Origin of the sequence: Natronomonas salina, assembly GCF_013391105.1 — an archaeon.
In the GTDB taxonomy this organism is placed as follows: Archaea; Halobacteriota; Halobacteria; order Halobacteriales; family Haloarculaceae; genus Natronomonas; species Natronomonas salina.
In genome coordinates this window covers 2,977,328-3,195,939 of the sequence record NZ_CP058335.1, presented here as the reverse complement: position 1 = coordinate 3,195,939, position 218,612 = coordinate 2,977,328, and the positions used below count along the sequence as shown (strand labels likewise).

The following is a 218,612-nucleotide window of genomic DNA, read 5'->3' as shown; positions in this document are numbered from 1 at the left end:
TCAAGGGCTACGTCCCCGTGATCGACTACGAGAAGGCGGGCTTCGAACTCCGGATCCTCTTCACCTGCACGGCGTCGAAGCAGCCCACCGACGAGTTCGTCCGCGAGATCCTCGACCAGCACGGCATCGTCTCCGTCCGGAAACTCCTGGCCGGCGACCAGAACCTCCACGTCGAGGCCGTCGGCACCAGCACCGACGACGTCTCCCAGATCGCCCAGACCCTCCAGGAGTGCGGCCTGGAGATCGTCCGCTCGGAGGTCCTGGAGGAGGAGGCGCTCCAGCCGTTCGACCACTTCGGGAAGGAGGTGGCGGACGACGGGTGATTCCAGTTAGACATCCATAAACACATCAAGATAATGTGCGAATATAGCAACGAATCGAGTTTTCGTCCCGTCTGCCCTGTAATCGGGCCCGGGTTTTTTCCGTTGGAAGTGTGAATTGACTTGCATGAGGGCGCGACGTGTGTTCGGTCGCCTCGAACGACGTGTCCGTCGTCCCCGCCTCCGGTCCGTTGCGTCCACCGAGAGCCGCGCCCCTCAGCCCAAACCATGGTAGAACTCCGCTTCACGGATCCGCACGGTCGGACAGGACGGATATCGGAATCGCTCGAGGTCGACTACGAGGGTCAGTGGGAGGAGGAGGTCTCCCGCGGTCTCGAGCGGATCAAGGCCGACGCCGGCCCGGGCGAACCGGACGATCCGCTCGACGAGGTCTACACGCTGATCGTCCTCGAACTCCCCGACGAGACGCCGATAATCGAGGTCGAACGGACCGACGACCCGGTCCGAGCAGGGCCGATCGAACGGTGATCAGAGCGGGGTTCCGCCGTCCCCGCCGTTCGCTGGAGATGGCGGAGACGAGGCGAGCACTCGATCCCGTGTAGACGAGCGTCCTATCGATTTTCTGCTATCGACCGGTAGCTACCCAGATACCTGCGAAAGCGTCCGTCTGCGTGCGCTTTTACTGTAGTACGACGGCCGTTGGCCGAGTGACTTATGACGCGTCACCAGCAGGTTGGCGTATGGATAGCTGCCCCGCCCCGCCCCGGGAGGCCCAGATACTGCTGGTCGAGGACAATCCCGGGGACGTCCGTCTCATCGAGGAGGCGTTCCACGACGGACACATCAACAACAACATCCACACCATCACCGACGGAAAGGACGCGCTGGACTTCATCAACCGGGAGGGCGACTACGAGGACGCGCCCCGGCCGGACGTCGTCCTGCTGGACCTGAACCTCCCCCGCGTGGACGGCGAGGACGTCCTCCACGACATCAAGCACCACCCGGAACTGGAGGACGTCCCCGTCATCGTCCTGACCGGGCTCGACGAGGACCTCATCGAGTCCCGCGACCTCGACCACGACGCCGACGAGGACGCGGTCCTCAAGAAGCCGGTCGACCCCGGGGAGTTCGTCGACGTGATCCGCGAGTTCGAGAACTTCCGGCTGTCCGTCGTCCGTACCGACTGAGCACGGAACCGGCGTACGGTCTCTTCGAGGTGCTTCTCCGCCGAAGACTCACTCCCGCACGCGGACCGTCCCGTCGCTCGTGACGGTGACGGTGATCTCCCGGCGGACCTCCCGCCCGTGGACGGCGTCGCCGGCGGCGTCGCCGACGAGCTTCATCAGCTCCGGGGCCGTCCGGTTGACCTTCAGGCCCGCCTCGTCGCAGGCGGAGTAGACCATGTTCGGCACGTCGTAGAGGTCGGTGCCGGCCTCGACGGTCAGCTGGACCGGCGCCGTCAGCGCCTCGGCGAAGGCGACGGTCTCGCGGGCCTTCGCCACGTTCCCGCGGGCGCTGGACTCGATGCTGGAGACGTTCGCCCGCGAGGTGCCCAGCGACTCGGCGATGTCGGCCTGCGCGACGTCGCGTTCGCGCAGCGCGAGCACCTCCGCTTGCCGGCGCGTCAGGACGCTCTCGTCGGCATCGAAGCCCGCTCGCTCGAGCAGTTCGTCGACGTCGGGGAGACTCATCGCGGCGGAGTCAGTTGCCCCAGAAGTTCTCGCGGCTGCCCAGCCGCTCGCGGTCCAGTGCACGCTCGCGCTGGCTCTTCTTGTCCGATTCCTCGCTCTCGTCCTCGTCGCCCGCCTCGGCTTCGTCCGCGTCGTCGTCCTCCTCCTCCTCATCCTCGTCCATCGGGAGGCGCTCGACCTCGTCGGCGCGGGCGTGGTTCGAACGGACCTCGGTGATGCGGACCTTCGCGCGGGCCTCCGGCAGCACGCCGTCGACCATCACGATGAAGCCGTCCTCGGTGCGGCCGACGCCGGCCCCGGACTCGTGGATGTCCTCGACGTCGACGACGACCTCCTCGCCGATCTGGACGGGCTGCTGTTTCAGGTCCTTGATGGGCTGGCTGTAGTGATTGCACCACTCGGCGCCGCCGCGGTCGCCGTAGTGTTGACACCCCATCCCCTCGATCCGCTCGGAGAAACTGGGGCACTCGTCCGCGAGTGGGCAGTCCGGCATACAGACGGGTAGTTCGGGAGCCGATTAAACGCTTGTGGGTCGCAGACGGCCGCGCTGGCGGGGGAGCGCCAGCGCTTTGACGGCCCCGGTCCAACCCCGAGGCGATGAGCCGCCCGGTGCCGGAAGCCGCCCCGCTCGTCGGCCTCGTCCTCGCGTTCGCCTTCGCGCTGTTCGGCTTCCTCGTCTCGACGAACCACCTCGCGACGGTGCTCGGCAGCGTCGTCCTCCTCTACCCGTTCGTCGCCTTCGGCGTCGTCCGCTCGGAGACCCCCGAGTCGGTCTTCCGTCCCGACCCCGTGCTCGCGGCGGGCTTCCTCGGCGGCGGCCTGGTCGCGCTGTACGGGCTCGTCGCCGACCAGGCGCTCTTCGGCGCGCTCGTCGCCGCCGTCGTCTTCCTCCCGCCGGCGCTGTTCCACGCCCGCTACGGCGACCCCGTCAACCCGCTGTCGCCCGACGGGACGCTCGCCGTCGGGCTGCTCGCGGCCGGCGCCGCCCTGACCTACGGCGCGACCTCGGACCTCCTCGTCGGCGCGCTGACGGCCGCTCTCGTCGGGCTCTCGGCGGTCGACTACCGCCGCCACCGCGGCGGGCGCATCGAGCGCCGGACCAGGACCGTCGCGCTCGTCTGCTGTCTCGGCGGCGGGCTGGCCGCCTTCGGCTACCTCACCGCGACCGGGCGACCGACGGAGGCCCTCGCCGCCGGGAGCGTCCTCGTCGCCATCGGCGCGTTCCTCGCCCTCGGCGCCGAGTCGCGGTGAGGACGCGGCTCAGTCGGCGTCGTGGCCCACTAGTTTCCGGTCGAGGACGTCCAGGAGGACGACGACCAGCCCGGCGATCCCGACCTGCGCCGTCGCCGCGAGGTCCGTGAACAGGCCGAGGAGGAGCAACTGGACGAACAGGAGGCCGGCGCCGAGTTCCAGGCGGTCGACGACCGCCTCGAGTTCCAGGTCCTCCTCGAGGTCGACGCGGGCCGGCACCCGGTTGTCCTCGCCGAGCCCGAGGAAGCCGAGGAGCGGCGGGCCGCTGTCACTCATGGGCGACGCTACTCCGACTCGTGACAAAGTTCTACTGGAGGAGTCCCCCGGAACCGTCGTGTCACCTGCTCAGTCGCCGTCGTCGGGGTCGAAGGGGTGGGCGTCGTCGGCCGACGGGGCCCCGACGGCGAGGACTCGGACGTGGGCGTCGGCGCCGGGGGGATTGAACGCTCGCTGGGGACTGCCGGGGTCGACGACGAGGGCCTGGTCGGTCTCGACGGCCAGCTCCTCCTCCGGCGTCTCGACGTGGAGCGTCCCGTCGAGGACGTAGAACGCCTCGACCTGCTCGTCGTGGTAGTGGTAGGTCAGCGGTGCCTGCTCGCCGGGCGCCAGGTCGTAGACGCGCAGGCCGAGCTTCGAGTCCTGGTAGTCGTAGCCCGCGGCGGCGCTCAGCGACCGGACGTCGGCCGGCCGGTCGTCCCACTGGTCGAGTTCGTCGGGGTCGACGAGGTGGTAGCCCATACCCGGTGGACGGACCGGACCCGAATCAACGTTCGTGGCCGTCAGTCCCCTGCTGCCGACCGGTCGCCGGCGGCCGTCCGGTCCGCCGACAGCGGCGTCCGCTCGACGACGGTACCGTCGTAGGTGGGGTACTGCTCGACGATCTCGCCGTCGTCGACGTCGCCGTCGTCGACCATCTCCTCGAGCAGCCACCACGCCAGCTCGACGTGGTCGGACTTGACGGCGTAGAACTCCTCCGGGACGCCGAGCTGCTGCAGGCGCTGCTCGGTCACCCAGGTCTTCCCGTAGACGATGGTGCCGTCGTCGGTGATCTCGTCGAACTCCCGGCGGACGTTCCGGGCCATCCGCTTCAGCCGCGAGCGGTGCTGGGCTGCGTCCTTGAAGACGCTCGTACAGAAGTACACCTTCTCGTGGGAGGCCATCTCCTCGAGGATGGCGTCGTCCTTCGACCCCTCGACGGCGGACATGTGGCCCTCCTCGAGTTCGAAGCCCTCCTCCTGCATCCTGCGGTAGTTGCCGTCGGACATCTCGAACTCGTTGATGTTGCAGAAGTCGGCGGCGCCCTCGTCGAGGAACTCCAGGAACTCGGTCTCCGCGCGGACGCCGGGGATCTCGAACGCCGGCGTCAGTCCCTCCTCGCGGGCGATATAGAGGATCTCCTCCCACTCGGTGCCGTGCAGGTCGCCCCACAGCTCCAGGGGCGGGTGGAACCGGATCTCGTCGAGACCGGCCTCCGAGAGCCGGCGCATGTTCTCGCGGCCGCCCGTGATGCCGGTGTAGAGGTGCGTGTGGTGGTCCTCGCCGAACTCGTCCTTGAGCAGTTCGAGGTAGTGGCAGGTGCGCTCGAGGACCTCCTGGGGCTCCCCGCCCGTGATGGAGGAGCCCAGCGCGTCCATCCGTTTGGCCTCCTGGATGACGTCCTCGTCCGACTCGACGGGCCGCTCGTTGGCGTAGACCTGCTCGACGTTCTTGCGGTTCTCGCCGAGCGGACAGTAGAAGCAGTCTCGCTGGTCGCAGTAGCCGTAGACGAAGAGCACCATCTTGCCCCCCACGGCGCACTGTTCGCAGCCCTTCGAGATCATTCGTTACTATCCGTACTCGGTCGAACGGGAAAAGTCGTGCGTTGTGCCTCCGGTTCTCTCCTCGCTCCCTCGGAGCGGGCCGTGCTCCCCCTCTTGTGCCGTGTTCACACCTGTGCCGACGGACTCAAGAACCGCTATCACATCTGCAGGTAACATGCAACCGACTCGACGACAACTGCTGGCGGGCGCGGGCGCCGGACTGGCGACGGGGCTGGCCGGCTGTTCCGGCCAACTGACCGCCGAGGGGGCGGCCTTCGACGCCGCCGAGGTCTCCCTGGCCGCGAGCGTCCAGAGCGAGACTGGCTACAGCCACTACCGCACGGAGGACCTGACCGTCACCCGGGAGTTCAGCCGGTTCGGCTTCAGCCGGAGCGTTGAGGTGACGAACTCCGTGGCCGAGTACGACAAGGCCGTCGACCTCTCGCTGCTGGGCCAGCGGGTCCAGGCGGCGATCTTCGCGACGCTGTCGACCCCGCAGGTCGACATCCTCGGGAAGTCGTTCAACCCGGTGGCGGAGATGTCGACCCGCGAGATCGCGGGCATGCTCCAGGAGCACTACGAGAACGTGAACGACGTCCGCGAGGACACCAGCTTCGAGTCGACCGTCGCCGGTGAGACGGCCACCGTCACGCGCTTCACCGCGGCGGCGACGCTCGTCGAGCTGGGCGTGAGCGTCGACATCTACCTCTACGTCAGCGAAGCCGTCGAACTCGGCGGGGACTTCGTGGTCGGGCTCGCGGCCCACCCCCGGGCCTTCGGCGAGGAGCGGGACACCGTCGAGGCGCTGCTCGGTGGTATCGACCACGGATAGCGTAGCGCGCGACTCGATCCGGCACGCAGGGAGAAGGGACTTAACCCACCGCGCGATAGTGTCTCACGACCAGCGATGCTGCTCATCCTGTGTGTCGACCTCGACGACGACCTCGGCCGGAAGACCGGCTTCGAGACGCCGGTCGTCGGCCGCGACGCCGTCGAGGACGCCGCCGTCGCCCTCGCGACCGCCGACCCCGAGGACTCCGACGTCAACGTCTGCTTCGAGGGCGTCCACCTCCACGACCGCATCGACGACGAGTCCGTCGAGGTGGCGGTCGTCACCGGCACCGCGAAGGCCGATGTCTCCGCCAACCGGAAGGTCGGCGACGAGGTCGACACCGTCCTCGCGTCGCTGTCGACCGGCGAGGACGTCCGCGCGCTCGTCGTCACCGACGGCGCCCAGGACGAGTCCGTCCTGCCCGTCATCCGCTCGCGGGTGCCCATCGACGGCGTCCGGCGCGTCGTCGTCCGGCAGGCCCAGGACCTCGAGTCGATGTACTACACGTTCAAGCAGGTGCTCGACGACCCCGAGACCCGGGGGACCATCCTCATCCCGCTGGGCATCCTGCTGCTCATCTACCCGGTCGCCATCGTCGCCGACTACGTGGGGTTGCCGGGGTCGACCTTCGGCGTCATCTCGGCGCTGCTCGGCCTCTACGTCCTCTTCCGGGGGCTCGGGTTGGAGGACGCCATCGACGACACGATCGAGCGGCTCCGCGTCGGGCTCTTCGGCGGCCGCGTCCAACTCATCACCTGGGTCGTCGCCGCGGCGCTGTCGGCCGTCGGGGTCGCCGCCGGGATGGAGACCGTCGACGACCTGCTGGCCGACCCGGAGGCGCTGACGGCCACCACGGCGTTCGTCTACGGCGCCGTCCAGTGGGTCGCCGCCGCCGGCATCGTCGCCGCGCTCGGCCGCATCACCGACGAGTACCTCGCCGGGAGCTTCCGGTGGCGCTACCTCAACGCGCCGTTCTACGTCCTCGCCATCGCCGTCGTCCTCCACGGCCTGAGCGCGTTCTTCCTCACGCGGCCCGAGGCGGGGCTGTCCTACCTGGCGATCACGCTGACGGCCGGGACCCTCCTGGGGCTGGCGAGCACCCTCGCCTTCGCCGTCGTCGAACAGCACTACTCGCCCGACCGCGACTCCGAGGTCGTCGGCTAGTCGACCCGGAAGCGGTCGAGCGTCCGCGAGAACTGCTTCTCGGTCGGCTGCGCGGTTGGTGACCACACTCAACGAGATGGATTCATCGGGAATCCCGCCGGTCAGTACACGACGGCCACCGCCGAGACGTCCGGGAGCCCAAGCGAACGGTGTCGCCAGCCGTCGCCGGCGTCCGCGAGGAACGTGCCGTCGCGGGTGACGGCGTAGGTCGCGTCGCCGTAGGCCACGTCGGCCACCGGTCCGCCGGCGGGGAGGTCGACGGGCGTCCACGCCTCACCCTCCGCGGCGCGTTCGTACAGCGACTCGGCTGTCGCCGCGTGCGCGCGGCCGTCCGCGCGTCCGGCGACGACCTCGAAGGCGCCGTCGGCGGCCGCCATCCAGCCGTTGGCGAGGTAGTAGAGCCCGCCGTCGGTCGCCGCCAGCGGGTCGGCGACCGTCGAGACGTCGTTGGCGCCGTCGAGCCCGACGTGGGTGCCGTCGAGTCGGTGGACGCCCGACGCGGCCGCGACCATGTCGCCGTCGATCGACCGGACGTCCTCGACCTGTCCGAGCGTCGTCCACTCGCCATCTGACAGTCGAGCGACCGTGCCGTCGCCTGCCGCGACGAATCCGTCGTGGAACCCGACGGCGTCCGCGGGACCGAAGCCGGTCTCCGCGAAGGATTCGCCGTCGCTGACCAGGACGTCCTCGGGCGTGGCCACGGCGAGGCGGCCGTCGGCGGCCGCGAGGTCTGTCGCGGCGCCGCGGTGCTCCAGGGCGAACTCGCCGACGATGTCGTCGGAGACCTCGACGCGCGCGACGCCTACGCCCGTCGCGACGAACGCCGTCGTGGTTTCGGCCTTGTCGGCGTAGACCCGCTTCTCGTCGATGCTGATGTCCTCGTCGCTCATACCCTCCGTCCGGGGCGGACCCCCGAAAGCGTTTACACCGGCTCCGAGCGGTCCCGGATGCGGTCGAAGACCCGCCGGCCCCACCGGAGGGCGTCCTCGTCGCCGGTGAACGCGGCGCCGACCATGACGTCCTCGTAGGCGAACAGCCCGAGGGCGTCGTCGAAGAGGGCGACCGCGAACGGGAGTTCGTCGGCGACCGTGCGGAGGTCGAGGCCGTCGGTGTCGACGGCCGCCTCGAAGCGGTCGTAACCGGACTCCAGTCGGCCGAGCGCGTCGCCCTCGACGATCATCGTCACCGTCTGCGCCCCGTCGGCCACGTTCTCGTGGAGCACCTCGAGGTAGCGCGGCATGCCGGCCGGCGAGGCGACGCGGAGGTGGTCGGCGTCGGCGCCCAGTTCCTCGAGGCGGACCAGCGGTCGCTCGGGGGCGTGGCGTCCGGGGACGATGATGCGGCCGTGCTCGAACAGCGACGGCGGGAGCTGCCGGTCCTCCGGGATCGCTTCCAGCAGCGGGCGGGCCTCGTCGAGCCGCCGGAGCCGCGCCAGGTACGCGTCGTGGCGCTGCCAGGCGAGGCGGCCGAACTCCGTCAGCGCGTAGCCCGCCTCGCACTCGACCACGAGCCCCGCCTCCTCGAGCTCCGAGACCGACTTGTACACCGTCGACCGGGAGACCCCCAGCTCGTCGCGGAGGTCCCGCTGGTCGCGGGGGCCGTCGGCCAGCCGGGCCAGCAGCGGCGCGCGCTTGCGCAGCGTGTCCGCGAGCGAGGCGACGTCGCACTCGCGGTCGTCCGTCGACGGAGCCATCCCTATCACCCGCTACTGGACCCCGCCCGGACGTGAACGTTTCGCCCGCGAGAAGTCGTTCGACCGTCGAGACGCGTCCAGCCTCTCGAAACGAGTCCGAGGGGGCGAAACGATACCGGGGGCGTAACGTAAAGCCCCGTGCATGCCCACCGACATCCGGGTCCCGCTGACGCAGCCCTCCAGGCGGGTCGACCGGACCCGCCGCCGGACCCGTGTCGGAATTCCTTTGGCATCTGCGGGCCAACGGCCTCGCATGGAAGTGTTCGGGTCGAGCGGCGTGCGCGCCGTCGCCGGCGAAGAGCTCACCCCCCAGTTCGTCGGCCGCGTCGCCGCGGCCGCCGGGACGGTCCTCGACGCCGACGCCGTCGCGGTCGGCCGCGACACGCGGACGACGGGCCGGATCTTCGCCGACGCTGCCGCCAGCACCCTCGCCGGGATCGGCTGCGACGTCCACCGGCTCGGCGTCACGCCCACGCCCGCCGCCCAGGCGTACGCCGAACGCCACGGCGTCCCGGTCGTGGTCATCACGGCGAGTCACAACCCGCCGGAGTACAACGGCGTGAAACTCGTCGGCGACGACGGCGTCGAACTGCCGCGGGCGACGATCGAACGCGTCGAGGACCGCCTGCTCGCGGAGGAGTTCGAGTTCGTCAGGTACGACGCCGTCGGCGACTCCCGTACCGTCGAGACCGCCAACGGGACCTACGTCGACGAACTCCTCGAGCGGCTCGAGGCAGAGGGCGTCCGCGCACGGGTGGCCGACGCCGACCTCACGGTGGCCCTGGACCCGGGCCACGGGGCGGGCTGTCTCACCAGCCCCGGGTTCTTCCGGCGGCTCGGCTGCCGCGTCGTCACGGTCAACGCCCAGCCGGACGGCCACTTCCCGGGCCGGGACCCCGAACCCGTCGCCGGCAACCTCGTGGACCTCCGGCGGCTCGTCCGCAACACCGACGCCGACGTCGGGATCGCCCACGACGGCGACGCCGACCGCGCCATCTTCGTCGACGAGACCGGCGACCACGTCGAGGGCGACGTCGCGCTGGCGGCGCTGGCCGAGGCGGAACTCGACCCCGACGACGTCGTCGTCTCGGCGGTCAACGTCTCCCAGCGGCTCGTCGACGTGGCCCAGGCCGCCGACGCCCGCCTGGAGCTGACGCCCATCGGCAGCACGTACATCGTCTCGCGCATCCGCGAACTGCGCCGCCAGGGCCAGACGGTCCCCATCTCGGGGGAGGGCAACGGCGGCATCCTGTTCCCGAAGTACCGGATCACCCGCGACGGCGCCTACACCGCCGCGCGGTTCCTCTCGCTTCTGGCCGACCGGCCGGCGAGCCGGATCTCCGCGGCCCACAGCGGCTACGCCAACGTCCGCCGGAACCTCACGTACGACGACCCGGAGGAACGGGAGGCGATGCTCGCGGCCGCGGAGGTCCACGCCGACCACGCCGACGCCGAGGTCTCGACCATCGACGGCTACCGGATGGACTTCGGCGACGGGTGGGTGCTCGCCCGCCCCAGCGGCACGGAGCCGCTGGTCCGACTCTACGCCGAGGCGCGGGACCGCAGCCGGGCGGAGACGCTCGTCGAGGAGATGCGCGACGCCATGACGGACGCGCTCGCCGACGTCCAGCCGTAGGAACGCCGAAGCGGCGGGTGGCGCTTCGAGGCCGTCAGGGTCGGCGCGTGCTGCGGTAGTGATCGAGGGCGGTCTCGAGTGTCTCCCGCGGTTCGTCCTCGCCGAGGAGGGCCTCGACCTCGCGTTCGACGTCGTCGTCGAGCAGCCCCCGGTCGACGTACTCCTCGGCGACCCGCGCCACCTCGCTCCACGCCCGACCCGTGTGATTGCACCCCATGGTCGGTCGCGTCGTTCGGCCCTTCCCCGCTTCAAATTGACCCCAGGTGACTCCGGGGATATAAGTTCGCGCAGCGGGGCGTCAGACGCCCGTCTGACCGCTCTCCGGCGGTTTCATCGCGCCGCGGCACGCGTCAACGACCGCCCGCGACCCGTCGAGTGTCGCCGCGCGACCGACGGTGCTGCTAAGTAGTGTGACAACGTATAGCAAAGACCGATGTCCCGAACCGCTGGCCACACCGAGACGGTGGTCGACGACGGCGAGGTCTACGTCCGGACCGCCGAGGGGCGGCTCCGGGTCGGGGCCCTCGCCGACGTCGTCGCCCTCGTCGGCGGCCCGGCCTGGGAGGTCACCTACACCGACCGCCAGCGTCGCCGTCACCCGGACCTCGACACCTCGGACGAGGGCCTCGTCGTCGACGTCGTCGACGTCGTGAACGCGATGGTCCTCGAGGAGGGGTTCGTGGACGCGCTGGCGACGCTGCCGGCCGACCCGGTCGGCGAGGCGGACGTCGCCCCCCGGACGGGGCTGTTCGTCGGGCGGCTCCTCGGCTACCTCGAGACGGGGCTGGGGTGACGGCCGGAGAGCTACACTTACTTCACGGGGGCCCCCGTGGGAGCCCGTATGCACTCGTGGGAGATCGTCTGCATCGAGGTCGACGAGGACAGCGACTACGACGACTGTCGGGCCATCACGACCCTGGGGTACCGCGCGCCGTCGCTCCGGAAGAAGGACTCCGACGTCGTCGGCGCCCGCATCCACCAGGGCCACAGCGACTTCCACGTCGTCGTCGACGGCGAGCGCGTGCCGCTGCAGGCCGACCGCGAGGAGGACGTCCACTTCTACGCGCGGACCCTCGACGAGGACAGCCCCGACGACCCGCTGCTGGAGCTGAAGTCCTGCACCCAGTACGAGATGGACGAGCACCTCCAGGGCGTCTCGTAGGACGGCCGACGCCCGGTTCCGACGGCCGCCCCGTCACCGCCGACCAGCCGCGGGTTCAGGCCTCGGCGGGAACCGACTCCTCGCCGAGCGCGTCCAGCACCGACTCGACGACGTCGTTCTGACGGTACCGGGCCCGCTCCCGCTGTCGGTCCCACTCGACGACCCCCTGGTCCGACAGCTTCGGGAGGTGCTTCTGGACCAGGGCGACCCGGATCCGGTCCTGGCCCCGGATCCGGTCCGTCGGCGCGTCGGGGTACGACCGGAGGTGCGCCGCCAGGTCCTCCAGAGTGGCCTCTCGCGGTCCCTGTCCCCGCAGGTACTCGATGACGCGCCGCCGCTGGGCGTCCGCGAGCACCCGGAGAGACGCGTCGACGGATGGGTGTGTCATACTGTACCGCCCAACAGGGCTCGGCCGGTATGAACAATCTGGCTAGCATACACCAGTGTTTATGTCCAGATGACAATCGAATACCAGGAACCCGGCGCTCGACGTCCGTCCTCGACCCCTCCTCCGACCGTCGCCCTCCTGCGCCAGCCCGGGGGTCAGCGTCCGACGCGGGGACGAACGGTTAATTGGCCCCTCCTCGTGGGACCCGTATGAGTGCGCCCTCCAGCCGATCGCGGTCCCCGATCCGCTCGCTCCTCGAAGCAGCCGGTCTGACGCTCCTGGCGTTCGTGATCTCCGTCGTCGCCGGCGTCGCCTTCCTCGTCCCGACCATCTCGCTCGGCTACGGCCTGGAGACGACGTGGGTGCTCGTCGGCGGGACCGCGGCCGGCCAGGTCGGGTTCCTCGCCGTCGCCTACGGCTTCGTCCGGCGCAGGGGCGTCGCCGTCCCCGTCTCGGTCCCCTCGCTGTCCGACGCGGGCTACCTCGTCGCCGGGGTCGTCGCGGCGCTGGTCGCGGCGACCGGACTCTCGTACGCGCTCGTGGTGCTCGACCTCGTCCCGGAGTCGGTGATCGGCGAGGCGGCGACGGCGGACCCGACCTTCCTGCTCGCGCTGGCGGTGCTCTCGCTGGTCCTCGTCGCGCCCGCCGAGGAGCTACTGTTCAGGGGTGCGGTCCAGGGACGCCTGCGCGAGCGGTTCGGTCCCGTCACCGCGGTCGCGGCGGCGAGCCTCCTGTTCGGGTCGCTGCACCTGACGAACTACTCCGGCTCCGTCGGGAGCGTCGTGGCGGGGGCGCTGCTGATCGCCGCCGTCGGCTCGATCTTCGGTGCGGTCTACGAACTGAGCGACAACCTCGCCGTCCCGGTCCTCGTCCACGGCTGCTACAACGCCGTCCTCACGCTGGCGAGCTACCTCTCGATGACGGCCGCCTAGCCCGACGGGTCAGAGCCGCGGGATGCCGACGGCGTCGAGGGAGCCGAGCCCGAGGGTGGAGAGCACCGAGAGGACCCCGAGGCCGACGATCCAGGCGAGCAGCGCGATGCCGCCGCTCTTCGGCCACGTGGTGCTGTACTGCCACTTGACGACGAGCAGGTAGGCCGCCAGCGTCAGCGCCGGTCCGAGGTAGGGGACGCCCATGAAGAAGTAGCTGGCGAGCGACCAGACCACGGCGCCGACGAGAGCGGTGATCAGCGCCTTGCCGAAGTCGTCCGTCCGCGTGACGACGAGCGCGCCGACGTGCACGCCGAACGCGCCGATTATCAGGCTCCCGACGAACAGGATCACGCGGCCGCTGATGACGTCCATGCGACCCCCCTCGAAACGCACCGACAAATCATTTCGTGCCGGGTCGACGACCGACCGCCGTCGAGCGACCGGCGGTCGCGCCGCTGGCGGTCGTTCGAGAGGAGGGTGGGATGTACCCCTAGCTCCCACCCTCGACGGTCGTAACGACACCGGCGGGCTAGGCCACCGGCGTCAATCGATACGTCGAAGCAAGCGCCCAAGAGTTTTCTCCCTCAGTTCAGGGGGACGGCCGTTCCGTCTGGTAATTATCGGGTAACCTCTGAAGCAATAATATCTGCTATCGACAAGTCAGGTGGGTAGGAAACCGGCGGCGTCGGACTGCTCGCGTTCGGGCATGCAATCGGCCGGACCCCCCTCCCGTCCGGCGGTCGCACAACCAACACAGATGTAAACGTCTGACAAAGTATTAAGTGATGGCTAACGGTATCCTCGTCCCGACATGGGGGAGAAGAACAAGACCGTCTCGTTCCGGATCGGGGGCGAGAAGTTCGAGACGCTCCGCGCGATGGCGGACCAGCGGGACCTCTCGCTGTCGTCGATGTTCCGCGACTACGTCGACCAGATCGTCGCCCACGACGGCCGCGTCGAGATCGTTCCGGAGCACGGCGTCCGCGAGGAGGCCTCGGCGCCGTCCTCGGAGTTCCCGCTGACCGTCGAGGTCCCGAAGAGCTTCGTCCGCGAGCACGAGCGGCTCGAACTCGAGTCCGAGCACCTCCGCGAGCAGCTCGACGAGTACAAGCAGTACGCCGCCCACCTCGAGTCCGAGCTCGAATCCGCGGAGGCACAGGAGGCGGAGATGGTCCGCCTCGAGGACCTCGACCTCGAGACCGGGACGTCGCTGCGCCTCGAGTAACGCCGGACGGTTCTCCACCCCTCCCCCACTTCTCGCCCGTTCCCGGTTCCGTCACGGTCGACAGCTCCCGGTCCAGGTCGGCCGACGAGCGGCGCCGGTTCCGCACGAGGGCGAGCGGATCGGGCGATCGAGACCGGCGGGCGGACCACGCCGATACCCGATACAAAAACCCCGCGGCGCCCTCCGACGCAGTATCGCCAACAAGGCATATACCGGTCGCCGTCCAAGGTTCCGCAATCAGATGTCGCACGACGAGCAAGCGGAGTGGCTCGTTCCCACGACGGGCGCGAAGACGCTGCCCGCCGTCGAGATCCTCACCGGACGGGGGTTCGTCACGGGGAAGTCGGGGAGCGGGAAGTCCAACACGGGGGGCGTCATCGCGGAGGAGCTCCTCGACAACAACTACAACCTGCTCGTCGTCGACCCGGAGGGGGAGTACTACGGCCTCAAGGAGTCCTACGAGATCCTCCACGTCGGCAACGACGACCTCTGCGACGTCCAGGTGACGCCGGACCACGCCGAACAGCTCGCCGAGATCGCCCTCGAGCGGAACATGCCGATCATCCTGGACGTCTCCGACTACCTCGACGGCGACGAGGCCGCCGATCTCATCGCGAACGTCGTCCGGGAGCTGTTCCAGAAGGAGAAGGACGTCCGGAAGCCGTTCCTGCTGATGATCGAGGAGATGCAGGAGTACCTCCCCCAGCAGGGCGGCAACGGCGAGCTGAGCGAGCTCCTCGAGCGGGTCGCCAAGCGCGGCCGGAAGCGCGGCCTCGGGATGCTCGGGATGTCCCAGCGGCCGTCCTCCGTGGACAAGGACTTCATCACGCAGTGCGACTGGATGGTCTGGCACCGCCTGACCTGGCAGAACGACATCGACGTCGTCCGGAAGGTGCTGGGCTCGGAGCTCGCCGACGAGGTCGAGGACCTCGACACCGGCGAGGGGTTCCTCATGACCGACTGGGACGAGTCCGTCGAGCGCGTGAAGTTCAAGCGCAAGCGCACCCACGACGCCGGCGCGACGCCCGGCCTCGAGAGCTACGAGCGGCCGGACCTCAAGTCCGTCAGCCAGGACCTCGTCAGAGAGATCCAGGGCGGGACGGTCACCGACGCCCCCGACGCCGACGGCGGCGCGGCCGGCCTGGACGAACTCGACCAGGCGGAACTCAACGACGCCGTCGAGACCGTCGAGGCCGAGGGCGACGCCATCACGGAGGCCCAGGGCGTCGTGCCGGACTCGCCGCCGGCGGATCAGGAGACCGACGACGCGGCCGGGTCGCCACCCGCGGAGTCGTCGACCGACCAGCAGTCGCTGTTGAACCAGCCCGGCGACGGAGACGCCGAGGCGGACGGCGACGACGGAACGGGGGACCGGCCCGACACGTCGGTCGACGGTCCCGTCGACGACGCGGTCTCCCGGGACGACATCGAGACCACGGAGGTGGACACCGCCTCGGACGCCGATCTGGCGTCCATGGACGAGTCGGAGCTCCGCGACCACGCCAAGTCGCTCGAGCGCCGCAACCAGATCCTCGAGGACGAGGTCTCGGAGCTGCGCTCCGTCCTGCAGAGCGTGGAGTCGCCCGGCTCGGAGGGGTCGGCGCCGACGACGCAGACCGCGCCGGCCAAGCAGTCGGCGCCGACCGGACAGCCCGCGCGGACCCAGCAGGCGCAGACGCAGCAGGGTCGGTCCCAGCGGGGAGGCGGGCGGCAGTCGAACCGGGCCGACCAGGGGTTACCCACCACGCAGGGCAACGCCGGCGCCCCGAAGAGCGGGCCGCCGACCGTCTCGAAGCCCGTCCCGCCGGAGCCGCCGGAGGAGCGCTCCGGCGTGGCGGGGAACGTCCTCGAGTTCGTCGCGATGCTGGGCTACGTCTCCCGGTCGATCGCCTACCGCGTCCGGCTGCTGGCCTACCGGGACGACGGCGAGGAGAACGTCGGGACGAACTACAACGACTCCCGCTGAGCGTCGGTGAACTCCCGCCAGTGGCGGAGGCCCCAGTAGCCGACGCCCGTCGCGACGAGCGCGGCGGCGAAGAAGTAGAGGATGAGCCGGCTGTCGTAGATGACCGTCGACGGGTGGTCGATCGTGAAGACGACGCCCTCGACGCTGAGGAACAGCAGCACGAAGGCGAGTCCGCCGACGACCATCGACGAGACGATGATCGTCCGGCCAGTCGCCTCGTTCAGTTCGAGGAGGATGAGCGTCCCGACGAAGACGATGGCGGCGCCGACGAGGTACCAGGGCAGCCGGGACTCGAAGCCGTGGACCTCCCCCGAGAGCGCGGCGATGAATCCGACGAACGCGGCCGTCAGCAACAGCGTGCAAGATACGATGAGGGCGCCGATCCGCAGGATGACCTGCTGGGTCCCGTCGAGCTCCATGGCCGATTCTCAGACCCGTATCGCAAAAGGGTGTCGGGTGTTTCCCGTCCGGAGTCGGGGAGTTCCGGTCGAGAACCGGCGGCCCGCGCCGGGGTCGACTACCCCCGGTTCGACAGCAGGTCGCGCTCGGACAGGTGGTCGTAGAGGTCCTGGTAGACGTCGGCGGAGCTCTCCTCGGGGTCCTTCGTGGGTGCGCGCGTGCGGAGGGTATCGAAGTTCCCGACGAGTACGCACCGGCGCCTGGCGCGCGTCAGCGACACGTTGAGCCGGCGCGGGCCCTCCGTGGGGAACGTGAGGAAGCCGCTGAACCCCTCCGGGTTGCTCCGGACGAACGAGACGACGATCACCTCGCGCTCGCTGCCCTGGAAGGAGTCGACCGTCGCGATCTTCACGGGGCCGGTGTCGAGGCCGTCGATCCGGGACAGCTCCGCCCGGATCTTCCCGATCTGGCCGGAGTAGGGCGTGATGACGCCGACGTCCTCCGGCGCGACGCCGTGCTGGAGGAGCCGCTCGAGTTCCTCGCCGACGACCTCGGCCTCGCGCTCGTTGTAGTAGGACCGCGAGGGCGCCTGCTCCTCCTCGCCCTCGACGTGGTAGGCCTCCAGCGGCGCCAGCGGGCTGATCGTCCACGACCGGTTCCGCTGGCCGTGCATCAGCTCGCCGTCGTAGAAGGCCTCGTTCGGGAACGCGGCGATCTCCTCGTTCATCCGGTACTGGGTGCGGAGCCGACCGACGATGGCCTCGCCGTAGAGGTCGTAGAGGTGCTCGAACATCGACACCGAGACGTCCTCGTACTCGTCGTGCTCGCCGGAGTGGTACGGCGGCAGCTGCTTGTGGTCGCCGGCGAGGACGACCCGCTTCCCGCGGGCCAGCGGGATGAGCGTCGACGGGATTGTGGCCTGGGTCGCCTCGTCGACGACGACGAGGTCGAAGATGTCCTCGCCGAAGCGGTGGGAGCCGCTCATCGTCGCGCAGACCACGTCGGACTGGTAGAGGTCGTTGCCGACGTACGCCTCGTCGACGAGGTCGTTGGAAGTGTTGCCCCCGGCGCGGGCGGCGGTGAGGTCGCCGTCCTCGACGGCGGCGTGGATCGACGAGCGGTCGATCCGGTCCTCGGTGCTGTCGCCGACGAGGAGGTTGTCGACGGCCTGGTTGGAGTGCGAGACCGCGAGGACGCGCTGGCCGTCCTCGCAGGCGGCTCTGATGATCTCGACCAGGGTCCGGGTCTTCCCCGTCCCTGGCGGCCCGTGGATGCAGAAGACGTCCGAGGCGGACAGGGCGCTGTGGGCGGCCTGGTACTGGAACTTGTTCAGCCGGGCCTTCGAGACGGAGACGTCGAAGCCGTCGTCGAACGACATCGTCGCCGAGCCGCTGAGCCAGCCGCGCTTGCGGTCGTTCGCGCCGACGAGGTCGACGGCCTCGCGCTTCCGGTCGAACGGGACTGGGTTGAGGAGTTCGCCGGCGAGGAATCGCGCGTCGGAGTCGAGTTCGAACACCGAGATGTCGGGGTTGTCGGCGCCTCGGTCCCAGTAGAAGGACAGCCGGAGCTCCCGGCCCTCGGTCCCGAGGACCTCTGCCTCCGCCGGGAAGCCCTCGTGACCGTCCAGCGAGTCGACGAGGACCTCCGACCCCGGGTAGACGCCGTAGTCGTCGGTGATGTCGACCGGGCCGTCGAGGTCCTCCTTCGGGATGCGGAGCCGGACGACCTGCTGGCCGTACTCGTCGACGTCGATGCCGGCGGTGACCAGCCCCTCGACGCCGCCGCGGTCCTGGAGGAACTGCGCGGGCGGGAGGCGCTCACAGCGGTTGCGGGCGTCGTCGCGGGCGGCGATCTCCTGGTCGGTGATCATCGACCGGAGGTCCTCGATGAGGTCCTCGCCGTCGTTGGCCAGCGGCGCGGCGCTGGAGACGGGCTCGCTGGAAGCCGACCCGCCGACGTCGTCGTAGTTGCCGCCGCTGACGAGGTACTCCGGCTCGGCCGGCGGGTCGAAGGCGCCGTGCCAGAACCGGAGCCGCCAGGCCGGGTAGCTGCGCTCGAACTCCTCGATGGGGATGCGCGCGAGGTCGTCCTTCGCGTAGTCGTAGTAGACGACGCAGGGGACGACGTGGTCGGGGTAGTACAGCAGGAACTCGCCGGTGAGGTCCGCAGAGCCGGGCTCGTGCACCGGGAGGATGACCTTCGAGTCCTCGAGGATGAACGCGGGGTGCTGCTTGAACCGGCCGATGATGTCCTCGACCGGGACCGGTTCGGCGAGCGTCCACTCGCCGACGTGCTCGCGGATCTCGCGGTCGAACACGGCCGGCCGGCGGTTCAGCCCGAGGAACGCCGAGTGAACCGCGTCGAGAGCCCCCTCCATTTGGCCCGTGGTACGTCGACGCGCTATAAAACGCCACCGTCAGACGTAGTCGCTGAAACGGGGGCCGTCGGGGGATTCGGGGTCGGTTCAGCGCGGGTCGGCCGCCTCAAGCAACCCGACCCCGACCCGGTCCAGCACCGCCCTGACCAGCGGGAGCGGCCAGCCGCGTCCGGTCACCGACCCGCCCATCGGCTCGACGGTGCCGTATACCGGGTCGACGACCGCGAACTCGAACTGCACGTCCTCGATCCAGAGCCGTACCTCCGACAGCAGCGACTCCCGGAGTTCGAGCAGCACGTACGCGGTCCCGTCGTGGGGCCGCGCGATGGTGTCCAGCGACGCGAGGTCGATCGTCGCGCTCAGTACCTCTCCGCTCGGCCGTCCCGGATCCGATTGCGTCGATTTCGCCACACCCGCTCGTGGTGGAGGCGGGAGATAAATCAGTGCGAGCGGTTTCCGGTTTCCGGAACGCGGCGACTCCCCGGGTCAGGCGAAGTCGTCGAACGTCGTCGACGCGATGTCGCCGCGGTTCGTCGCGAACTCGTCGAGGGCGACGAACTCGAGGTCGGCGTCCCGGAGCGTCCGCTTCACCCGGTCGCTGGCGGCCGGGGCGACGAGGATGCCGCGGGCGTCGGGGTTCGACTCGCGGTACTGCGCCATGTAGCGCTTCAGCTGGTCGACGTGGGTCAGCGTCGCCTGCCGGCGCTTCACCTCGACGACGACGGGGCGGCCCTCGGGGTCGGTCCCGAAGACGTCGACGATCCCGTAGGGCGTCTCGCGCTCGTGCTCGACGGCCCGGAGCCCGTCGTCGATCTCCTCGGGGTTCTCGAGGATGTACTCGTGCATGTCCCGCTCCGTCCCCGACAGCTTCAGCGGCGCGGTGTCGTCGGCCGCGTAGCGGGTGACGTGGTGGATCTCGCGGCAGTGGACGCGGACGACCTCGTCGGGACTGGAGCGACGGGCCGTGATCGTACAGCCGTCCTCGTCGCAGTCTGCGGTGATCGTACTGCCCGGCGGCTGCCAGTTCACCGGGTCGTTCCCGGTCGGGCGGTGGACGAGCAGCGTGCCGTCGGGCTTGGCGATCACGACCCGGTCGCCCGGCCCGAGGTAGCCGGAGGCGCGCCCGTCGTAGTCGACCTCGCAGGTCGCGAACACCACGACGGTGTCGCCGCTCCCCACCGCCTCCTCGACGGTCTCCGCGACCGCCTCGTCCCCCGGCTCGCTGAACGCGTCTGTCACCATCACCTCCGACCAGCACCCCGTCCGGTAAGAATGTACGCGGGACGCAGCCGGATGTGCGACCTGGTGACACGGAAGATGCGTCCCGGTCGGCCCGGCCGTCTGACACGCGTCAGACGCCGGCCGCAACAATCGTTACCCCCCAGGGCGACCGCTCCCGTAGATGAACAAGGAAGATCACGTCCTCAACGCGGTCCTCCTCGGGGTCGGGATCGCCGTCCTGATGGACCCGACGCTGTCCGCCGCGACCCTCGAGAACGTCTTCCGAATCGGCGTCCCGGTCGCCCTCGGGGCGCTGTTCCCCGACATCGACACCGCGTTCGGCGTCCACCGGAAGACGTTCCACAACCTCCCGGTCCTCGCCGGCTTCGTCGCCTTCCCGCTGCTGTTCGGCAACCTCTACTACGTCTGGGTCGGCGTCGCCACCCACTACGTCCTCGACCTGTTCGGCACGCGGGGCGGGATGGCGCTGCTCTACCCGTACCCGGAGCTGTTCGACATCCCGGTCGGGGTCACCGTCGACAGCAAGAAGGCGACCGTCGTCACCCTCGCCGTGACGGCGATCGAACTCGCCGCGGTCGCCCTGGCGATCGACGCCGGCTACACGGACCTGCTCGGCGCGCCCGGCGTCCGCGACGCCTTCCTCAACTTCGTGCAGTCGCTGACCTGACGCCGGACCGCCTCTGTCGCGACCCGTTCCGAACCCCGGCGCCCATCCCCGTATCGGGCGAGAGACCGCCCAGAGCCGGATATACAGGGTTCGTTAAGTGTCAGAACGACCGACAAACTATTGGGGAACGCACGGTATCTAGGAGTGGGCGTCGAACGGCCGTCGGCCAGCGCCACCGGAACGACCACCGATCGCCGCCGGCCGCCGAGAGATCCACTCGACGCCCACCTATGGGAAGGAGCGCGCCGCGGTGGCCACCGCACGGCCACCGCTCACCGATCAGGTTCCGCCGTCTCTGGTACAGCCGAGTGCCGACCACTCCGCGGCCGGACGCAGGCCGTCATCGCTTGGCGCGTCTGCCCGGCCCCGCCCGTCATCGCTCCGCGACCGAGAGGTACAGCGCGTAGTTGTCCGTGAACTCCCCGGAGTCGCGGTCCTCGGTCCGCTGGAGGTTCAGCTCGAGGCGGGTCCGCTCGCCCTCGAGGTCGAGCAGCGGTTCGAGCAGCCCGGCGAACGCCTCGACGAACTCGGCGTCGCCGGTCACCCTGACGTTCGAGACGTCCGAGGCGAACGTGCTCCCGGTGAACCCCTTGGGCTTCGCCGTCACCGACCGCCGGAGCTCCTCGTCGGTGGGCGGTTCGAGTCCGTGCAGCCACTCGAGGGCCTTCGCCTTCCGGATCGAGCCGCTGTCGGTCGTGGGCAGCGACTCCAGGGCCGTCCCCGACCCCCGGCTCGAACGCCCCGACGCCTCCTGCGAGGGCTCCGTCGGCTCGTCGCTCGCCCGCTCCAGTTCCCACCCGCAGCCGTCGCAGACCCAGCCGTCCTCGCCCTCCGTCAGGACGCTCCGGCACTTCCGGCAGAACTTCATCTCGTCCTGGGCGACACCGCGAGCCGTTATCAAGCCTCCCACCGGCTGGCGAACTGAGTCGGGTGCCTCTCGCCGGCCGCACCACCTGTCGAACCCACTCGCGTCACGTACCGCACTTCCACTTTCACTCCCCTAGGCCGGCGTTCATACCGCCTCTGTCCCACGTAGGATCTATGTCGTCGACAGCTCACAGCAGTGACCGTTCCGCCGCGCCGAAGACGGCCACCGGGATCGTCGACGTCTCGGAGATGACCGTCGACGAACTCCGGCGCTTCGTCGGGTCGAGTCGGGGACTCGAGGGCGAGGTCAGCATCCAGCGCCGCGGTCAGGACGCGTTCCTCCTCACGGAGTAACGACGACGGAACGCTGGTCGCGCTCTTCTCGGCGGACTACGGGGCCGGGAGCCCGACGTCCAGCCACCGCTCGGCCGTCACCGGCCCACCCGTCCGCGCGGCGTGACAGTGCGGACAGAGGGGTTCGTCCCGCTCGCGGCGGACCAGTTCCTCGGTCAGCCCGACGCCACAGCTACTGCACTCGTATCGATAGTGCGGGGTGGATTGCATACCGAGTTTCGGGCCAGAGAGCGAATAACCGCTGGCGTGCTGTTTCCGGAATTCCGATGGGCAATCCTCGCCGGACGGACGGGCCGTCGTACCCCAGCCCGCCCGTCAGAAGTCGCCGAGCGTCGACTGGTTCCGCTTCAGCGCCTGCGCGCGGATTCCCAGCTCCGACCGGACACGCGTCGCCAGCTCGTCGGCGAACCCGTGCTGGGTGTAGACGACCTCCGGGTCGACGGCATCGACGAGGGCCAGCAGCTCCGGGTAGTCGCAGTGGTCCGAGAGGGCGAACGCGGCGTCGACGTCCGCGCGGAACCGGTAGCTGTCGTCGATCGCCCACCCGGAGAACCCGGCCGTGACGGCGCCCGTCTCGTCGGCGAGGTCCGAGGCGAACCCGAGGCGGCTGGTCTGGCTGGGCAATACGAGGACGTCGTCGTCGCCGAGTTCGTGGTCGCGCCCGTACAGCGTCGCGTCGAAGGAGACGTCGCAGGCGTCCTCGACGATCTCGTTGACGTCCCGGACGGCCGGCGTGACGAACAGCCGCCTGCGGTCGGCCCGGTTCGCGAGCAGCTGGACCTCCTGGGCCCGCCCCAGCGTGTAGCCGAAACAGAGCAGCGGCGTCCCCCGCATCTCCTCGAACCACGAGACGATGCGGTCCTCGAGGACGTCCTGTCCGGGGAACTCGTAGGCCGGTGTCCCGTAGGTCGACTCGACGACCAGCACGTCGGCGTCGACTGGTTCGAATCCCTGGAGGAAGAACCGGTCGCGGGTGGAGACGTCGCCGGTGTAGAGGACCCGACGTTCGCCGTCGTCGATCAGCGCGGCACGGGAGCCGGGGACGTGCCCCGACGGGAGGAGTTCGATTCCCGGGTGCTCGGTCCGGAAGTCCAGGGGGCCGTCGCGCCGTAGCGCCGCGAGCCGCGCGGTCAGCGCCGAACAGACGACGTCGCCGGGCGGCGAGTCGTAGAGGTGGTCGCCGTGGGCGTGGCTCAGGAAGTTGACGTCGCCGTCGGGCGTCGACGCGTCGGCGACGAACCGCTCGCCGGTCGCCAGGTCGATGTCGACGCCGTCGCGCAGCCGGACGTCCACAGTACCGACCCGTAGTCCGTCGAGACCCAAGTGCCCGTCGTCGGCTGGCCGGCGACCGTCAGGGCCCGCCGTCCTGGAGCGCCGCCCGGAGGAAGTGGAGGGTCCGCTCCCAGGCCAGCGCCGCCGCCTCGTCGTCGTACCTCGCGGTCTCGTCGGTCTCGAAGAACGACGGCTCGGTGTTCTGGTAGACGAACAGGTCGTGGTCGACGCCGTGGTCTCGGAACGTCTCGCGGAGTTCGTTCACGCGGGACTGCGGGAACTCGTGGTCAAGCTGTGCGAAGTGACCGAGGACCGGCGCCGAGACGCTGGCCCAGTCCGGGTCGCCCATCCCGTAGAAGACGACGAGGGCGCCGCAGTCGGACTCCAGGCTGCTGGCGATCCGACAGGCCCACTCGGCGCCGTAGCCGAGCCCGACGACGCCGACCGCCCGGCGGCTCACAGCCTCGTGCTGGCGGAGGAACTCCGCGGCGTCCTCGAGCCGGCGCGTCACCTGGCGCGCGTCGAGTTCCTCCTTGGCGGCCTCGGCCGCGTCGACGGTCGTCGGCGTCTCGCCGTCGAAGACGTCCGGCGCGAGCGCGACGAACCCCTCCCGGGCCAGCCGGTGACAGAGCTGCCGGACGAACTGGGTGAGTCCTCGCCCGGAGTGGAAGACGAGCACGGCCGGGCCTCGCCCGAGCTCCGGCGTGGCGAGGTAATCCCGCGATCTCGTGGCGTCGTCGGTCGTCATGGATGGTCCGGCCCCGCTGCCGGTGGATGGGCGGGATACGGAACTAACTGGTATATGTCCACCGCCGGACTCAGCGATCGGGCCCGGTCGCGCGAAGCCGAGTCCTTATTTCGGATTGTTGCGTAGTGGCTGCCGCATGGTTACCGTCGGTGCACACGTCTCGATCAGTGGCGGTTTCGACGAAGCGGTGGCAAGACAGCGGGACCTCGGCGGCACGGTCGGCCAGGTGTTCGTCGGCTCCCCGCGCGGGTGGGCGGTGAAGGACGTCGACGAGAGCGACGGGGCGGCGTTCAGGGAGGCCGCCGCGGAGCACGACATGGGACCCTGGATCGTCCACGGGACCTACCTGATCAACTTCGCGACGCCGAAGGAGGACCTCGCCGAGAAGTCGGTCCGGTGCGTCCAGGGCGAACTGGACGCCTGCTCGACGCTGGGTATCCCCTACTACGTCTTCCACCCGGGCGCCCACACCGGCGCCGGCGAGGAGACGGGCGTGGCGAACGTCGCCGACCGGCTCTCCGAACTCGACGTCCCGGACGACGTGACGCTCCTGCTGGAGAACACCGCGGGCAAGGGCACGACCGTCGGGAAGACCTTCGAGCAACTCGACGATATGGTCGCCCAGTCCACCCAGACCTACGACGATATCGGCGTCTGTCTGGACACCTGCCACCTCCACGCGGCGGGCTACGACTTCCGGACGGCCGAAGGGATGGACGAGCTCGTCGCCGCGGTCGACGAGGCGATCGGCCTCGAGCACGTCGAGTACCTCCACCTCAACGACTCGAAGCACCCGCTCGGCTCGGAGAAGGACGAACACGAGCACGTCGGCGAAGGCGAGATCGGCGAGGGCGGCTTCGATCACTTCGTGACCCACGAGGCGTTCGCGGACCGCCCGATGGTGGTCGAGACGCCGGCGGACGAGAATGGCTACGCCTGGAACGTCGAGAAGGTCCGGTCGCTCGCCGAGTGAGGACTACTCCGGAGTTCCGGCGTCGGTCCTGAACAGGAGGTAGACGGTCGCGCAGACGGCGTAGCCGACGAAGATCGACCCGGCGACGCTCGCGCCGATGCGGGCGGCGTTCGGGGCGATCCGCGCGTACTCGAGGAGGAGCCCGGCGACGAGGACGACCGCGACGAGCAGGACGACGAAGCTCGACGCTCGCTCGCCGTCCAGCCCCTCGAACATGTCACGCCTCGATGGTGCGCGTGATGGACGTCTCGGGCGGGAGGAGCTCCTCGACGTGCCGTTCGCAGAGCCGGACGGCCTCTTCGAGTCGCCCGTGCTCGACGAGCCGCGCCGACCCGTCGTCGCGCTCGATGAGGCAGTCAAGTTCGGGGAGGGCGAACCGGCCGTCCCGGTCGCAGAACGCACAGCCGTGCTCCTGGTGCCAGGCCGAATTCGAGAGCAGCTCTCCGAACTGCGAGCGTTCGCAGTCGGTACAGAACAGTCCGTGTTCGTGCCGCGTGAGCTGGTTCACGACGACCCGGTTCAGCACGTCCGAGCTACCGCAGCTGATACATTCCATAGGTCCTCCCCCGTCGGCGTCCGTCTCGTGGGACTCCAGTATTGCGAGTGGGGGGATATAATTCTATCTCCGGAGTTACCGTTCCGTTACCACCAGAAACCTTACCAGTGGTGAGAGGCCTGTTGAAGTGGTTTTACGGCGTGTCACAGCACTGGGAAAATAGATAATGAATATTATATATTGGCATCTATGTCAGATCGCTTTTCTGAGGTAGCACCAAATTACCGGATGGTTGTGTCTCGGATGTGGGGAACCAGTTGGTAACTATCTACAATCCCGATAATATAATATATTTGGTGAATAGGTTCCGATGCTCGGCCAATAGTCGCGAAACCGACCTCCGTATCGCGCAGCTAATCTCGACTGGCAGTGAGGAAGTCGCGCTGCAACTGTGTGGCGCGGTTCGAGAGCGGAGACACTTTCACTCCGGTTGCCGCGACTTTATCAGCGTCCCGGGAGTCGACGGAAGAGCCGGCTGGGTGACTGGGTGGACGCTCCACCGAGCGACGTCGCGCTATACGCGAACCAGCCGCTCCTTCCCCTTCGAACGATCGTCCCCAGCGGCGGCACCGGAGTCGGTCACCGGTCGGCCTCGCAGTCGACCTCGAGGTACGCCTCGGCGTCGGCGGCGGCCGCCTCGCAGTCGAGACACCGCCACCGGCGCACCGAGCCCGCCCGCTTGGCGTCGGGGACGATGCGGTGGCCGTAGAGGTCGAGTGGGTCCTCGGATTCTGCCACGGATGACACCCCGTTGTCCGCGGTCGTCGGTCCGTCGGTCATCGGGTGTGAGTCCTGTCCGTCGTGACGCGTTCTGCCGGCTGGATCGACCGACTGCCGTCCGGCGAGTCCGCCGATTCGATCCCCCGTCGCTGTGGTCCCGACACGTCGTGAAACAGTCCGGGTAGGCAAGATAAACGTACCGCCGGACTCACCTGCGGTGACTCGACGGTCGACCGCAGATTCCGGCCGCTGGAGGCCAGGACGGGGTAGGCGGGTCTTTTCTCAGATAATCTACGGAAGGCTTTATCACACTCCATTGCATGCGTCGTGACTACGTAGAATACCGCTGATGGGGCGGTACAGGTGCGACGAGGGGCCGCGCTGGACGAACGACCTCCCGCAGGCGAAGGTGATACATGGACGACAACCAGGAACCGCGACCCAACATCGACTCCGTCGACGGCGACGGCGAGTCCCAGGACCGGGCCGCCGGCGCCGAGGAGACGAGTGCGTCGGCGGACGTCGACGCCGACCTCGACCGGGGGCTCTTCGAGGACCTCGACGCCGGTGGCGACCCGGACGAGGTCGACCTCGAGGGGACCGACGACTCCGGCCTCTTCGACGAGTTGCTGAGCGGCGAGCCCATCTTCGACCAGAAGGAGGTCCTGCGGCCCTCCTACACGCCCAATCAGCTCCCCCACCGGAACGACCAGATCAACGACATCGCGACCATCCTCGTCTCCGCCCTCCGCGGCGACACGCCCTCGAACATCCTCGTCTACGGGAAGACGGGGACCGGCAAGACCGCCAGCGCCCGGTTCGTCAGCCAGGAGCTCAAGCAGACCTCGAAGGACTACCCGGTCCCCTGCGAGGTCGAGTACATCAACTGCGAGGTCACCGACACGCAGTACCGGGTGCTCGCCCAGCTGGCCAACCAGTTCATCGAGGACAACCTCCAGCGGCTCGAGTCGGAGATCGAGACGCTCGAAGAACTCCTCGAATCGGAAGCCAGCGAGGAACTCTCGGAGCGCGGCTACGAGTCGCCGCAGGCAGCGAGAGAGCGGATTCGGGAACTGGAGTCCTATCGGGAGTCCCAGGAGACCGTCCCGATGACGGGGTGGCCGACCGACCGCGTCTACAGCGAGTTCTTCGAGGCCGTCGACTTCTACCAGCGCGTCGTGGTCATCATGCTCGACGAGATCGACAAGCTCGTCGAGAAGTCCGGCGACGACACCCTCTACAACCTCTCGCGGATGAACTCCGACCTGGAGAACTCCCGGGTCTCGATCATCGGCATCTCGAACGACCTGAAGTTCACCGAGTTCCTCGACCCCCGGGTCAAGTCGAGCCTCGGCGAGGAGGAGATCGTCTTCCCGCCGTACGACGCCGAGCAGCTCACCGACATCCTGCGGCAGCGCGCCGACATCGCCTTCAAGGACGAGGTGCTCTCCGAGGAGGTCATCCCGCTGTGCTCGGCGTTCGCCGCCCAGGAGCACGGCGACGCCCGCCGCGCCCTCGACCTGCTCCGGACCGCCGGCGAACTCGCCGAGCGCTCCCAGGACGAACTGGTCTACGAACACCACGTCCGGGAGGCCCAGGAGAAGATCGAACTGAACCGCATCGTCGAGGCCGTCCGGACGCTCCCCCAGCAGTCGAAGCTCATCCTGCTGTCGATCATCACCCTCGAGGAGGAGGGCGAGGAGAACATCAACACCGGCGAGGTCTTCAACGTCTACAAGCGCATCTGCGAGGAGGTCGACGCCGACGTGCTCACCCAGCGGCGGGTAACCGACCTCATCAGCGAACTCGACATGCTCGGCATCGTCAACGCCGTCGTCGTCTCGAAGGGCCGCTACGGCCGCACCAAGGAGATCAGCCTCTCGGTGCCGATGGACGAGACGAAGGCGGTGCTCACCTCCGACTCGCGGCTCGCCGAGTACGAGGACTCCTGACCCCGAGCCCTCGGTCGAGTCGGTCGCCGACGGGTAGTTCACCCACCGGATTCGACCACGGTCGGCGGGTTCCGAGACGTTTATTTGGTGGGTTGCGGTAGCCGGCGGCATGAAGCGTGGTGTGATCGGGCGGATCGACGGTGGGCTGGGACGCATCGACTCGTTCTCGCTGACGCGCGAGGAGGAGGGGGTCGAACTGGATGCGATGGTGGACGTCCAGCGGGTGAAGCGCACGCCGAACGGCCTCGACATCACGATGGGACGGGCCGCCAGGGAGGACGTGGCCGAGACGGAGTCGGTGTCGCTCTCGACCGGCGGCATCACGGTCTCTCGGGACGCGGCCGTCGAGACGGCTCACACGGAGTTCCTCACCGTCGGCGACGAGTTCGCCGCCGTCGGCAGCAGTGACGGGACGTTCGCCTTCGACCTCCTCGGCGACCGCTTCGGCGCGGACGTCTCCCGGGCGGCGGTCGACCTCGACTCCTTCTGGCTCGACCTCGAGGACCCGACGCCCTGGAAGGTCGGCTTCTACGGCCACGACGGCCCCGTCGAGAACGGGGTCGTCCACGGCGAGGGCGTCCTGGACGACGGCGTGTTCGGTCGGGCCATAGCCGACCTCCGGAAGAACCAGCTCGGCCTCCGGGTCGATATCCGCGACCGGGAGTACAAGTTCCTGATCACGGAGTCCGGCTACCTGGAGCTGTACCAGCCCCGCGAGATGGCGGCGGCCGGCTTCGCCGAGTTCGTCGCCGACAACGTGCTGCCGCACACGTCCTGACCGACGCGAGGCCGGGCGCTTATACCCCCGATAATGTCCGGGGATATCCCTAATTGGGTGCTCCGCCAGCCGTCACCCGGGACAGGGGAATGTCAGAGACTCACACTCAGGGAGGCAGCGAGATGAAGGACTCCCTCGAGTACTACCTCGTCCACGACCAGGTCCCCGAGGAAGTACGAGAGGAGATCGTCGACCTCTACGACGACGGGGAGTATCGCCGGGCGCTCGAACTGGTCATGAACCGGTGGTGAGGGCCCCGACGGCCGGGGGTCGGCGACCGCGTACCACGCCGTCCCCCGACACGTTCGCTTTTAAAGACGACGGGAAAGGGTCCGGCTACTACCCCCCGCAGACGGGTAGGGACACCTCAGACAACTGAACCGTTCCCGGTGTTTATGAGACTCCGCGTCCAAGCACCGATACGGAAGCACGGACTCCGGACCCGGGGTCCACGGGCCGCCCGTCCAGCGATCTCCCACCAAATGACCTACTCAGACAGAACGCGCCGATCGGAGCCGGGGGACGTCCTCCTCGTCGAGGACAACCCCGGCGACACCCGGCTCATCGAGGAGGCGTTCGCAGACGCGCCCATCGACGCCACCCTCCACACCGTCCCCGACGGGGACGAGATGCTCGAGTTCCTCCACCAGCAGGGCGACTACGCGTCCGCCCCGTTCCCCGACCTCGTCCTCCTCGATCTGAACCTCCCCCGGACCCACGGGACGGAACTCCTCGAGGAGATCCGGTCGGACTCGAAGCTCCAGCACCTCCCCGTCGTCATCCTGACCAGCTCGTCGGACCGCGACGACGTCGTGAACTGCTATCAGAACAACGCCAACGCGTACCTCACGAAGCCGACCGGCCACGACGAGTTCGTCTCGCTGGTCGAGTCCCTCGAGGACTTCTGGTTCAAGCGCGTCCAGCTGCCCCCGGCGCAGTAGGGCGGCGGGGCGCCGGCACCGTCGCGGATGCGTCCGACTACCGGCCGGGTACGGTCGGCGAAACGACCGAAGGAACCGGCTTCTGCCAACCGTTTCAGCCGTACTTCTCCAGGGCCGCACGGAGTCGCTCTCGTTCCTCGCGTGCGGCGGCCAGGTCCTCCTCGACCGCGCCGCTCTCGACGCGCCGCCGCTCCGCCTCGGTGAGGTCCGCGCGGGCAACGGCGGCCGTCCGGAGCCGGTCGTAGTCGTCGCGGCGTGCGAGGTCGCGGACCGACCGGAGGGCGGCGACGGTCTCTTCGTCGGCGAAGCGGTTCACCAGCGAGACCAGCTCCCGCGTCCGGAACAGCAGCGTCGCGCGTTCTTCCGGCGGCCACCCGACCGTGAGCGGGTCGGCCGACAGCCCCTCCAGGTACGTCCGGTTCGTCGCGACGCGGCGCTTGAGCAGGTCGGCATCCTCGACGTAGTGGTCGAGCTTCGAGGCCGAGTAGCCGGCGTACTCCAGCAGTTCGTCGACCGAGTGCCGTCCCGCGGGGTGGTCGCGGACGTAGGTCAGCAGCCCTTCGGGTGGCGCCTCGAACTCGACGAGCGGGTAGCCGCTGGCGGTCTCGGCGAACGCCAGCAGCTCGCGGGCCGGCTCCTCGCTGCGGAGCGTCGCGAAGGCCGCACGGACCCTGTCGTCGTAGGTCTCGATCGGCTCCCGGAGTTCCTCGACCGGCGCCTCGAGGTCCGCCTCGCTCAACTCGACGAGCCGCTCGAGGTCATCGATGCGCTCGGCCAGCTCGTCGTCCCGGCGCTTCGCCGCCCGGCGGGCCTCCCGGTACTCCCGCCTGGCATCCTCCAGCTCCTCGCGGCGCTCGACGTGGTCTCGGGCGGGCGCCAGCGCCTCCCGGGCGGCGTCGAAGTCCCGCTGTTTCAGCGCCTGCGTGGCGCTGCCGGTCTTGACGTGGGCGTCGGCCTCGACGAACGCCTCGCTCTCGGGGACGTCCTCCGGGACGGCCGCCAGCGTCTCCGAGAGGTCGTTGCGGAACTCGACGTACCCCTGGAAGTCGTCCCAGTCGGTCGCCCGCTCCTCCCATCGGTCCAGCACCCGCTCGACGGAGCGGCAGGCGTCGACGACGGCGTCCAGCTGCTCGCGGTCGAGCTCCAGGTCCGACTCCAGCCGCTCCAGCCGGTCGTGGGCCGCCGCCAGCCGGTCCGCCGCGTCCTGGTCAGTCGTCGTAGACATCGTCGGGGTCGAAGACCTGGTCGCCGACCACCTCGCCGTCGATGGTCCGGTGGAAGCAGGTGTCGTAACCGGTGTGGCAGGCGCCCCCCGCCTGGTCGACGACGTACAGCAGCGCGTCGCCGTCGCAGTCGACGCGGACCTCCTCGACTTCCTGGAGGTGGCCGCTGGATGCGCCCTTCTTCCAGAGCTCCTCGCGGCTCCGGGAGTAGTAGTGGGCGTAGCCGGTCTCCCGCGTCGCCTCGAGGGCCTCGCGGTTCACGTACGCCAGCATCAGCACGTCGCCGGAGTCGGCGTCCTGGGCGACCGCGGGGAGCAACTCCTGCTCGTCGAAGGCGAGGTCGACGGTCATCGCCGTGAACTGGGCGTCTCGCGGGGATAGGCCTTTTCGTTAGCCCGTCGAAGGGGTCGCCTCGCGGCCGGCGGAGCGGTCGGCGGGACGGCCGGCAGCGCCGCGGAACCTTCGGCTGCGGACGTCTGACAAACCCTTATGTGACTGGACGTGGCACCTAGGACCGATATGGGCAACAAGAACAAGACCATCTCCTTCCGGGTCAACGAGGACGCCTTCGAGACCCTGCGGGAGATCGCCGAGGAGCGCGACATCTCGCTGTCGGCGGTGTTCCGCGACTACGTGGACACCCTCGTCGCCCACGACGGCCAGGTCCGGGTCGTCCCCGAACACGAGCTGAAGGGGGGCAGCGCCACGGAGGCCTCCTCGCCGACGGAGAGCTTCCCGCCGAAGGTCGAGGTGCCCAAGAGCTTCGTCCGCGAACACGAGCGACTCGAACTCGAGGCCGAGCACCTCCGCGAGCAGCTCGACGAGTACAAGCAGTACGTCACGAAGCTCAGCCAGAAGGTCGAGGAGCAGGACGACGAGGACGTCATCCAGCTCGAGGACCTCGACGGCGAGGAGTCCGAAGAGGAGCCGTTCCGCCTGGGCTGAAGGCCCGTTCTGTCGTTCTCACCGCTCTCGTCGTTATCCCGACAGCTCCCGTCGCTTCCTACTGATCTCCTTCTCCATCTCGTCGCGCCCGTCGACGTCGGCCAGCCGCTCGGCCGCCTCCAGCGTCCGGACGCCGCTGTCGAGGAACGACAGGACGTCGCCCGGGTAGGCGTACAGCATGTAGTCGTCGCCCATCACGTCGACGATGGCGTCGGGGCCCAGCCCCTGGGCCCGCAGGTCCAGCAGGTAGGCGACGAACTTCCGCTCGGCGCAGCCGCAGTGGGGGTTCGACTGGCAGTCGCAGTCCAGGAAGTCCTCGGCGAACTCCAGGGCGCGGTCGCGGGAGGCGTCGTCGAGCTTCGCGAGGCCGTCGCCGGTGAAGAGGATGTCCAGCGTCGCCCCCGAGAAGGCGCTCTTCGGGAACGACGTCTCCAGCTGCGAGGCCAGCTGGCGGTGGTTCTTGACGTAGATCTTGTCCGTGATCGCCACTGTTGGCAGTCGGTAGGCGGTCGGCGCTCAAAAGGCTGCTGACCGCCGTGCGGCGGGCTTGCACACGACCGGGAAAGCCGAAACGTATTTGAATCTGACTGGGCTACCACCAAGTGCGTGTCCGGGTTGGGGTAGTGGCATCCTACAGCCTTGTGGTGGCTGTGAGGCGGATTCGATTTCCGCACCCGGACCTCCTCGATTTCTACCACTGTCCAGCAGTCCCCGACTTTGGTCGGCCAGCCAGGATTCTTGTACGAAGCCGATGGAACGGGTTCCATGCCGGAGTGTCCGACCTGCGGCGCGAGGTTCGATACACGCAGAGGGCTCGGCGTCCACCACAGTGCTGCTCACGGGGAACGCCTTCCCAACCGCGAGTGCGCTCACTGCGGCGAGTCGTTCCATTGCGAACACGAGAAGAAGTACTGTTCGGATGAGTGTCGAGAGTCTGCGGTTTCGTTGACCGGAGCGGACAACCCGAACTACCGCGGCGGGAAGCACTCCACCACCTGCGAGATCTGCGGCTCCGGGTTCGAGTACTACCCGTCTGCTAAACCGGGTCGTTACTGCAGTTCCTGCGTCGAGTCCGAACAGTGGCGACACGTCCGGGACATCGACGGGTCGAAGAATCCTCGGTGGTCCGGCGGTCCGGCGGAACTCGAATGCGACTGGTGCGGAGCGTCGTTCAGTCGGTACCGCGTCGAGGGCGAACGCGTCTTCTGTAGCGATACCTGCCAGTACGAGTGGCTCTCCGAGGCCTTCACCGGCGACGGGCACCCGAACTGGGACGGGGGCACGGACGCCAACTACGGTCGGGGGTGGCGCCGCGTCCGCGAGCGAGCGCTCGAACGGGACGATTACCAGTGTGCCATCTGTGGCTCGTCTAGGGAGGAACTCGGCCGGAACCCTGACGTCCACCACATCGTCCCGGTCCGGGCCTTCGTCGAACACCCGGTGACGACCGAGCGCGACGCACACTACCTCGAGAACCTCGTCTCGCTGTGCATCGACTGTCACCGGAAGGCGGAGTTCGGCTACGTCTCTCGAGAGCGCCTGGAAGACGCGGTATAGCGTCGGGTGGCTCCCGGTTCGAATGCCCGCTCCGCCGAAGGGCTATTGAGCCACCGCGCCGTCGCTCCCACCATGCAGGTCGCTCTGGTCACCGTCGGCGACGAGTTGCTGGACGGCGACACCGAGAACACGAACGCGACGTGGCTCTCCAGACAGCTCACCGACCGGGGGGTGACCGTCACGCGGGTGCTGACCGTCCCGGACAGCGAGGACGTCATCGCCGACGCCGTCCGCGAGTACAGCGACGCCTTCGACGCCGTCGTCGTCACCGGCGGGCTCGGCCGGACGCCGGACGACCTGACGATGGAGGGCGTCGCGGCGGCCTTCGACCGCGACCTCGTCGAGAACGACCTCGCGCGGGCCGACATCGAGCGGACCCTGGAGGAGATCGCCGGCGACTACCCGGACCTCGACGTCGACGCCGCCGAGGAGTCGCTGCTGCCCGAGGGCGCCCGCCCACTCTTGAACCGCGCGGGGCTGTCGCCGGGCTGCGTCCTCGAGGACGTCTACGTGCTGCCCGGCATCCCCTCGGAGATGAAGCGGATGTTCGAGGACGTCGCCGAGGAGTTCGCCGGCGAGGCCGACTCGCGGTTCGTCTACACCGACGAGCCCGAGGCGAACCTCATCGACCGCCTCGACGAGGTCCGCGAGCGCTTCGACGTGAAGGTGGGGTGTTACCCCGACAGCGAGGCGGGCCACAACCGCCTGAAGCTCACGGCATCGGACGCGGCGGCGCTGGCGGACGCCGAGGCGTGGCTCTCCGAGCACGTCTCGCACGCCGAGTGAGGGTCAGATCCGGTCCTCGCCGAGCGTCCCGGCAGTGGTCGCGTCGCGGGTGAGCGTCCGCTCGCCGGGGGCGCCGCCGGTCTTGGCGATCTCGAGGGCGGTCATCACGTCCGTCCGGGAGAGAAGTCCGACCAGGGCGCCGTCCCCGTCGTCGCCCCCGGCCCCCTCGTCGACGACCAGCAGCCGTCCGATGTCGTGTTTCTGCATCCGCTCGAAGGCGTCCATGACCGGCGTGTCGGTCGTGACGGTGACGACGTCCCGCGTCATCACGTCCTCGACGCGGTAGGCGTCGCGCTCGACGGCGTCGACCTCGCGGGCGTCCGACAGCGTGACGACGCCAGCGATCCGGCCGCCCTGAACGACCGGGTAGCCGGTGTGGCGCTCGCGGAACATCCGGTCGACGAGGTCGGCGACGCTCGTCTCCGGCGTGACGGTGTCCAGCCGCTCGCTGGGCGTCATCACGTCGCCGACCGCGACGCCCTCCAGGGCCGCCTTCATGACGGTCCGGGACGCCTCGGAGGCGGCGGCGATGTAGATGAAGAACGCGAGGAGGATGAGGAGGATCCGGAAGCCGGCGAGCACGCCGACGATGCCGAGGACGATGGCGAACAGCTGGCCGACGCGGGCAGCCTGCTGGGTCGCCTGCGCGTGGGGGCGGGACCGGGCGAGCAGCGCACGCAGGATGCGCCCGCCGTCCATCGGGAAGCCCGGCAGGAGGTTGAACCCCGCCAGGACGACGTTCATCACCGCGAGGTACGCGAGGACGAACCGGACGACCTCGAGGGTGAAGCCGCCGCTCGGGACCACCAGGAGGGCGAGGTAGGCGAGCGCGCCGAGGGTGGCCGAGACGATGGGACCGGCGATGGCGATGTTGAACTCCTTGCGCCAGTCCTCCGGGATCTCCGTCATCTGGGCGACGCCGCCGAGCAGCCACAGCGTGATGGACTCGATGGGCACGTCGTAGCGCCGCGCCACCAGCGAGTGGCCGAACTCGTGGGCGACAACGCAGGCGAACAGCCCGAGTGCGGCCGCGGTCCCGATGCCGTAGCGCGCGGTCTCCGTGGCGGTCAGGACCGCGACGTCGAAGGTCACTCCCAGCGTCCCGTCGAACAGCTCCACGAGGTCGCCGAGCTGGAGGCCGATGACGTAGGCGAACACCGGCAGGACGAGCAGGAACGTCAGGTCCAGCTTGATGGGGATGCCGAACGCGCTCCCGACCCGGAAGCTCTGCATGGTCGACGCTACAGGCGGGAGGCTCTTAAGCCCCGGTCGGCGGTGCGCGAACCGTGGCGTATCGGTTCCGCTCGTCGCGGTCGGAGAAAGAGCGGCCGCGGAAAGGGATACCGGCGAGGTAGACTACTCCTCGACGATGAACGGGCCGGCCCGCTCGTTGACCTCCTCGATGGTCAGCGCCTCGTCGAACGCGTTCGGGAACCCGACCTCGCCGTTCAGCGAGTTGAGGAACGAGCTGTGTCGCGCCTCGACGCTGTGGATGCTCAGCGCCGGCGGGATGAGGTCCGCGTTGTCGATCATGGGCGCGGCGCCCGCGTAGGCGCCGACGCCGGTAGTCTCGAGGGTCGCGGCGGTGGCGAGGAACTCGTCGGTGTTCTCGGTGGTGGACCCGAAGTCGAACTCGGGTTCCTCGATGGGGTCGCCGCCGAGGTCCTCGACGACCTCGGCGAGCACGTCGACGTGGGTCTCCTCGTGCTCCTGGATGACCCGGAGGTCGTCGTAGGCGCGCTCCTGCAGCGAGCCGCCGACCTGCTCCAGGTGCATCGAGTTCCGCAGTTCGCACTCGCCGATGGTGTCGAGACCCTCCTCGTAGAACCGCGCCTCGAGGTACTCGAGCTTCAGCGCGAAGTTCAGGATGTCGACGTCGCTGGGGCCGTCCTCCGCCGAATCGCCCTCGCCGCCGGACTGGTCGCCGCCGTTCGATTCGTTGCTGGCGTTCTGGTTCTGGGCGCCGACGCTGGATGCCGTCGCGAGGCCGCCGCCGCCGACGGCCGCGGTCGTGGCCATGAACCGTCGCCGCGAGGTGAGCTGGTCGTCCACGGTCTGCTTGAGCCGGTCGAGGCCTCTCGTCTGGGGTGTGTCTTGGTCGGTCATGGTGGGTGATCTCTCCACACTCCAACGTCGGCGAAACGACGGAAAGGCGTTCGCCGAACTCTCACCCAATTTCGTCACGACTTCCCGCTCGAGGCCGCTGCCTCCAGATTCCGCTCGGCGTCGGCGACCGGGGGATTCGAGTCACCCCCGCGCGTAGGGGGCGGCATGACCGACCAGCAGCCGCGTCCGCTGATCCGCCGCGCCGAGGAGGTCGACTACGAGTCCGTCTCGGCCGCCGAGGGGCTGTCGAAGGGCGTCCTCGTGGACGAGGACGACGGCGCGCCGAACCTCGCGATCCGCCGGTTCGTCCTGGAGCCCGGCGCCGAGGTGCCGGAGCACACGAACGAGATCGAACACGAGCAGTACGTCCTCGAGGGCGAGTACGTCGTCGGCATCGACGAGCAGGAGTACACCGTGGTGGCGGGCGACTCGCTGCTCATCCCCGCCGGGACCGTCCACTGGTACCGCAACGAGGGCGACGAGCAGGGGGCGTTCATCTGCGCGGTGCCGACCGGCGACGACGACATCCAACTGGTCGAGGGGTGAGCGCCGGCCCGTCCGCGCTCACTCCGCCAGTTCCGCGACGACCGCCTCGTCCCACTCGCCCTCGGTGAACGCCGGGAGCGTCTCGACGCGCGTGTTGCCGGCGCCCCGGAACCGGATCGCCGCTCGCGCGGCCGCGCCCTGGTCCGGGTACTCGACGACGCTGACGACGTCGTACCGACCCAGCGTGTAGTAGATGCTCACGATCTCGCCGCCGTAGGACTCGACCAGCTCCCGCGCCGCCGCCCGCCGGTCCGGGCTGTGCTCCATCGTCTCGAGGTTCTCCCGTCCGAGCTCCATCAGGTGGATGTACGTGGCCATGGGTCTCAGCCCGCCGGCCCTCGACCGGGCGCCGGTCGGGCCGTTCGCAAGTTTTGCGGGATCTCACTAATACATTGGTGCGGTTCCGGACCCGGCGTTCCCAACGACTTTCCGGCGAGGGGGAGACGGCACTGGCATGACGGCCGCCGACGACCGGGTCTACTACGTCGTCAGCGACCTCCACGTCGGCGGCGACGAGCAGCTCGAGGCCGTCGAGTTCCGCGAGGAGCTGCTGGGCTTCCTCCGGCGGCTCGAGGAGACCGACGAGGACGCCGAACTGGTGATCAACGGCGACGCCTTCGGCCTCTGGGAGCTGACCGGCCTCGAGGGCCTCGAGAAGTTCGACCACCTGGAGACGACCTACCCGGAGCTGTTCGAGCAGCTCCGCGCGACCGGCGAGAACGTCCAGGTGACGATGCTCCCCGGCAACCACGACCACGAACTGGCGGCCTACGACGGCTACGTCGAGCGGCTCGCCGAGTACAACGTCGACCTCGTCCAGGCGGAGTCGATCGACCGGGCCGTCGGCGACCAGGTCGTCCACTTCGAGCACGGCCACCAGCGGGACCCGAACAACCGCATCGAGGACTGGGGGAACCCCCACGCGACCCCGCTGGGCTACTACTACAACACGCACGTGACCAGCCGGGCGGGCCAGCTCTCGGGGCGCGGGCGGTACAACTGGCTGAAGGACGTCCAGGCGGTCACCCCGACCGAGCGGATGCCGGTGTGGCTGCTCTCGAAGTACTTCTACCTCGAGATGAACCCGCTGCTGCGGTACGCGCTCGTGCCCTTCCTGCTGCTGTTCAACGTCACCGCCGTCCTGGCCATCCTTGCGGGGCTCCACCTCGCTGGCGTCGTCTCGCTGCCGGTCGGCCGGACCGTGACGTTCCTCGGGCAGTTCGGCACCGTCGGGACGGCCGTCTGGTTCCTGCTGGTCGTCAACGTCGCCGCGACGGGGCTGCTCGTGCTCGTCTCGATCCCGCTGTACTTCCTGAAGCGGGACATCCGGAAGACGATCGACCGCTTCGGCCTCTTCGAGACGGCGCTGACCGTCGACGCCGAGGCGCCGTACGAGGACGCCGCCCGGGAGGTGTTCGCCGCGGAGCCGGCGACGACGATCTTCTGTTACGGCCACACCCACCGCCCGACGGTCCGGGAGGTCGACGGCGGCGTCCTCGCCAACAGCGGGACGTGGCTGAAGCGGCTGCACCGCCGCGACGGCGTCATCGGCGTCCTGCCGCCGGTTTTCTACCCCTCCTACCAGCTCTGCGCCATCCGCATCGCCCCCGTGGAGGACGGCGTCGCCGTCGAGTACGAGGAGATCGAGAAGCCGTCCCCGAGCCCCGAGGAGCTCACCCTCACGGAGCGGCTTCTCACCCTCGGACGAAAGCCGGACCCAGAACTGCCGGACCGGACGGTCGTCGACGACGAGGCGGCTGGTTCAGCGCCGACCGACGACGACTGAGTCCCCGAAACGAGCACCCGGACGCGACCGTGTCATCCGTCCACGAGGCTCCCGGATGACTGATTAGCCGCGAGCGGCTACGGACGCCCGTGTCAAAGCAGGTCGCCGACGTCGACACGCTGTTCCTCCACGAGGCCGGCGACGACTACACGGTCGTCGTCCGCCGCGACGGCGAGCGACTGCTCCGCGGTCGACTGACGACGAAGCAGACGAGCGCCGGCCCCCGGCCCGGCCGGTTCCGCGTGAAGGACGGCGACGACGAGGTGCCGCGCCGCCCCGAGCAGTTCGTCGAGATGCTGCGCCGCTCGAAGCGCATCCGCATCTCCGAGCAGACCTCCCGGCGGGGCCGGGAGGAACTGGAGGCGATGCTGGACGGCTACCAGCTCGACGCCAAGCAGGTCCGGACCTGCCGGATCTGCGCGAACAAGGGCCGGTACTCGCCGCTGACCGCCGAGACGGCGATCAAGAACGACGACGAGCACATCTGCCCGGACTGCGCGAAGCGCGAACTCGAGCGGGAGGCGAACTACCGCGGCTTGCAGTCGGGCGCCCGAGACCGCCTCGAGGAGCTGCTGCTGGAGGTCGGCGACCTCGAGCGGGTCGCGAACCTCCTGTCGGGCCAGCTCGACCCCGACCTCACGAAGTTCGACGAGATCAGCGCCACCACCGACGACATCGAGCTGGTCTCGACGAGCGAGCTCGACGTCCACCGCGACCTCAAGGAGTCCGTCCAGAAGTTCGACACCCTCCTGCCGGTCCAGAGCCTCGCCGTCGACAACGGGCTGCTGGAGGGCCGCGACCAGCTGGTCGTCTCGGCGACGGCGACCGGGAAGACGCTCGTCGGCGAGCTGGCGGGCGTCGACCGCGCGCTGAAGGGCGAGGGGAAGCTGCTCTTCCTCGTCCCGCTGGTCGCCCTCGCCAACCAGAAGCACGAGGACTTCCAGGAGGACTACGGCGACCTGCTCGACGTCACCCTCCGGGTCGGCGCCTCGCGCATCCGCGACAACGGCAACCACTTCGACCCCGGCGCCGACGTCATCGTCGGCACCTACGAGGGCATCGACCACGCCCTGCGGACCGGCAAGGACCTCGGCGACATCGGGACGGTCGTCATCGACGAGGTGCACAACCTCGGCGAGGAGGAGCGGGGCCACCGCCTCGACGGCCTCATCTCGCGGCTGAAGCACTACTGCGAGACGAACGACGACGACACCCAGTGGGTGTACCTCTCGGCGACCGTCGGCAACGCCAGCGAACTGGCCGGCCAGCTCGACGCCCAGCTCATCGAGTTCGAGGAGCGGCCGGTCCCCATCGAGCGCCACGTCACCTTCGCCGGCGGCTCCGAGAAGATCGACGTCGAGAACAAGCTCGTCAGGCGGGCCTTCGACGCGAAGTCCTCGAAGGGGTACCGCGGCCAGACCATCGTCTTCACGAACTCCCGACGGCGCTGCCACGAGATCTCGCGGCGCCTGGACTACGACTCCGCGCCGTACCACGCCGGCCTCGACTACGGCCAGCGCAAGCGCGTCGAGCGGCAGTTCGGCGACCAGGACCTCGCGGCCGTCGTCACCACCGCCGCCCTCGCGGCCGGCGTCGACTTCCCGGCCTCGCAGGTCGTCTTCGACTCGCTGGCGATGGGCATCGAGTGGCTCTCCGTCCAGGAGTTCGAGCAGATGCTCGGCCGCGCGGGCCGCCCGGACTACCACGACGAGGGGACCGTCTACCTGCTCGTGGAGCCCGACTGCACCTACCACAACTCCATGGAGATGAGCGAGGACGAGGTGGCGTTCAAGCTCCTGAAGGGCGAGATGGAGCCGGTCATCACGCCCTACGACGAGGACGCCGCCGTCGAGGAGACGCTGGCGAACGTCACCGTCGCGGGCAAGCGCGCGAAGGTGCTCAACGACCGCATGGTCGGGGAGGTGCCGACGAAGCACGCCGTCGGCAAGCTCTTGGAGTACGGGTTCATCGACGGCTTCGAGCCGACGCCGCTCGGTCGAGCGGTCACCGAGTACTTCCTCGAACCCGACGAGGCGTTCGCGATGCTCGACGCCATCCGCAAGGGCGCCGACCCCTACGAGATCGTCGCGGAGATCGAACTCCGCGACGAGTACTGACGGCGGCGGTCAGTCGTCGGCCGCCCGGTCAGTCGTCACCGGGGCTCGAACGACCCGCGGCCCACCAGGGCTCGTCGGCGTCTTCGGGGCTGGAACGTCCGCGGTCGCCCGTCCGCTCTTCGGCGCCGTCCCAGCGCAGGGAGACGGAGTAGGCGTCGTCGTCGCCGTCCCGTCTGGACTGCTCGACGACCGTGACACGGTCCGCCGGCAGCGGGTAGGGCCGGTGACCGCCGTCCTCTTCGCGCCGCCGCGCGCCTCGAGGGCCGCCGACGAGGTCCTCCCGGAGCGTCTCGAGGTACTCCGAGACCTCCCGGCGGCTCAGTTCCGTCTCCCGTTCCGTCTGGTAGCTGGTGGCGCTCTGGCCGACGCCGCCCGCCCGACCGGAGGAGTGGTCGCCGACGACGGCGTTGATGACCGCGCCGAGCAGCAGGACGAGCCCCGAGAAGTACAGCCAGGTGATGACGACGACGACGCCGCCGAAGAAGCTCCCCGAGTCGCCGCCCGAGAACTGGAGGTACACCTGGAACAGCGACTGGAAGACGGCCCAGCCGACGGCCGCGAAGACGACGCCGGGCAGGACGCTGCGCCACGTGAGGTCGACGTCGGGGAACCGGTAGTACATCGGGAAGAACGCGACGACGAGTCCCGCGACCAGGACCAGCGGCGTCACCGCTCCGATGTACGGGATGATGCCCTCGAGGCGCGCGAAGACGGCGGTGACCCCCACCGTCGCGAAGACGGCGACGAGGATCGCCGCGCCGACGACCAACCCGTCGACGATCTGGTCGACGAAGGAGTTCTCCCCGGTCGTCTCGTAGATCTCCGAGAACGCGGTATCGAGGCCGCGGAAGATCTTCAGCGTCCCCCAGACGAGGACGACCAGCCCGATCGCGGAGGCGCCGGACGCGCCGTCGCCGTCCTCGAAGACGTCGGCGACGACGTCGGCGATCGGCCCCGGTAACCCGGAGTTGGCCATCTCGATGATCCGCTGTTCGAGCCCGCCGCCGAGCAACGACAGCGCCACCAGCAGGACGAGCAGCAGCGGCGCCAGCGAGATGAACGCGTTGTAGGCGATCCCGGCCGCCATGAACGTCACGTTCTTCTCGGAGAACTCGGTGCCGACCTGCTTGGCGGTCCGAATCGTGTTGGATAGCACACGACGTAATTCGGCCGCGGGGCGGAAAACGGCCACTGACCAGTTGGGTTTTCGATATGTTCTCGGCGACGGGACCGGCCTCCGACCGGTGCGTCGGCGCCGGGTCAGGCGACCGCGAGGCCGGCCAGCGGCGCGACCGACGCCGCGAAGGCGATGTCGAGGTACGCGAGGATTATCACCAGTATCGCCCCCGGGACGCCGCCGAGGGCACAGACCAGCACGGCCATCGGGGTGATCGCGACGCCCAACCCGAGGTACGTGGCGCCCAGCAGCACGAGGAGGCCGACGACCGCGTTGACGATGAACGGCTTCACGACCTTGATGATGCGGTAGGCGCCGAGCAACAGCGCCAGCACGAGGACGAGCAACGCCAGTTCCGTGGTCGTGACCATCTGCGAACCGGTAGTCGGAGCGGCGGTATAGCCCTTGGGACTCGGAGCGAAACGTTTTCACGCGGGGGCGCGATACGTCGAGACGAGGGACCGTGGGGTAGCTTGGTATCCTTCAGCGTTTGGGACGCTGTAACCCCGATTCAAATTCGGGCGGTCCCACTCATTTGTTGCGGTTCCACTGTGCATAGACGAGTGACCGCATTCCTCGACAACCACGTTGGCGGGGTAGTCGGCGGTGTCGATAAGGTGGTGGAGGATGCCCTACTCATGACGGCGGTTACAGGGAGGAGATAGATAGCGAGGAGGATAATGATCTCCTCCATTAATTTCCCATACAGGAGACTGCTCCGGACATCGTTGACGAGTCCGGCCTTCAGGTAGGAAATCCAACAACGTGAAGGCCGCGGCCGATGCTCCAGTCTAAATAGGACAATCGGATTTCATCTATCCCCTTCCCGACAAGAACGGAAATCATGAGATAGTGTGCTAGTCACACCGCTGGAATGCCCACCACCATGAATGCGGGGAGTGGGCCGCGGTGTTTCAGACACCGTTCGTGGGCTGAACAGATTGTAGGGCGTTCGGGAAAACTCGGGTGGCTTGCTGCTCGTACTCATCGATCGTTTCGTGTGCCCACGTCCGGATTTCCGGGCAGTCGGTCTCGAGGAGTGCTCGCGGTTCTCCCCCCTCGTCGACACCGATCTGCACCGTCTCGTCGTCGAACACGCCAACGAAGTACGGGATCGAGCCCTCGTATACAAAGACGTCAAACCGGTCGATCTTGTGGAGTTCTTGGTACATCGATGTGTAGGACTCGTCCGATTGCAGCGTCTCGATGACTCCTGGTTCGGTGATTACCTCGTGTCGAGCCCCTCGCTCTACCACCTGTTCGTAGCCCATTTCGAAGGCGTGAAGCCCGACCACGGGAAGCAGCCCCCGAAACGTGTTCGCCTTCTCGAGCGCCTTGACGTGCTGGTTGACCATAGCATAGGGGTCGTGCGACTCCGGCAAGAACAATTTCGAATCCTCTAGGTGACGGAGATCGAGACTGAATTCGTCGATCGACATCCACTGGAGGAACGATTCCAGTTCTAGTGTCTGCTCTGTCCGTTCAAGGAAGGTAGAGAAACTGTACACCAGGTATTCTCCTTTTGAGGTAACTGCATATTCCCCTTCTGTGTACGTGAGGAGTTCGACCGCCTCGAGTTCCCGAACCGCTCTATCGAGCGTCGACCGGGGAATATCTAGCTCGTCGATGAGTGTGCGCTTGTCACACGGTTCCTCAACCAAACACATCAGAATCTCCCAGCGGCGACCCAGGAGATCCACGATCTCTAGTGCGGCGTCTGTTACCTCCATGGACATCCCCACCTGGAGGGACAGATACCGTAACTACCCGAATATAGGTATTCCACAGGTGATTTCTGTATGACTGAGGGAACAACAGAGATATGTGCTAACTTGTAGGAAGCCCCAACTGAGGGGCACGATAGATAGACAGGAAAACGTATTTATCTCTCGCTCATCCCGAGACGAAACTCCCAGTCAGTGACGTAACGATGGAGGAGTTCGATCGTCCACATAGTGACCGAGGGACGTTCAAACAGCCAACAGGGTTCTCATCATGGCTATGTGTCCGGCCTGTAGAGAGCAGGTATGCCCAGTGATTGACCCCGACACCACTCCAGAGGGTGCGGGACGAGGGATAGCGGCCGCGACGTGGATTTGCCCGAAGTGTGACGCGATTTTGGGAGTGAGTGAAGTGGATTTACTTGATTTAGTGTAACTATCAAGAGTTGTCTGAGCACAGCCTGCCGCTTGTGGAGACTGAATCATCGGAAGAGGGTTGTTTCTCAACGCATGCACCAGTAGTCGATGGTCAGTTAGGAACTTGGGCGAATTTTCAGTAGATAAGCTTAATAGGGGAGGCTGACGCGCGAGCAGAATCCCATCCGGTGGCGCAAAACAAAACCGCGCACAAGTACGAGTGTGGCCTCGTGCCACAGATGAAATATGGGGAAGGAATACGGGAGAAAACGGATAGATAGACGTACGATTCTGAAAGGGGTCGGCGCGAGTGCCGTCACAGTCGGTGCGTCGTCCGGTCTCGCGAGCGCGCATCATGTCGCAGACTTAGCGATAGACGATGAAGGAGAGGGGTGTCCCGACGAAGTCATAGCTGGTGAGTCCTTCGAGATAAAAGTCCACTTCCAGTCGGGACATGGGACAGAAGCCTGTTTTGTCACAGCTATCTCGCCCGACGGGAACGAGTGGACGAAGGTCGGAGAGGAGAGACAATCGAATCTCTCGTTGGGCGAGCATCGACACTTCCAGATGGAGTCGACTGTTCCGGAGAACAGTAGTGGAGGAATGTACACCCTCAGGTTGAGTGCGACGGAGAGGCCCGTTTCTCCGGGGCCTTTCTGCCCGCATCCAGGTGAGACGGATACGAGTCACGGACGGAGCTTCGTGAAGTACGATGACTGTGCGATCGAGGTGCTACCGCCAGTTGAGGTCGACGACGTGGAATTCAAGGGGTGTAGCGAAGTTTGGTCCGCCTTCGAGGAGTTCCCCGTTGACGAAACGGATGCAGAAGTCAACGTTGACGGGACCTGGGAAGAGATCACGATAGAGAAGGACGAGCTAACGAAGATCCCCGGACAGTACGGCCACGACACGCCAGTCTACAAGCACAGCGTCGATGCCGGCCAAAAACTCGTCGGCTTCAGAATCGTCGGCGATTCCTACGAGAACGACCACCGATGTGCTGAGAACGTTTGACGTTCATTCTGACTCTCTATTTTATCAAACCGGTAAGTGAGCGACGAACGTCAATATCCGGATGCAGAAACGTACATTATCTATACTGGTGAGCGCACGTGGAGTCCCGCGCGAATCTCCCTGATCGTCTGTGCTTCGACCCGGACTTTCAGGACGGCGCCCCGCGAGTGAGTCCACATGGACTACGGTTTCGAGACGCGGGCGTGCAACGACCCGGCGGCCGAGCCCTCGGCCACCGGCGACGTCGTGAGGCCACTGCACCTCTCGACGACGTTCGAGATGGGGCCGTCGAGTGAGGGCGAGTACAAGTACACCCGGTTCGGGAACCCGACGCGGGCGGCCGTCGAGTCGAAGCTGGCGCGGCTGGAGGGCGCCGACCACGGGCTGGCGCTGTCCTCGGGGATGGCGGCCATCTCGACGGTCTGCTTCGGCCTGCTGTCGCCGGGCGACCACGTCGTCGCCTTCGAGTCGCTGTTCGGCGGGACGAAGGCGATGTTCGACGACCTCCTCGCCGGACAGGGCGTCGAGGTCACCTACGTCGACGCCACCGACGCCGGGAACGTCGCGAGCGCGATGCGCCCGGAGACGCGGCTGGTGTGGGTCGAGTCGCCGACGAACCCGCTGTTGCGACTCTGTGACGTCGAGGCCGTCGCGAAGGTGGCCGACGAGGGCGACGCGACGCTGGCGGTGGACAACACCTTCAGCACGCCGGCCGTCCAGCGGCCGCTGGAACTCGGCGCCGACGTCGCCGTCTACAGCACGACGAAGTTCCTGAACGGCCACAGCGACTCGATGGGTGGCGCCATCTGCACCGACGACGACGCGCTCGTCGAGCAGTTCCGGTTCGTCCAGGAGCGGGGCTTCGGCGCGGTGCTGGCGCCGTTCGACTGCTTCCTCCTGCAGCGGGGGCTCAAGACGCTGCCGCTGCGGATGCGCCGCCACCAGTCGAACGCCACCGCGGTCGCGGCGTTCCTCGCCGACCACCCGGAGGTCAGGACCGTCCACTACCCCGGCCTGGAGGGCCACCCCCAGCACGACCTCGCCGCCGAGCAGATGGACGGCTACGGCGGGGTGGTGTCCTTCGAGGTCGACGCCGACGCCGCGGAGACGCGGGCGTTCCTCGAGGAGCTGGAGGTGTTCGACGTCGCGGTCAGTCTCGGCGGCGTCGAGTCGCTGATCGAGCACACCGCGTCGATGTCGGCCGGCAACCTCACGGACGAGGAGCGGCGGGCCGCGGGCATCTCCGAGTCGCTCGTCAGAGCGCCGATCGGCCTCGAGGACCCCGACGATCTCGTGGCCGACCTCGAGGCCGCCCTCGGGAAGCTGTAGCTCCCGGACGGCGGCGGGCGATTGAGTCGAGACCTCCCGGATAATCGCCAGCAGGCGTCGGGACGCCGACTTCACTTCCGCTCCGGGTGGCAAACTTCTTAACCGGCGGCGCGCCAAGGTCTGGTAATCAAATGGCGCGCGCGGAGAACACCGAGGTCATCGACAAGTTCGAGCAGTTCTACCGCGACTACTACCGGAACGAGATCGGTGAACTCGCCCAGCGGTACCCCAACGAGCAGCGCTCGCTGTACGTCGACTGGGACGAACTCTACCGCTTCGACCCCGACCTCGCCGACGACTTCGTCGCCCAGCCCGAGCAGATGCGCGACTACGCCGAGGAGGCCCTCCGGCTGTACGACCTCCCGGTCGACGTCAAGCTCGGGCAGGCCCACGTCCGCGTCCAGAACCTCCAGGAGTCGACCGGCATCCGTGACATCCGCGCGCGCCACCGCGGCCAGCTGGTCGCCGTCAGCGGCATCGTCCGGAAGGCCACCGACGTCCGGCCGAAGATCACCGAGGCGGCCTTCGAGTGCCAGCGATGCGGGACGCTCAGCCGCATCCCCCAGACCTCCGGAGAGTTCCACGAGCCCCACGAGTGCCAGGGCTGCGAGCGGCAGGGACCGTTCAACATCAACTTCGACCAGTCGGAGTTCGTCGACGCCCAGAAGCTTCGCGTCCAGGAGTCCCCGGAGGGACTGCGCGGCGGCGAGACGCCCCAGAGCATCGACGTCCACATCGAGGACGACATCACCGGCGAGGTGACCGCCGGCGACCACGTCCGGGTGACCGGCATCCTCCACCTCGACCAGCAGGAGAGCAACCAGGAGAAGTCCCCCATCTTCGACGTCTACATGGACGGCCTCTCGGTGGAGATCGAGGACGAGCAGTTCGAGGACATGGACATCACCGACCAGGACAAGAAGGAGATCATCGAGCTCTCCGGGGCCGACGACATCTACGAGCAGATGGTCAACTCCATCGCGCCCTCCATCTACGGCTACGAGCAGGAGAAGCTCGCGATGATGCTCCAGCTGTTCTCCGGCGTGACCAAACATCTGCCGGACGGCTCCCGCATCCGCGGGGACCTCCACATGCTCCTCATCGGCGACCCGGGTACCGGGAAGTCCGCGATGCTGCAGTACATCCGGAACATCGCGCCGCGCTCCGTCTACACCTCCGGCAAGGGGTCGTCCTCGGCCGGTCTCACGGCGGCGGCCGTCCGCGACGACTTCGGCGACGGCCAGCAGTGGACGCTGGAGGCGGGGGCGCTCGTCCTGGCCGACCAGGGCATCGCGGCGGTCGACGAGCTGGACAAGATGCGGCCGGAGGACCGCTCGGCGATGCACGAGGCCCTCGAGCAGCAGTCCATCTCCGTCTCGAAGGCCGGCATCAACGCGACCCTCAAATCGAGGTGCTCGCTGCTCGGCGCAGCCAACCCGAAGTACGGCCGCTTCGACCAGTACGAGCCCATCGGCGAGCAGATCGACCTCGAGCCGGCGCTCATCTCCCGGTTCGACCTCATCTTCACGGTCACCGACCAGCCCGACCAGGAGAAGGACGCCAACCTCGCCGAGCACATCATCAACACGAACTACGCCGGCGAGCTGCACACCCACCGGCAGAACAACGCCACCTCCAACGTCACCCAGGAGGAGGTCGACAACGTCACCGGCAACGTCGAGCCCGACATCGACGCCGAGTTCCTCCGGAAGTACATCGCCTACGCCAAGCGGAACTGCTTCCCGACGATGACCGAGGAGGCCAAGGAGGCCATCCGGGACTTCTACGTCGACCTGCGTGCGAAGGGCCAGGACGACGACGCGCCGGTCCCGGTCACCGCCCGGAAGCTCGAGGCCCTCGTGCGGCTCTCGGAGGCCTCCGCGCGGATGCGCCTCTCCGACACCGTCGAGCAGGAGGACTCCGAGCGCGTCATCGAGATCGTCAGGTCCTGCCTGCAGGACATCGGCGTCGACCCCGAGACCGGCGAGTTCGACGCCGACGTCGTCGAGACCGGCCAGTCGAAGAGCCAGCGCGACCGCGCGAAGACCCTGCTCAACATCATCGAGGAGCTGCAGGAGGAGTACGAGGACGAGCCCGGCGCCCCGGTCGACGCCGTCGTCGAGCGGGCCCAGGAGGCCGGCGTCGACGAGTCGAAGGCCGAGCACCGCATCTCCGAGTTCAAGAAGCGCGGCGACATCTACGAGCCCCAGAACGGGTTCGTCCGGATGATCTAGCGCGATGGACCGCATCGCCGCGCTCCGGCAGATCGAGGACGCGCTGGCCGACCTCGAGGCCGGCGAGACCGACCTGGCAGACTGCGAACGGCAGGTGCGGGCGACGGTCCGGACCTTCGCGACAGAGTTCGACGGCGACCTCGCGGCCTACAGGGCCGACGACGGCGCAGTCGTGGTCGCCGCCTCCGAGCGGGAGGCCAGAGAGCGCGTCCGGGAACTGACCGACGCCGAGGCGCCGACGGTCGAAAAGCTGGACTGAACCGTTAATTTTACTCCTGAATACGTCGACGAATAGCGCGTGCTGCTGGTCGTCACGTACTCGCAGGCCGCCCGGACCTCGCTGCGGAACGTCTGCCGGACCCACGAGGAGAGCGTCGTCCGCCGGTTCGGGCGGGCGGCGCTGCTGGCGGAGAGCCACCACGGCGCGTTCCTGGCGCTGCGGCTCCGCGAGAAGCACCCCGACGACGTGCAGGTCGAGCGGACCGAACCGTTCAACGAGTTCCGAACGGTCCCCGACGCCGTCCGCGAGGCGGCGACGGCCTACGAGGGCCGGTCGGACCCGAACACGGCGTACGCGAAGTTCGCGGTCGACTCCCCGCACCCGTCGCCGGCGGAGCTCAAGTCGCGGGAGCTGTGACCCTCCACGACCACGTCGGCGTCGTCGCACCCGGCACGTCCCTCGACCGCCGCGAGGCGCTGGTCGCGGCCGCCCGTTCCCGCGGATTCGCCACGTCGGTCGACGAGGAGCTACGCGACGCCCGGGAACGGCTGGCCGACCTCGGCGAGCCGGTACCCTCGCTGGCTGCGGCGCGACGTCGGGTCGCCGAGGCCGAGGCCGACATCGACGAGACGCGCGAGCGAGTCGCGACGCTCCGCGGTCGGCTCCGGGCGACCGACGACGGAGAGGTCGAGGAGGCCTACCGGGCCGCGGTGCGGGAACTCACCGAGGCCGAGACCGAGCGCGCCGCCGCAGCGGAGGCGCTGGCGGACGCCCGGAGGCGGGCTCGCGAGGCCCGCGACGAACGCGAGGAGCGTCTCCGGCTGGAGGACCGGGTGGCGAACCTCGAGCGGCAGGCCCGGGAGGAACTGATCGAGGCCGTCCGTCCGGCAGTCGACGAGGCCGTCGGCGCGGCGCCCGGCTCGGGGGCATCGAGCTACGAGGCCGCAGCTCCGGTGACGGCCGCGCTGGCGCTGATCCGGGTGGGACGCGTCCGGACGCCGGTCGTGCTGGCCTGCAGGCGGTTCGAGAGCGGGAAGGACGCCGAAGCCTGGCTGTCGGCGCCCGTCTACAGGCTGTAACTTTTCACGGAAGGGGCGCCAGACCCGCCGTGCCGACGCTCACCGTCGAGACCGTCCGCGGCGACGGCGTGACGTTCGTCGAACTGCTGGTGACCGCCGAACGGCCGCACCGCCTTCGCGTCGAGAGCCGGCTCGACGGCCCGGTGTGGCCGCCGAGAGCGGAGGGCCGTCCGGCTGAGGGCTGGGACAACAGTGGCGTGACGGCGACCGTCGAGACGGGGACGACCGCCTTCGGCTTCGCGACGCCCGTCGAGCCCGCGGAACCGGTCGCGGAGCTGGTCCGCGCCGAGCCGGTGCGGGAGTCCGAACTGCCGGTGGGGATGGCAACTTGGCTCGACCGGGTCCGAGAGCGGGTCGAGACCGCCGAACGGCTGGAGGCGGTCGAAGACCTCCCGTCGGCGACCCGGGCGGTCGCATCCGTCGGTGGACTGGCGGCCGTGGAAGAACTGGCGGCGGACCTCGCCCGTGACCGTCGGGTACTGTCGCGGCTGGACGTCGCTCCCGACGGGCTCGCGGCGCGGATCGAGTCGGTGGAGCTCCCGACCGAGTCGTTCGCCCGACTGGCTCAGGCCGAGTCCCGCAGGTCCTGGTAGGTGTTCCTGATCGTGACCGTCGAGACGCCGGCCACGTCGGCGGCCTCCTCCTGCGTGAGGTCGTAGCTCGACTCGCGGGCGACCGTGTAGAGGCAGGCGGCGGCGACACCGCTGGGATTCCGGCCGGTCGTGATGCCGGCGTCACTGGCATCCGTCGCGAGCTCGCGGGCCCGCCGCTCCAGCGCGCTCGGGACGTCGAGCTTCGAGGCGAAGCGGGCGAGGTACTCCGCGGGGTCGATGGGGCCGGTCGGCAATCCGAGGTCGCGGTTCAGCGCGTCGTAGGCGACCTTCAGTTCGGCCTCGTCGGCGGCGGCGACGCCGACGATCTCCCCCAGCGTCCGCGAGACGGAGGCGGTCCGGCAGACCGCGTACACCGCCGCCGCGGCGAACCCCTCGATGGAACGGCCCTGCAGGAGGTTCTCGTCCTGGGCGGACTCGAAGAGGACGCAGGCCCGTTCCTGGAGCGCGTCGGGGAGTTCGAGCTGGCCCGTCACGCGCCGGATCTCCGTGAACCCGTAGACCTGGTTGCGGTCGCGCTTCGACCCGATCCGCGCCCGCTTGTGCTCCCGCCGCATGCGGGCCACGCGTCGCCGCTTCCGTCCCTTCAGGCGCGTGGAGTGGCCGATCTCGGTCGACAGTCCGCGGTCGTGTCGCGATCGGGTGAGCGGCGCCCCGCAGCGCTCCGGGTTGCCGTCGTCGTCCGCGAACGACCGCCACTCCGGCCCTCGGTCGAGGGCGTCCTCGCCGACCACCAGACCGCACTCGCTGCAGACCGTCTCCGTGCCGGTGCTCCGCAGCCGCCCCTCGCACTCGGGGCAGGCCCGTCGCGTGCTCGTGCTCATCACGTGTGGAGATGGGGCCGGATGATACTTTAAAAACGAGCAGCGGCGGCGGAAACGAACCGGTCCATCGGCGAGGAGCGTACCGGTAACCGGTACGCTCTATCTCGATCGCTACCAGATTATTTCTAACCATCCACTAGGTTTAACAAGGGACGGGGGACCACGGGCGAGTATGGCCCTGTCGGACATCGCCGCCGGACTGGAGGTGACGACCGAACAGCGGGAGCGCAGCGTCGCGACGAGCGACGAGACGGACGCGACGCTGGCCGACCGACTGTCGAGGTTCGACGACGAGCTCCCCTGTTCGGCCGACGCCGCCGCGACGCTGGTGGAGGCCTACGTCGGTGGGGCGAGCGTCGGTCGCGCGGCGGCCGTGGCCGAACTACCGAAGACGATGGCGGCGAAAGCGCTCCACCTGCTCGGCGAGCCCGTCGATCCCCTGACGCCCACCGGCGGTCGGATCATCGACGACTGGCTGGCCGGCGAGATATCGCGGACCGAGGCCAAACGGTTGATCGGCGTCGGCGACGACGAGTTCGCGCTCGGCGCCTACGTCGCGACCCACGAACCGATCGCCGACGCTGAAGCGGTCGTCGCAGACGCGCTGTCGACCGGTCGAGATTCGGACCCCCTGTCCGACGCCGTCGGCGACGCGGACGACTGGCTCTATACGGGGAACTTCGAGCGGAGCCCCTCGCCGGTCTCCGGTTCCACCGCCACGTCGACGGCGATACCGAGAACGGCTGCGAACGCGTCGTGGACCGATTCGTCCCCGGAGACGGCCGGCCACTCGCCCTCGAAGGTCGGGACCGCGACGTCGGCGTCGGGGTGGTCCTCGGCCCTCGTGACGACCGTCACCGGATCCGGTATGCCGACGTCGGCCAGTCGGTCCTCGGCGCGGGGGACCGCGGCGGCGGCGCGGTTGGCGTCGCAGACCACCGCGACCTGCTCGACGCCGGTCACTGCGGCGACCGCCTGGTTGGCCGCCACGGGCGGCGTATCGACGAGGACGTGATCGAAGGCCCTGGCGGCCTCGTCGATCCGGTCGCCGAACGCGGCCGCCGCCTCGGGTGCCTTCGCCCGGGCGAGGCGCTCAAACGGCGCCCTGGCGGGACAGACGGCGAGCCGTCCCGCGCCCGACACGTCCGGGTCGACGAACCCCTCCTCGAGCGGTCGGTCGTCGAGACAGAGGGCGGTCACGTCGGGGTCGACGCGACCAGGGATCCGATCGGCGAGCCCCTGCGTCCCGTAGGCGGCGTCGAGCACGGCGACGTCGCTCCCCTCCCGGGCCAGTAGGGCTGCACACTCCAGCGTCACGCGCGTCGTGCCGGCGCCACCCGCGGCACCGACGAACGCACACGTCTCCGTAGCCATACTACGTTTCGTTCGTCTTCGGATTAAAAATTTGTCGCAACCGACTGGTTTGCGTATTCGCGTCCTGACCCGATCTCTGGAGGCATTATATCGGAGATTAGAATGCCGAATATACCCGAATGCATCCGGTATACCGCTTCTCCGGGCGACGTTCTTTTACCCGTGCATCCCCGACGTGCGCGCGGGTACGGACCGGAGAGAACAGCCCGTACCTGAACCGCATGATCGCCTCAGACATCCACCCCGGAAGACACCAGGATGTACCACGATTCGAATACGACCCCGTCGACGGCGGGACGCTCGTCTACCTCGTCCGCCGCGAGGACCGCGACCACGTCGACGAGCCGGTCGCCACCGACCGCCGACTGCACGGCTTCGCCGACGTGACCGACTGGGACGCCGTCCGGTCGGAGCTCGTCCGCCGCGGCCACGACGTCGGCGCGATCCACCACCTGCCGCACGTGGAACACGGCGCGTAGCGAGCGGCGAGTCAGTTCCAGTTCTTTTCACTGTCTAGGGACCTCTTGCGTACGGTCCCGGTACGTAGCAGGTTCGTAACTAACCCCGCGGGTGACGTCTCTGTCGTCACGATGCTCTGGCGAATCGCGGCTGCCGTCGGCGGGCTGGGCGGACTCGGATCGCTGCTGCTCCCGTACGCGTACGTCTCGACGAGCATCGGCGACGTCGAGATGCAGGAGGGCTCCTACACCCTCCTCGAACTGGCGTCGCTGCTCGAGGAGACCGGCAACGACCCGACGATGATCTACGCGCTCGCCGGCGTGGTCGTCTTCGGGTCCACGGTAGCGCTGGTCGCCGCCCTCGCGTTCCACCACCTCGCCGGCGCCGGCGCCTTCGTGCAGGGCGCCGCAGCCGCGCTGTTCTGGTTCGGGCTCCAGATGGAGGGTGCCCAGACGTTCTTCATGGGGCTCGGCCGGGTGGACGCGAGCGTGGAGGTCGGCTTCTACGCGCTCGTGGCCGCGGCGGTGGCGTCGCTGCTGGCCTCGGTCATCGGCGCGATAACGGAACGGGATCGGGGGCGTGACGCCGACCCGACGGCCGGCCAGCCCCGTCGGGATTAGTCCTTCTGGTACTCCTTCTTGAAGCCGCGGAACTCGGTGCGGTGGGCCTCCTCGTCGGCGAGGATGGTGACGGCGATGTCCTCGGTGACCGGGTCGTCGGCCTCCTCGGCGGCGTCGATGAGGTCGCGGTAGGTCGCGATGGCGTCCTCCTCGGCGTCGAGGACGCCCTCGATGACCGACAGGACGTTCGTGGAGTCCTCTGGCGGCTGGAGGGTGTCCTGGCGTGCCTTGAACTCGGCCGACCCCGGCGGGCGGGCGTCGAGCTGCTTGAGCCGCTGGCCCAGCTCCTCGGAGTGGCCCAGCTCCTCCTGGATGTCCACCTGGAGGCTCTCCTTGATCTCCTCGGCGCGGACGCCGTCCAGGACGATGGCGTTCGTCTGGTAGTTCATCACGGTCTCGATCTCGTCGCTGTACGCCTTCTTCAGGAGCTCGATGACGCGGTCTGACGACATGCTAGGACCGACGGCGCCCAGCGGGTTATAGCTGGGGTGCGCGGTCAGGGTCGCCGGTGGTAGCCGACGGTCACGGCGGGTTCGAGACCGTCCCGTCGGCAGGTACTTGCCCGTCGGTGGTCAATATCGTCAACGCATGGCCGAGCTACAGATCAGCGACGAGCTCAGGGACCGCCTGGAGAGTCACACCGAGGAGGACGAGTCGATCGAGGAGCTCATCGAGGAGCTCGTCAGCATCTACGAGACCGAGGGCGCCTTCATGCGGGAAGGCTACTCCGAGTAGCGCCGAGTCACCGGTCTCGGCCCAAGTCGGGCCTCGAAGGGCCTACCCGCGGATGTCGTCGGCGATGTCGTCCAGCTCGTCGTCGTCGAGGTCCGGCCGGTCGCCAGTGATGGCGTGGATGGGGCCGCCGCCGTCGCCCTCGAACCGCGGGACGACGTGGACGTGCAGGTGGGGGACCTCCTGGCCGGCCGCGGGACCGTCGTTGACGGCGATGGTGTGGGCCTCGGCGTCCACCGCGCGCTGGACCCGCGGCGTCAGCTCGCGGACGGCCGCGAAGACCGACGCCGAGAGGTCAGCGGGGAGGTCGCTCAGGAACTGGTGGTGGGCCTTCGGGACGACGAGCGTGTGCCCCGGCGACAGCGGGTTGGCGTCGAGGAACGCGAGCACCTCGTCGTCCTCGTAGACGGTTCGCGACGGGATCTCCCCGTCGACGATGCGGCAGAAGATGCAGTCGTCGCTCATGTCCGTTTGGTCCCCGAGCAGCCGTATCAATCTTGGCCCGCCGGCGGGACCGTCCCGAGCGCTGAAGCCCCTCGGCCCCCAAGTGGGGACGATGGTCGACGAAGGCCTCCCCGGCGCGACCGACGTCCACGTCCACCTGATGCCAGACCGCCTGATGCGCGCCATCCGTGGCGCGCTCAACGACGAGGCAGGCTGGGAGTTCCCGCACCCGACCGACCGGGAGCCGATGGAGGCGACGCTCCGCGAGCACGGCGTCGAGCGGTACTGCGCGCTCCCGTACGCCCACAAGCCCGGCATCGCCCGCGATCTCAACGAGTGGGTGCTCGACCGCGCCGACGACTCCGAGATGTGCGTGCCGTTCGCGACGGTCCACGGCGACGACGAGGTCGGACCGGTCGTCCGCGAAGCGTTCGAGGCCGGCGCCCGCGGCCTGAAGTTCCAGTGTCCGGTCCAGGAGGTCGGCCCGGACGACCCGCGGCTCGATCCCGCCTTCGAACTCGCCGCGGAGTACGACCGGCCGATCCTCTTCCACGCCGGCACCGCGCCGATGTTCCGGGACTCCCCGCACGTCGGCGTCGACGCGTTCCGGTCGTTCCTCGAATCCTACCCCGAGGTGCGAGCCGCCAGCGCCCACATGGGCGCCTTCGAGGTCGAGGCGTTCGTCGACACCCTCCGCGAGCACGACAACGCCTTCCTCGACACCTGCTTCGCGATGAGCACCGCGGTCGGCGACTACATGGACTTCGACCCGGGCGAGGTGGACGACTCGGTGTTCGAGGAGTTCTCGGGACGGATCATGTACGGCTCGGACTACCCGAACATCCCCCACCCCTACCGGGCGGAGTACGAGGGGCTGCTGGCACGGGAGCTCTCCGAGTCGGCCCGCGAGGAGCTATTCTCGCGGGCAGCCGAGCGGTTCCTCGGCGAGCGGTAGGGCCGACTAGCGTCACCGGAGCGTACCGCCGTCGCTCGGGACTCACTTCGCGCTACTCGGCCGGACCGGCGCCGAGGTCGGCCAGGGTCTCGCCGATGGCCCGCTCGTACCCCTCGGGTTCGTAGCCGAGCCGCTTGATCCAGACGTCCTGGTAGGAGGGGTGGAGGACGGGGAGCAGCGGCGGCAGGGCGTCTGTCTCGATGGGGTCGAGGACGCTGTCGACGAAGCCGTCCAGCTCGCGGTCGGTGGCGGCCAGCAGCGACTCGGTGGCGTGTCGGCCGGTCGGGACGACGCAGGCGGGGTCGACCTCCTCGAGTTCCTCGAGGAGGTAGGGACGGCAGTTGGCCCGTTCGGCGGGCGTCGGTTCGCGGTTCGATCCCTCCCCGTCCGACGGGAAGCACTTCACGGCGTTGGTGAAGTAGAGGTCGTCCTGGCCGTAGCCGAGCCCCTCGAAGAGGTCCCGGACCCGCCGACCGCTGTGGCGGGCGGTGTAGGCCATTCCTGTGTGGTTGCCCCCCTTCCAGCGGTCCGCCTCGGGGGTGCCGGCGCCCGGGGCCTCGCCGACGACCACCAGGGTCGCCTCGAGGGAGCCGACGCCCCACGAGATGCAGGTCCGGTCGGCGGCCAGCGCCGGACAGCGCCGGCAGTCCTCCGCGAGGACGTTGCGGTCGTCGGGGTCGGGGAACGTCGCCATCACCGGCTTCTCGGCGCCGACGGCGGGTCAGGGCTTCGGTCGATGTGGTATTAATGCCACTAAATACCATATACATGTTTGTGCGCATTTAGCCAAACCCTTAAATGCGACAGCCGCGTCCTTCCGGATGCGAATGACCGACACACCCTCCCACCTGGACGAACCGTCCGAAGCGACCCCAGAACCTCCCGAGAGCGCCCTCGATTCCGACCGGTACGGACACCTTTCGCTCGACGGCGGGGACGTCGTCATCTACGACCGCGAGGAACCCGACACCTGGGTCCAGTCGGACTACCACGTCGACGTCGGGGTCTGACGGCCACTTCTCCTCCCGGTACTCACTCGGTCAGCGGCAGGACCGCCCCGAAGATGATGGGGACGAGGAGGCCCAGCGCGACGCCCGTCACTTCCATCCCGAAGAACAGCTGTTCGGCCAGCGCCGGGACCGCGAAGTAGGCGTGGCCGACCACCTCGCCCAGTGCGCCGACGGCGAACAGGGCGACGCCGAGGAGGAACCCCTTCTTCGCGACGGCGGCGTAGTCGAGGCTCCCGCGACTCTGATAGCTCACGGTCGAAGGCGGGTCGTCGCCGGTCGAAAACCTTTCGGTCACTTCAGACGCTCGTGTCCTGGTCGAGCAGCGAGAGCTCCCAGTTCCGCCGCTCCTCGAACCGGCGCTCGCCGACCGACCAACTGCCCCGGCCCAGCGAGAAGGGGCGGGCGAGGACGGAGTTCGACGACGTGACCAGCGACAGCGGGAGCCCGTCGTTCCGGAGGAACCCCGTCGTGGCGCGTACCGACCGCGGAAGCGTGTCCTCGGCGACGGCGATCACGTCGGCCGACCGGTGCTCCGAGAGGGCCGTGAACACCAGCCGCTCGAGGGCGAACGGGTCGGCGTCGACCATCGGTACCGAGTCGAGCAGCTTCGTGTACGTGAGGCCGTCCTTCGACTCCGTGCAGGTGATCAGCGCGGCCACCGGGTGGCCCTCCGACTCCGCGACGTAGGTCGTGACGTCCCACTCCGGGTTGGCGAGCCGCCAGCGGTAGAACACCGCGGTCCGGGGGACGTGCACCAGGTCCGGTCGCCGGCGGTCGTACAGGGTCTCGAGTACCGACGCCGGGACCTCCTCGAACCGACGGACCTCCGGGGAGGACCGACGGAGCGTGCTCGTCGCGCCACCGACGAGGGAGTCGTAGGCGTCGTAGCAGACGCGGGTGACGCGGTCCGTGCTCGGCGGGAGGTCGAGTTCGTCGACGAACGCGGACGGCGACGTGATGCGGTAGGCGGTCGCCGTCCGCCCGATCTCCCGCCACCCCAGCCGGAGGTGGACTGCGCGGGCGACCTCGTTGGGGAAGTTGAAGAAGAGCCCCTCCAGGTCGGCGTACTGCTCGACGGCGAACTGGGTCATCCGCGTCATCAGGCCGTTCCGGCGGTGGTCCGGGTGGACCATCACGTCGGCCGGCTGGAGCCCGAGGACCTCGGCGTCGCCGGCGCGCACCGGCAGCGAGATGAACGGCTCGGCGCCGACGACCTCGCCGTCCCGCTCGGCGACGACCATCCGGACCCGGTCGGTGTAGGGGCCGCCGTAGCGCCAGTGGACCCAGTAGTCGCTCCGCCGCCGCCCGAAGACCGCCTCGTAGAGGTCCAGGTACCCCTCCCGGTCGGACGGCTCGTACGTGCGGACGTGGTAGTCGTCCTGCGTCGGACCGGGTGACTCCAGCGCCATACAGCCCGACTAACATCGAGACCATTCGTTGTAACATGGACGCTAACTAGAGCACCTGGTAACCTACTGGGAGGCTTCTGGCCAGGGGGTCGTCGTTGAAATTTATGGCCGTCGATCCCGGACTGCTCTCGAGACGAGCCGGGAGGGTACTGCCCGCAACCCCCGAAGCTGGGCCATCAGATGTCCCCTGGCGATTGATTCTCTGGACGGTTCAGCGAAGCAGCGGTCCGGCAGAGTTTCGGCGAAATCCGCATTCACGCATTGATACCGTGGGACACGGTCGACCTACCGACGTCGAAAGGCCTATCTCGACCCCCCTCCGAGCTACGGCCATGCGCGAACTGCTCCTCGCTTCGATCGAACTCCTGGCGTACCTCGCCGGGACCGGCGCGCTCGCCGCCGCCGGCGTCTTCGCGGAACTCACCAGCGTCTCCTACCTCACGGCCGGCAACACCAAGTTCGGCGTCTGGCTGGCCGTCATGGGGACGGTCGCCCTCTACGCCGCCTACTCCGTCGGCACCGACAAGCTCCTGCCGCGGCTCCGCGACCAGCTGGCGTAACGACTCTCCTAACGAAGGTCGTCGGGCCTCTCGGGGGACATATGGTACGTCTCCGATCCATCCTCGCCAACACGGTCTTCGGCCTGATCGTCCTCGTCATCGCGAACGCCGTCGGCCTCGGCGTCCAGATCTCGGTGGCGACGCTGCTTATCTGTGCTATCTTCGGCATCTTCGGCGCCATCGTCGTGATCATCCTGGCGGCGTACGGGGTCGCCTTCGCGGCCTTCCTCGTCCCGCCGCCGCTGTGACGGATCCCGTCGTGACGGCCCTGCGGGCAGCCGTCGTAGAACCGCCCGCACGGTACCGATTGTCCTTTAACAGCGGGGGCAATTGTAGGGGATATGAGCCGGTTCGCCGAGGTGGACGACCAGTACGAGCCCCAGGACGTCGAATCGCGGGTGTTCGACTACTGGGACGAGGTCGACGCCTACGAGAAAGCCAAGGAGCACCGCGAGGACGGCGAGGACTTCTTCTTCGTCGACGGCCCGCCGTACACCTCCGGGGCGGCCCACATGGGGACGACCTGGAACAAGACGCTGAAGGACGCCTACATCCGCCACCTCCGGATGCGGGGCTACGACGTCACGGACCGCCCGGGCTACGACATGCACGGGCTGCCGATCGAGACGAAGGTCGAAGAGCAGCTCGGCTTCGACAACAAGAAGGACATCGAGGAGTTCGGCGAGCAGAACTTCATCGACGAGTGCAAGGCCTTCGCCGAGGAGCAACTGCAGGGCCTCCAGGAGGACTTCAAGTCCTTCGGCGTCTGGATGGACTGGGAGGACCCCTACAAGACCGTCGAGCCGGAGTACATGGAGGCCGCGTGGTGGGGGTTCCAGCGGGCCCACGACCGCGACCTCGTCGAGCAGGGCCAGCGCTCGATCAGCCAGTGTCCGCGCTGCGAGACCGCCATCGCGAACAACGAGGTCGAGTACGAGCACGTCGAGGACCCCTCCATCTACGTGAAGTTCCCTCTGCAGGACAGGGACGGCCACCTCGTCGTCTGGACGACCACCCCCTGGACCGTCCCGGCGAACACCTTCGTCGCCGTCGACCCCGAGATGACCTACCAGGCCGTCGAGGCCCGGAGGGGCGGCGAGCGCGAGGTGCTCTACCTCGAGGAGTCCTGCGTCGAGGACGCCCTCGCCGAGGGCGGCTACGACGAGGACTACGAGGTCATCGAGGAGGTCACCGGCGAGGAGATGGTCGGCTGGACGTACGACCACCCGCTGCGCGAGGAGGTCCCCGAGGCGCCGGACTTCGAGGGAGCGCTGCAGGTGTACACCGCCGACTACGTCGAGGCGGACCGCACGGGCCTGGTCCACTCCGCGCCCGGCCACGGTGAGGTCGACTTCGAGCGCGGCCGCGAGCTGGGCCTGGAGATCTTCTGTCCGGTCGGCCCCGACGGCGTCTACGAGGACGCCGGCGGCGCCTACGCCGGCCAGTTCGTCAAGGACGCCGACGAGGCAATCATGGACGACCTCGAGGCCAAGGGCCTGCTGCTCTCCCGCGGCACCGTCCACCACGACTACGGCCACTGCTGGCGCTGCGACACCGGCATCATCCAGATGGTGACCGACCAGTGGTTCATCACGGTCACCGACATCAAGGAGGAACTGCTCGCGAACATCGAGGACAGCGAGTGGCACCCCCAGTCCGCCCGCGACAACCGGTTCCGCGACTTCGTCGAGGACTCGCCGGACTGGAACGTCTCCCGGCAGCGCTACTGGGGCATCCCGATCCCCATCTGGGTGCCGGATGGCGAGGCCGCTGCCTCGAACGGAGGCGGCGAAGCCGCCGAAGGCTGGGACGGCGACGTCGACGAGGCCATCGTGATCGGCACCCGCGAGGAGCTCGCCGAGCGGGTCGACCAGGACGTCGACCCCGACTCGGTGGACCTCCACAAGGGCACCGTCGACGAGCTGACCATCACCGAGGACGGCACCACGTACACCCGCGTCCCGGACGTCTTCGACGTCTGGCTGGATTCCTCGGTCGCCTCGTGGGGCACGCTCGACTACCCCGAGAACGAGGACGCCTTCGAGGAGCTGTGGCCCGCCGACCTCATCATGGAGGCCCACGACCAGACCCGCGGGTGGTTCTGGTCGCAACTCGGCATGGGCAGCGCCGCCCTCGGCGAGGTCCCCTACAGGAACGTCCTGATGCACGGCTGGGCGCTCGCCGAGGACGGCCGGAAGATGTCGAAGTCCATCGGCAACATCGTCGCGCCGCAGGAGGCCATCGACCGCCACGGCGCCGACCCGATGCGGCTGTTCCTGCTCTCGCAGAACCCGCAGGGCGACGACATGCGGTTCTCCTGGGACGAGATGGAGAACCGACAGCGCGACCTCAACATCCTCTGGAACGTCTTCCGGTTCCCGCTGCCGTACATGCGGCTGGACGACTACGATCCGTTCTCGGTCTCCATCGACGACGCCGAACTGGAGACCGTCGACGAGTGGGTACTCTCGCGGCTGCAGACCGTCACCGCCGAGATGACCGAGCAGTGGGACGACTACCGCCAGGACAGGGCCCTCGACGCGCTGTTGGAGTTCGTCGTCGAGGACGTCTCGCGGTTCTACATCCAGGTCGTCCGCGAGCGGATGTGGGACGAGGCCGACTCGGCGAGCAAGGAGGCCGCCTACGCGACGCTGTACCACGTCCTCCTGGAGACGACGAAGCTGCTGGCGCCCTACGCCCCGTTCGTCGCCGAGGAGATCTACGGGACGCTCACCGGCGACGCCGGCCACGACACCGTCCACATGTGCGACTGGCCCGCGGTCGACGAGGCGTACCGCGACCCGCAGCTGGAGACCGACGTCGAGATCGCCGCCGCCGTCGAGGAGGCGGGGTCGAACGCCCGCCAACAGGCCGAACGCAAGCTCCGGTGGCCCGTCACGCGCGTCGTGGTCGCCGCGGACGACGAGGCGGCCGCCGCCGCGGTCGACCGCCACCGCGACCTGCTCCGCGACCGACTCAACGCCCGCGAGATCGAACTGGTCGAACCCGGCGCCGAGTGGGAGGAACTCAGCTACGGCGCCCGCGCGGACATGTCGGTGCTCGGCCCCGCGTTCGGCGACGAGGCCGGCGAGGTGATGGACGCGCTCAACGCCGTGTCGGTCACCGAGACGACCGTCGAGGCCCTGGAGGCGGCGGTCGCCGACGAACTCGGCCGCGAGGTCGAGCTGACCGACGAGATGGTCGAGTTCAACACCGAGACGCCGGAGACCGTCGAGGGGACGGCCTTCACCGTCGGCGGCGAGGACCGCGGGGTCGTCTACGTCGACACCACGCTGACCGAGGACATCGAGAGCGAGGGGTACGCCCGCGAGGTCGTCCGCCGCGTCCAGGAGATGCGCAAGGAGCTGGACCTCGACATCGAGGCGGAGATCCGCGTCGACCTCGAAGTCGCCGACGACCGGATCGCCGCCCTCGTCGCCGAGCACGAGGACCTCATCGCCGGGGAGGTCCGGGCCGCCGAGTTCGGCCCGGTCGACGACGGCTACGAGCGAGTGTGGTCCGTCGAAACGACCGACATGGAGATAACGGTCGAGCCCGTATCCGACAACTAGATGAGAGGACGGCCGGTCGTCGTCGCCGCATTGCTCGTCTGCTGGCTGTTCGCCGGGACCGTCGCCCTCACCGGGACGGCGGCAGCGGCGACCATCGAGGTCGACCACACGCTGGCCCAGAACGACGCCCCCGGCGAGGTCGACGTCCGGACCGACGTCAGGGTCCCGAGCGGGACGACGAGCCTGGAGATAACCATCCCCGAGGGGACCGAGGTCCACGAATCGTCGGGGTTCTCACGAACCGGCGACCGGACCTGGGAGTGGACCCGCACGACCGACCAGCCGTACCTGCAGTACTCGATGGAGGGCAACGTGACGATGGACCGCGGGAACGGCGAGGAGCACCTCTACGCCGTCACCGACGAGTGGGCCGTCGTCCGGACGCCGAGCATCAGCCTGAGCTGGAGCGGCGTCCGGGCCGACGTGGACGTCTCCTCGAGCGTCGACGGCGAGGGCGTCGGCGGCCGACACATCGCCTACCTCGGCCCCTACGAGGAGACCACCCGCGAGGCGTCCGGCCAGCGGTTCCGCCTCGTCGAGGCCGGCGCCTCGGACCTCCGGCCGGGCCGGGAGGCCGTCCTCGACGACCTGGCCGCCGCCTCCGAGCGCATCCAGCTCGGCCAGAAGGACGAGGAGGTGCTCGTGTTCGTCGTCCCCTCGGCGAACATCGAGTGGGCCGCGACGGGCGTCCAGCGCGGCGACTCGAACATGTGGGTCCGTGACGCCGAGGGCCTGGATAACCCGAAGAACACCTGGATTCACGAGTACGTCCACACCCTCCAGGACTACGGCCGGACGACCGAGACCCGCTGGACGATCGAGGGGATGGCCGACTACTACGCGGCACTGATCGCCTACGAGCGCGGCCACATCGACTACGAGGAGTTCCGCGACCGGATGGCCGACGGCCGCGACGACGAGCACTCCGACGTCGAACTCGTCGACCCCTCGACGTGGGAGAACACTCAGGGCAACTACGACAAGGGCGCGCTCGTCTTCGGTTACCTCGATCGCCGTCTCCGCGCCGAGCACGACACCTCCATCGACGCCGCCGTCCGGGAGTTCAACGAGCCCGGCGAGGAGCTGACCCACGAGCGCTTCCTCGACGCGATCGAGGCCGCCGGCGACGCCGACCTGCGAGCCGAGGCCGAGCGGTACACCGAGACGACGGACGTCCCGCCGGTCTGGAGCCGCCAGGAGCACGTCGAGGCCTACGGCGGCCCGGACCTCGCCGCCGAGTTCGACTCCTTCGCGGTCTCGGGTCCCTACCGCGAGGCGAACCTCCAGGAACCCCGGATCGTCGCCGGCGAGACGCTGACGGCGACCGTGACGGTCCGCAACGAGGGCAACCAGGAGGGCGACTTCGAGGTCCCCTTCCGCGTCGACGGCGAGACGGTCGAGACGAGATCCGGGACGCTCGGCCCGGGCGAGTCGACGACGGTGACCTTCGAGCGAACCTTCGAGGACGCCGGCGAGTACGACCTGGCTGCCGGGTCGGCGTCGACGACCGCGGTCGTCGAGGAGCCGGCCGACCTCGAGGTGACGGGTCTCGAAGCCGAGCCGACCGAGGCCGCGATGGGCGAGCGGGTGACGCTGCGCGCGACCGTCGAGTCCAGCGCCGACCGCCCGGCCGCCGGCGAGGTCGAGTTCGCGGTCGACGGCGAGTCGGTCGGCTCCGAGACGGTGCGGATGGCCGACGGCGCGGCGACCGTCGAGACGACCACGACGTTCGACTCGCCCGGCGAGCACGAGGTGACCGCCGGCGGCCGTTCCGCGACGGTGACCGTGACCGAGGAGACGGCGACGCCCGGACCGACGGGGACGGGGACGACGAGCGGGACCGACGACGGGACGACGAGCGGGACCGACGACGGGACGACGAGCGGGACCGACGACGGGACGCCGCCGTCGACGAACGACGGCCCCGGTCTCGGCGCAGTCCCGGCCGTCGTCGCCCTCGTCGCCACCTCGCTGTTCCTCCGGCGCAGACGATGAGCGAGCGGTACCTCGTCTGTCCGACCTGCGAGCGCGTCGAACCCGCCGCGGAGCGCGAGGCCTGTCCGGCCTGCGGCAGCGACCGGACGTACCTCGACCCGGAGGGGACGCTGCCCGACGCGACGACGGAGGCGTACGTCAAACTGGACGCCGAGGACGCGGCCGAGGAGTAGGAAGAGTGGGATGACGCGAGCGGACGCACGACCGGGGCGGCGCCGCTACAGCCGCTCGGCGATTGCGGGGGCGGCGCTGACCGCCGAGACGGCTCGTTCGACGGTGTCGGTCCCGTAGACGGCGTCGACGCCGGCGTTGGCCAGCTTCGTCCGCGCGTCCGCCGCGAGCAGCGGGTGGACGCAGGTGACGAACACGCGCGCGGGCGCCTCGAGCTGCGAGATGGCGGTGCTCATCGTCGAGCCCGTGGCGACGATGTCGTCGACGAGGACGACGTCGCGGTCGGCGGTGGCGGCGTCGCTGGGCTGGATCTCGACCTCGGTGTCGGAGAGGCGGTGCTTCTCGAAGTAGTCGACCTCGCCGGCGCCGTGGGCGTCCCGGACGGTCTCCGCGATGCCGACGGCGCCGGCGTCCGGCGAGAGGAAGAGCGGCTCGGAGAGCGCCGGCAGCGGGTCGGCGAGGCGGCCGGCCGCGTCGACCGGCTCGCAGGGGACGTCGAAGAAGTCGCGGACGGCCGGCTCGTGGGGGTTGACGGTCAGCACGCGGTCGGTGCCGGTGGAGATGGCCCGCGCGACCGCGCGGGCGGAGACCGGCTCGCCGGCCTCGAAGGCCTGGTCCTGGCGGCCGTACCCCATGTACGGGACGACGGTGACCACCTCGTCGGCCTGCTGGCGGGCGGCGTCCTGCAACTGGAGCAACTCGACGTGCGCGCGGTCGGAGACCGTCGAGGCGACGACGACGGCCCGGTCGTCGGTCTCGGGGACGCGGACCAGCTGTTCGCCGTCGGCGAACCGCTCGTACTCGACGGGCGCCAGCGGTTCGTCGAGTTCGGCCGCCAGCGCCGCCGCCACCTCCTGTGACGCGGAACCCGGGACTATCATGGGCGGGACTGCGGGGGCCGGGTGTAAACGCGTTGCCCTTCGGCGTGTCCGTTGGGTGGCCGGGTCGACCGCCCCGGGCCTCTCTCCCCGTGCTCAACGCCCGCGATCGTCACCGTCCGCGCCGCCGTCGCCGTCCGCGCCGTCCCGGCCGGTGCGTCGCCCTTCGTCCGGCGCGAGCGCGTCCTGGAGGTTCTCGACGTCGGCGATCTTGCCGAGGTCGCCCATCGTGACCTCGCTCATCTGGGAGGCGTCCTCCCCGGTGGCGATGCCGCTGGTGAGGATGCTCCGGACGCCCTCCTCGATGGTCATGTCGATGTCGTAGACGTCCTCCTCGGGGACGTACGTGAGGAAGCCGCCGGTGACGGGGTTCGGCGCCAGCGGCAGGAACATCGCCACCATGTCGTCGTGGTCCGTCGCGGTCTCGATCCCCTTCGGCGCCGCGCTCGTCTTGAACCCGAGGACGTAGACGTTCTCCTCGAGGGCCTGGACGAGCTTCACCTCCTGGAAGTTCTCCGCGTTGTCGTTGAGCATCACGTCGCCCATCCGCCGGAAGCTCTTGTAGACGGTCCCGATCCCCGGGATGGAGGCGATGGCGAGGTCGACGTAGCTGATGACCCGCTCCCCGTACCGGTTGCGTCCGATGGTGCCGAGGACGAGCACGACCGCGAGCAGCAGGACGATGGTGATGATCTCCGTGAGGAACCCGATGACGAAGGAGTACAGTCCGAGGTCGATGAGGAGACTGATGAGCTCGACCCGCCGGAACATGTCGATGATCCCGGCCCACTCGAGGACCCCGATCACCGGCTGGAGCGCGCCGTAGACGAAGTCGAGACCGATCCGGAGGACGTACAGCGTGATGATGAGCGGGATGGTGATCGCGATGCCGGTCAGCAGCGTATCCAGGAGAGTCTTGTAGAGCGACTCACCGGTCTGACGGGCCGTGGATCGGGACTCGTCGGGGTCGTCGGGCGACTCGGACGGCATCAGTGTCAGACCGTTGGACGGAGCGAAGGAAATCAGTTGCGGGGGCGGACGGACGCAGTGCGGGCCGGGCCGCCGACACTCCCTAGCGCTCCCTGACGACGACGAACTCCGCGAGGTCCTCGAGGTAGCCGACCGCGTCCGAGTCGACGGCGTCGGCGGAGTCCAGCGCCTGGAGGGCGGCGTCGGACTCCTCGCGGGCGCGGGCGTTGGCCTCCTCCGGCGTCATCTCGGTGATCTGGACGAGCGACGGCCGCTCCATCGCCTCGTCCTGGCCGGTCGGCTTCCCGAGGGCGTCGGGGTCGGCCGTCGCGTCGAGGACGTCGTCGCGGATCTGGAAGGCGATGCCGACCCGCTCGGCGTACTGGCCGAACGCCTCGACGGTGTAGGCGTCGGCGTCGGCCGCGATGGCGCCGAGTTCGGCGGCCGCCCGGAACAGCGCGCCGGTCTTCCGCCGGGCTAACTCCATGTACTCCCGCTCGGTGGTCGGCCGGGCGACGAGCTCGGTGGCCTCGCCCTCGCCGAGTTCCACCATCGACTCCGCGACGACCCGCATGGCGCGCTCGTCGGCGGAGAACAGCGCGAACGCCTCGCCGAGCAGGCCGTCGCTGGCGACGATGGCCGAGCCGTGGCCGAAGGCGGCCCAGGCGCTGTCGACGCCGCGACGCAGCGCCGACTCGTCGATGATGTCGTCGACGACGAGGGAGGCGTTGTGGACGAGTTCGACGCCGACGGCGAAGTCGACGGCGTTCCGCGAGCCCGGCGAGTCCCGGCCGGCCTCCCCGGCCAGTTCGCCGCCGGCGGCCTCGAAGGCCAGCAGCGTCACCATCGGCCGGACGCGCTTGCCGCCGGACAGCGAGACGTGCTCGAGGCGGGAGGTCAACGCCTCGGGCTCCGTGGCGTCGAGCACCGACTCCAGGCGGGCCTCCACCAGCTCCCGTCGGCGCTCAAGGTACTCCATGGAAATCGGTAGGGAGACCCCTCGGAAGTACATTACGAACCACAACGTCGGGTCGGTTTCTCGGGGCCGAGAGCGCGGCTCGTCGACTGTCCGGAGGTTGCTGCCGGCCGACAGCTCCGACCTCGCTGCTGACCGTCGGCCGCGTCCCACGTTTTTCACGGAGGCCGCCCAAGCCCCCGGTATGGTCACGGAGCTACGCGACGGCGTCTGGTGGCTCGACTGCACGGGGGTCAACGCCTACCTCGTCGAGGACGGGGACGGGCTGACGCTCGTCGACGTCGGGACGCCGTTCGACGCCGCGAGGATCGAGGCGGGGATCGACCAGGCCGGGTTCGCCCGCGAGGACGTCGATCGGCTCCTGGTGACCCACTACGACTTCGACCACGTCGGCGCGGCCGCGAAGCTCGCCGTCGACGCGCCCATCTACGTCGGCCGCGGCGACGTGGCGTACGCGACCGGCCGGGAGCGGCCGCCGCTCCAGGGACCGAAGACGTTGCTCCAGCTCCTCAGCGGCCCGTTCGTCGGCGACCTCCCCGAGGACCGCGTCCGCCCGGTCGACGACGGCGACGAAATCGGGGGGTTCACCGCCGTCCACACCCCGGGTCACACGCCGGGCCACACCGTCTACCTCCACGAGGACCGCGAGGCCGCGTTCCTCGGCGACGCGGTCATGGAGCAGGGCGGCTCGCTGCGACCGTCGCCCTGGGTCGTCTCCTACGACACCGACGAGGTCCACCGGAGCCTGCGGGACCTCGAGACGCGAGCCGGCGACTTCGAGGTCGCCGCGATGGGCCACGGCCTCCCGTTCGGCAGACGCGGCAGCGAGCGGCTCCGCGAGGCCGTAGACTCTCTGTAGGGACTCCGTCCGGCGGTTCCCCCGCTCCGTCCGGCCCTGTGAACCCGTCCCGACACAGGTTTTTGTCCCTTCGGGGCCAACATCGAGGCATGACGGACGAGCGCATCTCGACGCCGAGTGGCTGGACCGAGGCAGACTACGACTCCGACCGACCTGACGTCCGGCAGGCCAAGCAGCCGGCCGTCTTCGAGCACGAGTCCGGCGACGTCTCCGTGTTCGTCCGTCCCGACGCCCCCGGCGACTCGTCGAACTGGCAGGTCGAGGTCGGCGAGGGGAGCCGGGAGAACCTCGCCGACGCCGACGCGGTCAACGTCGGTATCTCCGACCGCGCCAGCGCCATCGAACAGGCCAAGGAGATGATGGAGCAGATCCAGCGGGAGGGGGTTCCGGCGTCGACGACCGACGTCGACTGGAAGTCCCGGCTCCGGTAACCGCCAGCGCCCGGCCGTCGAGCGATCGCCGACGGCTCTCGCGGGCCGCAGAAGGGGGGAAGAAGTGGAACGTTCCGAAGCGGTCTCCGGGTCGGGAGCGGTGGCGCCGACCGTCAGAGGGTCCGCCGGCTCCCTGAGGCCTGCGGGAACACGAACGACTGGGACGCCTGCGCGTCGCCGCCGTCCGAACTGCTCGAACCGCACTGGTTGCTGCCGCCGGAGTCGTCGGACTGGCTGTCGTCGGTATCTGAGCTACCGCCGTCGGATCCGGATTCGGTGTCGTCGGTGCCGGAGTCGCCGGAGGTGGACTGTCCGCCGTCCTCGGTCTCCTCGGTGTCGTCCTGCTCCGTGCTGGTCTCCGTCTGCTCCGATCCGTCGGTGGAGTCCGCGTCGGATTCCTGCTCGGTCTCCTGGGTGTCCTCGGACGGGCTCTCCTCGCTGTCCTCGGTCTGCTGGCCGCCGTCGTCGTCGAGGCGCGCCTCGATCCACTCGACGACGTCCTCGCGGTTGCCGAGGTCGCCCTTCAGCTCGATGGTGGGCGTGAACTCGACGCCCTGCGACCAGGCCTCGTCGGCGGCCTCTTCGAGGTCGGGGTCCCAGTTCTCGAGGTTGTCGGCGATGTACCCGGCGTTGTCGACGCCAGCCGAGTTCATGATCTCCTCGAGTTCGTCCCGGCTCAGGTCCCCGGGCTGGCGGCTCCAGATTTCGGCGAAGAAGTCCCAGACGCTCTCGGGGTCCTCCTCCCAGACGCCGCAGGCGGCCTGCCCGCCCATGACGCCGTCCTGGCTGATGTACGGGTTGCCGTTCTCGTCGTACTCCAGGGGGCTGAAGGTCAACTGCAGTCGGCCGGTGTCGACGAACTCCGAGACGATCTCGTCGAAGGAGCTGTCCACCATGTCGGAGGTGTACGGGCAGTCGAAGCTGCCGTACACTGTCGCGACGGGCGCATCCGAGTTCTCGCCCATCGTCGGGTACTCGTGCTGCGACGTGTCCTCGGGCGTGGGGGCGTCCGAGGTGTCTGCGCCGCCGACTCCGGAGAGCGCTCCGGTGCCGGCGATTGCGACGCTACTGGCGACGATAAACTGCCGTCGGTTGGTCTCCATCAACGGTGGCAAACACACAGATAGTTCACTTGAATGTACCTCCGGTACTGATGGGTCGTTTAAGAGACAACAGAAAGTGGTAACAGCCGATCAGACCAGTTCCTCGGCGACCGCCTCGACCGACAGGAGCTCCGGGTCGAGGATGTGGCCGGCCTGTCCCTTCACGAACTCCGGGACGGAGTCGCGGGTGTAGATGACGACCCGGAGGTCGGGGTTGAGGTCCTTCGCGATGGTGACCGACGTGGCGAGCCCCGCGTCCGTGAGGACGAGGACGTCCGCGTCGACGATGCCCGCCTCCTCGAGGGCCGGCCGGTTGGCCGTCCCCTCGGCGCGGGCGACCTCGGCGCCGCCCGCTTCGAGGGCGTCGCCCAGCCCGTCGGGGTCCGCCCCCGCGACGACGACCTCACTCATACTCGATGGTCGCCGGCGGTTTGTGTGTCACGTCGTAGACGACGCGCGAGACGTTCTCCAGGGAGCCCGTGATGCGCGACTGGATCCGCTGGAGGGTGTCCCAGTCGAGTTCCTGGGCGCGGGCGGTCATCCCGTCGCGGGACTCCACCGACCGGACCGAGACCACGTAGCCGTGGACGCGGTTGTCGCCCTTCACGCCGGTGGCCTTCCCCAGCACCGCGGCCAGGGCCTGCCAGGGCTCGTACTCCTCGAGTTCCTCCTCGACGACGTGGTTGGCCTCGCGAGCGACGTGGAGCTTCTCCTCGGTCACCTCGCCGAGGACGCGGATGGCCAGCCCCGGGCCGGGGAACGGCATCCGCTCGGAGACGACCTCCTCGAGGTCCAGCGCGCGGGCGACCTCGCGGACCTCGTCCTTGTAGAGGTCCCGCATCGGCTCGACGATGCCGTCGAAGTCGACGACCTCCGGCAGCCCGCCGACGTTGTGGTGGGACTTGATCGTCCCCTCGGACTCGATGCGGTCCGGGTAGATGGTCCCCTGGACGAGGTAGTCGGCGTCGACCTCGCGGGCGACGGTCTCGAACTCCCGGATGAACTGCTCGCCGATGGCGTGGCGCTTCTCCTCGGGGTCCGTGACGCCGGCTAACGCCTCGAGGAACCGGTCGCGTGCGTCGACGATGCGGAGGCTCTCCATGTAGTCGAACGTCTCCCGTACCCCGTCGGTCTCGCCCTTCCGCATCAGGCCGGTGTCGACGTAGACGGGCGTCAGCTGGTCGCCGACCGCCTCGTAGGCCAGGGCGGCGGCCGTCGAGGAGTCGACGCCGCCCGACAGCGCGATGACGGCGTTGGCGTCGCCGATCGCCTCGCCGATCTCGTCGATCTTCTCGTCGATGAACGCCTCGGCGTCGACCATCAGGCGGCCACCTCCTCGGGATCCTCGCCGGTCGACTCGAGGATGGTCTCGATCAGCTCGACGAACGGCGGCGACGCGCGCCCCGGCCGGGAGCGGAACTCGGGGTGGAACTGCGTCCCGAAGAAGTACGGGTGGTCCGGTAACTCCAGTATCTCCATGCGGTTGCCGGCGCGGCCGGAGAACTTCAGGCCCGCGGACTCGAGGTCGTCGATGTACTCGGGGTTGACCTCGTAGCGGTGGCGGTGCCGCTCGGTGCAGGAGTCGTCGCCGTAGACCTCGTGGGCGAGCGTCCCGGGTTCGATGTCGGTCTCGTGGGCGCCGAGCCGCATCGTCCCGCCCATGTCCTCGACCTCGTACTGCTCGGGCAGGATGTCGATGACCGGGTGCGGGGTGTCCGCCTCCATCTCGGCGGAGTGGGCGCCCTCGAAGCCGCAGACGTTGCGGGCGAACTCGACGACGGCCATCTGGAAGCCGAGACAGAGCCCGAGGAACGGGACGTCGTTCTCGCGGGCGTACTGGACGGCGTCGATCTTCCCCTGGGTGCCGCGGGCGCCGAAGCCGCCGGGGACGATGATGCCGTCGGCCCGCTCCATCCGTTCGGCGTGGGCGGCGTCCATCTCGTCGGCGTCGACCCACAGCACGTTGACCTCGGTGTTGGTCTCGAAGCCGGCGTGCTTCAGCGACTCGTGGATGGACATGTAGGCGTCCTCTAGCCCGTACTTGCCGACGAGGGCGACGTCGACCTCGTCGGTCGCCTCCTGGGTGACGATCTCGCGCCACTCGTTGGCCCGGTCGGCCGCCGGGATGGCCCGCTCCTGGAGGCCGAGTTCCTGCATGACGTACTCGTCGAGGCCCTCCTCCTCGACCATCAGCGGGACGTGGTAGATGTCCTCGACGTCGGGGTTCGAGAAGACGGCCTCCGTCGGGACGTCGCAGAACAGCGCGATCTTCTCCTTGGTCTCCGGGTCGAGCTTGTCCTCACAGCGGCCGACGAGGACGTCGGGCTGGAGGCCGATCGAACGGAGCTCCTTGACGGAGTGCTGGGTTGGCTTCGTCTTCTGTTCGCCGTTCTTCGAGTAGGGGACGAGCGTGACGTGGGTGAAGAGGATGTCGCCGTCCTCTTCCTCGTGGGCGAACTGCCGGAGCGCCTCGAGGTACGGCATCCCCTCGATGTCGCCGACCGTGCCGCCGACCTCGATGATGCAGACGTCGTGGCCCTCGGCGGCCTCGCGGATGCGCCGCTTGATGTCGTCGGTGACGTGCGGGATGATCTGGACGGTCTTGCCCAGGTAGTCGCCGGCCCGCTCCTTCTCGATGACGTGGCGGTAGGTCTTCCCCGTCGTGACGTTGTGGTCGAACGTCATGTCGACGTCGAGGAACCGCTCGTAGTTCCCCAGGTCCAGGTCGACCTCGCCGCCGTCCTTCAGGACGTAGACCTCCCCGTGCTGGTAGGGGTTCATCGTCCCGGCGTCGACGTTGAGGTACGGGTCGATCTTGACCGCCGTCACGTCGAACCCGGCGTTGGCGAGCAGGCGCCCGGTGCTCGCGGCGGTGATGCCCTTCCCTAGTCCAGACATCACGCCGCCGGTGACGAAGATGAATTTGTTCCCCAGTGTGGGGTCGTAGTCAGTGAGCTCCGTCGGCATACCGACGGTGCGCGAGCGTCAGACAAAACGGTTTCGACCCACCTCCCTGCGCGGGCGGATTCCGGGGAGACCAGCCACAGTCACCGGGGCCAATCAGGGAAGTAGTGAAGGGACTTCTCGGGCGTCGGATGGCGTTCCCGGCGTCTCCGCACTCCGGCTCGTGCCACCCGGCCACACACGTTTTGAATATATTAGGCGAACGCGTGATTACCTCTGGTTGACATGATATACTTGACTATGGATGCGGTCGGACTCACCGACGAGGACGAAGCACAGATCCGAGAGTACCTCGAGAAGCCGGCGCACGCCCGGACGACCGACGACCTGGTGCCGGACGACGACTACTCGGGCTGAGCACAGGGCTCGTCGACCGACCGTTCGTGACCGGGCCCGATAGCCCGTCGGCTCGTCTCCCCCATCCACTTCGTTCTCTCCGTCGTCCGATCCCCGAGAGTGGACCGCCAGCGGTGTTCAGACGTCGGCGACCGGCAGCGTGAACGAGAAGGTCGCGCCCTCGCCCGGTTCTGAGTCGACCCAGATGTCGCCGCCGTGGCGCTCGACGATGCGTTCACAGAGCGCCAGGCCGATCCCCGTCCCCTCGTACTCCTCGTGGCTGTGCAGCCGGTCGAAGACGGTGAACACCCGGTCCTGGTCCCCTGGGTCGATGCCGATGCCCTCGTCGGCGACGGAGACCACCCACTCCCCGTCCCGCCGGTCGACGTCCACGTGGATCGACGGCGGGTCGTCCCCGTGGTAGGTGAGCCCGTTGTCGAGGAGGTTCTGGAAGACCTGCCGGAGCTGGCTGGCGTCGCCCTGGACGGTGGGGAGGGACTCCGAGGTGACGTCGGCGTCAGTCTCCCGGATCTGTAACTGGAGGTCCGCGAGGACGTCGTCCAGCACTGTCTCTAGGTCGACGGGCTCGAAGGGGTCGCCGCGGGTCTCGACGCGGGAGTATTCCAGGAGCGCGTCGATCATCTCGCGCATCCGCTCGGCGCCGTCGACGGCGAAGTCGATGAACTCCTCGGCTTCCTCGTCCAGCTGGTCGGTGTACCGTCGCTCGATGAGCTGGAGGTAGCTCGTGATCATCCGCAGCGGCTCCTGCAGGTCGTGGGAGGCGGCGTAGGCGAACTGCTCGAGGCGCTCGTTGGACTCCTCGAGCTTCTCGACGGTGTCCTCCAGTTTGCGCTTCGACTCCCGGCGTTCGGTGACGTCGGTGAGCGTCACGACGGCGCGGCTCACGTTCCCGTAGTCGTCGTAGACCGGCATCCCGTGTTCCATGATGATGCGCCGCTCGCCGTCGAAGGCCTCGATCTCGTAGACGTTCGGCTCCGCGACCGCCTCGCCCTGGAGCACCCGGTACATCGTCCAGTCCTGGGGGTCGACAGGGTCGCCGGAGTCGGCCCACGTCGCGGTGTACTTCTCGTACTCGTCGACGGAGTCGACGTCGAAGACGTCGCCGCCCCAGATCTCCCGGGCGGCGTCGTTCGCCCGCAGCAGCGACCCGTCGGCGTCGGCGACGACGGCCCCGACGGGGAGGACGTCGAAGAGGGTCTCGAGCTCCCGGCGCTGCCGCTCCAGTTCGAGTTCGGCGCGCTTCCGCTCGGTGATGTCGGTCAGCGCCCCGGGGAAGGTGACGGCCTCGCCCTCGTCGTCGCACTCGACGTGACCGCGTGCGACGACCCACCGGAGCTCGCCGTTGGCGTTCCGGACGCGGTACTCGGCCTCGTACTCGGCGCAGTTCTCGACGGCGGCGTCGATCTTCTCGGCGACGCGCTCGCGGTCGTCCTCGTGGATCGAGGACAGCAGCCGCTCGATGGGGACACCCTCGCGGGCGTCCTCCGGGTCGACACCGAAGGTCCTCGCGAAGGTGGGGCCGGTGACGAACTCGTCTTCGGGTACCTGCCACTCCCAGGTGCCGACCGCGCCGGCCTCCGTGGCGGCCTCCAGTTGCTCCTTGGCCTCCTCGAGGTAGTGCTCGTGTTCCTTCTGCTCGGTGACGTCCTGGGCCATCGTCATCCCGGCGAAGACGTCGCCGCGGTCGTCTGTGATCGGGACCGCGTGGAACAGCCACTCCCGGCCGGCGTACGCCAGTTCGATCGACGTCTCCTCGCCGTCCAGCGCCGACTCGAAGGCGGGTCGGAGCTCCGCGGCGGTCTCGTCCGGCCAGACCTCGTCGAAGCGCCGACCCTCGAGGTCCCCTGGTTCGACGGGGATCCGGTCGAACCCCTGGCCGGCGGCCAGCGAGTACACGAGGTCGTGGTCGAACAGCGTGACGAGGCCGTTCGGGAAGTACTCCGCGAGCGTCCGGTAGCGCTGCTCGGACTCCTCGAGGGCCTGCTGGCGCTCCTTCCGCTCCGTGATGTCGCGGAAGTACACGGAGATGCCCGTCTCGGAGGGGTAGAGGTTCGCCTCCACCCAGAAGTCGAGGGTGTCGTAGTAGAGCTCGTAGCTGGTCGCCTCCTGGGTGTCCCGCGCGGTGTGGAAGGCCTCCCAGACCTCGTCGATCTCGGCGGCCGAGGGGAAGACGTCCCAGAGCCGCCGGCCGAGCAGTTCGCCCTCGTGGTGCTCCAGGAGCTCCTCGGCGCGCTCGTTGACGTGGGTGAACCGGAACTCCTCGTCGACGGCGTAGAAGGCGTCGGAGATCCGCCCGAGGACAGCCTCGAGCTCGGTCGAGAGCCCCGCCTCGCGCTCGTGGCGGGCGGTCACGTCGCGGACGACCAGCAGGTACCCCCGGTGGGTGCCGTCCTCCCGGAGCGCCCGGAGCGTCTCCGAGGCCCGGAACTCGCTGCCGTCGCGCCTGACGCGCCAGCCCTCGGTCTCGACGGACCCGTCCGCGAGGGCGTCCTCGAGGTGGCGCCGGGGAACGTCCGCTGTGCGCTCCTCGTCCCGGTAGAGCGTCTCGACGTGCCGACCGAGCAGCGCCTCGCGGTCGTAGCCCGTCTGCTCGAGGACGACGTCGTTGACGGCGACGACGCGGCCCTCGGCGTCGAGCTGGCAGACCCCGTCGCCGACGGTCTCCAGGAGCGTCTCGTACCGCCGGAGCGCCGTATCGGCGTCGACGTCGCCCCAGAATCCCCCCTCTTCGGTATTCGTGTCCGCGCGACCGGTCATTACGTAATGGTCAACGCTGGAACAGTTAAGGGCGGCGTTGTGCACAGGTTAGGGCGGCCGCGATTCGTCGGCGCCTCGAACGCTCACTCCGCGGTCACACCGACAGCATCGCCGCGATCTTCTCGGCGACCTTCTGGGTCTGTCCGACGAAGTGGTGGTCGGCGCTCACGACCTCGACCGTCCCGCCGGTCTCGCGGACCCGCTCGGCGACGGCCTCGGCGTCGACCGTCGTGTCGCGCTCCCCGTAGACGACGCCGACGGGACAGTCGATGTCCCCCACGGCCGCGACGGCGTCGATGTCGTCGGTAATCCGGTCCGCCGGGGAGAGCGCCGCGGCTGCGAAGGGGGCGCGGTCGGCCGCGGACTCGCGGGCCGCGACGACCAGCGCCAGGCAGCCGCCGAAGCTGTAGCCGAACAGGCCGACCTCGTCGAACTCCTCTCGCGCCCACGCGTAGGCGTCGCGGGCGTCCGCGAGCTCGCCGGGGCCGCCGTCCCAGTCGCCATAGTCGAACCTGAGACAGGCGCAGTCCAGCGCCTCGCCGACCGCCCGCAACCGGGCGTCGGTCCGGCTGCCGCCCATCTGGGGGTGCGGCGGGCAGGCGACGACGCAGGCGTCGGCGTCCGGGCCGTCGACCGTCGCGCGGACGTCCCGGTCCGAGGGGACGACGACCTCCTCCGAGTCGGTCATGGCCGGGGCTTCGCTCCCGAGGGACTTGAACGTGGAGGCGGCGGTACCGCCCCGCCGCCGTCGGGGGGTTCCGTGATCGGGCGCCATGCAACAGTAGTTTAATACGACTGCTTGACAAGTGGGTGAACAATGGCTCGCGGGAACCGGTTCGTCTCGGCCAGCGGCGCCCGGCGTATCGTGGAGGCGGTGGGGGTGGCCTACCTCATCCTGGCTGCAGGCTGGCTGCTGGCGCCGATTCCCCTTGACACCACGCTGGTCGACGACCTCGTCGAGTTCCTGCTGATTCTGGCCACCGGGTGCGTCCTCCTGTACGGTGGCTACCGGCTGCCCTGGTTCGACGTTCGTCCGCAGTTCTACCCCACGGTCGCGAAGTGGACCCTCGGCGGCATCGGGGTGTTGCTCTGCCTGCTGGGGTTCTACAGCCTCCAGCCCGGCGAGGACGTCGGCAACGTGGCGGCCGTCTTCATCCTGACCGGGCTCGCCGGCATCGCCGGGTTCGCCGGCGGGGTCCACAGCGCGCAGGCGAAGACGCGCGCCAGCGAACTCGAGGAGACCGTCGAACAGCTCCAGACGGCCAACGAGCGCCTCGAGCACTTCGCGTACGCCGCCTCCCACGACCTCCAGGAACCCCTGCGGATGGTCTCGAGCTACCTCCGGCTGCTCGAGACCCGCTACGAGGACGACCTGGACGAGGAGGCCCACGAGTTCATCGAGTTCGCCGTCGACGGCGCCGACCGCATGCGGGCGATGGTCGAGAGCCTCCTGGAGTACTCCCGGGTGACGACCCAGGGGGAGTCCTTCGAGCGGACCGACACCGAGGAGATATTCGAGGGGGTCCTCGACGACCTCCAGTTGCGCATCGAGGAGACGGGCGCGGAGATCACGACCGGCGAGCTGCCGACCGTGGTCGCCGACCCAGACCAGATCGCGCAGGTGTTCCAGAACCTCCTGTCGAACGCCATGCAGTACAGCGGCGACGAGCCGCCGCGGATCCACGTCGGCGCCGAGCGGACCGGCGAGGCGTGGCTGTTCTCGGTGGCCGACGACGGCATCGGCATCGACCCCGAGTACCACGACCGCATCTTCAACGTCTTCGAGCGGCTCGGCACCACCCCCGAATCCGCCGAGCGCGGCGCCGGCGGCATCGGACTGGCGCTCTGCGAGCGCATCGTCGAGCGCCACGGCGGCGACATCTGGGTGGAATCGACGCCCGGCGAGGGCGCCACGTTCTACTTCAGCCTCCCGGCGTCCGCGGAGGAACTGCCGCTCCCCCCGGAACAGGCCGCGGTGGCCGGATAGCGGCCGGTCGCGGCCGATCCGGTGGGCGACCGCGCTACTCCTCGAGGAGCCGCTCGCCGGTCATCGCGTCGGGCGCCTCGACGTCGATCAGCCACAGCAGCGTCGGCGCGATGTCGGCGAGCGTGCCGCCGTCGCGGACCGAGAAGCTCCCCCGGTCCCCCTCGGGGGAGACGTAGACGAACGGGACGGGGTTGGTCGTGTGGGCGGTGTGGGGGTCCTCCGGCGTGCCCATGTCGTCGGCGTTGCCGTGGTCGGCGGTGACCAGCAGGTGCCCGCCGGCCTCGCGGACGGCCGCCTCGAGCCGGCCGAGTTGCTCGTCGACGGCCTCGACAGCGGCGACCGCCGCCTCGAAGTCGCCCGTGTGGCCGACCATGTCGGGGTTGGCGTAGTTGAGGACCAGGACGTCGGGGTCCTCGCCCGCTCGCGGGTCGCTTCGCTCCCCGCTCGCGGATTCCGAGGCGCGTGGCGCCTCGCCCGCGATGTACTCGATCGCCGTGTCGGTCAGCTCCGCGGCGGACATCTCGGGCCGGCGGTCGTAGGTCGCCACGTCCGGACTGTCCACGATCTCGCGGTGCTCGCCTTCGAAGGCGACCTCGCGGCCGCCGTTGAGGAAGTAGGTGACGTGGGCGTACTTCTCGGACTCCGCCATCCGGAGCTGCGTGAGGCCGGCCTCGGAGACCACCTCGCCGAGGGTCTTCTCGGGTTCCAGCGGCGGGTAGGCGACCGGCAGGTCGAACGTCTCGTCGTACTCGGTCATCGTGACCAGCCGGACGTCGGGCGGCGACGTGTCGAAGGCCCACGACGGCTCGATGTCGGCGAGCATCCGGACGAGCTGGCGGGCGCGGTCGGCCCGGAAGTTGAAGAACACGACCGCGTCGCCGTCCTCGAGTGCGGCTTCGCCCTCGACGAGCGTCGGCTCGACGTACTCGTCGGTGTCCCCGCGCTCGTAGGAGGCTTCGGCGGCCGCCACCGCGGACTCTGACTCGTGGGGCGCCTCCCGGTGGACGATGGCGTCGTAGGCGCGCCGCGTCCGGTCCCAGTTCTCGTCGCGGTCCATCGCGTAGTAACGCCCGCAGACCGTCGCGACGTCGCCGGTGCCGGCCGCCTCGACGACGGACTCCAGTTCCGCGAGGTAGCCCGCGCCGCTCTTCGGGTCCGTATCGCGGCCGTCGGTGAAGGCGTGCGTCACGGCCTCGACGCCCCGCTCGGCGGCGAGTTCGACGAGCGCGTGGAGGTGCGCCTGGTGGGAGTGGACGCCGCCGTCGCTGACCAGCCCCATGAAGTGCAGCCGACCGCCGTGGTCCCTCGCGTACTCGACGGCGTCGCCGATGGCGTCGTTGTCGGCGAAGACGCCCGCGTCGATGTCGTCGGTGATCCGCGTCGAGTCCTGCTTGACGACGCGGCCGGCGCCGATGTTGAGGTGGCCGACCTCGCTGTTGCCCATCTGGCCGTCCGGCAGCCCGACCCGGCGGCCGTGCGTCTCGAGGGTGCCGTCGGCGCCCGCCTCGCGCAGGCGGTCGAAGTTCGGCGTGTCGGCGGCGGCGACGGCGTCGGACCCGTCGCCCGCGCCGGACTCGCTCAGCCCCCAGCCATCGAGGATGACCAGCGCTGCTCTCATTGGTGGAGTGAACTCGCGGGCGAGGTAAGGCCGTGTCGGTGTCGAACGCGCCGTCCCCGCGGAGGTATCCACCCGACCGTGCCGGTACCCGGTGGGGTTTTCACGCTCCGGCGGCATCCACTCCCACATGGACGCGTTCGAGGCGTCGGCGAACGTGCCGCGCGAGGAGTTCTCGTTCGACCACCGGCCCGAGACCGGCCAGTCGTTCGAGAACGCGCTGGCGAAGGTGCGGTCGGGCAAGCGGCTGACGGTCGACGACGCCGTCGAGTTGCTGACGACGGGCACCGAGAGCGACGGCATCGACCTCGGGCGGAAGGAACTGGTCCTCGAGGCCGCCGACCGCCGGCGCGCCGAGGTCGTCGGCGAGGAGGTCACCTTCGTCGCGAACCTGAACAACAACGTCACGACCGCCTGCAACGTCGGCTGCCTGTTCTGCAACTTCAAGGACGCCGCCCAGCGGTTCGAGGCCGACCACGACGGCGAGAACGACGGGTTCACGAAGACGCCCGCAGAGTCCCGCGAGATCGTCGGCGACGCCGTCGAGCGGGGCATCTACGAGGTCTGCTCGGTGTCGGGGCTCCACCCCGCGCTGGCGCTGGACGACGAGCACCGCGAGGCCTTGGAGGCCCGTGCGGCGGACCCAGCGGTGGACGCAAGCGACGCGGCGGAACTGAACTACAAACCGCCCGAGGCCTACGAGGAGGACCCCGGGACGTACGTCGAACAGATCCGCGCGATGAACGTCGACGGCGTCCACGTCCACTCCATGACGCCGGAGGAGGCCTACCACGCCCGCCGCGGGACCGACTGGAGCTACGAGGAGGTATTCCGCCGGCTGAAGGCCGCGGGCCTGGATTCGGTCCCCGGGACGGCGGCCGAGATCCTCGTCGACGAGGTCCGGGAGGTCATCTGCCCCGGGAAGATCGGCACCGAGGAGTGGCTCGAGGCGATGGCGGCCGCCGCCTCGGTCGGCCTCGACACGACGGCGACGATCATGTACGGCCACGTCGAGAACGAGGCCCACCGGGCGCTGCACCTCGAGCGGATCCGCGAACTGCAGGACCGGACCGGCGCCATCACGGAGTTTGTGCCCCTGTCGTTCGTCCACCCGGAGACGCCGCTGGCCGAGCGGGGGATGGTCGAGGAGGGCGCGTCGGTCCACGAGGACGAACTGATGATCGCGGTCTCGCGGCTCTTCCTCGACAACGTCGAGCACATCCAGTCGTCGTGGGTGAAGTACGGCGACGCCCAGGGGCTGAAGCTGCTGAACTGCGGGGCCGACGACTTCATGGGCACCATCCTCTCGGAGGAGATCACCAAGCGCGCGGGCGGCGACTACGGCGAGTTCCGGTCGTTCGACGAGTACGCCGAGATGATCGAGGCGATCGGCCGCGTGCCGGTCGAGCGCTCGACGGACTACGAGCAGCGCCGGCGGATCGACCCGGAGGCCGGGACGCCGGGGCCGACGCTGGGCCCGAAGGCCGACGGGACGCCGCTGCTGTAGTCCTCGCCGCCGACGCCTGCCGGTTCGCCCGGCACTTGCTGTCACCACGCTTAACTGTCGGCCCGCTGCACCACGAGTCGATGGAAGACCCACTCTCCCGCCGTCGCGTGCTCGCGGCCGGCGGCGTCGGTGCGGCGCTCTCGCTTGCGGGCTGTGACTCGCTGCGCAGCCAGGACGCCCAGGGCTCGGACTCGGCGGACGCCACGGTGACGGTGTTCGCCGACCTCGACCAGGAGGAACTGGAGTCCTACCAGTCGGAGCTCCGAGAGCAGGTCCAGTCCGGCGAACTCAGCCAGCAGGAGGCGCAGACGCAGGCCAGACAGAAGCAGGTCGAACTGATGCAAGCGTCCGTCGAGTCCTTCGAGGAGCGGGCCGCCGAGAACGACGACCTCGAGGTGACGGACAAAGTGGCGCAGTCCGGCGTCCTCCTCGTCGAGGGGACGGGCGACGCCATCGTCGGCACCCTGGGATACGAGGAGGTCCACGGGCTGCTCGCCGAGTCGGAGTTCGAGCAGTACCAGCAGGCCGGACAGTCGGGGGGGTCGAACCAGACCGGCGGAACCGGCCAGTCGAACCAGACCGGCGGCTCGGACGGTAACGAGACGGCCGACGGAGCTGAGACGCCCGAAGGGACCGCCGACTCGGCCTAACCGAGCAGTCGCCGGTACCGACGCCCCGCCTCGTCGTCGGCGTGTATGGCGGCCTGAATCTCCTCGGAGAGCCAGCCGCCGTCGACGAACCGCTGGTATACGGGCAGGCGCTCCCGGAGTGGGACGCCCGCCTCCTCGGCGACGTCCTCGAGTTCCCGGAGCTGCGGCCACGCGTACTCCGGGTTGACGTGGTCGTCCGTCACCGGCGAGACGCCGCCGAGGTCGTCGATGCCGCAGTCCAGCAGGTCCCGGACGGGCGCGAGGTTCGGGGGAGACTGGACGGACACCGCCTCGGGGAGGGCCGCGCGGGCCATCGCGGTCACGCGGCGGAGCGCCTCGAGGTCCGGCGACCCCTGCTGCCAGCGCTCGTTGTCCACGACGGGCTGGACGATGACCTCCTGGACGTGGCCGTACCGCTCGTGGAGTTCGCGGATGGCCAGCAGGCTCTCGGCGCGGTCCCGCCAGTCCTCGCCGACGCCGACGAGGATGCCGGTCGTGAAGGGGACGCCGACTTCGCCCGCGGTGGCGATTGTGGCGAGCCGCTGGCCCGGCTCCTTGCGCCGGGAGCCGGCGTGGGCCCGGATCTCGGCGGTCGTCTCGAGCATGACGCCCATCGAGGCGTTCAGGTCGGCGACCAGTTCCATCTCCTCGCGGGTCTGGTCGCCGGGGTTGGCGTGCGGCAGCAGGCCGCAGTCGAGGGCGATCTCGCAGGCCTCCCGCAGGTACGAGTGGATGGAGTCGTGGCCCCACTCTTCGAGCTGCTCGTGGATCTGCGTGTAGCGGTCGTCGGGGTCGTCGCCGAAGGTGAACAGCGCCTCCGTACAGCCGGCGTCGGCGCCGCGCTCGCAGATCTCGCGGACCTCCTCCGGGGAGAGCAGCGACGCCTGCCCCGGCGGGTCGTAGTAGGTGCAGTAGGTGCAGGTGTACCGGCAGGCGGTCGTCAGCGGGACGAACACGTTGCGTGCGAAGGACAGTTCGTCGGCGGCGTCGACGTCGGCCGGCGTGACCGCCAGCAGCCGCTCGACGGCGTCGTCGTCGACGGTCAGTTCGACCCCGTAGGCTCCTGCGCCGAACACACCCCACACTGACGGGGTGGTGGCATTAAAAGGCTCGCCGCACTGTCGGCGGGCGAGCCGGACGCGGCGGCCCGACGACGCTCAGGGTGCCCTCGACCGGCGGGTCGGGGCCGCCCCGTCGCGACGCGAGGAGACCTCGCGCAGTATTGTGTTCGTTCCGACAGGACAAATCCTTTGTCCCCGTCAGCGCCCGGCGATCACGCGGCCGTCGGTCGATTCCACCGCGAACCCGGCGGTCTCGAGCCAGGACAGCGCCCGGCCGCCGCCGTGGAGGAGGACCTCGGCCAGGTCCTCGGGTTCGTCGACGTCGACGGCCAGCCGGAAGGAGTCGACCGTCTCGACGTCGGCGCCCACCTCGCGGGCGATGCGGCGGTGATCGCGGATCGAGGCGCCGTGGTAGTCGACGGCGAACTCGGGGTGACGGGTGACGAAGGCGTTCGTTCCGCCGCCGAGGCCGGGGGCGAGGGTCACCTCCGCGTCGGTCTCGAACAGCCGCCGGAGCGCGGCGGGGGTCGCCAGCGCCAGGTCGGCCATCACCACCGCCATCGGCGCCTCGAGGTGTGCGTTCACCGCCGCCGTCAGCGGGCGGTCGTCGACGACGACCGGGTGGGGACAGTCGATCGGCGCCGTCGAGAGGACGGTCGGGTCGCCGTCGGCTGCCCGTATCGCGTCGCAGACGTCGAGGAGTAGTTCGCGGGCGAAGGCCGTCCGTTCGTCCGGTTCGAGGACGTCGGCGAGCCGCGTCTTGGGCTCGTCGGCCGCGAACGGGACGAGGACGTCCATCTACCGCAGTCGGCTCGGGCTCTGCTGGCGGGACTTGTACAGTCTGTAGCCGCCGCCGATCAGTGCGACCAGTACGACGATTGCGACGAGCCCCATCGCGCCCATGCGTAGCATCCGGTTCTGGGAGGCCTCCTCTTCGGCCTGCCCTGCGCTGTCGATCGCGTTCTGGAAGTTCTCGTTCTCGTAGGAGGAGATGGCGCTGTTCAGCAGCGCCTGGCCGCTGTCGGAGCTCGAGGCCGCGACCGCCTCGCGGGCGTCGTCGATGGCGCTCCGGGCCTCCGCGCTCTCCTGGGTGTAGTGGTGGACCCTGTAGCTCGCGACGGCCTGCTGGCTGCCGCCGGCGGCCGTCTGCGTCAGGTTCGCGGCGACGAACTGCTGTGGCGGGTCGTAGCTGTAGTTGTCCACGGCCGGCGCCGTGCCGTCGACGCGGATCTCGACGCGGTTGACGCCGTCGTCGATGTCGATCTCCTGAGACAGCGAGTCGGTCTCGACCGTGTCGATCTGGTTGCCGCCCTGGTCGTACAGCTTCACGGTCCAGGTGGCGTCCTGCAGTTCGGTCTCGCCCTCGAGGGTCCACGTCTCGTACTCGTCGAACAGCTGGGTCAGCTCGAAGCTGGCCTCGACGTCGCTGCCGACCTCGGCGTCCTCGGGCAGGGTCTGGGCGCTGCTGTCGACCGCGGCGGCCGGTCCGACGAACAGCGTCGCGACCAGGGCGAGGACGACGAGCAGCGACGGGAGCTTACTCGTCATCGTCGCCGTACTCGACCAGTTTGTCCAGGTCGTCCTTGCTCTTCGCGCGGAGCTTCTCGACGTTCTCCTCGGCCTCGACGGCCATGCGCTGCATCTCCTTGACGCGCGGGACGTCCGTCACGCCCGAGAGCATCACGATGGCGGCCACGCGGTCCTCGTTCGGGAGCGGGTAGTCGCCGGCGCGGACCTCCATACACTGGGTGGTGTTCTCCAGCCACGTCCGCGCCTTGTCGATGCCCTTCCGGTTGAGCGCCTCCGGCGGCCCGGAGACCAGGAGGAGCGCGCGCTCGGTGCTGTCGACCTCGCACTGCAGGGTGAGTTTGCCGAGGGTCGCTCGGCGGACCAGCGACGTGATGCGGTTGGTCGCGTCTCCCTTGCTGTCGAGTCCGTCCTGTTCGTTGCCGCCGCGGAACCGGTCGAGGAGGCCGCCGCCGTCGCCGGTCTCGACCTCCTCGCTGGCGTACCCGACACTCGAGATGCCGTGCTCGCCGAGCGTGTTGATGATCTCGGAGGCGTCGACGACGCTCTCTGCGACGTCGTCACCCAGGGCCTCGACCTCGCCGGCGGAGAACAGCGCGCCGAAGCGGGTGATGATCTCCTGGTTGATCTCCGCGTAGCCCTGACCGAGGCTCTCGCCGCCGGTCTTGAACGTGTCGTTGTCGAAGGTCAGGAGGTTGTCCACCTCGTCGACGAACTTCTGGAACGACCGCGCCGCGTTGCGGTTGTAGATGCCCCCCTCGTCGCGGGCCGGCAGTATGCCGAGCCCGTAGACGGGTTCGACGTACAGCCGCTGGAGGTGCTCGGCCAGCACCGGCGCGCCGCCGCTGCCCGTGCCGCCGCCCAGCCCGGCCATCACGAGGAAGCCGTCGATCTCGCTGGAGGTCATCCGGTCGATCGCCGTCTGGATCTCCTCCATGTCCTCCCGGGCGCAGCGTTCGCCCAGTTCCGGTTCCGTCCCTGCCCCGTGTCCCTTGACCACCGACTGGCCGATGAGAACGCGGTTCTCCTCGGGGACGTATTCGAGACCCATCAGGTCCGCCTTCGCGGAGTTCACCGCGACGGCGTGACCGATGATACCAGTTCCTCGGGTCGAGTCGTATTCGAGGAACCGGTCGAGGATCTTCCCGCCGGCCTGCCCGAAGCCGATCATTGCAAGTTTCATGACGTTGCTTACCCTGCTAACCGGGCCACGGGAAGGATAAGCTTTCGCCTACGTCAGACAGTGAGACGGCGCTGGAGACCGGGGCAGAACTCCTGAGTCCGGGTAGCAGGAGCCTACCCGGCGGTCTCGTCGGGGTCGACGCCCAGATACGAGGCCAGCGTCGTGAGCTCCGACTCGTCGACGCCGAAGGCGCCGACGTCGTTGCCGGTCGTGGTGTTGTCGAACTGCAGCGAGCGGTACTGGTCGGACCCCATCGGCGCGCCGGGGAGGTGGTCGGCCAGCGAGAGGCCGACCTTCGCCAGGAACATCGGGATGGGGACGACGTCGACCGGCTTGCCGTCGGCGGCGTGAGCCAGCCGCGCGACCTCGGCGAGCGTCAGCACCTCGGGGCCGCCGATCTCGTATATCTGGCCGACGTGGGGGTCCCCCTCGGCGCCGGTCTCGCCCTCGTCTCCGTCACCGCCGGAGACGGTCCCCTCCAGGGCGTCGGCGAGCATCGGCACGACGTCGCCGACCCAGAGCGGCTGGAACCGCGTCTTCCCGCCGCCCGGCAGCGGCGTGAGGTAGGGCGTCGCCAGCTTCTTCGTGAACTCGACGAACTCGCCGCCGTCGCCGAAGACGACCGACGGCCGGAAGACGACCCACTCCAGGTCGGCGTCCCTGACGGCGGCCTCGGCCAGCCCCTTCGACCGGATGTACGCCGTCTCGCCGTCCGGGTCGGCCCCGAGGGCGCTCATCTGGACGAGCCGCGGGACGTCGTGGGCCTCGGCGGCCCGGACGACGTTGGCCGTGCCGTCGCGGTGGACCTCGAAGTGCCTGTCGTCGCCGCCGGAGGGCTTGAACAGCGGCGACAGCGCCACGAGGTTGATGGCGGCGTCCTGACCCTCGAAGGCCCCCTCGATGGAGTCGTACGCGGTGACGTCGCCCATCGCGGTCTCAACGCCCGCCGGGAGCGTCGCCTCCCCCGGGTCCCGCGACATCGCGGTCACCTCGTGGCCCCGCTCGTGCAGCTCTCGACACAGGTGCTGGCCGATGAATCCGGTCCCGCCCACGACGAGGATGCGCATACCGGGAACGACTCGCGGCTGCTCCATAAAGGGCCGTGGCGGACCGCCGGCGCGGTCGGGCTACTCGTCGAAGCCCAGCAGCTGGCCGACGATGCGCTCGGGGTCGTCGTTGCCGAAGGCGGACTCGACGAGCAGCCGGCCGCCGAGGACGGAGGGGCTCAACACGGTATCGGCGCCGGCCCGGCGGAGCTTCGGGACGTTCTCGCGGTCGGTCGCCGCGGCGACGATGCGGAGGTCGGGGTTGAGCTCCCGGGCCGTCAGGATGGACAGCGCGTCCTGGGCGTCGTCGTCGGTGGCCGCGATGAACGCCGCCGCCCGCTCGATGTGGATGCGCTGCAGCGGCTCCTCGTCGCTGGGGTCGGCGGTGATGACCTGGTACCCCCGGTCGCGGAGGCGCCTGGCCTCGTCGTCGTTGCGGGTGATGACGACGGCCGAGCGGTCGCCGAGACTCTCGATTATCGGTTCGGTCAGATCGCCGTAGCCGACGACGATGTAGTGGTCTTCGAGGACGTCGAGTTCTTTCTCGCTCATGTTTCCGAGTGCGGTTGCCAGGCGGGCCTCGATGAGCGGCCCCAGCAGCGTCCCGAGGGCGACACCGAAGCTGGCGACGCCGGTCAGGAGCACGGACATCGAGAAGAGGCGGCCGAACTGCGAGGTGGCGGCGATGTCGCCGTAGCCGACCGTCGAGGCGGTGACGAGCGTGAAATAGAAGGCGTCGAGGGCGGTGTTGACGCCCTCGAACTCCTCGCGGAGCGCGTAGGTGCCCACGGTCCCGTACGTCTGGACGCCGACGATGGCCGCCAGCGACGCCAGTTGCGTCGTCGTCATGTTCACCGACCGCCGGAAGTGATGCCAGTTGATCAGCACGAACGGCAGCGACACCAGGGAGAGACCGACCAGCGGGAGGGAGAGCACGCTCGACTGCACCAGCCCCTGGAAGGCCGTGATCGGCAGCAGGACGACCGTCGTGTACCAGGCCACCCGGAAGCGCCGGCGGAGCCCGTAGGCGCTGACGAGCATCAGGAAGCCGGTCATCGCGCCGGTGAAGCCGGCGATGCGGGCGGCCGCCGGCGGGACGTACTCGGCGAGCGGCCCCGAGACCCCGGTCGCGCTGATGTTGACGATGCCGGTGACGACGGACAGGACCGCGACCACCGCCGTCAGCAGGATGGCCACCCGCGTCCGGAGCAGGTTCGAGGACGAGAAGTCCGACTCCGAGGTGGCCCCCATACCCCCTGTTTCCGCGGTGTTCGGTAAAACAGCATCGCTCGTCGCTCCCGGGACCGCGGGAGCGCGGGCGTACGACGTCGGTGAGCCGTCCGGTACTGGTTTAACGCGAGGCGTCGTTCGCCGCCCTATGACCCAACCGCTCCCCGTCGAGGTCCTGCTGGGGATCTACCTCGGCATCCTGACGGGCATCTTCCCCGCGCTGGTGGCGTGGGGGCTGGGGTTCCTCTTCAAGTACTTCACGGGGGTGTCCATCCCGGGGTTCGGTGTCGTCGTCCTCGCCCTGGGGCTGGCGGGCATCAACGGCGGCCTGCTGGCGCTGGCCGACCCCACCGTCCTGCAGTCCGGCTACCGCGTCGTCGTCGCGCTCATCGTCGTCCTCATGATGTCGCTGTACGCACACGCGAAGGGCGACGCGATGGGCACGACCTTCCCCAAGCGGCTCACGTTGCAGTCCCTGCGCGACCGGACGCTCTCCAGCGACGTCGTCGAGTTCGTCGGCTCCCGCGGCGAGGTGACCGTCGAGGTGGTCGGCGAGGTCGCCGACATGGAGGGGTACCCGCCGCTGCCGCCGGCCACCCGGACGGCCATCAAGACGGGCGAGTGGCGCCTCCCCGCCGACCTCCCGCTCTCCGAACTGGAGAACCGGTTCGCCGACCGCCTGCGGACGGAACTGGACCTCGCGGACGTCTCCGTCGCCATCGACGAGCGCGGCCGGGCGACGGTCGTCGCCGCGCCGCCGCTGTCGGGCATCTCGAAGCGCGTCCCTGCCGGCCACCGCGCGGTCTCGGTCGAGGCGCTCGTCCCCACCGGGATGGCCCGCGGCGACGAGGTGGTCGTCCTCGCCGACGACGTCGCCGTCGAGGGGACCGTCATCGCCGCGCGGTCCGGCGAGAAGAAGCCGGAGCAGCCGGCGGCCGACGGCGGGACGACCGACAAGGCGGCGCTTCCCCCGGTGGTCACGGCGGCGCCGACGACGACCGGCGGCGAGGGGCGCGTCACCGTCGCGGTCCCCCGGAAGGACGCCGAGACGCTGCTCGGCGTCCGCCGGGGGAAGGTCGTCGTGACCGCCCGCGGCACCCACCGCGAGTTCGAACTGGTATCGCTGCTCCGGCGGGCCGGCAAGCGGTTCCGGAAGCGGACGATCCGGCCGAACGGCCCGCTCGACGGGACGACCCTCGGCGAGGCGAACCTGCGGACGACCTACGGCGTCGCGGTGCTGGCGGTGAAGCGGCCCGACGGCTGGGTGGTCGCCCCGCGCGGGGGCACGGAACTCCACGCCGGCGACGAACTGTTCGCCGTCGGGACGAGCGACGCCCTCGAGGCCTTCGAGGAGGTGGCCGCGTGATCGCCGGCGGCCTCGCGGGGCTGCCGATCGGCGAGAACGTCTTCGTCGACCTCGCGCGGACGGTCGTCCTCACCGCCTTCGCGGGGGTCCTCGGGGCCGCCATCGGGCTGGTCCACCGCTGGTACGCCCGACAGCGGGTCCCGGACGGCCTGTCCGTCCTCGTCGGGCTCAGCGGGGTCGCGCTGTACCTGAACACCGCCGGCGCCCTCGGGGACGTGGTCGGCGGCCGCCAGGACCTGCTGGCGGTCGACGCCGCCGTCTTCAACGTGGTCACGTTCTTCGTTGCGGGCGTCGCCGCCGCCGCCGGCGGACGGGGCGGCGACCGGTTCGCCGCCGGCGTCTTCGCCGTCTCCGGCGCCCGGTCGGTCGAGCGCGACGTCAGCCGCATCGTCAGGAGCGTCGGTCGGGTCACGACGGTGGAGATCCCCGACGAGATCGCCGACATCGACGGCTACGACCCCGTCGACGCCGAGACGAAGGCGCAACTCGCCGGCGAGGTGCTGGTGTTCCCGCGTCGGCTGACCCACGCCGAGCTCCGAGAGCGGTTCGTCGAGCGGCTCCGGACCGACTACGGCGTCGGCCAGGTCGACGTCGACTTCGCCGACGACGGGACCGTCGAGTACCTCGCCGTCGGCAGCCGCGAGGCGGGCATCGGGCCGACGCTCCCGCCGGGCACCGCGGCCGTGGCCGTCACGGCCGACCCGCCGAACAACGCGAGCCCGGGCGACGCCGTCCAGGTGTGGACCGCCGGCGACCCCGACGGCGAGACGGCGCCGAAGCGGGTGACGAACGCGGAGCTCCGGGGGACGGTCGACGACGTCGCGACGCTCGCGATGGACGAACCGGAGGCCCGCCGCCTCGACGTGGAGTCCCGCTACCGGCTCGTCACGCTGCCGGTCGAGGCCCGGGTCGACCGGGAGTTCGCCGCCCAGTTGCGCGCCGCCGAGGAGACGCTGAGCGTCGTCACGATCGCCGCGGACAGCGTCCTCGCCAACGCGACCGTCGGCGCCCTCGACATCGCGGTTGTCGCCCTGCGGACCGACGCCGGGGACCTCGAGGCCATCCCGCCGCGGACGCGGACGCTCGTGGCCGGCGAGACGGTCTACGCCATCGGCCGCCCCGACCGGCTCCGGAGGCTGGAGGCGGCCGCCGGCGGCCCCGACGCCGCGACGCCGCCGGACGTCGGCGCTAGTCGGTAGAGCCAAACCGGAGCGTCACCGACGGCCCTGTATGCCCGACGAACCCGTCGACCCGAGCGAGATCGGCGAAGCCGACGCCCCGCCGGTCGAGGAGGCACCGTACAAGATCGTCTTCGAGGCGAACAAGTGCATCGCGGCCGGCAAGTGCGCCGAGGTCTCCGCCAACTGGGAGATGGACCTCGCGACCGGCATCGCGAAGCCGGACGTCTACTTCTTCGGCGAGGACGACCTCGAGCACAACGTCCGCGCCGCCGAGGTCTGCCCTGCGAAGAAGGACCGCGGCGTCATCCACGTCGTCGACCGCCGGACGAACGAGGAGATCGCGCCCGACCCCGAGGGCGACGGGACGCTGTCGGTCGACTGGTGAGGCGGCCGCGAAACCGAAGGACCGTCGCGGCCGGTCAGTCGTCGGCGGCCTCTGGGGGCGCGTCGGTACCCCGGAGGTCGCGGACCCCGGCCTCGCCGCGGTGCAGGTGGCAGGCCGCGAAGTGGACGTCGTCGCCGTACGCCGTCGGCACCTCGTAGGCCGGTTCCTCGCGGGCGCAGACGCTCTTCTTGGCGAACTCGGTCTTCAGTAGCTCCGTGGCCTCCGCCCACTGCCCGTCTGCGACCAGGTCGATGGCCTCCCCGACCACGTCGCCGGCGGCGCCGCCCGGTTCGGCGCCGTCGAAGAACCGCTGGCGGAGCGCGGCGGCGTCGGCCGACTCGAAGGAGCGCCGGTCGACCGCGCGCATGAACCGACGGGTCTGTTCCCACTCGCCCTCGCGGAAGTCGTACTCCTCGGGTGCGATGAGCTTCGGACATCGGGTGCGGAACCGGCAACCCGACGGCGGGTTCGACGGGCTGGGGACGTCGCCCTCCAGGGGCGCCCGCGTCTCCGTCGTCCGCGGGTCCGGCGCCGGGATGGACTCCAGCAGCGCTCGCGTGTAGGGGTGCTGGGGGTTCTCGAAGAGTTCCTCCTTGTCGGCGAGCTCGACGAGCTGGCCGAGGTACATCACCGCCACCCGGTCTGAGATGTGGCGGATGACGCTCAGGTCGTGGGCGATGAACAGGTAGGTGAGCCCGAACTCCTCCTGGAGCTCCTGCATCGTGTTCAGCACCTGCGCCTGGATGGAGACGTCGAGGGCCGACACCGGCTCGTCGCAGACGATGAAGTCGGGGTTGACCGACAGCGCCCGCGCGAGGTTGACACGCTGGCGCTGGCCGCCGGAGAAGGCGTGGGGATGGCGGTTGTAGTGCTGGGGGTCGAGACCGACCTTCTCCAGGAGGTCCTTCGCGCGCGCACGCCTGAGTGCCGCCTTCGAGGCGTCGACCGACACCCGCACCGAGACGGTCTCGCCGTCGAAGTCGACGTCGGTCCCCAGGTGCTCCGCGTCGGTCTCGGCGACGACCTCCGGCTCCGCGTCGCCCTCGTCGTCTGCGTCCGTCTCGGGTTCGACCTCGCGGATCGTGACGTGGACGGTCGCGACGCCGCCGGCGGTCGCGACCGCGACGTCGACGTCGTCGTCGACGTGGACCGTCGCCTCGTGGGGCGTCCGGTTGTCGACCTCGGCGCGCGTCGAGACGTCCGGGTCGGACTCGGGCAGGCCGTGGGCCTTCATCGGCTCCTCGACGATCGGGCCGATCTTCATCCGGGGGTCCAGCGAGGACTGCGGGTCCTGGAAGATCATCTGGATGTCCTCGCGCATCCGCCGCATCTCCTCGCCGCTCAGGTCGGTGAGGTTCCGGCCCTTGAAGTAGACGCGGCCGTCGGTCGGCTCCAGCAGCCGGATGATCGTCCGGGCGAGCGTCGACTTCCCGCAGCCGGACTCGCCGACCAGCCCCAGCGTCTCGCCCTGCTTGATCTCGAAGGAGACGTCCTCGACGGCCTGGACGGGGTTGGCGTTCCGCACCAGCGGCGGGAACTCGTCGGTGTCGATCCCCCAGCCGCCGAAGAAGCCGGCGTCGCCCGAGTAGTACTTCGACAGGCCCTCGACGCGGACCAGGGGGTCCTCGGTGTCACTCATGGCTCTCCTCCTCCTGGAGGCCGGCGGTGAAGCCGCTGCCGGCGTCGACGTCCAGCGGTTCGCTGCCCTCGTAGTCGACGTCGAAGGCGTCGTGCTTCACGCAGGCCGCCCGGTGGTCGTCCTCGCCGGCCGCCGCGTCGACGACGCTGCGGCAGTCCGGCCGGACCTCCCGGCAGACCTCCCGGGCGTCCGGGCAGCGAGGGTGGAACCGACAGCCCGGCGGCGGCTGGATCGCCTCCGGCATCACGCCCTCGATCGGCTCCAGTTCCTCGATGGTCTGGTCGGGCCGGGGCATCGAGTTCAGCAGCGCCTCGGTGTAGGGGTGCTTGGTGTCGTAGAACAGGTCGTCGACCTCCGCCTGCTCGACGATCTCGCCGAGGTACATGACGTTGACGCGGTCGCAGAGCTGGGCGACCACCGAGAGGTCGTGGGTGACCCAGATGAAGGAGGTGTCGTAGCGGCGCTGTAGCTCGTCGACCAGCGAGAGGATCTGGCTCTCGACGGTGACGTCCAGGGCCGTCGTCGGCTCGTCGGCGACGATGAGCGACGGCTCGCAGGCCAGCGCCATCGCGATGAGCACCCGCTGCCGCTGGCCGCCGGAGAACTGGTGGGGGTACTCGTGGTAGCGGGTCTCGGGATCCGGGATGCCGACCTCCCGGAGCATCGTGACGGCCTCCTCCCTGGCCTCGGCCCCCGAGAGGTCGCGGTTAAGTTCGATGAACTCCCGGAGCTGGCCGCCGACGGTGAACACCGGATTCAGCGACTCCATCGGGTCCTGGAAGATGATGGCTATTTCGCGGCCGCGGATCCGCGTGCGCATATCCTCGTCGGAGAGCATCGCGTCGGTCGGCTGCGGGTCGCCGTCGGGGCCCGCCTCGAACTCGATGAGGGTCTCGCCTCGGAACTCGACGCGGCCGTCGACGATCCGGCCGGGCGACTCGACGAGGCGCAGCAGGCTCATCGCCGCCACGCTCTTGCCGGCGCCGGACTCGCCGACGAGGCCGACGATCTCGCCCTCGTGGACGTCGAAGGAGATGCCGTCGACGGCGCGAACTGTACCGGCTTCCGTGAAGAACTGCGTCTTGAGGTTCTCGACGCGGAGTAGTGGGTCACTCATGTCAGTTGTCAATCCGTGGATCGAGGGCGTCCTGCAGGCCGTCGCCGAAGAGGTTGAACGCGACCACCGTGATCAGGATGGCGAGGCCGGGCCAGATGCTGAACGTCGGCGCCGACACCATCCGGCCGCCCTGAGCGGCCTTGTTGAGCATCTGCCCCCACGACGGGGTTGGCGGCTGGGCGCCGTAGCCGAGGAACGACAGCCCGGCGATGATGAGGATGGCGATCCCAATCTGCAGGGTCGCCTGCACCAGCACCGGCGCGAAGCTGTTCGGGATGACGTGCCGGAGGATGATGTGGCGGTCCTTGACGCCGGCGGCCTTCGCCGCCTCGATGTAGTCCTCCTCGCGGACGGAGACGACGCGCGAGCGGATGAGGCGGTTGAAGACGGGGATCGAGGTGATGCCGACGCCGATCATCGCGTACGTGAGGCTGCGTCCGAAGGCGGCCATGAACGCGATGACGAGGACGAGAAACGGGATGGCGTAGATGGTCTCGACGATGCGCTGGAGGGCGTCGTCGACCCAGCCGCCGTAGTAGCCGGAGACGGCGCCGATGATCGTCCCGCCGACGAGCCCGATGACGGTCGACAGGAAGCCGACGGTGATGGCGATGCGGGTCCCGTAGATGAGCCGCACCAGCACATCGCGGCCCCGGTCGTCGGTGCCGAGGGGGTGGGCCCAGGTCCCCTGCCCGAAGTTGTTCTCCATCCCCGGCGGCGGCAGCAGTCGCTGGGTGTTCGACAGGTCGCGCTCGGGGTGGTAGAGGTACTGCTCGGCGATCGCGTAGTTCAGGAGGACCGCGTCGATCGTCGCGTAGACGGCCACCGCCGAGATGAAGGCGATGACGTAGAGTGCGATCCGTGCGGAGGTGTCGCGTCTGATCTGCTTGATCGTATATCGGAGGCCGACGTCGGCCTCGACCTCCGCGGGGCCGCCGGTGCCGGTCTCGTCGGTCTGGGATTCGCCGATAGCCATTATCGTTCACCGTAGCTGACGCGCGGGTCGATGTACGCGTAGGAGATGTCCGTGATGATGACGCCCACCAGGAACGACAGCCCGAAGACGATGGTCGTCCCCATCACGAGCTGGTAGTCGTTGGCCTGTACCGCCTGGATGATGAGCCGCCCCATGCCGTTGATGTTGAAGACCGTCTCGATGAGGACGGCCCCGCCGAGGATCGAGCTCAGCTGCAGCCCGATGATGGTGATGACGGGTAGCTGGGCCACGCGGAAGGCGTGCTTGCGGAGGATCGTCCGCTCGGAGACGCCGTAGGCGCGGGCCAGCTTCACGTACTCGGCGTGCAGCGACTCGACCATCGAGGAGCGCTCGATGCGCGTGATGGCGGCCATCTGCAGCGTCCCGAGGGCGATCGTCGGCAGCACCAGGTGGTACGCCGAGAGCAACACCACCCCGAGCTGGTTGGTCGCGCCCCTGACGTCGGTCGGGTCGGCCCACGGCAGTATCATCCCCGAGGAGGGGAACAGGTTCAGCTGGTAGGACAGCAGGATGATGAGAACGAGGCCGATCCAGAAGGACGGCGTCGAGACGCCGACGAGCGCGAAGACCCGCGAGAGGTGGTCGGTCGGCTTGTTCCGGCGCTTCGCCGAGATCATCCCCAGCGGGACGGCCGTCGCGATGGCGAAGGCGAACGCCGAGACCATGAGTATCAGCGTCACCGGGAGCCGCTGGGCGATGACCTCGGTGACCGGGCGGTCGTAGTGGATGCTGTACCCGAGGTCACCCTGGGCGACGCCGCTGATGTAGTTCCAGTAGCGCACGTGGAGGGGCTGGTCGAGCCCGTACTTGGCCTGTATCTGCTCGACGAGTTCGGCGCTCGGCGTCGGCCCGAGCATGATCCGGACGGGATCGCCGGGGATGGCGTTCGACAGGAGGAACGTTATCGTCACGATGCCGACGATCACCGGGATCGTCTGGCCGACGCGCCAGAGTGTGTATCTCAGTAGTCCCACAGATGTCACCTGTAGTTGCGTGCTCGAGGACCGCAGATCGGATGGTGTCTCGCTCGACGCCGAGCGAACCGTACACTCGAAGGGGGTCGGCGGCGGTTACCGCTCGCCGATGGAGACCGTGGTGTACTCCTGGGCGATGGGGATGGTCGCCGAGTCGGGGTGCGACTGGAACCCCTCGACGTAGTTCCGCACGCCGTAGCTGTTCGCCAGTGCGTAGCCCGGCAGGTGGGGCCGCTCCTCGAGGGTCGTGTTGATGGCCTCGATGTACATCTCGCGGCGCTGCTCGCGGTCCGGCGTCTCGCGGGCCTGCCGGATGAGCCCGTTCTCGCCGTTGATCTCGTCGTTCTGCCAGAACGTCCCGTTGGTGACCCCCTCGACCTCCTGGTCGAAGAGGTAGTAGGTGAACGCCTCGGGGTCCGGGCTTCCGGACCAGCCGAGCGCGTAGATGTTGTAGTCGTCCTCGTTGCCGGAGATGTACTGGTCGCTGAACGCGCCCCAGTCGAGCCGCTGGACCGACGCGTCGTAGCCGGCCTCCTGCAGGCCGTTACTGACGGAGACACCCAGCTGCTCGCGGAGGTCGTCCGGCGGGACGATGATCCGCCACTCGTAGTCGGAGTCGACGCCCGCCTCCTCGAAGAGGCTCATCGCGGCGTCGATGTCCTTCTCGTGGGGGACGTTCGCCCACTCGTCGGTCGGGAACTCCCACTGCTCGGCGACGGCCGCCGGGATGGGGCTGTACTGCCGGACCCCGGCCGGCTCGATGTGGTTCGAGACGGCCTCGTCCATCGAGAAGCAGTAGTCGACCGCCTCGCGGACGCGCTGGTCGGTCGCCGGTCCCTCGTTGCAGTTGAACGCGAGGTAGTAGTAGCCGATGGACGGCGACGACATGATCTCGGCCTCGTCGCTGTTCTCGAGTTCGGAGTAGAGGTCCGGCGGGACGGTCTCGATGATGTCGTTCTCGCCGTTCTGGAGGGAGGTCAGCCGGGTCGTGCCGTCCGGGATGCCCGTCCAGACGACCTCGTCGACCTCGGGGGACTCCTCGCCCCAGTAGTCGTCCCACGCCTCGATGGTCGCGGACTCCTCCTGGGTGTACTCGACGAACTGGAAGGGACCGGAGCCGACCGGTTCCTCCTCGTTGAACGCGGTCTTGTCCTCCTCGCGGACGGACTTCGGGACGATGTTGAACAGTAGCGTCGTATCGAAGGCCGCGTACGGGAATCCCAGGTCGAACTGGACGGTCTTCTCGTCGATGGCCTCCGCGGAGTCGATCATGTCGACCTCCGCGGCGTTCTCGGTCTCCTCCTGGACCGGCGCGGTCAGGGAGTAGGCGGCGTCCTCGGCGGTGACGGGGTCGCCGTTCTGGAACTCGGCGTCCTCCTTGATCTCGACGATGTAACGGGTACCGTCGCGTTCTACTTCGGGCTCGCCGGCCGCCAGCTCCGGGACGATCTCGGTGCCCTCGGAGTAGGTGAACAGTCCCTGGAAGATCCGCTCGGAGATCTGTGCGGACGGGACGTCGTTGAGCACGATCGGGTCGAACTCGAGTGGGCCCTTCTCCTGTGCGAAGTAGAGGGTCGTGGTGCCCTCGTCACCGCCCAGGCCGAGGTCGGTACAGCCGGCCATGGAACCGAGACCGGCCGCGCCGGCCCCCTTCATCAGCGTCCGACGGGAGACGTCGTATCGGTTGTTGGCGTCGTCGGTCATAATTTTCCAACTCTAAACCCTACCTTTGGCGACTATCCCTTGAACTTAACGCCTTGCCTCGGCTCAATACTCTCCTCGAAACCGGTCAACGTGTACATATGTGCACGTAAAGGGACACTGCTGGTCGTTGACACGGACCGGTCGGGCGCGCGCCGGCCCTCAGTCGACCAGACGGACCGTCGTCCGGTCGTAGAGGCCCTTCTCCTCGGCGCCCTCAACCGTGAGGCCGGCGCCGATGGCGTACTCGCCGGCCTCCGCGGGCCGCCACTCGTCGGCGGCGACCCGGAACATCCCCTGCCACCGACGCGAGAACCGCTTGCGCTCGCCGCGGTCGAAGCGCCACTCCGAGTCGTCACCGTTCCAGGTGTCCTCGAGGTGGGAGGCTTCCGGGTAGCCGTCGACGTCCCACTGCCAGAGCAGCGGCGACGCCGTCCGCACCGTGAGGGGGACCGGGAGGGCGTTCCGGAGCGTGACCGTGAAGTGGACCGGGTCGCCGACGGGGACCTCGGTCCGCGGCGTCGAGATGGAGACGGAGAGGGCGCGGTGGCGCACCCAGGCGGGGATCAGCCGGCGGCTCCAGGCCGTCGAGTCGATCCAGCGCATCGCCTGCGGCCGGGTGGAGCGGTCCCGCTCCCGCCCCGGCGAGAACGGGTCGTCGTCGTCCCGGCTGACGGCGTCCGACTCGTAGATGCGGCGCATCGGTCTCCCTACAGAACCGGAGGACGAAAACGTTGCGGGTGGTGGGATCGCCTGCGGGCGGCCCGGACCGGTCAGTCGTCGCCGGTCCCCGTCGTGGGGTCGGTCGCCCGGTCCGGCACCTCGCCGGGGTCCGGGTACCCCTCCTCGAAGCGGAGGCAGGCGACCCGGTGGGTGTCGGTGACGTCCACCAGCGCGGGGTCCTCGTGCTCGCAGGGCGAGCGGACGGCCGCGCGCAGCGCCTCGTGGGCGGCGTCGACGTCGCCGTCCTCGAGGCGTGCCACGGCGTCGGCGAAGGCCTCCCGGAGCGACGGATCGGAGAGCCGCTCCGGCAGGTCGAACTCCTCGCGGACGCGCGCCTCGAGGGCGGTCTCCGGGGCCTCGGCGGGGTCGGTTCCGTCGGCGTCCGCGGCGCGAGCGGTCACCGTCTCGAGGCCGTCGGCGTCGGCCAGCCGTATCTTGAGGTCCATCAGCGCGCGCCACTCGCCCTGGGGGACGTCGACGTCCTCGGGCTGGATGACCTGCGGGCAGCGCGTGTGGAACCGGCAGCCCGACGGCGGGTCGATGGGCGAGGGGACGTTCCCCGACAGCAGGATCTGGTCGCCCTCCCAGAGGGGGTCGGGCTCCGGGATGGCCGACAGCAGCGCTTCCGTGTAGGGGTGGTACGGCGGCTCGAAGACCTCCGGCGTCTCGCCGATCTCGGCGATCTCGCCGAGGTACATCACGGCGATGCGGTCGGAGATGTGCTCGACGACCGAGAGGTCGTGGGCGATGAAGACGTACGAGAGCCCGAACTCCGCCTGGAGGTCCTCCAGCAGGTTGAGGATCTGCGCCTGCACGGAGACGTCGAGGGCCGACACCGGCTCGTCGCAGATGATGACCTCGGGGTCGACGGCCAGCGCCCGCGCGATGCCGATGCGCTGGCGCTGCCCGCCGGAGAACTCGTGGGGGTAGCGGTGGGCGTGGCTCGCGTTCAGCCCCACGGTCTCCAGGAGGTCGTGGATACGGTTCGTACGGTCCTGGCCCGACGCCAGGTCGTGGATGTCCAGCGGCTCGCCGATGATGTCGCCGACGGTCATCCGGGGGTTCAGACTCGAGAAGGGGTCCTGGAAGATGTACTGCAGGTCCTTCCGGACCTCCCTGAGCCGCCCCTTCGACATCTCCGTGAGGTCCTCGTCGCGGTAGTAGACCGAGCCCGACGTGGGCTCGATCAACTGGAGCATCGCCCGTCCCAGCGACGTCTTCCCGCAGCCGGACTCGCCGACCACGCCGAGGGTCTCGCCCTCGCGGAGCTCGAGGTCGACGTCGTCGACGGCCCGGACGATCTCCTCGTGGCCGAGGAGCCGGTCGACGAAGCCGCCGGTGGCGTCGTAGTGCTTCGTCAGCCCCTCGACCCGGACGATCGGCTCCTCGGTTCGGTCACTCACTGCGGGCACCCCCGTTGCCGTCGTCGGTCCCGTCGGGACGGCCATCGACGTCCGTGCCGGTCCGCTCGTGGACCTCGCTGTCCTCCTCGCGGACGACTACCTCGTAGTCGAGGCCCTCCTCGAGGTCGCCGGTGTACTCCAGGCACCTCGCTGCCCGCTCGGTCCCGGCGTCGGACCGGGCGGCGGTGTCGGGGTCGACCAGCGGCGGGTGCTTCCGCCGGCAGACCTCCTCGGCGTACGGACACCGGGGGTGGAAGCTGCAGCCGGTCGGCACGTCGATGAGGTCGGGCATCGTCCCCGGGATGGTCTGGAGCCGCTCGCGGTCGTCGCCGACGCGGGGGATCGAGCTCATCAGCCCGACCGTGTAGGGGTGCTTCGGGTCGTAGTAGAGGTCCTCGACGGGCGCCTTCTCTACGGTCTCGCCGGCGTACATCACCATCACCTGGTCGCAGAGCTCGGCGATGACGCCGAGGTCGTGGGTGATGAGCTGGACGGCCGTGTCGAACTCGTCGGCGAGCTCCTCGATCTGCTTGAGGATCTTCGCCTCGATGGTCACGTCCAGGGCCGTCGTCGGCTCGTCGGCGATGAGGAGGTCCGGGTCGCAGGACAGCGCCATCGCGATGACTGCGCGCTGCTGCATCCCGCCGGAGAACTCGTGGGGGTAGTCGGAGTACCGGTACTCCGGCTCGGGGATGCCGACCTCGTCGAGGAGCCGGATCGCCCGCTCGCGGGCCGCCTCGTCGTCGTAGTCGAGGTGGTGGCGGACGGTCTCGGCGATCTGCTCGCCGACCGTGTAGACGGGGTTCAGCGCCGTCTGGGCGTCCTGGAAGATCATCGCGACGTGGTTGCCGCGGAGCTGCCGGACGGCCCGCTCGGGGGCCCGGAGCACCTCGACGTAGCGGTCGGCGCCGTCGTGGACGATGAAGTCGTCGTCGCCGACCAGCCCGAGGTCGGCCGCGTAGCCCTTGCCGACGACGTCGGCCATGTCGAAGGCGTCGGACTCGGCGAGATCGACGAGGCGGTCCCCGTCGTGGCTCGAATCGCCGGTCAGCGCCGACGCGGCGACGCCCCGCTCGTCGAGCCGTCGAGCGACCTCCGAGAGGCCGTGGTCGGCGCGGAGCGCCTCCAGGTCGACGACGTGGTCGGGGAACTCCGCCTCGAAGGACTCGACGGCGTCGCTCCCGCCGAAGCGGATGGAACCGCCCGTGATGCGGCCCGGTTCCTCGATGAGCCGCATCAGCGACAGCGCCGTGACGCTCTTGCCGGCGCCGCTCTCGCCGACCACGCCGAACTTCTCGCCGGACTCGATGCGGTACGAGAGGTCGTCGACCGCCCGCACGATGCCGTCCTCCGTGTAGAACTCGACGCCGAGGTCGTTCACCTCGAGCAGCGGCACTACTCGTCACCCCCGCGCGCGACGCCCGTCTCCTGGGCGTCGAGCGCGTCGTTGACGCCGTCGCCGATCATGTTCATCGACATCACGAAGACGAAGATGGCGAGCCCCGGGAAGACGGTCGCCCACCAGGGGATCTGGCCGCCGGGGCCCTGGATGAGCGTCTCGCGGGTCGCGTCGAGCATCGTCCCCCACTCGGCGGAGGTCGGGCCGAGCCCGAGCCCGAGGAAGCCGAGCGCGGCGACGCCGATGACGACGGTGCCGATGTTGAGCGACGCGACGACCAGCAGCGGCGGCATCGCGTTCGGCAGGACGTGCCGGGTGATGACGACGCGGTCGCTGGCGCCGAGCGCCTTCGCCGCCAGGACGTACTCGTTCTCCTTGATCGTCAATACCTCCCCCCGGACCAGCCGGCCGTAGGAGGCCCACCCGAAGATGCTGAACGCCAGGACCAGTTGCCAGTAGCCCCCGCCGAGGACGGCGACGATGACCAGCGCCAGGATGAGCCCCGGGAACGCGAAGATGGTGTCGACGATGCGCATCATCACCTCGTCGACCCAGCCGCCGTAGTAGCCGGAGACGCCGCCGTAGACGAGGCCGAAGCTGGCGGTCAGTGCGACGACGATGAACCCGATCGAGATGCTGTAGCGGCCGCCGTACAGCACCCGAGAGAAGATGTCCCGGGAGCTGCCGTCGGTCCCGAAGTAGTGCTGCGTGGAGGGCGGTTCGTAGCTCGCGGCGCCGGTCCCGAACAGGTCGTGGCGGATATTTGGGTCGTACGGGGCGATCGAGAAGGGCTGAACGGTCACCTCGAATATCTCGATCGGCCGGGCGAACACCGTCAGCAGGACGAGTCCGAGGACGACGTAGACGCCGAGCATCGCCGACCGGTTCCGCCGGAAGCGCCGGTAGCCGCGACGCCACCGGCTCTCCGTCTCCCGTTCGTCCGCGTCGGCGGCCGTCGAGGACGCCTCTCGTCGCCGGACGCGTTCGGAGTCGAAACCAGATATCCGAATTCTGCCTCGTTGCTTGGACATGAGTTGTATCTAGTCGTACCGAATCCGCGGGTCGAGCACCGCATAGAGGATATCCGCGACGAGATTCGCGAGGATGATGACCAGCCCCGTGAACAGGGTGATGGCCATGATGAGGTTGATCTCCCGGCGGTTGATCGCGAAGATGAACTCGCGGCCGAGCCCCGGCCAGTTGAAGACGACCTCGACGACCACCGACCCGGCGACGAGCCCGGCCGTGATGGTCGCCGCGAGCGTGACGACCGAGATCAGCGAGTTCCGGAGGACGTGCTTGAGCACGACCTGTCGCTCCGGGAGCCCCTTCGCGCGGGCCGCCGTGACGTACTCCTTGTTCAGCTCCTCGGCCATCGAGGTGCGCATCACGCGCATGATGCTCGCCGCGGCCGCCGTCCCGATGGTGACGCCGGGCAGCAGGAGGTACCAGAGCATCTCGGTGCTGTACAGCGGCTCCCGGGAGGGCGGCAGCACCGGCCAGAGGCCGAGCCACAGCGCGAACACGAGGATGAGCATCAGCCCGAGCCAGAAGTTCGGGATGGAGATGCCCGACAGCGCGAGGAACCGGCTGACCGTGTCGCCGAACTGGTCCTTGTTCGCGGCCGCGTAGATGCCGGTCGGGACGGCGATGCCGATGGCGAACAGCCACCCGAAGAGCGCGAGCGCGAGCGTCTCCGGCAGCCGCCGGAGGACGACCGCGCTGACGGCCTCGCCGCTGCGGTACACCTGGCCGAAGTCGCCGGTCAGGACGTTCATCATCCAGGTGCCGTACTGCTCCCAAACCGGCCTGTCGAGGCCGTACCGCTCGCGCAACGCCGCCTCCTCGGCGGCGCCGACGTGGGGGTTCATCGCCACCATCTGCGAGATCGGGTCGCCCGGCGTGAGGTGGACCAGCGCGAACGTGATGAGCGAGACACCGAAGAGTATCGGGATGACCGAGAGTAGTCGCTTGAGTATGAATCGTTGGAGGCTCATCCTGAGAGATGGGGGGACCGTACCCCTTCTAGACGTCTGAGGCGTAGCCGCGGTCGTCGATAACTTCTTCGATGAGTTCGACCGCCCGCTCGGTGTCGTGCTCGTTGTACGGGCGGATCTCCTCCTCGAGGGCCTCGGGGTCGGTGGTCCCCGACTCGTAGGCGATCTCCGGGAGCGGCGTCCAGGCCTCGCGGCCGTAGCCGTCGTGGATGTTCTGGACCACGTACTCGCGGTTGATCAGGTGGTTGAACGCCTGGCGCATGCGCTTGTCGTCGAACGGTTCGACCTGCAGCGGCGCCTGGAGGTAGGTGTAGCCGCCCGCCTCGATCGTGTACAGCAGGTAGTCGTCGGACTCCTCGTAGTCGCTGAACGTGTCCTTCGAGAGGTCGTAGGTCATGTCGACCTCGTCGTTCTGCAGCGACGCCGACCGGGTCGCGTTGTCCGGGACGATCTCGTAGGAGATCGCGTCGATGACCGGGCCGTCCGGGAACTCCTCGGGTCCGTCGAACCACTCGAGGGTGTCGACGCCCTGCTGGTCGAGCCAGTAGTTGTCGAACTTCTCGTACTCGACGTACTGCTCGTCCTGGAAGTCCGTGAGGGTGTAGGGGCCGGTCCCGTACGGCGTGATGTCGCTGCGCGGGTCGATGATGGTGCCGCTGGCGCCGGGCTGGGGGTCGGCGGCGTCCATGTTCTCCATGGACAGGACGAGGATTCCGGGCAGTTCGCGTTCGCCTTCCGCGTCGGCGATCTGGCCGTAGATGTCGACGGTGTACTCGTCGACGGCCTCGGTGTGCAGCACCGAGTCGAAGGTCTGCGCGGAGATGTCGGAGTTGTGGTGGTACTCCATCGACCGGACGACGTGCTCGGCGCTGAGTTCCTCGCCGTTGTGGAACTCCACGCCCTCGTGGAGTTCGTACCGGATCCGCATGCCGAAGACGTCGTCCGCCGCGGCGTCGGCGGCGCCGTCGGGGAGCAGCACGCGGACCTCGTCGTCGGAGGCCGGGTCGTCGTCGGGGTGGGTGACCAGGATCTGCTCGTCGGTCTGGATGGCCCCCTCGTCGTTCGTGGCCACCGACTCCATGTAGTCGGCGTAGTCCGCCGGCTGGACGTCCTGGACGTCGGTGACCTCGTAGCTCCGGGCGAGCCACGGCATCACGTTGCCCTCGATGTCCGTCGTGGTCAGGCTCTCGAAGACGTTGTACTGGACGAGCGAGGAGGTCGTACTGCTGCTGTAGGCGGGGTCGAACGAGCCGGGGTTCTCGGCGATGGCCGCGCGGAGGGTCCCGCCCTCCTGGAGGTCCGAGAGGTCCGTGTTCCGGGGGTCGGAGCCCTCGTCCATCCACATGACCTGCTCGTCCTGCGGGGCGTGCAGCGCGTAGCTGATGATGAACTCGTTGAACGGGAAGACGTCGTAGCCGTGGACGTTGTTGTTCGTCATCGCGGCGTTGACGTCGAAGAAGACCATCGAGCTGTAGGCCTCCTCGGCGAGGTACTGCCAGACCTCGTCGTACCGTTCCCGGCGGAGTTCGGGGTCCTCGGTGACGTCGACGCCGTACCGGGCGTTGTCCATCATCTGGTCGAGTTCCTCGTCGTTGACGCCCGAGAGGTTACAGCACTGCCCGACGTTGTCGGAGTGGTTCAGGGCGTTACAGAAGCTCTCCGGGTTGAAGGTCCCCGAGAGGCCGATGCAGCCGATGTGGCCGCGGGTGCCGTAGTCGGGGTTCAGGACGCGCTGGACGAAGTCGTTGAACTCGTAGGTCTCGACGGACGCGTCGAAGTAGCCCGACTGGTTCATCGTCTCGGCGATGACCTCGACCATCTCCACTCGCTCGGGGTTGTCGCTGTTGGTCTCCAGCTGGACCTCGAGGGGGAAGGACACCTCTCCGTCGTCACCGTTTCCGTCCTCGAGGAACGAACACCCCGAGATGGAGACAGCAGGGAGGACGCTCGCAGCCCCCATCCCCTGGAGGAGCTTTCGGCGGGTCGGCTTACCGCTTTCTTGTGAATCCGACATAGGACTGTCGATACGCTGTAACCGCATCACCATAACATTTTGGGAGTCATCGACCCGACACGTTCGTTCTTCCAGTCCCGGTTTACCGACAGATACCGGTCTTCTACCCCTAGTTCTGGTCGTTCATCGAACCGACCGGCGCCGATCCGGGACGTGCCAACCGAAACCCATTTGCGGCGAACTGACGCAGTGGTACCGTACGCGAGGGTGGCCGAGTCTGGACAATGGCGGCGGACTTAAGATCCGCTCCCGTAGGGGTCCGTGGGTTCGAATCCCTCCCCTCGCACTATCCGGTCGAACAGGACCAGTGAGCCGTCCGTAACATCGAAGACGGAGAGTCCGAGGTATGCCGAGGTGGAAATCAGACCTGCCGGTCGTGTCCGGCGAGGGAGGACCGAAATAGCACCAGCACCGGGCGTCGCTTGTGGGCCAATCCCCCGGTCGACCACTCGATTTCACGTTCTCGTGAGCGCTCGACACTCGGATAATTCCATCTTAACGAACTGATAACTCGCCCGCTGGACCGGACATCGAGGGTCGAGCGACCGCAGCGTCGATAGGCTCTGTAGTCGCTCTGTCGACGGGCGAGACCGCAACAGGGCGTTACGGTCCGTATTACAATAGCTGTCGTCGGAGAGGTCCGGGACGAACCTGTGACCGCGACCTGGACGACGCGCTGCCGCGGGAGCGCCCTCTTCGATATCGCTTCGAATCGCGCTTCCATGTCACCTTCGACGCCACGCCGCCCGCGGGCGCGACGAACGCCGTCGGTCACGCGAACCTACACATGAACCTCTCGAAACTCTTCCCGCTGGTCGTAGCGGTACTCTGTATCACTGCCATCGGCGTCTCCGCGACCACGCTGGACTCCTCGCTGTCGACGGACCCGGACGAGGAGATAGACACCTACGAGATACTGCCGATCGGACAGGACGACGCCGCGGCGATCGAACAGCAGATGGAGGGCTCCGGGGACGCCGCCGACGGGAGCGACGGCGAGGACGCCTCGAGCCAGTCCCAGGAGCAGTCGTCCGCGGGGCGGGAGGGGGCGACGGGGATGTCCGCGTCCGCGCCCAGCCTCCTCGACCGGCTGCTCGACTTCCTGCTGGGCATCCTCCGGTTCCTGCTGGCGGTGGGCGTCCTCCTCGCGCTCGGCGCGCTGGGGTACCGGTACCGCGACCGGATCGCCGACGCCTTCTGGGGCCTGCTCCAGCCGACCGACGACCCCGCCGACCTCCAGTACGAGCGGAGCGCCTGGCCCGACGGGAGCCCCTCGAACGCGGTCGAGCGGGCGTGGCTAACCCTGATGGAGGCGATCGACCCGGAGCGGCCCGAGGTCATGACGCCCTCGGAGTGCGCCGCCGAGGCGCGACAGATGGGCCTCGAGGCGGCGCCCGTCGAGACCATCACGACGGCCTTCGAGCGCGTCGAGTACGGCGGCGTTCCGCCGTCCGAGGAGGCTGACCGCGTCGAGGACGCCCTTCGGCAACTCGACGGCGGCCGCGGCACCGTGCGGACCGACGGCCGCGGCGCCGACGGGGGTGCTGACTGATGGCCGGGTCGGGCGGCGTCCGGGCGGCCCTGCTGCGGCTCGTCCGCGGCGTCCTGCTGCTCACCGGCCTCGCGGTGTTCGCCGTCGGGACGCTGGCCGTGTTCGTCCCGAGCGTGGCCGGCGCCCTGCCGGTGGAGGCGGTGATCGCGGCCCTCGGGAGCGACTACTTCGTCCTCGCGGCCGTCGGGCTCGCGGCGGTGGCCGTCGCCGTGCTCGTCCTGCTGGTGATCGCCGTCAGCGGCGTCGACGAGGCGCAGTTGCCCGCCGTCGAGTCCGTCGAGTCGGCGCCGCACCCCGGCCAGGCGGTCGACCGGTCGGTCGACGGGTCCGGCGGGTCGACCCCGGACTCGCGGCTGGACCGGCTGACCGAGGCCGCCGTCCGGACGGTGATGCGGACGGAGCACTGCTCGCGGTCGACGGCCGAGGGACGCGTCGCCGAGGGCACCTGGACCGACGACGAGGTCGCGTCGGACTTCCTCGACGCCACCGACGACGGGCTGTTCCGCACCGCGGTCTCCGACCGGGAGCGAGTCCGCCGGACCGCCGAGGCGATCGAACGGCTGGACGCAGCGGACGAGGCGAACCAGGGCGGCGCGAGCCGGAGCGGTGACGGCGAGCGCCTCGACGAGACGGAGGACCGCGCCCGCGAACGGCGCGGTGCCGGCGGCGACGCGGACGCCCGACGGCGGCAGACGAGTCCGGAGCGTCAGCGGCAGGGCGAACCACGTCGGAGCTATACCGGAACGGGGGGTCGGTGATATGCCGGCCACGACCGCCACGGACGGCCGTTCCGGCGGCACCGACACCTCGACGGACGCGGACGACGAGGGCAGGACGGTCAGACGGACGCGACGCTGGCAGGGTGTCGTGGCGGTCGTCCTCCTGGCGGTCGCCGTCGGCGTCCTCGCGAAGCGGCCCTCGGTGCTGCTGGTGGGCGCCGTCGGCGTCGCCTTCGCTGCGTATCCCCGACTGACCGGCCCGCCGGACGCGGACCTCTCCATCTCGCGGCAGATCACGCCGGAGCACCCCGACGCGGGCGACGTCGTCGAGGTGACGACGACCGTCCGCAACGAGGGGGACGATCCGATCTTCGACCTCCGGCTGGTCGACGGCGTCCCGCCGATGGCGACCGTCGAGGACGGGTCGCCGCGGCTGGCGACGGCGCTGCGGGCCGGCGAGGCGGCCACCGTCGAGTACAGCATCGAGGTCGACCGGACGACCCACCGCTTCCGCCCGATGACCGTGGTCGCCCGCGACCCGAGCGGCGCGTCGGAGATGGAGACGACCATCTCCGAGGAGACCACCATCGAGGGCGTCGGCCACGTCCCGGACGTGCCGCTCCGGGCGCAGAGCCGACGGCGTTCCGGCCGGCTGATCACCGACCAGGGGGGCAGCGGTATCGAGTTCCACCGGACCCGCGACTACGAGCCGGGCGACCCGGTCAACCGGATCGACTGGCGGCAGTACGCTCGCACGGGTGAACTCTCCTCCATCGACTTCCGGGAGGAGCGTCTCGCCGAGGTCGTCGTCTGCGTCGACGCCAGGGCCGAGGCCTACCGTGCGGCCTCGCCGGACGACCCCCACGCGGTCGCCTACGCCATCGGCTCGGCTGGCCGCATCGGCGAGGCCCTGTTCGCGGCGAACCACCAGGTCGGCCTCGCCGCCTTCGGCCGGGACCTCTGCTGGCTCCCGCCGGGCGCGGGCAACGACCACGAGGACCGGTACTACCGGTACCTCGCCGCCGACTCCGCGTTCGACGTCGTCCCGCCGGCGGTGGTCGACCGACCGGCCGCCGAGGACCGCTCCGGGGACGACGGCTCGTCGCTGCTCGATGCCCTCCCCGGATTCGGCGGCGACGACGTCGACGTCGGGTCGTCCCTGGAGAGCCAGCTGGCGACGATCCGGCCTGAACTCGGCGCGACCACGCAGGTCGTCCTCCTGACGCCGCTGAGCGACGACGAGTCCTCGCGGATCGCCCAGTTGCTGGAGAGCTCGGGGGCCGCCGTCACGGTCATCACGCCGGACATCACGAACGACGAGAGCGTCGGCGGGCGGCTCGCGACGGTCGAGCGGGAGAACCGCATCCACGCGCTCCGGAACTCGGGCGTCCCCGTGGTCGACTGGAACCCCGACGAGCGGCTCGGGACGGCCGTCGCGGCGGCGGGGGTGAACCGCGCGTGACGGCGACGGACTCCGCCTTCGTCACCCGACCGGCGGTGCGGTCGAGCGCGCTCGGCGTCGCGCTCGGCGTCCTGGCGGTCACGCTCGTCGCCGACGTCAGCACCCAGCGGCGGGTCCTCGCGGTCGGCGTCGTCGGCGCGGTCGCCTTCGCCGCCGGCGTCGAGTCGTCGCGACGGGGCGAGTCGGCGGTCGGCGAACTCGCCGTCGCGGGCGGGACCGTCCTCCTGCTCGTCTCACTCGTCCTCGCGTTCACCCGGCCGATGCTGACCGTCCACCGGTTCGAGCTGGTCCCGGGGCTGCTGGGCATCTGGGCGATGGCGGCGGGCGTCGCGCCCGTTCGCCGCGGCTGGGAGCGGCGGCTGATCGCGACCGGGACGGGGCTCATCTTCGTCGCCGTCGTGACCAGCGGCGTCGTCCAGACGGTCGAACTGTGGCCGCTGCTCGTCGCCGGTGCCGCGACCATCGTCGCCTGGGACCTCACCGAGAACGCGGTGTCGCTCGGCAACCAGGTCGGCGAGGACGCCCGGACGCTCCGGGCAGAGCTCGGCCACGGCGCGGCGACTGGGCTCGTCGCCGGCGGCGCAATCCTGCTGGTCTACGCCGTCCAGAGCCTCGAGGTCGACGGCCTCCCGTTCGCCGCACTGGCGGCCCTGCTCGTCGCCGGTGTCGTGCTGGCGGTCGCCCACTACAGCTGACCGCGTCTCCCTTCTCGGTGCTCGGAGACCGTCCGTCGAACTGGACGAGTGACCGGTACCTGTCGGTCCGGGGGTGGAGAGCGTCGAAAACAGTGACGTCGCGTCGAGTGCCCAGACGGTCGGTTCGTCCGTTCGCTGCGGCCGTTCTTCGCCGCTACCGGTCCTCCTCGCTACCGACCGTTCGACCGCGCGTTGAGTTGCGGGACCTCGACGCGCGACAGGATGGTCCGGACGACGTCGGCGGCGTCGACCTGCTCGACGCGGGCGTCCGGCGTCAGCACGAGCCGGTGGGAGAGCGCCTGCTGGGCGACGACCTTGACGTCGTCCGGCGTCGCGTACGAGCGGCCCTCGAGGATGGCGTTCGCCCGGACCGCCTCGAAGAACCGCTGGACGCCGCGCGGGGAAACGCCGGCGCTGACGCGCTCGTCGGCGCGGGTCTCGCGGGCGACGGTGACGAGGTACTCCCGGACGGCGGGCTCGACGCGGACCGTCTCGGGGGCCTGTCGGAGCCGGTCGATGATCTCCGGGTCCGAGACGCGCCGGACCGTCGGCGACTGGGTGTCCCGGTCGGCCCGCCGGTCGATCAGCTCGAGTTCGCCCTCGTAGTCCGGGTAGCCGAGACTCGTCTTGAGCATGAACCGGTCCTTCTGGGCGACCGGGAGTTCGAAGGTGCCGTCCATCTCGACGGGGTTCTGCGTCGCCAGCACGATGAACGGGTCCGGGAGCGCGTGGGTCTCGCCGTCGACGGTGACCTGGCCCTCCTCCATGGCCTCGAGCAGGGCGGCCTGGGTCTTCGGCGGCGACCGGTTGATCTCGTCGGCCAGCACCACGTTCGCGAAGATGGGGCCGTGCTGGAACTCGAACTCTCGGGTCTTCTCGTTGAGCACGTTCGAGCCGGTGACGTCCGACGGCAGCAGGTCGGGCGTGAACTGGATGCGCGAGAAGGTGAGGCCGAGCGCGTCGGCCATCGAGCGCGCGGTGAGCGTCTTCCCCGTCCCGGGGACGTCCTCCAGGAGGACGTGGCCGTCGGCCATCAGGCCGACCATGATGGAGCGCAACACGGAGCGGTCGACGATGACCGCCCGCTCGACCTCGTTCAGTATCGTCTCCGACCGGTCGCGTACTGCATCCGGTTCCATAGCGGGACCGGACGCCTCACCGGCTTTGTTATCCCCCGCTTTCCCCGGGACGGCGCCGTGTTCCAGCCCGCTCTCCGCGGTCGCGACGGCGACTTCACGACGCCCTTTTGAACGCCTACGCCGTACCTCCGGTCCATGACCGAGGAGCTACCCGACCGGGCAGTCCGCGCGTTCGAGACCCACGACGCCTACGAGCGGTCCGACCCGGCGTGGTTCGCGGTGACGACGACGCGCTTCGACGGCCGGGTGACCGCCGAGGAGACCGACGACTGGGCGCTCACGTACACCCTGGAGGTCCGGGCGCCCATGCTGTCGTCGGCGACCGAGGACGACGTCGGCGACGCCGTCGAGGAGGGCTGGTTCGAGACGTACGAACTCCGCCTGGAGGACGCCCCGATGGCCGTCCGCGAGGACGTCGACCTCGCCGACCAGCGGGTGTTCGAGGAGGCCGGCGACGCCGTCGCCGTCTTCGAGTTCGAGTGGGGGAACGCCGACCGGGCGCCCGACATCGCGAAGGCGATGGCCGAGTTCGTCGAGGGCACCTACGTCGAGGGCGTCGTCCCGGGCTACGAGTACACCCAGCCGGTCTCGGACCTCCTCTCGCGGGCCCGGCAGTCCAGCGGCGACGAGAGCGGCCGCGGACCCATGCCGCTCTGAGGATAGCTGCGTTCTAAACCCGGCAGCCCTCGCTCCCCCGTCCCCTCAGAGCAGGTCGTGGTACTTCAGGTAGCCGTCGGTGACGAGGCGAGCGTAGAACGTCTCGACGACCTCGTCGTAGGGCGGCGAGAGGTCGAGCAGCTCGTCGGCGACCCGGCTGCGGGTCGCCTCGACCGATCCGGTCTCCTCGTAGAGGGCGACGATCCGCTCGTCGAAGCGGTGGAGCTCCCGCGACGCCATCCCGAAAGCCGACGCCGGGTCGGGGTAGGCGCCGAAGTGCGGGAAGACGACGTGTTCGGGGTCGAGTTTCCGGAGCTGCTCGATGGAGTCGCTGAGCGTCCCGACGTCGAAGTTCGGAAGCGTCGCCGGCGGGGCCCACCGGTCGGCCCGCGGGAGGTAGCCGCCGATACTCTCGGCGGCGAACAGCAGGTCGCGCTCGGGGTTCCACACGGCGAAGTGGTCCGGGGAGTGTCCCGGCGCGTGGATCAGTTCGAGGGTGTTCGCGCCGATGTCGACGGTCTCGCCTGATTCCGGAACCGGGACGATGTTCTCGTCCGGGACCGGCGTCGGCTCGCCCATCGCCGCGAAGTGCTCGCCCATCGCGGCCCGGGTGCTCTCGACGAGGGCGGCCGGGTCGACCAGGTGCTGGGCCGTCGCCTCGTGGACGTAGACGTCGAGGTCGGGGACCGCCTCGACGAGGTCGCCCGCGGCGCCGGCGTGGTCGAGGTGGACGTGCGAGAGCACGACGTTCTCGAGGGCCGCCGGGTCGACGCCGAGGGACTCGACGGCTTCCAGGACCGTCTCGGCGCTGGTGGCCGCGCCGGGGTCGACGAGCGTCGGCTCGTCGTCGTCGAAGAGGTAGCCGGAGAGGAAGCCCTCGTCGAACAGTTCGACGTCGATACCGTGGACGCCGTCGGTGACCTCGAAGGTGGACATACTCGCTGTTCAGGCGAGCGGGGCAAAGCGGTTCCGGAGGCTCGAAGCCCCGGGCCGACGGGGGCGACCGATACCGGGTCCTGGAAGCGCGTCGGCGGTGCCTTCCTCGGGTGCCTTCCGGCGGTTTCACTTCCGGTCCTCCACGGGCAGCCTTTTATCGGATGGCGAACACAGGTTGGGACATGTCCGACCTGGGTGATTTCTCGAACTACGACCCCGACGACGACTCGTCGTCGGAGACGGGGGACCTCGACGGCGACGGGGGCGTCGAGGTCGACGCGGGTGCCGACGCGGACGACGACTTCGAGGCCGTCTCGGTCACGCCGGTGGGGAGCGACCGCGGCATCGGGACGCTGTCGGCCTCCGAGGGGCTCGTCATCAGCGAGCGCGAGGAGGACACCTGCCTGCGCGCGTACGTCACGGTCCAGAACCGCGCGTCGGTCCGCATCGGCAGCTACCTGATCGCCTCCTACCCCGACGGCGAGCGCCTGTTCTGCCGCATCGTCGCCCTGGAGTACGCCCAGGAGTTCCGCTCCGACGACGCCACGGAGATCCACTCCCGGCGCGCGATGCGTCGGGACTCCGTCGACGAACAGGACTACAAGTTCATGGCGACATTGGAGCCCGTCGCCGTGCTCTACGAGGAGGGCGGCGAACTGAAGCGGCGGATGACCGACCGGGTGCCGAAACCCGAGACGGTCGTCCGGCAGGCCGAGGACAGCGAGGAGATCAAGACCGGCCTGAAGATCCCCGGCGACGGCGTCTTCCTCGGGCACCTCTCGGTCGGCGGCGAGAAGGTCCGGACCGCCGCCGAGCCGCCGACCATCGACTACCGGCTGAAGGACGACTACGAGTCCGGCGACCCGCTCGTCTTCCGGCACTCGCTGGTGGCCGGCGGAACGGGCTCCGGGAAGACCCACTGCGCGAAGAACGTCCTCCGGCAGTACCTCGCCGACGACCGTCGCTACCCCGTCGACGACGGCCGCGAGGTCGCGCCGGCGGTCGTCCAGTTCGACCCCCAGGACGAGTACGCCCAGATGCACGACGACAACCCGGGGATGGACGGCGACTTCCGGCGCCGGCTCGAGCGTGAGGACGTCGCCCACGGCGGCGTCGAGGATACGAAGGCGTTCGTCCCGAAGGTCGGCGACGCCAGCTACGCCGCCTCCCACCACCGCGCCGAGCAGGTGGAGTTCACCATCCCGTTCTCGATGGTCGACGAGAACCCGTGGCTCATCGCGGGCTCGAAGCTCAACGACAACCAGTACGGCGCGCTCATCTACCTGCTGAACCGGTTCTTCGACCAGTACGGTGACGGCGGCACCTACGACCAGTTCATGTCGTTCCTCGACGACCCGGCGCTGAAGGAGGAACTCGACGAGTCCGGCCGCGTCCACGAGGCGACCTTCGACGCCGTCCGGCGTCGGGCCTTCGGCTTCGGGAACGTCTTCGACCAGGACGCCCGGCCCATCACCGACCTGGTCTCGGAGTTCGTCCGCCCCGGCGGGATGACCACGGTGCCGACCTACCACGTCAACGACTCCCGGGCGACGACGACCGTCGTCCTCGCGGTCGCGTCGCTGCTGGTCGACGAGAAGCTCTCCAACGACCCGACCTACGAGCGCATCAAGGAAACGCCGCTCCTGCTCGGGATGGACGAGGCGCACAACTTCCTCACCGACGCCGACAACGTCCAGGCGCGGAAGGTCATCGGCAAGTTCGCCGAGGCCGCCAAGCAGGGCCGCAAGGAGCGGCTCGGCCTGTTCCTCATCACGCAGGACCCACAGGACATCGCCGACCCCATCTTCAAGCAGATCAACACGACGGTCGTGCTCAACCTCGGCGACGAGGACGCCATCAAGGCGGTCAACATCCCGTCGAACCTCGAGGGGAAGGTGCCGTACATGGAGAAGGGCCAGATGGTGGTCTACTCGCCGGACAACTCCGAACCGGTCGAGCTGGTCGGCCTCTCGAAGTGCCTGACCCGTCACGGTCGGGACTGAGGGGGCTCCGTCGGCGGGGCCGGTGACCGACCTTTTTCAGCGACGCGGCCCCAGCCTCTCGCATGCGAGTTCTCGTGCCGATGGACGGTTCGAAGCAGTCCTGGACGGCCTTCGACCACGCGGTCGAGATGTTCGGCGACGGGACCCTGGTCTGTCTCCGCGTCGTCGACCCGGTGCAGTCGGGCTACGGCGTCGGCAGCGGCGCGGCCGCGGCGGCCGACGAGTGGCTGGCGTCCCAGAACGAGGCCGCCGAGGAGATGTTCGACGACGTCCGCGAGCAGGCCGCCCAGGCCGGCGTTGACGTCGAGACTCACACAGAGGTCGGCCGCCCGGCGCGGACCATCGAGGAGTTCGCCGAGGAACAGGACGTAGACCACGTCGTGGTCGGCAGCCACGGCCGCGACGGCATCTCCCGCATCCTCCTCGGCAGCGTCTCGGAGAAGGTCGTCCGACGGTCGCCGGTGCCGGTGACGGTCGTGCGGTAGCGGAGAGCGGGGGAGAAACAGCACCAGAGCATCCGCGAGCGCTTCGCGCTCGCGGTTCGCCGGCGGCGAACGAAGTGAGCCGCCGGTAGCGCCCGACGACTAACGCCGAGCGTAGCGAGGCGGCTGGAGCGAGTCGCGCCTATTTACACCCGTGTTTTTGCCCGACCGAGCGGCGCGAAGCGCCGCGAGGGAGGTGCAAAAAGTGGGTGCTGAAAAGTGGGTGTTCTAGAAGATATTCGCCTGCTGGTAGACGGAGATGCCGTCGCCGGTGATCTCGTAGGGTTTGGTCTCCCGGGAATGGTTGGCGTTCCGGATCTTCTGGATCTCGACGGCCAGCCGCGTCTCGCGGAACTCCGAGCGGACGTACTGGAGGACGAAGACGCCGTCGGTGAGGTACTCGATGATGCCGTGTCTGGAGGCGTAGGGGTTGCCCTCGCTGGCCTCGCTGGTGAGCATCGTGGTGACGCCAGCCTCCTTGAGCGCACGCGTGAAGTCGAAGATCTCGGTGCGGCGCTCGGCCTGGGCGTCGTACATCATCTCGAGCAGCGAGACGGAGTCGAGGACGAGCCGGTCGGCGTCGAAGGCGTCGACGAGCCGCGGGAGGTCCCCGCGGATGGAGGTGAGGCTGTTGGCCATCTCGATGGGGTCGAGGTCGACGACGGCGAGTTCGTCGTTCTCCATGTACTCGTCGAAGGGCCAGCCCTTCTCGGTGGCGGCCTGGACGACCGCCTCCTGGCTCTCCTCGAGGGTGATGTAGACGGCCTTCTCGTCGGCCTGGATGCCGCGGTGGAGGAACTGCAGTCCGAAGGTGGTCTTCCCGGTCCCGGCGGCGCCCATGACGACCAGCAGCGCCCGCTCGGGGACGCCGCCCTGGATCATCTCGTCGAGGCCCTCGATGCCGAGGTCGATGCGGGGGATGTCGGAGTCGAACTCCTCCTCGAACCCCTCGCTGCCGCCGCCCTGGAAGGCGCTCTCGAAGTCGTCGTCGAACGCCTCGTCGCCATCGAACGGGTCGTCGTCGCCGCTCTCGAACCAGTCGTCCCCGCCGCTCATGTCCGACCCCCGTTCGAAGCGCGCATACAGCCGTGTTTACGCGGCCCGACGTTAATGTTACCCGACGAATTCAGCCGCCGAGTCCGTCCGGGTGGCTTTTTACCGCCCGGCGGCGAATCCCCGCCAGATGGACCTCGGCATCGTCGCCCAGCAGGACAACCCCCGCGCCGCCGAACTCGCCGATCGGATCCGCCGGCGCATCGACGCGACGGTCGCCCTCGACGCCTCGACCGCCGACAGCCTCGGTCGCGGCGGCCACCCGGTCGGCGACCTCGGCGACTGCGACCTCGTGGTCTCCATCGGCGGCGACGGTACCTTCCTCTTCGCGGCCCGCGAGGTGACGCCGACGCCAATCATGGGCGTCAACCTCGGGGAGGTGGGGTTCCTGAACGCCGTCTCCCCCGAGGAGGCCGTCGAGACGGTCTCCGAGGTGGTCGAGCGCTTCCGGGACGGCGAGGCGGAGTGCCAGGAACTCCCGCAGGTGCAGGCCGAGGGCGACGGCTGGTCGCTGCCCGCGGCGGTCAACGAGGTCGCCATCCTCGGTCCGCAGCGCGGGCGGAACAACGGCGTCGGCATCGAGGTCCGCGTCGACGGCGAGCTCTACTCCGGCAGCCACGCCGACGGGGTGCTGGTGTCGACGCCGACCGGGTCGACCGCCTACAACCTCAGCGAGGGCGGGCCGCTCGTCCACCCGGACGTCTCGGCGTTCCTCGTCACGGAGATGTGCGCGGAGGGTCCGATGCCGTCGCTGGCGGTGCCGACCGACGCGGAGATAACGGTCCGGATCGACGAAGCCGACCACGCGTTCGTCGTCGCCGACGGCCGGACGCGCGAGCGGGTCGACCCGCCGACCCACGTCACCGTCCGGCTTGCGGACGACCAGGTCCGCATCGCGGGGCCGAAACTGGAGTTCTTCGCGGCGCTCGGGAAGCTGGAGTAGCGGGGCCGCCCGGAACTGCTCCTTTCGAAAGTCCTAACGGCGCCGACACCCTCTGCGCCACCAATGACCAAGCAGCTGCCGGACGTCCAGGCGTCCAGTCCGGACGTGAGCGTGGGGCTCAACCGGGTGGGCGTGACCGGCGTCGAGAAGCTCGTCAAACTGCACCGCGAGGACGACCGCCCCATCGTGCTGATGGCGGAGTTCGACGTCTTCGTCGACCTCCCGTCCTGGCGGAAGGGTGCGGACATGAGCCGGAACATGGAGGTCGTCGACGAGATGCTGGAGGAGGCGGTCTCGGAGCCGGCCCTCAGCGTCGAGGAGGTCTGCGGCGACGTCGCCGAGCGGCTGCTGGAGAAACACGAGTACACGACGCAGGCGGAGGTGCAGATGGAGGCCGAGTACATGATCCGCGAGGAGACGCCGGCGACGAATCGGCCGACGCAGGCGACGGCGGACATCGTCGCCTCCGCGACCGCCCACGAGGAGGAGGGCACCCGCGAGGAGATCGGCTGCCACGTCGTCGGGATGACGGTCTGCCCCTGCTCGCAGGGGATGAGCGAGTCCCGGGCCCGCGACGTCCTGGAGGGCCTGGACGTCGACCGCGAGACCGTCGACCAGTTCCTCGAAGAGGTGCCCCAGCCGGGCCACTCACAGCGGGGCCACGCCACTCTGACCGTCGAGACGGAGGGCGAGCCGCCGGTCGACCTCAACGAACTCATCGACGTCGCGCGCGACTCGATGAGCGCGCGCATCTACAACCTCGCGAAGCGGCCGGACGAGGACCACATGACCTTCGAGAGCCACAGCGACGCGAAGTTCGTCGAGGACTGCGTCCGCGCGATGGCCGAGGGGCTCGTGGACCGCTACCCGGAGCTCCCCGACGACGCCGTCGTCTACATGGAGCAGTCCAACGACGAGTCAATCCACCAGCACAACGCCCACGCCGAGCGGGTCGCCGAGTTCGGACAGCTGAAGGGAGAGGTCGAGGGAGAGTAGCGAGGTCGCCGAAGGCGACCTCGAACGAACGGGTAGCGTAGCTGCCCGTGAGTAGCGAGGTTTCGAGCGGAGCGAGAAACCTCGAGGCAAACGGCGAGTAACGCGAGCCGTGAGCGACCCGAGGGAGCGAGAACCGCGAAACGCGAGCGGCGAATGCAACGACGCGAGCGAAGGCGACCTCGAACGAGCGGACCGGAGCTTCTCGTGAAGTAGGTGTATCGGCGCCGCTCCCCCTCGCAACCCTCACTCGTGAGCCCGGGGCAGCGAGATGGTGACGACGTTGCCGTCGCCGTCGCAGTCGAAGTCGATGTCGCCGTCCGAGAGGTCGACGACCCAGTAGACGAGCCACAGTCCCAGCCCGGTGCCGTGGTAGATCTCGTCGGACTCGTTCTTCCCGACCAGCGGCTCGAACTCGTTGCCGGGGATGGGGGGCGCGTTGTCGCGGATCTCGATCTCGACGTGGTCCGCGAACGGCCGGACCTCGATTCCGATCTCCGGGTCGGCGTCGGCGTGCTCGGCGGCGTTCTCCAGGAGCTCGTCGAGGGCCCGGCGGAACTCCGGCAGCGCGACGGCGTCGACGGCGTCCGGCCCGGTGACGGTCACCGACGCGGCCGGGTACGCCGACCGGAAGGCCTCCAGGACCCCCCCGAGCAGCGCGACGAGGTCGACCCGCTCGCGGTCGTCGATCCCGACCAGGACGTCGATGATCTCCCGCTCCTTGGCGGCGGTCTCGAGGAGCTTCTCGCCGGTCTCCAGGATGACGTTCATGCTGTCGGCGACCCCGGCGCCGGCCTGCTCCTTGGCGATCTCGGCGTGGCCCAGGATGACGTTCATGTCGTTGCGGAGGTTGTGCCGGAGGAGGTTGTCCATCACCCGGAGCTGCCGCTCGCGGCGGCGCCGGTCGGTGATGTCCCGCGAGAACCCAACGATGTGGGTGACCTCGCCGGCCTCGACGATCGGCTGGGCCTTCACCCACACCCACCGGCGGTAGTCGCGGTGCGGGTTGACCCGGTACTCGATGTCCGTGGCCTCCCCGGCGGCGTTCCGTTCCATGTACTCGCGGACCCGCTGTCGGTCGTCGGGGTGGATCGCCTCGACGAAGCTCGTCGGCTCGGCTCTGACCTCGTCGATGGACTGGCCGTAGATCCGCTCGTAGGCCTCGTTGACGAAGACCAGCTCCGACCAGTCGCCGGTGAACATCCAGAGGACGTCCGCCGCGTTGGCGGCGAGCTGCTGGAGGCGGGCCTCGGTCCTGCGTTCGCGCTCCTCGGCGCGCTTCCGGTCGGTGACGTCGCGGGAGCTGACCACGTAGCCGCCGAGGTCCGTGGCGACGTTGTTGGACATCAGACTCTCCAGCCAGACCCAGTCGCCGCCGGCCGTCCGGTGGCGGTACTCGGCGGTCTCGCTCGACGGCTCCTCGCAGTCGACGAGCCCCTGGAAGGCCCCCCGGACCCGGTCGCGGTCCGCCGGGTGCATGAACTCGAAGGTGTTCTGGCCGACGATCTCCGCGGGCGCGTAGCCGAGGAGCCGCTCGACGGCGTCGTTGGCGTACCGGTAGGTCCCCGTCTCGTCGACGACCACGAGCTTGTCCTGGGCGTGGTCGAGCAGCGCGCGCAGCTTTGCTGGGTCGTCCATGGGGACCGACGTTCCGTGGCCTACGGTACCGACCCCCATCGGTGTTACGACTGACACGAACGCCGAAACCGCGCCGTCGTCGAGCCGGCGGTCAGAAGGTGAGCTCCTCGGCCTTCTCCCAGCGCGGGTCGAACTCGGTGCGGACGCTCTGGGCGAACTCGCGGTCCTTGAGGTCGATCATCGCGAAGACCTCCTGGCTCTTCAGCGGGTGGGGGACCTCGATGACGACCTCGTTCTCGTCGATGAGCGTGAACGTCCCGGAGACGTTCTCGCTGGTCCGGACCGAGAACTGGTCGTGCTCCATCAGCGAGCCGCGGTAGCGGTCGCCGATCGACTCCGGGAGGATGGGGACGAGGTCGGGCCGCATGAGGAGCTGGACCTCGACGCCGCGTTCGAGGGCCTCGCTGAGTTCGTCGAGGATGATGGTCCCGACCGTGTCGATGTCGAAGAACTGCTCGGTGTAGGTCGACAGCACCATGACGACCCGGGAGTCGGCGGCGGAGAGCCGCTCGACGAGCAGGTCGACGGTCTCGTCGGGGCCGACCGACGCCGTCCAGAAGGTCTCCTCGACGGGTTCGGCGGTCTCCAGTTCGCCGGTGAGGTCGTCGACGATCTCCTCGTACTGGTTGGCCTTCTCCTCGAGCTCCCGCTTCTTGTCGTCGAGGAGCCGGTCGAGGGCGGTCGTGGGTTCGACCGCGACGTACTTCTTCGGCCGCGAGGCCGACTGCGAGCGAACGAGGTTGTACTGCTCGATGCTGTTGAGCACGTCGTAGATCCGGCCCATCGGCACGTCGCTGACCCGGGACAACTCCTTGGCCGTTGTGGGTCCCGTCTTCAGGAGGGCTCGGTACGCTCGGGCCTCGTACTCGGAGAGGCCGAGGTCTCTGAGACTCGCCATTGGTAGAGGTTCCGCTCCGGGGGGTTATAAACACACCGCAAGTTTAGGCAATGTTAGAGTTGTTGACGCCGCGCCGTTCGCCAGGAGTGGCCGACGCTACGGCAGTCCCGGGGGTCGAACCGGGTCAGGGCGCGGGCCCGTCGGCTGCACGCTCGAGCAGTTCGTCGGGCGTCGACGCGGGGTCGGACGTCGAGCCGGCGCGGACGACGACGGCGTCCTCGCGGTCCTCGGGGACGACGACCTTCTCGTGGTCGGCGATCCGGAGGGCCGCCCGGTGGAGGTCCGTTCCGGCAGCCGGCGTCCGGACGACGAGCGGGTCGTAGTGGGCGCGGGCGCAGGCCGCCGCGTAGCCGGCGACCTCGACGCCCATCCGCTCGTGGGCGCCCGCGAACGCGGCCAGCGCGTCGGTCGCCGTCTCGCGGTAGCGCGCCTCGCCGGTGAGCGCCCAGAGGTCCAGCAGCGCGTCGGCCATCTCGGCGTTGGTGTCGAGCGGCCGGAGCGGCCGGTCGAGGAGCCCGGCGCCCGTCGGTTCGCCGTCCAGGAACGCGCCGTCGGCCGCGAGCAGCCGGTCGACCGCGTCGTCGGCGACCTCGCGGGCGGGCGCTATCCAGCCGTCGGGGCCGGTGACCTGCGCGGCGGCGGTGAGCCCCGAGAGGAGCCGGGCGTGGTCGACGAGCAGGCCGGTCTCGCTGTCCGGCTCGTCGTAGTGGACGACGCGGCCGTCGTCGACGAGCGTCTCCAGGACGTACTCGAGGGCCCGCTCGGCGTACCGCTCGGCGCCGTCGGCGTCGGTGACGGCGGCGTAGCGGAACAGCGCCTCGGCGGCCAGCCCGTTCTTGTCGGCGAAGACGGTCCCGTCGACGCTCGGCGGGTCGGCATCCTCGCGCTCGGTCGGCTCCAGGAGGAAGTAGTCGCTGGCCGCCTGGCTCGCGCCGAAGGCCTCGCCCGTCCAGACGGTGGTCGTCAGGTAGTCGACGGTCCCCTCGGCGGTGTTCCGGTAGGCGTCGTTGCCGGTGTAGAGGTAGCCGTTCGAGAACGTCCTGACGAGCGCGGCGTTCTCGTCGGTCAGCTTCTCGCGGTGGGGCTCCCCCCAGCTGCGGTTCTCGGCGAAGCGGTAGAAGCCGCCGTCGTAGGTGTCGTAGAGGTGCGTCTGGATCGCCTCGAGGGTCCGGGTCGCGCGGTCGCGGTCGCGCTTGAGCGCGAACTCGACGGTCCGGGCCATCGGGAACTTCGCTCCGGTGCCCCAGCCGCCGAACTCGTCGTCGAAGGCGGCGGCGACCTGCTCGACCATGTGGGCCTCGATGGCGGCGTCGACCTCGCCGCTCGGCAGGTCGCCCTCGTCGAGGGCCCGCGGCACCCGCCCGGCCGAGGCGCCCTTCGCGTCCCAGGAGCGCCGGACGCCGTCGAGGACCTGCCGGAGGCCGTCCGGCCCGAGGTAGGTCGCCCCCGAGAGCACCTCGCCGCCCGGCGTCAGGAACACCGTCGTCGGGAAGCCGCCCATGTTGTACCGCTCGCGGACGCGGGGGTGGCGGTCGACGTCGACGCGGACGGGGACGAAGCTCTCGCCGACGTGGGCGGCGAGTTTCGGGTCGGAGTACGACTCCTCGTCCATCGTCTCGCACCACTCACACCACGGCGCCGTCAGCGAGCAGAGCACGGGCTTGCCGGTCCGGTCGGCGACGTCGAAGGCCTCCTGGCCCCACTCCCGCCAGTCCACCAGCGTCCCGTCTCGGAAGGTCATACCGTCGCTTCCCGCGGGACGAGGGAAAGCGCTTCGAAGTGGGCGCCGGCCGCCTCGGCCGCCGACGATAAAGTCACAGAAATGTACGGCGAACGGACTAAGGAACGAAACCGCGAGGTGAGCGTATGCCCTCCAGTCGACGCCGGGACCCACGGATACGGGCCGCGAGCGCTGCGGTGGTACTCGGCCTGCTGCTCGCCGCCGTCGCCTTCGCCGGGGCCGTGCTGGCGGACGACCACACCCGGGCAGAAGCACCGCACTACGAACACGACGAGACGGGGAACGCGACCTTCGAGTTCCTCGAACAGGAGGACCACTCCCCGGGCGCGGAGAACGTCAGCGTCCGGTACACGCTGAAGGGCGGCGAGGCCTTCGACGACGTCGGCGCCTCGGACGGCATCGCCGTCGACCGGTTCGTCGTCGAGACAGACGCGGTCGACCACAGCGACTGCGCGGCGCACAACATCGCGGCGTTCGGCGTCGACCGCGGCGACGACGGGTCCAGCGGCGGCTACGACGTGGACCTGCTGAAGCACACCGGCTCCGCGACCTTCACGGAGGCCGGCGTCGCCTTCGAGTTCTACGACTACGAGGACCTCGGAGGAGACCCGCCCGTCGTGGCGGCGGACGACCGGATCGTCCTCGAGTTGAGCGACGAGTCGTCGGGCGGCGGCTGCGCCGACACGACCGGGGAGATCGGATTCTACAACGCGAACGCGTTCCTCAACGGGACGGGGCCCCGCGAGGCCGACCGGGACGACGAGACCTACGGCTTCACCGTCGAGAGCGAGTACACCTACGTCTGCGAGTGCGAGGACGAGGAGGAGGCCAGAGAGCGGATCGGACCGCCGCCGGCGCCGGGCACCCAGACGGAGACGCCGTCGGAGACCGCCACTGCGACGGCCACGCCGACGTCGACCCAGACGGGGACCGAGCAGCCGAAGACGCCCACGCCGGGCGGGGAGCCGATCTTGACCGCGACGCTGAACGAGACCGTCGGCAACACCGGCGTCACGGCGAACGCCTCCGTCGGCGAGGACGGCGTCTCCGCGGACGTGTCGCTGAACGAGAACGGGGCCGGCGCCGAGGACGGGCGGGCGGTGGACCCGCCGTCGCCGACACCAGCGGAGGGTCCGGGCTTCGGGGCCGGCGTCGCGGTCGCGACGCTGCTCGGGAGTTCGTTACTGGCGCGTCGTCGACTCGGCTGAGGAAGCGGGGTCGGTGGGGCTCTACTCGTCCTCGAGGACGAGGATGCGGAGGATGTCCCCGTAGGCGGGCCGGGTGATGAGGACGCCGATGAGGACGCCGACGATGGTGACGATGGCGAACCCGCGGAGTTCGCCCAGCGACAGCACCGCCAGCGGCGACATGGCGATGATCGTCGTCGCGGCGGCGGCGCCGATCACCCAGAACGCCTTCCGGAACCGCGACTCGAACACCCGGGAGGTCTTCACCTCGCCCTGCTGCATGATCTCGTCGGCGATTATCACGAGGTCGTCGACCCCGGTACCGATGACGGCGATGAAGCCCGCGATGTGCGAGAGGTCCAGCGGCAGGCTGACGGCGGCGGCGAACCCGAGCAGGATGAACACCTCCGCGCCGGCGGTGAGCGTCATCGGCAGGGCGACCTCCGGTCGGCGGTAGCGGAGGAAGACCATCATCGCGACCGCGAGGACGGCGACGGCCCCGGTCGCCAGCGAGAGCGGCTTGAACCGCTCGGCGAGGCTCGGCTGGAGGTAGAACTCCGTCCCGCGGTTCTCGATGTCCAGCGTCGTCGGGAGCGCGCCGGTCCGCATGTCGAGTTCGAGCTGCCGGGCGGTCTCGAGGTCTGGCGTGTTCGTCTGGTAGCGGGGGTTCTCGTCGAAGCTGCCGTCGCGGAACGACGAGGAGAGGCTCGGAGCGATGCCCGATCCGTAGACGACCTCCCCGTCGACGACGGTCAGCAGACAGCGGTTCTCCTGGCCGGACTCGTTCATCCGCTGGATGTTCTCCTGCAGCGACTGGTCCTGGTAGTTGTAGTTACAGTTCGTCCCGCCCTGCTGGTCGAAGCCGTAGTCGCGCATCGCCTGGCCGAACCGGGGGCCGGCCTCCTGGGTGAGCGTGACCGGGACGAACGTCTGGCCGCTGTCCTGGGTCGCGCCGCCGATGTTCGCGAAGTCGCCCTGGTCGATGAGCGACTCGGTGCGGTACTCGCCGGTCTCGGGGTCGGGGAACAGCGCCACCGTCTCGACCTGCCCGCGGTCGGTGATCCGCTCTCTGACCGCCGTCCGGTTGGCGCCGGGCACCTCGACGACCATCAGGTGCTGGGAGCCGGGCTGGGCGACCTGGCTCACCTCGCCGCCGGGGAGGCCGCCCTCGCTGATCTTCCTGGTGAGCCGCTCCTCGGCGGTGTCCCGCGTCTGGCTGGTGACGCCCATCCGGACGTCGTCGGTGCTGACGGAGTAGCCGGCCTCCTGGAGCGCCGCCGCGAACGCCTGGAACGCCTCGTCCTGGCTCTGCCAGTCGTCGTTGACGTAGTGGTCGGTGTAGATCTCGACGGCGCCCTCCTCGGCGTCGGCGTCCACGTCCGCGGCGCCCAGGTCGAGTTCGCTCTGGAGCGTCTGTTCGGTCGCCCCGGGGTCGTCTATCTCGAGTCCGGTGACGGTCATGCCGATCAGCGGCGCTCTGACCTGGGTCCCGCCGGAGAGGTCGAGGCCGAACCGGAGGTTCGTGTACTGCGAGGAGGTCCCCTGCGGGGAGTCGGTCCCGTTCGTCTCGTTCAGGTCGCCCCCGCCGGCGCCGCCCGTGGGGGCGAAGACGGCGACGGAGCTGAGGACGACGAAGAGAACGAGCAGCCAGATGCGCCAGTGCTTCTTCAGCTGGAGTTTCATTGTGCGATCGCCTCGTACTTGTAGTAGCGGAGCAGGCTCACGTTGAGCAGGTAGGTGTTCATCAGGTCGGCCAGCAGGCCGAAGACGAGCACGATGCCCACGGCCGGCAGCAGCGGGATGCCGAGGGCCCGGGCGACGACGGTCATCACGACCATCGCGGCGATAGACGTGATCGTCATCGTCACCCCGGTGCGCATCGCGCGGGTCGTCGAGGTGTAGAAGTCGCCGTGCCGCCGGAGGACGTGGTTGTTCAACAGCAGGTCGGAGTCCACCGAGTACCCGATGAGCATCAGCAGCGCCGCGACGGTCCCGAGCGTCAGCTCGATGTTGAACAGCCGCATCAGCGCCAGCGGGATGACGATGTCGGAGAACGCCGACGCCACGACGGCGATCGAGGGGATGAACGTCCGGAACATGAGGAACACGAGGATCGCCATCCCGGCGAAGGCGATGAGCAGTCCGAACAGCGCCTGCGTCTGCGTGTCGCCGGCGAAGCTCGGGCTCCGTTCGCCCTCCTGCTGGATCTCGTAGCCCGCGTCCTCGGCCTGCGAGACCAGCGAGTTCAGGTCGTCGTAGTCCTCCGCCCTGAACTCGACGAGGTAGGTGTCGCTGGTCGGCGAGCCGACCTGCGTGACCGACGCGACCGGGGCGTCGAACTCGGATCTGATCTCCTCCGGCGAGTCGGACGTCTGTATCTGTAGCTCCGCACCGCCCGTGAACTCCATCCCGAGGTCGACCGGCGAGCCGGTCAGCACCGTCGCGACGGCGAGGATGCCCAGCGCCAGCGTGAGCAGCCCCAGCGGGATCGCCACCAGCTCGCGGTTGGTGTAGTCGGAGTAGTCGACCTCCGGTACCGACAGTTCCATGACAGGCGGTGTGCGGCCCCCGCGAATAAGGGTTGTCGTTCGGCCGTCGAAAAGGGCCACTCGGCGGCGCCGCGACGACGGGAGGGGTCGAACGCTCCGGGCCTCGACCGGACGTGTGTCAAGAGACACGACTATCATCCGGCGGCTCCCACGACCCGGCTATGTCGACGCCGACGCTCGAGCGCATCGTCGTCTACCCGGTCAAGTCCCTGGACCCCCACGACACCCTCGAACGCGTCGAGGTGCGCCCCGACGGGGGGCTCACCTACGACCGCACGTTCGCGATGGTCGACGCCGACGGCGACTACGTCAACGGGAAGAACGACCGCCGGGTCCACCGGCTGCGGTCGTGGTTCGACCCGAAGGCCGGGCGGCTCACGTTCCGACCGGCCGACGGCGAGCCGGCCGCGTTCGACGTCGAGGACCGCGAGGCCATCGAGGCGTGGCTCGCCGACCACTTCGACGAACCCGTGACGCTCCGGTACGACGAGACGGGCGGCTTCCCGGACGACACGCTCGCCTCGGGGCCGACGGTCATCTCGGAGGCCACCCTGGAGGCGGTCGCCGGCTGGTTCGACGGGATCGACGCCGCGGAGATGGAGCGGCGGCTCCGCCCGAACCTCGTCGTCTCCGGCGTCGAGGCGTTCTGGGAGGACCGCCTCTACGAGGACGAGGAGACGGCCGTCGCGTTCCGGGTCGGCGACGCCGAGTTCCTGGGGTCGAACCCCTGCCAGCGCTGCGTCGTCCCGACGAGAGACCCCGACACCGGCGCGGAGACGCCCGGCTTCCGGGAGACGTTCGTCCGGAAGCGCGAGGAGACGCTCCCGGAGTGGGCGTCCGAGGACTGGTTCGACCACTACTTCCGGCTGATGGTCAACACGTTCGTCCCCGAGGCGACGGTCGGAGCGGAACTCCGAGTCGGCGACGAACTGGAGATACTGGGCGAACGACCCTACCCAGCCTGAGGGCCGTTCTCACTTCTGGCTCCGACCTCTCCCCCATTCTGTCCGCCGACTAACAACTATATCACGAACGTTTATTGGAAATAAGGACGCACTGGTTGTGGGGAGCTACCATGCCACACAGATCGGAACTGGAGGAGATGTACCGCGACGTGGTGACCGCCCGGCACTACGAGGAGCGGTTACAGGAGGAGTACCTGGAGGGGAAACAGCCGAAGTTCGACATCTCGGCCGGGCCGATCCCGGGCGAGTTGCACCTCGCGGCGGGCCACGAACCGGCCGCCGTCGGGGTCTGCCAGCACCTGACCGACGACGACACCGTGACGGCGCCCCACCGGCCGCACCACGTCGCCATCGCGAAGGGCGTCGACCTGAAGCGGATGACCGCCGAGATATTCGGTCGGCGGACCGGGCTCTCGAAGGGGAAAGGTGGCCACATGCACCTGTTCGACCCCGACGTGAACTTCGCCTGCAGCGGCATCATCGCGCAGGGCTGTCCGCCCGCCGTCGGCGCGGCGATGGCCGCGAAGAAGCGCAACTCGGACGCGGTCGCCGTCAGCTACGTCGGCGAGGGGGCGATCAGCCAGGGCGGGTTCCTCGAGTCGCTCAACCTCGCGTCGGTCCGGGACCTGCCCGTCGTCTTCGTCGTCGAGGACAACGACTGGGCCATCAGCATGCCGAAAGAGCGGGTGACGGACGTCGCCGACGGGTCGAAGCGGGCACAGGGGTTCGACCTGCCGGGCGAGCGTGTAGACCACAACGACCCGATCGCCGTCTACGAGGCGGCGGAACGGGCGGTCGGTCGCGCCCGCGCCGGCAACGGCCCGACGCTGATCGAGGTGCAGGTCCACCGTCGGATGGGCCACTTCATGGGCGACGCCCAGGAGTACCGCTCCGACGAGGAGGTCGAGAAACTGGACCGGCTCGACCCCATCCCGAAACTGGAGGCCCGACTCGGCAGGGAGGGGCTGTCGGACGAGCGGATCGAGGAGCTCCGAGAGGCGGCCACGCGACGCGTCGAGGACGCGATCGAGTGGGCCAAGGAGCAGCCGCAGCCGGACCCGGCGGAGGCCTACGACGATGTGTTCGTCGACCCGCCTGCGAGTACGACCGCCGCGGAGGCCGGAGGTGACGACTGATGGCGAAAGCGACCGAGCCCGAGGGCACGCAGCGCGAACTGACGATGAGCCGCGCGATGGTCGAGGCCATCGCCGCGGAGATGCGCGACGACGAGGACGTCTTCGTGATGGGCGAGGACGTCGCCGACTACGGCGGCATCTTCGACTCCACGGAGGGGCTTCTCGACGAGTTCGGCCGCGAGCGCGTCATGGACGTCCCGATAAGCGAGACGTCCTTCGTCGGCGCCGGGGTCGGGGCAGCCCAGGCCGGGATGCGCCCGATTGTCGAGCTGATGTTCGCGGATTTCTTCGGGGTCTGCATGGACCAGATATACAACCAGATGGCGAAGAACACCTACATGTCGGGCGGGTCGGTGAACGTCCCGATGGTCCTCATGACGGCCGTCGGCGGCGGGTACAACGACGCCGCCCAGCACTCTCAGACGCTGTACGGGACCTTCGCCCACCTGCCCGGGATGAAGGTCGTCGTACCGAGCACGGCCCGCGACGCCAAGGGGCTCATGCACACCGCCATCCGCGACGACGACCCCGTCGTCTACATGTTCCACAAGCGGCTGATGGGCATCGGCTGGATGCCGGCCCCGGACGGCCCGAAGACCGGCGTCCCCGACGACGACTACACCGTCCCCTTCGGCGAGGCCGACGTGAAGCGTGAGGGCTCCGACGTCACCGTCGTCACGCTCGGGCTCCACGTCCACCGGGCGATGGCGGCCGCGGAGTCGCTGGCCGACGACGGCGTCGACGCCGAGGTCGTCGACCTCCGGACGCTCGTCCCGCTCGACGCCGAGACGGTCCTCGAGTCCGTGCGGAAGACCGGCCGCCTCGTCGTCGTCGACGAGGACTACCGCTCGTACGGGGTCACCGGCGAGATCGTCGCGCGCGTCGCGGAGACCGACCTCGGGGCCCTGGAGGCCGTCGAACGGGTCGCCCTGCCGGACGTCCCCATCCCCTACGCGCGCCCGCTCGAGAACGAGGTCCTCCCCGACGCCGGGGATGTCGAGACGGCGATCCGGAACGCCGTCGAATGAGCGGCGACCGGGTCGCGGTCGGGACCGATGACCCCTGGCCCGAGGACGCCGACGAGGAGGAGGGCTTCGTCGCCAACTGGTTCGTCCGGGAGGGCGCGACCGTCGAGGCCGGCGACGTCCTCTGTGAGATCCAGGTCGAGAAGGTGAGCGTCGACGTGCTCGCCCCGGTCGACGGTGAACTCGTCGAGGTGGTCCTCGGGGAGGACGCGGAGTTCCGCCGTGGCGAGACCCTGGCCTACATCCGGCCGACCTAGGGCAGGTACCGGACGCTGACGACGCCGTCGGCGCTCCGGACCTCGACGCGCTCCACGCCCATCTGGGCCGCCCGCACCAGCGTCGCCTCGTCCTCGAGGACGTCCGCGACGGCCGCCTCGGTCTGGTCCTCCGGGACCGTCAGCACGTGCAGTTCGCCGGTGCCGGCCCGCTCCCGGGTCGTCAGTTCGCCGGCCGGCTGGTCGGCGGCGATCTCCCGCTCCTGTGCGGTCGGCGGCTCGGGGCTCTCCTCGACGCTGAGGCTCCGGCGGTCCGCGACGTTGACCAGCCGGTAGGTCACCTCCATCGGCGGCTCCGGCTCCACGGTCCCCTCGACGAGGTCGTGGACCTCGACGCCGGGGTTCTCCGCGAGCGTGTGCACCTGTCCGCTGTCGACGTCCTTCAGCACCGCCGAGTCGTCGTCGACGTGGGTCACGAGGAAGCGACCCTCCTGTCCGGTCATGGTCGAGTGATGGCGCTTGGCGCCCTTCCGCGTTTCGCAGTCGGGAGCGGTCGGCGAGTCACGGGGGTATTAGTCGCGGGCGCGCCAGGGTCGCGTATGACCGAGCCGACGGAGGACGCGGCGACCGGGGACGGGAACGGGGACGCCGACGAGGGACCGTCCACCACTCAGTTCGTCGCCCCCATCGCCGGCCTGCTCTCGATCGTCTTCGCCGTGATGGCGGGGGCCAGCCTCCAGTATGCGCTGTCCGGTCCGACCGAGTTGCTGCTCGTACCGGCCGGCCTCGCCGCGGCCAGCGTAGGTGCGCTCTACCTGAAGCGGAAGGTCCAGTCGCCGTCGGGCGACGCCGACGCCTGACCGGTCACCGGAACCGGCGGTGGACGAGGTAGACGAGGACGGCGCCGGCCAGCGGGATGGTCCACGAGAGGGCCTCCGGCATCGCGTAGAGCGCCTCGACGACCGGCCTCGAGGGTCCGGTCACGTCGCTCCGGAACTCCGGCGGTGTCGAGGCGACCCCGCCGAGGAACACCGTGAAGACGTAGAAGACACCGGCGACGGCCAGAGCAGCGTCGTAGTTAGTGTCGCTCCCTTCCCGACGGTGCCGACGGGCGACGAAGAGGATCGGAGCCACGATGGGCGCCACGACGAGGAACCCGAACACGACGAAGATCGACCGGACGAAGGTGATGGTCCCGCCCTGGAGCGTGGCCGTCGAGGCGATGGCTCTAATCAGTGCTAGAAGGAAGAAGACAGCCAGAACGGCCGCCAGCAGGCCGCCGACGAGCGCGTACGCCCGGAACAGCAGCGAGTCGCTGCGCCGGAAGGCGTAGGGGAACGCCCCGATCAGCCCCGAGTACTCGTCGCTCATGGCCGGCGGTAGGCGCGACGGGCGAATAAACGGCCCGGTCGGGACCCGACGTTTCGCCAAGGCCTTTGTGGCCGGCCCCCGCCCAACGCGTATGAACGTCGACATCGGCAACGCGCTCGCGGCCGAGGCGTCACCGGGGGTCTCCGAGGCGTCGCTCGAACGCCTCGACGAGCGCGTCGCCGCCCTCCACGAGGAGATCGAGGCGGGCGTCGAGGGCCGCGAGTTCGGCTACGCCAGCCTCGCGCTCCCCGAGGACACCGACCCGGGGGAGATCCGTGCGGCCGTCGAGGGGTTCGACCCCGAAGCGGTCCTGACGGTCGGTATCGGCGGCTCCGCGCTGGGCGCGGACACGATCACCGCCGCCCTGGGGCTCGACGACCACTACACCCTCGACAACGTCGATCCGGCCCACACCCGGCGGCTGCTCGAGGACCTGCCGCTGGAGGAGACGCTGGTCAACGTCGTCTCGCGGTCCGGCACCACCGCGGAGACGCTGGCGAACTTCCTCGTCGTCCGCGAGGCGATGACCGAGGCGGGCGTCGACTGGGCCGACCGGACGGTGGTCACGACCGGCGAGTCGGGGCCGCTCCGCGAACTCGCCGACGAGGAGGACCTGCCGACCTGCCGGGTGCCGGAGGGCGTCCCGGGGCGGTTCTCGGCGCTATCGGCGGTGGGCCTGCTCCCCGCGGCGGCGCTCGGCGGCGACGTCGAGGGCGTCCTCGAGGGCGGCGCGACCGGTCGGGCGTCGCTGGCGCCGTCGCTGTTCGACTGCCCGGCGTACGCCTACGGCGCCGTCGCGTACGCCCTGGAGCAGCGCGGCGCGACCGTCAACGCGTTCGTCCCCTACGCGGAGGCCCTGGAGCCGTACGCCGAGTGGTTCGCCCAGCTGTGGGCCGAGAGCCTCGGGAAGGACGGCCTCGGGCAGACCCCCGCGCGGGCCCTCGGCGCGACCGACCAGCACTCGCAGCTCCAGCTGTACCGCGCCGGCCGCAAGGACAAGCTCGTCACGCTCGTCCGGCCGCGCGAGCGCGAGGACGTCGCCATCCCGGAGCCGGGCGTCGACGAGCTGTCGTACCTCGGCGGAAGCACGCTCGGCGAGCTACTGGACGCCGAGTTCGAGGCGACCGAGGCGTCCCTGGCCGCCGCCGGCCAGCCGAACGTCAGGGTGGAGGTCGACCGCCTGGACGCCGAGGGCGTCGGGGAGCTCCTCTACGGGATGGAGGTGGCGACGGTGCTGTACGGGGAGCTGGCGGGCGTCTCCACGTTCACCCAGCCGGCCGTCGAGTGGGGGAAGCGCGCGGCCCGCGGCCTGCTCGGCGCCAGCGACTTCGAGGAGGCCGACGCCGTCGCCGACAAGACGGTCCGGCGGATCGACTAGAAGATCCCCGTGGCCTCGACGTATATCGAGCCGAAGACGACGGCGTTGTAGATGCCGTGGGCGATGGCGGGGACGACGAGGTTGCCGGTGTACTCGTAGGCCGCACCGAGCACCGCGCCGAGGACGAAGAGGATGGCGAGCGTGGTTGCCAGCGACGAGTCGAGACCGCCCATCCCGTAGGCGGGAACGTGGACGAGCGAGAAGACGACTGCAGCGAGAAATACTGCTGCCTGGGCGTCGAAGGCTTCCTTCAGCCGGGTCTGAATGACGCCCCGGTAGAGGAACTCCTCGGCGGGCCCGGTGACGAGGACCGATAGCGGGATCAGGGGGAGAAGCAGCGCGGGGTTCTCCTGGCCCTGTTCGGCGACGGAGTGCCCGGCCGACGACAGTCCGAACTGCTGGATGACAAAGTTCAGGCCGGCCAGCACTGCGAACAACCCGATCGTCGCAGCCACGCTCCACACCACGTCCCGAGCCGAGGGCCACGATAGACGGAGGTACGACGCCGAGAGTTCACGCATCGAGAGATAGACGACGCCGACGCCGACGAGTCCTGCGCCCTGTGCGACGAGCGTGACGGCGTTCGACAGCCCGGAGCCTTGCCGAATCGTGACGAAGGGGTTCAGGAGGCCCAGTGCAATGATGCTGAGCAACACGCCGACGAAGAGCCCCGTCAGGCCGAGGAACGTCGCACCACCGACAGCCTTGATGGGCGATTCCCGCTCATTCGAGACGCTCATTGTCTGTTGTACCGTCGCCGACCCGATTAACCTTGTCAGTCTGGCGTGCTTGGTTCGTCTCCGGAACGGTCACTCGTCCCGTTGAGAGCGTGGTGAACTAGCAGTACAATATGGGCTCGACGAGCGGATATCATCGAGAAGTCCGTCGGGATAGGCGTCGAAGAGCCGACTACGGGCGTTTGCGCTCGAGGTCGCTGCCGCAGATCTCACAGCGGTCGCGGCGGTCGTCGAAGGTGCGCCCGCAGCCCTGACACTGGAACTGCCAGTCGAGTTGCTCGTCGATGCCCTCCTGGGCGATGACGTCGACGTAGACGTCGAGCTTCTCGGCGACGTTCTGCATCGCGTAGTCGTCGGTGACGAGCGTCGCGTCGAGTTCGAAGGCCGCCGCGAGCAGCCGGACGTCGGTCCGCGAGAGGGCGTCGGCGTCGCCGGTCTCGCGGGCCGCCCGCTCGACGCGCTCGACGGTCCCCGGGTCGGGGATGTGGATGCGCATGCCGGACCCCTCGAGGGCGTCGAAGCGGTAGCCGGCCTCGTCCTCCAGTTCCTCCCGGACCATCGGGATGGTCGCGATCTGGTCTTCGGTCGTGTGGTCGTCGATGAACGCCGACGAGTCGAGGACCTGCATCGAGATCAGCGGTCGACGACGATGGTGTCCTTCACCGCCTGCACGTGACTGACCGGCACGAGGACGTTGCCGTGTTCGTCGCTCTCGAAGCCCGCGTCGACCGACCGCTCGCCGGGGTCGACGACGAGGTCCTTCAGCGACCCCGTCTTCAGGTCCATCGTCACGTTGTACAGCGTGCCGAGGCTGGCACCGTCGGAACCCATGACCTCCTTATCGGAGAGGTTCTCCGCGAGTAGCTCTGACATACACCCGCGTAACGAGCGGGTCGCTATCAACGTTCGGGTCTCGAAGCCGGCCTCGGCCGTCCGGTCGGGCGATACGCCGGCCCCGGTCACCGGGCGTGGCCGGAGAGGTCGACGTCGGCGTCGACCCGGCCGAGGCCGCCTCCACCCGCCGTCGGGGGTCGTCGGATACTGAAACCGTTATATGCCGCCGGAGGCCACTGGTACGTAACGGGGCTCTTCTCAATGTCTGACGCCGACACCACCGACGCCGGGGCCGGAGCCGAGTTACGGACGCCGATCGTGGCCGTGCTGGGCCACGTCGACCACGGGAAGACGAGCCTGCTCGACGAGGTCCGCGGCTCCGCCGTGACGGCGGGGGAGGCCGGCGCCATCACCCAGCACATCGGCGCGACGGCCGTCCCGCTGGAGACCATCTCGGAGATCGCGGGCGCGCTCGTCGACCCGGACGACTTCGACCTGCCCGGGCTGCTGTTCATCGACACGCCCGGCCACCACTCGTTCTCGACGCTGCGCTCCCGCGGCGGCGCCCTCGCCGACATCGCGGTGCTCGTCGTCGACGTCAACGACGGCTTCCAGCCGCAGACCCACGAGGCCATCGACATCCTCAAGCGGACCCAGACGCCCTTCATCGTCGCCGCCAACAAGATCGACACCGTCCCGGGCTGGAACCCCAACGAGGACATGCCGGTCCAGCAGACGATGGAACTGCAGAGCGACCGCGCCGAGGACCGGCTCAACGAGAGCCTCTACGAGCTCATCGGCCAGCTCTCCGACGAGGGGTTCTCCGCGGACATGTACTGGCGCGTCCAGAACTTCCGGGAGAACATCGGCGTCGTCCCGGTCTCCGCCGAGACCGGCGAGGGCGTCCCCGACCTGCTGACGGTCCTGATGGGCCTCTCCCAGCGCTACCTGAAGGAGGAGATGTCCATCGACGTCGGCGGACCGGGCGTCGGGACGGTCCTCGAGGTCAAGGAGGAGCGCGGCTTCGGCGCCACCGTCGACATCGTGCTGTACGACGGCACCATCAAGGCCAACGACACCATCGTGGTCGGCGGCCAGAACGACCCCATCGTCACGGAGGTCCGGGCGCTGCTGCAGCCGCAACCGCTCGCGGAGATACGGACGGAGAAGCAGTTCGAGCAGGTCGACCAGGTCCGGGCCGCGGCGGGGGTCAAGATCGCGGCGCCGGACCTGGACGACGCGATGGCCGGCGCGCCGGTCCGGGTCGTCCGGGACCGCCCGGTCGAGGCGGTCATCGGGGAGGTCGAGGCCGAGCTGGCGGACATCGAGGTCACCACCGAGGAGGAGGGCGTCGTCGTCAAGGCCGACACCCTCGGCTCGCTGGAGGCCATCGGCGCCGCGCTCGCCGAAGCCGAGGTGCCCATCGTCCGCGCAGAGGTCGGGGACGTCGCGCCGCGGGACGTCGCCGTCGCCTCCACCGCCGACGAACCGAAACACGAGGCCATCCTCGGGTTCAACGTCGACGTCCTGGAGGACGCCGAGCGCGAGGCCGAGGAGCAGGACGTCGAGCTGTACGTCGACGACGTCATCTACCAGCTCGTCGAGGAGTACTCCGAGCACGTCGCGGCCGTCGAGCGCGCCCAGCAGGAGCAGGTCCTCGACAAGATCCAGCGGCCCTGCCGGTTCCAGATCCTCAAGGACCACACCTTCCGGCAGTCCGACCCCGCGGTCGTCGGCGTCGAGGTGCTGTCGGGGACGCTGAAGCGCAACTCGAAGGTCGTGAAGTGGGAGGGCAACGAGCCGACCCGCGTCGGCGACCTCAAGTCGCTGCAGGACGCCGGTGAGGACGTCGACGAGGCCCGCGCCGGCGAGCAGGTCGCCGCCTCCATCGACGGCCCGACGGTCGGCCGCCAGATCGAGGAGGGCGACGAGCTCTGGACGGAGATCCCCGAGAAGCACGCCAAGATCCTCGAACAGGAGCTGGCCGACGACGTCCCCGCCGACGAACTCGAGGCGCTGCGGATGTACCTCGAGAAGCACCGCAAGCGCGACCCCTTCTGGGGGAAGTAAGGCGTTTTTCGGAGTCCGAACGACGCCACAGACCGATCCACAGTCCTCGCGACGACCCGAGACTGACCCCACCATCGACGGCGCCGCGACAGTAATGAGATTTAATTAGCTCCAGTTCGAAGGGCCAGTCGTGACGACGAACACGACGCCGACCCGATACGACGGACTGCTCGCAGCGATGCCGGCGTCGGTCGCGGGCGGCGCGGTGGCGGGGTGGCTGCTGGCCATCCCGCTGGCGGTCGGCGTCGGCCTGGGCAGCGTGCTGGCCGCGCTGTTCGTCCTCGTCTCGCTGTTCGTGGTCCCGCCGCAGTGAGCGCGGGCGACTGCCGGGGTTTTTTACGGAACGGGGCGAAGGAAGAGCCGTGAGCGAGCCGATTTCGACGGGGTGTGAGACGGTCGACGAGCTGCTGGGCGGGGGTTTCGAGCGGGCGTCGGTCACCCAGCTGTACGGCCCGCCGGCGGCCGGGAAGACGAACCTGGCGCTGTCGGCGGCCATCGAGGTGGCGGCCGGGGGCGGCAGCGTCCTCTACATCGACACCGAGGGCCTCTCCATCGACCGCTTCGAGCAACTCGCCCGCGCGAAGGTGGGCGAGGACGACGTCGAGGACCTCGCCTCCCGCGTCATCATCACGGATGCCCTGGACTTCGGCGAACAGGAGGAGGCCGTCCGCGACGCGGCGGACCTCGCCGAGGGCGTCGACCTGATCGTCCTCGACAGCGCGACGGGGTTCTACCGCCTCGAACGGCACGACGCCGACGAGGGCGAGACGCTCCGGAAGGTCGCCAAGCAGGTGACCCACCTGCTGTCGCTGGCCCGCCGGCACGACCTCGCCGTCGTCATCACGAACCAGGTGTACTCCGACCCCGAGTCCGACTCCTCGCGGCCCAGGCCGCTCGGCGGGCACACCCTCACCCACTGGTCGGGCGCCGTCGTCCGGCTCGAGCGGTTCCGCGCGGGCAACCGCCGGGCGACCCTGGAGAAGCACCGCGCGAAGGCGGCCGGCGAGACGGCCCGGTTCCGCATCACCGACGAGGGGCTGGAGGAAGTCGAAGAGGGGAGCGTCTAGGGTCGATCCTGTCCACTCGGTCGCGAGACGTACAAATCGGTCGCACGTCCGGTTCGTCAGGGAGGAGTCACCGTGGGGAGCCAGTGCTGGACGGAGACGACGCGGGCTCGGAGGGCTTCTTTTCTCGACGCGTAGCACTCATTAGACCGGGTCTCATAGGCACGGGCAGTGAGCCAGGATCTCTTCGCGGTCCTCTTCGGCGACCCGTTCGCCGTGATGAACACGATCGGGCTGGTCGCGTTCGCGCTCGTCGGGTCGTCGAAGGCGATCCGCGAGGAGTTCGACCTGCTCGGGATCACCATCGTCGGGCTCGCGATGGCGTTTGCGGGCGGTGCGACGCGGGACCTCCTCGTGACGCGGACCCCGCTGGCGCTGCAGTCGCCGATCGAGATCAGTCTGGGGCTCCTCGGGGTCGGCCTGGCCATCTCCTTGAGCGTCGTCCTGCCGCAACCCGACACGCATCCGATCTCGCTCGTCGCGGACGCCATCGGGCTCGCGGCCTTCACGGCGACCGGTGCGATCGTCGCCTCCGGAGCGGACGTCTCGGCGTTCGGCGTCGTCGCCATCGCGACGATCAACGCCGTGGGCGGCGGCGCGCTGGCGGACATCCTGCTCGATCGCGCCCCGTTCATCCTCTTCGAGGACTTCTACGCGAGCTGCGCCGTCCTGGGTGCGGTCGCGTACCTCGTCGCGGGGGTACTCGGCGCGGCCGGGGGAACTGCGGCCGGGATCTGTGCCGGCGTCACCGTCGGAACGCGGCTGGTCGCGGTCACGTACGACTGGCACCTCCCGTCGATACAGGACCTGGGACTCATGAACCGGTGACTCCGTGTCCGGAAATGGACGGGACGTATCGAATCGATCGGTGCGAGAACGGGACGCGAGAACGTGGGCCTCCTCAGAGCTCGCCGAGCTTCCTGAGGACCTGGCCCTCGTACTCCTCGTCGGCGCGGGTGCCCTTCAGCTCGAGGACGTTGCGCTCGAGCTTGTCGACGGCGACGTGGAAGGCGGTCTCGGCGCCGTAGCCCTCGCCGGTGCCGGCGACCTGGCCGCGGTTGGTCCGCATCCGGATCTGGCACTGCACGAGCGGGGTGCCGCGGAGCTTCTCCTTGTGCTCGTGGAAGCGGACGTGGGCGTGCTGGACCTGCATGTCCCGGTACTTGTCGGAGACCTCGGTGATGGCCGCGCGGATGTCCTCCCGGGAGATGGTGTCCAGCAGGTTGACGTTCGTGATCTGGACGTCCATGCTCTCCTCCTCGGTGTAGGTGAGCGCCCGGAGGATGTCCGTCTTCGTGAGGATGCCGGCGATGACGTCCTCCTCGGCCGGCGGCGTGACGACGAGCCCGGCGTAGTCGTGTTCGAACATCGTCTCGACGGCGTCGAGGACGCTGGCGTTGCTCGGGACGGTCTCGACCGGACTGTTCATCAGGTCGTACACCGGCAGGTCGAGCATCCGGTCGAGGTCGCCGGAGCGGTCGCCCTTGTGCTGGCGCTCCATCGAACGGATGGCGAAGTCGGCGATGTCGTGGGTCGTCACCATCCCGGTCAGGTTGCCGGCGTCGTCGAGGACCGGCAGCCGCGAGATGCCGTGCTCGCGGAGGAAGTTGATGGCCTTCCCGAGGTGGTCGTCCTCGTTGAGGGTGACGACCTCCTCCGTGTAGATCTGCTCGACGGTCAGGACGTCGAGGTTCTCGAAGACGGCCTCGAGAATGGCGTCCTCCGTGACGATGCCCCAGAGCTCGCCGTTCTCGAAGACGGGGGCGACCTTGGTGTTGCCCTCGACGAGCATCCGGGCGACGTCCCGGACGTCGTCGGTCCGGCCGACTCGGGGGACGTTGTTTCGGACGATCACCTGGACCTTGGCGTCGTCGTCGATCTGCGACTGGAGGAGCTGTCGCTCCGTGATGATGCCCTCGTACTCGCCGTCGTCGGTGACGATGATACCCTTCGGGTTCTCCTGATCGAAGTGTGATCGGACCTTGCCGAGCCGCTCGTCGACGTCCACCTGGATGTACTCCGGGGTGGCGATATCAGCGATATTCATCTCTCACCCCGGGAAGTTCGCCGCGCGGACTCTTCAAAGTACTCCCCGCCCAAACTTTATGTGTCGCGGCCGACGCTCCGATATGCGGCCTGACATCAGCGTCTTCGGGCGATACACCTACCTGGTCACCGAACTGCTCTGGGGCGGCGTCGCGCTGGCGCTGCTCCGGCGGACGAACTCCGTGCGGAAGGCCCTCCGCGTCAGCCTCGTCCTGTACCCCTTCGCGTACGCGTGGGACCGGTACACCCTCGCGGTGGGCGTCTTCGACATCCCGCTGCGGACCGGGATCGAGATCGCCGGAATCCCCCTGGAGGAGCACGTCTTCATGTTCGTCGTGCCGTCGATGGTGGTCGGCACCGCCGAGGCGCTCGAGGAGTTCCGGGAATAGCCCTTCTTCGCTTAGTACGAATACATCTCGCGGCCACCAGCTACTCTTTTAAAGAGCCGTCTATACTCCGAGTAACCGCTTTGCATTTAACTAATTGTGAGTTAGTTGTAGCATGACAGCACGAATCACGGTGCGGACGGTCGTGACGCTGGCGGCGGCGCTCGGCGTCGTCGCGATGTTCGCCGGATCGGCCGCCGCGGTCGGCCTCGGTCCGGTCGGAGTAGCCGAGGAGGATAGCGACGCGGTGGTGGACGTAGAGCTCGATAGCGAAACCAGCGACAGCGGCGGCAGTGGTAGCGGTGCCGTCGCCGTCGACGGCGGACCGGGCAGCGCAGAGGGGAGCGGCGCCGTCAGCGGCGACGCGGCGGAGCAGACCCTGAACGTCTCCGCTGCGGGTGCGGGCGGGGTCGCCGGGGAGACGATCAACGGGAGCGTCTCCTGCGATGTCAGCCCCGAATCGGCGCAGAACCCTCAGGAGGCCTGTGACTACGTCGCACCGGGTGGTGGAGCGAACCCGATTCCCGACAACCCGGGCGATGACCTGCCGGGCGACGGGGTGCCGGGTGAAGAGGTTCCCGAACTCCCAGGCAACGAACTGCCGAGCGAAGACCTGCCGGGTGACGATCTCCCCGACGGCGACCTCCCGGTCGATCCCGTCGAGGGGCTCCCGATCGGCGAACTGCAGGCGCTGTAGCTGGGACGGTCCCTGACGAACGGCGATACTTTTCTCGGCGAGGTCCGCCCGGAGACCGCCGTTTCTCGCGCAGCGATGCGCAACTATCAATACGACGTCCATTCGAACCCGAAATAAACATGCTCGGCATCGAACGCGACCCGGAGGAGAAGGCCGACGTCGAGGACGTCGACATGACCGGCAAGACGGTGCTGGTGACCGGCTCGACCAGCGGCGTCGGGCGGTCGGCGGCGCTGGCGCTGGGCCGGCTCGGCGCGGACGTCATCGTCCACGGCCGGAAGCACGACAAGGGCGAGGCGACCGTCGAGGAACTGGAGTCGATCGGCGCGGACGCGCAGTTCGTCTCCGCCGACTTCGCGGACGTCGACGAGGTCTCCCACCTCGCCGAGACGGTCACGGAGTCCGTCGACGAACTGGACGTCCTCTGCAACAACGCTGGCGGGCTGTTCGACCCGGGCGAGACGACCGACCTCGGCGTCGAGAAGACGTTCCACATCAACCACCTCTCGCCGTACCAGCTGACCGCGGAGCTGCTGCCCGCACTCGGGTCCGGCGCCAGGGTCGTCACGACGTCCTCCATCGGCCACCGGATCGCGACGCTGGACCTGGACGACCTCGCCGCGGTGTCGGGGCTCTCCGACTGGGCCGCCTACTGCCGCTCGAAGCTCGCGAACCTCCGCTTCTCGAACGAACTGGCCCGGCGGCTCGTCGCCAGTGGCCGGAACGTCACCTCGAACTCGCTGCACCCCGGCATCATCCCCGGCAGCGAGTTCTCGCGGGCGCTCCCGGAGCCGGCGCCGTTCGTCGGCCGACTCGCCGGGGAGTTCCCGATGACCGACTCCGTCGAGGACGGCGCCGCGACCGTCGTCTACCTCGCCGCCTCCGAGGAGGTCTCCGGCGTCACCGGGAAGTACTTCTCGCGGTGCCGGGAGCGCCGTCCCGCCTCGGACGCGATGGACGTCGAGGCCCAGCGGGAGCTCTGGGAGCGGAGCGCCGAACTGCTCGACATCGGGAAGCCGCTGGCCGACGTCGACGTCGAGGCGTAAGGACGTCGCGTCTCCGGGTCTTCTGCAGACGTTCGGTAGGCATCGCACACGCATCCAGAAATCGTCTCCCTCGAGTAGCTCGCGTTCGAAATAGCGGACCCCAGACATCTCAGGGTTGGCGCTCATCCGGTTCACCGACCTACGTCGACGCGATGACACAGGTCGGGATCACCGACGAGGACCTGGAACAGATTCGAGAATACCTTGCGAAGCCAGCGTACCAGCGGGGCGATGACGACCTGGTCCCGGAACCCGACGAGTAACGAACCGGTCGAGACGTCAGAGCACTTCCTCGCCGATCCACCGTTTCTCCCTGTCCCTGCTGACGAGGGTGCTCATCGTCTCGATCTTCCACCCGCAGTCTGAGCACGACAGGACCTCGGTGTACTCCTGGCTATTCAGCCATCTCTTCTCCCTGTCGGCAGACGTATCGCATTCTGGGCAGTCCATGGTCGGATACCTTCGTGCAAGACACGACGGACCGTAAATCCGAGATAAGCGGAGTGAAAGTGGTCTATCCGCCGTATCCGAGGTGGAACCGCAATAAGGGAGTGGGTTCGGGCAGATTTGAACTGCCGGCCTCCTCCATGTCAAGGAGGTGTCATAACCAGCCTAGACCACGAACCCGTGCTGGCGTTCGTCCGCACTCCACCGTAACCCGGTGACGTAATTGAAGCTTTCGGAATACCACCCGCACGGCACCGTGTTCCACGGCGACGACTCCCCCGATACAGACGGCCACCTGCCGGCCCAGGATTCCCGAAACCGTCCTCCGAGCACGCTCGGAGTCGATTCCCCGGTTTCGGGACACGACCCTATATAAATGCCCCGACATACCGGCCACAACTGTGATGCATCCAAGTAGATATCGTTTGTCTAGAGATGGGTACCAATAGTATAGCGAACGCGACGGTGTCGTGTCTGATCGCGACGGTGCTCGTGATCGGGTTCACCGCGGCCCCGGTCGCGGCGGCCGATGGCACTGGCGTCTCCTTCGACGGCGACGGCGTCGATGTCGACGTCGGCGACGACGTCTCCGTGTCTGCCGGCGAGGACGGCCTCGATGTCGAGGGAGACGTGGACGCGAACGAGACGACCGACCCCGGCGTCGAAGCGCCGGAGGCGGACGATACCCCAGAACTGAACCCCGAGGAGAGCAGCGACGACGAACCGGTCCCGGAGGAGGTCTGCACCGACGTCCCCGAGCAGGTCAACGAGAACGTGCCCTACGAGCAGGTGCCGTGGGTCAGCGACCTGCCACAGGAAGCCCAACCGCCGGGCGTTCCCACCAGCGTCGTGACGCCCGGCGCCGTTGCCGGCATCGTCGAGGGCGCCGCCCCCAACCAGTGTGACGTCCAGGACCCGAACGACCCCTCCTACGACCCGACCGAGGAAGAGGTGAATCCCGCGGTCGACTACGACGTCGCCCGCTCCGGTCAGTACCAGGACGGCGGCGTCGCGCTGGTCTACTTCGACGCGACGCTGAACGAGTCCGACGAGCACGGCCCCGGCGTCTCCGGGATGGTCGGCGGTCTCGCGACCTCGCAGTTCGGTGACGCCGACACCGAACTGGCCATCCACGACGGCGAGAAGGAGTACGCGGTCGACCCGCGCGTCCGCTACCAGGAGAACGCCACGACCGCCTTCGCCGAGAACGACGTCCGGCTGCTGAACAAGCGCCTGGGCGTCGTCGTCGACTGCGACGGTGAGGAGTGCCAGCTGGGCACCCGGGGCCTCCCGCAGTTCGCCGACTACCCCGCGATCCCAGCGCCGACCGCGGAGGACGAGAGCAGCGAGGAGACCGAGGGACCGTTCCCGCAGGAGGTCTGCACCGACGTCCCCGAGCAGGTCAACGAGAACGTGCCCTACGAGCAGGTGCCGTGGGTCAGCGACCTGCCACAGGAAGCCCAGCCGCCGGGGCTGCCGACCAGCGTCGTGACGCCGGGCGCCGCTGCCGGCATCGTCGAGGGCGCCGCCCCGAACCAGTGCGATGTCCAGGACCCGAACGATCCGTCGTACAACCCCGCCGATGACGGCGTCGAGCCGGCCGGCGACGTGAGCGTCGCTCGCAGCGGCCAGTACGAGGGCGGCGGCGTCGTGCTGATCTACTACGAGGCGACGCTGAACGACTCGAACGAACACGGTCCCGGCGTCTCCGGGATGACCGGCGTGCTCGGGACCTCGCAGTTCGGCGACGTCGACCAGGAGCTCGCGCTCCACGACGGCGAGAAGGAGTACGCGGTCGACCCGCGCGTCCGCTACCAGGACAACGGGACGACCGCCTTCGCCGAGAACGACGTGCGGCTGCTGAACAAGCGATTGGGCGTCGTCGTCGACTGCGACGGCGAGGAGTGCCAGCCGGGCACCCGGGGCCTCCCGCAGTTCGTCGACGCCCCCGCGTTCCCCGCGCCGACCGGGGAGTGACGACGGCTCGCCGGTGACGCTTCTTCCGTGTCTGTCCGCCCGCCAGCGGTCGCCGTAGCGACAGGCTTAAGCTGGTGTACTTATTTGTACATCGTAACGCAGTATTGGTCATTGGTGTTCACTATGAAGGATTACATCGAACGGGTGACGGAGGGTGGCGACCTCTCGCAGGCGGAGGCGCGAGAGGCGGCCACCGCCGTCTTCGAGGGAGCGACGGAGGCACAGATCGGCGCGCTGCTGGCGGCGCTGCGCGCCAAGGGCGAGACGGAGTCGGAGATCGCCGGCTTCGCCGAGGGGATGCGAGCGGCGGCCCGCACCATCGACCCCGACCGGTCGCCGCTGGTCGACACCTGCGGGACCGGCGGCGACGGCCACGACACGATCAACGTCTCGACGACGAGCTCGTTCGTCGTCGCCGGCGTGGGCGTCCCGGTGGCCAAGCACGGCAACTACTCGGTGTCCTCGTCGTCGGGGAGCGCGGACGTCCTCGAGGAGCTGGACGTCACCATCGACGCCGAACCGCCGGCCGTCGAGGACTGCATCGAGGACACCGGCATGGGGTTCATGCTCGCGCCCGTCTTCCACCCGGCGATGAAGGCCGTCATCGGCCCGCGGAAGGAACTCGGCATGCGGACCGTCTTCAACGTCCTCGGGCCGCTGACGAACCCCGCGGGCGCCGACGCGCAGGTCGTCGGCGTCTACGACGAGGCGCTCGTCCCCGTCCTCGCGGACGCCCTCTCGCGGATGGCCATCGACCGGGCGCTGGTGGTCCACGGCGCCGGGCTCGACGAGATCGGCGTCCACGGCGAGTCGACCGTCGCGGAGGTCGACGGCGAGGACGTCACCGAGTACACCGTCACCCCGGCGGACCTCGGTATCGACGTCCACGACCTCGGGGACGTCGCTGGCGGCTCGCCCGCCGAGAACGCCCGCGACATGCGCGGCATCCTCGAAGGCGAGATCCGCGGCGCGAAGCGCGACATCATCCTCGCGAACGCCGGCGCCGCAATCTACGTCTCCGGCGAGGCCGACAGCCTGGCCGCCGGCGTCGACGCCGCCCGCGAGGCCATCGACTCCGGGGCGGCCGCGGCGCAGCTGGCGTCGCTCCGCGAGTTCGAGCCATGACGAGGGTGAAGGTCTGCGGGGTCACCACCCGCGAGGACCTCGAGACGGCGATCGAGGCGGGCGCCGACGCGGTCGGCTTCATCGTCGACGTCTCGGTGGACACGCCCCGGGAGATCGCCGACCAGCGGGCCGTCGAACTGGCCCGGGCGACGCCGCCGTTCGTGACGACCGTCCTCGTGACGATGCCGGATCGCCCGGAGGCGACCGTCGACCTGGCCTCGCGCGTCCAGCCGGACGTCGTGCAGGTCCACGGCGACCTGACTCCGGGCGACCTCGCCTACCTCTCGGCGAAGGTCCACGGCGACGTCGTGAAGGCCGCCTCGCCGGAGGAGGCGCCCGACTACGACACCGTCGCGGACGCGCTGCTCGTCGACTCCCTGGACGAGGCGGGCGCCGGCGGCACCGGCGAGACCCACGACTGGGAGCGGACCCGGGAGCTGGTCGACTCGCTGTCGTCGCCGGTCGTGCTGGCCGGCGGGCTCACCCCAGAGAACGTCGCCGAGGCGGTCGAGGTTGTCCGCCCCTTCGCGGTCGACGTCGCCAGCGGCGTCGAGTCCGAGCCCGGCCGGAAGGATTCGGAGGCGGTCGCGGCGTTCGTCGAGGCCGCGGGAGGGAGACCGTGATCGGACGCGAGGCGTTCGTCGACCTCGCCGGCGACGGCCCGGCGGTGGTCCGCGCCGTCGCCGACCTCGAGGCCGACCCGGAGCCGCTGGCGGCCTACGCCGCCCTGACCGGCCGGACGACCGACGCCGACGCCGGCGAGTACGCCTTCCTGCTGGAGAGCGCCGAGAAGGTCGCCTCCAGCGACCCCGACGGCGCGTTCACGGCCGGCCACGGCGCCGACCGCCACGCCCGCTACTCGTTCGTCGGCTACGACCCGGCGGCGGTCGTGACGGTCGACGGCGACGACGGCGCCGCGGTCGACGTCCTCGACGCCCGGTACGAGGGGGCGCTGGACCCCAACGGCGGCGACGCGGTCGCGAAGCTCCGCGAGTCGCTGCCCGACGTCCCGCTGCGGAACTTCCCCGAGACGGAGCGCCAGCAGCTGCAGGGCGGCCTCGTCGGCTTCCTCGCCTACGACGCCGTCTACGACCTGTGGCTCGAGGAGGTCGGCCTGGAGCGTCCGGACTCGCGGTTCCCGGACGCGCAGTTCGTCCTCAACACGAAGACGCTGGTCTTCGACGACGCCGCGGGTACCGTCTCGCTGGTGTTCACGCCGCTCGTCCACGAGTCCGACGACCCCGGCGAGATATACGACGAGCTGACGGCGGAGGTCGACCGCGTCGAGTCGCTGCTCGCCGACGCCGGTGAGCTGCGGACGGGCGGCTTCCGGCCGGTCGAAGAGCGGGCCGGCCCGAAGGACGACTACGAGGACGCGGTCCGGCGGGCCAAGGAGCACGTCCTCGACGGCGACATCTACCAGGGCGTCGTCTCGCGGAAGCGGGAACTCGACGGCGAGGTCGACCCGCTGGGGCTGTACGAGGCGCTGCGCGAGGTCAACCCCTCGCCGTACATGTACGTCCTCGACTACGACGACCTCGCGGTGGTCGGGGCGTCCCCGGAGACGCTCGTCTCCGTGCGCGGGCGCGAGGTGATGAGCAACCCCATCGCGGGGACCTGCGACCGCGGGACCAGCCCCGTCGAGGACCGCCGGCTGGCCGGCGAGATGCTCGCCGACGGGAAGGAACGCGCCGAGCACACGATGCTGGTCGACCTCGCGCGCAACGACGTCCGGCGGGTCGGCGAGGCCGGCAGCGTCCGGGTCGAGGAGTTCATGAACGTCCTGAAGTACAGCCACGTCCAGCACATCGAGTCGACGGTGACGGGACGGCTCGACGAGTCACACGACGCCTTCGACGCGACGCGGGCGGCCTTCCCCGCCGGCACCCTCTCCGGCGCGCCGAAGATCCGGGCGATGGAGATCATCGACGAGCTGGAACGCGAGCCGCGGGGGCTCTACGGCGGCGGCGTCGGCTACTACTCCTGGACCGGCGACGCCGACTTCGCCATCGTCATCCGGACGGCGACGGTCGAGCGCGGCCGCGGCGTCGACGGCACCGACCGGGTGACCGTCCAGGCCGGCGCGGGCATCGTCGCCGACTCCGACCCCGAGAGCGAGTACGAGGAGACCGAGAAGAAGATGGACGGCGTCCTCGTCGCCCTGGAGCGCATCGAGGGATCGGGAGAGGCGTCCGCCGGGGACGCGGCCAGAGAAGCGACGGGCGAGGTGCCCCGATGACACGGGTGCTGTTCGTCGACAACTTCGACTCGTTCACCTACAACCTCGTCGAGTACGTCAGCCAGCACGACGGCGTCGACACCGAGGTCGTCCGGAACACGGCGACCCTGGAGGAGATCCGGGAGGTCGACCCCGACGGGATCGTCGTCTCGCCGGGCCCCGGCCACCCGAAGAACGACCGCGACGTCGGCGTGACGCTGGACGTCTTCCGGGAGGTGAGCCCCGCGGTGCCGACGCTCGGGGTCTGTCTCGGCCTCGAGGCGGCTGTCTACGAGTACGGCGGCACCGTCGACCGGGCGCCGGAACCCATCCACGGGAAGGCGTTCCCGGTCGACCACGACGGCGACGGCGTCTTCGCGGGGCTCGAACAGGGGTTCCAGGGCGGGCGGTACCACTCGCTCGTCGCACTCGACGTCCCGGCGTGCTTCGAGGTCTCGGCGACCACCGACCACGAGGGCGAGGAGCTGGTGATGGGGGTCCGCCACCGCGACCACCCCATCGAGTGCGTCCAGTTCCACCCCGAGTCGGTCCTGACTGCCGCGGGCCACGACCTGATCGCGAACTTCCTGTCGACGGTCCGGTAGTGTCTAGTCCCGGTCACCTGTCAGACGCCCGTTCCCTATCGCGGCACCTCGGATGCTGATACGTCGTCGAGAGGGACTTCACAGGGGGTCGGTTACGTGTGTCATAATACGTATAATTACGCGCGTCGGATCCGGCGCTCCCTCGGGCGATTCGCGTCGTCCGGAGCCGGCCGACGGTCGCGACCCTCCGGCAAGACGGTCCTAGCGGGCGTGTCAGCGGGCCTCACAGCCCCCGATTGTTTCCGATGGAAACGCCGCTCACGTCGTGCGATTATCCGGAAGCTAATTCCACTTTCACCTCGGTCTGGACAGCATTATAGGAATCCCGGCGAATCACTCTGGTCGTACGCGTACGGGCACACGCATCACGCCGGAGGGGAGAACCAACCAGTGCCCCTGGACTGTATCGGAAAGTCGACAAAACGACCCCACGAATGCCGAAGGGTTAAGAGGATTGCACAACAGGAACTCGTCGTTATAGATGACCCACGCCACCCATCTCGCTAGCCGAGGTATCGCCCAGAGAACAGACGTACACGCGCGGAGGGCCGAGTGATGTCGGGCGCGGACCCCTCCGCGGACGAGATCACGCTCCCGATCAAACGGACCGAGGGGGAGACCCTGGAGGACCGCCTCACCGGCAACGCCTACCACAACATCCTGCCGGCCCGGTACCTCCGCAAGGACGCCGACGGCGAACTCATCGAGGAGCAGGAGGACCTCTTCGACCGCGTCGCGAAGAACATCGCCCTCGCCGAGGCCGTCTTCGAGGCCGAGAAGCGCGACGTCGAGGTGACTGTCACCCCCGACCTTCTCAAGCCCGACCACCCGCGCCGCGACGAACTCGCCGAGGAGGTCTTCGGGAAGGGCGTGACGGCCGACGCCGACGCCGAGACGACCCTCTCGGTCTACAACGTCAACAAGTTCGCCTACGACACGCTCGTCGACGAGCTCCCCGACGAGATCCGCGAGCACGTCGAGTCGACCGCCGACGAGTTCCAGGAGCTGATGGAGCGGCTCTCCTTCATGCCGAACTCGCCGACGCTGATGAACGCCGGCGACGAACTCCAGCAGCTCTCCGCCTGCTTCGTCGACTCCCCCGAGGACGACATCGACGACATCCACCAGACCGCCAAGGAGGCCGCCCAGGTGTTCCAGAGCGGCGGCGGGATGGGCTACGCCTTCTGGCGGCTCCGGCCCTACGGCGACGCCGTCGGCTCTACCGGCGGCATCGCCAGCGGCCCGATCACCTTCATGCGGACCTACGACCAGATGTGCGAGACCATCGCGCAGGGCGGCGCCCGCCGCGGCGCCCAGATGGGCGTCATGCGCGTCTCCCACCCCGACGTCATCCAGTTCCTCCACGCGAAGAACAAGGACGTCTCGCTGGCGGAGACCCTCCGGCTGAACGACCCCGACGACTTCACGCACAACTCCTTCGCGGACGCCCTCGAGGAGGCCCGCGGCCTCATCGACGACGAGGGCCGCGTCCCCGAGCACCTCCGGAACGCCGTCGAGGGGCACCTCTCTAACTTCAACATCTCCGTCGGCATCACCGACGACTTCATGGACGCCGTGAAGAACGGCGAGGAGTTCACCTTCACCAACCCGCGCACGGGCGAGGCCCACGTCGCGACGCCCGAGACGAAGGAACTGTACGACATGTTCGGCCTCGGCGAGCACGTCGAGGTCGGCGAGGAGCTCTCCGTCCCCGCCGAGAAGCTCTGGGACCACATCGTCGAGGGCGCCCACGAGAACGGCGAACCCGGCGTCATCTACCTCGAGCGCGTCAACAAGGAGCACTCCTTCGACGTCGAGGAGCACCCCGACCACCGCATCCTCGCGACGAACCCCTGCGGCGAGCAGCCCCTCGAGGAGTACGAGGCCTGCAACCTCGGGCACATCAACCTCTCGACGCTGGTCGCCGAGGACGCCCCCGACTGGCGCGTCTGGCAGGACCGCCACGCCGACGAGTACGACTCGACGGAGGCGGCCATCGAGGCCTTCCTCGAGGAGGGTATCGACTGGGCGGAGTTCGACCGCCGCATCGAACTCGGCACGCGCTTCCTAGAGAACGTCGTGACGATGTCGGACTTCCCGGTCCCGAAGATCGAACAGAAGGTCCGGGAGATGCGGAAGATCGGCCTCGGCGTGATGGGGCTGGCTCAGCTGTACATCCAGCTCGGCATGGAGTACGGCAGCGACTCCTCCAACGAGGTCGCCCGCCAGCTGATGAAGCACATCAACCACGGCTCGAAGTGGGCCTCCCACGAGCTCGCCGAGGAGCGCGGCGCCTTCGAGGAGTGGGACAACAGCAAGTACGCCGACCCCACCGAGTACCGCGAGTGGTTCGAGCACCAGACCGGCCTCGACGCCGACGAGTGGGCCGACGGCTTCCCGATCCGCAACCACAACACGACGACCATCGCGCCGACCGGCACCACCTCGATGGTCGGGAACACCACCGGCGGCTGCGAGCCCATCTACAACGTAGCTTACTACAAGAACGTCTCCGACGACGTCCAGGGCGACGAGATGCTCGTCGAGTTCGACGACTACTTCCTCCGCGTCCTGGAGGAGAACGACATCGACGTCGACGCCGTCAAGGAGGAGGCCCAAGAGCAGATGGCGAACAACGAGTTCGACGGCGTCACCGGGCTGACGACGGTCCCGGACGCGGTCGGCGAGCTGTTCGTGACGACGGGCGCCCTCTCCGCGAAGGAGCACGCCGGCGTCCAGGTCGCCTGCCAGGCGGGCGTCGACTCCGCCATCTCGAAGACGGTCAACGCGCCGAACGACTCCACCGTCGAGGACGCCAAGGAGGTCTTCGAGTACATCTACGAGCACGGCGGCAAGGGCGTCACCTACTACCGCGACGGCACCCGCTCGAAGCAGGTGCTCACCACGCGCGCGAAGAACGCCGAGTTCGCCGACGAGGACGAGGCCGCCGAGGCCATCGTCGCCCAGATCGAGGAGATCTTCGGCGGCATCGAGGGCTTCCTCGACAGCGAGGAGGTCGAGGCCGCCCTCGGGGAGGACCTCGAGGGGCTCCTCGACGTCGAGGTCGACCTCGGGAAGAAGCGGCCCCGCCCCGACGTGCTGCACGGCGTGACCCAGCGCATCGACACCGGCTACGGGAAGCTCTACGTCAACATCAACGAGGACCCCGAGACGGGTCGGCCGTTCGAGCTGTTCGCCAACATCGGCAACTCCGGCGGCTTCACCGCCAGCTTCACCGAGGCGCTGGCGAAGACCATCTCGACGGCGCTGCGCTCGGGCGTCGACCCCGAGGAGATCGCCGAGGAGCTGCAGGGCATCCGGTCGCCGAAGGTCGCCTGGGACAAGGGCGAGCAGATCAACTCCATCCCGGACGCCGTCGGCACCGCGATGCGGCGGTACCTCGACGGCGACGTCGACAAGGCCTACCCCCAGCAGCAGAACCTCACCGAGATCGCCGAGGAGGAGGGCACCGACGACGACGAGGCGACGCGGCGCGACGCCTCCGCTCCTGAGACAGACGGCGGCGCGGTGTCCGCTTCAGGCTCGTCGGCTGCCTCGCCGAACGACGACGCGGCCGGCGCCGACGACGCCACGCAGTCGCTCATCGAGTCCGGGGAGTCCCCCGAGTGCCCGGAGTGCTCCAGCATGACGCTGTACTACTCCGAGGGCTGCAAGACCTGCGAGTCCTGCGGCTGGTCGGAGTGCTGAGCTAGCGCGGCGAGTTCCTCGCGACGGAGCCTTTTTCACGCGGTCGCACGCGTCTCCACTATGACCGACGAGCAGGGCGGTCGACCCTGCCCGATGTGCGGCGCCCAGCTGTTCAAGCGCCACTGCAAGTACGTCTGTCCGCAGCACGGAGTCGTGGTCGATTGCAGCGACCCCTTCCTTTTCTGACAATTACTGCGCGCCGGCGCGCGTCTCGGCCAGCCGCCGGTAGGCCGGCCCCGACAGCGCGAGCAGCACCGCGAGCGCGACGGTCGTGACGAGCAACAGCGGGTCGCCGGTGAGCCCGACGGTGGTCAACTGCCCCATCGAGGCGCCCAGCAGGACGGTCGCGACGACCCAGGGGCCCTCTCCCATGGCAGTGCCGACGACGTAGGGGCGCAGCGGGACGCCCGCGAGCCCGGCGGCGTAGGAGACGGGGTCGGTCGGGAGCGGGGCGAGGCGAACGGCGATCACCCCGCGGAGGTCGCCGGTGGTCTTCCGGACCAGCGCGCCGGCGTCGCCGACGCGGGCCAGCAGGCCGGCGTCGTGGCCGAAGTAGCGGGCGGTCGCGTAGGCCGGCAGCGTCGTCACCACCGCGCCGGCCAGCGCGACGGGGACGGCGACGGGACCGTAGACGTAGCCCAGCAGGATGGAGAGCGCGCTGATGGGCCAGGCGAGCAGTGGGCGGACGAGGTAGACGAGGAGGAGCGCGACCGCCAGGAGCGCGGGCCGCCGGGCCAGCGTCTCGGCGTGCTCGAACAGCGCCGACGGCGAGGTGGCGAGGGCGGCGGCGCCGGCGACGGCGGCGACGGCGCCGATGCCGGCGAGCTGGCGGGCGGTCGCGCGGTTCACGTCTACGGCGAGTCCGCCGTCCGGCAAACCTCTTGTGGTGCGGTTACCCGGTGACTTTTAGCTGACCGGCGCCCTGACGCCGGTGTGGACGAGGCCGACCCCGGCGACGACGCAGTCGAACTCGGCGTGCAGCTGCTGGCCCGACTCGAGCACGCGGAGCTGCCGCTGCCGGAGGTGATCGACCGGATCGAGACGGTGACCGCCCACCCGGAAACGACGCGGGCCATCCTCGAGGAGGCGGAGAAGCGGGGCCACATCACCCGCGAGGGGGACACGGTGAAGCCGAACGGCGGGCAGTTCCTCAGCTTCGAGAGCGAGGTCGTCTCCCGGGAGGGGGAGTTCGACTGCCGGCGCTGCGGCGCCTCCATCTCGACGGGCTACTTCATGAAGCTGGAGGCCGGCGAGCACGGACCGTTCGGTTCGTCGTGCATCCGGAAGGTCACGGGCCGCGAGTAGGACGAGAAGGGCGGGGGAGCGGAGCTATCGGCCGCGGCGGAGTTCCTCGACGAGCTGCTCGATGGTCTCCTGCTGGGCCTCGATGAGTTCGGTCTGGTGGTCGACGCGTTCGGCGAGGGCGTCGACGCGTTCGGCGAGCGCCTCGACGTCGGTCCCGGCGGCGCCGTCGGCGTCGGTACCGACGCTCGAGACGTCGGGCACCGAGGCGGTGCCGCCGGCCGCCGCCGGTTCCCCGTCGGCGGTGGCGGCGTCCGCGACCGCGTCGCCGGTCGGGCTCTCCGTTTCGGCGGTCGCGGACCCGGCGTCGCCCATCCGCGCGTCGTCCCTGTTCATGTCCTGGTCGGCCGGCGGCGACCAGTCGGCGGAGACGAGCCCGTCTTCCGCGTCGTCGCTCCCGGTTGCGTCGTCGTCCGCGTCGACCTCCGTTCCGCCGTCGTCGACCCCCGGTTCCGGGTCGCTCTCGGTCTCGCCTTCGGCGTCCGTCGGTTCGTCGGTCCCGTCGTCGTTCTCGGCGTCCTCGTCGACGTCCTCTTCGGCGACGGCGGCGCGGAGGCCGCCGAGCGAGGAGACGCCGTGGAACTCGAAGACGGCGCTCTGGACCTCCTGGCGGACGCGGCCGGCGTGGTCGTTCGGTACCTTCACGCGCTGCTGTCGGCCGTCCATCTCGACGACGACCTGGGTCGCGACGCTGCCCTCCTCGAAGTCGAGGCCGTCGAGGTCCGCGTAGTGGTAGGCCTCGAACTCGTCGTCCCAGACCGCGCTGCCGATGTGCTTGAGGAGCTGTCGGTCGGTGACGACGAGCGTGAGTTCGCTGAAGCGGAACTGCGCCTCGACGGTCTCCTCGTCGTCGACGACGCCGGCCGTCCGGAGGATGCCCTCGAGCATCGCCGCGACGACCTCGTCGACGACGGAGGCGGGGAGGGTGAGGGAGGTCTCGTCGTCGAGGTTCTGCAACCGCAGCGTGGTCTTCCGGCGGCCGTGGTCGATCGCGAACCGCTCGACGTCGTGGGCGTAGGTCTCGACGGACTCGTCGGAGAGCAGCCCCTCCGAGCGGTAGAGGTGCGTCCGGGTGGGCGTGACCGCGACGACGTCGCCCCCGCCGAGGTCGACCGTCGCGGCGACCGTCTCGCCCCCGACGGTCTCGACGAGCAGTTCCGGGAGTTCGTCCATGGGTTGGTGTACCCGCAGGCCGGCTTAAAACCGCCGCCCGTGTAAGCTTCTGTGTCGGCGCCACGGAACCGCCCGACGCGGATAGGAAGGTTGAAGGGTGCGAGCGGGCAAGCGGAAAACGAGCCCGGGTGGCTTAGCTGGACATAGCGCCGCACTCATAGGGTTACGAGGCGGCAACCGCGATGTCCCGAGGCGTTGCCTGCGCCTCGTTCCTGGGACATGCGGAGATCGAGGGTTCGGAGCCCTCCCCGGGCACTACATTTTCGAGCGTCGCCCCATCGAGAGTCGCCACGCCGACCACCGCTCAGACGAACCGCCGGAGCACGAGCAGCGCGAACAGCATCCCCAGGATCGTCAGCGAGGCGGTCGCGACGATCCAGATGTGGCTCTCGGCGGCCGCGGTCGCGAAGGGTTCCGGGAGGACGGTCGGCGCCAGGAACGCCACCGTCGCCAGGAGGGTCGCCACCACGCAGACGACGAAGATCAGCCCGTACAGCGACTCCTGGAGCAGCCGGCCCATGGGAGCCGATTGGGGGCACCCCCCATGAGCGTTCGGGTGGAGACGTAACGCCCTTCGCCGTCCCGGCCGGCGTCCCGGTATGGAGTCGTTCCGATTCGACGTCGAATTGCCGGTGCGGTACCGCGACCTCGACACGCTCGGCCACGTCAACAATGCCGTCTACGGGACCTACCTCGAGCAGGCGCGGGTCCGCTACTTCGACCGCGCCCTCGACCTGCCGTTCGAGGCCCGCGAGATGGTGCTGGCCCACGTCGACCTGGACTTCCGGCGGCCGATCACCCTCGAGGACGGGTCCGTCCGCGTCGCCTGCGGCGTCACCGACCTCGGGACCTCGAGCATCGAGATGGCCTACCGGGTGGACGCCGGCGAGTCGTCGGAACCGGCCGCGACGGGCGAGTCGGTGCAGGTGGCCTGGGGCGGGGAGGGGTCGTGTCCGCTCCCCGAGGAGTGGCGCGAACAGATACGGGCGTTCGAGCCGACGCTCTAGCGGCGTCGGTGCCGACACGCTCTTGCGGTCCGAAGCCCCGTCTCCGACCGTGCCGTCAGACGACCCGACGGTCGTCCACACCCTCGCGGTGACGACCGACGACGTGGTGACCGCCCTCGAGGCCAACGAGCGCCGCGAGGCGGGCGCGGTCCTCCGGGTGACGCCGCCGTTCGGCGGCCGGATGCGCGCGCGACTGCACCTCGCGGGCGCCGAGAGCGACTACGACTCCCCGGAGCCGCTGCACGTCCCGCCGGAGCGACTGGTCGAGTCCGCACCGCCGCTGCCGACGCCCGACGACACCGAGGACGCGCTCCGCTCGGACCCGTCGCTGACGTACTCGCCGGAGCGCCACCGACAGCGGCACGAGCGGGCCGTGGAGGCCTGGCGGACCGCGGTCGCCGGCGCCATCGTCGAGGCGGCGACCGTCGAGACGCCGGCGGGGCCGATCGAGGTCGCGGTGACGACGCTGGGGTGACCGACAGCCGATCTCCGACCAGTCGCAAGGAAACCAATCAGAAGTGGTAATGAAAGTTCTAACCGCCTCTCGTCGCTTCGTGAAAGGTCCATCTGGCTCGATATGGCGTCGTAAAACGTGCCGAAACGACCCGAATGCTCGACCGGTTATTAGTGGTTACCAGTTGTTGGGGTAATCGTAATGAGTCCCTCCACGTCGACCAACGACCACGGCGTCGTCACGACCGAGCGCTCGACGGTGCCGGAGCCCCTGAAGGCGGGAGCCTTCTGGGCCGCCGTGATCCTCCCGTTCTGCTCGCTCGCGCTGCTGTACAACGGGCTGGACACGGGCGTCGACTACGTCACGCTCGCGTCGTTGCTGGTCGGGAACGTCGTCGCCCTCGTCGTCGGTCACGACTACGGACAGTAGCGACTCCCGCCCACCACGGGTCGATCGTCCCCCGCCCTCTCACCCCTTCGCTACCCTCTTCTCGTCTCTCCGCCTTTCCCGCTCCGATTCGTTATCGCCGGGCAGCCAGTTCCTCGCGGATAGCCCGTCGCTTGACGAGTGCGAACCCCGCCAGGATGACGAGGAAGCCGGCGACCGTCGGCGCGTCGATGACCTCGTCGAGGAAGAGGAAGCCCGCCAGGGCCGCGAACACCGGCGCGACGTAGGAGACGAGGTTGATCTCGATCGGACCGAGCCGGTCCAGCAGGTCGAAGTACACGAGGAACCCGGCGGCGCTGGCGACGACGGCGAGGTAGACGAGCGCGAGCGTCGCCTCCAGCGGCGGCAGACCGCTGACGGACTCCTCCAGGCCGACGCTGAGCGCGTGCATGAGGGCGGCGCCGCCGACCATCGACCACGCCTCCATCGTCTCGATGGGGAGGTCGGTCTCCAGGCGCCGGGCGAGGACGCTCCCGAAGGCGAAGCAGAGCGCGGCGCCGAAGACGAGCGCCTCGAACCGGGAGCCGACGAGGTTCGAGGGGTCCGGCCGAGAGAGGACGGCCACGCCGACGAGGCCGAGGACCATCCCGACGATGCCGAGGACGGAGAGTCGCTCCTCGGGGAGGAACGCCCTGGCGAAGGCGGTCGTCAGCACCGGCGACAGCGAGACGATGACCGCGGCGGCCGCGCTGGTGGTGCCGCGCTCGCCGACGAACAGCAGCGCGTGGTAGCCGGCGATGAGGAAGACGGCGCCGACGGCGACGAGCGCCCACTCCTCGCGGCCGCGCGGTCGCCAGCGGTCGGTGACCCAGGCCGCGTAGCCGAGCATCAACACCCCCGCGACGTCGTACCTGACGGCGGCGAACAGCACCGGCGCGTCGTAGAAGTACGCGGGCGACTCGGGGGTGCCCAGTCCGGCCTTGATGGCCATGAAAGCCGATCCCCACGCCGCGGCGAGAGCGCAGAACAACACGAGGTTCCGGTAGCGCACGGCGACACCGCGCACCGGGGCCGCCTGAACCTTTCGAACTTCGGGTGGTCGTCGTCAGGTCGGCCGACGGCGGACGACCAGCGCCACGACGACCGCGCCGAGGAGGAGCCCCAGCGCGGCCAGGAGCGGTTCGTCGCTCTCGACGCCGACGACGAGCATGGCGAACGGGCCGAGGACCGCGACCGCGAGGCCGAGGAACGTCAGCCCGCTCGTGACGGTGGTCTGCCACCTCGATCGGTCGCCCTTTCCGGAGGCCATCTCAGGCGTTCCGCTCGGCCTCCAGGGCCGCCAGCAGGTCCTGGCGGGCGACGATGCCCATGAGCGCGTTGGCCTCGTCGACGACCGGGAGACGGTTGATGTCGCGCTCCTCGTCGGCGAGCAGCGCGAGGAGTTCGTCGATGGAGGCCTTCGGCCCGACGGTGACGACGTCGTCGGTCATCACCTCGCTGATCGGGCGGCCGGCGTTCCGGGCGAAGTCCAGCCCCAGGTCCAGTTCGTCCCAGGAGACGTCGATGGCGTAGGTGAGCGACTCCAGGAACGGCGGGAAGCCGACCGGGATCCACAGCGTCCGGTCCTCGGCCTGGAAGAGGTCGACGAGGTCCCCCTGGGTGACGATGCCGACGACGATGCCGTCCTCGGTGACCGGGAACCCCTCGAAGTCGACGCCGGCCAGTCGGGAGAGCACCTCGCTCACGTCGTCGTCCGGCGAGACGGTCTCGACGTCGCGGGTCATGATGTCGCGTGCGGTGACCATGCCGGCGGCTTCTCGCGCCGGGGAGGTATTCGTTCGGGTCGAAGGATTAGTCCCATCTAATCTTTTGCTTAGATGCGAATCACTATAAGGTTCGACGCTAGTATGTCCGGTAATGAGCGAACCTCCCGCGTCGCGACCGGGCCTCACCCGGCGCGACCTCCTGACCGCCGTCGGCGGCGCCGGTACCGCCGGCCTCGCCGGCTGCCTCGACGGCGGGTCGGCCGGCGCCGAGGCGAGCGGCCCGGTAGCGGTCGCCTCCTTCTTCACCTTCTACGACTTCGCGCGGCGCATCGCCGAGGACACGCCGATCACCGTGCGGAACCTCGTGCCCACCGGGCTGCACGGCCACGGCTGGGAGCCCGACCCCTCCATCACCCGGGCGATCATCGACGCCGACGCGTTCATCCACGTCGGGCCGGACTTCCAGCCGTGGGCCGACCGGGCCATCGAGACCGTCAAGGACGACCGGGCCGAGACCGACCTGGTCAACGTCCGGGAGGGCGTCGACCTCCTGCCGCTGGCCGACAGCCTCGACGAGGACGAGGAGGCCGTCGACGCCGGCCGCGACCCCCACTTCTGGCTCGACCCCCGGCGCGCCAAGCAGTCCGTCGACAACCTCGTGGCGGGCCTCGAGGCGGTCGCCCCCGACCACGCCGACGCGCTCGCCGAGAACGGCGCCGACCTGCGGGCCGAACTCGACGCCATCGACGACGAGTGGCGCGACCTGTTCGACGCCGCCGAGCGGGACGTCGCCTTCCTGGCCGCGCACAACGCCTTCCAGTACGTCGGCGACCGCTACGGCGCGACCGTCGAACCGCTGGTGACGAACCTCGCGGCCTCCAACGACGTCCGGCCGGCCGACGTCCGCCGCGCCCGCGAGACCATCGAGGCCAACGACATCCGGTACATCGGCGCCGCGGTGTTCGAGCCGCGACGACCGGCTCGCCAGCTGCTCGCGGACACCGACGTCGAGGCCTACTACCCGGTCACGCCGTACGCCGGCACGACCGAGGCCTGGGTCGAGCGTGGCTGGGGCTACGCCGAGATCGCACGGAACATCAACATGGAGACGTTCCGGGTCGTGCTCGGGGCCGCCGCGCCCGGGGAGACGACGCTGGGCGAGGAGTGGCGGAACTTCGAATGACGGGGGACTCGCCGCTCGTCGCCGTCGAGGACGCCACGTTCGGGTACGCCGCCGCGCCGGTCGTCGAGGGGGTCTCCTTCGCCGTCGAACCGGGCGAGTACGTCGGCATCGTCGGCCCCAACGGTTCGGGCAAGAGCACGCTCCTGAAGCTCCTCCTCGGGCTGCTGGAGCCCGATCGGGGGGCCGTCGAGCTGTTCGGCGCGCCCGCCCGGGCCTTCGAGGGCCGCGAACGCGTCGGCTACGTCGCCCAGGACGTCACCGAGAACACGAAGGAGATGCCGATCACCGTCGCCGAGGTCGTCCTGATGGGTCGGTTCCCCCACGCCGGCTTCGGCCGCATCGGCGGCGAGGACCGCCGGCTCGCCCGGGAGGCGCTCCGGACGGTCGGCATCGAGCACCTCGCGGACCGCCAGGTGACGAAGCTCTCCGGCGGCCAGCGCCAGCGGGCGTACATCGCCCGCGCCCTGGCCGCGGAGGCCGAACTCCTCGTCCTCGACGAGCCGACCGTCGGCGTCGACGCCGAGTCCGTCGAGGCATTCTTCGAGTTGCTCGGCGAGCTCAACGACGACGGCATGACGATCCTGCTCGTCGAGCACGACATCGGCGCGGTGCTCGACCACGCCTCGCGGGTGCTCTGTCTGAACCGCGAGCTCTACTTCGACGGGGAACCGGCGGCGTTCGTCGAGACCGACGCCCTGGAGCGGGCGTACGGAACGACGCTTCGGCCCGGCGCGGAGGTGACGCGATGACCGCCGCGGCGTCCGCGACGGCGCCGCCCGGGCAGGTGGCCGGCACCGGCTGGCTGCTCGACCGCTGGAGCGACCTGCTGGCGCTGCTCGGCGACGCCCTCGGGATCGGCATGCTCGAGTACTCGTTCATGCACCGGGCGCTCCTCGTCGGCATCCTCATCGGCGTGATGGCGCCGCTCATCGGGACGTTCCTCGTCCACCGGCAGCTCGCGCTCATCGGCGACGCCCTGGCCCACACCGCCTTCGCCGGCGTCGCCGTCGGCCTGTTCGTCAACGCCGTCTTCGACGTCGGGGTGTCGCCGTACGTCTCCGCCGTCGTCGTCGCGATGCTCGCCGCCCTCTGCATCGAGCTCATCTCGGAGGTGACCGACGCCTACAACGACGTCTCGATGGCCATCGTCCTCTCGACGGGGTTCGCCCTCGGGGCGGTCCTCATCAGCCTCAACGCCGGCGGCCTCGCGGTCGGCGTCAACCAGTACCTCTTCGGGAACCTCTCGACGGTCTCCCGGGAGAACGCCACCATCCTGCTGGTGCTGTTCGCCGTCATCGTCGGCGTCGTCGCGGTCACGTACAAGCAACTGCTCTACGTCACCTTCGACGAGACGGCCGCCCGCGTCGCCGGCATCAACGTCCCCTGGTACAACCGCGTGATGGCGATGCTGACGGCGATGGTCGTCGTCGGCGCCATGCAGATCATGGGTGTCATCCTCGTCGCGGCGATGCTCGTCGTCCCCGTCGCCGGCGCCGCCCAGCTGGCCCGCGGGTTCAAGGGCGCACTGCTGGCCTCGGTCGTCCTCGCGGAACTGGCGGTCCTCGTCGGCATCACCCTCTCCTACCAGTACGAGACGACGGCGGGCGGGACCATCGTCCTCGTCGCCGTCGGCATCTATATAGTCGCGGTGCTGGCGGGGAAAGTCCGGACCCGCCGGGAGCGGCCAGCCGCCGGAGAGCGGCCAGATTGAGCCCTGACCTGCCCGTGGATTTATATATGGAGCGGGACGAAAGGCGCGTATGGCCGCGTACTGCCGGCCGGTCCTTCGGAACCTGTTCGACGACTCACCCACCCCGCACATCGCGCACCCGCCGCGCACCCATCGTCGTGACTTCTACCTCGCGACCGACGGGTCCTATCGCGCCGACGGCGACGGCGGACTGGGGGTCGTCATCGAGACGCGAGACGGCGAGCGCGTCGCCCGGCTCTCCGTCCCCGACGCGGTGCCGGACAACAACGTCGCCGAGTACCGGGCGCTACACCTCGGCCTCGACGTGCTGGCCGCTCGCGCGCCCACCGGCGCCCGCGTCGGCGTCCTCATCGACCACGACGACCTCGCGGCGAACGTCAACCGCGCGATGCTCGCCACGCAGGGCCCCGACGCCCGCCCGCCGCACCCCTTCCGCGTGCCCGGGTCGACCGCCCACCACTGGCGGGGGATTCGCGCCCGCGTCGCCGGCTTCGGCGAACTCCGGGCCGCCCGCATCGACAGCGGCGACAACCCCGCCCACCCACTCGCGAACTCGCCGGACCAGTACGCCCACGTGAACCGCGAACCCGACCGCTGCGTCCTTCCCCGGGACGACGAGCGCTGGCGCGCACCCGACGACGACCGCTACCCGCCGCCGTCTCGCGCCAACCGCAGCCGCTCGAACAGCCTGGCCGGCGGCGAGCCCGCCAGCGACTGACGTCCTCCTCTTCTCGTACCTTCCTGAGGCCACTTCGCTCCGATCCTCGATCGTTCGAGCGCTTCGTGTCCCGGATCACTCGAAGACTGATTTGACGGATTCGTCGGGTTTCGCTCTCGGAGGATTTGATAGCTCGATTCAGTAAGCCTGGAATCTCGGATACGATCAGCGACCCACTTCGACGACGAGAGTGAGGTCGGTCTCTGCGTCGGGTCCGACCGCCCGGACGTCGAAACCCACCGCCAGTAATACGGCTTCGTCGGCCCGTTCCTGGAGGACGACTCCGCCGTCTGTTTCGCAATCGCCGAACCGCTTGCCGGGACCGCTGTCGCAGTTCTCTCCCGCCCACTCCGTCGCAGCCGTCTGGTTGTACGAGACGTCGTAGACGATTCCCGACTCGAGACGCGAGGACTCGAGCGTCCCGACGTCGTTCCCGATGGCCGCCCGGACGGCTTCGGCCATCCGGTCCCGCTCGTCCCACCCGTAGTCGCCGGCCGTCGCCGCCGTCGCATTATGGACCGACCGGTCGAGGAACGCGACGGCCTCGTCCCCGGCGACGGCCGGCGAGTCGTCCTGTACGTCCGGGTGGTAGCCCAGCTGGAGGTAGGCGAGGAGGATCGGCGTGAGCGCGATGGCGATGACCGCCGCCGCGGTCATCGAAGGCGCTCTCGATGTCGACGACCCCGACCTTCCTGATACGAGACTCGCATCCTTCTATTCACGATACGGAGGAGACTCCCAGCCACTGAAAGCGTCCATTCCTCCCAGCCATCACAAGGCTGTAGTCTTCTATCGTCAGTCGATAGAGCGTTACACTATCCTCCGTCATGCTGACCTGTCGTTTCGAGGAAAGCTGGTCGTTGACCTTCCCCACGAATATCCGCCACATCCCTCTCCCCTCTTTGAACGTGTATCGAGGCTTACGCGATGTCTCGACGCACAATCTGAGAACATCATCGGCAAGCTGCCGGCTGGTCGTGAAATAGATCTGATGGTCGTTTCCGTCACCGTCGAGTAGCACCTGCAGCAGCAGCTCCTGTTGTTCGGTATCGAGATTCCAGACGAACTCCGGGAGGCACTTTTCTCGACAGCCTTCGCCGCACATATCCGTGAGCAACCGAGCGTAGAGATTCGATGAGAACGCGAAGGACCCTTTCGAGGCATGGACACTGATTCCTAGCCGCTCGAACAGCTGCTCGATCCGATCTCGGTACTCCGGAATCTTCTGCGAGATAGAGATAGAGGCAGAATCGCTGTTGACCTTCTCTGTGATACTCCCCTCCGTGACGTACCAGCCGATGAATCGGATGAAGTCATCTCCGTCGAACCGATACGGTCGTCGCCAGTGGCCTTTCTTGTCCCTGATTCGAACGTCGGTTCCCAGCGATTCCAGGGTTTCCTGATATTGTTTGAAGGTGGCAGCATCGAAGTGATAGCCGGTGAAGCCATTTCGACCCACAGGAACGCATCCCTCGGGTAGTGACGCTCTGAAACTGTGCCCGTGGCAGTCGACCTCGACGCAGGCCTGAAACTCGTCGACGAACTCGGTCACATCGACCTGCTCGAGGGATGGCCTCGATAGTGACCGCCACTCGTTGACGAGTCGGTATTTTCCGAGTTCGTCGAGGTCACCAGCGCGCTGCAGCCGGAGCCGCTCTATCGCGTCAGTCCGATATGGAATTGGCTGCTCAGGATGGAGAAGCCAATCGATCCGGCGAGCGTTCGCGTGAACGAGCGGGCCATCGTACTCGACCCGTTCGATTCCCGTTACTGGTTTCCGCTTTAGTATTCTCGTAGCTGGATTGAGCGCATAAACCTCGTCTCCCACCTCGAGGCCGGCGGCTGCGATCGGTCCATCTGTCGTCAGTACCTGGGTTCGTTCAGTGAGGCCGCCATCCGCAATGTCGACCGCTGCTGTGTCTTCATTCATACGGGCCACCCGTCGGCCCGTCGATAAACCCTACAGCGCGGAAGCAGCGGTCAATCGTCCAGCGCTTTGGTAGTGGGTTGCTCCTGGCCGGACCCTGTGATTGCGTCCTCGGTTACTTCGTTCTCGATGACCTCAGTCTCCCTTGGCAGTGCCCGGACCTCCATCCCACGCCATTCACCGTCGACGCCGAGCAGCGCCTGCGAGTAGCCTTTGTCGTCACTCCCCGGGATTGCGTCCTGCACAAACTGCTTCTGGGCAGGGTTGAGGCCGAAGACGTCCGCGGTGTCGTCGTTCATCCCATCGAGTTTGTGGAACTGCTTGATGGCACACTGATCGAGGATGATCTTCGAGACGTCGTGCTGGAAGAACTCGTCGACCGTCTGGGTGACCAGCCGGATCGAAAGGTCGTGGTGGCGATGGTGTCTGAAGATCGTCTCCAGGTACTCCAGCGTCGCCGCGTCCTTCATGAGATAGCGTGCCTCGTCGATGACGAACACCACCTCCTTGTCCGTCTCCTTGGCCCGCTCGTAGACCAGTGAAATGAGCAACTCCATGATGAGGCTCGTGTGGCCGCCGATGGAGCCGCCGCGCTGCTGGAGGTCGAGGTAGACGACTTTCTCGTCCCGGATATCGAATTCGCTGTGCCGCCCGAGATTCTCCAGTTGGCCACCTTCAGCGAACGGCCTGAGTTGATTGAGCAACCACACCGCGTCCGTCTCAATCTTTTCACTTTCCGCCTCGACCCGGACGACGTACTCGCCGGGGTCGTTGCTCATCTCTTCGAGGATGTTCAAGACATCGCGAACGGTCGGACTCTCCCGGTCATGCGTCGACAGGTCCTCGGTGATCCCGTTCCGTTCGTAGGCCTCGTCAATCGCCAACTCGAGGGTGGTGCGGCGGTCGCCGAGGTCGACGTCGCGGTGGGCGAAGAAGTTCGCAAAGAAGCTCACTGCGCGGTTGCGACGTTCCCGCAGGGGGCTCGCGTCCTCGCCACGTTCCTGCAGGACATGTTCGGGCGTGGGTTTGATTTCCAGTGGGTTCAATCCGAGCGTCCCCCCGACAGTGATGCGCTGGCCACCGAGGGCGTCGGCGACGCCGGCCCAGTTGTTCAGCGGTTCGAGGATCACACCGATTCGGTCGGGGTCCTGTTCGATCGTGCGGATGAAGTTCTGCTTCGAGCCGAAGGACTTCCCCGAGCCTGGATCGCCCACGGTGAACATCGCATAGCCGTCCTCGCGGGCGAACGGGTCGATCACGAGGGGACTGCGCGTGTCCTTGTGCACGCCGAACTCCACTCCACCCTCCTCGAGAATCGACGCGTTATGCGGCGAGGCAAGTAGGGCACCGACAGCCCCACCAAGTGCAACAGCGGTTCTATCGAGTTTGCTTGGACCAATCGGGGCCGCCGATTGTACGGCGAGGTCCTGGGTACAGATGGCTGTCTTCGGTTCCAGTTGCGCCGGCTGTTCGCGGAGCGCGGCTCGCACCTTCTTCACCGATTGGCGGAGCTCGTCTCGCGTGTCAGCGCGGACCGTGACGACAAGTTCCTGATCGAAGACTCGCTGGCCGTTCTCGACGGCCTTGTACGTCTGTCTCGCCGTGTTCGCACGCTCCTGAAGATATGCGCTACGTACTGTCCGCTCCAGGTCAGCATCTGCCTGCAGGTCGTCGGCGACCCGCTGCAGTTCGTCACGGGCTCGCGCCTGGTTCTGCGGGACGACACGCGCCGTCACGTCGAACTCCACGTCGGTCAGTTCGAACAGTCCGCTGAGGTACCCGTCCTTTGGTGCGTCCGGGTACTCGGTGACGTAGAGCGTCGACGTCCACTGCTCGCCGACACGGGCAATCCGCGTCGCCCACTCGATCGCGGCCGGCGCCATCACGTCCTGCTGTCGTTCAGCCAGCTCGTCGAGCACCTGATACTCCACTTCGGCCGATTCGAGCGTCCCCTCGTCAAGTAACTCGTCCAAGCCTGGCTCGTCTCGGTTCCGTTCCCGGTACCATGAGACCAGGTTCGCCACGACGATTAGCAAGATGACGCTACCGACCCCATAGACGAGCAGTCCCTGCGTAGAGACGAGGGGTGGTAACGCCTCGATGAATTGCGGCCCCTGGAGTTGCAGCAGTTGCGTGTACCTCATCCGTCGACCACCTCCGAATCGTCACGCTCGGAGTTATCGAGCACTGGCTGTTCGCGAATGAGCCGCTCAGCTGTATTCTCACAGTACTCCTCGCCGTTCCAGAACTCGGTGTTCAGGACGAACAGTTCGACGGTATCCAGCCGGCGGGCCGACCAGCCGGGGACCTTCTCGACGAACTCGTTGCGCACGGTTCGAATCCGGTCGTCGAGCTTCTCGAACATCGCCACCCGGAGTTCGGCCTCCGAGTAGTCCTCGCGGCGAGTGACGAACGGGCTGAACAGCGGGCCGATTACAGGGAGTTGGGCGAGCTTCTCACCGGGTGTCCGTTCCTCCTCGTAGCGATGATAGACTGCCCTTCGGTCGACCTCGACGCCGAGATAGAAGTGGAACTGCCGAGTGCCGGCGAGGTCGACCGGTCGCTGCTCGAGATACTCATTGAGAAGTTCGCGAAACACGGGATTGGATTCGACGTCGGGATCATCGAATCGGCTGTCGAGTTGGGCGACCAATCGCTCGACCGGGAACGACTGCGTCGTCGCGTAGAACGTGAGCGGGAAGTCGAGTTCGTTGTTCGCGAACTCCTCGGCTTGCTCCTGGACGGTCTGCCAGTCCTCGGCCATCGCGAAGTCCATGTTCGCTGGCTCCAGTTCGATGAACGCCTCCATCGTGCCATCCGTCCGCTCGATCGCTCCCGCGCCGGGCCAGGCCCGCTCGACGTTGGTGAGTTCCTGGGTCGATTCATCGACGCTGAACGGGGTGTATTCGACCCAGCCGCCCTCGGTCGATGGATTGGGGTCATCGGCGCGATAGCTGTGCGTGACACGCGGCCGCTTGAACACGTATCGGCCGACGATGCGAAGCCACTCCCAGGCCGTCAGGTGCGGTGGCGCGGCATAGACGGTAGCTACGCCGAGTCCGAAACCCACGAATAGGAGGGTGACCGCGAGGACGCTGATGCCGGTACTGGCACCGATGAATAGTCCTGTGATGGGGAACCCAAGAAGGATGCCGACGTCACCCTCGCGGATGTTCACGATGGGGAGGCGCGTGTCCTCCCCGAGACGATTCATGATGCGTCGTGCTGCTGCGCTGTGTTCGTCTGCCATTAGTAGTATCCTGGATCGTTCTCTGAGCGCCGATACTCGGGGATGCCACCACTGCCACCGCCACCGTCATCGCTATCGCTTGTCTCCGCTGCCCGCTGTGTCTGCGCTCCAGAACCGTTCGGTTGGGCCTGTCTGGAGGCAAGCGCAGTCCCCGCCGCCGCAGTCGGTCCCCACCGCGCCCCGGCTGCGGCTGCGGTCGGCCCGGCCAGATAGCCGGCCGTCGCGACCGTCCCAGCCAGGATGGCACCACGTCCGGTGCCACCGATCGCTCTGGCTGCCAATGGCGCGGCGAATTTGAACGTCTTCCAGGTGACGTATAACGTGATGATCGGCAGCGAGATCACAACCAGATACTGGGCGAACTGCCCGCCGAGTTCGAGCTGATGCTCACCGGCGAACAGCAATTCGTAGCCACGGAAGAGGATCGCCGCCGGTAGGGGCAATGCGGCCAGTGGAATGAACTGGGCGATCAATCGCCGGGCGATGTTCGACAGCACCGGGACGTTCCCGTACGCGATGGCGATACCGAACGGCATGCCGTACAGATAGACGTACAGGAGCAACTCCCGGATGATGAACAACGCCTTCAGCGCGACCATCGCGAGCCCACCTAAACTAGCCATCACGAGGGTCAGCCCCGGGGTGCCCGCCGCCTGTGGTAGAAGCGATATGACCGAACTTCCGACTTGTTGCATATTTGGAATGAGGCCGATCGTAAGACCCTCGACAAAGTAGAGGGCGAGAACGCCTATCCAGTACCAGCTGATGGTAAGCAGAGCACCTACCCACGAAGCACGTCGTGCCTTTCGAGCTTCGTGCGCACTCCCGTAATTGAAGATCCTAATGAAGTGATGGCCTTGGACACAGAGAAAGAGTATGACCAATGCAAAAATCGTCGTTTCACCTGCGACAGTCGACTCATAGATTCCATGCCAAATACCATCCGACTCAGCGGGCTTCGTAAAGATTAGATCTAATCCTTGTCCGTTTGGGAGTGGCGTCGATAATGAGTTCTCCAGAAATTCTTCGTACCCTGTAGTAAGCTCCTCAGTGAACCACTCCGTGATCTTCTCTACGATGTCCTCGAACCATCTAATACCGAAATCAGAGAAGGGTACCTCAGGCATGATTCACCTCTCGAGACTTACATTACACGCATTCTGCGAGCCACTTGGAGAATAGCGGATTTCAACAGCTTCCTCCAATTCCCGCTTAGAAATGATAGGCTGAACTCGAATCTCTGCATCTATGAGATGAGAATCCGAATCGCAGTTGGATTCATAGTCTGCAAATGGCAGCGTCCAACTGATTAGCGTCGTTGCTTCGTCTTTAGGAACGACTTTTTGCTCATTCTCCTCAACGCCTGAGTTGCCATCAAAAATCCCCGAACCTTCTCTCTCAGTGTTACTATTGGGGAACTCCTTCGAGAATTCTAAGCGAGTTATTCCATCTGGCCCCGTTCCTTCGTTCTTAACCGTGACATAGACCTGTCTGTCCGGGAAATGTAGTCCCTCCGGCATCTCGTCGAGTCGATTCGCGCCGACACCGACGTCGACGATCTCTAACTCAGGGCGAATCGCCTGAGTCGTCTCGGCGAGTGTCTCGTCACCAGCAGCGGCGACGAGGCGGTACTCACCGGGCGCATATGGCATCGGGATGTCGAAGGTGACGCGAGATGCTCCTGTAGCCACGGACGTCTCAGCAAACGACTCACCAGCCGGGTCGATCACGGAGATCGTCTCTGCCTCGAGTGATGACTCGAATTCCGCGATGAGTTGTTGATTCTCGACCGTGGTCTTGGTGAAGCCGCCCGAACTGGTCGAGCTACTCTCCGAGCAGCCAGCCAGCAGCGTTGCTGCTCCGACGGTACTGAGGACATCACGTCGAGTGATTCTCGGCATCAGTATCGCCTCCATTCGAGCATCGAGCCGAGCTGCCGCCCGGCGTACCACATCACCAAGAACGGAGCTAACACGAGCCCCGCCCGGGTAAACAGTTCCAGCCACCCGCCGACCGACCCCAGTGCATGCCACCGCACCATCGCCGAGTCACCAGCGTAGACTGGGTAACTGTCGAGCCACGATGCAGGCTGGTATCGAGCCGTATAGACGCCTTGTTCGGTGAGGTGGACGACCGCCTCGCCGGTCGCGTTGGTCTTCACGCGCTGGCCGTCGATCTCGATGTAGCCCTCGCGTTCGAGATTCGCGATCGGTGCGATCCGGTCGTCATCGGCAAGGACAATCGGGTCACCCGATTCGGCCTCCCGGAGCGTCAACAGGACCGTGATTCCAGTCTCATTCTCGCTGACGATCTCCGTCGTGAGGTCACTCTCGCGTACCTCCCGGTTCTCCAGCGGGCCGAGGAGCTCGGCTTCGGTCCCGTGGACGATGCCGTGGACGGTCAGGTTCTCCGAAGCCACCGACCGGGACTCGACGGCCAGCCCGTAGGTCGGTTCGTACGATCCATTCACGACGTCGACAGTCACGTTCTCCGGCAACGCGCCCGCGGGTGAGCGCCGCTGTTCGCCCCACGTTCGAATGATCGTCGGTCCAGTGTACTCGGGTTTCGCGCGTGGTCCGAGCTTCGAGGGGTAGGCGTGAACGAAGACCGGCAGGACGTCCGAGTCGACCTGCCGTGAATCGGTGCTGTTGGACTCGACGAGGGTGTCCCATGCGGGATTGCGAGCGGTGAAGAACCGCCAGACGCCACGGATGCGCATCTCACCCGACTCGTCGAGGGTATAGCCCTGCCAGGGCTCCGTCTGGTAGATCGACACGCCGGTCTTGCTGTCCGGGTACTCGGCGTAGTGGACCGACGCCCGCAGGTCGTAGAGATCGACCGCGATGGTATCGCGGACCGTGAGCGTCTCGGTGAGGACGTCAGTGCCTGTCTCGTTCGCCGGAATCGTCCCGTTTGCAACGGTCGCGTCACCGCGAGATGCAGGGACGATCGTCACCGTGATTTCCGCTTCCAGCGTGAGGTTCGACGCACTCTCAGTAGTGTACTCGAGGGCGGGGCGGTGACCCCCCGTCCCGTTGGCGATCTCTTCGCCATCGGCGTACAGTCGCGTCTCGGTTACCTCGTGAGCGGCGACCTGCATCGAGTCGGAGAGCTGCATCGGATTTGCCGCCTCCGAGCCAGCGAGTCGATAGTCCACGAGTCCAAGGACCTCGCCCTCCGTCGGCACGTAGAAACGCTCGTCGCCAGGCGCGACGTGGGCCCGCGTCGACGGCGAGACGGCGAAGATCGTCGCGTGGGCCTCCTTGATGTAGGTCCCATTGGTCGTGTTCGCCGTCGGCGGATATCGCGAAGTACTCGCATCGCCTGGCTCGAACTCGCCGTGGGCGAAGTGGGTCCATCGGCTGGCCGTCGACGGCGGCTCGGTGAACGTCAGGTCCGTCCCGTTGGCGACCTGGTGGATCGTCGTCCGGTTCTCGCCGAACGATTCCTGATACTCGTCGTTCGAGACGTACGCCTCTGGAGGCTGGCGTGCCCACAGCGTCGCCTCCTCACTCTCTGAGAGAGAGCTGTTCGTCGTCCCGGGTCTGGGTGGGTCGCCGCTGGCCACGGTCGTCGCCGAGGCGACGAGCAGCAGCGCGAAACTCAGTGTGAGTCCGACCTGTCGCATCGCCTTAGAACGGAATGAGATCGACACACTGCGCGACGGGCAACTGCATCAGCTGCCCAGCGATCGTGAACAGTGGGCCGAGCAAGACCAGAACGGTCGCGGACTTCACCGCACCGCGCTTGTGCTGTTTGAGCGTCCGCTTCTGCTCTGGATTCATCGTGAACATCTGGGCGAGTTCGTCGGCCTGCCAGACGACGAGCAGGCCCATCAACCCCAGCGCGGTCGTCAACTGGATGAAGCCCTCGATCATGCTCGGGAGCGTCCCAGACTCCCCAGAACAGACGGGATTGGAGGCCTGGGCGGCGACCGGCTGGGCTGCGAGGAGTCCCACCAATAGGGTCACCAGAGTCAGCCATATGCTGATTCGAGCGACGCCAGTAACGGCGTGCCCCGAACCGATGAACGGGATGTTACTGCGACCTGCAGGAGAATCGTCCCTACAGACTCGGGACTGCCACTTTGCAACGAGTTTCGACATACTCTACCGGCAGCCTTGCAGCAAGAAAGTAATAATCGGGGCAGGTAGCACCCAAACGATGTCTGTAACGTTATCGTTATATCAACGAGTTGCCATCTAATTTCGAGTGTTTGTGGTTACTTAAACTGGATGCAAAGCCTGCGAAAACGTGACATCGAAACGGAAGGTCCGTGAATTCAACCCCTCATCGCCGCGCGACCGGACAGCAATCCTCGAGGTCTTGGCGACGCATCGCCTCCGAGCCACACACCGTACAGCGGTAGTACACGGCGCCGGTCGGCCGACCATGCTTGTCGATTTCCTGAAGCGGACCATCAACGCGCCGCTCAGTATCGGCGTCGTCGACGTTCAGATCGAGGTCAGCACCGCCATCTGCGACAGGTCGATCAGGAAGCCGACCATCCGGTGTCGGGACTGTTCGATTCCGAATCTCTATCTCGACTCGACGAATGTGTTTGCAACGCTCGATCGACCGCTGGCGGAAATCCGGACAGGAACACTCCTCGGTAGCGATATCGACGCGGTAGGTGTTTCCCGATTCACTTCGAACGGTGTAGATACCACCTGACTTCCGCAGGGCCACCCGCATGTCCTCGCTATGAGCTCGTTCCGTCCGTGGGTCGAGCGTCGATTCGTCGTTATCACTCGGTATCTCATCAGACATGATACGTTCGAGGCCAGGCCTTCAGAGGCCAGCGCCCACCCGACGGGCGCCAGATAAACCCCATCGTAACGTCCGGGGGCACCTTCAGCGAGTGCTTCCGTCGTCCGGGTTATTTCGACGATTCGAAGAAAGTCGAGTAGGTAGCCAGCAGTGCGTGAGTAAGAGGGTGATAGCGTTCGGATATTTCTGCTTACTCCTGCTTGATTGGTCGATAACTATGGGGCTCGTAGCAGTGTTTCCGATTGGGGATGTCCCTCCCCACAGCCGTGCTGGGTGGAGTTTCTCCACCCGTTGTTACACCGCTACAGAGCTATGCGGAACCTCCGGAAATCGCCCTCCTAGACTCACATAGCGTCCCGGCGATTCGTATCGTATGGCAACCCGAAGACCAGTCCAGCGAGGTATCGAACAGGCTGCAATCAGCCGTGTCCTCGAGTATCTCCACCGAGAACACGAGAAAGGGCTCGTCATCATCCCATTGGTGGAACTCTCAGAAGCGACAGCGATCGATCCGGAGACTGCTGAGGCTGTGATGCGGCGACTCGAGCAGACGGGTCCATTCGACGTCGAGCCGATCGAGTACGGGGAGATTCGCTGGCGGGTAGAGGGGTGTGTCTACGACATCGATGGGTGGGACTGCACAGACTGGAATCTGGACTGACGTGACGACGAAGCTCTCGTGGCCCGTTATCTGATTCAGATCGTCTGCATCGGGAGGGGGATAGTTTCGATGGGATGGGACTGAACCAGCCGTAAGGAGTAGCCTGCTTACTGAGCGAACGCTTGTTACTCAACCGAGCGCGATCAGTTCCTGACGTGTAGTGACGATACAAAGGCTATCGATAGGAATCGCATATTCGACGGGCTCGTGGAAACTGTATCGTTCGATAATCGTACCATCAGTACAGTCGATAACGAGTAGTTCATCCGCAGAAGGGACGTATGCAGTTTCGCCGGCTACCGTCGGCTGCCGAGGGTTTTCGACACCCGTCTCGAAATCCCATACTTCCTCTCCAGTCGTGCTGTCGAGAGCGTACAGAACAGACGGCTCGTCAATCGTATATTCCTCGCTCGCTAGCAGCCTCTCGCCAGTAAACGCGACTGGTTTCAGTGATGCAGGCCCATACACGCCTCCACCTCTTTCGATTGGGTCTGGTTGACTTGACGTTTCGACCCACTCGATTTCACCAGATTCGAGACGAAGCGCGAGTAGCCGGCCCCCGTATGTGGAGATGAAAACAAGCTCCTCCCCGACGACGATCTCCTCTCGAATCGCATCCCTGATAGCATCCTCATTTGGATGGAAGTACGATGAGACATCTTGTTTCCACCGCGTCTCGCCAGTCTCAGCATCTACCGCGGCAAGTTCTCCATCTGTCCCCACGTTCACAATGAGAAGGCCACCCGCGGCTGTCGCACTCGCTCGTGGCTCTTCGTCGAAGCTTTCACGCCAACAGATAGTTCCTCGTTGGGCATCCAGCGCAACGATCTCGTCTCCACTGTGTATGAATAGATGTCCTGTCTGGAGTGAGAGCGTCACCCTCCTTCCGGTTACGTCGGTGCGCCAGCGTTCGGCTCGACTCTGTGTGGCTACCGCCTTGGAGATCGTCTCTTCTCCGTCCTGCCACTGAGCAAGAAAGAGATTGTCTCCGCCCGACAGGAGTGGTGGGCCGTATCGGCCAGTCGCAGCTAGCTGACTCCACTCTTGCGTTCCAGAAAACAGATTGTAGGACGCGAGCCGGGTATTGTCTCCATCGTTTGTCTGGATGAAGACCGATCCGTTGGTCACAATCGGATGACCGGGTCGGCTGAACTTCAACGACTGGCGCCATCGTTCAGTTAATCCCGTGGGCGGTGCACTTTCTGCTGGTGCTGTCCGAGTGTTCCCTCCATTGTAATTGGGAACTGACCATTCGACTGGAGAGGTATCCAGTGGGGTCGGGGTACAGTCATCCTGTGGGATTTTGCCATACCCGTAGCCAGCAATTGCACTTACACTTGCAACAGTCCCGCAAGCGGCCAATAACTGCCGTCGAGAAAACGTATCCGTTCGACCAGTGGAGGGCATTACTACAACGAATTCTTCCGCCAGGATAGCTCTTAGTTTCTCCTCAACAGGCGAACAGCCCCATTGAACTATCCTTTCTGAGTCCGGCGATTTCTAGACGACTCATTGACCTTTGCCTGATCGATTTTTCTAAGCAATATCTCATTCCTATTTAGAGTGGTATGTTTACTCCCTGGACCGACCGATCTGCGAGTAAGATGGTTTCAGTGCGGCGAGACTGAATCAGCCGCGAGACTCAGCCTGCAAATGGACCACCTAAGCATAGTCACAGTCACTGCGTTCATCAGGGACGGAATGGGATTAGTTGCGAAATATGATATAGAGAAGTCCGCCTGTACCGGTTACAAGTATTCCAGCAGCGAGCATCAGTGACCGATATCCGTCAACGGTGCTCACGAAGAATGTCTCAGCAACGAACGTGAAGCCGACCGCCCCGATCGTCTGTCCAAGACGGAGCATACTGGTTCGCATCCCCATCATCCCAGCACGAAGATCCTCCGAGACAAGCGTGACCACCTTCATATCAATGGACGGCAACGCGAGCCCGAGCCCGATACCGAAGGCGAGTAACGCGATCGCTATCGACCCTGTCGTAGACGACCGCCAGACGAGAAGCAAGCCCGAGCCGAAGGCGACGAATCCCAACGAGATCAACTCCGGGGCGGTCCGACGTTTGGAGATCCGCCCGTACAGCGACGACGTGACGGCATTCGCCAGCGCTGCGACGGCCAGTATCAACCCGATTGCTGAAGAGGTCAATCCGAACTCGTCACTCAACAGCAGCGGCAACGCCGTGACCACGGCACCATAGTAGATGAACACCGCCAAGAACATCGCCGCGAAGAGCGCGAGTGCTTCCGGCAGCTGAACCACGCCATAGATCCGGGTGATGTACGTAGAGAGCTGCACCTCTGACGCACCTGTTGCCCCGTCTAACGCTATCAATGCGAGAATCCCAACGGGGATGGCAATCCCGAAGAAGAGGAATGGGACACTCCAACGTAGCGTTGCGAGGGCACCACCGAGTAGCGGATAGAAGGCTGCACCAATGCCGATCATACTGCCGTTCATGCCGATGAGGGTATCGCGGCGATTCCCCTCGTAGATATCACCGATCAGGGTGACCGCGAGCATCACGAGTGCGGTGGCCCCGATGCCTTGGAGGAACCGCAGCCCTAATGCCACGTACAGATTCGTCGTGAAGGCGATGCCAGCGCCTGCGATGCCGAACGTGAAGAGGAGTGGGACCAGCACCCACTTGCGACCGATTCGGTCGGCTGCGTATCCGATGAAGGGGGTAATGAAGATGCCAGGGATCGAATAGGCGGTGATGAAGAGGCCGACTGCTGCATCTGAGATACCGAAAACCGGGCGAAGTTCGGGGAGCAGTGGGCTGATCAGTGATACGCCCATGACACCGATCAACGAACTGGAGATGATGACATAGAAGACGGCCGAGTGCCACGGGATTTCCGACCCAGCTGTGTCTCCGGTCGGGTCTTCGTCCATAACCGATACAGATGAGACCGAGGTGTGTTTCGCTTATAGGACTGCGGTTTCCGGAGACGTGGTCATCTGTATTCCAGAGCGACCGCTAACTGAACCACCTATACCGACCGAATCAAGAGTCAATTCGTTTCAGTCCGACTAGACTGCATCAGCCGTGAGATCCAGCCTGCATACCGCCGATTCAACAATAACGCATTCGGTACTAACCAATATCCGTTTCTTCCAATTCTTTTTGTAGCTGGTAAAAACTTTCAACCGAATATCTGACAACTGGGGGTTAGTGGTACTCCGGTATGACTCCTCTCCAGCGAATCGCGACACCCAATCCTTCCTTCCACTTCATACCTGACCAGCGCTGCGCTACGCACCAATGAATACGAAACACGCAGTACCCGTCATCCTCATCGCATTAGCGGTCACAATCACGCTCGTGCCTGTCGTAGCTGGACAATCCGGGAACGACACAGACAACGAAACTGGACCCGGTGTCGGGCAAAACGACTCGCAGCAAACACCAACACCTTCCGAGACCAGTACTCCACCACAATCAACTCCAGACACCCCGGCCCAGACTGCGACACCAGCGCCAGACACCCCGGACCCGACACCAGCACCAGACCCGACAACGACAGCGACACCAGCACCAGACCCGACAACGACAGCGACACCAGCACCAGACCCGACAACGACAGCGACACCAGCACCAGACCCGACAACGACAGCGACACCAGCACCAGACCCGACAACGACACCAACATCGACAGAGAGCGACGGGAACGGCGCGATAGCCGATGATGGTGAGATCGTCGAATGCACCACGATCGAAGACGATGGGACGTACGAGCTCGGAAGCGACCTGCAAGGCAATCCCGATGACGCCTGCCTGATCGTGAATGCGGACGTCCAGATTTATGGGAACGGCCACACCTTGGAAGGACCCGGTGACGGCGATACGGTCGGGATACGAGCGGAGAGCGGTTCAGTCCGTATCTTCGACATCACTCTCACGAGCTGGGATGGAATAGCTATCGAACATATCCGTGGTGAATTCCGCATCGAGGACTCCGTCGTTCGAAATAACGGGGACGGGTATCTCCGAAAACGGAGGGCTGTGACAGACATACAGAACGTCGAATTCACGAACAACGACGGAACCGGAGTAGCGACTCGATATTCTAAGGGATTCCGTGCACACGACATCGTCGCCTCCAATAACGGTGGGACAGGAATCAGCCTCTGGGGTGGCGGGAACGCAGTCGTGACAAGCTCCGAATTCAACAATAACGACGGCAACGGACTTCTCATAGGCGACCGGGTCACCGCTGAGCTATCTAATGTCGAAGTTAACGGCAACGACCACTCCGGACTAACAATCTCCAGTTCGCAATACGCCGTGAGAGTTTCCATGGACGACAGTTCGATCACCAACAACGGCGGAGACGGCATCAACGGATTATCCGGCCTGACAGACGAATTCAAACGGCAAATCACACTGGAGAACGTCAACATCCAAGGCAACGATGGGAAGACAATCACCGCATACGATCCGAGCGATACCGAACTCGAACACGGGACACTCGTGGAAGCCACGGATGTTACACTCGACGGTGGCCTCACAGTAGACTTCGACCAACAGTTCGTTACGCTCGGCACTAAACCAGTCGAAGGCGCAACTACCGACGCACTGAACATCACTGGTAACGACTCTACCGCAATCACGACCGAGTTCCACGTGGGGGCTGACACAGGAGAATTGTGGCTTAGAGCCGATGGTGAGTGGGAGAATCACGGCGAGTACGGGACGAGCAATGGTGCCTTCCAAGAGACGCTCGGCGAGGGCGCGTGGATAGCCAACGCAGTCACGCAAGAATCCGGTTCCTCGACACCCAGTGGAACCCCGGCTCCCGAATCGGTCGACACGCCAGAATCCACACCCGGAGTACAACCCAATAATCCCAGCAGTCCAGCCCCGGGTGCGGGTGCGCCAAGGACTCCCGGCTCCGAGGACCCCACTACACCACCAACCGACACCGATACACCCCGATCTGGGACATCACCCCCCTCGCCAACACCAGGTGACGGGACTGACGACCCGGGGACGGGTGGCTCGAATGCGAGTACAGATGACTCGGGGGAGTCCTCACCGGGCGACGGGACAGGGTTCACTGGACTGGCAGCCCTCATCGCTCTCCTGAGCACGACGCTCCTGGTGAGAAGGCAACGATAAGCCACCAGAGGGGCGTTCATCGCCGCTCTTGCAGGGAATGGATGGCTCCATTGGGGGTCGGACGCTACGCAGGCTGTACCGACCGACCCATTCGATCCCTGTACAGACTGAACTGGAGGACGGATGCATCCAATGCAACGAGGTTGAAACAGCTGAACTACTCGGCTTGCTTATCTATCGATAGAGAGATTTTGGCCAATAGAGACGAAGAGAGTATACCAGACGGTCACCCATCTGTGTCGGAATCTCCATCGTCAGCATCTGCATCAGCATCTGTTCCATCCGAATCAGCGTCTCCATCGTCACTATCGGAATCACTGTCCCCGTCATCGCTATCCATGCCGGCACCCGAACTCGTCCTCGAATCGGCACGGTCGGTAGCTGACTCTGATGAGCTTGGCGTTTTTCCGGCATCAGCATCAAGACTATAGAGGATAAGAGGGGGGCAGATATAGGCGGCAATCGCCAGCAACACAAAGAGTCGGTCGATGAAGATAAGCAGTCCAAATGCGGTAAGCGCCGCCGCTGAAGCTGTAAGTATCGCGGTATGGGTGTATTCACGGTAATACTCCCACAATCCGTGCAGCCATCGTGCTGTTGCTGCTACCGACCCCTTTCCGGCTGCTATCAGAGGCATACATAACGGGTTAGTGATACAGAACTAAAACACTCAGCTAAACCTCGATACTAGGCGCCTGTTCTACAATGACCGATTCACAGGATTAGCCTCGGGCAAGTGTCCTTCCGTCCAACCCCATTCTCCGACACTTCAGGATCTATGAGCGCTCTCCGCTAGGTCGCTACGACAGACTGTAGGTCCCGATACCGCTTTCGGACGGTCACTGCCGCAACGTCCGCTGCCGTGGCGATCGTCTCCTGCTTGATGTACTCGCCCGTCTGCCGTGAGGCAAGATAGAGGGCTCCCGCTGCAGCCCCCATCGGGTTCTGGCCGTTCGCGACGGCTCGATCGTCAGCCCGCTCGAGTAGTTCCCGAGCGCGGCGTTCCGTCTCGGTGTGTGCGTCGACGGCCGAAGCGATCTGCGGGAGATACTGCTTCGGACCGACAGGTGGCACCGGAAGATCCAGCTCCCGGTTCAAGATTCCGTAGCTGTGACGAATCCGATCGAGAGACATCTTCGAGACCGTCGCGATCGCCTCGAAGGGCCGTGGCTGTTCATTGAGCCGACACACCGCGTAGACGCACGCTGCAGCGATTGCTTCGATCGACCGCCCGCGGAGCAGGTCGTTGTTCTGTGCCGTTCGAAACAGCTGACAAGCCTGATCACGGATACTCCGACCCAGACCGAGGGCAGCCGTCATCCGCCGGATATCCACCAATCCCTGGATCTGGTTTCGATCGGCCGTCGAGTCCGCCTTCGCCCGCTTGTGCTCCCGTCGAAGGCGGACGAGCTGTCGTCGCTTCTCCTGTGACAGTTGCCGGCCACTGCTGTCTCGATTCCAGCCAATCTCGGTGCCGATGCCACGGTCGTGCCGCGCGACTGTGTTCGGCGACCCCGTCCGTCGGCTGTTCGTCTGGTCGTCAGCGAACTCGCGCCACTCCGGTCCGTGGTCGATCTGTTCGTCGTCGATGACCAGCCCACAATCTTCACAGATGGTTTCATAGGCGTTGGTCGTCACGCGCCCACTGCACTCCGGACACGTGTTCTGGTCGGCTTGCTGTACGTCTTCGTCGAACGTTCGCTCGTAGGTATCTCTCGAAGCCATCTCACGTCACGAGGCACGCAATCCTGCGCCCCTCGCCCGTCAGGGGGCAGAAAAACCGTTCTCCAACGCACACGTTCGGAACTCAAACCGAGGTGGTACATTTACCATTCCTCGGTATCTTGCATCCAACCAGCAGATGGCCGTTCTAGACGAACTCTCGGGCTACGAGTTCGAGGACCTCATGGAAGACGTCTTCCGCGAACTCGGCTACGAGAACGTCCGGCAGGCTGACCGGACGGCCGACGAGGGGCGGGACATCATGATGGAAGAGGTCGTCGACGGGACCCGTCGAGCGATTGTCGTCGAATGCAAACACACTGCCACCGTTGGCCGGCCGGTCCTCCAGAAGCTCCACTCGGCAGTCGCGACGTTCGACTTCGACGGCCCGAAACGCGGGATGATCGCGACCACCGGCCGGTTCACGAACCCTGCCCAGGAGTACGCAGAAGCATTACGACGCAACGACGACCCGTATCCGATCGAACTCCTCGATGGCACCGATCTCCGCTCGGTCGCCGACGAGATCGGTCTCGACCTCTACAACGGCCGCATCGAGATCCTCTGTGACGAGACTCTCCGACCGCACGATTCGACGAACCCCGTCTCGGCGCCACTCAAGGAAACCTTCGCGGACGTCGAGAACATCGACTCCGATGCCCTCCCAGAACCGCATACAGCAGTGACGTTCCGGCCTGTCGTTGCCGTGACGGCCGACACGAACGCGGTCTTCGAGACGTCGGTCGGCGTCATCCACCGAATCAATGACCGGAATCGCGTGGTCGTCCACGCCGAACCAGGCCGGCCATCGGTCGCCGACAGCGACGTCGCCAACCTCGTCTTCCGAAACCGCAACGCGACGGTCAAACTCGAGGACGACAGCTTCACGTCCGTCTTCGACGAGGTCGAAACGCGGCGCTTCGGGAAGACCCAGACCGAGTACAAAGACTGGTCCGTCGAGCAGTTACAGGACCATCACCGGACCACCGTACGGTACACCGGCGACAACAACGTGACGTACACCAAGACCTGCGAACCGAACCGTTCGGATATCTCGGTTCAATCAATCGAACCGGTATACCTGCCGCAGGTACGTCAGGAAGTGACCCTCCAGGAATACGACTACCCCTACGAGTACTTCGCTGCCGGGCCATCCAGAGTCACAATTGCCGACGGCGTCCACCGGTGCGTCCATTGCGACACCTCCGGCGGAAGCGAGACGTACACCTACTGCGAGAACTGCGGGAGTATCAGCTGCGAACGCCACACGAAAACCGAGCGACTGGAAGGGGAGCCGATCTGTACGGGCTGTGCAGTAACGGAGACGTTCATGTTCAGCACGAAGTACTTCTACGACGAGGCGAACCTGGATGCCTTCCGCGGGGTCTACGCCGAGATGCCGATCCACGAGAAGGCGATGGAGAACCCCAAGCTCATGGCTGGCGTCGCCCTGCTGCTGTTCGGAAGTCTGTTCGCCCTCCTCACCGTGGCCGGCATCGTCTGAGAGGCGAGCGCTTTGCCGTCTCGCCGACTGTAGCTTTACATGGCGGGGGCACCATGTGAGTCTATGGCAGACCCACTCGATTATTCTGCGCTCGAACGTGGGCGGGACTGTAACTACTGGGAGTACGACCGGGCGCTCCAGCGGACGGTCGAACGACGGTGCGACGCTGACGGCCTCGAAGACCTCCTCTCGTCGTTCGGGGAACTGATCGGAACCACTGTCACGAACAACGCCGACGTAGTCGAGGAGAATCCACCTGAACTCCGGACGTACGACCGGAACGGCGAGCGGATCAACGAGGTCGACTACCATCCTGCCCACCTGGAGAATGAACGACTCGTCTACGAACACGGCGTGATCGCCAACCGGTTCTCGGCACCACCAGGCATGGACGAACCCCTCTCGCAGGTCGCCCACCTCGCCCAGTTCTATCTCATGGACTGCAGTTCGAGCGTCGGACTCAGCTGTCCAGCGGCGATGACCGGCGGCGCCGCGATCGTCCTCGAGAAGTTCGACGACGGGACGCTGGACGAGTACTACGACGCGCTGACGACGCGTGAGTACGACGACCTGGAGACCGGCGCAATGTTCCTTACTGAGAAGCAGGGTGGCTCGGACGTCGGCGCCAACGAGGTTCGCGCAGAACCGACAGATGACGAGAGGATCTACGAATTGTACGGCGAGAAGTGGTTCTGCTCGAATATCGACTCCAGTGCAGCGCTAGTGCTTGCCCGCCGTCCGGACGCCCCAGCCGGCACCGAGGGGCTCTCGCTGTTCCTATTCGACCGAGAGACGACCGACGGCGAGTTGAACGATATGGAGTATCGTCGGCTCAAGGACAAACTCGGCACGAAGAGCGTCCCGACCGGCGAGATCGAATTCGAAGGCGCAGAGGCGTCTCTCGTCGGCGAACCCGAGCGGGGCTTCAAGTACATGTCCGAGATGCTCAACGTCGAGCGATTGTACAACGCCATCGGGAGCATCGGCGGGATGGGGCGGTCGCTGCTCGAAGCGAAGGTCCACACGGCAAACCGAGAGGCGTTCGGGGGCAAGCTTGCTGAGCAGCCACTGATGCAGCGTGACCTCGTCAACATGGCCGTCGATCACGAGGCAGCGATGGCAGTTACGTTCGAGGCGGCCGCACAGTTCGGCGCCAGGGAACGCGCCCTCAAGCAGGGTGACGAAGACCATGCGGCCCACGCCCTGATGCGGATCTTGATTCCCGTCGCGAAGTACAAGACTGCCCGAATGGCCGTCGACACCGCCACCTACGCGATGGAGATCCGCGGCGGCAACGGCTACGTCGAGGAGTTCGTCAACCCGCGACTCCTTCGGAACGCACAGGTGCTGCCCATCTGGGAGGGTCCTTCGAACATCATGGCGCTGGACGTTCTGCGGGCGATGGTCTCCGAACAGGCCCATGAATCCCTTCTGACTGAACTGGAGACGCGGCTCGACGAGATCGACGAATCCGCTCTCGAAGCCACCGTGGAGACGGCCAGGGACGAACTCGATGGTCTCGAAGATGCGTTCGGTACGATCGCGACCGCGGGGAGGGACACCGCTCAATTCGAGGCAAAAGAACTTGCCGACTACATCTTCGACGTCACTGCCGCAGTCCTCCTTCTGGAACGGGCCGAGTGGAGCCTCGAACGGAACGACGATGCGAGGGAGGCACTCGTTGCGGAGTGGTTCATCCGACGCGAACTCCAAGCACGCGACGCCCGAGGCATCGCGGGTCGGTCCCGTCTCAGTGACCACGAGTTCGACGCGATAATCCGGTTCAATCCCGTTACGCCTGGACAGGTCCGTCCGGTAAGCGCCGACGACTGAACACGTCCTCGAAGCAGACGTTTCCGAATTATCCCTTCAACGATCCACAGCAGTAGACTCAGGACACCATCGATATCGCTCTAAATCAGTCAAACTACTAGATGGTAGACATAGATGCCGTTATCCTTACTCGCCGGGCCACTCGTCGGCGTCAAATGGGTCGCCGTCCAGGAACGCGGCGATCCCTTCGCGTGCGTCGTCGGTCGCGCAGACGGCCGCGAATCGCTCGTTGGAGTACTCGATGGCATCGTGGTAGTCCATGTCGGCCATCTCGTAGAAGGCTGTCTTGCCCATCTGGACGGCCATCGGGCTCTTCGAGGCGATCGTCTCCGCAAGTTCTCGTGCGGCATCGACGTGTTCGCCTGACGGGACGACGCGGTTGAGTAGTCCCCAGTCCGCCGCCGTCGCGGCGTCGATCAGGTTGCCGGTGAGCAGCAGTTCGAGACACCGTTTCCGGGGTCAGCGTCTCCCGCAGTGGAACGGCCGGGCCCATACAGAACAGGCCGACCTTCGGGGCAGTCGCGCCGAGTTTCGTATCCTCGGCGGCGACGGCGAGATCGCTCGCGGCGAGGAGTCCGATCCCGTTCGCCGCGGCGTGGCCGTGAGCGGCGGCCACGACCGGGGTTCCGATCTCCGCGAGCGTGTGGAACGGCTGTTCCATCTGGCTGACCCAGGTCTCGTAAGCGTCCTCTCCGTCGAGGGAAGCGTGCTCGGAGACATCGATGCCAGCGGAGAACGCGTCTCCGTTCCCGACGATCACGATTGCGCGGACTGCTGGGTCCTCGTCGAGACGGTGGAGGGCGTCATCGAGATCGTGTGCGAGCTTCGTGCTAAAGGTGTTCAATTGCTCGGGTCTGTCGAGATGGATTGTGGCAACGTAGCCGTCCTGACTGACCTCAACGGCAGTGTCTTCGGTTGATGATTCTGTAGTCATGGCTACGCTATACGGGAGCCAGCGGGAATATGTATTGCCCGCAGTAATGAAATAGAGTTTCTATTCGACTACAGAACAACTGTCAACGGCGACCTGGCGTCGCTTGTCGCGCGTTTCGTGGAGTATTCCGGGGACGCAAGAAGGGTGAAGAACCCATCAGGGTCGAAAGCCATCTCGACGAACGGAATCAGATCTTCTCGTATGCATCGAGAGCTGTCCTCCATACGGAACCGTATACCAACACGGCGAGTGCGACTTCAGATATCCGGGCCATCCTCAGGGCGTTATTGATGCATAGCAAACGATTCGGCGTAGACTTCGTCGATGATTTTGACAAACTCATCCTGAGTTACTACCAAATCAAGAAACGCCTCCTCTAACGTCTCCGTATACGCCTGGAAGAAGTCGTCAGAACCGCTCTGACGAATGTCGTATCTCGTTGTGAAGAGATTTCCTTTGGATTTTGTGATGGATGGCAATTCAGCCACGGCCGGGAGAGCGCTTCTCAGCTCCTCTTCACGGGCAGCGAGGTTTCTGTTGAACGCCGTCCTGAACTCTGTAGAATTCGCTGAGGAATGCCAGAACTGTATCTCCAGGGTTCCGTCCTCGAGAGCCAGGTCGCGATTTTGCTTCAGTCGATGGTAGAGGCTCACGCCGGCCATCTCACCGTTATCCGGTTTGACGAAGGTGTTCGATAGCGTATCAGTGCGTCTCCACCAGCCGTCCTTCAGGATTCCACCCCAGTCAGACATCCCCTGTCGGAAGATCCATCGATCTCGCTCGCCGTCCCCTCCGCCGAATTCCACAGCTGCATAGCGGTCCGGGATATCTGGGTCGTCGACGACCTCAGCTGTGTCCAGGGTCCCCGCGAGCCGTGTCCCCCAATTGTTCGTGAAGTCAGCCCACTGACTCTCGAATGCATCCTGCGCCGCTGCGATCTCGTCGTAATAATCGACGTACAGTTTCGCCTTCTCCTGGAGATTCTCCTCGTATTCTGTCATGGTTAGTTCACTCCGGATCGTCCCGATGAAGTCATTGAGCTGTGCTGTCGTTCGCGCGGGATACTCGCCGTGACTCTCGGCAAGGAACGACTGGAGGATAGATACGACCCACTCCCACGAGATCGGTACGAATTCGTCTGCCTGCGGTGGGGCAGCGCCGTCAGGCGCCAAGTAGAGATAGTAGTGGCCTTCCTCCGGAACGTCGTTCTTTGAGAGGCCGATTCCATCGAATTCGTCCAGATCGACGTATGCCTGGGTCTGTCCGCTACCCTCAGGTGAGCCGATTTTGAGTTCCCAACAGAGGAACCACTCCTCGTTACTCCAGAGGACTGCATCGGGACGGCCTCTTGAAGTACTGACCTCTTGCTCGACTCGAACATCCTCGAGATCGAACCTGGAGAACGTGTACTCGAGATCGTCGCGTTCGGATAGTTCAGTGAGGAATCGATCCAACAGTTCGTGTCCGAGCCCATGCGACTCGTCTGGTGAGAGAAAGTGGAAGAGCAGTCGTTGCCAGTCCTGTTCCTGGTGACTGCGACCGAGAACCTCGAGAATTGACGGGGGCGGCGCTTTCGCTTCGGGGAGGATGTCAAGATGATTCTTGAGATCCTCGAGGCGATCTTCGAGCGCTGTTGGCACAATTTAGCATGGTCTTGTTTTCATATTGAAAGTACCGGGGGAGAGAAGATGCCTACGAACGCTACGATTAGTCTCTACGCTTTCAATCGACGAAATCACACTGCGAATAGTGAAGAATACGGCGCAGGCTATCATACGATAGCAGCAGAAACTAGCGACGACAATTACGAATCTGAGCTCAGAGTTGCGGATCCTGAACCTCCCGAACTGGTAGTATCGGCTGTCGAATTACCCGAGATTGGGTCACACGACGAGTCCCTATCAGGAGACATCGAACTCCATAATAGAGGAGATCTAACTGCTGAGCAATCAGTCACGTTATCGGTCGATGGTGACATAGTAGCATCTCGGGAGATCACGCTCGAAGGTGGAAACCGGGAAGATATCTCGATGTATATCGATGAGGAGGTGTTCTTCAGTGGCCATTACCGCGTTGATATCGAAACTGAAGATGACTCAGTTAACCGGGATATCGAGATCGAGAATCCCAATCCCTACGGGAAAGAGACGCTCACTGTCTGTTTGAATCAGAAAGTTCCTGCGCGACACGACATCGATCAGATCGTGCAAGAGGCGCTCAGCTATTGGGAGAACAAATCCGAGCAATATGCCGGCTATCCGGTAGAATACAAATACCGTCCAAACACCTCAGATCCGGATGTAGAGATCTCCCTGGTCGAAGAGATTAGGAACTGCGGAGGGAATTCTGGGGATGGTATCGCGGGTTGTGCTCATTACGTCCAGGAGTCTGCTCCATCAACGGTAGAAATCAGTCTCGTAGATGGTTATCGTCAGGAATGGATGACGACCATTCTGAAACACGAATTAGGTCATACACTCGGTATAGGCCATGGAGAAGAACCGGCCCATATCATGAGTGATGACATTGAAGACCGAATTCCTGATTACCGGGCCCGGAATGACGCGATTGGCCAGTATACAGGGTTCTTCGATCCTTATGGCAATGGCCAAGACGCATTATCGAACGCCCTCGACGCGTATGGCAGGCGGGATTACGCTGCTAGCGAATCTGCAGCTATAGATTCCGCTAATTATTTCGAAACTGCAAGAAGCCGAGTCATCGACACGCGACGCACCGCGAATCGATTGGACGAGTCTGACGCGTATGCCTTAGCAGAGGAGACAGCTGAGCACATCTACCTTCTTCGATTGACTGCTGAAGAGACAATAGAAATGGCCCGAGAAGCTGCCTACAGGGGGAATCCGGAGCCTCACCGGCAGGCTGCTATGGACTATCTTGAAAAAGCAGAACGCTACCAGTTACACGAGCCATCGGAACTTATGCGTGCCTTCGGGCTGCCTGTGAAAGAGTGAATCACGACGAGGAAGATGCGCGATATTTCGCTTGAATTGCTGCAGTACCCTTCTACGGGTAATATTGCTCAATAGTCGTATACTGAGATACTCTTGCACCTGCTCAACGGCTGAGAAAAATTCTCTTGTACCAGTAGCCACGAGCGAGAGCTAATGACGCTAAGCGGGGACGAAGATTTCGTGTACGTTAATGGCGAACCCGTAGCGACAGATGCGGACGTCGAGGAGTTGGAAGAGAAATTGGAGAAGGCCGAAAGGAAGGCTAAGAGGCGGACAATTGCCGGGCTACTCTTTTCAGCTTTGACTTTCGTGGTCGGTCTACTAATCTGAGCACTACCGAGGTTCTACAGATTGGTTGGTTTAGATGGCTCCTGTGAGGCGATCCCGTGATAGCGAGCTTACCCTCGCAATTGTATAGACCGGGATTCCGGTCCAACTCCTGGTGGACTGAAAGGGCGAGGCGTGCTCGCGACGCAGTGGAGTCGTCTCAGCGACCTCTCTCCGAACGGAGATCCCGCGAGCGGAGCGAGCGGGAGCCGTGGAAGGCGAGCGAAGCGAGTCTTCCTGAGTGAGGAGATGTCGCTGAGCGAGTGCGAGCGCGCCGAGGGCTTTCGAGGTTGTGCAGCAAAAGTAGCCCCAATCCCGAGAGGAGAGATATGATCTTCCGGCCTCAGTTTCAGGAACAGCACCTAGAGCCGATCGAGGTACTGCCGTCGCTGTTCCATTTTCTCGCGCTTTGTCCGCTGGTCGTAGTGCCGTTCAAGAACGTCCTGGCTGACGTTGGCTCGATCACCGACTGCTGTTTCGGGGATTTCTTCGTTCAGGTGGTGTGTGATGCTACCGCGGCGGAACGGATGTGAACTCACACTCGAGGGGCATTTCGATGCATGGCCGGTATCCATCGCCTCGCAATCATCTGGATCACGGTCGTGGGGACAATCGTTGCTGTAGACACAGGGACGGGTCCACTGGTAGCATTTCTTCCCGATGGTCGACGTCGCGATCCGACCCTGGGCTGTCGCAAGTAATGGCCGTCGCCCATGCTCGTCCGCCACGTCCGGCCGGCGATCCTGGAGCCAGTCGTCGAGCAAGCTGCACTGCCAGCCCGTGAGCGCGATGAGCCGTTCGCCGCGCTGGCCGTTCTTGATCGGCGTGTCAGTCTCCGGCCGGTGGAGGATCTCGAGGCACTGGTCCTCTCGATGATAGTCACGCACATCGAGCCCATGCGCAGCGCCGCGTCGCATCATCGTTTGCCACAGCAAGGAGAGCAACACGTGGTCGAGCGATGCGTAGTAGTACGTCTCGAGATACGAGAGAACCTCTTCTGCGTCCTCGGGGTCCAGCATCACGTCCCGAGCCTCGTCAGTCCTGTCGATGGCGGGCGACCAGACGTTCTCGTGGAAATCCTTCGGGACGCCCTCGATCGATTCGAGCCATCGGAGGAACACGCGAAGCGTATCCATCTGGCAGTTCTCACTCGCGGGTGCCAGGTCGCCGTCATTTCGGCGCCAGATCCGGTACTCGTTGAGGTCGCGACCGGTCAACTCGTTCAGGTTCGTGATGCCCTCCTCCTCACACCACTTGACGAAGAACTGGAGCCGCGACCGATGGGACCGCAGGGTACTACTGGCGACTTCGCGTTCTCGATCCGCGAGGTACAGTTCAACTGCCGCCTGGGGTTCGATCGGTTCGAGGTCCATGGATTGTATGCGGGGAACCGATGGGGAGCTACCGAGCTCCTTGGCTCTAATTTCCCGAAGTGGAGGTAGGTGTCCTTGGGCACGAGTCTTCTCACCAACTTGCTTCAAAATCGCCAGGTGGGACCCTCGAAAGTCGAGTATCCACTCGGCGTGATCAGTTTTTTGTCTACATCGCCTCAAGAGCAAGATCGGCGAAATCTAGCAATACAGGAAGGTTTCGCCTGACCTCTTCGAGAAGAGTTCCTGCCTCAGAGACAGAGTCCACATCGACGTTCACACCGGAGGTTGTCTCACCAGCGGTAGTGAAACTGACAGAGGCCCTCGTTTTTGAGTTACATCTAACAAAACAGAACTTATCTTCGACGACCACAGTTGCGGTGATCTGACCGACCAGAAGTTCAAAAGTCGGGTGGCCGGCACCCCCTTGATAGAAATCAATTACGTCACCCTCGAATTGATCGGCCGCGATCATAACATCAGCATAGTACTCATTCTCGATGCGGTCGATGGCCTCCGCCCGCGAGGCGAACCACTGGTATCCGTCTCCACCCGGGCTGTGGCGGTTCACAACCGCTTGCTGGCGAGTCGATAGGGATGCGGCCTCGTCCCGCTTCAGTGGCGGGAGACCACCATTATCCGCATATTCATTCGCCCACCCAGGAGGAACCTGAAAATCATGCCACGGCTCGGTTGCTTTCTCGACTGTCACGTACTCGATTTCGAAATCGTTGGGATTGACGGCGGTTGGGAAGTTTGCCTTGTAGACCTCGAGAGAGTAGTCGCAAGCCGCTTCGAATGCCTCCTCGGCTTCTATGCCTGGTGCATGATGACTGCGTCCCGCGATAGTCCGATAGTAGAACGCCCGTGGGGACTCCGCTTGTTTCAGACTCGGTTCGGGTGAGCCAACACGCTGTCCTATCCAACGGTTCGGGAACCCGTCGTCGTCGGGTTCGTATCGTCGAAAGTTTACCTCGGAGACACCGATTTCCGACCCCCACCGCTCGTAGAGATCATGGCTCAGTCGATACAGTTCGCCTTCCCGAAGACGGCCATCGATTTTCGGGAATTGATGCGTCTCTCCGTCCCGGTCAGTAACCTCGATATACTCGTAGATGCGGTCGCCGTTCCACGTGATGTATCCAGTAGTGCCTTCACCGAAGTACTGCTGAGCAATTCTATCTAAGGTGTCGTTGCCACTCGATTCGAATCCAGGCGTTTCAACGGGCGTATATCCATCGCGTCGTAATTCTGTCGCATAGGAACCGTCTTGCTGCTCGAGACGGGTTCTGAAAGTACCAACATCGCCGACGACGTCCGGGTGGGTTGAGAGATATTGAATCAGTGTCTCTATCTCGACTGATTCAACCGATTGGACTGAGATCTCTTTCTCCACTTCCTCTGGGTCTGCACTGCGTGGATGCCCTTCGTCGAGTGTATAGAGGTCGCGTATCTGGCGAAGCGGATGAACAATCGCCCAGGGGAGACGATCACCGTCGCTGTAACTGCACGTTTCAGTGAGATACTCGAGCGCTCGCTGGTCGATTTGATAGGTGATAAAACCGACTTCAGGGGGCTTCGCGGTGATGTAATAATCCGTCTGCCGCGGGTGGACGGTGGTCGATTTGTCTTTCCGCTCGCTAAGTGTTGGCATCCCGTACGTGAACAGCCATGACCAATCGACAAGAATCTTGGTACGAAATGAACCGTTGACAGGGGTGAAACCTGCCAAACGAACAGCAAGAGCTCGAGAGATTGCCGGATAGGATTAGAACACCGATCGATGCGCGATCACAGGCGTTTACGTCCCGGCGTCAAGATGGGTGTGAGATGGCCTTATTCACGTTTGGAGAGACAGCCTAGGAACTCACCCGCTGGCTCCTCTTTGAACACTTCCTGATACGTATCTTCAAAAACCTCATTCATGACTTTTGTGAGCTCACATTGCTCACTGCAGAACTCGGATACTGCGTTATCAAGTTGCTCAAAGTACGAGTCAGCTAAATTGTGTGGGTCGAGTTGGTAGGTTTTCTCAACGAGTGCAGATGCACTACCCAATCCAGAAGCATCGATATCTAATGATTCAAGGGCGGCATCTATTTTCTCTTCATACTCGGTGGTGCAGTTTCGAGCAAAAACATCGTTGAACGATTCTCCATCGTGGAGTTCCTCTGTATGCACATTCCGCTGTGGCGGCAGGCGAAGCCTGAAACTGAGACGTTGATTCCGGAGGTGATCGGTCGTTGGCGAATGACGGAAGTACAGTTTGATGGTACTCCGTCTATTCAGCGGATCTTGCTCCCAGTACTCGGGAAGAATGCCCTGCCACTTCGGGTTGCTAGATAACGATGTTTTCCACGCTGATTCCTCGAAATCGTACTTATCGATGATCTTGCTCTCCCAGTTATCCACCAAGTACTTGCTTAGATCTTCGAAGTCACTCTCGAACTGGCTGTTTGCTTTCTCGACCTGCTGGATGAGCTCGTTATGTTCAAAGTACAGGTTGAGGCGTTCGTTCAACTCATCTTCATCAATACCCGAGTCCATGTTCTCGGTCTCCTTCAGTGCCTGTATGAAGTCTGTGAACTGAATAACGCTGCGGTTGGGATACTCGAAAAGCGACTCCCGAGTATTGCGCTCGAAACTCTCCACGATCTCCGACCAGTTGACAGACTCGAACGTCCCAGTCTTGTCATCAGGGTCATCTGCCACCGCCCGTTTCACATAGAGGTACTTCGTCGTATCTAGGCGGTCGACAGCTAGTGTGTCCAGATCAAACCAATTGCTATCCCATGTTTCAGCTTGAGCGTACGTCGTGGTTTGGTCCGTTCCCTCTGGTGCACCGACTTTTAACTCCAGAAAGACTCCCCAGCGAGGATGGTCAGCTAAGGCACTCCCACCGCAGATGATCAGGTCAATAATTCCATCTGATCCGGTGTCCGCTATTCTGACTTCGTCATCGATCTCGACGTGCTGTCCGGCAAGGTTGAATTCGTGAAGACCAACACATTCGAGCAGTGATTCCAGGAGTGTATACCCCAAGCCATGAGGTCTCCCAGGATCCAGGAAGTATTTGAGCGTGTACTGGTATTTCCGTTCTCTCGATCCAGGGAGTATCGAGTAGATGTTTTGTGGCCGTTGAACCCGCCGATCGAGCTGCATATACTGCTCGACAAAATTTTCTAACTCTTCCTGATCGAATCCCGGGAGAGTGTCACTCATAGCTAATGTAATCCATGTTCTCTCCCTTCAAGCTACCTCACAAGTAGAGTGTGGCCGATGTTCCCTCAAATGCTCCTAAATCTGGAGAAGGATAACTCAGTAGTTTACACCAGATTGGGAGGATTACCCGAAGCCTGTTCCACGACCCTCACCAGAGCGTGAGTTTGCCATATCATGCTATCTCACCCCAATCAATCTATCAGACAATCAATGACGTCCTGGGCCGTTCGACTAATCCGGCCGAGCCGTTCACGAACAGCTTCAGGGTCATCGGACTCCCAGGCAGCGAGGTAGAACGCAGACCCGCTCATATCCAGATCAAAGTACCGACCTACGACGTACGCGACCGCTTCGGCTTCGACTTCTCGCTTCGCCCGTTCGGCTTCATCCTCGGTACCGGTATGCAGTAATGCATGGGCGTACTCGTGGATGAGCGTTCCGGCGAGATCCGCTTGATTCGCCCGGTCCTTGACTTCGACCAAGGCGTCACCTTCACTCCCCCGTAACGGCTTGCAGACGCCCTTCGCGTCTCCATGTGGCCATTCCTCTTCGGAGACGATCCGAACGGCCACACCGAGTTCCTCAGCCGCTTCAGTGAGCCAGGAGACGAGGTCGCCCGCCTCACCAGTAGCTGCGGTATCCAGTTCAGGTAGCGGCTCGCCGTCAGTCTGAGAGACATCGAACACGGGGGCTGGATTGAACCCGACGAGCCCTTTCGACCACTCCTCCGGCGGCGTCTCGTCGTACGCACAGTCGCTCTCCTCGTGGTAGCTCTGCGAGTTCTCGCATTCGGGACAGCGCTTGGCGATGATCGGCGCCCAGATCCAGATCGCCGACTCGCCCTCCTTGACGTGGCGATCGAACTCCTCCTGCCAGGTCCGATAGCCGGCGACTTTCGTCGCCTCCGGACACTGCTGTTTGATCAGCAGCGTGTTCCTGTAGGAGTAGTCGTGGAACCGACTCTGCACGTCGAGCCACTCCTGGAAGGCTTCACTGCTCTGGGCGTCGTCGACGGCGTCGACGAGGTCGTCGACCCACGCTTCGATCGTACTGTGCATCTCCTCGGACCGTGTGTCGGCCTCCTCGAACGAGGCCGACGCGTCGCTACTCGTAGCCATTGGAATCACCGACTTGGGGAATGGAGTTCTGGACAGATCGGAACGCCCCCACCCGTAAGGGGCGAGAAAAACCTACTATCGACGTCCGTCAGAAGGGGAAACGCTAGCGATCGAAATCTTCACAGATAGCACATTCACGATCCGGGGGCTCCGGATCTACGAGGAGATATAGTCGATCGTCTCTCTTGCAACGTCCACCATACGGTCGTCGACGAGTGCAGTCAATCGATATTCCACGTCTGCCGCACTGGTGAGGGTCACGAGAGACCAGGGAAGGACGTGGCTTCGTTCCCCAAGTGGCTCGCCGTCGTAGTCGTCGTCGCGAAGCGTGAGTGACTCTTCATGGTAGGTTTTCGTCGAGAGCAGGACCGTGATGAGTTGCACGCCATGGTGGGGGAACTCCGGTGTCCCCAAGATGAGCAACGGCCGTCCCTTCTCCGAGAGCGGATCGGTCGCCCAGACGATATCACTACGTTCCAAGTCTTCGAACTCGGTCACTCCACGGGCTCCATGCCGTCAGTCTGTACCGCTTCGAGCCGCTCCTCACCGTACTCCTCGTCGGCAGCATCGTACTGCCGGTGCAGCCGGTAGGCAGCCCGGAGCCGTTCCTCGTCGTCCGTGATTGCCCAGTACGGGCGCTTGTGTCGCACGAGACCCCGCGCTTTCAGCCGCGAGAGGATCGCATTGACGGCGTCGGAATCCAGTCCGAGCTGGTCGGCGATCGTCGCCGCCTTCCATGCACGGTCGTCGTGCTCGTCGAGGAACGTAACGACCCGCTCGGTGTCGTTCCGCTCGTCGAATTCGTCGACGTCGGCGTCCTCGAATTCCTCGATATCGATGGTGCCGCCCGACATAGCCTGATGTTGGGACCGTTGGAACATAGCTGTTTGGTCCATTTGTTTCGTAACAAGCGGGATTTGTCGGTAGAAGACGTCGGTCAAATGCGATGCATTCTCACTCCGACACCTTACCGACGACATGCCCTTCGAGGTCTCGCGTCCAGTAGGTGGCAGGCCCACCGGGACTACAGTTGGCGCAAAGGTAGAGTGGTCCCTCGAGGTGGCCGAGCTCGACGCGGAACCGCGTGAGGGCAGCGAGTGCGTCGACGACGAGTCCACAACCATCGCAGGCATGCCGGTCGCATTCCTCGGAGACGGGTCGCTTCTGAATGGCACAGTCGATACAAATCGGGTAGGTGACCCGCTCGTCCTTTCCCCAGGTATGCGCCTCACCAATCTCGGTCCCGGGCTGGGCATTGCAGAAGGCACAGCCAGTGAGCGTCTGCTGCATTACTCACCTTGCGCGTCGGCCTCACGAGCGGCCGTCCAGCCCTGATGGAACATGGCGAGCTGGATTGTCGAGTCGAACGCAGTGCCACTTGGTTCGTGAACGAGGACCCGGGCCTCAGGAACGGGTGTGACGACGCCCGCGTCCAGCAGATCACTGACCATGTTGTTGGCCGCCTCGTCGGCGATATCAACAGTCTTAGCGCGAGCGGCGTCCTGATCTTGCGCGAGCAGTTCGGTCTCGAGTTGTTCGTAGTCGGCGCTCGTGTCGTCGTGCGGATCGAGCTCATCCATACGTATCACGCTGGGCGCGACTGCGCGCCCCGCACCCGTGAGGGGCGATACAAAACCAACTGCTCCGTACCACCCAAACACACCCGCTTAGTGGAGTCTAACCATCGGGCTCGCGCATCGAGTTGTCGATGGTGGAGAGCCAGCCTCGATAGTCTAGTGAGAGACGTCATCCCTGGTTGGCGGCACATCGATCAGCCACCTCCTCCAGCCCGTTCGACTGATCCCCATGTAACTCACCGGCAGCCGGGCCTGGATGCGATCGACGAGTGAAACCACCCCTGGCGGACTGAAAGGGCGAGGCGGGCTCGCGACGCAGTGGAGTCGCTGGGCGGGCCCTATCCGAGTGAAGCGAGGATATCTCGCCCAGCGGCCGCGAGCCCGCCGAGGGCTTTCGAGGTAGAGTGACTCCAGTTGTAACCGCAGCGACCCCTCAGCTCCCTGAAGTGGAATTTATGCCTGTTAATCCCTAACAGGATTCTGTATGTCCCAGCAAGTCCAGAAAGAACTCGAGGTCGACCAGTTCACGCTCGGCCTCGTAGGACCAGACCAGGAGTGGGCTGGCACCGTCGCCGACGGAGGTACAGTCCGCACCCACACGCCGCCGGCGTGCTGGGGGCCGATGATCACACCGGAGTTCCGCGGTGGCCACGAGGTCACACGGCCAATCCGCGTCGAGAACGCCGAACCTGGGGACGCCCTCGTCGTCCGCATCAAGGACGTCGACGTCACGAGCGTCGCCACCAGCACCGGCAGCATGACAGAACGCGAAGGGGCGTTCGGCGACGACCCCTTCGTCGATCACGTCTGTCCGGAGTGTGGCACCGAATGGCCCGAGACCGTCGTCGAGGGGACCGGCGAGGAGGCCATCTGCTGTGCGGAATGTGGCACCAACGCCTCCTCGTTCGGTTTCGAGTTCGGGTACACCGTCGCCTTCGACGATGACCGCAGCGTCGGACTCACGGTCGGGCCCGAAGGCGCCGACCAGCTCGCCGACCGCGCAGAGGAGGCGATGGCGCTGCCCGAGAACTCCCGACAGCACCCGATCCTCCTCTACAAGCCCGACGAGATGCCGGGCACGCTCGGCCACCTGCAGCCGTTCATCGGCAACATCGGGACGACGCCGCCACGGGAGTTCCCGGACTCACACAACGCCGGTGACTTCGGCCAGTTCCTCATCGGCGCCGAACACGACTGGGGGCTACCAGACGAAGCCGCCCTTGACGACCGGACGGATGGCCATATGGACTCCAACGACGTCCGCCCGGGTGCGACGCTCATCTGTCCGGTCAAGATCGACGGCGCCGGACTGTACGTCGGCGACCTGCACGCCAACCAGGGCGACGGTGAGCTCTCGCTGCATACGACCGACGTCAGCGGCTGGACCGAACTCGAAGTGGAGGTCATCAAGGACCTGGAGTTGGACGGTCCGCTACTACTCCCGAACGAGTCGGACCTCCCCGATATCGCCCAGCCCTACACCGACGCCGAACGTGAGGCCGGCGACGAACTGGCTGCCGAGTACGATGTCGACGAGGTGCGGGACGCCGCGCCGATCCAGATTATCGGGAGCGGCCCGACAATCAACGATGCCACCGAGAACGCGTTCGACCGCGCTGGCACGCTGCTGGATATGACGGAAGGGGAGGTCCGCGGTCGCTGTACGTTCACCGGCGGCGTCGAGATCGCCCGCCTCCCGGGTGTCGTCCAGCTGTCGATGCTGGCGCCGATGGACCGCCTCGAGGAGTGCGGCCTCGACGAGGCGGTCCGGCAGCAGTACAACCTGTAGCGGGTCTGGTCACGGAGGTCCGGCGCATCTCTTTTCCCGGTTCTGTGCTGCTACTCGCCGCTGGTGTGCGTCTCTGTGCAGCCACCCTCCATTGCGGGGAAGAGCTGAAGAGTCGCGTCCGATGGACAATCGCTGTCGAGGTCGACTTGATCGCCATCGAGTACGATACGGACGCTTGGACGAACCTCGCCATCCTCGTCGAGGACGTGCTGTTCCGCTCGGGGATACGCCTCGAGGAAGCGTTCGAGTGCATCGTCGACCGTCTTGACGTCGCCCTCTACGCGGACGGTCTTCTCGCCGGTGGCCGCCCGCAGTTGGCCGTAGACGGTGACGTCCATGGTACCGGTAGGTACGGCAGGAGCAAGAACGCGGGGGAGAGTTAGGGATCGAGATACGTCGTACGCAGATCGATCACCTCCTGAGCCGTCCGGCTGATGCGGTCGAGTCGATCACGAACGACTGCTGAATCCTCCGCCTCCCACGCTGGGTCATATCTATAGCGGTCACAGTTTCCACTCACTCTGTATCTATCTCGAAGGGAAATTCACCCAAACTCTCCTCGTTCGATGCCGGAAGGAGATACTGTTTCCATTCTCGACTGTTGGGATCATTATAATCGCCAATGTCAGGATGGGGAGCAACATCATCGTATTCCTCTAACCGATCGTTGATGGCGGAGCGTGCCTGCTGACCTTCTATTGTATCTCCGGTAATGTCGTCGAGTATCCGCCGTGGCTGGATCGTTATTTCGAGTCCATAGGGCGTATACCGGCTCTTCCGATCTGTATAGAACGGCGCACGTCCGACGATGAACATCGGTTCTCCGGAGAAGCAGAATTCCCATTCGGGATCATCCGGGTCTTCGGGAACGCCGCGAGGCCATGGCTCCGGATCTCGATTGTTGAGGAATTCGAGAACGCGCCAGAATTGCGCACGGTACTCCTCTTCACATTGCTCTTCACTAGGTGGCTCGAAAAAGATTACTAGCGTCGTTCGTTCGGCTATCGACTGATACTGTTCGAGATACTGTCGCAATCCCTCTCTCACTTTGAGAAGCGCATCCCGATCATGAGCATCCCCGGCGAAGAGGTACCGAGCGGAATCGGTACGTTCCGCTTGGACTGCAAAATGACACGGATAACGACTCTCCCGCATCGTCTCCCTGAACGCAAGATATCTCTGCTTCTTCCATGCTGTCAGCTCGCCTGTCTCTATCGCATCTTGTAATTCCGCCTGATCGAACAGCAGCCCTGCTCGAGTCATTGGGAAGCTGTCATTGGCGATTTAATTAGTCATCTAAGTGCTGACCTGTGAGGAGCTCACTCTTCTCATACGCCTCGCGCGTCTCCGTCCCGCTGATCTCTGCAATCTCCTCAGGGACCGAGACGACCGAGTATCCGACGTCCCGTCCGATAGCCACGGTATCGACATCCGGAATAATCATCGTCTCAACGTTCGGATGGTCTTCGTAGACATCCTCGATTAGCTCCTGGCGCTCCTGTGCGGTGAGGGGGTTCTTCTCGCTGAGTTCGGTGTCGCGGATGGCGATAATGACGTTCTTCCCGTTGTCTGCGGCTGAATCGATGATCGTCCGGTGGCCATCGTGGAATGGTTGCCAACGACCGATGAAGATATGGCTCGGACTGAACTTGAGATCCAGCTCCGTGGTGATCTTCTTGAGGCTTTCCTCCTTCGAGTGCGTCGCCGTCCGAACCTCCAGTCCAGACTCCTCGCCCTCTGGCTCCTCGAACGGCGCATCGATACCCGTAAAGCCCTCGATCTCGCCCTTACGAGCCTGCTCGTACATTCCCTTCACATCGCGTTCTTCGCACACATCGAGCGGCGCATTGACGTGTATGAACGAAATGTCATCAACCATCTCGGCGATTAGGTCTCGCTGAGAACGATAGGGGGTGATGAACGACGCGACGACGTCGAATCCCTGTTCGTTCAACGCTTGCGCGACGCCAGCAGCCCGTCTGAGGTTCTCCGTTCGATCCTCCTTCGAGAACCCGAGATCGGAGTTGAGCGTGTTCCGAAGATAATCTCCGTCCAGATGGACCGTAGACGGCCCGATCAACCCCTCAGCGAGTGTCGTCTTTCCAGAACAGGGCAGCCCGAAGAGCCAAATGGTCGTTCCCGACATCAGGTGGGCCCTCCTGTGAGACGAACGGCTCGATCCGTTTCTTCCCGAATCGCATTGACGGTCGTGCTTTCGGTATTATACGCCTCGGCCGGGGTCGACTCACCATTCGGTGTCTCGTAGTGCATGTGTATCGCCTCGTCGACCGCAATTGCGAGGTTAGTCATCGTTGACTTCGGCGGATATCGGCCCGTCGGTAATCGACAGATGTCCTCTTACTGCTGTGCTCCTCCGTTGGCGATACGCCTAGATCCATTCGGACTCCTCCGTGTATCCCAATTCCGTGGCCACCTCGGTATACGTCTCATCGGCTCGATCGAGCGCGTTCTTGACGAGCTCCTCTCTGTCTCGCCAGCGAGCGTGCCTCGGCTCCTTCGTCGTCATCACCTTATTGGGGTCTTCGACGTTCTCGGAGAGCAGTGGTGACTCACCGAGATCGGCGAACTCGACGATCTCCGTGATGGTGGAGCGAGTGTCGGTGAGGAGATCCTCGAATCGGACGCGAAGGACGTCTTCGAACGCATCGCGGTGATCGAGGATATGGCGGTGGGCTTGGACCCATTGCAGCAGGCAGACATCGATGAGGTTTCCCTCCGTCTCCCAGCCCGGCGGGAGATCGTAGCACCATAGCGAGCCGTCGTAATCGTTGAGATTGAGATCGCCCACGTTGTACGTCTGGAACCCTCTGTTCAGCCGCCAGCCGTCGTAGAGTCCGTTAACCGACGCTGCAGGATTCCGCGTGAGGTGAACAACGTTGACATCGGTCTCGGGGAACAGCTGTTCGCGGATCCACGGAAGCCGGTATGCGTCACCACTTGCTTTGAGGACGAGCGTCCGCTCGAAATCCGCCGCTGTGAGACCACGCTTGTGACGGTGTGAGGAGACGAACGGTCGGTCCTCGAACGTTTCAGTTTCGAACGGGCTGTTTGCGTCTCGCTCTGCGTATTCATCGTACTGCAACGGCAGAATGTCGAGGTCCTCGAGTATCGCATCGAGTGATACGCCCTCAAGAAGCTGGTCGCGTATCTGCTCGTATGGGAGGTCTCGATTGGGGAACTGCAACGGAAGTCGGACGAGCGTGTTATCCACACGGTGCGTTCGGTCGCCGGAGCGTTCGGTTGCTCCGACCTCGGCGAGGAGGTCAGTCAGGAGTTTCTCCCGGTCGAACGATTCGAAGTCGGCTGGAACGACGTCGGACTCGAGTGTCGGGTAACAAATCCCGTTCAGCGTGAGCCATCGATCGTGTTCACCATCCAGACTACACGTTCCTTCATGATGGCGAAGAATGTCGAAAAGGAGGCTACTGCCTCCTCTCGGAGCCGTCACGATGAGCAGTATACTGTCAAAGTCGTCAACCGTGTATTCTGACAGAATAGCTCGTTTCTTCTCAGAGATAATCTCGTTTTTTACGTATTCGTAGTTCCGCTTGGCCCGATCGCGGAGATCGCCTGGCGGTTCATCGAGACTCACTAGTCGCCACCCCCCAGCGTGTCCACCGAATCAGTCCCAAATCGGAACCGACGGTCCGGTTTCCTCGGTGGTCGCCGGGCCGCCATACGTTGGGCCTCCGTTGGGTTTGGCCGCTGCCACTGTCTGAAGGCTCTGGAACCCGGGCTTTCGATTTCGGCTAGCGTAGCTTTCGAAGTTCCAACCCCATTCGGAGGGAATCGGCGGGCCGCCGGGGGAACGTTCGTTACCTCCTTTGGAGGGCTGTGACCCGGACAATGAGATGCCGTCGGAGTCCGAGGCATCACCGTGTAACGAACAGGTTGTGTTCGTCGCAACCTCTTGTCGGTTTGAGGGTGGACGCCCACTGCTACCATGGTAGTCTAATGTAGAACGAGTAGCACGAAAATGATTCGGGTGGGTTGAGTCTTCGGGGACAAACCAATTGGATATCTCTCGGCTGGTCGCTTATCTGTCTTCAAGTGATATCGCGACGAGATGAATACCCGCTCTCGGAGAAGGGGCCGCCCACTGTCCTCCTCGTCGAATCAAACCCCACCGACGCTGATCCCCTCTTTGAGCCACTGCACGATACCACTGAATCCACGTATCTCGTTGACTCCGGAGACGAAGCTCTTGACTTCCTCCGCAATCACGGCGTCTACAGCGATTCCCCACATCCCAACCTTTTCCTTCTCTCTACGGGGCTTCTCACCAACACCACAGCAGAAGACGTACTTCGAGCGATGGCCGAGACTGAGAACCTTCGGGGTACTCCCACCGTCGTGTTAGGCGAAGATGAGAACGAGGAGAAAATCCGGCGAGCCTACGACTTGGGCGCGAATGCCTACATCAAGAAGCCCACTCAGCGTGACGGCCTTTGTGATACCGCCGAGACGATTACCAACTTCTGGATTTGGACCACTGAACTTCCATCGAGAATAGACGGAGACGAAGGGAGCTAACCAGCTGATTCGTAGAACCTCGAGATCGTGGTCGAAAAGGGCCGCGTATAGTCCTATAACACAAGCCGCGAAGGCGCGTCATCACGCTCCGCGTGTCCGAACGGAGTGAGGATATCCTGCCAGCGACCGCGAGCGCGCCGAGGGCTTTCGAGGTGGAAACGAACCATAGTTGTGGGTTCTCAACGTTCATCCAGTGAGGCGAGCCATAACTCAAACACCGGTTTGAGCCACCACAAGAGAGATACTGGTACTGATTCACGAACGCGTATGCACCGCCGTCAGCTCCTCGCCACGACAGGAAGCGTCTTCGGAGCCGGGCTCGCGGGCTGTTTGTCCGAGTCGAATCCGAGCGACCAACCCACAGAACCACCGGCCGACTGGATCGCCGAGGGGACGTGGCCGCAGGTCAACTACGACGCACGAAACTCTCGATACGTTCCCGACGCGACCGGGCCGGGCGAGGATGCCGAAATCGCGTGGTCCGTCCTCGGCGACCGCGCGGTCTATCCACCCGTCGTCGACGAAGAGCTCTACCTCACGGAGGCCTGGACCGACGGCCGAGCGTTCTCGCTCTCGCCGTCCGATGGCGAGGAACGATGGGCGAACAGCGACCTCCCGCCGATGCGCTGGGGGGCGGCCCTCTACGAGGACCTATTGCTCGTCATCACTCGCGAGCAGGGGAACGTGGTCCGGCTCCACGCCCTGGACACGGAGTCGGGCCAACAGGAGTGGGTCCACGAGGAGGACATCAGAGCCTCCAGTGGGCAGTACCCACCGACGGCGCCGACTGTCTACCGGGATATGGTCTACATCGCGTCGGATCGGGGAGTGATCGCCTGCGATGCCGCCACGGGCGAGACGGAGTGGACGGCCACGCTTGGAAAGCACGTCGTCGAGGCCGACGATGGACCGACGTGGCGGACCGACTGGGCGAAACCGGCCGTCACCGACGCGTACGTCTACACGTTCGATACGAACGAACGCTACGGGTCCACTCGCGAGATATACGCCGTCGACCGGGCGTCCGGCGAGCAGGACTGGACAGCCGAACTCGAGGTCGAGGACGGCTGGTCTCTGACGGGGCACATCGTGGCCGGCTCTGAACGGGTGTTCGTCTCGGCGATCAACCCATCGACGTCGGTCGGGGGTGGCGAACCGTCGCCGGGGGATGGCCGGTTGTTCGCGGTCGACGCCGCCACCGGGGACGTCGAATGGGACTGGGAGCGCTCCGAGCGGATGCTCTCCCAGCCGACTTACGCCGAAGGGCGGCTGTTCGTCGGCGCGATGGACCCGCGAGCCGACAAGCAGTATCTCCACGCGCTCGACGCGACCGATGGCAGTGCTGAGTGGAGCTACGAGGCGGCGGTGAGCATCTTCCCGCCGACCATCGCTGGCGATACCGTCTACCTCACGCACGGCGAGGAACTAGCCGCGCTCGCCCGGGCGGACGGGACGCGACGGTGGGGACTCGACCTCGGGGCACATGGTGGATTACCGGTAGTCACTGATGATACTGTATACGTCCTAACGGATCCAGGGCGTGATAATGAGAGCCAGCTCCTAGCGATTTCCGAACCCTGACGCCAGATTGGTACTCATCTTCCGAGAGGAGATCTTCAAGGGAGTGAGGTCTACGTCATCGCCATGCGCACGGAGAGAATCGATTCAATCCATACTCGAGCTCCAGCAAGCGGACACCACAGGTCACCGAATAATTTTCAGCACGTGGAACCACGCAGCGACGACTATGGCCAGTATGGAATAGCCAATCGCGGATGCGGTATAGAATCCGATTGAGGACGCATTCGGGTGGAGGCCCATCCAAAGTCGCCAGCCGATCATATAGAGTACGTCCACGAAGACGAAGTCGAATACGACCATCAAGCTGGTCGGCATCAACCCTGAGTTCCCCCACGCGAGTCCCGTCAACATCACCACCCAGAGGAGCAGAAACGTACCGAGAGCGATATGAATCGGGGTTAGAGGACGTATCCCCGGGAGCCTACTGTTCCGATACATGATCGAATAATCCTGATTGCCTCCAATATTCCTCCTCTCTATTTCGATACTTGTGTCGGGTCGAGTCTTCGATACATAAGCCCGATTCCTCAACCGATGCTGTCAACCAGTGCGGTGACCCGTAGCTGAGGACTGGTCAGTACAGAGAACGCAACGAGCGGATATTTTTCACGTCGTAGTGATGTTGAAATCGTATGCCCTCCGAGCGGCGACGGTTCCTGCGGATAATACCGATGGTGGCTGTCGGAATCACAGGGTGTAGTAGTTTCCTACCGAACGAGCGGGAGGACAATCGGACGACAACACCGGACTCTCGAGGCGGATTGCAGTACGAGCCGACGACCCCGGCGGAGAACGACTCACGAACGCCCTACGAGGAACCGGAGTACGTGTTGCAAACACCAGTGACGATCGCCGGCAGAAACGTGCGGAGTGTCTCCTACACAGTCGCTGTTACCCTGGAAATTCGTCCCGAATCTGAAGACGACTTCCGAGAGGTGCGAAACCACGCCTACGAGTTTCGTCCCGATGAGTCGGTGGAGATCGGCGAATTCGAAGCGGCCGGTGCATATCGCCTCCGCGTCGACGTCGCGGGTGAGCGGTACGAGGAAACTCTCGCTGTCCCGATGCGAGACCTCGCCGATTGCAATCACCCGCGAATCGAGATCCACGTACACGACTCGGGGGTCACCATCGGCTATACGAGGACCGATGCGGGGTGTCCGCCTGTAACGGTCACACCGACTCCTGACGAAGCGTAATAAAAGAGTCAAAGCCGATGATCACCCACCACGCTAAGCAGGCATAACCGTGCGGCGAATCCAGTCCGGAGTTACAGAGCCCATCGGCCTGAGTCACCCAACCGAAGCCGAAATTCGAACAGTTAGTTGTCGATGTCCCATATCGTGGACTCGGGGCAAGAAGAGGCAAAGGACTCACCTGGTGAGAGGACAACTTCGGCGGTCGGTCTCGTCAGGGCCTGTCGTCACCAACTGGACTGTGCCGCCATAGCAGTCCATGAGGGCTTTCACGAGATACATTCTGAGTCATGTCTAATCAGGCTCTGAACCGTCCGGAACAGGAGCCAGAACCTGATGCAGCGAGAGTGGGAGAAGGGAGTCTCCTCGGGGAGGGCCCGGAATTCTGAAAATTCCGTTCTCGGTGGGAGATACGGGTCGGCAGGTAGGCCGAAGGAAAGCATATTCATTTTCTGTATCCCACAGTAGCCCTTTACCGCGGGCCAGTGGAACATGTCTATGCGGGTTCACTTTGAGGACGTGCGAGGGAACCAGGGAACGATGGAGGCGGATTTCTCCCTTGTAGAGTACGATGGACCCGATATTTGGCGAGTACGGATCGAGGACACCCTCGATAGCTTTGACTCCGAGGCGATGACCGTCCTCCACGACCTCGAGTCGACAGACAGAGCCGAGAGTATGACCACGTTGGTGAAGCTCCTCCCCGCGTATCCGCTCATTGAAACCGCGACCTTGGAACAATGAGAACGTTGCGTCTCTGAGACGGTACTAGCGGCGACCAGAAGCCTGTCAGAACGGATGTTACATAATTAATTTTTACCAGGTAGCAAATCGACTCCGTCAAGTGTCTTACCTTGAATGCATCCAATCTTCCGGTATGACTTGCACCGAGTGTGGAAGAAGCGGCGGCGAGCCAGTGAACGTCGCATATACAGATGGCACAACTGAACTCGTCACGTTGTGCGCTACATGCCGCAGTGCATTCGAACAGGGTGGGTTCGTCACTGAGGTGTCGGTCGAGAATCGCCAAACTGTATAGCTGATCTGACCGGACTACCCACCCGTACCGAGGAGCGGGCCTGAAGCGAGTGTGCTGAGTTCCTCCTGAGACTCACGCTCGATCCGTTCGAACTCGGCCGTCCCACACTTCGGACAGGAATCCCAGTGTCGAGGCTTCGGGTCAGCCGCTGCTTGAGCCCGGAGGACGAACGCACAGTTCCGGCACTCAACGTAGTCGCTCACATGTGGGCAAACGAGCTAATCCCGCATCGGATTTCCACCGAATATATGATGTTGATAGACGGTCGAAACCGGTGAGGGAGGTGGACAGCAGTGGGATGGGGATGCAATGATGGTTCGGCAATTATCTGCTGTCCATTCGCTGATTTGAGCGGTGAAGGATAACGGTTCTGTTCCAGGAAGCGTGGCACAAGAGCCAACAAATACGTGGATGGTAACGCTACGTCAACGGGCCTCCAACCCTCCCCACCCTGGCCATAAACGTTAGCTAAATGTCAGATAGATAACCAGGCCACACTTTATCGATTCCTCCACATTGGATACGGTCGAATAGATGGACATCACGCTTGGGTGCGACTGTGGAGTGGAGATATCGGTGGCAACTCGGGACGACAATGCGAGTTTCAATCTGGAATGTAGTGAGTGTGAAGCGATATATGCGATTACGATTACTCCCCTCCAGCGTGGAAGAACTGAGGAGGAATAACCTCTGACCACGACTGGATTGTTCTCCTCGGCGTCACCCCCTCTGTTTGCCCCTATTTCCGGATTGTATTCGGAGAAATCTATAAACCATCTTCTTACTATTTGCTTAGATGTGGGTGATTCTGTGTTAACACGATCCAAAGGGGCAGACTCGCTGACAACCTCGCTGATCATGGAGATCGCAGAAGAGGAAGGTGTAGACCCGATCGAGCTATCTCCACCACTCAATACCGTCATCGATCTCGACGGGCTGAAGGCACTCTTCTGTGATTCAAAGGATGGCTTTGTCCGGGTAGAATTCACGTACGCTGGCCATCTCATCACGATAGAAGGTGATGAGAAGGTGCATATCGAGGTTGCATAACACACTACCCAATACAGACGCGTAGCGAATGTAGCGAGTTCCGTCTCCTCCAGTAGGAATCAAGGAGTACGATTCCAGACCCGACGATAGAGGCGCCCGGTTTGGTTTGAAACTCGGCTAACCTCGAGGCCGCTTCCTGATTTAGAGAAGTCGCAGACTAAATACTAGTAAATTCTAGTAATATTCAATTTAGATTATGGACCCAACCCACCCACGGCGTGTATGGGGTCAGAGACGCGCCAAGAACACAGTTCGACCGAGTCGGTCGTTGTTACCATCCTCTCCGAAATCGCACAGCGAGAGGGCGACCCACCGCAGGAACTCAGCCCCCCGTTGTACGACGTAATCGACCCCGACGTACTTGAAACACTGTTCGGGAACCCTAGCTACAATGCATCACGAGACACCATCACCCTCGAATTCACGTACCTCAATTACAGAATTGCTGTCAGGGGCCCGGAAGACATCGAAATTTGCGCCATCTGAGGCGATAGAACGACTCGTAGACGTGAGTCACGACTTGTGGATATAGGAGATCTCCTCGTCAGAAATACCAGGTAGTCGTTTTGGAGAGTGTAGAGCGTATATTAGTGATATCCACCATTCGATGATCGACTGTCCGTTCCACGTTTCGCGAAACAGGGCGGAACCAACCTAGGCATTGGTTGTCGCCACATCACATGTTTCCAGCGCAGGGACTCTAATAGTACGCAGATAGGCGCCGCAGAAATACACTGGTAACAATCTATGCACAGATGCACCTGGTCGTATGTCTCTCCACAGTTCACCTGAAGAATCCCTGGCGGTGAACGATCTGTTGGATACGCTCTCTCATCACGTCCGGCGGGAGGTGGTACACCACTTCGAGCAAACGACTACCGACGCGACAGCGACACTCGACGAGCTCATCAGGTACATCGAACCGAGGGTCGAGTTGGCCACTCGAGAGGAACTCGAAGTTTCACTGCCGCACTCCCACCTGCCGTATCTCGAAGCGCGAGGCTGGCTCGAGTTCGATCAGCGGAATGAAGATATCCAGTACTACGGCCACGACGATGGCGAGGAATACCTTGGCGAGCTCACCTCGGTTTTTACCAACTGATTACGCGAACACTCAGCGGGGTAGCTATCAGGCTGGTGCTCTCGGGCAATAGCCTTCGTTCAATCACCGTTCGAATGTCCTCGAGAGGCGCCTCACGAACGCTACCTCCTATCTCACGAAGGGCAGCGAGGAATCATCTGTACGGGTTGAGTTCCAGCCTGTCCACCGACGTCACAATATGGAACGTCTCACAGTCCTTTCTCACGGACCTCCTTCGAGACAGACAACCGACCCTGTCGATCCGGCTCTACGAACAAACACGGACGGATGCTGAGGGAGATAAAGGACTATAAATCCGGTCTAGACGGCGCGAAGGACAGGAACACCGACTTTGTCCGACCAAGAGCGTAATGTGAGTATGACTCAATCAACGACACGGCTTCAATCGACCTCTTCAGGTCAGTCGTCGGCGATAGTGAAGTTTGAATCCATCCAGATACAGGGATAATTTATTATCCGGCCACCGCTCCGACACTACGGTTATGACAGCGTTTCACAAAGAGGCGGATATGCCAGAAACAGAGGGTGCCATCCCTGATCGAGTCGTTCATCGTGTTGCTGAAACGCAAGGACGAGATCCATTGGAGCTCCCGGTCATAGATGATGCTATCAATCCCGATGCATTAGAGAAAGTCATCAACGAGATGACGGCTGGAGAAGTCTCGTTCGCCTATGCAGGGCAGGAGGTCACGATCACCAGCGACGGCGAAATCACGCTCGAGGAATCCGCTGTCAGCACACCTCTCATCTGACCTAGATAGATGACCGTGAACCGCTCATGAGCCATCAGTCATCCACAGTGAGTGAGCACCCCTGACGTTGCGGCACTTGGTAGACTAGAAAGGACGAGACGCGCTCGCGTCGATGTGGTCGTCTCAGCTACCACGAGCGCGCCGAGGGCTTTCAAGAGGATGCTGACCGAGCAGTCGGGTCGTTGGGGGACCCAGCCAATCGTTCCCTGGAGAGAATTCACAATAGGGAGCGTTCATCGAGAAACACTCTATAGTATAGAAAGAGGCCCGCAAACATAATCACGGCCGCGATTACAAACCCCGGAATCAAGCCAACTGGATGCCCGATTAGTCTAACGATGGCACCAATAGCGATTACACCGAGACCGGCCAAGAGCCATAGAAAGATGAGATTAGCGAGATAGCCCGGATCCTCTTCTCCCATACCTGTTCGTATCGACGCCGCTGCAAAAAGCCATTTAATCTATATGCAGATTCAACCGTTCGACTGATCCAGCTTTCTAGCGTTGGAACTATTTCATCCCCGAACCAGTCGGTGTAGGGTACGTCTGTAGCACTTGGGGGCTACATATTCAGATAGCTCGAATCAACATCGACAGGGAAGGCAGTTGTGGGTGAGTTCCTAAGTTGCTGACTGTCAGTGAGAATTCACGGCGAATTCGGACTCCTCCCCTCGTCCATCGGCTAATTCCTCCAACCGAGTCGCTGGCGTGTAGTGTGTCTCCCCCTCGAAACTAGGCGTAACGAACTGGAGAGTACCTTCTTCGTCAAACTCAGCCAGCGTGACCGACGGGAGGACCATCGTTTCGTATTCCTCGCCAGTCATCTGAGACGTGACGGGTCGTTGTTCGAAGAACTTCCCGAAGGACATATCGTTCTGTTCAGCCCAAGCTTTGAACTGCTGGATACGGTCGCAGATGATTCGACCCGGTCGAGTCTCTGTTGCGGTCTCTGGACACACTTCCTTCCCGACGACGTGAACGGTCCAGTAGTCAATTATCCCCCTCGTAGAGAGTCTATTGAGTTGCTCGAAGAGAGCTTGCTGTTGAGGCATCTCGTTCGGTGAGAGCGATCGGACGTACACCTCAACGGTGGCTGGGTCAGTCGGGTGTCGTTCCATCAGTTGGATATGCGGTTGTGGCGATAACAACTGTTTTCGCCAAGAGGCTATCATTCAATAGAATTACAGGTCGCTCGAACAGATTATCCGACGACGAAGGCCTATTGGCTCAAAGGCAGGCTTGGTCGTGCCGCTAATTCGGTCATGGGCTGCTGGAACCATCGATAAGTAGCGGTCAATCGAAGAAGGGTCCCGGATGGTTAGTCGTCAGCGTGCGACAACGAAGGGGCGGGGTCAAGGAGAGCCAGGGGACTCAACTGGTGGGAAAGCAACTTCGATCGTCGTCCCGTCACGCCCTGTTGTCACCAACTCGACTGTGCCGCCATAGCTGTCCATGAGGGCTTTCACGAGATACATTCCGAGTCCATGCGTCCCGACCTGCGGTCGTTCGAATAACGTATCGAATTGATGTTCCGGGATTCCGTCTCCGTTATCGCTGATCGAGACAACCGTTTCCTCGTCCGTGATTTCGCCGTCGATACGCACCTGGGGTCGATCGGCCGAGTTGTGCATCACGGCGTTCCGCAGGAGGTTACCCACCACGCGGCCAACTAGGTCGTCACCTTCGATGAACATCTCGTCCGGAATCGTGGTCTTGACAGTTACCTCTGGATAGGTGGATTTCAGCTTCTCGACTTCGTGGTTGATGACATCTGTGAGTCGAATCGGCTGTAATGCTTGTCCGCCTTCGACGGTATTGAGTAATCCCCGCACCTCCCCGATTACGTCCGCTAGCTCCTCTCCCTCTCGGTAGATCCGATTGAGCCGTTCGTCGGCCGGGTCAACGTTCGCTTCGGATTCCATCAACAGCTGAGCGTTCCCCCGGATGATTTGGGCTGAATTGAGGACCTCGTGGCGGAGGATGCCGTTCATGTGGTCGACGAGCTCACGCTGTTTCTCGATGTGTTCTGCTCGAAGTGAGTGACGCTCTGCTGAGAGTGATTCCGACAGCCCACGTACGTACAACACACCGATGACGAGGCCGACGGCCAATCCGAGTGAGAGGGCCCAGCGCGCCCAGTTCGTGATGATCCAGATGGAGTCTGTCGGGAAGAACAGCATGAGGAAGCCGTTGAAGACGAGGAATCCGGCGCCTCCAGCGATTCCGAACAATCCGATGGTAGCGTTATACTCCTCGGAGATTTCCGTTTCGGGGAGCCACCGACCGTAGCCGATCATGAAGAGACAGGACGGGACGATAGTAACGTACCCGATGAGGTATTGAAGGCGGTAAACGTCCGGTGACGATATCGCGAGAAGGTATACCGGATCAACGAACGACCACACGAGGAGGAGAAATCCGGTTAGAGAGACCAGTAGTGGAACGTGTTGGTAGAATCCGTCTCGATTGAGCATCTGTAACCCCATCTGTCAGCTCCATTTCTATATCGACTGAGAAATATGCGGCGCCCATATCGACAGACAACTGGACCCGCGATGAACCACGATTGCCGCACAGATTAGCTCAGTGTCAGGTGCTTCGCCCCATCCCGGAACGGCCGCATTAGATTAGTCAGACCGAACGGGACAGATAAATAAGCCGCCTTCGAAACAGTCGGTGCTGATGGATGTCCGATAGTACTCTGGACGGATTGTACACAGCCTCCATCCCTCGATGTCGAGGAGGGTCCTATCCCCGAGTTTACGAGGTAGACTCTTCGAGACGCTCGATGATCTCCTGGGCACTGCGACTGATTCGACCGAGGCGTTCACGAACAACGTTTGGGTCGTCTGATTCCCACGTAGAGAGGTAGAACGCTGATCCGCTCATGTCGAGATCGAAGTACCGACCCACGACGTACGCGACCGCTTCAGCTTCGACTTCACGCTTCGCCCGTTCGTCTTCGTCGTCCAGGCCGATATGTAGCTGTGCGTGGGCGTACTCATGAATGAGGGTCCCTGCGAGGTCGGCCCGGTTCGAGCGGTCCTTAACCTTGACCAGCGCGTCAGCATCACTACTCCGTAACGGCTTGCAGACGCCCTTCGCGTCTCCAAGTGGCCATTCCTCTTCGGAGACGATCCGAACGGCCACACCGAGTTCCTCAGCCGCTTCAGTGAGCCAGGAGACGAGGTCGCCCGCCTCACCAGCAGCTGCGGTATCCAGTTCAGCTAGCGGCTCGCCGTCAGTCTGGGAGACGTCGAATACCGGAGCTGGATTGAACCCGACGAGCCCCTCCGACCACTCCTCCGGTGGCGTCTCGTCGTACTCACAGTCACTCTCCTCGTGGTAGCTTCGCGAGTTCTCACATTCGGGACAGCGCTTGGCGATGATCGGCGCCCAGATCCAGATCGCCGACTCGCCCTCTATCACGTGGCGTTCGAACTCTTCCTGCCACGTCCGGTATCCAGCGACCCGCGTCGCCTCCGGACACTGCTGTTTGATCAGCAGCGTGTTCCGGTAGGAGTAGTCGTGGAATCGGCTCTTGACGTCGAGCCACTCCTGGAAAGCCTCACTGCTCTGGGCGTCGTCGACGGCGTTGACGAGGTCGTCGATCCATGCTTCGATTGTACTGTGCATCTCCTCTGACCGTGTGTCGGCCTCCTCGAACGAGACCGACGCATCGCTGCTCGTAGCCATGAGAATCTCAGTTGACTGCGATGGGGACTGACTGAAGCGCCCCGCACCCGTCAGGGGCTATAGAAACCCACCGAGTGCCGCAACGAACTGGATTGCAGCGCCCAGAAGCTTGAGGTGCAACCCACCTCGCGAAATCGATCGGCGGCGTTATCACTCACGGTGGGAACGTGCCGACACCAGCGGGACCCGGAGGCCGACCTCCCCCGACAGCCATGTTCGGCGACCACTCGACGTCCTCTACGGGGGCCACGGACAGAGTCATCTCCTCGTCTCCGACCACTTCACCGTGGAGAGATGCGAGATTTGGAACAACCGAGGGGACACGCCAGATGACAAGGCCAGCAATGGTTACAAGAACGATTACGCCGCGGTCATCGCCGGCATTCGTACTGGGAACCGCTAGACCTTCCTCTGACACAGAAGAACGGAATCTACTCATACGCTGACCCAGGCCATAGACGTCCGCACACATTAGAAGCCCTGACCCGTGGTAGAGGTATGAATATCGAGACGGTCAGGACGATCGCTGACCGGTATCCTTGGGCCAGCTGGGCCGTCTGGGATGATGCCTTCCCCGAGGACGGGTGTATCGAGTCTGATCCGGAGCGACTGGTCAAGTTCGTATCTGGCAACGTCGATGATTTGACATCCGATATCGTGCTGATGGGTTTGAACCGGTCAGACGACCTCCCCGCACCGTTCGCGAACTTTCACACACCGTCACGGAAACATTTCGACTACCGGCTCAAGGAGGCCATCCAGGACGGCGGATTGAACCGGCTCCAGGGAGCCTACATGACTGATCTGGTCGACGAAGTCGACCCTGACAGCAACAACATCGCAGTCTCGGACGATGATGCGACCACACTGGTCGAGCAACTAGAGCTACTGGATGCATCCGAGTATCACGTCGTCTGCTTCGGAAACAAGCCGTTCGACGGACTCTCCCAGTACTTCAGCGCGGACGTGACGACGATGCCACCAGAGATGAAGACCGCGACAGTCGACATCACAGGGACAACCATCCACCTGTATCGAGTTTGGTTCTACGGGCTCTATGGTTCCCTTCAGGACAAGGTAAATACGTTCAGACAACAATTGAGGATACTGGACGAGGAACTCGGCTAGACGGCCTCTTCAATTAACTAGAGATAACGACCACATTTGTCGACGTATCATCGTTGGCTTTCCCCTGCCTTGAGCGGCATTGAATTTGACCGTGAACTCCCCTTTCAGCAGCGGCGAGCACGGCCGGGGGTGCCGCAATCCAGCCCTCCAATTGACCTAGCTCACCCAGATGACCTACTAATGGAGCAGGTCAGAGGTCCTGTAGAGTCGAAAGAACGCGATCAATCAGCTTCTTGGTGGACTGAAAGGGCGAGGTGAACGCGCAGGTCGGGTCCTTCAGATACGAGCACCTCAACGCTACTGAGTCCCGAAGACAGCAACGAATCTTTCGACGAAGCAAGAGAAGCGTGACCTAATCCAAGTCCAGGGCCGCTTCCAATGTCGTCGTATTTCGTATATTGATACGACCCGCTTCTCGTTCCAGTTGTCGTATGGTCTCTAAGTGTCTGTTGGCCTCTTCACCATTCCCCGCGGATCCTGCAGAAGCCATTCGTTGTGACGCCCGCATTGCGTCGATCCAGACCGAGGTGTATTCAATCGCCACGTCACAGAACTCTTGGGCCTGTCGATGATTGATTTCGAAGGCTATCTGCTCGGCATCTTGGAACTCGTCTTTTGCCTTTCTGAAGTCTTCCTCCGCGGACGCAAACGTTCGCTTCGCACTCCCGTACGCGTCGTTGTTCCACGAATCGACTCCTCGCTCTCTTGCTCGCATTCCGTTGTTTTGGGCATCAACCCCGTCATTATAGGTTCTAAGCAATTTTCGTCGTTCGAGCGGATTCAACGGTGTGGGTTCCGGCGTTGTGTCTGAGGATTTTTTGGGAGTTGAGCCACTGTCCCTCGCATAATTGGGTGGGTCGCTAGGCGTCTGTTCTGCGGCTTTTTGAGCCGGGCTCTCCTCCGAACACCCTGCGAGCATCCCTACCGTCCCCGCCGAGAGGGCGATAAAACCCCGTCGCGTGCTTCGACGCATACCCAACCCCTGAAACCAGTTTACTTGTATCTATGTCTTAAATTAGTGGTAAATATTCAACCAATATCGAATACTTTGGAGAACTCTCCAGTGAACGCGGCGACCGAGACAATAGATATCTCAGCGGCTATAAGAGCGCGTACTCACCTGCTGCCCCACGGCATGCCCACGAAAAAGCAGCTGTCTGTAGTGAGTTTATATTTCGCTGAGTTCCAGTTCTACACCGCGGCTGCCCGAAATGGTCACACTGTAAATAACCGTGGTTCACCGTCCACGGTGGGTGCAAACTGGGAGTAACATCGTCGAAACGACCGACTGGTTTCATGCAACCACTCGTCCAAGTGAGACGCATGTGCGGTCGCAATTCGCTCTTCCATCCACAACCGGAACTCGAGGAACGCTTCGACGCGACGGCCCGGGAGCCGATCCGGCCGTGATACAACATCGCGCCAGGTGAGGACCTCGCGGTCGTCCGGAACGACGAACCCGAGGCTATCGACCAGCTGGAATGGGGGCTACTCCCGCACTGGGCCGAGGACCCGCAGGAGTCATCCCGACCGATCAACGCCCGCTCGGAGACGGCTGCGGAGAAACCGATGTTCCGCGATGCCTTCGAGAAGCGCCGCTGTCTCGTGCTGTCGAGTGGGTTCTACGAGTGGCAGGAACAGATTGGTGCGTCGAAACAGCCCTACCGTATCTGTCTCGAGGACGGCGAGCCGTTTGCCTTCGCCGGGCTCTGGGAACACTGGGAGCAAGGCGGGACCACGAAGAACACGGTGACGATCCTGACGACCGACGCCAACGAACAGATGGCACCCATCCACGACCGGATGCCGGTGATGTTGGAACCGAACGAAGAGGAGACGTGGCTCGGCGCCGATGACGAGGGCGAACTCGAATCCGTGCTCGACCCCTACGAGGGCGGCGACCTCCGAACGGACACGATATCCCGCGCAGTCAACAGCCCGGACAACGACACTCCGGAAATCATCGAACCGGTCGATAGCGGCGAGCAGTCAGGCCTCGATGAGTTTGCCTGAGGCTCACTCGGCGTCCTTGAGGTCGATCTCGTCGCCGTCGATCTCGATGATGTCGCCGTCGCCGACATCGAGTTCTGCACGGAGTGCTTCGAGATGGTCGTCGGCCTCTTCTCGCAGTTCCTTCGCCCGCTCGAGCCCGACCTCGCCGTCCTCGAGGATTTCGGCAATCGATTCCAGGCGGTCGATCCGGGCTCCGATGTCCAGGGCTGCGTCCTCTTCGGCTGCCATGCCCACTCGTTGCTCGTTGCACTGACTTGAACCTACAGGACGAATACAACGACGAGTGCGGCACCGAGCAACAGGACCGCGAGCAGGACTGCGACCACGATCCGCAGGCGTCGGGCCTCGGCCGTCCCTGCCTGCACCTTCACGTCGGCCTCCAGATCACGGTAGGCGTTTTCGATCCGCGACGCTAGCGTCTCGGTCTCCCGTGTAACGCGCGTCCGGTAGGCCTGATGGATCCGTGACTCGAGGTCGGCCGCCCGCTGGAGCGATGCATACCGCGCCGCCACCGCCTGCTGTACCGCGGTGAACGCCGACTCGACGCGACGATCGTACGCATCGAGTGCGTCGTCGACCACGCCCTGATAGGCGGTTTCGACGCGAACCTCCAGCTGGGCGAGTCGCTGCTGTACCTCGGCCTTGTTCGGTGTCGTCGCGACACCGGCATCGGTCGGCGTCATCGCCCGCGCGTCCGCGACGGCTTCCGACAGCGTCTCGTCGTCCTCGTGACCGACTGCGACGACAACCGGCGTCGAACAATCCGCGATCGCACGGACCACCGGCTCCTCGTTGAAGCACCACAGGTCGGTATCCGAGCCGCCGCCTCTGGTGACGACGAGCACGTCGACCGCTGAGTCGGTTTCCAGCCGCTGGACCGCCCCGACGAGCGACGGGACCGCGTTGTCACCCTGGACGATCGCCCCACAGAGCTTGACCGTCACACCGGGATGGCGGCCATCGACGGCAGTGGTGAAGTCCTCTCGTGCAGAGCCGGACAGTGACGTCACGACACCGATGCAGGAGGGGTACTCGGGCAGCGGCTGTTTGCGTTCCTCGTCGAGCAGCCCCTCATCGTCCAGTTCCGCTCGGAGCTCCGCGAGTTCCTTCGCACGGTCGCTCTCACCCAGCGGCCAGTAGTCACTGACCTGGAGCTGCGTATCGCCGCGATCCGAGTAGAAGTCCACCCGAGCACGAACGACGGCTGCTGTTCCTTCCTCAAGGTCGTGGTCGAAACTCTCCAGAGCCCCCGACCACGCGATACACGATATCTTCGCTTCCGTCTCGATATCGCTGAGTTCGAAGAACGTCCCGAAATCGTACGGATTGACGTCCGATATTTCTCCGACGACGTAGGACGGGAACCGCTCCTGGGATGCGTCTAACACGGCCTCGATCTCGGCGTTGAGTTCGGCGACCGACCACGCCTCCTCCGGCACCGCCGTAGAATCGACAGCTCCCACGTCTTCGTCCACCCCTGCCATACGCCCATCGGTTATGCGACGAGCGTCATAACCCTGACGCGCAGTCCACCGATCGGAATCTAGTGGTCGAAACAGCTCGGTGGGGTCGGAATTCCGAAGCTAACTACCTCGAGTGGCTTCCTGTGACGTTTGCATTGCTTCGGGACTCGACTCACCTCGGTACACGGGTGGTGTTCTGTCCCCTGACCTGCTCAGAAAGCTTATATGAAAATCGGACCCCGGAACAGGTAACCGCGCCGAGGAAATGACCGTCGCGTGGAACACCACTGCGGCGGACCGGGTAGGGGTACACGGCGGCGCGGACTGACTCGGATTTCTTCACGGTGGCCAGCACCGCCAGCAGTCCACAGTCACACTCCGATAGAATCGATGTCGTCGAAACGACCGATGGGTTTCCAATCGTCGGCTAATCTTCTTCAGCCACGTGCAGCCACCCAGAGGCCGATCCCGCCCATCAGAAAGCCGGGCAGTAGTGCGATGAGGCCGATTAAGAGAAATGACTCGCCTGACTTCACGATCGGACTGACCACCAGCTGATGGTACGTTACTAGTGGGACGAGGAGGATCGAGACGAGGATCCCGCCAAGGATGAGCGGCCAATCGGATATCATCGGCCCATCCCGGTTGGACTGGCCCCACAGGTCGCGATTGCAGGGCTTGAACTTCGTCCGCCCCTGTTTTGTATCGTCGAGAAAGCCGGCCACACCCGCAACTCATCGTAAGGAGTTGACGAGATCGCAACGCTACGGCTCGATGGCCACTGGCTGTCCCTGTCTCTCATCTGCCGTTTCTCTCCGACCACACAGGGAGGAGCAGACATACCATTGAGTGATTCCATCGAGAAGTGGGTTCTATCGAGACCGGGGAACGGATTGCTTCGAATATCTTCGGCTCCCTTATCAACCAAGCCAGCTCGTGACCTTCAAAGCCCCAGTAATCCTTTTGCGGGCCTTCATCGAACTGTCCCGCCATGAAGCGTGTTCAGATCACCATCTATCCACAGGGCCTGGATAATCCGAGCCTGTACGAGCATCTCACCGATGCGTCATACATCTCCGAGGTCCGGACGGTGAACTGGAACAACGAGACGCCACCAGCGGGGTTTCTGCTCTGGATTCGGGGCGATTATCAGCGGTTAGAAGACCGGCTTGCGGCCGAGTCCGGCATCTCCGATTACGAGATTTTACCACTGTCCGACGACGAGTGCCATTGCTTTCTCGAGGGGGCCGGAACGGCCGATGCACGGCGGCTCTGGTCGAACTTCAACCGTGGAAGCATGATGACGGTTCCACCGGTCGAATGGAATGCCGATGGGAGTAGCACCTTCGTACTCGTCGGCACTGAGGCGGATATCCAAGCGGCTATCGAAGGTGTGCCTGAAGACATCCCGGTCGACGTAGAGCGAGTCGGCGGAACGGCAGTTCGGCCCGAGAGTGTTCGGGGGGCGTTATCGAACCGGCAGCGTGAAACGCTCGAGACAGCCGTTTCCGAGGGGTACTACGAGACGCCACGAGAAGCGACGATCGAAGACATCGCCGCTGAGATGGGGTGTGCCCACTCGACGGCCGCGGAAAGTCTGCAACGTGCGGAATCGAAGATTATACTATCACTCTTCGATTCGTGAAGGTGGTCACTGCAATAGCTATTCTGGCCCTCTCCTATACCCACAATGCTGTCGAGATTCGAGAGGCGCCCTTCCAATCGATCTGAAAGCCACTTTCCGGAGAAATTGAATCGTTGCAGAAGATGACGGTCGGACCGGTACTGCACGCCGCTTGGAGTGCGGTCTGGCTGCCGGGACTGAAAAACAATGCAGAGATATTCGGCGGAACGATTTCCTGCCTCCAAGAGCGACCGAACGCATGGAGACCCGTATCAAGCACCCTTCGCTACCGTCGCTTCAGAGGGGCGAACCTGCCACGATAGCTAATAGACCTATGGTGCTACTCGATCACATACGAGGTAGTCATGGACGCTGACCTCACAGAGGCCCAGATCGCCCTCCGCGATGACGTCCGCGAGTTCGCACAGACGACGATCAAACCCCAGGCGATCGAACTGGATCGCAATGAGGAACATCCGACGGCGATTCTCAACGAACTCGGTGAGAAAGGGTACGCAGGCATCACGCTTCCCGAGGAGTACGGCGGGATGGGAGCGGGACTGGTCGAACTCACGTTGGTTATCGAGGAACTCTCTGCCGCACTGATGCCAGTCGCAAGCGCGCTCGCGTTGCACCTCGGCGTCGCAACGATCGTCGAGCGGTTCGGCACTGATGCTCAGCGAGACCGATATCTCCCGGCGATGGCGTCGTTCGATACGGTTGGGGCCCTCGGCCTGAGCGAAACCCACGCCGGGAGCAACAAACTGGAGATGGAGACGACAGCGGAGCGGGATGGAGACGACTGGATACTGAATGGCCACAAACGCTGGATTACGAACTTCAGTCACGCGGACTTCGTGCTGACGTACGCGAAGACGGGGCCCGACGCCGATGCACCCCACAATATCAGTGCGTTCCTCGTCCCGACGGACGAGTTTGCAGTGGAGACTGTCTGGGACACCCTCGGTGCCAAGACGGTGAAATCACCGAAGGCGAACCTCGACGATGTCCGCGTCCCAGACAGTCAGCGCGTCGGCGAACAGGGCGAAGCGTACGTCCAACGCGGGATGGTCAATACAGGGGTGAACGTGCCCGCCCGCGGCGTCGGCATCGCTCGGGCTGCCCTCGAGGAAACTGTCGAATACACGGCCCAGCGGCAACAGTCCGGTAACCCGATCGCAGATTTCCAGGGCGTCAGATGGCAGGTCGCGAAGATGGCCGAACGCGTCGATACAGCCCGCTTGTTGACGCGTCGCGCAGCCAGAACCGCCGAACAGGGTGCAGATTCGACTCGGGAATTCAGTATGGCGAAGATTCATGCGACGCAGGCCGCCGTCGAGAATGCCAACAAGGCACTGCAGCTGCACGGGGGCATCGGCTATACGACGGAGAAACACATCGAACGGCATCTACGAGATGCCCGACTGTTGACGATCGCTGGCGGACCGAACGAGGTTCACAAGGATACGCTCGCTGATGCCATTTACGAGGATCTCGTGAACCACTGAGCAATGCGCGAAAGACAAGAGATTCCCAAACGCATCCTAGTCAGTTTTCCAGATAGAACGAATTGTGGCTTGATGTGAAGCTGCGTGGTCGTAGGAGATGAGAACCTGAGTCAGTATTCGGCAATCTCACATCCGGTACAATTTCAGGGAGATTCACCAAAGATAGAAAATTATAATTCCTGCTCGGAGTACAAGGAATTATGACCGCATGGCGAGGACAGAGTCGTCACCTGACCCATCGTCGACACGGCGGATCGCACTCCAGATAGTCCCTGACACCGGCCGGCTCGATGGCCGGGCGCTCGAGGATGCCTTCGAACGCCTCCACTCGCTCGACCCCGATTTAGAACTCGAGTTCCGACTGGTCGCCCGCGAGGATACCGTCGAGTACTACGTCACGGTCGACTCGACGCAGGACTCCACGATCGAACACACGCTCAGACGCGTCTTCCCCGCCGAGACCAGCATCGAGCGGGACCCACTCCCTGATGATATCGTCCCCGAAGTACCGACAGCGGCGCTGGAATGCGTCGGGTGGGGTGAGCGTCGCGACGACTGGCAGACCCGCCTCAAACCGGTCCTGCGCGACGACGAGACACTCCAGTTCCCTGCGGCCTCCGTCGTCGACACGCTGGCTGACGCCGACTCGACGGTCGTCTACCAGACCGTCATCACGCCGAAGCCGGACTGGCGCGGCGACGCCGAGTTCCGCATCGACCAGCTGAAGCGGGACCGCGATACGCCCGCCCAGCGACTGGCCGAGTTCATCTTCGGCGAGTTCGAGACCGACGCCTCCTTCGAGGACGCTGCCCCGAGCCACCAGCAACGGATCGAGTCCATCAGGGACACCGACCCGCGGCAGTCCTTCACCGTCAACGTCCGTGCGGTCGCCGACGGCTCCGACGCCAAGCCGGTCCTCGAGGAACTCGGCAGCGCCTTCCAACCGGTGAGCAACGAGCACTATCGCATCGTCCCGCGCGTCTACACTGACGACGAGTCGACCACTGAGATCGCCGACCAGATCGACGCCGTCGACTGTATCGACAGCCAGCCGCTCACCAAGCGCCTCCGACAGCGCCTCCCGATCACGCAGAACGACTCGCGAGCCATCGTCGCCGACCCACTCACCACGCCGAACTTCTGTCTGCTCGATGGCGAATCGCTCACTCACGAGGGCCGACGGGCGATGCAGGCGACGCCCGAAGAGCGGACTGGCATCCCTCGCCCTGATGACGATCTGTTATCCCAGTACGACCACGGGATGCTGCTCGGCTATCCGTTGACCAGCGACCGCACCCGACTCGAGACACCCGTGGCCCTTCCACCGTCGCTACAGGACCTCCACACCGCCTGGTTCGGGAAGACCGGCTCCGGGAAGTCAACGGCGCTCATCAACGCCATGCTCTGGAATCATGAGGCCACCAGCGGTGCGAACATCCTCATCGACCCGAAGGGCGACGGGATGCCCATCGAGTACCTCAAAGCCCACTACGCGAGATACGGCGACCTCGAGAACGTCTACTATT

General features: G+C 66.3%; 231 protein-coding genes, 4 tRNA genes and 2 pseudogenes (2 of these 237 running past the window's edge). 114 read left to right on the top strand and 123 right to left on the bottom strand.

The genetic code is table 11. The annotated features are described in order from the left end of the window. From HWV07_RS16545 to HWV07_RS16535, 3 genes are all read left to right on the top strand, one after another. Positions 1-323, top strand: the 3' portion of a protein-coding gene (locus tag HWV07_RS16545) for an Lrp/AsnC family transcriptional regulator (RefSeq protein ID WP_178335374.1). Its footprint begins 154 nt before the window's first position; only the last 323 of its 477 coding nucleotides appear in the window; its start codon lies beyond the left edge, outside the window; its stop codon occupies positions 321-323. Between the two features lie 225 nt (positions 324-548). After that, positions 549-809 (top strand): hypothetical protein, encoded by a 261-nt coding sequence (locus HWV07_RS16540; protein ID WP_178335373.1) that lies wholly within the window; start codon positions 549-551, stop codon positions 807-809. A 212-nt stretch (positions 810-1,021) separates the two neighbouring features. Then, positions 1,022-1,471, top strand: coding sequence for a response regulator (locus HWV07_RS16535; RefSeq protein ID WP_178335372.1), 450 nt, complete (start codon positions 1,022-1,024; stop codon positions 1,469-1,471). Positions 1,472-1,519: 48 nt separating this feature from the next. On the opposite strand, the gene HWV07_RS16530 is transcribed toward HWV07_RS16535, so the two are convergent. After that, complete coding sequence (locus tag HWV07_RS16530; protein WP_178335371.1) at positions 1,520-1,975, bottom strand: Tfx family DNA-binding protein; 456 nt, start codon at positions 1,973-1,975, stop codon at positions 1,520-1,522. A gap of 10 nt (positions 1,976-1,985) precedes the next feature. Continuing rightward, the gene (locus HWV07_RS16525; RefSeq protein ID WP_178335370.1) at positions 1,986-2,468 is read right to left on the bottom strand and encodes a TRAM domain-containing protein; all 483 of its coding nucleotides are present in this window, start codon (positions 2,466-2,468) and stop codon (positions 1,986-1,988) included. Between the two features lie 104 nt (positions 2,469-2,572). On the opposite strand from HWV07_RS16525, the gene HWV07_RS16520 reads away from it, so the two are divergent. Next, positions 2,573-3,226, top strand: a complete 654-nt coding sequence (locus HWV07_RS16520) for a hypothetical protein (protein WP_178335369.1) — start codon at positions 2,573-2,575, stop codon at positions 3,224-3,226. Between the two features lie 9 nt (positions 3,227-3,235). Here the strand turns inward: HWV07_RS16520 and HWV07_RS16515 are convergent, their stop codons facing one another. The 3 genes from HWV07_RS16515 to HWV07_RS16505 form a co-directional block, all read right to left on the bottom strand. After that, entirely contained in the window at positions 3,236-3,502 is a 267-nt protein-coding gene (locus HWV07_RS16515) for a hypothetical protein (protein ID WP_178335368.1), read from the bottom strand. A 69-nt stretch (positions 3,503-3,571) separates the two neighbouring features. Then, positions 3,572-3,964, bottom strand: a complete 393-nt coding sequence (locus tag HWV07_RS16510; protein WP_178335367.1) for a cupin domain-containing protein — start codon at positions 3,962-3,964, stop codon at positions 3,572-3,574. Between the two features lie 41 nt (positions 3,965-4,005). Next, positions 4,006-5,046, bottom strand: a complete 1,041-nt coding sequence (locus HWV07_RS16505) for a radical SAM protein (protein ID WP_178335366.1) — start codon at positions 5,044-5,046, stop codon at positions 4,006-4,008. A gap of 154 nt (positions 5,047-5,200) precedes the next feature. Here HWV07_RS16505 and HWV07_RS16500 point away from each other — a divergent pair, with 154 nt between their 5' ends. Both HWV07_RS16500 and HWV07_RS16495 read left to right on the top strand, forming a co-directional pair. Then, positions 5,201-5,857 carry a DUF6517 family protein gene (locus HWV07_RS16500; protein ID WP_178335365.1) on the top strand — a complete coding sequence of 219 codons (657 nt, stop codon included), beginning with the start codon at positions 5,201-5,203 and terminating at the stop codon, positions 5,855-5,857. 75 nt (positions 5,858-5,932) lie between these two features. Then, positions 5,933-7,021, top strand: coding sequence for a DUF373 family protein (locus tag HWV07_RS16495; protein ID WP_178335364.1), 1,089 nt, complete (start codon positions 5,933-5,935; stop codon positions 7,019-7,021). 101 nt (positions 7,022-7,122) lie between these two features. Here HWV07_RS16495 and HWV07_RS16490 read toward each other — a convergent pair whose 3' ends face one another. Beyond that, positions 7,123-7,911 carry an HVO_0234 family beta-propeller protein gene (locus tag HWV07_RS16490; RefSeq protein ID WP_178335363.1) on the bottom strand — a complete coding sequence of 263 codons (789 nt, stop codon included), beginning with the start codon at positions 7,909-7,911 and terminating at the stop codon, positions 7,123-7,125. A 32-nt stretch (positions 7,912-7,943) separates the two neighbouring features. Next, complete coding sequence (locus tag HWV07_RS16485; protein ID WP_178335362.1) at positions 7,944-8,714, bottom strand: helix-turn-helix transcriptional regulator; 771 nt, start codon at positions 8,712-8,714, stop codon at positions 7,944-7,946. A 253-nt stretch (positions 8,715-8,967) separates the two neighbouring features. Between HWV07_RS16485 and glmM the strand changes: the two genes are divergently transcribed. Beyond that, positions 8,968-10,350: a phosphoglucosamine mutase gene (gene glmM, locus HWV07_RS16480; protein WP_178335361.1), complete on the top strand. Its 1,383-nt coding sequence runs from the start codon at positions 8,968-8,970 to the stop codon at positions 10,348-10,350. A gap of 34 nt (positions 10,351-10,384) precedes the next feature. Here the strand turns inward: glmM and HWV07_RS16475 are convergent, their stop codons facing one another. Then, complete coding sequence (locus HWV07_RS16475) at positions 10,385-10,567, bottom strand: hypothetical protein (protein WP_178335360.1); 183 nt, start codon at positions 10,565-10,567, stop codon at positions 10,385-10,387. A 216-nt stretch (positions 10,568-10,783) separates the two neighbouring features. Between HWV07_RS16475 and HWV07_RS16470 the strand changes: the two genes are divergently transcribed. Further along, positions 10,784-11,143 carry a hypothetical protein gene (locus HWV07_RS16470; protein WP_178335359.1) on the top strand — a complete coding sequence of 120 codons (360 nt, stop codon included), beginning with the start codon at positions 10,784-10,786 and terminating at the stop codon, positions 11,141-11,143. A gap of 48 nt (positions 11,144-11,191) precedes the next feature. Next, positions 11,192-11,512 carry a hypothetical protein gene (locus tag HWV07_RS16465; protein WP_178335358.1) on the top strand — a complete coding sequence of 107 codons (321 nt, stop codon included), beginning with the start codon at positions 11,192-11,194 and terminating at the stop codon, positions 11,510-11,512. 55 nt (positions 11,513-11,567) lie between these two features. Here the strand turns inward: HWV07_RS16465 and HWV07_RS16460 are convergent, their stop codons facing one another. Beyond that, complete coding sequence (locus HWV07_RS16460; protein ID WP_178335357.1) at positions 11,568-11,900, bottom strand: DUF7344 domain-containing protein; 333 nt, start codon at positions 11,898-11,900, stop codon at positions 11,568-11,570. Between the two features lie 209 nt (positions 11,901-12,109). Between HWV07_RS16460 and HWV07_RS16455 the strand changes: the two genes are divergently transcribed. Continuing rightward, the gene (locus HWV07_RS16455; protein WP_178335356.1) at positions 12,110-12,832 is read left to right on the top strand and encodes a CPBP family intramembrane glutamic endopeptidase; all 723 of its coding nucleotides are present in this window, start codon (positions 12,110-12,112) and stop codon (positions 12,830-12,832) included. A gap of 9 nt (positions 12,833-12,841) precedes the next feature. Here HWV07_RS16455 and HWV07_RS16450 read toward each other — a convergent pair whose 3' ends face one another. Further along, the gene (locus HWV07_RS16450) at positions 12,842-13,204 is read right to left on the bottom strand and encodes a hypothetical protein (RefSeq protein ID WP_178335355.1); all 363 of its coding nucleotides are present in this window, start codon (positions 13,202-13,204) and stop codon (positions 12,842-12,844) included. A gap of 439 nt (positions 13,205-13,643) precedes the next feature. Between HWV07_RS16450 and HWV07_RS16445 the strand changes: the two genes are divergently transcribed. Next, positions 13,644-14,057: a DUF8146 domain-containing protein gene (locus tag HWV07_RS16445; RefSeq protein WP_178335354.1), complete on the top strand. Its 414-nt coding sequence runs from the start codon at positions 13,644-13,646 to the stop codon at positions 14,055-14,057. A 241-nt stretch (positions 14,058-14,298) separates the two neighbouring features. After that, positions 14,299-16,023: an ATP-binding protein gene (locus HWV07_RS16440; RefSeq protein ID WP_178335353.1), complete on the top strand. Its 1,725-nt coding sequence runs from the start codon at positions 14,299-14,301 to the stop codon at positions 16,021-16,023. Here HWV07_RS16440 and HWV07_RS16435 read toward each other — a convergent pair. The 4 genes from HWV07_RS16435 to nucS form a co-directional block, all read right to left on the bottom strand. Next, positions 16,005-16,442, bottom strand: a complete 438-nt coding sequence (locus HWV07_RS16435) for a hypothetical protein (RefSeq protein ID WP_178335352.1) — start codon at positions 16,440-16,442, stop codon at positions 16,005-16,007. The two genes, HWV07_RS16440 and HWV07_RS16435, sit on opposite strands and share 19 nt — an antisense overlap. A gap of 98 nt (positions 16,443-16,540) precedes the next feature. Further along, complete coding sequence (locus tag HWV07_RS16430; protein WP_178335351.1) at positions 16,541-18,799, bottom strand: DEAD/DEAH box helicase; 2,259 nt, start codon at positions 18,797-18,799, stop codon at positions 16,541-16,543. Between the two features lie 87 nt (positions 18,800-18,886). After that, on the bottom strand, positions 18,887-19,210 hold the full coding sequence (locus HWV07_RS16425; protein ID WP_178335350.1) for a hypothetical protein: 324 nt from the start codon (positions 19,208-19,210) through the stop codon (positions 18,887-18,889). A gap of 75 nt (positions 19,211-19,285) precedes the next feature. Then, positions 19,286-20,041, bottom strand: a complete 756-nt coding sequence (nucS, locus tag HWV07_RS16420) for an endonuclease NucS (protein WP_178335349.1) — start codon at positions 20,039-20,041, stop codon at positions 19,286-19,288. Between the two features lie 160 nt (positions 20,042-20,201). Here nucS and HWV07_RS16415 point away from each other — a divergent pair, with 160 nt between their 5' ends. Beyond that, positions 20,202-20,708, top strand: coding sequence for a metal-dependent hydrolase (locus HWV07_RS16415; protein WP_178335348.1), 507 nt, complete (start codon positions 20,202-20,204; stop codon positions 20,706-20,708). 373 nt (positions 20,709-21,081) lie between these two features. Here HWV07_RS16415 and HWV07_RS16410 read toward each other — a convergent pair whose 3' ends face one another. Continuing rightward, a complete protein-coding gene (locus HWV07_RS16410) occupies positions 21,082-21,576 on the bottom strand; it encodes a hypothetical protein (protein WP_211694156.1) in 495 nt (164 codons plus the stop codon). A gap of 173 nt (positions 21,577-21,749) precedes the next feature. Here HWV07_RS16410 and HWV07_RS16405 point away from each other — a divergent pair, with 173 nt between their 5' ends. Beyond that, positions 21,750-21,929: a hypothetical protein gene (locus tag HWV07_RS16405; RefSeq protein ID WP_178335347.1), complete on the top strand. Its 180-nt coding sequence runs from the start codon at positions 21,750-21,752 to the stop codon at positions 21,927-21,929. Positions 21,930-21,965: 36 nt separating this feature from the next. Here the strand turns inward: HWV07_RS16405 and HWV07_RS16400 are convergent, their stop codons facing one another. The 3 genes from HWV07_RS16400 to HWV07_RS16390 all read right to left on the bottom strand — a co-directional run bounded on the left by HWV07_RS16400 (position 21,966) and on the right by HWV07_RS16390 (position 23,949). Next, positions 21,966-22,139 (bottom strand): FmdB family zinc ribbon protein, encoded by a 174-nt coding sequence (locus HWV07_RS16400; protein WP_178335346.1) that lies wholly within the window; start codon positions 22,137-22,139, stop codon positions 21,966-21,968. A gap of 105 nt (positions 22,140-22,244) precedes the next feature. Continuing rightward, complete coding sequence (locus tag HWV07_RS16395) at positions 22,245-23,222, bottom strand: MBL fold metallo-hydrolase (RefSeq protein WP_178335345.1); 978 nt, start codon at positions 23,220-23,222, stop codon at positions 22,245-22,247. A gap of 58 nt (positions 23,223-23,280) precedes the next feature. Then, positions 23,281-23,949: a dienelactone hydrolase family protein gene (locus HWV07_RS16390; RefSeq protein ID WP_178335344.1), complete on the bottom strand. Its 669-nt coding sequence runs from the start codon at positions 23,947-23,949 to the stop codon at positions 23,281-23,283. Between the two features lie 136 nt (positions 23,950-24,085). Here HWV07_RS16390 and HWV07_RS16385 point away from each other — a divergent pair, with 136 nt between their 5' ends. Next, positions 24,086-24,922, top strand: coding sequence for a deoxyribonuclease IV (locus HWV07_RS16385; protein WP_178335343.1), 837 nt, complete (start codon positions 24,086-24,088; stop codon positions 24,920-24,922). A 3-nt stretch (positions 24,923-24,925) separates the two neighbouring features. On the opposite strand, the gene HWV07_RS16380 is transcribed toward HWV07_RS16385, so the two are convergent. The 3 genes from HWV07_RS16380 to HWV07_RS16370 form a co-directional block, all read right to left on the bottom strand. Further along, positions 24,926-25,138 carry a hypothetical protein gene (locus HWV07_RS16380; protein WP_178335342.1) on the bottom strand — a complete coding sequence of 71 codons (213 nt, stop codon included), beginning with the start codon at positions 25,136-25,138 and terminating at the stop codon, positions 24,926-24,928. A gap of 1 nt (position 25,139) precedes the next feature. Next, positions 25,140-25,478 carry a hypothetical protein gene (locus HWV07_RS16375; RefSeq protein ID WP_178335341.1) on the bottom strand — a complete coding sequence of 113 codons (339 nt, stop codon included), beginning with the start codon at positions 25,476-25,478 and terminating at the stop codon, positions 25,140-25,142. Between the two features lie 579 nt (positions 25,479-26,057). Continuing rightward, positions 26,058-26,258 carry a hypothetical protein gene (locus tag HWV07_RS16370; protein WP_178335340.1) on the bottom strand — a complete coding sequence of 67 codons (201 nt, stop codon included), beginning with the start codon at positions 26,256-26,258 and terminating at the stop codon, positions 26,058-26,060. A gap of 356 nt (positions 26,259-26,614) precedes the next feature. Here HWV07_RS16370 and HWV07_RS16365 point away from each other — a divergent pair, with 356 nt between their 5' ends. The 4 genes from HWV07_RS16365 (at position 26,615) to HWV07_RS16355 (ending at position 29,869) form a co-directional block, all read left to right on the top strand. Next, on the top strand, positions 26,615-28,150 hold the full coding sequence (locus tag HWV07_RS16365) for a Cdc6/Cdc18 family protein (protein ID WP_178335339.1): 1,536 nt from the start codon (positions 26,615-26,617) through the stop codon (positions 28,148-28,150). Positions 28,151-28,259: 109 nt separating this feature from the next. Beyond that, complete coding sequence (locus HWV07_RS16360) at positions 28,260-28,928, top strand: hypothetical protein (protein WP_178335338.1); 669 nt, start codon at positions 28,260-28,262, stop codon at positions 28,926-28,928. Positions 28,929-29,050: 122 nt separating this feature from the next. After that, entirely contained in the window at positions 29,051-29,179 is a 129-nt protein-coding gene (locus HWV07_RS19980; protein WP_281362309.1) for a hypothetical protein, read from the top strand. 231 nt (positions 29,180-29,410) lie between these two features. Then, a complete protein-coding gene (locus tag HWV07_RS16355; protein ID WP_178335337.1) occupies positions 29,411-29,869 on the top strand; it encodes a response regulator in 459 nt (152 codons plus the stop codon). A 94-nt stretch (positions 29,870-29,963) separates the two neighbouring features. Here the strand turns inward: HWV07_RS16355 and HWV07_RS16350 are convergent, their stop codons facing one another. Together HWV07_RS16350 and hisI are read right to left on the bottom strand one after the other, a co-directional pair. Then, the gene (locus HWV07_RS16350) at positions 29,964-31,094 is read right to left on the bottom strand and encodes a DUF7118 family protein (RefSeq protein ID WP_178335336.1); all 1,131 of its coding nucleotides are present in this window, start codon (positions 31,092-31,094) and stop codon (positions 29,964-29,966) included. Next, complete coding sequence (gene hisI, locus HWV07_RS16345; protein ID WP_178335335.1) at positions 31,078-31,443, bottom strand: phosphoribosyl-AMP cyclohydrolase; 366 nt, start codon at positions 31,441-31,443, stop codon at positions 31,078-31,080. The genes HWV07_RS16350 and hisI overlap by 17 nt, the downstream gene beginning before the upstream one ends. 168 nt (positions 31,444-31,611) lie before the next feature. On the opposite strand from hisI, the gene HWV07_RS16340 reads away from it, so the two are divergent. Next, a complete protein-coding gene (locus tag HWV07_RS16340; RefSeq protein WP_178335334.1) occupies positions 31,612-32,037 on the top strand; it encodes a DUF8146 domain-containing protein in 426 nt (141 codons plus the stop codon). A 33-nt stretch (positions 32,038-32,070) separates the two neighbouring features. Here HWV07_RS16340 and HWV07_RS16335 read toward each other — a convergent pair whose 3' ends face one another. Continuing rightward, complete coding sequence (locus HWV07_RS16335; protein WP_178335333.1) at positions 32,071-32,526, bottom strand: DUF5814 domain-containing protein; 456 nt, start codon at positions 32,524-32,526, stop codon at positions 32,071-32,073. 456 nt (positions 32,527-32,982) lie between these two features. Here HWV07_RS16335 and HWV07_RS16330 point away from each other — a divergent pair, with 456 nt between their 5' ends. After that, entirely contained in the window at positions 32,983-33,594 is a 612-nt protein-coding gene (locus HWV07_RS16330; protein WP_246279788.1) for an HNH endonuclease, read from the top strand. A 72-nt stretch (positions 33,595-33,666) separates the two neighbouring features. Beyond that, positions 33,667-34,380, top strand: coding sequence for a competence/damage-inducible protein A (locus tag HWV07_RS16325; protein WP_178335331.1), 714 nt, complete (start codon positions 33,667-33,669; stop codon positions 34,378-34,380). Between the two features lie 3 nt (positions 34,381-34,383). Here the strand turns inward: HWV07_RS16325 and HWV07_RS16320 are convergent, their stop codons facing one another. Next, positions 34,384-35,613 carry a site-2 protease family protein gene (locus tag HWV07_RS16320; protein WP_178335330.1) on the bottom strand — a complete coding sequence of 410 codons (1,230 nt, stop codon included), beginning with the start codon at positions 35,611-35,613 and terminating at the stop codon, positions 34,384-34,386. A gap of 123 nt (positions 35,614-35,736) precedes the next feature. Then, the gene (locus HWV07_RS16315) at positions 35,737-36,486 is read right to left on the bottom strand and encodes a ferritin-like domain-containing protein (RefSeq protein WP_178335329.1); all 750 of its coding nucleotides are present in this window, start codon (positions 36,484-36,486) and stop codon (positions 35,737-35,739) included. Positions 36,487-36,651: 165 nt separating this feature from the next. On the opposite strand from HWV07_RS16315, the gene HWV07_RS16310 reads away from it, so the two are divergent. After that, positions 36,652-37,032 (top strand): cupin domain-containing protein, encoded by a 381-nt coding sequence (locus HWV07_RS16310; protein WP_178335328.1) that lies wholly within the window; start codon positions 36,652-36,654, stop codon positions 37,030-37,032. An 18-nt stretch (positions 37,033-37,050) separates the two neighbouring features. Here HWV07_RS16310 and HWV07_RS16305 read toward each other — a convergent pair whose 3' ends face one another. Continuing rightward, positions 37,051-37,350, bottom strand: a complete 300-nt coding sequence (locus tag HWV07_RS16305; protein WP_178335327.1) for a GYD domain-containing protein — start codon at positions 37,348-37,350, stop codon at positions 37,051-37,053. A 136-nt stretch (positions 37,351-37,486) separates the two neighbouring features. On the opposite strand from HWV07_RS16305, the gene HWV07_RS16300 reads away from it, so the two are divergent. Both HWV07_RS16300 and HWV07_RS16295 read left to right on the top strand, forming a co-directional pair. Continuing rightward, on the top strand, positions 37,487-38,818 hold the full coding sequence (locus HWV07_RS16300; RefSeq protein ID WP_178335326.1) for a metallophosphoesterase: 1,332 nt from the start codon (positions 37,487-37,489) through the stop codon (positions 38,816-38,818). Between the two features lie 89 nt (positions 38,819-38,907). Further along, positions 38,908-40,935, top strand: coding sequence for a DEAD/DEAH box helicase (locus HWV07_RS16295; protein ID WP_178335325.1), 2,028 nt, complete (start codon positions 38,908-38,910; stop codon positions 40,933-40,935). A gap of 28 nt (positions 40,936-40,963) precedes the next feature. Here HWV07_RS16295 and HWV07_RS16290 read toward each other — a convergent pair whose 3' ends face one another. Both HWV07_RS16290 and HWV07_RS16285 read right to left on the bottom strand, forming a co-directional pair. Then, a complete protein-coding gene (locus HWV07_RS16290) occupies positions 40,964-42,091 on the bottom strand; it encodes a YihY/virulence factor BrkB family protein (protein WP_246279787.1) in 1,128 nt (375 codons plus the stop codon). A gap of 104 nt (positions 42,092-42,195) precedes the next feature. After that, positions 42,196-42,483, bottom strand: coding sequence for a pro-sigmaK processing inhibitor BofA family protein (locus HWV07_RS16285; protein ID WP_178335324.1), 288 nt, complete (start codon positions 42,481-42,483; stop codon positions 42,196-42,198). Between the two features lie 86 nt (positions 42,484-42,569). Here HWV07_RS16285 and HWV07_RS16280 point away from each other — a divergent pair. After that, a tRNA-Pro gene (locus tag HWV07_RS16280) sits at positions 42,570-42,642 on the top strand. Between the two features lie 384 nt (positions 42,643-43,026). Here the strand turns inward: HWV07_RS16280 and HWV07_RS16275 are convergent. After that, positions 43,027-43,842, bottom strand: coding sequence for a helix-turn-helix transcriptional regulator (locus HWV07_RS16275; protein ID WP_178335323.1), 816 nt, complete (start codon positions 43,840-43,842; stop codon positions 43,027-43,029). A gap of 654 nt (positions 43,843-44,496) precedes the next feature. On the opposite strand from HWV07_RS16275, the gene HWV07_RS16270 reads away from it, so the two are divergent. The 7 genes from HWV07_RS16270 to HWV07_RS16240 all read left to right on the top strand — a co-directional run bounded on the left by HWV07_RS16270 (position 44,497) and on the right by HWV07_RS16240 (position 50,719). Then, a complete protein-coding gene (locus HWV07_RS16270; protein WP_178335322.1) occupies positions 44,497-45,264 on the top strand; it encodes a hypothetical protein in 768 nt (255 codons plus the stop codon). Between the two features lie 177 nt (positions 45,265-45,441). Next, complete coding sequence (locus tag HWV07_RS16265) at positions 45,442-46,593, top strand: trans-sulfuration enzyme family protein (protein WP_178335321.1); 1,152 nt, start codon at positions 45,442-45,444, stop codon at positions 46,591-46,593. Positions 46,594-46,724: 131 nt separating this feature from the next. After that, positions 46,725-48,827, top strand: coding sequence for a minichromosome maintenance protein MCM (locus tag HWV07_RS16260; RefSeq protein WP_178335320.1), 2,103 nt, complete (start codon positions 46,725-46,727; stop codon positions 48,825-48,827). A 4-nt stretch (positions 48,828-48,831) separates the two neighbouring features. Beyond that, positions 48,832-49,086: a DUF7854 family protein gene (locus tag HWV07_RS16255; protein WP_178335319.1), complete on the top strand. Its 255-nt coding sequence runs from the start codon at positions 48,832-48,834 to the stop codon at positions 49,084-49,086. A gap of 39 nt (positions 49,087-49,125) precedes the next feature. Continuing rightward, entirely contained in the window at positions 49,126-49,464 is a 339-nt protein-coding gene (locus HWV07_RS16250) for a DUF7855 family protein (protein ID WP_178335318.1), read from the top strand. Continuing rightward, the gene (locus tag HWV07_RS16245) at positions 49,461-50,126 is read left to right on the top strand and encodes a DUF7856 family protein (protein WP_178335317.1); all 666 of its coding nucleotides are present in this window, start codon (positions 49,461-49,463) and stop codon (positions 50,124-50,126) included. Before HWV07_RS16250 ends, HWV07_RS16245 begins: the two co-directional genes overlap by 4 nt. Before the next feature lie 29 nt (positions 50,127-50,155). After that, the gene (locus HWV07_RS16240) at positions 50,156-50,719 is read left to right on the top strand and encodes a DUF7857 domain-containing protein (RefSeq protein WP_178335316.1); all 564 of its coding nucleotides are present in this window, start codon (positions 50,156-50,158) and stop codon (positions 50,717-50,719) included. Here the strand turns inward: HWV07_RS16240 and HWV07_RS16235 are convergent. Further along, a complete protein-coding gene (locus tag HWV07_RS16235; RefSeq protein ID WP_178335315.1) occupies positions 50,692-51,561 on the bottom strand; it encodes a transcription initiation factor IIB in 870 nt (289 codons plus the stop codon). The two genes, HWV07_RS16240 and HWV07_RS16235, sit on opposite strands and share 28 nt — an antisense overlap. 172 nt (positions 51,562-51,733) lie before the next feature. Between HWV07_RS16235 and HWV07_RS20220 the strand changes: the two are divergent. Further along, positions 51,734-52,132 (top strand): annotated as a pseudogene (locus HWV07_RS20220) (DUF7858 family protein); the annotation flags it as partial. Between the two features lie 95 nt (positions 52,133-52,227). Here HWV07_RS20220 and HWV07_RS16225 read toward each other — a convergent pair. Beyond that, positions 52,228-52,935: a MinD/ParA family ATP-binding protein gene (locus tag HWV07_RS16225; protein ID WP_178335313.1), complete on the bottom strand. Its 708-nt coding sequence runs from the start codon at positions 52,933-52,935 to the stop codon at positions 52,228-52,230. Between the two features lie 221 nt (positions 52,936-53,156). On the opposite strand from HWV07_RS16225, the gene HWV07_RS16220 reads away from it, so the two are divergent. Both HWV07_RS16220 and HWV07_RS16215 read left to right on the top strand, forming a co-directional pair. Beyond that, positions 53,157-53,414, top strand: coding sequence for a hypothetical protein (locus HWV07_RS16220; RefSeq protein ID WP_178335312.1), 258 nt, complete (start codon positions 53,157-53,159; stop codon positions 53,412-53,414). 111 nt (positions 53,415-53,525) lie between these two features. Then, positions 53,526-54,014, top strand: a complete 489-nt coding sequence (locus tag HWV07_RS16215; RefSeq protein WP_178335311.1) for a hypothetical protein — start codon at positions 53,526-53,528, stop codon at positions 54,012-54,014. Here HWV07_RS16215 and HWV07_RS16210 read toward each other — a convergent pair. Then, positions 54,011-54,466, bottom strand: coding sequence for a ferritin-like domain-containing protein (locus tag HWV07_RS16210; protein ID WP_178335310.1), 456 nt, complete (start codon positions 54,464-54,466; stop codon positions 54,011-54,013). The genes HWV07_RS16215 and HWV07_RS16210 overlap by 4 nt on opposite strands. 136 nt (positions 54,467-54,602) lie before the next feature. On the opposite strand from HWV07_RS16210, the gene HWV07_RS16205 reads away from it, so the two are divergent. After that, a complete protein-coding gene (locus tag HWV07_RS16205; protein ID WP_178335309.1) occupies positions 54,603-54,749 on the top strand; it encodes a DUF7557 family protein in 147 nt (48 codons plus the stop codon). A gap of 42 nt (positions 54,750-54,791) precedes the next feature. Here HWV07_RS16205 and HWV07_RS16200 read toward each other — a convergent pair whose 3' ends face one another. Further along, on the bottom strand, positions 54,792-55,211 hold the full coding sequence (locus HWV07_RS16200; protein WP_178335308.1) for an HIT family protein: 420 nt from the start codon (positions 55,209-55,211) through the stop codon (positions 54,792-54,794). A 91-nt stretch (positions 55,212-55,302) separates the two neighbouring features. On the opposite strand from HWV07_RS16200, the gene HWV07_RS16195 reads away from it, so the two are divergent. After that, positions 55,303-56,145, top strand: a complete 843-nt coding sequence (locus HWV07_RS16195; RefSeq protein WP_178335307.1) for an amidohydrolase family protein — start codon at positions 55,303-55,305, stop codon at positions 56,143-56,145. A 52-nt stretch (positions 56,146-56,197) separates the two neighbouring features. Here the strand turns inward: HWV07_RS16195 and HWV07_RS16190 are convergent, their stop codons facing one another. Beyond that, positions 56,198-56,839, bottom strand: a complete 642-nt coding sequence (locus HWV07_RS16190; RefSeq protein ID WP_178335306.1) for a uracil-DNA glycosylase — start codon at positions 56,837-56,839, stop codon at positions 56,198-56,200. Between the two features lie 133 nt (positions 56,840-56,972). Here HWV07_RS16190 and HWV07_RS16185 point away from each other — a divergent pair, with 133 nt between their 5' ends. Further along, positions 56,973-57,155, top strand: coding sequence for a DUF7331 family protein (locus HWV07_RS16185; protein WP_178332320.1), 183 nt, complete (start codon positions 56,973-56,975; stop codon positions 57,153-57,155). A 22-nt stretch (positions 57,156-57,177) separates the two neighbouring features. On the opposite strand, the gene HWV07_RS16180 is transcribed toward HWV07_RS16185, so the two are convergent. Together HWV07_RS16180 and HWV07_RS16175 are read right to left on the bottom strand one after the other, a co-directional pair. Further along, a complete protein-coding gene (locus HWV07_RS16180; RefSeq protein ID WP_178335305.1) occupies positions 57,178-57,408 on the bottom strand; it encodes a DUF7860 family protein in 231 nt (76 codons plus the stop codon). Between the two features lie 43 nt (positions 57,409-57,451). Beyond that, positions 57,452-58,564 carry a GNAT family N-acetyltransferase gene (locus HWV07_RS16175; RefSeq protein ID WP_178335304.1) on the bottom strand — a complete coding sequence of 371 codons (1,113 nt, stop codon included), beginning with the start codon at positions 58,562-58,564 and terminating at the stop codon, positions 57,452-57,454. A gap of 332 nt (positions 58,565-58,896) precedes the next feature. On the opposite strand from HWV07_RS16175, the gene HWV07_RS16170 reads away from it, so the two are divergent. The 5 genes from HWV07_RS16170 (at position 58,897) to HWV07_RS16150 (ending at position 64,864) form a co-directional block, all read left to right on the top strand. Then, a complete protein-coding gene (locus HWV07_RS16170) occupies positions 58,897-59,124 on the top strand; it encodes a DUF8151 family protein (RefSeq protein ID WP_178335303.1) in 228 nt (75 codons plus the stop codon). 41 nt (positions 59,125-59,165) lie between these two features. Further along, positions 59,166-59,372 carry a pro-sigmaK processing inhibitor BofA family protein gene (locus HWV07_RS16165; protein ID WP_178335302.1) on the top strand — a complete coding sequence of 69 codons (207 nt, stop codon included), beginning with the start codon at positions 59,166-59,168 and terminating at the stop codon, positions 59,370-59,372. Positions 59,373-59,465: 93 nt separating this feature from the next. Continuing rightward, the gene (ileS, locus tag HWV07_RS16160; RefSeq protein ID WP_178335301.1) at positions 59,466-62,696 is read left to right on the top strand and encodes an isoleucine--tRNA ligase; all 3,231 of its coding nucleotides are present in this window, start codon (positions 59,466-59,468) and stop codon (positions 62,694-62,696) included. Continuing rightward, positions 62,697-64,691 carry a CARDB domain-containing protein gene (locus tag HWV07_RS16155; RefSeq protein WP_178335300.1) on the top strand — a complete coding sequence of 665 codons (1,995 nt, stop codon included), beginning with the start codon at positions 62,697-62,699 and terminating at the stop codon, positions 64,689-64,691. After that, positions 64,688-64,864: a hypothetical protein gene (locus tag HWV07_RS16150; protein WP_178335299.1), complete on the top strand. Its 177-nt coding sequence runs from the start codon at positions 64,688-64,690 to the stop codon at positions 64,862-64,864. Before HWV07_RS16155 ends, HWV07_RS16150 begins: the two co-directional genes overlap by 4 nt. Positions 64,865-64,909: 45 nt before the next feature. On the opposite strand, the gene prs is transcribed toward HWV07_RS16150, so the two are convergent. The 3 genes from prs to HWV07_RS16135 all read right to left on the bottom strand — a co-directional run bounded on the left by prs (position 64,910) and on the right by HWV07_RS16135 (position 67,688). Next, positions 64,910-65,743, bottom strand: a complete 834-nt coding sequence (gene prs / locus HWV07_RS16145) for a ribose-phosphate diphosphokinase (RefSeq protein ID WP_178335298.1) — start codon at positions 65,741-65,743, stop codon at positions 64,910-64,912. A gap of 93 nt (positions 65,744-65,836) precedes the next feature. After that, a complete protein-coding gene (locus tag HWV07_RS16140; protein WP_178335297.1) occupies positions 65,837-66,730 on the bottom strand; it encodes a DUF502 domain-containing protein in 894 nt (297 codons plus the stop codon). An 82-nt stretch (positions 66,731-66,812) separates the two neighbouring features. Beyond that, positions 66,813-67,688: a polyprenyl synthetase family protein gene (locus HWV07_RS16135; RefSeq protein WP_178335296.1), complete on the bottom strand. Its 876-nt coding sequence runs from the start codon at positions 67,686-67,688 to the stop codon at positions 66,813-66,815. Between the two features lie 181 nt (positions 67,689-67,869). Here HWV07_RS16135 and HWV07_RS16130 point away from each other — a divergent pair, with 181 nt between their 5' ends. Together HWV07_RS16130 and HWV07_RS16125 are read left to right on the top strand one after the other, a co-directional pair. Next, positions 67,870-68,544, top strand: a complete 675-nt coding sequence (locus tag HWV07_RS16130; protein ID WP_178335295.1) for an MBL fold metallo-hydrolase — start codon at positions 67,870-67,872, stop codon at positions 68,542-68,544. An 89-nt stretch (positions 68,545-68,633) separates the two neighbouring features. Next, a complete protein-coding gene (locus HWV07_RS16125) occupies positions 68,634-68,975 on the top strand; it encodes a hypothetical protein (RefSeq protein ID WP_178335294.1) in 342 nt (113 codons plus the stop codon). A gap of 113 nt (positions 68,976-69,088) precedes the next feature. On the opposite strand, the gene HWV07_RS16120 is transcribed toward HWV07_RS16125, so the two are convergent. The 4 genes from HWV07_RS16120 to pyrG form a co-directional block, all read right to left on the bottom strand. After that, positions 69,089-70,078, bottom strand: coding sequence for a DsbA family protein (locus tag HWV07_RS16120; RefSeq protein WP_178335293.1), 990 nt, complete (start codon positions 70,076-70,078; stop codon positions 69,089-69,091). 90 nt (positions 70,079-70,168) lie between these two features. Beyond that, on the bottom strand, positions 70,169-70,489 hold the full coding sequence (locus HWV07_RS16115) for a DUF7126 family protein (RefSeq protein ID WP_178335292.1): 321 nt from the start codon (positions 70,487-70,489) through the stop codon (positions 70,169-70,171). Next, positions 70,482-71,399: a glutamine-hydrolyzing GMP synthase gene (guaA, locus tag HWV07_RS16110; protein WP_178335291.1), complete on the bottom strand. Its 918-nt coding sequence runs from the start codon at positions 71,397-71,399 to the stop codon at positions 70,482-70,484. The genes HWV07_RS16115 and guaA overlap by 8 nt, the downstream gene beginning before the upstream one ends. Next, entirely contained in the window at positions 71,399-73,045 is a 1,647-nt protein-coding gene (gene pyrG, locus HWV07_RS16105; protein ID WP_178335290.1) for a glutamine hydrolyzing CTP synthase, read from the bottom strand. Before pyrG ends, guaA begins: the two co-directional genes overlap by 1 nt. 222 nt (positions 73,046-73,267) lie before the next feature. On the opposite strand from pyrG, the gene HWV07_RS19975 reads away from it, so the two are divergent. Continuing rightward, positions 73,268-73,399: a hypothetical protein gene (locus HWV07_RS19975; protein ID WP_281362308.1), complete on the top strand. Its 132-nt coding sequence runs from the start codon at positions 73,268-73,270 to the stop codon at positions 73,397-73,399. Between the two features lie 117 nt (positions 73,400-73,516). Here the strand turns inward: HWV07_RS19975 and HWV07_RS16100 are convergent, their stop codons facing one another. Further along, a complete protein-coding gene (locus HWV07_RS16100) occupies positions 73,517-76,156 on the bottom strand; it encodes a PAS domain S-box protein (protein WP_178335289.1) in 2,640 nt (879 codons plus the stop codon). Between the two features lie 94 nt (positions 76,157-76,250). Beyond that, a complete protein-coding gene (locus HWV07_RS16095) occupies positions 76,251-76,844 on the bottom strand; it encodes a dienelactone hydrolase family protein (protein WP_178335288.1) in 594 nt (197 codons plus the stop codon). Between the two features lie 129 nt (positions 76,845-76,973). On the opposite strand from HWV07_RS16095, the gene HWV07_RS16090 reads away from it, so the two are divergent. Continuing rightward, positions 76,974-78,143 carry a sensor histidine kinase gene (locus tag HWV07_RS16090; RefSeq protein WP_178335287.1) on the top strand — a complete coding sequence of 390 codons (1,170 nt, stop codon included), beginning with the start codon at positions 76,974-76,976 and terminating at the stop codon, positions 78,141-78,143. 34 nt (positions 78,144-78,177) lie between these two features. Here HWV07_RS16090 and gpmI read toward each other — a convergent pair whose 3' ends face one another. Beyond that, positions 78,178-79,761, bottom strand: a complete 1,584-nt coding sequence (gpmI, locus tag HWV07_RS16085) for a 2,3-bisphosphoglycerate-independent phosphoglycerate mutase (RefSeq protein ID WP_178335286.1) — start codon at positions 79,759-79,761, stop codon at positions 78,178-78,180. 127 nt (positions 79,762-79,888) lie between these two features. On the opposite strand from gpmI, the gene cofH reads away from it, so the two are divergent. Then, positions 79,889-81,265, top strand: a complete 1,377-nt coding sequence (gene cofH / locus HWV07_RS16080; RefSeq protein WP_178335285.1) for a 7,8-didemethyl-8-hydroxy-5-deazariboflavin synthase subunit CofH — start codon at positions 79,889-79,891, stop codon at positions 81,263-81,265. Between the two features lie 80 nt (positions 81,266-81,345). Continuing rightward, the gene (locus HWV07_RS16075) at positions 81,346-81,915 is read left to right on the top strand and encodes a hypothetical protein (protein WP_178335284.1); all 570 of its coding nucleotides are present in this window, start codon (positions 81,346-81,348) and stop codon (positions 81,913-81,915) included. On the opposite strand, the gene cofG is transcribed toward HWV07_RS16075, so the two are convergent. From cofG to HWV07_RS16045, 6 genes are all read right to left on the bottom strand, one after another. Continuing rightward, positions 81,912-82,991 carry a 7,8-didemethyl-8-hydroxy-5-deazariboflavin synthase subunit CofG gene (gene cofG / locus HWV07_RS16070; protein WP_178335283.1) on the bottom strand — a complete coding sequence of 360 codons (1,080 nt, stop codon included), beginning with the start codon at positions 82,989-82,991 and terminating at the stop codon, positions 81,912-81,914. The genes HWV07_RS16075 and cofG overlap by 4 nt on opposite strands. A gap of 183 nt (positions 82,992-83,174) precedes the next feature. After that, positions 83,175-83,774 (bottom strand): 2-phospho-L-lactate guanylyltransferase, encoded by a 600-nt coding sequence (gene cofC, locus HWV07_RS16065; protein WP_178335282.1) that lies wholly within the window; start codon positions 83,772-83,774, stop codon positions 83,175-83,177. Next, a complete protein-coding gene (locus HWV07_RS16060; RefSeq protein WP_178335281.1) occupies positions 83,775-84,524 on the bottom strand; it encodes a hypothetical protein in 750 nt (249 codons plus the stop codon). After that, positions 84,514-85,686, bottom strand: coding sequence for a tubulin/FtsZ family protein (locus tag HWV07_RS16055; RefSeq protein WP_178335280.1), 1,173 nt, complete (start codon positions 85,684-85,686; stop codon positions 84,514-84,516). Before HWV07_RS16055 ends, HWV07_RS16060 begins: the two co-directional genes overlap by 11 nt. 113 nt (positions 85,687-85,799) lie before the next feature. After that, positions 85,800-86,753 (bottom strand): complex I NDUFA9 subunit family protein, encoded by a 954-nt coding sequence (locus tag HWV07_RS16050; RefSeq protein ID WP_178335279.1) that lies wholly within the window; start codon positions 86,751-86,753, stop codon positions 85,800-85,802. Between the two features lie 60 nt (positions 86,754-86,813). Then, a complete protein-coding gene (locus HWV07_RS16045) occupies positions 86,814-87,983 on the bottom strand; it encodes a DUF7126 family protein (RefSeq protein WP_178335278.1) in 1,170 nt (389 codons plus the stop codon). A gap of 127 nt (positions 87,984-88,110) precedes the next feature. Between HWV07_RS16045 and HWV07_RS16040 the strand changes: the two genes are divergently transcribed. From HWV07_RS16040 to HWV07_RS16030, 3 genes are read left to right on the top strand one after another with little or no spacing between them, the layout of a single operon-like run. Continuing rightward, positions 88,111-89,328: a potassium channel family protein gene (locus HWV07_RS16040; protein ID WP_178335277.1), complete on the top strand. Its 1,218-nt coding sequence runs from the start codon at positions 88,111-88,113 to the stop codon at positions 89,326-89,328. Then, positions 89,325-90,527 carry a DUF8167 domain-containing protein gene (locus HWV07_RS16035; RefSeq protein WP_178335276.1) on the top strand — a complete coding sequence of 401 codons (1,203 nt, stop codon included), beginning with the start codon at positions 89,325-89,327 and terminating at the stop codon, positions 90,525-90,527. The genes HWV07_RS16040 and HWV07_RS16035 overlap by 4 nt, the downstream gene beginning before the upstream one ends. Before the next feature lie 31 nt (positions 90,528-90,558). Next, positions 90,559-90,894, top strand: coding sequence for a ferredoxin (locus HWV07_RS16030; RefSeq protein ID WP_178335275.1), 336 nt, complete (start codon positions 90,559-90,561; stop codon positions 90,892-90,894). Positions 90,895-90,928: 34 nt separating this feature from the next. On the opposite strand, the gene HWV07_RS16025 is transcribed toward HWV07_RS16030, so the two are convergent. The 11 genes from HWV07_RS16025 to HWV07_RS15975 form a co-directional block, all read right to left on the bottom strand. Then, positions 90,929-92,533: an ABC transporter ATP-binding protein gene (locus HWV07_RS16025; RefSeq protein ID WP_211694154.1), complete on the bottom strand. Its 1,605-nt coding sequence runs from the start codon at positions 92,531-92,533 to the stop codon at positions 90,929-90,931. Beyond that, positions 92,526-93,650, bottom strand: a complete 1,125-nt coding sequence (locus HWV07_RS16020; protein ID WP_178335274.1) for an ABC transporter ATP-binding protein — start codon at positions 93,648-93,650, stop codon at positions 92,526-92,528. Before HWV07_RS16020 ends, HWV07_RS16025 begins: the two co-directional genes overlap by 8 nt. A 1-nt stretch (position 93,651) precedes the next feature. Continuing rightward, on the bottom strand, positions 93,652-94,626 hold the full coding sequence (locus HWV07_RS16015) for an ABC transporter permease (RefSeq protein ID WP_178335273.1): 975 nt from the start codon (positions 94,624-94,626) through the stop codon (positions 93,652-93,654). After that, positions 94,626-95,621, bottom strand: a complete 996-nt coding sequence (locus HWV07_RS16010) for an ABC transporter permease (RefSeq protein WP_246279786.1) — start codon at positions 95,619-95,621, stop codon at positions 94,626-94,628. Before HWV07_RS16010 ends, HWV07_RS16015 begins: the two co-directional genes overlap by 1 nt. A 96-nt stretch (positions 95,622-95,717) precedes the next feature. Next, a complete protein-coding gene (locus tag HWV07_RS16005; RefSeq protein WP_178335272.1) occupies positions 95,718-97,325 on the bottom strand; it encodes an ABC transporter substrate-binding protein in 1,608 nt (535 codons plus the stop codon). A 159-nt stretch (positions 97,326-97,484) separates the two neighbouring features. Continuing rightward, positions 97,485-98,024, bottom strand: coding sequence for a DUF7974 family protein (locus tag HWV07_RS16000; RefSeq protein ID WP_178335271.1), 540 nt, complete (start codon positions 98,022-98,024; stop codon positions 97,485-97,487). Between the two features lie 71 nt (positions 98,025-98,095). Then, complete coding sequence (locus HWV07_RS15995; RefSeq protein WP_246279785.1) at positions 98,096-99,448, bottom strand: ABC transporter ATP-binding protein; 1,353 nt, start codon at positions 99,446-99,448, stop codon at positions 98,096-98,098. Then, positions 99,441-100,844: an ABC transporter ATP-binding protein gene (locus HWV07_RS19840; protein WP_178335269.1), complete on the bottom strand. Its 1,404-nt coding sequence runs from the start codon at positions 100,842-100,844 to the stop codon at positions 99,441-99,443. The genes HWV07_RS15995 and HWV07_RS19840 overlap by 8 nt, the downstream gene beginning before the upstream one ends. Next, complete coding sequence (locus HWV07_RS15985) at positions 100,844-101,878, bottom strand: ABC transporter permease (protein WP_178335268.1); 1,035 nt, start codon at positions 101,876-101,878, stop codon at positions 100,844-100,846. The genes HWV07_RS19840 and HWV07_RS15985 overlap by 1 nt, the downstream gene beginning before the upstream one ends. Positions 101,879-101,887: 9 nt before the next feature. Next, positions 101,888-102,844: an ABC transporter permease gene (locus HWV07_RS15980; protein ID WP_178335267.1), complete on the bottom strand. Its 957-nt coding sequence runs from the start codon at positions 102,842-102,844 to the stop codon at positions 101,888-101,890. Positions 102,845-102,872: 28 nt separating this feature from the next. Beyond that, a complete protein-coding gene (locus HWV07_RS15975) occupies positions 102,873-104,858 on the bottom strand; it encodes an ABC transporter substrate-binding protein (RefSeq protein ID WP_178335266.1) in 1,986 nt (661 codons plus the stop codon). A gap of 201 nt (positions 104,859-105,059) precedes the next feature. On the opposite strand from HWV07_RS15975, the gene HWV07_RS15970 reads away from it, so the two are divergent. The 5 genes from HWV07_RS15970 (at position 105,060) to HWV07_RS15950 (ending at position 109,286) form a co-directional block, all read left to right on the top strand. After that, a tRNA-Leu gene (locus HWV07_RS15970) sits at positions 105,060-105,144 on the top strand. Between the two features lie 501 nt (positions 105,145-105,645). Beyond that, positions 105,646-106,410 (top strand): DUF4129 domain-containing protein, encoded by a 765-nt coding sequence (locus HWV07_RS15965; protein WP_178335265.1) that lies wholly within the window; start codon positions 105,646-105,648, stop codon positions 106,408-106,410. Continuing rightward, positions 106,410-107,168 (top strand): DUF7269 family protein, encoded by a 759-nt coding sequence (locus HWV07_RS15960; RefSeq protein ID WP_178335264.1) that lies wholly within the window; start codon positions 106,410-106,412, stop codon positions 107,166-107,168. The genes HWV07_RS15965 and HWV07_RS15960 overlap by 1 nt, the downstream gene beginning before the upstream one ends. Before the next feature lies 1 nt (position 107,169). After that, a complete protein-coding gene (locus HWV07_RS15955; protein WP_178335263.1) occupies positions 107,170-108,591 on the top strand; it encodes a DUF58 domain-containing protein in 1,422 nt (473 codons plus the stop codon). Beyond that, the gene (locus HWV07_RS15950; protein WP_178335262.1) at positions 108,588-109,286 is read left to right on the top strand and encodes a DUF7519 family protein; all 699 of its coding nucleotides are present in this window, start codon (positions 108,588-108,590) and stop codon (positions 109,284-109,286) included. Before HWV07_RS15955 ends, HWV07_RS15950 begins: the two co-directional genes overlap by 4 nt. Positions 109,287-109,456: 170 nt before the next feature. Here the strand turns inward: HWV07_RS15950 and HWV07_RS15945 are convergent, their stop codons facing one another. Beyond that, on the bottom strand, positions 109,457-110,425 hold the full coding sequence (locus HWV07_RS15945; RefSeq protein ID WP_178335261.1) for an AAA family ATPase: 969 nt from the start codon (positions 110,423-110,425) through the stop codon (positions 109,457-109,459). Positions 110,426-110,560: 135 nt separating this feature from the next. Here HWV07_RS15945 and HWV07_RS15940 point away from each other — a divergent pair, with 135 nt between their 5' ends. Beyond that, on the top strand, positions 110,561-111,082 hold the full coding sequence (locus tag HWV07_RS15940; protein WP_178335260.1) for a DUF5813 family protein: 522 nt from the start codon (positions 110,561-110,563) through the stop codon (positions 111,080-111,082). A gap of 45 nt (positions 111,083-111,127) precedes the next feature. On the opposite strand, the gene HWV07_RS15935 is transcribed toward HWV07_RS15940, so the two are convergent. Beyond that, positions 111,128-112,018 (bottom strand): MBL fold metallo-hydrolase, encoded by an 891-nt coding sequence (locus HWV07_RS15935; RefSeq protein WP_178335259.1) that lies wholly within the window; start codon positions 112,016-112,018, stop codon positions 111,128-111,130. Between the two features lie 182 nt (positions 112,019-112,200). On the opposite strand from HWV07_RS15935, the gene HWV07_RS15930 reads away from it, so the two are divergent. Both HWV07_RS15930 and HWV07_RS15925 read left to right on the top strand, forming a co-directional pair. Then, positions 112,201-114,021: an ATP-binding protein gene (locus tag HWV07_RS15930; protein ID WP_178335258.1), complete on the top strand. Its 1,821-nt coding sequence runs from the start codon at positions 112,201-112,203 to the stop codon at positions 114,019-114,021. A gap of 62 nt (positions 114,022-114,083) precedes the next feature. Then, positions 114,084-114,506 carry a universal stress protein gene (locus HWV07_RS15925; protein WP_178335257.1) on the top strand — a complete coding sequence of 141 codons (423 nt, stop codon included), beginning with the start codon at positions 114,084-114,086 and terminating at the stop codon, positions 114,504-114,506. A 225-nt stretch (positions 114,507-114,731) separates the two neighbouring features. On the opposite strand, the gene HWV07_RS15920 is transcribed toward HWV07_RS15925, so the two are convergent. Then, a complete protein-coding gene (locus HWV07_RS15920) occupies positions 114,732-115,559 on the bottom strand; it encodes a KaiC domain-containing protein (protein ID WP_178335256.1) in 828 nt (275 codons plus the stop codon). A gap of 127 nt (positions 115,560-115,686) precedes the next feature. Between HWV07_RS15920 and HWV07_RS15915 the strand changes: the two genes are divergently transcribed. Then, positions 115,687-116,499: an NAD(+)/NADH kinase gene (locus tag HWV07_RS15915; protein ID WP_178335255.1), complete on the top strand. Its 813-nt coding sequence runs from the start codon at positions 115,687-115,689 to the stop codon at positions 116,497-116,499. A gap of 63 nt (positions 116,500-116,562) precedes the next feature. After that, on the top strand, positions 116,563-117,495 hold the full coding sequence (gene mptA / locus HWV07_RS15910; protein WP_178335254.1) for a GTP cyclohydrolase MptA: 933 nt from the start codon (positions 116,563-116,565) through the stop codon (positions 117,493-117,495). Between the two features lie 243 nt (positions 117,496-117,738). Here the strand turns inward: mptA and HWV07_RS15905 are convergent, their stop codons facing one another. The 3 genes from HWV07_RS15905 to HWV07_RS15895 all read right to left on the bottom strand — a co-directional run bounded on the left by HWV07_RS15905 (position 117,739) and on the right by HWV07_RS15895 (position 121,769). Next, positions 117,739-119,130 (bottom strand): PAS domain-containing sensor histidine kinase, encoded by a 1,392-nt coding sequence (locus HWV07_RS15905; RefSeq protein ID WP_178335253.1) that lies wholly within the window; start codon positions 119,128-119,130, stop codon positions 117,739-117,741. A 91-nt stretch (positions 119,131-119,221) separates the two neighbouring features. Continuing rightward, the gene (locus HWV07_RS15900) at positions 119,222-120,028 is read right to left on the bottom strand and encodes a TrmB family transcriptional regulator (protein ID WP_178335252.1); all 807 of its coding nucleotides are present in this window, start codon (positions 120,026-120,028) and stop codon (positions 119,222-119,224) included. A 124-nt stretch (positions 120,029-120,152) separates the two neighbouring features. Beyond that, positions 120,153-121,769, bottom strand: coding sequence for a DUF255 domain-containing protein (locus HWV07_RS15895; RefSeq protein ID WP_178335251.1), 1,617 nt, complete (start codon positions 121,767-121,769; stop codon positions 120,153-120,155). 125 nt (positions 121,770-121,894) lie between these two features. On the opposite strand from HWV07_RS15895, the gene HWV07_RS15890 reads away from it, so the two are divergent. After that, positions 121,895-122,977 (top strand): PGF-CTERM sorting domain-containing protein, encoded by a 1,083-nt coding sequence (locus tag HWV07_RS15890; protein ID WP_178335250.1) that lies wholly within the window; start codon positions 121,895-121,897, stop codon positions 122,975-122,977. 21 nt (positions 122,978-122,998) lie between these two features. On the opposite strand, the gene HWV07_RS15885 is transcribed toward HWV07_RS15890, so the two are convergent. Both HWV07_RS15885 and secF read right to left on the bottom strand, forming a co-directional pair. Then, the gene (locus HWV07_RS15885) at positions 122,999-124,639 is read right to left on the bottom strand and encodes a preprotein translocase subunit SecD (protein ID WP_178335249.1); all 1,641 of its coding nucleotides are present in this window, start codon (positions 124,637-124,639) and stop codon (positions 122,999-123,001) included. Then, a complete protein-coding gene (gene secF, locus HWV07_RS15880) occupies positions 124,636-125,505 on the bottom strand; it encodes a protein translocase subunit SecF (protein ID WP_178335248.1) in 870 nt (289 codons plus the stop codon). The genes HWV07_RS15885 and secF overlap by 4 nt, the downstream gene beginning before the upstream one ends. Before the next feature lie 161 nt (positions 125,506-125,666). Between secF and HWV07_RS15875 the strand changes: the two genes are divergently transcribed. From HWV07_RS15875 to HWV07_RS15860, 4 genes are all read left to right on the top strand, one after another. Then, positions 125,667-126,470, top strand: a complete 804-nt coding sequence (locus HWV07_RS15875; RefSeq protein ID WP_178335247.1) for an MOSC domain-containing protein — start codon at positions 125,667-125,669, stop codon at positions 126,468-126,470. A gap of 137 nt (positions 126,471-126,607) precedes the next feature. Beyond that, complete coding sequence (locus tag HWV07_RS15870) at positions 126,608-127,606, top strand: thiamine pyrophosphate-dependent dehydrogenase E1 component subunit alpha (RefSeq protein WP_178336084.1); 999 nt, start codon at positions 126,608-126,610, stop codon at positions 127,604-127,606. Then, positions 127,606-128,634, top strand: a complete 1,029-nt coding sequence (locus tag HWV07_RS15865) for an alpha-ketoacid dehydrogenase subunit beta (protein WP_178335246.1) — start codon at positions 127,606-127,608, stop codon at positions 128,632-128,634. The genes HWV07_RS15870 and HWV07_RS15865 overlap by 1 nt, the downstream gene beginning before the upstream one ends. Continuing rightward, complete coding sequence (locus tag HWV07_RS15860; protein WP_178335245.1) at positions 128,631-128,888, top strand: lipoyl domain-containing protein; 258 nt, start codon at positions 128,631-128,633, stop codon at positions 128,886-128,888. The genes HWV07_RS15865 and HWV07_RS15860 overlap by 4 nt, the downstream gene beginning before the upstream one ends. Here the strand turns inward: HWV07_RS15860 and HWV07_RS15855 are convergent. Further along, positions 128,885-129,349: a DUF5812 family protein gene (locus HWV07_RS15855; RefSeq protein WP_178335244.1), complete on the bottom strand. Its 465-nt coding sequence runs from the start codon at positions 129,347-129,349 to the stop codon at positions 128,885-128,887. The two genes, HWV07_RS15860 and HWV07_RS15855, sit on opposite strands and share 4 nt — an antisense overlap. A 96-nt stretch (positions 129,350-129,445) precedes the next feature. Here HWV07_RS15855 and HWV07_RS15850 point away from each other — a divergent pair, with 96 nt between their 5' ends. Beyond that, a complete protein-coding gene (locus HWV07_RS15850; RefSeq protein ID WP_178332319.1) occupies positions 129,446-129,706 on the top strand; it encodes a hypothetical protein in 261 nt (86 codons plus the stop codon). 4 nt (positions 129,707-129,710) lie between these two features. On the opposite strand, the gene HWV07_RS15845 is transcribed toward HWV07_RS15850, so the two are convergent. Beyond that, on the bottom strand, positions 129,711-130,217 hold the full coding sequence (locus tag HWV07_RS15845) for a DUF8056 family protein (protein ID WP_178335243.1): 507 nt from the start codon (positions 130,215-130,217) through the stop codon (positions 129,711-129,713). A 91-nt stretch (positions 130,218-130,308) separates the two neighbouring features. On the opposite strand from HWV07_RS15845, the gene HWV07_RS15840 reads away from it, so the two are divergent. Further along, complete coding sequence (locus HWV07_RS15840; RefSeq protein WP_178335242.1) at positions 130,309-131,595, top strand: glucose-6-phosphate isomerase; 1,287 nt, start codon at positions 130,309-130,311, stop codon at positions 131,593-131,595. Here HWV07_RS15840 and HWV07_RS15835 read toward each other — a convergent pair. The 3 genes from HWV07_RS15835 to HWV07_RS15825 all read right to left on the bottom strand — a co-directional run bounded on the left by HWV07_RS15835 (position 131,592) and on the right by HWV07_RS15825 (position 133,205). Next, positions 131,592-132,335 (bottom strand): CPBP family intramembrane glutamic endopeptidase, encoded by a 744-nt coding sequence (locus HWV07_RS15835; RefSeq protein WP_178335241.1) that lies wholly within the window; start codon positions 132,333-132,335, stop codon positions 131,592-131,594. The two genes, HWV07_RS15840 and HWV07_RS15835, sit on opposite strands and share 4 nt — an antisense overlap. Positions 132,336-132,504: 169 nt before the next feature. Continuing rightward, a complete protein-coding gene (locus HWV07_RS15830; protein ID WP_178335240.1) occupies positions 132,505-132,960 on the bottom strand; it encodes an NOB1 family endonuclease in 456 nt (151 codons plus the stop codon). Between the two features lie 5 nt (positions 132,961-132,965). Beyond that, positions 132,966-133,205 carry a PRC-barrel domain-containing protein gene (locus HWV07_RS15825; RefSeq protein WP_178335239.1) on the bottom strand — a complete coding sequence of 80 codons (240 nt, stop codon included), beginning with the start codon at positions 133,203-133,205 and terminating at the stop codon, positions 132,966-132,968. A gap of 222 nt (positions 133,206-133,427) precedes the next feature. Here HWV07_RS15825 and infB point away from each other — a divergent pair, with 222 nt between their 5' ends. From infB to HWV07_RS15805, 4 genes are all read left to right on the top strand, one after another. Beyond that, positions 133,428-135,236 carry a translation initiation factor IF-2 gene (gene infB, locus HWV07_RS15820; protein ID WP_178335238.1) on the top strand — a complete coding sequence of 603 codons (1,809 nt, stop codon included), beginning with the start codon at positions 133,428-133,430 and terminating at the stop codon, positions 135,234-135,236. A 130-nt stretch (positions 135,237-135,366) separates the two neighbouring features. Beyond that, entirely contained in the window at positions 135,367-135,549 is a 183-nt protein-coding gene (locus HWV07_RS15815) for a DUF8015 family protein (RefSeq protein WP_178335237.1), read from the top strand. Positions 135,550-135,598: 49 nt separating this feature from the next. Beyond that, positions 135,599-136,303, top strand: a complete 705-nt coding sequence (radB, locus tag HWV07_RS15810; protein WP_178335236.1) for a DNA repair and recombination protein RadB — start codon at positions 135,599-135,601, stop codon at positions 136,301-136,303. Between the two features lie 168 nt (positions 136,304-136,471). Next, positions 136,472-137,128, top strand: coding sequence for a trimeric intracellular cation channel family protein (locus HWV07_RS15805; protein WP_178335235.1), 657 nt, complete (start codon positions 136,472-136,474; stop codon positions 137,126-137,128). A gap of 73 nt (positions 137,129-137,201) precedes the next feature. Here HWV07_RS15805 and HWV07_RS15800 read toward each other — a convergent pair whose 3' ends face one another. Next, positions 137,202-138,347 carry a CBS domain-containing protein gene (locus tag HWV07_RS15800; protein ID WP_178335234.1) on the bottom strand — a complete coding sequence of 382 codons (1,146 nt, stop codon included), beginning with the start codon at positions 138,345-138,347 and terminating at the stop codon, positions 137,202-137,204. 82 nt (positions 138,348-138,429) lie between these two features. Here HWV07_RS15800 and HWV07_RS15795 point away from each other — a divergent pair, with 82 nt between their 5' ends. From HWV07_RS15795 to HWV07_RS15785, 3 genes are all read left to right on the top strand, one after another. After that, positions 138,430-138,735, top strand: a complete 306-nt coding sequence (locus tag HWV07_RS15795; protein ID WP_178335233.1) for a lycopene cyclase domain-containing protein — start codon at positions 138,430-138,432, stop codon at positions 138,733-138,735. Between the two features lie 112 nt (positions 138,736-138,847). Then, the gene (locus HWV07_RS15790) at positions 138,848-139,429 is read left to right on the top strand and encodes a hypothetical protein (protein ID WP_178335232.1); all 582 of its coding nucleotides are present in this window, start codon (positions 138,848-138,850) and stop codon (positions 139,427-139,429) included. A gap of 119 nt (positions 139,430-139,548) precedes the next feature. Continuing rightward, entirely contained in the window at positions 139,549-140,475 is a 927-nt protein-coding gene (locus tag HWV07_RS15785; protein WP_246279783.1) for an SDR family oxidoreductase, read from the top strand. A 279-nt stretch (positions 140,476-140,754) separates the two neighbouring features. Here HWV07_RS15785 and HWV07_RS15780 read toward each other — a convergent pair whose 3' ends face one another. Together HWV07_RS15780 and HWV07_RS15775 are read right to left on the bottom strand one after the other, a co-directional pair. Continuing rightward, the gene (locus HWV07_RS15780) at positions 140,755-140,925 is read right to left on the bottom strand and encodes a hypothetical protein (protein WP_178335231.1); all 171 of its coding nucleotides are present in this window, start codon (positions 140,923-140,925) and stop codon (positions 140,755-140,757) included. A 102-nt stretch (positions 140,926-141,027) separates the two neighbouring features. Further along, positions 141,028-141,102, bottom strand: a tRNA-Val gene (locus tag HWV07_RS15775). A gap of 255 nt (positions 141,103-141,357) precedes the next feature. On the opposite strand from HWV07_RS15775, the gene HWV07_RS15770 reads away from it, so the two are divergent. From HWV07_RS15770 to HWV07_RS19970, 7 genes are all read left to right on the top strand, one after another. Further along, on the top strand, positions 141,358-142,899 hold the full coding sequence (locus tag HWV07_RS15770; RefSeq protein ID WP_178335230.1) for a hypothetical protein: 1,542 nt from the start codon (positions 141,358-141,360) through the stop codon (positions 142,897-142,899). A gap of 123 nt (positions 142,900-143,022) precedes the next feature. Further along, positions 143,023-144,024, top strand: a complete 1,002-nt coding sequence (gene trpD / locus HWV07_RS15765; RefSeq protein ID WP_178335229.1) for an anthranilate phosphoribosyltransferase — start codon at positions 143,023-143,025, stop codon at positions 144,022-144,024. Then, a complete protein-coding gene (locus HWV07_RS15760; RefSeq protein WP_178335228.1) occupies positions 144,021-144,647 on the top strand; it encodes a phosphoribosylanthranilate isomerase in 627 nt (208 codons plus the stop codon). The genes trpD and HWV07_RS15760 overlap by 4 nt, the downstream gene beginning before the upstream one ends. Beyond that, the gene (gene trpE / locus HWV07_RS15755) at positions 144,644-146,263 is read left to right on the top strand and encodes an anthranilate synthase component I (RefSeq protein WP_178335227.1); all 1,620 of its coding nucleotides are present in this window, start codon (positions 144,644-144,646) and stop codon (positions 146,261-146,263) included. Before HWV07_RS15760 ends, trpE begins: the two co-directional genes overlap by 4 nt. Then, complete coding sequence (gene trpG / locus HWV07_RS15750) at positions 146,260-146,847, top strand: anthranilate synthase component II (protein ID WP_178335226.1); 588 nt, start codon at positions 146,260-146,262, stop codon at positions 146,845-146,847. The genes trpE and trpG overlap by 4 nt, the downstream gene beginning before the upstream one ends. 555 nt (positions 146,848-147,402) lie before the next feature. Then, a complete protein-coding gene (locus tag HWV07_RS15745; protein ID WP_178335225.1) occupies positions 147,403-150,555 on the top strand; it encodes an adenosylcobalamin-dependent ribonucleoside-diphosphate reductase in 3,153 nt (1,050 codons plus the stop codon). Between the two features lie 60 nt (positions 150,556-150,615). Further along, on the top strand, positions 150,616-150,741 hold the full coding sequence (locus HWV07_RS19970; RefSeq protein WP_281362307.1) for an HVO_2523 family zinc finger protein: 126 nt from the start codon (positions 150,616-150,618) through the stop codon (positions 150,739-150,741). Positions 150,742-150,744: 3 nt separating this feature from the next. Here the strand turns inward: HWV07_RS19970 and HWV07_RS15740 are convergent, their stop codons facing one another. Further along, positions 150,745-151,404, bottom strand: a complete 660-nt coding sequence (locus HWV07_RS15740) for a TVP38/TMEM64 family protein (RefSeq protein WP_178335224.1) — start codon at positions 151,402-151,404, stop codon at positions 150,745-150,747. Between the two features lie 84 nt (positions 151,405-151,488). On the opposite strand from HWV07_RS15740, the gene HWV07_RS15735 reads away from it, so the two are divergent. Continuing rightward, entirely contained in the window at positions 151,489-151,860 is a 372-nt protein-coding gene (locus HWV07_RS15735) for a DUF5830 family protein (protein ID WP_178335223.1), read from the top strand. A gap of 24 nt (positions 151,861-151,884) precedes the next feature. On the opposite strand, the gene HWV07_RS15730 is transcribed toward HWV07_RS15735, so the two are convergent. Further along, positions 151,885-153,030 (bottom strand): DUF7115 domain-containing protein, encoded by a 1,146-nt coding sequence (locus HWV07_RS15730; protein ID WP_178335222.1) that lies wholly within the window; start codon positions 153,028-153,030, stop codon positions 151,885-151,887. Between the two features lie 122 nt (positions 153,031-153,152). On the opposite strand from HWV07_RS15730, the gene HWV07_RS15725 reads away from it, so the two are divergent. After that, a tRNA-Met gene (locus HWV07_RS15725) sits at positions 153,153-153,285 on the top strand. A 49-nt stretch (positions 153,286-153,334) separates the two neighbouring features. On the opposite strand, the gene HWV07_RS15720 is transcribed toward HWV07_RS15725, so the two are convergent. Continuing rightward, complete coding sequence (locus HWV07_RS15720; RefSeq protein ID WP_178335221.1) at positions 153,335-153,550, bottom strand: hypothetical protein; 216 nt, start codon at positions 153,548-153,550, stop codon at positions 153,335-153,337. 79 nt (positions 153,551-153,629) lie between these two features. Here HWV07_RS15720 and HWV07_RS15715 point away from each other — a divergent pair, with 79 nt between their 5' ends. The 3 genes from HWV07_RS15715 to HWV07_RS15705 all read left to right on the top strand — a co-directional run bounded on the left by HWV07_RS15715 (position 153,630) and on the right by HWV07_RS15705 (position 154,920). Next, on the top strand, positions 153,630-154,037 hold the full coding sequence (locus HWV07_RS15715; RefSeq protein ID WP_178335220.1) for an acyl-CoA thioesterase: 408 nt from the start codon (positions 153,630-153,632) through the stop codon (positions 154,035-154,037). Positions 154,038-154,086: 49 nt separating this feature from the next. Next, positions 154,087-154,512 (top strand): DUF8009 family protein, encoded by a 426-nt coding sequence (locus HWV07_RS15710; RefSeq protein ID WP_178335219.1) that lies wholly within the window; start codon positions 154,087-154,089, stop codon positions 154,510-154,512. A 180-nt stretch (positions 154,513-154,692) separates the two neighbouring features. Then, complete coding sequence (locus HWV07_RS15705; protein WP_178332318.1) at positions 154,693-154,920, top strand: DUF8028 family protein; 228 nt, start codon at positions 154,693-154,695, stop codon at positions 154,918-154,920. 91 nt (positions 154,921-155,011) lie between these two features. Here HWV07_RS15705 and HWV07_RS15700 read toward each other — a convergent pair whose 3' ends face one another. The 3 genes from HWV07_RS15700 to HWV07_RS15690 all read right to left on the bottom strand — a co-directional run bounded on the left by HWV07_RS15700 (position 155,012) and on the right by HWV07_RS15690 (position 156,683). After that, complete coding sequence (locus tag HWV07_RS15700) at positions 155,012-155,869, bottom strand: DMT family transporter (RefSeq protein WP_425487810.1); 858 nt, start codon at positions 155,867-155,869, stop codon at positions 155,012-155,014. A 114-nt stretch (positions 155,870-155,983) separates the two neighbouring features. Next, on the bottom strand, positions 155,984-156,187 hold the full coding sequence (locus HWV07_RS15695; protein ID WP_178335217.1) for a hypothetical protein: 204 nt from the start codon (positions 156,185-156,187) through the stop codon (positions 155,984-155,986). A 1-nt stretch (position 156,188) separates the two neighbouring features. Then, positions 156,189-156,683, bottom strand: a complete 495-nt coding sequence (locus HWV07_RS15690) for a CBS domain-containing protein (protein WP_178335216.1) — start codon at positions 156,681-156,683, stop codon at positions 156,189-156,191. Between the two features lie 112 nt (positions 156,684-156,795). On the opposite strand from HWV07_RS15690, the gene HWV07_RS15685 reads away from it, so the two are divergent. Genes HWV07_RS15685 through HWV07_RS15670 form a run of 4 tightly spaced genes read left to right on the top strand, consistent with a single transcriptional unit; the run spans position 156,796 to position 160,256 of the window. After that, positions 156,796-157,827 carry a metal ABC transporter substrate-binding protein gene (locus HWV07_RS15685; RefSeq protein ID WP_178335215.1) on the top strand — a complete coding sequence of 344 codons (1,032 nt, stop codon included), beginning with the start codon at positions 156,796-156,798 and terminating at the stop codon, positions 157,825-157,827. Next, positions 157,824-158,576, top strand: a complete 753-nt coding sequence (locus tag HWV07_RS15680; RefSeq protein WP_178335214.1) for a metal ABC transporter ATP-binding protein — start codon at positions 157,824-157,826, stop codon at positions 158,574-158,576. Before HWV07_RS15685 ends, HWV07_RS15680 begins: the two co-directional genes overlap by 4 nt. After that, positions 158,573-159,538, top strand: coding sequence for a metal ABC transporter permease (locus tag HWV07_RS15675; protein ID WP_178335213.1), 966 nt, complete (start codon positions 158,573-158,575; stop codon positions 159,536-159,538). The genes HWV07_RS15680 and HWV07_RS15675 overlap by 4 nt, the downstream gene beginning before the upstream one ends. A gap of 49 nt (positions 159,539-159,587) precedes the next feature. Beyond that, positions 159,588-160,256 (top strand): ribonuclease H family protein, encoded by a 669-nt coding sequence (locus tag HWV07_RS15670; RefSeq protein ID WP_178335212.1) that lies wholly within the window; start codon positions 159,588-159,590, stop codon positions 160,254-160,256. A 165-nt stretch (positions 160,257-160,421) separates the two neighbouring features. Here the strand turns inward: HWV07_RS15670 and HWV07_RS15665 are convergent, their stop codons facing one another. From HWV07_RS15665 to HWV07_RS20215, 9 genes are all read right to left on the bottom strand, one after another. After that, complete coding sequence (locus HWV07_RS15665) at positions 160,422-160,913, bottom strand: DUF7261 family protein (protein WP_178335211.1); 492 nt, start codon at positions 160,911-160,913, stop codon at positions 160,422-160,424. 61 nt (positions 160,914-160,974) lie between these two features. Beyond that, positions 160,975-162,186, bottom strand: coding sequence for an LAGLIDADG family homing endonuclease (locus HWV07_RS15660; RefSeq protein ID WP_178335210.1), 1,212 nt, complete (start codon positions 162,184-162,186; stop codon positions 160,975-160,977). A gap of 50 nt (positions 162,187-162,236) precedes the next feature. Beyond that, complete coding sequence (locus HWV07_RS15655; protein WP_178335209.1) at positions 162,237-164,327, bottom strand: VirB4 family type IV secretion system protein; 2,091 nt, start codon at positions 164,325-164,327, stop codon at positions 162,237-162,239. Further along, on the bottom strand, positions 164,324-165,433 hold the full coding sequence (locus HWV07_RS15650) for a TraC-like domain-containing protein (protein ID WP_178335208.1): 1,110 nt from the start codon (positions 165,431-165,433) through the stop codon (positions 164,324-164,326). Before HWV07_RS15650 ends, HWV07_RS15655 begins: the two co-directional genes overlap by 4 nt. Beyond that, entirely contained in the window at positions 165,433-166,560 is a 1,128-nt protein-coding gene (locus HWV07_RS19835; RefSeq protein WP_178335207.1) for a TrbL/VirB6 family protein, read from the bottom strand. Before HWV07_RS19835 ends, HWV07_RS15650 begins: the two co-directional genes overlap by 1 nt. 3 nt (positions 166,561-166,563) lie before the next feature. Next, entirely contained in the window at positions 166,564-167,349 is a 786-nt protein-coding gene (locus HWV07_RS15640) for a hypothetical protein (RefSeq protein WP_178335206.1), read from the bottom strand. Continuing rightward, positions 167,334-169,061 (bottom strand): DUF8186 domain-containing protein, encoded by a 1,728-nt coding sequence (locus HWV07_RS15635; protein ID WP_178335205.1) that lies wholly within the window; start codon positions 169,059-169,061, stop codon positions 167,334-167,336. Before HWV07_RS15635 ends, HWV07_RS15640 begins: the two co-directional genes overlap by 16 nt. A gap of 4 nt (positions 169,062-169,065) precedes the next feature. Next, positions 169,066-169,425: a DUF7985 family protein gene (locus tag HWV07_RS15630; RefSeq protein WP_425487809.1), complete on the bottom strand. Its 360-nt coding sequence runs from the start codon at positions 169,423-169,425 to the stop codon at positions 169,066-169,068. 298 nt (positions 169,426-169,723) lie between these two features. Beyond that, a complete protein-coding gene (locus HWV07_RS20215) occupies positions 169,724-169,837 on the bottom strand; it encodes a DUF8118 domain-containing protein (RefSeq protein WP_484549450.1) in 114 nt (37 codons plus the stop codon). Here HWV07_RS20215 and HWV07_RS15625 point away from each other — a divergent pair. Continuing rightward, positions 169,826-170,107: a hypothetical protein gene (locus tag HWV07_RS15625; RefSeq protein ID WP_178335204.1), complete on the top strand. Its 282-nt coding sequence runs from the start codon at positions 169,826-169,828 to the stop codon at positions 170,105-170,107. The genes HWV07_RS20215 and HWV07_RS15625 overlap by 12 nt on opposite strands. A gap of 469 nt (positions 170,108-170,576) precedes the next feature. Then, on the top strand, positions 170,577-170,864 hold the full coding sequence (locus HWV07_RS15620; RefSeq protein ID WP_178335203.1) for a hypothetical protein: 288 nt from the start codon (positions 170,577-170,579) through the stop codon (positions 170,862-170,864). 129 nt (positions 170,865-170,993) lie between these two features. Here the strand turns inward: HWV07_RS15620 and HWV07_RS15615 are convergent, their stop codons facing one another. From HWV07_RS15615 to HWV07_RS15605, 3 genes are all read right to left on the bottom strand, one after another. Beyond that, positions 170,994-171,992 carry a PQQ-binding-like beta-propeller repeat protein gene (locus tag HWV07_RS15615; RefSeq protein WP_178335202.1) on the bottom strand — a complete coding sequence of 333 codons (999 nt, stop codon included), beginning with the start codon at positions 171,990-171,992 and terminating at the stop codon, positions 170,994-170,996. A gap of 579 nt (positions 171,993-172,571) precedes the next feature. Then, a complete protein-coding gene (locus HWV07_RS15610) occupies positions 172,572-173,780 on the bottom strand; it encodes an MFS transporter (protein WP_178335201.1) in 1,209 nt (402 codons plus the stop codon). 422 nt (positions 173,781-174,202) lie between these two features. Continuing rightward, entirely contained in the window at positions 174,203-174,538 is a 336-nt protein-coding gene (locus HWV07_RS15605) for a hypothetical protein (RefSeq protein WP_178335200.1), read from the bottom strand. A 131-nt stretch (positions 174,539-174,669) separates the two neighbouring features. Here HWV07_RS15605 and HWV07_RS15600 point away from each other — a divergent pair, with 131 nt between their 5' ends. Next, entirely contained in the window at positions 174,670-176,007 is a 1,338-nt protein-coding gene (locus HWV07_RS15600) for a right-handed parallel beta-helix repeat-containing protein (protein ID WP_178335199.1), read from the top strand. Positions 176,008-176,233: 226 nt separating this feature from the next. Here the strand turns inward: HWV07_RS15600 and HWV07_RS15595 are convergent, their stop codons facing one another. Both HWV07_RS15595 and HWV07_RS15590 read right to left on the bottom strand, forming a co-directional pair. After that, complete coding sequence (locus HWV07_RS15595; protein WP_211694149.1) at positions 176,234-176,644, bottom strand: hypothetical protein; 411 nt, start codon at positions 176,642-176,644, stop codon at positions 176,234-176,236. 155 nt (positions 176,645-176,799) lie between these two features. Further along, entirely contained in the window at positions 176,800-177,732 is a 933-nt protein-coding gene (locus HWV07_RS15590; protein ID WP_178335198.1) for a transcription initiation factor IIB, read from the bottom strand. A 136-nt stretch (positions 177,733-177,868) separates the two neighbouring features. On the opposite strand from HWV07_RS15590, the gene HWV07_RS15585 reads away from it, so the two are divergent. After that, positions 177,869-179,233: a restriction endonuclease gene (locus HWV07_RS15585; RefSeq protein ID WP_178335197.1), complete on the top strand. Its 1,365-nt coding sequence runs from the start codon at positions 177,869-177,871 to the stop codon at positions 179,231-179,233. 63 nt (positions 179,234-179,296) lie between these two features. After that, positions 179,297-181,066 carry an acyl-CoA dehydrogenase family protein gene (locus HWV07_RS15580; RefSeq protein WP_178335196.1) on the top strand — a complete coding sequence of 590 codons (1,770 nt, stop codon included), beginning with the start codon at positions 179,297-179,299 and terminating at the stop codon, positions 181,064-181,066. A gap of 126 nt (positions 181,067-181,192) precedes the next feature. Here the strand turns inward: HWV07_RS15580 and HWV07_RS19965 are convergent, their stop codons facing one another. The 3 genes and pseudogenes from HWV07_RS19965 to HWV07_RS15570 all read right to left on the bottom strand — a co-directional run bounded on the left by HWV07_RS19965 (position 181,193) and on the right by HWV07_RS15570 (position 183,640). Beyond that, a complete protein-coding gene (locus HWV07_RS19965; RefSeq protein WP_281362341.1) occupies positions 181,193-181,483 on the bottom strand; it encodes an enoyl-CoA hydratase/isomerase family protein in 291 nt (96 codons plus the stop codon). A gap of 136 nt (positions 181,484-181,619) precedes the next feature. After that, a pseudogene (locus HWV07_RS20160) lies at positions 181,620-182,000 on the bottom strand (enoyl-CoA hydratase/isomerase family protein); the annotation flags it as partial. Between the two features lie 284 nt (positions 182,001-182,284). Beyond that, positions 182,285-183,640 carry a PD-(D/E)XK nuclease family protein gene (locus tag HWV07_RS15570; protein WP_178335195.1) on the bottom strand — a complete coding sequence of 452 codons (1,356 nt, stop codon included), beginning with the start codon at positions 183,638-183,640 and terminating at the stop codon, positions 182,285-182,287. Between HWV07_RS15570 and HWV07_RS15565 the strand changes: the two genes are divergently transcribed. Further along, positions 183,596-184,975, top strand: coding sequence for a matrixin family metalloprotease (locus tag HWV07_RS15565; RefSeq protein WP_178335194.1), 1,380 nt, complete (start codon positions 183,596-183,598; stop codon positions 184,973-184,975). The two genes, HWV07_RS15570 and HWV07_RS15565, sit on opposite strands and share 45 nt — an antisense overlap. 153 nt (positions 184,976-185,128) lie before the next feature. Next, entirely contained in the window at positions 185,129-185,305 is a 177-nt protein-coding gene (locus HWV07_RS15560) for a hypothetical protein (RefSeq protein ID WP_178335193.1), read from the top strand. Between the two features lie 359 nt (positions 185,306-185,664). Here HWV07_RS15560 and HWV07_RS15555 read toward each other — a convergent pair whose 3' ends face one another. The 8 genes from HWV07_RS15555 to HWV07_RS15520 form a co-directional block, all read right to left on the bottom strand. Continuing rightward, positions 185,665-186,675, bottom strand: a complete 1,011-nt coding sequence (locus HWV07_RS15555) for a tyrosine-type recombinase/integrase (protein WP_178335192.1) — start codon at positions 186,673-186,675, stop codon at positions 185,665-185,667. A 166-nt stretch (positions 186,676-186,841) separates the two neighbouring features. Next, positions 186,842-188,326 (bottom strand): hypothetical protein, encoded by a 1,485-nt coding sequence (locus tag HWV07_RS15550; protein WP_178335191.1) that lies wholly within the window; start codon positions 188,324-188,326, stop codon positions 186,842-186,844. A 182-nt stretch (positions 188,327-188,508) separates the two neighbouring features. Further along, complete coding sequence (locus tag HWV07_RS15545) at positions 188,509-189,894, bottom strand: PD-(D/E)XK nuclease family protein (protein WP_178335190.1); 1,386 nt, start codon at positions 189,892-189,894, stop codon at positions 188,509-188,511. Positions 189,895-190,085: 191 nt separating this feature from the next. Next, positions 190,086-191,012, bottom strand: a complete 927-nt coding sequence (locus tag HWV07_RS15540; protein WP_178335189.1) for an ImmA/IrrE family metallo-endopeptidase — start codon at positions 191,010-191,012, stop codon at positions 190,086-190,088. 156 nt (positions 191,013-191,168) lie between these two features. After that, positions 191,169-191,510, bottom strand: coding sequence for a PemK-like protein (locus HWV07_RS15535; protein ID WP_178335188.1), 342 nt, complete (start codon positions 191,508-191,510; stop codon positions 191,169-191,171). After that, positions 191,507-191,866: a MarR family transcriptional regulator gene (locus tag HWV07_RS15530; RefSeq protein WP_178335187.1), complete on the bottom strand. Its 360-nt coding sequence runs from the start codon at positions 191,864-191,866 to the stop codon at positions 191,507-191,509. Before HWV07_RS15530 ends, HWV07_RS15535 begins: the two co-directional genes overlap by 4 nt. Positions 191,867-191,966: 100 nt before the next feature. Further along, entirely contained in the window at positions 191,967-192,302 is a 336-nt protein-coding gene (locus HWV07_RS15525) for a DUF7558 family protein (RefSeq protein ID WP_178335186.1), read from the bottom strand. Further along, the gene (locus HWV07_RS15520) at positions 192,302-192,592 is read right to left on the bottom strand and encodes a DUF8069 family protein (protein ID WP_178335185.1); all 291 of its coding nucleotides are present in this window, start codon (positions 192,590-192,592) and stop codon (positions 192,302-192,304) included. The genes HWV07_RS15525 and HWV07_RS15520 overlap by 1 nt, the downstream gene beginning before the upstream one ends. Before the next feature lie 481 nt (positions 192,593-193,073). On the opposite strand from HWV07_RS15520, the gene HWV07_RS15515 reads away from it, so the two are divergent. Further along, positions 193,074-194,378, top strand: coding sequence for an acetamidase/formamidase family protein (locus HWV07_RS15515; RefSeq protein WP_178335184.1), 1,305 nt, complete (start codon positions 193,074-193,076; stop codon positions 194,376-194,378). 50 nt (positions 194,379-194,428) lie between these two features. On the opposite strand, the gene HWV07_RS15510 is transcribed toward HWV07_RS15515, so the two are convergent. From HWV07_RS15510 to HWV07_RS15495, 4 genes are all read right to left on the bottom strand, one after another. Continuing rightward, complete coding sequence (locus tag HWV07_RS15510) at positions 194,429-194,716, bottom strand: ubiquitin-like small modifier protein 1 (RefSeq protein WP_178335183.1); 288 nt, start codon at positions 194,714-194,716, stop codon at positions 194,429-194,431. Between the two features lie 178 nt (positions 194,717-194,894). Next, on the bottom strand, positions 194,895-195,641 hold the full coding sequence (locus HWV07_RS15505) for a YqcI/YcgG family protein (protein ID WP_178335182.1): 747 nt from the start codon (positions 195,639-195,641) through the stop codon (positions 194,895-194,897). A 25-nt stretch (positions 195,642-195,666) separates the two neighbouring features. Next, entirely contained in the window at positions 195,667-196,524 is an 858-nt protein-coding gene (cysC, locus tag HWV07_RS15500) for an adenylyl-sulfate kinase (protein WP_178335181.1), read from the bottom strand. A 243-nt stretch (positions 196,525-196,767) separates the two neighbouring features. After that, a complete protein-coding gene (locus tag HWV07_RS15495) occupies positions 196,768-197,991 on the bottom strand; it encodes a sulfotransferase family protein (RefSeq protein ID WP_178335180.1) in 1,224 nt (407 codons plus the stop codon). A gap of 458 nt (positions 197,992-198,449) precedes the next feature. On the opposite strand from HWV07_RS15495, the gene HWV07_RS15490 reads away from it, so the two are divergent. From HWV07_RS15490 to HWV07_RS15455, 8 genes are all read left to right on the top strand, one after another. Further along, entirely contained in the window at positions 198,450-198,932 is a 483-nt protein-coding gene (locus HWV07_RS15490; RefSeq protein WP_178335179.1) for a response regulator, read from the top strand. A gap of 267 nt (positions 198,933-199,199) precedes the next feature. Then, positions 199,200-200,513, top strand: a complete 1,314-nt coding sequence (locus tag HWV07_RS15485; protein ID WP_211694146.1) for a PQQ-binding-like beta-propeller repeat protein — start codon at positions 199,200-199,202, stop codon at positions 200,511-200,513. 632 nt (positions 200,514-201,145) lie between these two features. After that, positions 201,146-201,712: a hypothetical protein gene (locus HWV07_RS15480; protein WP_178335178.1), complete on the top strand. Its 567-nt coding sequence runs from the start codon at positions 201,146-201,148 to the stop codon at positions 201,710-201,712. A gap of 537 nt (positions 201,713-202,249) precedes the next feature. Continuing rightward, on the top strand, positions 202,250-202,453 hold the full coding sequence (locus tag HWV07_RS15475) for a hypothetical protein (RefSeq protein WP_178335177.1): 204 nt from the start codon (positions 202,250-202,252) through the stop codon (positions 202,451-202,453). A 1,093-nt stretch (positions 202,454-203,546) separates the two neighbouring features. After that, positions 203,547-203,798, top strand: a complete 252-nt coding sequence (locus HWV07_RS15470) for a HalOD1 output domain-containing protein (protein WP_178335176.1) — start codon at positions 203,547-203,549, stop codon at positions 203,796-203,798. A gap of 222 nt (positions 203,799-204,020) precedes the next feature. Further along, positions 204,021-204,284 carry a HalOD1 output domain-containing protein gene (locus HWV07_RS15465; protein WP_178335175.1) on the top strand — a complete coding sequence of 88 codons (264 nt, stop codon included), beginning with the start codon at positions 204,021-204,023 and terminating at the stop codon, positions 204,282-204,284. Between the two features lie 283 nt (positions 204,285-204,567). Further along, the gene (locus HWV07_RS15460) at positions 204,568-204,900 is read left to right on the top strand and encodes a DUF7344 domain-containing protein (protein ID WP_178335174.1); all 333 of its coding nucleotides are present in this window, start codon (positions 204,568-204,570) and stop codon (positions 204,898-204,900) included. A gap of 509 nt (positions 204,901-205,409) precedes the next feature. Continuing rightward, positions 205,410-205,652: a HalOD1 output domain-containing protein gene (locus HWV07_RS15455; RefSeq protein WP_178335173.1), complete on the top strand. Its 243-nt coding sequence runs from the start codon at positions 205,410-205,412 to the stop codon at positions 205,650-205,652. 217 nt (positions 205,653-205,869) lie between these two features. Here the strand turns inward: HWV07_RS15455 and HWV07_RS15450 are convergent, their stop codons facing one another. From HWV07_RS15450 to HWV07_RS15435, 4 genes are all read right to left on the bottom strand, one after another. Next, the gene (locus HWV07_RS15450; protein ID WP_178335172.1) at positions 205,870-206,076 is read right to left on the bottom strand and encodes a hypothetical protein; all 207 of its coding nucleotides are present in this window, start codon (positions 206,074-206,076) and stop codon (positions 205,870-205,872) included. Positions 206,077-206,289: 213 nt separating this feature from the next. Continuing rightward, the gene (locus HWV07_RS15445; protein ID WP_178335171.1) at positions 206,290-206,772 is read right to left on the bottom strand and encodes an HTH domain-containing protein; all 483 of its coding nucleotides are present in this window, start codon (positions 206,770-206,772) and stop codon (positions 206,290-206,292) included. A 234-nt stretch (positions 206,773-207,006) separates the two neighbouring features. Further along, positions 207,007-208,128: a sensor histidine kinase gene (locus HWV07_RS15440; RefSeq protein ID WP_178335170.1), complete on the bottom strand. Its 1,122-nt coding sequence runs from the start codon at positions 208,126-208,128 to the stop codon at positions 207,007-207,009. 286 nt (positions 208,129-208,414) lie between these two features. After that, a complete protein-coding gene (locus HWV07_RS15435) occupies positions 208,415-209,350 on the bottom strand; it encodes an ArdC-like ssDNA-binding domain-containing protein (RefSeq protein WP_178335169.1) in 936 nt (311 codons plus the stop codon). A 498-nt stretch (positions 209,351-209,848) separates the two neighbouring features. On the opposite strand from HWV07_RS15435, the gene HWV07_RS15430 reads away from it, so the two are divergent. Then, positions 209,849-210,478 (top strand): hypothetical protein, encoded by a 630-nt coding sequence (locus HWV07_RS15430; RefSeq protein ID WP_178335168.1) that lies wholly within the window; start codon positions 209,849-209,851, stop codon positions 210,476-210,478. A gap of 352 nt (positions 210,479-210,830) precedes the next feature. Here HWV07_RS15430 and HWV07_RS15425 read toward each other — a convergent pair whose 3' ends face one another. Beyond that, complete coding sequence (locus HWV07_RS15425; protein WP_178335167.1) at positions 210,831-211,397, bottom strand: hypothetical protein; 567 nt, start codon at positions 211,395-211,397, stop codon at positions 210,831-210,833. Positions 211,398-211,894: 497 nt separating this feature from the next. Between HWV07_RS15425 and HWV07_RS15420 the strand changes: the two genes are divergently transcribed. Next, the gene (locus HWV07_RS15420) at positions 211,895-212,491 is read left to right on the top strand and encodes an SOS response-associated peptidase (protein ID WP_425487808.1); all 597 of its coding nucleotides are present in this window, start codon (positions 211,895-211,897) and stop codon (positions 212,489-212,491) included. Between the two features lie 3 nt (positions 212,492-212,494). Here HWV07_RS15420 and HWV07_RS15415 read toward each other — a convergent pair whose 3' ends face one another. From HWV07_RS15415 to HWV07_RS15405, 3 genes are all read right to left on the bottom strand, one after another. Continuing rightward, on the bottom strand, positions 212,495-212,719 hold the full coding sequence (locus tag HWV07_RS15415; protein ID WP_178335166.1) for an exodeoxyribonuclease VII small subunit: 225 nt from the start codon (positions 212,717-212,719) through the stop codon (positions 212,495-212,497). 32 nt (positions 212,720-212,751) lie between these two features. Then, entirely contained in the window at positions 212,752-213,975 is a 1,224-nt protein-coding gene (xseA, locus tag HWV07_RS15410) for an exodeoxyribonuclease VII large subunit (protein ID WP_178335165.1), read from the bottom strand. A 416-nt stretch (positions 213,976-214,391) separates the two neighbouring features. Further along, on the bottom strand, positions 214,392-214,679 hold the full coding sequence (locus HWV07_RS15405) for a hypothetical protein (protein WP_178335164.1): 288 nt from the start codon (positions 214,677-214,679) through the stop codon (positions 214,392-214,394). 266 nt (positions 214,680-214,945) lie between these two features. On the opposite strand from HWV07_RS15405, the gene HWV07_RS15400 reads away from it, so the two are divergent. From HWV07_RS15400 to HWV07_RS15390, 3 genes are all read left to right on the top strand, one after another. After that, complete coding sequence (locus HWV07_RS15400) at positions 214,946-215,599, top strand: helix-turn-helix domain-containing protein (protein ID WP_178335163.1); 654 nt, start codon at positions 214,946-214,948, stop codon at positions 215,597-215,599. A 344-nt stretch (positions 215,600-215,943) separates the two neighbouring features. After that, positions 215,944-217,086, top strand: coding sequence for an acyl-CoA dehydrogenase family protein (locus HWV07_RS15395; RefSeq protein WP_178335162.1), 1,143 nt, complete (start codon positions 215,944-215,946; stop codon positions 217,084-217,086). Positions 217,087-217,294: 208 nt separating this feature from the next. After that, a protein-coding gene (locus HWV07_RS15390; protein ID WP_178335161.1) for a type IV secretory system conjugative DNA transfer family protein crosses the window boundary here: on the top strand, positions 217,295-218,612 show its beginning. The gene runs 2,177 nt beyond the window's last position; the window shows 1,318 of its 3,495 coding nt (coding positions 1-1,318); it begins with the start codon at positions 217,295-217,297; its stop codon lies off the right edge, out of view.

Bases quoted from the DNA above. Each gene is read 5' to 3' on its own strand.
- HWV07_RS16055 (WP_178335280.1), bottom strand. From the start codon at position 85,686: ATGAAACTTGCAATGATCGGCTTCGGGCAGGCCGGCGGGAAGATCCTC.
- HWV07_RS16370 (WP_178335340.1), bottom strand. From the start codon at position 26,258: ATGACCGACGGACCGACGACCGCGGACAACGGGGTGTCATCCGTGGCA.
- HWV07_RS15440 (WP_178335170.1), bottom strand. From the start codon at position 208,128: ATGCTCAATCGAGACGGATTCTACCAACACGTTCCACTACTGGTCTCT.
- mptA (WP_178335254.1), top strand. From the start codon at position 116,563: ATGACCAAGCAGCTGCCGGACGTCCAGGCGTCCAGTCCGGACGTGAGC.
- gpmI (WP_178335286.1), bottom strand. From the start codon at position 79,761: ATGAGAGCAGCGCTGGTCATCCTCGATGGCTGGGGGCTGAGCGAGTCC.
- HWV07_RS15475 (WP_178335177.1), top strand. From the start codon at position 202,250: ATGGAGGCGGATTTCTCCCTTGTAGAGTACGATGGACCCGATATTTGG.
- HWV07_RS15505 (WP_178335182.1), bottom strand. From the start codon at position 195,641: ATGACTCGAGCAGGGCTGCTGTTCGATCAGGCGGAATTACAAGATGCG.
- HWV07_RS16285 (WP_178335324.1), bottom strand. From the start codon at position 42,483: ATGGTCACGACCACGGAACTGGCGTTGCTCGTCCTCGTGCTGGCGCTG.
- HWV07_RS15560 (WP_178335193.1), top strand. From the start codon at position 185,129: ATGACGCTAAGCGGGGACGAAGATTTCGTGTACGTTAATGGCGAACCC.
- HWV07_RS16120 (WP_178335293.1), bottom strand. From the start codon at position 70,078: ATGGAGACCAACCGACGGCAGTTTATCGTCGCCAGTAGCGTCGCAATC.
- HWV07_RS16525 (WP_178335370.1), bottom strand. From the start codon at position 2,468: ATGCCGGACTGCCCACTCGCGGACGAGTGCCCCAGTTTCTCCGAGCGG.
- HWV07_RS16170 (WP_178335303.1), top strand. From the start codon at position 58,897: ATGCGCGAACTGCTCCTCGCTTCGATCGAACTCCTGGCGTACCTCGCC.
- HWV07_RS16025 (WP_211694154.1), bottom strand. From the start codon at position 92,533: ATGAGTGACACCGAGGACCCCCTGGTCCGCGTCGAGGGCCTGTCGAAG.
- HWV07_RS15845 (WP_178335243.1), bottom strand. From the start codon at position 130,217: ATGAGCGACGAGTACTCGGGGCTGATCGGGGCGTTCCCCTACGCCTTC.
- HWV07_RS15685 (WP_178335215.1), top strand. From the start codon at position 156,796: ATGAGCGAACCTCCCGCGTCGCGACCGGGCCTCACCCGGCGCGACCTC.
- HWV07_RS15585 (WP_178335197.1), top strand. From the start codon at position 177,869: ATGGCCGTTCTAGACGAACTCTCGGGCTACGAGTTCGAGGACCTCATG.
- HWV07_RS15435 (WP_178335169.1), bottom strand. From the start codon at position 209,350: ATGGCTACGAGCAGCGATGCGTCGGTCTCGTTCGAGGAGGCCGACACA.
- HWV07_RS15720 (WP_178335221.1), bottom strand. From the start codon at position 153,550: ATGGGCCGGCTGCTCCAGGAGTCGCTGTACGGGCTGATCTTCGTCGTC.
- HWV07_RS16455 (WP_178335356.1), top strand. From the start codon at position 12,110: ATGAGTGCGCCCTCCAGCCGATCGCGGTCCCCGATCCGCTCGCTCCTC.
- HWV07_RS15860 (WP_178335245.1), top strand. From the start codon at position 128,631: ATGAGCGGCGACCGGGTCGCGGTCGGGACCGATGACCCCTGGCCCGAG.
- HWV07_RS15700 (WP_425487810.1), bottom strand. From the start codon at position 155,869: ATGGCCATCAAGGCCGGACTGGGCACCCCCGAGTCGCCCGCGTACTTC.
- HWV07_RS15875 (WP_178335247.1), top strand. From the start codon at position 125,667: ATGTCGACGCCGACGCTCGAGCGCATCGTCGTCTACCCGGTCAAGTCC.
- HWV07_RS16460 (WP_178335357.1), bottom strand. From the start codon at position 11,900: ATGACACACCCATCCGTCGACGCGTCTCTCCGGGTGCTCGCGGACGCC.
- HWV07_RS16130 (WP_178335295.1), top strand. From the start codon at position 67,870: ATGGTCACGGAGCTACGCGACGGCGTCTGGTGGCTCGACTGCACGGGG.
- HWV07_RS15640 (WP_178335206.1), bottom strand. From the start codon at position 167,349: ATGGAGGCGATACTGATGCCGAGAATCACTCGACGTGATGTCCTCAGT.
- HWV07_RS15840 (WP_178335242.1), top strand. From the start codon at position 130,309: ATGAACGTCGACATCGGCAACGCGCTCGCGGCCGAGGCGTCACCGGGG.
- HWV07_RS15695 (WP_178335217.1), bottom strand. From the start codon at position 156,187: ATGGCCTCCGGAAAGGGCGACCGATCGAGGTGGCAGACCACCGTCACG.
- HWV07_RS16300 (WP_178335326.1), top strand. From the start codon at position 37,487: ATGACGGCCGCCGACGACCGGGTCTACTACGTCGTCAGCGACCTCCAC.
- HWV07_RS16020 (WP_178335274.1), bottom strand. From the start codon at position 93,650: ATGAGTGACCCACTACTCCGCGTCGAGAACCTCAAGACGCAGTTCTTC.
- HWV07_RS15730 (WP_178335222.1), bottom strand. From the start codon at position 153,030: ATGGACGAACTCCCGGAACTGCTCGTCGAGACCGTCGGGGGCGAGACG.
- HWV07_RS15450 (WP_178335172.1), bottom strand. From the start codon at position 206,076: ATGGGAGAAGAGGATCCGGGCTATCTCGCTAATCTCATCTTTCTATGG.
- HWV07_RS16225 (WP_178335313.1), bottom strand. From the start codon at position 52,935: ATGGCTACGGAGACGTGTGCGTTCGTCGGTGCCGCGGGTGGCGCCGGC.
- trpD (WP_178335229.1), top strand. From the start codon at position 143,023: ATGAAGGATTACATCGAACGGGTGACGGAGGGTGGCGACCTCTCGCAG.
- HWV07_RS15895 (WP_178335251.1), bottom strand. From the start codon at position 121,769: ATGACCTTCCGAGACGGGACGCTGGTGGACTGGCGGGAGTGGGGCCAG.
- HWV07_RS15715 (WP_178335220.1), top strand. From the start codon at position 153,630: ATGGAGTCGTTCCGATTCGACGTCGAATTGCCGGTGCGGTACCGCGAC.
- HWV07_RS15940 (WP_178335260.1), top strand. From the start codon at position 110,561: ATGACCGAGGAGCTACCCGACCGGGCAGTCCGCGCGTTCGAGACCCAC.
- HWV07_RS16495 (WP_178335364.1), top strand. From the start codon at position 5,933: ATGCTGCTCATCCTGTGTGTCGACCTCGACGACGACCTCGGCCGGAAG.
- HWV07_RS16415 (WP_178335348.1), top strand. From the start codon at position 20,202: ATGAACAAGGAAGATCACGTCCTCAACGCGGTCCTCCTCGGGGTCGGG.
- HWV07_RS16115 (WP_178335292.1), bottom strand. From the start codon at position 70,489: ATGAGTGAGGTCGTCGTCGCGGGGGCGGACCCCGACGGGCTGGGCGAC.
- HWV07_RS15980 (WP_178335267.1), bottom strand. From the start codon at position 102,844: ATGAGCCTCCAACGATTCATACTCAAGCGACTACTCTCGGTCATCCCG.
- cofH (WP_178335285.1), top strand. From the start codon at position 79,889: ATGGACGCGTTCGAGGCGTCGGCGAACGTGCCGCGCGAGGAGTTCTCG.
- HWV07_RS15760 (WP_178335228.1), top strand. From the start codon at position 144,021: ATGACGAGGGTGAAGGTCTGCGGGGTCACCACCCGCGAGGACCTCGAG.
- HWV07_RS19835 (WP_178335207.1), bottom strand. From the start codon at position 166,560: ATGCCTGAGGTACCCTTCTCTGATTTCGGTATTAGATGGTTCGAGGAC.
- HWV07_RS15620 (WP_178335203.1), top strand. From the start codon at position 170,577: ATGGCAACCCGAAGACCAGTCCAGCGAGGTATCGAACAGGCTGCAATC.
- HWV07_RS15905 (WP_178335253.1), bottom strand. From the start codon at position 119,130: ATGGACGACCCAGCAAAGCTGCGCGCGCTGCTCGACCACGCCCAGGAC.
- HWV07_RS15520 (WP_178335185.1), bottom strand. From the start codon at position 192,592: ATGGATGAGCTCGATCCGCACGACGACACGAGCGCCGACTACGAACAA.
- HWV07_RS16030 (WP_178335275.1), top strand. From the start codon at position 90,559: ATGCCCGACGAACCCGTCGACCCGAGCGAGATCGGCGAAGCCGACGCC.
- HWV07_RS16050 (WP_178335279.1), bottom strand. From the start codon at position 86,753: ATGCGCATCCTCGTCGTGGGCGGGACCGGATTCATCGGCCAGCACCTG.
- HWV07_RS15605 (WP_178335200.1), bottom strand. From the start codon at position 174,538: ATGTTGGTGTCGTTGTCGGGTCTGGTGCTGGTGTCGCTGTCGTTGTCG.
- HWV07_RS16015 (WP_178335273.1), bottom strand. From the start codon at position 94,626: ATGGCTATCGGCGAATCCCAGACCGACGAGACCGGCACCGGCGGCCCC.
- HWV07_RS16140 (WP_178335297.1), bottom strand. From the start codon at position 66,730: ATGCCGTCCGAGTCGCCCGACGACCCCGACGAGTCCCGATCCACGGCC.
- HWV07_RS15665 (WP_178335211.1), bottom strand. From the start codon at position 160,913: ATGACCGCGGCGGCGGTCATCGCCATCGCGCTCACGCCGATCCTCCTC.
- HWV07_RS16400 (WP_178335346.1), bottom strand. From the start codon at position 22,139: ATGCAATCCACCCCGCACTATCGATACGAGTGCAGTAGCTGTGGCGTC.
- HWV07_RS15525 (WP_178335186.1), bottom strand. From the start codon at position 192,302: ATGCAGCAGACGCTCACTGGCTGTGCCTTCTGCAATGCCCAGCCCGGG.
- HWV07_RS16000 (WP_178335271.1), bottom strand. From the start codon at position 98,024: ATGCGCCGCATCTACGAGTCGGACGCCGTCAGCCGGGACGACGACGAC.
- HWV07_RS15930 (WP_178335258.1), top strand. From the start codon at position 112,201: ATGTCCGACCTGGGTGATTTCTCGAACTACGACCCCGACGACGACTCG.
- HWV07_RS15885 (WP_178335249.1), bottom strand. From the start codon at position 124,639: ATGAAACTCCAGCTGAAGAAGCACTGGCGCATCTGGCTGCTCGTTCTC.
- HWV07_RS16470 (WP_178335359.1), top strand. From the start codon at position 10,784: ATGTCCCGAACCGCTGGCCACACCGAGACGGTGGTCGACGACGGCGAG.
- glmM (WP_178335361.1), top strand. From the start codon at position 8,968: ATGGAAGTGTTCGGGTCGAGCGGCGTGCGCGCCGTCGCCGGCGAAGAG.
- HWV07_RS15540 (WP_178335189.1), bottom strand. From the start codon at position 191,012: ATGGCTACGAGTAGCGACGCGTCGGCCTCGTTCGAGGAGGCCGACACA.
- HWV07_RS16200 (WP_178335308.1), bottom strand. From the start codon at position 55,211: ATGAGCGACGACTGCATCTTCTGCCGCATCGTCGACGGGGAGATCCCG.
- prs (WP_178335298.1), bottom strand. From the start codon at position 65,743: ATGATAGTCCCGGGTTCCGCGTCACAGGAGGTGGCGGCGGCGCTGGCG.
- HWV07_RS15830 (WP_178335240.1), bottom strand. From the start codon at position 132,960: ATGCAGGTCCTCGACTCGTCGGCGTTCATCGACGACCACACGACCGAA.
- HWV07_RS16445 (WP_178335354.1), top strand. From the start codon at position 13,644: ATGGGGGAGAAGAACAAGACCGTCTCGTTCCGGATCGGGGGCGAGAAG.
- HWV07_RS16270 (WP_178335322.1), top strand. From the start codon at position 44,497: ATGGGGAAGGAATACGGGAGAAAACGGATAGATAGACGTACGATTCTG.
- HWV07_RS15655 (WP_178335209.1), bottom strand. From the start codon at position 164,327: ATGAGGTACACGCAACTGCTGCAACTCCAGGGGCCGCAATTCATCGAG.
- HWV07_RS15920 (WP_178335256.1), bottom strand. From the start codon at position 115,559: ATGAGCGGCGGGGACGACTGGTTCGAGAGCGGCGACGACGACCCGTTC.
- HWV07_RS15425 (WP_178335167.1), bottom strand. From the start codon at position 211,397: ATGCTCGCAGGGTGTTCGGAGGAGAGCCCGGCTCAAAAAGCCGCAGAA.
- HWV07_RS15785 (WP_246279783.1), top strand. From the start codon at position 139,549: ATGCTCGGCATCGAACGCGACCCGGAGGAGAAGGCCGACGTCGAGGAC.
- HWV07_RS15865 (WP_178335246.1), top strand. From the start codon at position 127,606: ATGGCGAAAGCGACCGAGCCCGAGGGCACGCAGCGCGAACTGACGATG.
- HWV07_RS15555 (WP_178335192.1), bottom strand. From the start codon at position 186,675: ATGGACCTCGAACCGATCGAACCCCAGGCGGCAGTTGAACTGTACCTC.
- HWV07_RS16530 (WP_178335371.1), bottom strand. From the start codon at position 1,975: ATGAGTCTCCCCGACGTCGACGAACTGCTCGAGCGAGCGGGCTTCGAT.
- HWV07_RS16505 (WP_178335366.1), bottom strand. From the start codon at position 5,046: ATGATCTCGAAGGGCTGCGAACAGTGCGCCGTGGGGGGCAAGATGGTG.
- HWV07_RS16375 (WP_178335341.1), bottom strand. From the start codon at position 25,478: ATGGAATGTATCAGCTGCGGTAGCTCGGACGTGCTGAACCGGGTCGTC.
- HWV07_RS15675 (WP_178335213.1), top strand. From the start codon at position 158,573: ATGACCGCCGCGGCGTCCGCGACGGCGCCGCCCGGGCAGGTGGCCGGC.
- HWV07_RS16450 (WP_178335355.1), bottom strand. From the start codon at position 13,204: ATGGACGTCATCAGCGGCCGCGTGATCCTGTTCGTCGGGAGCCTGATA.
- HWV07_RS16440 (WP_178335353.1), top strand. From the start codon at position 14,299: ATGTCGCACGACGAGCAAGCGGAGTGGCTCGTTCCCACGACGGGCGCG.
- pyrG (WP_178335290.1), bottom strand. From the start codon at position 73,045: ATGCCGACGGAGCTCACTGACTACGACCCCACACTGGGGAACAAATTC.
- HWV07_RS16465 (WP_178335358.1), top strand. From the start codon at position 11,192: ATGCACTCGTGGGAGATCGTCTGCATCGAGGTCGACGAGGACAGCGAC.
- HWV07_RS19970 (WP_281362307.1), top strand. From the start codon at position 150,616: ATGACCGACGAGCAGGGCGGTCGACCCTGCCCGATGTGCGGCGCCCAG.
- HWV07_RS16205 (WP_178335309.1), top strand. From the start codon at position 54,603: ATGGCCGAGCTACAGATCAGCGACGAGCTCAGGGACCGCCTGGAGAGT.
- HWV07_RS15590 (WP_178335198.1), bottom strand. From the start codon at position 177,732: ATGGCTTCGAGAGATACCTACGAGCGAACGTTCGACGAAGACGTACAG.
- HWV07_RS15515 (WP_178335184.1), top strand. From the start codon at position 193,074: ATGTCCCAGCAAGTCCAGAAAGAACTCGAGGTCGACCAGTTCACGCTC.
- trpG (WP_178335226.1), top strand. From the start codon at position 146,260: ATGACACGGGTGCTGTTCGTCGACAACTTCGACTCGTTCACCTACAAC.
- HWV07_RS15670 (WP_178335212.1), top strand. From the start codon at position 159,588: ATGGCCGCGTACTGCCGGCCGGTCCTTCGGAACCTGTTCGACGACTCA.
- HWV07_RS15465 (WP_178335175.1), top strand. From the start codon at position 204,021: ATGGGGTCAGAGACGCGCCAAGAACACAGTTCGACCGAGTCGGTCGTT.
- HWV07_RS15795 (WP_178335233.1), top strand. From the start codon at position 138,430: ATGCGGCCTGACATCAGCGTCTTCGGGCGATACACCTACCTGGTCACC.
- HWV07_RS16475 (WP_178335360.1), bottom strand. From the start codon at position 10,567: ATGGGGTGCAATCACACGGGTCGGGCGTGGAGCGAGGTGGCGCGGGTC.
- HWV07_RS16360 (WP_178335338.1), top strand. From the start codon at position 28,260: ATGAAGCGTGGTGTGATCGGGCGGATCGACGGTGGGCTGGGACGCATC.
- HWV07_RS16150 (WP_178335299.1), top strand. From the start codon at position 64,688: ATGAGCGAGCGGTACCTCGTCTGTCCGACCTGCGAGCGCGTCGAACCC.
- HWV07_RS15445 (WP_178335171.1), bottom strand. From the start codon at position 206,772: ATGGAACGACACCCGACTGACCCAGCCACCGTTGAGGTGTACGTCCGA.
- HWV07_RS15745 (WP_178335225.1), top strand. From the start codon at position 147,403: ATGTCGGGCGCGGACCCCTCCGCGGACGAGATCACGCTCCCGATCAAA.
- HWV07_RS16340 (WP_178335334.1), top strand. From the start codon at position 31,612: ATGGGCAACAAGAACAAGACCATCTCCTTCCGGGTCAACGAGGACGCC.
- HWV07_RS15850 (WP_178332319.1), top strand. From the start codon at position 129,446: ATGACCGAGCCGACGGAGGACGCGGCGACCGGGGACGGGAACGGGGAC.
- HWV07_RS15430 (WP_178335168.1), top strand. From the start codon at position 209,849: ATGAATATCGAGACGGTCAGGACGATCGCTGACCGGTATCCTTGGGCC.
- HWV07_RS16005 (WP_178335272.1), bottom strand. From the start codon at position 97,325: ATGACCGACGACGCCAACAACCGATACGACGTCTCCCGTCGGACGCTG.
- HWV07_RS15565 (WP_178335194.1), top strand. From the start codon at position 183,596: ATGATTCTTGAGATCCTCGAGGCGATCTTCGAGCGCTGTTGGCACAAT.
- HWV07_RS15780 (WP_178335231.1), bottom strand. From the start codon at position 140,925: ATGGACTGCCCAGAATGCGATACGTCTGCCGACAGGGAGAAGAGATGG.
- HWV07_RS16220 (WP_178335312.1), top strand. From the start codon at position 53,157: ATGATCGCCTCAGACATCCACCCCGGAAGACACCAGGATGTACCACGA.
- HWV07_RS15925 (WP_178335257.1), top strand. From the start codon at position 114,084: ATGCGAGTTCTCGTGCCGATGGACGGTTCGAAGCAGTCCTGGACGGCC.
- HWV07_RS16405 (WP_178335347.1), top strand. From the start codon at position 21,750: ATGTCGTCGACAGCTCACAGCAGTGACCGTTCCGCCGCGCCGAAGACG.
- HWV07_RS15530 (WP_178335187.1), bottom strand. From the start codon at position 191,866: ATGTCGGGCGGCACCATCGATATCGAGGAATTCGAGGACGCCGACGTC.
- HWV07_RS16215 (WP_178335311.1), top strand. From the start codon at position 53,526: ATGCTCTGGCGAATCGCGGCTGCCGTCGGCGGGCTGGGCGGACTCGGA.
- HWV07_RS15945 (WP_178335261.1), bottom strand. From the start codon at position 110,425: ATGGAACCGGATGCAGTACGCGACCGGTCGGAGACGATACTGAACGAG.
- HWV07_RS16210 (WP_178335310.1), bottom strand. From the start codon at position 54,466: ATGTCGTCAGACCGCGTCATCGAGCTCCTGAAGAAGGCGTACAGCGAC.
- HWV07_RS16040 (WP_178335277.1), top strand. From the start codon at position 88,111: ATGACCCAACCGCTCCCCGTCGAGGTCCTGCTGGGGATCTACCTCGGC.
- HWV07_RS16275 (WP_178335323.1), bottom strand. From the start codon at position 43,842: ATGGAGGTAACAGACGCCGCACTAGAGATCGTGGATCTCCTGGGTCGC.
- HWV07_RS15985 (WP_178335268.1), bottom strand. From the start codon at position 101,878: ATGTCCAAGCAACGAGGCAGAATTCGGATATCTGGTTTCGACTCCGAA.
- HWV07_RS15915 (WP_178335255.1), top strand. From the start codon at position 115,687: ATGGACCTCGGCATCGTCGCCCAGCAGGACAACCCCCGCGCCGCCGAA.
- HWV07_RS15770 (WP_178335230.1), top strand. From the start codon at position 141,358: ATGGGTACCAATAGTATAGCGAACGCGACGGTGTCGTGTCTGATCGCG.
- HWV07_RS15960 (WP_178335264.1), top strand. From the start codon at position 106,410: ATGGCCGGGTCGGGCGGCGTCCGGGCGGCCCTGCTGCGGCTCGTCCGC.
- infB (WP_178335238.1), top strand. From the start codon at position 133,428: ATGTCTGACGCCGACACCACCGACGCCGGGGCCGGAGCCGAGTTACGG.
- HWV07_RS16350 (WP_178335336.1), bottom strand. From the start codon at position 31,094: ATGTCTACGACGACTGACCAGGACGCGGCGGACCGGCTGGCGGCGGCC.
- HWV07_RS16090 (WP_178335287.1), top strand. From the start codon at position 76,974: ATGGCTCGCGGGAACCGGTTCGTCTCGGCCAGCGGCGCCCGGCGTATC.
- HWV07_RS15855 (WP_178335244.1), bottom strand. From the start codon at position 129,349: ATGACCGGACAGGAGGGTCGCTTCCTCGTGACCCACGTCGACGACGAC.
- guaA (WP_178335291.1), bottom strand. From the start codon at position 71,399: ATGGTCGACGCCGAGGCGTTCATCGACGAGAAGATCGACGAGATCGGC.
- HWV07_RS16305 (WP_178335327.1), bottom strand. From the start codon at position 37,350: ATGGCCACGTACATCCACCTGATGGAGCTCGGACGGGAGAACCTCGAG.
- ileS (WP_178335301.1), top strand. From the start codon at position 59,466: ATGAGCCGGTTCGCCGAGGTGGACGACCAGTACGAGCCCCAGGACGTC.
- HWV07_RS19975 (WP_281362308.1), top strand. From the start codon at position 73,268: ATGATATACTTGACTATGGATGCGGTCGGACTCACCGACGAGGACGAA.
- HWV07_RS16535 (WP_178335372.1), top strand. From the start codon at position 1,022: ATGGATAGCTGCCCCGCCCCGCCCCGGGAGGCCCAGATACTGCTGGTC.
- HWV07_RS16155 (WP_178335300.1), top strand. From the start codon at position 62,697: ATGAGAGGACGGCCGGTCGTCGTCGCCGCATTGCTCGTCTGCTGGCTG.
- HWV07_RS15455 (WP_178335173.1), top strand. From the start codon at position 205,410: ATGCCAGAAACAGAGGGTGCCATCCCTGATCGAGTCGTTCATCGTGTT.
- HWV07_RS16260 (WP_178335320.1), top strand. From the start codon at position 46,725: ATGGCGCGCGCGGAGAACACCGAGGTCATCGACAAGTTCGAGCAGTTC.
- HWV07_RS16355 (WP_178335337.1), top strand. From the start codon at position 29,411: ATGACCTACTCAGACAGAACGCGCCGATCGGAGCCGGGGGACGTCCTC.
- HWV07_RS16435 (WP_178335352.1), bottom strand. From the start codon at position 16,442: ATGGAGCTCGACGGGACCCAGCAGGTCATCCTGCGGATCGGCGCCCTC.
- HWV07_RS15690 (WP_178335216.1), bottom strand. From the start codon at position 156,683: ATGGTCACCGCACGCGACATCATGACCCGCGACGTCGAGACCGTCTCG.
- HWV07_RS16265 (WP_178335321.1), top strand. From the start codon at position 45,442: ATGGACTACGGTTTCGAGACGCGGGCGTGCAACGACCCGGCGGCCGAG.
- HWV07_RS16320 (WP_178335330.1), bottom strand. From the start codon at position 35,613: ATGCAGAGCTTCCGGGTCGGGAGCGCGTTCGGCATCCCCATCAAGCTG.
- HWV07_RS15680 (WP_178335214.1), top strand. From the start codon at position 157,824: ATGACGGGGGACTCGCCGCTCGTCGCCGTCGAGGACGCCACGTTCGGG.
- HWV07_RS16060 (WP_178335281.1), bottom strand. From the start codon at position 84,524: ATGACGAGTAAGCTCCCGTCGCTGCTCGTCGTCCTCGCCCTGGTCGCG.
- HWV07_RS16045 (WP_178335278.1), bottom strand. From the start codon at position 87,983: ATGGGGGCCACCTCGGAGTCGGACTTCTCGTCCTCGAACCTGCTCCGG.
- HWV07_RS16485 (WP_178335362.1), bottom strand. From the start codon at position 8,714: ATGGCTCCGTCGACGGACGACCGCGAGTGCGACGTCGCCTCGCTCGCG.
- secF (WP_178335248.1), bottom strand. From the start codon at position 125,505: ATGGAACTGTCGGTACCGGAGGTCGACTACTCCGACTACACCAACCGC.
- HWV07_RS15580 (WP_178335196.1), top strand. From the start codon at position 179,297: ATGGCAGACCCACTCGATTATTCTGCGCTCGAACGTGGGCGGGACTGT.
- HWV07_RS15935 (WP_178335259.1), bottom strand. From the start codon at position 112,018: ATGTCCACCTTCGAGGTCACCGACGGCGTCCACGGTATCGACGTCGAA.
- HWV07_RS16095 (WP_178335288.1), bottom strand. From the start codon at position 76,844: ATGACCGACTCGGAGGAGGTCGTCGTCCCCTCGGACCGGGACGTCCGC.
- HWV07_RS16410 (WP_211694156.1), bottom strand. From the start codon at position 21,576: ATGAAGTTCTGCCGGAAGTGCCGGAGCGTCCTGACGGAGGGCGAGGAC.
- HWV07_RS16255 (WP_178335319.1), top strand. From the start codon at position 48,832: ATGGACCGCATCGCCGCGCTCCGGCAGATCGAGGACGCGCTGGCCGAC.
- HWV07_RS16185 (WP_178332320.1), top strand. From the start codon at position 56,973: ATGACCGACACACCCTCCCACCTGGACGAACCGTCCGAAGCGACCCCA.
- cofC (WP_178335282.1), bottom strand. From the start codon at position 83,774: ATGGACGTCCTCGTCCCGTTCGCGGCCGACGAGCCCAAGACGCGGCTC.
- HWV07_RS16195 (WP_178335307.1), top strand. From the start codon at position 55,303: ATGGTCGACGAAGGCCTCCCCGGCGCGACCGACGTCCACGTCCACCTG.
- HWV07_RS16365 (WP_178335339.1), top strand. From the start codon at position 26,615: ATGGACGACAACCAGGAACCGCGACCCAACATCGACTCCGTCGACGGC.
- HWV07_RS16310 (WP_178335328.1), top strand. From the start codon at position 36,652: ATGACCGACCAGCAGCCGCGTCCGCTGATCCGCCGCGCCGAGGAGGTC.
- HWV07_RS15890 (WP_178335250.1), top strand. From the start codon at position 121,895: ATGCCCTCCAGTCGACGCCGGGACCCACGGATACGGGCCGCGAGCGCT.
- HWV07_RS15835 (WP_178335241.1), bottom strand. From the start codon at position 132,335: ATGAGCGTCTCGAATGAGCGGGAATCGCCCATCAAGGCTGTCGGTGGT.
- HWV07_RS15415 (WP_178335166.1), bottom strand. From the start codon at position 212,719: ATGGCAGCCGAAGAGGACGCAGCCCTGGACATCGGAGCCCGGATCGAC.
- HWV07_RS15650 (WP_178335208.1), bottom strand. From the start codon at position 165,433: ATGGCAGACGAACACAGCGCAGCAGCACGACGCATCATGAATCGTCTC.
- HWV07_RS15790 (WP_178335232.1), top strand. From the start codon at position 138,848: ATGACAGCACGAATCACGGTGCGGACGGTCGTGACGCTGGCGGCGGCG.
- cysC (WP_178335181.1), bottom strand. From the start codon at position 196,524: ATGTCGGGAACGACCATTTGGCTCTTCGGGCTGCCCTGTTCTGGAAAG.
- HWV07_RS16190 (WP_178335306.1), bottom strand. From the start codon at position 56,839: ATGGCGACGTTCCCCGACCCCGACGACCGCAACGTCCTCGCGGAGGAC.
- HWV07_RS16165 (WP_178335302.1), top strand. From the start codon at position 59,166: ATGGTACGTCTCCGATCCATCCTCGCCAACACGGTCTTCGGCCTGATC.
- HWV07_RS15625 (WP_178335204.1), top strand. From the start codon at position 169,826: ATGCTTGTCGATTTCCTGAAGCGGACCATCAACGCGCCGCTCAGTATC.
- HWV07_RS15460 (WP_178335174.1), top strand. From the start codon at position 204,568: ATGTCTCTCCACAGTTCACCTGAAGAATCCCTGGCGGTGAACGATCTG.
- HWV07_RS16235 (WP_178335315.1), bottom strand. From the start codon at position 51,561: ATGAGCACGAGCACGCGACGGGCCTGCCCCGAGTGCGAGGGGCGGCTG.
- HWV07_RS16510 (WP_178335367.1), bottom strand. From the start codon at position 3,964: ATGGGCTACCACCTCGTCGACCCCGACGAACTCGACCAGTGGGACGAC.
- hisI (WP_178335335.1), bottom strand. From the start codon at position 31,443: ATGACCGTCGACCTCGCCTTCGACGAGCAGGAGTTGCTCCCCGCGGTC.
- HWV07_RS16125 (WP_178335294.1), top strand. From the start codon at position 68,634: ATGACGGACGAGCGCATCTCGACGCCGAGTGGCTGGACCGAGGCAGAC.
- HWV07_RS15975 (WP_178335266.1), bottom strand. From the start codon at position 104,858: ATGTCGGATTCACAAGAAAGCGGTAAGCCGACCCGCCGAAAGCTCCTC.
- HWV07_RS15395 (WP_178335162.1), top strand. From the start codon at position 215,944: ATGGACGCTGACCTCACAGAGGCCCAGATCGCCCTCCGCGATGACGTC.
- HWV07_RS16100 (WP_178335289.1), bottom strand. From the start codon at position 76,156: ATGACCGGTCGCGCGGACACGAATACCGAAGAGGGGGGATTCTGGGGC.
- nucS (WP_178335349.1), bottom strand. From the start codon at position 20,041: ATGGTGACAGACGCGTTCAGCGAGCCGGGGGACGAGGCGGTCGCGGAG.
- HWV07_RS16520 (WP_178335369.1), top strand. From the start codon at position 2,573: ATGAGCCGCCCGGTGCCGGAAGCCGCCCCGCTCGTCGGCCTCGTCCTC.
- HWV07_RS16315 (WP_178335329.1), bottom strand. From the start codon at position 36,486: ATGACCGACCAAGACACACCCCAGACGAGAGGCCTCGACCGGCTCAAG.
- HWV07_RS15800 (WP_178335234.1), bottom strand. From the start codon at position 138,347: ATGAATATCGCTGATATCGCCACCCCGGAGTACATCCAGGTGGACGTC.
- HWV07_RS15635 (WP_178335205.1), bottom strand. From the start codon at position 169,061: ATGCGACAGGTCGGACTCACACTGAGTTTCGCGCTGCTGCTCGTCGCC.
- HWV07_RS16385 (WP_178335343.1), top strand. From the start codon at position 24,086: ATGGTTACCGTCGGTGCACACGTCTCGATCAGTGGCGGTTTCGACGAA.
- HWV07_RS16500 (WP_178335365.1), top strand. From the start codon at position 5,201: ATGCAACCGACTCGACGACAACTGCTGGCGGGCGCGGGCGCCGGACTG.
- HWV07_RS15485 (WP_211694146.1), top strand. From the start codon at position 199,200: ATGCACCGCCGTCAGCTCCTCGCCACGACAGGAAGCGTCTTCGGAGCC.
- HWV07_RS16380 (WP_178335342.1), bottom strand. From the start codon at position 25,138: ATGTTCGAGGGGCTGGACGGCGAGCGAGCGTCGAGCTTCGTCGTCCTG.
- HWV07_RS15825 (WP_178335239.1), bottom strand. From the start codon at position 133,205: ATGTCAGAGCTACTCGCGGAGAACCTCTCCGATAAGGAGGTCATGGGT.
- HWV07_RS15480 (WP_178335178.1), top strand. From the start codon at position 201,146: ATGCCCTCCGAGCGGCGACGGTTCCTGCGGATAATACCGATGGTGGCT.
- HWV07_RS15705 (WP_178332318.1), top strand. From the start codon at position 154,693: ATGAGTCCCTCCACGTCGACCAACGACCACGGCGTCGTCACGACCGAG.
- HWV07_RS15510 (WP_178335183.1), bottom strand. From the start codon at position 194,716: ATGGACGTCACCGTCTACGGCCAACTGCGGGCGGCCACCGGCGAGAAG.
- HWV07_RS19980 (WP_281362309.1), top strand. From the start codon at position 29,051: ATGAAGGACTCCCTCGAGTACTACCTCGTCCACGACCAGGTCCCCGAG.
- HWV07_RS15900 (WP_178335252.1), bottom strand. From the start codon at position 120,028: ATGGCGAGTCTCAGAGACCTCGGCCTCTCCGAGTACGAGGCCCGAGCG.
- HWV07_RS15545 (WP_178335190.1), bottom strand. From the start codon at position 189,894: ATGAGTGACACTCTCCCGGGATTCGATCAGGAAGAGTTAGAAAATTTT.
- HWV07_RS15870 (WP_178336084.1), top strand. From the start codon at position 126,608: ATGTACCGCGACGTGGTGACCGCCCGGCACTACGAGGAGCGGTTACAG.
- xseA (WP_178335165.1), bottom strand. From the start codon at position 213,975: ATGGCAGGGGTGGACGAAGACGTGGGAGCTGTCGATTCTACGGCGGTG.
- HWV07_RS15955 (WP_178335263.1), top strand. From the start codon at position 107,170: ATGCCGGCCACGACCGCCACGGACGGCCGTTCCGGCGGCACCGACACC.
- HWV07_RS15610 (WP_178335201.1), bottom strand. From the start codon at position 173,780: ATGGACGAAGACCCGACCGGAGACACAGCTGGGTCGGAAATCCCGTGG.
- HWV07_RS16175 (WP_178335304.1), bottom strand. From the start codon at position 58,564: ATGGCGCTGGAGTCACCCGGTCCGACGCAGGACGACTACCACGTCCGC.
- HWV07_RS15400 (WP_178335163.1), top strand. From the start codon at position 214,946: ATGAAGCGTGTTCAGATCACCATCTATCCACAGGGCCTGGATAATCCG.
- HWV07_RS15965 (WP_178335265.1), top strand. From the start codon at position 105,646: ATGAACCTCTCGAAACTCTTCCCGCTGGTCGTAGCGGTACTCTGTATC.
- HWV07_RS16135 (WP_178335296.1), bottom strand. From the start codon at position 67,688: ATGGAGTACCTTGAGCGCCGACGGGAGCTGGTGGAGGCCCGCCTGGAG.
- HWV07_RS16325 (WP_178335331.1), top strand. From the start codon at position 33,667: ATGCAGGTCGCTCTGGTCACCGTCGGCGACGAGTTGCTGGACGGCGAC.
- HWV07_RS16390 (WP_178335344.1), bottom strand. From the start codon at position 23,949: ATGACGACCGACGACGCCACGAGATCGCGGGATTACCTCGCCACGCCG.
- HWV07_RS16515 (WP_178335368.1), bottom strand. From the start codon at position 3,502: ATGAGTGACAGCGGCCCGCCGCTCCTCGGCTTCCTCGGGCTCGGCGAG.
- HWV07_RS15550 (WP_178335191.1), bottom strand. From the start codon at position 188,326: ATGCCAACACTTAGCGAGCGGAAAGACAAATCGACCACCGTCCACCCG.
- HWV07_RS15660 (WP_178335210.1), bottom strand. From the start codon at position 162,186: ATGAATGAAGACACAGCAGCGGTCGACATTGCGGATGGCGGCCTCACT.
- HWV07_RS16430 (WP_178335351.1), bottom strand. From the start codon at position 18,799: ATGGAGGGGGCTCTCGACGCGGTTCACTCGGCGTTCCTCGGGCTGAAC.
- HWV07_RS16075 (WP_178335284.1), top strand. From the start codon at position 81,346: ATGGAAGACCCACTCTCCCGCCGTCGCGTGCTCGCGGCCGGCGGCGTC.
- HWV07_RS16540 (WP_178335373.1), top strand. From the start codon at position 549: ATGGTAGAACTCCGCTTCACGGATCCGCACGGTCGGACAGGACGGATA.
- HWV07_RS15595 (WP_211694149.1), bottom strand. From the start codon at position 176,644: ATGCCTCTGATAGCAGCCGGAAAGGGGTCGGTAGCAGCAACAGCACGA.
- HWV07_RS16490 (WP_178335363.1), bottom strand. From the start codon at position 7,911: ATGAGCGACGAGGACATCAGCATCGACGAGAAGCGGGTCTACGCCGAC.